The sequence below is a fragment of the Microvirga subterranea genome (genome assembly GCF_003350535.1).
GTDB lineage: Bacteria > Pseudomonadota > Alphaproteobacteria > Rhizobiales > Beijerinckiaceae > Microvirga > Microvirga subterranea.
Genome location: NZ_QQBB01000003.1, coordinates 1 through 226,168, shown reverse-complemented (window position 1 = coordinate 226,168; position 226,168 = coordinate 1). Strand labels below are relative to the sequence as shown.

Here is a 226,168-nt window from a genome sequence, read left to right as displayed (position 1 = left end):
ACGGCTGCGGTGCAGGCCGCACTGCGTGGGGAGCCTGGTTCTGCCGCGCAGGCATGGCGCGACCTCAACGGCCTGCGCACGTTCTTTTCCGGCAATGCCTGCAATGCGCTCTTCGATCTGCCGTGGACCCCGATCTTCGTCCTTGCAATGATCCTGGTCCATCCGCTGCTCGGAATCCTCGGGCTCGTGGCCTCGCTGATGCTGTTCGGGCTGGCGCTGCTCAACGAAGCCGTGACGCGCAAGTCCGTCGCGCGGGCAAGCACCGCGTGGTCGAACAGCCAGCACCGGTTCGAGGCTCTGCTGCGAAACGTCGAAGCGATCAGCGCGATGGGAATGCTGCCCGGTGTCGCACGCATCCTGCATGACGAGCAGTCCGAGGCGAAGCAGGCTCAGATGTCGGCAGGTATCCGGGCGGCTTCGATTCAGTCGTTCGCCCGCTTCCTGCGGCTTCTGACACAGGTCACCGTCATGGCTTTCGCAGCCTGGCTCGTGATCCGCCACGACATCAGTCCGGCGGCGATCTTCGCCAGCTCGATTCTCCTCGGTCGCTCACTGGGCCCGGTGGAAGGCGCAATCGGAACCTGGAAGGCGGTGACCACGGTGCGCCTCGGCTACGCGCGTCTCCAGAGGCTGATGACCGCTGCGCCGCCGAATGGGCCCGGCATGTGGCTCCCGCGACCGAAGGGGGAGCTTAGCCTCGAGCAGGTCTATTATACGCCACCTGGCGCGGACAGCTCGGCTCTGAGGCGCGTGACCCTCGACCTCAAGTCCGGAGAGGTGCTCGGCGTGGTCGGTCCCTCCGGCGCGGGCAAGTCGACCCTGGGGCGCCTGATCGCAGGCATCATCACGCCGTCGTCCGGCCATGTGCGTCTCGACGGCGCCGACATGTCGGTCTGGATGGGGGCCGGCGGGCACGGGCATTTCGGCTACCTGCCGCAGGATGTCGAACTGTTCGGCGGCTCCGTGCGGGACAACATCGCCCGCCTGCAGGATTCCCCCTCCGAGGATGTGATCGCGGCCGCGACCCTGGTCGGTCTGCATGAGACGATCATGCGGTTGCCGCAGGGATACGACACGGATATCGGAGAGGGCGGATCGCGCCTCTCGGGCGGTCAGCGCCAGCGGCTCGGTCTCGCACGGGCCTTCTTCGGCGACCCGCGCCTCGTGGTGCTCGACGAACCCAATGCGAGCCTGGACCAAGACGGGGAGGATGCGCTGCGTCAGGCCATTCTCGAGATGCGGGATCGTGGCGCCACGGTGGTCGTCATCGCCCAGCGACTGGGCATCATCAGCATCTCCGACAAGGTCCTGATCCTCGAAAACGGAGCGATCAACGCCTTCGGGTCGCGCCGCGACATCGCCGAGCGGATCAGGAGCGGGCGCACGGCCATCAAGTTGAAAGGGCCGCAGGTGATCGACGGCCGCAAGCGGCCGGTTCAGGACACGAAGCCGGATCCTTCGCTGGCCGAAAGGACGAGCGGCCAGATGCTTTCCGATGAAACAAAGAGGGCGGCATCATGAAGAAGACGAACTCCGTTCTCGACCTAGCAGCCGTCCTGCCGCCGCCTCCTGCATCGCCGTTCCATCGCATGCGGGTTCTGGCCTTGGGTGCCGTCACGCTGATCGGAACCTTCGTGGTCGGCTTCGGCGTGTGGGCGACACAGGCGCCTTTGGAGAGCGCCGCCATCGCGGGTGGCGCCATCGAGGCGGAGTCGAGCCGGAAGACCATCCAGCATCTGGAAGGTGGGATCGTCGGGCGCATCCTGGTGAAGGATGGTGATCTCGTGGAAGCGGGCCAGCCGCTCGTTCGCCTGGATGACACGAGGCCGCGGGCGGCGTTGCAGGTACTTCAGGGTCAGCTCTGGGATGCTCAAGCCCGCGAGGCAAGGCTTCTGGCCGAGCGGGACGGGCAGGCCTCAATTCATTATCCGCAGGCTTTGATCGATGCTGCCAGTACCAGTCCGGCCGTCGCCGAAGTGCTGGGCGGCCAGACCAAGATCTTCGACACGCGACGGCGGCTCCAGGAATCCCGTATCGACGTCATCCGCCAGCGCAAAGCCCAGTCCGAACGGGAGATCGAGGGATTGCGGTTCCAGGTGGACGCCGCAGAAAAGCGCGCCGCGATCATCAAGGAGGAACTTTCGTCGATCCAGCCCCTCGTGGCGAAGGGCCTGCAGACCAAACCGAGACTGCTTCAGCTCGAACGCGAGCAGGCGGAAATCGATGGACGGCGCGGCGATACCCTCGCGCAGATCGCCCGGGCGGAGCAGGCTGTTGGCGAGGCGGAGGCTCAGATCCTCAAGCTCGAAAGCGACCTTCATTCCGAGGTTGCGCAATCGCTGCGGGATACGCAGAGCCAGATTTTTCAGCTCCTCGAGCGGATTCAGGCGGCCACGGACGTTCTCGCACGCACGGAGATCCGTGCGCCGGAGGCCGGGACGGTCACGGAGCTGCGCATCCACACGCCCGGCGGCGTCGTGGCCGCAGGCGAGCCGCTCATGGATCTCGTGCCCCGACAGGACCAGCTCATCGTTCGGGCGCAGGTCAAGCCCGACGACATCGATCTCGTCAGGCCAGGCCTTTCGGCTTTGGTCCGTCTTTTGCCCTACAAGCAGAGGCGGGTCCCGCCAGTGGAGGGTGTCCTGACCTACGTGTCCGCGGACCGGCAGGTCGACAAGCAGACGGAGCAGGTCTACTACGTCGCCCGCATCCGGCTCGACGAAGCGGCCCTGCGCCAGCTGCCGGAGGTCGAGATCATGCCGGGCATGCCTGTCGAGATTCTCATCAAGACCGGGAAGTTCACCGTGGCGCATTATGTGATGCGGCCCGTCCTCGACAGCTTCAACCGGGCGTTCCGCGAGAACTAGCCGACCACCGGCCGCAGCCATGCCGGCGGCTATCGCTCCTGCGGCTCCGACAGCCATTGCTGCGAGAGAACGACCGCCTCCGTCCGGTTGGTGGCCCTGAGCTTTCGCATGATGTGCCGGATGTGAACCTTCACGGTGTTTTCCGACAGATTGAGATGATGCGCGATCCACTTGTTGGATCGTCCCCGCTGCAGGGCCGCCAGAACGTCGGCCTCCCGAGCCGTGAAGGCCACCATCATGTGGTCGGACGCGCCTTGACCATTGGTCGTCCGGAACGAGGCGATCGCATTCGGCAGATCGGCGGGCCTGCGCTCCAATGGTGGCGGGAAGGGAGTGGGCTCCGTGTCGCGAATGGAGGCGTTGAGCTTTCCATTGTCGAGGACGGGCTGAGGATAATAGGTACCGCCCGCCAGCACGAGCTGCAGGGCCGCCACCGCGATCTTGAGGGACGCCGTCAGGGGGATCACGCCCTGCGCACCGGCCGAGGCGGCCATTCCGACGCTGACGGCATCGTCCCAGCCGGTGATGGCCACCACCGGCACTTTGGGGAAGTGCCGCGCAACTGTCCTGATGTCGGCGACGAGCGTTTCGCGCTCGGAGCGATGCGTCCTCGCCTTCAGCACGATCAGGGCGACGCCGGAACCGTTGGTGCGCGGGAGTTTGTCGATGGTCGGCATGCCGACCACGAGCGCATGGGGAAAGGCCCCACGCAGCGCTTCGGCCATGCAATCCTGAATCAGGGTCTCGTCATCGATCAGGATGATGACGTCTTTTCCGAACTCGTCGTGAGGATGGTCGGCCGTCGGATTTGACATTGGCATGGCATTTCTCTGCCTTGCTCGATTGAGATGCCCCCAAGGAGCCCTCTCTCACGGGTTAGCGGACCATACGGCGGCAACGACCCTCAAGCGGTATGTCTCTCGAAAGAGGGCCCCATTGGCGTGACTACAAACCTAGGGGACGGATATGACACCACACTTGGGATGATTCGGATATTACCCTTTTGCAGTAATTTTCATAAAGCATTAAGCCTTTATTGAGGCCTCTAAGTAAATTATTTTCCTATTCAGGACGAAGAATGACTTAGGCTGGCTGGTTCTTAAGAAAATTATCATCTCTAAATTTGCTTTTTGACGAAATATTACTTCCTTTCGGTTCGTCTGGGCGTCGCTTCAGCCTTTCGACGCCAGGATTATCTACTCTCGACCCGAGTGGGTGATACGGCCCCCAGAAGTGATATCTGGCGCGGGAATGGCCCTCCGTCATCATGGAGCGAGTGTGCAGGGTGCGCGCTGTTTCCGGGAGGCCTCATGATTCCCTACGACAGGGGTATCCGCAATCTGGTCCCGCTCCTACTGGAAGATCCGGACGAGCTCGAACTCGGTTTGGAGGACGACGCGGGACGCCCGGCACTGACCTCCGAAATCCCTCAAAGCGATCACCCAACCGCGCGGGTCGCGGACGAGCCTATGCGGATTCCCGCTCCGCCGGAGCACGAAGCGACGGCCCCACCGATCGAGACACCCCACCCGCTCTCGTCGGGTTCCTGGACCAACCAGATCCATTCCGAGGCGTCGGGGCCCGACATTCAGGCGCCGTCCTCCGCCGTGGAGCCGGGTCTCTTTGACCAGACCTTCATGAAGGCTGGGGCGGCCGCGACGGCGCATGGTGGCGATCATAGCCAACCTGCACAGGATGCTCCCTCTGCATCGGTATCGGTCTCCGAGGTCGATCGACCGGCCCAGACCGGCATGGATCCTCCCACGACGGGTTCCGGGGATGGGGAAGGAGGCGCACAGCCGATCCCGGCCGATGGGCTCTCCGATCCCGGCGACAAGGGCGACGGGGAGCACGATATCGACGTGACCCAGACGGCCGATGTGGATCAGGACGCGACCATCGTCGTCCAGGGATATATGGGCTCAGTCGTGTCTCGGTTTCACATCGACCAGAAGATCCTGATGGATCAGGATGCGGACATCGACGTCAACATCGATGGGAACGGGCATTTCGCCATCACCATCGACCAAAAGATGTATATCAGCCAACAGACCGACCTCGACCTGAAGATCTTCGACGACGACGGCGTTCTGTACGTGGACCTATATCTCCGCGACGTGATCGAGGTGGACCAGGACACCAGCGTCCTGTTCAATATGTATGATGGGTTCGGGGACAACGATCTCGTCATTATCCAGGACCTGGAGATGGACCAGGACGTGGACGTCGATGTGGACGTCGAGGATGAGCTTGAGGAGCGATACGACGTGAAGGTCGATGTCTCCGTCCTCCAGGACGCGGATGCGGACGAGGAGGCCAACCTCCAGATCACGAACCATGCCGGCGAGCTCGAGGTCGATCTCGAAGCCAACCAGGTCGCTCATGTCGACCAGGAGACCTTCGTTAAGATCGACTTCGCGTTGGTTTGATCTCACCTTCTGATGGGCCGGGGTCGGAGACATGCCGCGGTACCATCTTCATTTCTGCCATCAGGGTCATGTGATCTGGGACCACGCCGGCTTCGAGCTGCCGGGTCTGGGGGAGCCCGTCCGGGCGGAAGTCGTCCCGGTCGAGGAGTCCTGGGGCGATGTGCTGCTCACGGTACAGGAGCATCGGCAGGCGGCCGCCATTATCACTGACGAGACCGGGCGCATTCTGCTGGTCATGAACGCCTGAAGGCCCGAGCCTCCTTCGGATTCCGCAACTCCCCGAGGACGTCGGAGCCCTCCCGAGCCTTCGGCGCTACCTTCCGTCCATTTGACTTCGGGGTGGGTTTGGAGGACATGAGCGCCCTTCAGGGCGATTTCACCCGCTGGAAACTCTTTTGATATAAGAGCATTTCCAGCCTCCGGAGCTTTTGATGGACGGTTTCGTTCCCCAGCAGAGGTTGTCGCTGCGTCATTTCTCTGCGGCGCAGCTGACGAATATCGTCGAGCGGAGCCATTTCCGCCTCTGCCTCGTGCTGGTCCTGCTCTCGCTGGCATGCTTCCTGCCTGGCTTCACGTCGCTCCAGCCCATGGACCGGGACGAGCCGCGCTATGCCCAAGCCTCGAAGCAGATGCTGGAGACGGGCGATCTGGTCGATATCCGCTTCCAAGACGAGGCCCGGCACAAGAAGCCCGTCGGCATCTATTGGATGCAGAGCACGGCAGTCGCCATCGGCCAAGCCCTCGGGGTCCCGGAGGCGCGGACGACGATCGCCCTTTACCGGATTCCGTCCCTCCTGGGAGCCTTGGCGACCGTCCTGCTGACCTACTGGGCGTCCCTGGCGTTTCTCGGGCGAAGAGGCGCTTTCCTGGCGGCCGCCTTCATGGCGACCTCGGTCATTCTCATGGTCGAGGCGAGGCTCGCCAAGACCGACGCGGCGCTCACCGCCTGCGCGGTCGCGGTCATGGGCGGGCTGGCGCGGGCCTATCTCAGCCGTGGGGCAGGGGTACTGCCGCGGCGCACCCTCGGAATCTTCTGGCTCGGATTCGCGGCAGGGATCCTGATCAAGGGGCCCCTGGTCCTGATGTTCGCGGGCCTGACCGCCGCCGTTCTGTCGTATCGGGAGCGCTCGGCCCGGTGGCTCCTCACCCTCAAGCCGAAGATCGGGCTCGTCGCGACCCTGATCATCGTGCTGCCCTGGTTCGTCGCCATCGCCATCAAGAGCGGCGGCGCCTTCTATTCGGCCTCGGTCGGGCACGACATGCTCGGCAAGGTGGGCACGGCGCAGACCTACCACTGGGCCCCGCCCGGCTTCTATCTGCTCTCGTTCTTCGCCACCTTCTGGCCCGGGGCGATCTTCGCCGCCATCGCGGTGCCGTTCGCCTGGATCCATCGCCGGGAGGAGCCGATCGCCTTCGCTCTCGCCTGGATCGTGCCGTCCTGGGTCGTGTTCGAACTCGTGCCGACCAAGCTGCCGCACTATACGATGCCCCTGCTGCCAGCTGTCGCGATCATCACGGTCATCGCGATCTTCCGGCATTTCGTCGGGCCGCACCGGCCGGCCGCGAAACTCGCCACGATCCTGATCCCGTTCATCCCCATCGGGTTGACGGTCGGCCTCTCGGCCGTGGCCTGGACGTTCGATGGAGCGCTCCCCTACCGCGGCCTTCCGTTCATGATCGCCTCGTCCCTGGTGGCGCTGTACGGCTGGCGTCTCTTCGCGACCGGCAAGGTTGTGCCGAGCCTCTGGGCAGGCTTCGCTGCGGCGATCTTTCTCTCCATCGGGGTGTTCGGCTTCACCCAGCTCGATCTCCGCTCGCTGAAGCTGTCCCCGCGCCTGGCCGAGGTCGCCCGCAACCTGTCCTGCGCGAATCCCAAGGTCGCCACCCTGGGTTATCGCGAGCCGAGCCTGGTGTTCCTGACCGGAACAGGCCTTGAAATGCTCGAGACAGGCGAGGAGGCCTCCGCCTTCCTCAAGGGGGGCGGCTGCCGTCTCGTCTTCGTCGAGAAGCGCTTCGAGGAAGCCTTTCGGACCGAGAACCAGCGTCTCGGGCAGCAACCGACCCTCTCGACCCGGGTCACCGGTTTCAATATCAACAGCGGGCGTCGGCTCGACATCGGAGCCTATGCGTCCGGCTCCTGAGGCCGGCCTTTCCCGAAGAGGTGGCTCTGAGGCCATGAAGTGATGACCGACACGTCCCCGACGCCGCGCATCAGCGTGGTCGTTCCCGTCAAAAACGAGCATATGAACGTGCTGCCGCTGATCGAGGAGATCGAGCGGGCTTGTGAGCCCCTCGCTCCCTTCGAGGTGATCTATGTGGACGACGGCTCGACCGATGCGACCGCCGAGGAGGTCCTGCGGGCCCGGGCGACACGGCCCTGGCTCCGGCTGGTCCGGCATGAGGCAAGCTGCGGCCAGAGCGCGGCGGTCCGTACCGGGGTTCAGGCCGCTGAGGCGCCCATCGTCGTGACGCTCGATGGCGACGGGCAGAACGATCCTGCCTTCATCCCGCAGCTCGTGGCCGCGCTCGACGATCCGGCAACCGCCCTGGCGGCAGGGCAGCGCGTCGGCCGCAAGGACGGCACTTACAAGAAGTGGCAGTCCCGGATCGCCAATGGAGTCCGGGGGAACATCCTGAAGGACGGGACACGGGACACCGGCTGCGGCCTCAAGGCTTTCCGGCGCGACATCTATCTCCGCCTGCCGTATTTCGATGCCCTCCACCGTTTCATGCCGGCCCTGATCAAACGAGAGGGCTACGCCATCGCCCATGTGGACGTGGTCGACCGCCCCCGGCATGCGGGGCAGTCGAACTACGGCCTGTTCGACCGACTCTGGGTCGGGATCCTTGACCTTGCAGGCGTCTGGTGGCTGATCCGCCGCCGGCGCCGTGTGCCGGTCGCCCAGGAAATCAAGTAATCCAGGAGACCGCCCGATGCTGATGCGGCTGTCGCATGACCTCGGCCTCTATTTCTATGACATCGTCGTGGCCCGCTTCGATCTCTGGGCGGCCTTCGGGGTCGTTGCCCAGCTCGTCTTTGGGGCTCGCTTCCTGGTGCAGTGGATCGCGAGCGAGAAGGCCGAACGAAGCGTGGTGCCGGTGGGGTTCTGGTTTCTGTCGATCGCCGGCGGGCTGATGACCCTGGTCTACGGCTTCGCCCGGCGGGACATCGTGATCATCCTGGGCCAGGTTCTGTCCATCTTCATCTATGTGCGCAACCTGATGCTGATCGCGAAGGAGGCCAAGTCCAGGAGGGCCCAGGCGGCGATCGAGGGCATGGAGGGGTAGAGACGCACCACCCCTCCACGGTTCGGGTCCGGCCTAGGCCGCCTTTGCGTCGGTCTCGCGCAACCGCGCGAAGCCGGCATCGAGGTCCCGCTTGAGATCGTCGAGATCCTCCAGGCCGATGTGGAAGCGCAGCGCATGCCCGCCCGGGCTCCACTTCGTCGCCGTGCGGTAGGTGGCGCAGTCGAACGGGATGACGAGGCTTTCGAAACCACCCCAGGAATAGCCCATGCCGAACAGGCCCAGACCGTCGAGCATGGCGGCGAGCGCACGATCGGAGCAGGGCTTCAGGATGATGGAGAAGAGACCCGAGGAGCCCTTGAAGTCGCGCTTCCAGATCTCGTGGCCGGGAAATGTCTCGAGAGCCGGGTGCAGAACCTGCGCGACCTCCGGCCGGTCGGCAAGCCACCGGGCCATATCGAGCGCCTGCTTCTCGTGCTCGCGCAGCCGCAGGGCCATGGTGCGCAGGCCGCGCAGACCGAGGAACACGTCCTCCGGACCCGGGCACATGGCGAAGGCGTCATAAGTGTCGCGAAGGGCCTTGTAGCAACGCTCGTTGGCCGAAACGAGACCGAGCAGCAGATCGGAGCCGCCGCTCAGATACTTGGTGCCCGCCTCGATGGCGATGTCCACGCCGCGCTCGTGCGGCGGGAAGAGCAGGGGTGTCGCCCAGGTGTTGTCCATGACCACCACCGCCCCATGGCGATGCGCCACCTCGGCGATCGCCGGGATGTCCTGCATCTCGAACGATTGGGAGCCCGGCGCTTCCGTAAAGACAACGGTCGTGTTGGGACGGATCAACGCCTCGATCCCGGCCCCCACCTCCGGGTCGTAATAGGTGGTTTCCACACCAAATTTTCTCAGCATTCCGTCGCAGAAGATCCGGGTCGGACGATAGACCGAGTCCGTCATCAGCAGATGGTCGCCAGCCTTGAGGCAGGACATCAGCGCGACGGTGACGGCGGCCAGGCCCGAGGGGGCCAGAACTGTCCCAGCGGCACCCGTGAGTTCGGTCCATGCGTTCTCGAGGGATTCCGTGGTCGGAGTTCCTTTCGTTCCATAGGAATAACGGCCACGGCGGTGAAGAAGATCGTCGGTCGTGGGGTAGAGAACAGTGGAGCCGCGATAGATCGGCGTATTCACGAAGCCGTGCTGCTCGGATGGGTCGCGGCCGGCATGGACAAGGCGGGTACGGTCGCCCAGATGATCGGGCTTGGAGGCAAATTTGGACATTGGATCAGTGGTCTCGTGACGGGGGCTTGATGTGAGGCCCGGCCGGTCCCGGCGTCAACCCCGTGCGCGTAGGGCATCCATCAACACTTGACCAGTGATCAATCATAGAATGTGATAGTTGCGAGAACGTTTCGCACATCCTCGCTCGGAACGGTCTGAAAAGGGAACTCGGCTCGGCCGCTCAGGCAGCCATGCCAAGTGGATATAATGGGAGAATACACAAACATGAAAAAGGCTCTCGTATCGATTGCCTTCGGCCTGACGGCCAGCCTGCTCGCGACGGGCGCCTCGGCGCAAGCGACGCTCAACAGCGTCAAGCAGAAGGGCTTCCTGACCTGCGGCTCGAACACCGGCCTCGCCGGCTTCGGCGTTCCGGACGCCCAGGGCAACTGGACCGGCCTCGACGTCGAGTTCTGCCGCGCCATGGCGGCTGCGATCTTCGATGACCCGACGAAGGTCCGCTTCATTCCGCTCGCCGCCAAGGACCGCTTCACGGCCCTGCAGTCGGGCGAGGTCGACGTCCTGGCCCGTAACTCGACGGCGACAATGTCCCGCGAGACCCAGCTCGGCCTCGACTTCCCGGCCATCAACTACTACGACGGCCAGGGCTTCATGGTCCGCAAGAAGCTCGGTGTGTCCTCGGCCAAGGAGCTGAACGGCGCCTCGATCTGCACGCAGCAGGGCACCACGACGGAGCTGAACCTCGCCGACTACTTCCGTGCCAACAACATGAAGTACGAGGTGGTGGCCTTCGCGACCTCCGACGAGACGTTCAAGGCCTACGATTCCGGCCGCTGCGACGCCTTCACCACGGACGCCTCCGGCCTCTATGCGGAGCGTCTGCGCGCCTCGGCTCCGGATGATCATATCGTCCTGCCCGAGATCATCTCGAAGGAGCCGCTTGGCCCGGCCGTCCGTCACGGCGACAACCAGTGGGGCGACATCGTCAAGTTCACCCACATGGCCATGCTGAACGCCGAAGAGCTCGGCGTCACCAAGGCCAATGTCGAGCAGATGAAGACCTCCGACAACCCGGAGATCAAGCGCCTCCTCGGCACCGAGGGCAAGTTCGGCGAGGCCGTCGGCCTGACCAACGACTGGGCCGTTCGCATCATCAAGCATATCGGCAACTACGGCGAGAGCTTCGAGCGCAACGTCGGCGAGGGCTCGCGCCTGAAGATCAAGCGCGGTCAGAACGCCCTGTGGACCAAGGGCGGCCTGCAGTACGGCATCCCGATCCGCTAAGCGGAAAGGGGCGGGGCGTCCGGATCCGTTCGGGCGCCCTTTTATCTTCAAGACATTGCCGCCGGCTCATGGCAGCGAATGAGTATCATTTGAAGTCGACGGCTCTTTTCGGCCGTCAGGGGATGAGTTGAGTGCAGACACCATCTGTCAGCCAAGCATCGCCGCCGAAGAGGTCGTTCCTCTACGACCCCAATGTCCGCGGCATTTTTTATCAGACTCTTCTCGTCGTCGTCGTCATCTACCTGTTCTACATGGCGGCCACGAACGCCATCGAGAACCTGCGGCGCGCGAAGATTGCCTCCGGTTTCGGGTTCCTCGAGAACACGGCCGGCTTCGACATCAGCCAGACGCTGATCACCTACAGCGCGGCGGGTTCGACCTACGGCGAGGCCTTCGTCGTCGGCCTCCTCAACACCCTGGTGGTCTCGGCGATCGGCATCGTGTTCGCCACGATCCTGGGCTTCCTCATCGGCATTGCCAGGCTGTCGAGCAACTGGATGGTCCGCAAGGTCTCGATGGTTTATGTCGAGCTCCTGCGCAACATCCCGCTGCTCCTGCAACTTCTGTTCTGGTACATCGCGGTGCTCGGCCCGCTGCCGCAGCCCCGCAACTCCGTGGAAATGGGGGCCGGCTTCTTTCTGAATTCCCGCGGCCTCTTCATGCCGCGTCCGATCTACGCGTCGGACATCTGGGTGCTGCTGACCGCGATCGCCGTCGGCGTCGTCGGCTCCCTCGCGTTCCGCACCTGGGCCCGCAGGCAGCAGGCCCAAACCGGGCGTCAGTACCCGGTCGGCCTCGTGACGCTCGGACTGGTTCTCGGGCTTCCCGTCGCCGTCTGGCTCGTTCTGGCCGTCGCGGGCGCGAACCCGATCAGCTTCGACATGCCGAGGAAGGGGACCTTCAACCTCCAGGGCGGCATGCAGATCCTTCCCGAGTTCGTGGCGCTCCTGATCGGCCTTGTGACCTATACGGCCGCCTTCATCGCCGAGGTGGTCCGCGCCGGCATCCTGGCCGTGTCCAAGGGCCAGAGCGAAGCGGCGGGCTCCCTCGGCCTGCGGCCGGGACAGACCCTGCGGCTCGTGGTGATCCCGCAGGCCATGCGGGTGATCGTCCCGCCCCTGACGAGCCAGTATCTCAACCTGACGAAGAACTCCTCGCTCGCCGTGGCGATTGGTTATCCCGACCTCGTGCAGGTCTTCATGGGAACGGTGCTGAACCAGACCGGCCAGGCAATCGAAGTGGTCGTGATCACCATGGGAGTCTATCTGACCATCAGCCTCCTGACCTCCTTCGTCATGAACATCTACAACCGCCGCGTGGCGATCGTCGAACGGTAGGATCCGTCATGAGCACTGTCGTCGACACCTTCCGCTTCGTCCGCAACCAGCAGGTCGAGGCGCTGCCGCCGCCGAACCTGGCGCGCGGTCCCATCGCCTGGATCCGGGAGAACCTGTTCTCGGGCCCGTTCAACACGATCCTGACGCTCGTCGTCCTCTACCTGCTCTACGTTATCATTCCGCCCATCGTCGACTTCGTGTTCGTGAACGCCGTATGGACCGGCACCGACCGCGATGCCTGCCGGGCGGAGACGGCCGGACATCCGGTCGGAGCGTGCTGGGCCTTCGTGATCGATAAGATCAACTACTTCGTCTACGGCTCCTATCCGGTGACGGAGCGGTGGCGCGTGAACATCTTCTTCGCGCTCCTGGCGCTGGGAGTCGTCTGGCTCCTATGGCTGCGGGCGCCGCGGCGCGACCTGGGCGCGATCTATTTCTTCTGGCTGTTCCCGATCCTGTCCTACATCCTGCTGACCGGCGGCGATGCCGACTTCAGCAACGGATTCTGGCTCGGTTTCATCGTTCTAAGCGCCCTCATCGTGGCAGGGTTCGGCGCTGCCGCCCGGTTTCTCAATGCGCCGGTGAAGCCTGCCGTTCTGATCGGAGCCGGTATCGTCGCGGTGATCGGCATCACCCTCGCGCTGCTGGAGGCCGACTGGGGATTGCAGCCGGTGCCGACCGCTCTCTGGGGCGGCATCCTCGTGACCCTGCTGGTTGCGACGGTGGGCATCGTCTTTTCGCTGCCCTTCGGCATCCTCCTGGCCTTGGGACGCCGGTCAAAGCTCCCCATCGTCCGGATGGCGTCGGTGATCTTCATCGAGTTCGTGCGCGGCGTGCCGCTCATCACGGTGCTGATCATGGCGAACACGATGCTCCCGCTCTTCCTGCCAGGCGACATGACCGTGGACCGCCTCGCGCGGCCGCTCATCGGCGTCGCCTTCTTCGCCTCCGCCTACATGGCCGAGGTGGTGCGCGGCGGCCTCCAGGCCATGCCGAAGGGGCAGTACGAGGGCGCGATGTCCCTGGGCCTCAACTATCCGCAGATGATGATCCTCATCATCCTGCCGCAGGCGCTGCGGATCGTGATCCCGGGCATCGTCAACACCTTCATCGGACTGTTCAAGGATACGTCGCTGGTGGCGATCGTGGGCATCTTCGATCTGATCAAGACGATCGAGGCCTCCCGCATCGACCCGAATTGGGCAGCCCCGACCATCAGCTACACGGGCTATGCGTTCGCGGCCCTGTTCTACTTCGTCTTCTGCTGGGGCATGTCGCGCTACTCCCTCGGGGTCGAGCGGCGTCTCGCGACCGGTCACAAACACTAACAGGCATGGCAACCACAATGACAGCTCAACACCTTCCGACTGCCGCCGTCGATCCCCGGGCAGAGGCCGCCGTCCAGATGATCGGCGTGCACAAGTGGTACGGCGAGTTCCACGTGCTCCGGGACATCAACCTGAACGTCCGCCGCGGCGAGCGCATCGTGATCTGCGGACCGTCCGGCTCGGGCAAGTCCACCATGATCCGCTGCATCAACCGGCTGGAGGAGCACCAGAAGGGCCGCATCATCGTCGATGGAACGGAGCTGACCAACGACCTGAAGCGCATCGACGAGGTGCGCCGCGACGTCGGCATGGTGTTCCAGCACTTCAACCTCTTCCCGCACCTCACGATCCTGGAGAACTGCACGCTTGCGCCGATCTGGGTGAAGAAGATGCCCAAGAAGGATGCGGAAGAGGTCGCCATGAAGTACCTCACCCGTGTCAAGATTCCGGAACAGGCGAACAAGTATCCGGGCCAGCTCTCGGGCGGCCAGCAGCAGCGCGTGGCGATCGCCCGCTCCCTGTGCATGAACCCCAAGATCATGCTCTTCGACGAGCCGACCTCGGCTCTCGATCCGGAAATGGTGAAGGAGGTGCTCGACACCATGGTCGGCCTCGCCGAAGAGGGCATGACCATGCTGTGCGTGACCCACGAAATGGGCTTCGCCCGCCAGGTCGCCGACCGGGTGATCTTCATGGATTACGGACAGATCGTCGAGATGAACACGCCGGACGAGTTCTTCAAGAACCCGCAGCACGAGCGCACCAGGCTCTTCCTGTCACAGATCCTCCACTGACCGCCGTCAGGGTGACGAAACAAAAGGGCCCGGGAATTCCCGGGCCTTTTTCTTTGATGGCTGACGGTGCCACCAGCGACACGGTGCAGTGCGCTAGATCTTCACCGAAGGTCCCGTCTCCACGGGCAGGTCGTCCCTTCCGCCCCATTCGGCCCAAGACCCGTCATAGATAGCGGCGGCCGGGTGACCGGCCGTTTCCAAGGCGAGGGACAGGATGGCCGCCGAGACGCCCGAGCCGCAGCTCGTGATAACGGGGCGACCCGGGTCAACGCCGGCTTCCTCGAGAGCCCGGTCGATGGTGGCCTTGTCCTTCAGGCGGCCGTCCTCGATGAGCTGCGCGAAGGGGAGATTGTGGCTCTTCGGCATGTGTCCTGCCCTCAATCCTGGGCGTGGCTCCGGCGCCTCGCCCCTGAAGCGGTCGGCAGGCCTCGCATCCAACACCTGAACTGTATCCGACCGGAGCGCTTCCTGTACATCGGAGACGTCTGCGACGGCCCGGCGGTTGAAGGAAGCGTGGAACACCCGCGGCTCCCGGGCAGGGGCCGAGCCGGTTTCGACGGGGCGCCCCTCGGCCTTCCAGGCCGGAAAGCCGCCCTCCAGGACGGAGACGTTGCGGGCGCCGAAAACCTGGAATGTCCAGCGCACCCGCGGCGCAGCGAACAGGCCGAGCCCGTCATAGACCACGATGGTCATGTCCTCGGAAATTCCCATAGCCCCGACGGCTTGGGCGAACTCCTCGGGCGTGGGCAGCATGTGGGGCAGGGGCGATGAGCGGTCTTTGACCGTATCGAGATCGAAGCGCACGGCGCCCGGGATATGGCCCTCGAGATACTCTGCCTCGGGATTCCGATTTTGGGCCGGGAGGTACCAGGAGCCGTCGATCACGACGAGGTTGGGATCGCCCAGGTGGTCCTGGAGCCAGGCGGTGGAGACGAAGGGCTGCGGCATTGGGAGATTCCTCGGGGTTACGGCTCAATCGACCAGGGACATGCGCACGCGGCGGTTCTGCTTTCCCTTCTTCTCGATGTCGGTGACGAGGACGGTTCCGATCTCGGCCGTGCGTCGGACATGGGTTCCACCGCAGGGCTGAAGGTCGATGCCCTCGATCTCGACGAGGCGCACGCGGCCGGAGCCGCGCGGCGGCTTGACCGACATCGTCTTCACCAACCCGGGATTGGCGTCGAGCTCCTCGTCGGTGATCCAGCGCTCCGTGACGGGTGCGTCGCGGGCGATCAGGGCGTTGAGTTTCTCCGTGATCTCGGCCTTGTCGAGCCCGGCATCCGGGATGTCAAAGTCGAGGCGCCCGTCGCCCTCGCCGATGGCGCCGCCTGTGACCGGAAAGGGCAGGACTACGCTGAGCAGGTGCAGGGCCGTATGGACCCGCATGCGCCGGAAGCGGCGCGCCCAGTCGAGCTGAAGGTCGACCGTCTCGCCCTCGGCAAGGCCGGATGCGGCCTCGGGTCCGACGAGGTGCACCACCTGAGACTTGTCGGCTCCGTAGACGGTATCGGTCACCGGGATCCGGTCGCCGTTCTGACGGAGCATCGCGCCGACATCGCCGGGCTGGCCTCCGCCGCGGGCATAGAACACGGTCCGATCGAGGATGACGCCGCCTTCCGGTGTGATGCCGACCACCGTTGCCGGGGAAGAGGTGAGGTAGGCATCGTCGCGAAACAGGAGCGTGGTGGCTGTCATCGTCGTGTCCATGAAGAATGAGCGTGAAGCGGACCTTGGGTCCTCGGGGATTCGACCGCGATGCTGAAGGCAAGGTGGCGGACGGGTCAAGTTCCGTTCGGCCGGCCCGTCATTCGTCGCGCAGGCTGCGGAACGCCGCGAGCGCCCGTTCACGCGCCGGTCCATGCGGAACGACCGGGGCCGGATAGGTTTCACCGAGCGTGATTCCGGCGGCGCGCAACTCCCGCGGCGTAGCCTCCCAGGGCTTGTGGAGCAGCGAAGTCGGAAGCCCCACGAGCTCCGGCACGTAGGTCCGCACGTAATCGCCGTCGGGATCGAACTTCTCGCCCTGAGTGACGGGATTGAAGATGCGGTGGAACGGGGCCGAGTCGGGACCGGAGCCTGCCGTCCACTGCCAGCTGAAGGCATTGTTGGCGGGGTCGGCATCCACCAACGTGTCCCAGAACCACGCCTCGCCCTCGCGCCAATCCGTGAGGAGGTGCTTGATGAGAAAGGAGGCGGCGATCATCCTCACCCGGTTGTGCATCCAGCCCGTCTGCCAGAGTTGCCGCATGCCGGCGTCCACGATGGGATAGCCGGTCAGCCCCTTTTGCCAGGCTCGCAGGTTCGAGGGAGCCTGCTCCCAGGGGAAACGGTCGAAGCGCTGGTTATGGTTGGCGCAAGGGAGGGCAGGATGGTCGTGCAGAAGCTGGTAGCAGAAGTCCCGCCAGACGAGTTCGGTCAGGAATTTCTCTGAATCGCGTGCCAGTCCCGGCTCTCGGGCGGCCTCGGCCTTGACCGCGTGCCAGACTTGGCGCGGGCTGATCTCGCCGAAACGGAGATGCGGCGACAGACGGGAGGTCCCCTCCATTCCGGGCCGATCGCGGTTCTCGGCGTATTCGGGCAGTGCCGTGTCGATGAAGATTCCAAGCTTTTTCCGAGCAGCGGCTTCGCCGGGACCCCAAGCCCGCCGGATCCCGCCCGCCCAATCCGGTCTCGTGGGTTCGAGTCCGAGATCGGCCAGGCTCACCTGTATGCGCTTGATCGATTCCGGCCAAACGCCTGCGGAAATCCGTTGAGGGGTGGGCAGGGGCGCCTGGATCACCCGGCTCATGGCCATCCGCGCGTAGGGGGTGAAGACCTGGAAGGGCCTTCCGGACTGATTCTTGATCTCCCACGGCTCGTGGATGAGCCGCCCATTGAAGCTCCGGGCGGTTACGCCCTGCGTCGCGAGATGGGTCTTAAGGGCGGAATCGACTGCAATCTCGGCCGCGGAATACCGACGGTTCCAGTAGATGGCGGTGGCGCCGGTTTCCCGCACGGTTCGGTCCACGAGGTCGAAAGCTGCTCCCCGGAGAATAATCAACTCGCTCCCCAGCGCCTGCAGGGCGGCCCTCAAACCTGCGAGAGAGCCATGAAGCCACCATCGCGCAGCCCCGCCCAAGGGACGTAAGCCCTCGGAGGCTTCGTCCAGGATCGCGAAGCACAGAACCGAGGCCCCGCTCTCGGCCGCGGCCGCTAGAGCAGGGTTGTCGGAGAGCCGGAAATCATCGCGGAACCAGACGAGGACTGGAGAAGCCAAGCTTTTCTCCGTCAGTGGCAGGCAAGTCGCCGCACGGGACAGCGCGCGGAAAGTCGCCGCGTAGCGCGCCGAGCGGTCCAGAACCTGGGGAATGATGCCGTCATGGGAAGGATGGCTCCGGCGGTAGGATTCGAACCTACGACCAACGGATTAACAGTCCGCTGCGCTACCGCTGCGCCACGCCGGAATATAGCCACACCTTAAGGGGAAGCGCGGTTTGCCTCCCTTCGGCCGGGGCGATCTGGCGAACCAGATGCCGCAGCGGCCTGCGGTGGGGAGGCATATAACGGGGGGCTCGGATGGTTGCAAGCCCCTTCATCGTGACTCATGACGTAAAAAGGGGCGTTGCTCTTTGGGTGCACGCTCTGCTATGGAGCACCCGTCGCGTTCGCGGCACGCCCCGGATGGCCTCGTGGCGGAGTGGTTACGCAGAGGACTGCAAATCCTTGCACCCCGGTTCGATTCCGGGCGAGGCCTCCAACTTTTTCATCTGAGGCAATCCATGGTCGATTTCACGCAGGCGCGTCGTATGATGGTTGATAGCCAGCTGCGAACGTTCGATGTGAACGACATCCCGCTGCTGGACGCCATGGATTCGGTTCCGCGCGAGCGCTTCGTGCTCCCGGGCCGCGAAGAGCTGGCCTATATCGACCAGGATATCCCGGTCAGCCTCGGTATCGAGCGCCGCTACATGCTCTCTCCCATGATCATGGCGCGCATGATCCAGTCCCTCGGGATTGAGGTCGGCGAGCGCGTGCTCGATGTGGCGTGCGGGCGTGGCTATTCCTCCGCTGTCATGGCCGAGCTCGGTGCGCAGGTTACGGCTCTCGAATCCGAGGAGCCTCTCGCGCAGACGGCCACGGAGTGCCTCGCGGCAGCCGGCGTGAACAATATTACGGTCAATCACGGCCCGCTGGATCAGGGCGTTGCCGGCAATGCTCCCTATGACGCCATTCTCGTGAACGGCGCCGTCGAGACCCGCCCTGACGGGCTGCTCGCGCAGCTCGCCGAAGGCGGGCGTCTCATCTGCGTGAAGGGCCGTGGCCGCGCCGCACGCGCCACCCTCTACGTCCGCTCCGGCGATACGTTCGGCGAGCGCAGCCTGTTCGATGCGGCTGCCCCCCTGCTCGCCGCCTTCCAAACCAAGCCCGGCTTCACCTTCTGAGGCGCTGCCGGTGGTGTCGCTTTTTTGCGCCACCCACCGATAATCGCTACGAAGCGCCGCAGAGGTGGATTGCCGACTCGTACCCCATGGGTATTGTTTCGCTTTGAGTCGGGATCGATTAGAAAATTTACAGGTCGGACTGCGGGCAACCCGCGTGAGCCGACGGGCAGGTGGGCGTGAACGATAGTCAGTTCCTTAAAAAGTACCGCACACTTTTCGGCGTCATGGCGTCCGCGTTCGTGCTCGCGGGCGCATCCGGCGTCTCCGCCGAAACTCTTGAAAGCGCCCTGGCCCGCGCCTACGGCAACAACCCGACCTTGAATGCCCAGCGCGCCAGCGTCCGCGCCACGGACGAGAACGTCGCCCGCGCCAAATCCGGCTACCGGCCGACCGTCAATGCCTCCGCCGACGTGGGGCGCACCTTCACGGACGTAACCCGTCCGGGCGGGCAGGGCGGCATCAACCGCCTCACCCCGCGCGGCGTCGGCGTGGAGGTCGAGCAGAGCATCTTCAACGGGTTTCGTACCGAGAATTCGGTGCGTCAGGCCGAGTCGTCGGTCTTCGGCGCCCGCGAAAACCTCAGCAACAACGAGCAGAACATCCTGTCGGACGCTGCAACCGCCTATATGGACGTGCTGCGCGACACCGCGATCCTCGACCTGCGGCGCAACAACGTCGAGGTCATCGACGAGCAGCTGCGCCAGACTCGCGACCGCTTCAACGTCGGTGAGGTGACCCGCACCGACGTCGCCCAGGCCGAGTCCCGCCTCGCCCTCGCCCGTTCGCAGGCGAGCGCTGCGGAATCGCAGCTGCGCGCCAGCATCGCGACTTATCGTCAGGTGATCGGCGTCGAACCCCGCCAGCTGGCGCCCGGTCGCCCCCTCGACAAGCTGCTGCCCCGCAATGTGGACGCTGCCCTCCGGGTTGCGCTGAACGAGCACCCGGCCATCAAGGCGGCCCAGCACGGCGTCGACGTGGCCGAGCTGCAGGTCCGGATCGAGCAGGGCGCTCTCGCGCCGCAGGTCGGCGTGCGGGGCGCGGTCGCGCAGCGCTACGACAACCAGACTGAAGGCGACCGGGCTCTTTCGGCCTCCGTCGTCGCTCAGCTGACCGTTCCGATCTACGACGGCGGGCAGGCCTATGCCAGTACCCGCCAAGCCAAGGAAACGGCCGGTCAGCGTCGCCTGGAGGCCGATTCCATCCGTGACCAGGTCCGGGCCTTCGTGATCACCTCCTGGGGCCAGCTCGAAGCCGCCCGCGCCCAGATCATCGCCTCGCAGGCGCAGGTGGATGCCGCCGAAACCGCCCTGAACGGCGTCCGCGAAGAGGCACGCGTCGGTCAGCGGACCACCCTGGACGTCCTGAACGCCCAGCAAGAGCTCCTGGAAGCCCGCGTGAACCTCATCACGGCTCAGCGTGACCGGGTGGTGGCGTCCTATCTGGTCGCCCAGTCGATGGGCCGCCTGAACTCTCGCGCTCTCGGCCTCTCGGTCAACCACTACAGCCCGAAGATCCACTTCGATCAGGTCAAGGATCTCTGGGGCGGTCTGACCACCCCCGACGGCCGCTGAAAATTGCCGGGCGCAACGTGGTTGTCGCGCCCGGTTTCCCTTGCGTCTCCGCCCCCGCGTGAAATACTTAAGACATTCGAAAGAATGTGATTCTTAAACTCAATAATGAGTGCGGCGGGGCAGGCTATGGCATCAGTAAGCGCGAAGTTAAACGAACCATCGATGGAAGAAATACTGGCTTCCATCCGGCGTATCATTGCAGATGACCAGGAGACCCTGCAGATCGTGCAGAGCCAGGCTCCGACGAGCGAGATGTCCCCGCTTCGGAACGTTCTGGACCTGACGGAGCAGCATGTCGCGGCCGAGGTGATGGCGGCGCTGCCTGAGCACGAGCCGGTCGATTTCACCTCTTATCCGGATGAGGACGATTACGTGGAGGAAAGCCCCGTGATCGATTTTCCGGCGCCGATCAGGGCCGAGCAGCCCGCTCAGCCGTCACCGGTCCCGTCCGTTGCAACGCAACCCAAAGCCGCACGGATGGCTCAGGTCGAGGAGACGCTCCTGTCCGGTGCGGCTGAGGCCTCCGTCGGCAATGCGTTCACGAGGCTCGATTCGACCCTTGCGCAGAGCAGCCCGAAGACACTCGAGGATCTCGCCAAGGAGATGCTGCGTCCGATGCTGAAGACGTGGCTCGACGACAATCTCCCGCCCTTGGTCGAACGCCTCGTTCAGGCCGAAATCGAGCGTGTTGCCCGCTTGCGGCGCTGAGTTTCTTTTCCTTCGGTTGACTTCCCCGCATCGGTCCGGTTTGTAGCCGTCTTGCTTGCGCGTTTGCGCGCCAACTTGCCGGACCTGACCCATGATGGACAAGACGTTCGATCCCGCCGCCGTCGAGGCGCGCATCTCCACCCGTTGGGAGGAAGCCGAGGCCTTCAAAGCCGGGCGGCAGGACCGGAAGGACGCAGACCCCTATACGATCGTCATCCCGCCACCGAACGTGACGGGCTCGCTCCACATGGGGCACGCACTCAACAATACGATCCAGGACATTCTCTGCCGCTTCGAGCGCATGCGCGGTCGCGACGTGCTCTGGCAGCCCGGCATGGACCATGCCGGCATCGCGACCCAGATGGTGGTCGAGCGCCAGCTCATGGAGCAGCAGATCCATCGGCGCCAGCTCGGCCGCGAGGAATTCGTCAAGCGGGTCTGGGCCTGGAAAGAGGAGTCGGGCGGCAGGATCAAGTCCCAGCTCCAGCGGCTCGGGGCGTCCTGCGACTGGTCGCGCGAACGCTTCACCATGGACGAGGGCCTGTCCCGGGCCGTGCTGAAGGTCTTCGTGGACCTCTACAAGCAGGGCCTGATGTACAAGGACAAGCGCCTTGTGAACTGGGATCCGAAGTTCCAGACCGCGATCTCGGACCTCGAGGTGCAGCAGGTCGAGGTCAAGGGTAACCTCTGGCACACCCGCTATCCCATCGAGGGCGAGACCGACCGCTTCATCACGGTCGCCACCACACGTCCCGAGACGATGCTCGGCGACGTGGCCGTCGCCGTCCATCCCGAGGACGAGCGCTACCGCGACCTGATCGGCCGGTTCGCCGTCCTGCCGCTCGTCGGCCGCCGCATTCCGATCGTCGCCGACGAGTATTCGGATCCCGAGAAGGGCACCGGTGCGGTCAAGATCACCCCGGCGCACGACTTCAACGACTTCGACGTCGGCAAGCGTCACAAGCTGTCGCTCATCAACATTCTCGGCCCCGAGGCAGAGATGCAGCTGGCCGGCAACGAGGCTTTCCTTGCCGGGCTGCCCTCCACGGGCGAGCTCGAGGCCGTGCTGGCGCTCCATGGAGCCGACCGGGCCGAGGCGCGCAAGCGCATCGTCGCGCTGCTGGAGGAGAAGGGCTTCCTCGTTCAGATCGAGCCTCACACCCACATGGTGCCGCACGGCGACCGCTCCGGCGTCGTCATCGAGCCTTACCTGACGGATCAGTGGTACGTGAACGTGAAGCCGCTCGCCGAGCGGGCACTCGCGGCCGTGCGCAACGGGCAGACCAAGTTCGTGCCGGAGAACTGGGAGAAGACCTACTTCCAGTGGCTGGAGAACATCGAGCCCTGGTGCGTGTCGCGTCAGCTCTGGTGGGGCCATCAGATCCCGGCCTGGTACGATGACCAAGGAAACGTCTACGTCGCGTTGAGCGAGGACGAGGCGAAGGCCGAGGCACGCGCCAGGCACGGCCGGGATGTCGAACTCGCCCGCGACGAGGACGTGCTCGACACCTGGTTCTCGTCCGCCCTGTGGCCGTTCTCGACCCTCGGCTGGCCGGACGATACGCCGGAGCTGAAGCGCTATTACCCGACCAACACCCTGGTGACGGGGTTCGACATCATCTTCTTCTGGGTCGCCCGCATGATGATGATGGGCCTGCACTTCATGGAGGAGGTCCCGTTCGACACGGTCTACATCCACGCCCTCGTCCGTGACGAGAAGGGCGCGAAGATGTCGAAGTCGAAGGGGAACGTGATCGACCCGCTCGAGCTGATCGACCAATACGGCGCCGATGCGCTGCGCATGACGCTTTCGGCCATGGCGGCGCAGGGGCGCGACATCAAGCTCAGCGTCCAGCGCGTCGAAGGCTATCGCAACTTCGCGACCAAGATCTGGAATGCGGCGCGCTTTGCAGAGATGAACGGCTGCAAACGCGTCGAGGGCTTCGACCCGAAGGCCGTGAAGGAGACGCTCAACAAATGGGCGCTCAGCGAGTGCGCCAAGGCCGTGGACGAAGTGGCAGCCGGCATTCAGGCCTACAAGTTCAACGAGGCGGCGCTCGCAGCCTACCGCTTCGTCTGGAACGTGTTCTGCGACTGGACCCTGGAGCTCGCCAAGCCCGTACTGCAGGGCGAGGATTCGCCCGCAAAGGACGAGACCCGCGCCACGATTGCGTTCGTGCTCGACGAGATCTGCAAGCTGCTCCACCCCTTCATGCCGTTCCTCACGGAGGAGCTTTGGGCCATCAAGGGAGAGGAAGGGCCGAAGCGCCAGACCATCCTCGCGCTCACCCCGTGGCCGGACCTCAAGCACCTCGTCGACCAGGCCGCCGAAGCCGAGATCGGTTGGGTGGTGGATCTGGTCACCGAGGTGCGCTCGGCCCGGTCCGAGACGAACGTCCCGGCCGGTGCGCAGATCCCGCTGGTCCTCGTCAATCCGTCTGCGGACGTTCAGGCGCGCGCCGCGCGCTGGGGTGACATCGTCAGGCGCCTCGCGCGCCTGTCGGAGATCACCACGGCCGAGGCCGCACCGAAGAGCTCGATCCAGCTCCTGATCCGTGGCGAGGTGGCGGCCCTTCCGCTGGAAGGCGTCATCGATCTGGCGGCGGAGCGTGCACGCCTAGGGAAGGAAATCCAGAAGCTCGATGCGGAGGTGTCGAAGATCGACGCGAAGCTCGGGAATGCCGACTTCCTTAAGCGGGCGCCGGAAGAGGTGGTCGAGGAGCAGCGCGAGCGCCGCGACGAGGCCCTATCCCGCAAGGCCAAGATGGAAGAGGCACTCGGACGCCTCAAGGATGCGTGAGATGTGATGAGGGCCGCTTCGCAGCGGCCCTTTCCATGTGATCAGCTCGCGCCGGGCCCCGAGCGGCTGCGGACGAGATGCAGGATCGGAAACGGCTTCCCGGAGGGATCGAGTTCCGAACGCCCGATCTGACGGAACCCGAGCTTTCGGTAGAATGCACAGGCGCCTTCATTCTGCTCGTTCACGTCGACCATCAGTTCGTCGGCGCGCGACGCCGCATGGGTCACGAGGGCGGTCCCGATACCCCTCCCATGCTGTGCCGGATGCACGAAGAGCGAATCTATCGTTGCGTCCGTCATTCCCATGAAGCCCAGCGGCTCGTCGCTGTTGCCGACGGCCACCCAAAATGGCTGGGACGGAAGGTAGAGGTCGCGGACCTGCGTCGCGAAGAATTCGATATCGGCATCCGTGAGGAACGTGTGCGTGGCGCGCACGGCCTCATGCCAGATGGTGAACATCGTCGGCAGGTCGGCGGATCGGGATTTTCGAACGGAAATCATGGGTGCAGCGGTTCAGGAACAGGGCAGAGCGATCTGCCACAAAGCCCTCCCGAGCGAAAGCCCTATCGAAACGATGTTCCATCGTGATCCCAAGCCGTATGGCTAGCCCAGTACGAAGTCCGCGACCAGCTTTACGTTCAGCACCACGATGACGGCCGCGATGAGCGCTGCGACGGCGGTGAGCCAGCGCGGCGCCACGAGCGCGCCCATCTTCGCCTTCGAGGCCGTCATGGTGACGAGCGGAATGACTGCAAATGGGAGTTGGAGGCTGAGCACCACCTGGCTGAGAATCAGCAGGCGCGCGGTGCCGCTCTCGCCATAGGCGACGGTCACGACCGCCGCCGGGACGATCGCGAGGCCGCGGGTGATCAGGCGCCGCGCCCAGGGCGGCATGCGGAAGTTGATGAAGCCCTCCATAACGATCTGGCCGGCCATGGTGGCCGTGACCGTCGAGTTGAGGCCGCAGCAGAGCAGGGCGATGCCGAAGAGGGTCGGCGCGATGGCAGCGCCGAGCAGAGGCTCCAGCAGGGTATGCGCCTCCCCGATCTCCGCGATGTCCGTCCGTCCCGTATGATGGAAGGCGGCCGCCGCCAGGATGAGCAGCGAGGCATTGATGGTGAGCGCGAACATCAGCGCGACGGTCGAGTCGATCGTGGCGTAGCGCAGCGCCTCGCGCCGCTCCGGCAGCGTCTCCCCATAGGCGCGGGTCTGCACGATGCCGGAATGGAGATAGAGATTGTGCGGCATGACCGTGGCGCCGAGAATGCCCAGGGCCAGGTAGAGCATGTCGGGGTTGCTGACGATCTCCGTCGTCGGCGCGAACCCGCGGATGACCCCGGCCCAGTCGGGGTCGGCCAGGGCGATCTGGATTCCGAAGCACACGGCGATCACGCCGAGCAGGGTGATAACGAAGGCCTCGATCCAGCGGAAGCCCAGGTTCTGAAGGTAGAGAATCAGGAATACGTCGAGCGCCGTGATGATCACACCGATCTCGAGCGGAATGCCGAACAGCAGGTTGAGGCCGATGGCGGTGCCGATCACCTCGGCGAGGTCGGTCGCGCAGATGGCAAGCTCAGCCAGCGCCCAGAGGACCCAGGAGACCGGGCGCGGATAAGCGTCGCTACAGGCCTGCGCAAGGTCTCGTCCCGTAGCGATCGCAAGGCGGGCGCAGAGGGCCTGGAGGATGATCGCCATGATGTTGGAGATCAGGGCTACGGACAGGAGGGCGTAACCGTATTTCGAGCCGCCCGCGAGCGAGGTCGCCCAGTTGCCCGGGTCCATGTAGCCGACCGCCACCAGATAGCCCGGCCCGAGGAAGGCGGCCATGCGGCGCCATTTCGACCCCGGCCTGACGCTGATGGAGCGGCTCACCTCCGGCAGGGACAGGGTCGTCCGGGCGTTGCGCCATCCGGCGTCTGGAGCGGGGGGAGGTGGGGTCAGGGCGTCCATGGCACTTCTGCAGTTGCAATCCATTTGCAAGTAGAAGCTAGCGCGCTCCTGCACGGTTCGCAAGGGGTGATGTGAATACTCTCTCGTACACCCGTCCGGTCATCCCAAAGAGGAGAACAGAACGCCTTCGGTGGGTTCGAAGGTTCTGGGAACGATCGCAGGTGACAAGACGCGCTGGTTTTGCTCTAGCTGATCGGCAAATGGGCCGAACGGCTCCGGACGAGGGAATGGAACGTGCTTGAGTCTGTCCTGATCGCCAACCGCGGCGAGATCGCCTGCCGCATCATTCGCACCGCGAAACGGCTCGGAATGCGCACGATCGCGGTCTATTCCGAGGCGGATGCCGATGCGCTCTTCGTCCGGATGGCCGACGAGGCCCATCTCATCGGTCCGGCGCCCGCCCGCGAGAGCTATCTGCGGATCGACAGGATCCTGGAGGTCGCGAAGGCGACTGGAGCGGCCTGCATCCATCCGGGCTACGGCTTCCTGTCCGAGCGGGCCGAGTTCGCCGAGGCCTGCGCCGAGAACGGGATCGTCTTCGTCGGCCCGCCGGCGGCCGCCATCAAGGCCATGGGCCTCAAGGACGCCGCCAAGGCGCTCGTCCAGCAGGCCGGCGTGCCGGTCGTGCCGGGCTACCACGGCTCCAAGCAGGATCCGGATTTCCTGCGCCAGAAAGCTTACGAGATCGGCTATCCGGTTCTCATCAAGGCGGTCGCCGGCGGCGGCGGCAAGGGCATGCGCCGGGTCGAGAAGGCGGCCGATTTCGACGCCGCCCTCGAGAGCGCCCAGCGCGAGGCGCAAAACGCCTTCGGCGATCCGCGCGTGCTGGTGGAGAAGTACATCCTCGCGCCGCGCCACATCGAGATCCAGGTCTTCGCCGACCAGGAAGGCAACGTGGTGCATCTCTTCGAGCGCGACTGCTCACTCCAGCGTCGCCACCAGAAGGTGATCGAGGAGGCGCCCGCGCCCGGCATGCCGCCCGAGATGCGCGAGATCATGGGCAAGGCCGCCGTCGAGGCGGCCCGCGCCGTCGGCTATGTGGGCGCAGGCACCGTCGAGTTCATCGCCGACGGGCGGGAAGGGCTGCGGCCGGACCGGTTCTACTTCATGGAGATGAACACGCGCCTTCAGGTCGAGCACCCGGTCACCGAGGCGATCACAGGTCTCGACCTCGTCGAGCTGCAATTCCGTGTCGCGTCCGGCGAGTGGCTGCCCTTCAACCAGGACGACCTGGAAATCCATGGTCACGCGGTCGAGGCGCGCCTCTATGCCGAGGACCCGGAGCGGGAGTTCCTGCCGTCGACCGGCAAGCTCTGGGCGCTCGACTTTCCGGAAGGCGAGGGGCTTCGCATCGACACCGGCGTGCAGCCGGGCGACGAGGTGACGCCCTATTACGATCCGATGATCGCCAAGGTGATCGCCCATGGCGCGACCCGCCACGAGGCGCTTGCGCATCTTGCGGAGGCGTTGGGCGACACGATCGTTGCCGGACCGAAGACGAACGTCGCATTCCTGAAGAAGCTCTGCGAGGCGGAGGAGTTCAGGACCGGGCAGTTCGACACCGGCTACATCGACAGGCATCTCGATGCACTCGGCGCGGTGCCAAAGGCGGCAGACCCGGAATCGGTTCGCCTTGGCGTTCTGAGGCTTCTGGAACAGGATTTCGACACGCGCCAGTACAAGTCGACGGTGCAGGGCGGCGTCGAATCTCCATGGGACGACCACGATGCATTCCAGTTGGCCGGGCAGCGGCGCCAGGGCTTTCCCGTCATGGTGGACGGCGAGCGCATCGACGTGACGGTCGAATGGCCGGACCCGCGAGCGACGCATACCGCAATGGATGTCGTCATCCATTGGGCGGATGGCACTTCGCACCTCGTCGGCGACTACATGCAGCGCGACCCGCGTAATTTCGTCGTGACGGACGACGGCGTCATCGTGCTCAACGCCGGCCGGCAGACACGCGTGGCGCTGCATGATCCCTTCGACGTCGATCTCGAACACATGGATGGCGGCGACTCCATCAAGGCGCCCATGCACGGCAAGCTCATCGCGCTCTTCGTCAAGCCGGGCGACAAGGTCGAGAAGGGGCAGCGCCTCGCCATCGTCGAAGCCATGAAGATGGAGCACGCGCTCGTCGCGCCTGCGGACGGCGAAGTGGCGGAGATCGCCGCCGAACCCGGCACGCAGGTGGCGGAAGGCGCGCGGCTGATCGTTCTGAAAACGGAGGAATGACCTGCGGCGCATCGCCCGGTTTCCGGGTCCGCCACCGCGTGGTTGAACAATCGCATGTCCCTGCATCTCATCAAGCTCTGCGTCGGCTGCGACTCGATCACCGATCTCGAGGAATGGATCGAGGAGAACCGCTCGCATTACCGCCGCCTCGGGCGGGACTACGAGCAGACCCACACGACGCGCATGGTGCCCAAGCGGGTCGACGAGCTGCTCGACGGCGGCTCCCTGTTCTGGGTGATCCGCGGACAGGTCGCGTGCCGGCAGACGCTTCTCGACGTGAGGCCGTTCACCGACGGCGAGGGCATCGGTCGCTGCCATCTCGTGCTCGAGCCGACGATCGTGCCGGTGGAGCCGCGTCCCTACAGGCCGTTTCAGGGCTGGCGCTACCTCACGGTCAAAGACGCACCGCGCGACATCGACGCGAATGCCGGAGATCTCGCCGTCATGCCGGAGGACATGCGTCGCGAGCTCGCCGAACTCGGTCTGCTTTAACATAGGTTAGTCGGAGACATTCCATGCGCTTGGTCATCGTCCCGTTCATGTTGCTTGCCGCCGCTCCGACCCTTGCGAAAGAGTGCCGCATCCCCGATGCGCCGCCCGGCGTGCGCGTTCAGTTGCCTCCCGGATGCGAGAGGGATCGAAGGGGAACGGCCGAAAGGCAGAGCGATGAGCGACTTGCCGGAGGCGAAGCCGGCTTCGTCGATCTCGGCAACGGAACGAAGGTCCGCATCGGCGGACGAGTGCGCGCGGAAGTCGGCGTGAGCCGTTAGCCTTTTTCCCTAAACCGCCCTTTGGAACCGCACAGCCGCGATTCGCATTTGCTCAGCAGTTCAGTTGAGTGGAGGTGGCGATGCTTCTAGTAGCGTCCGAAGGCCGGCACTGGCGTTATGAAGTTTGCGAGCATGCGGATGGGTACCTCGTCCAGATGCGCGATCTCGCAACGGGTGATCTCGACGAGGAGTTTTCCACCATTTTCCGTACGCTTCCCGTCGCGTTCGCCTATGCCGAGATGTCCGCCGCCTATGAGCGATTCGCCGCCTCCGAGATCGACCAGGAAGAGAATTCTCCCACTGACGAGGATGACGACCAGATCGAATTCGATGTGGAAGCAACGGAGCGTCATTTCATCGATCTGAGCGACCGGCTACATGACGTAGGGATCAACGGCGTGGCCGTCCAGGCTTGGGAGCGGGCAAGCCAGCGCAGCATCGTTCGCGTCCTGCATTGATCATAGGCGAGTTGAGCACCGGCGGTTCCGACGGCCTCACGGGATGAGGCCTCGGGGCCGCCGTTTCTTTTGGCCGTTCCTCCGAGCCACGGCTTTCGAAGGCAGCGCATTTACAAGCGCCCGCTCCCGGACCACATGTTGGGTCAGGGGATAAGTTCATGATGCTGCTTCTCGGGATCGCGCTCGCCGCCCTGCTCTGGTGGTTCGCGAAGGGATATGCCCGGTCGGACAGGGCCGCGGTCACGCGGGCGCTGAAGATCGTCGGCGGAATTCTAGCCCTCGGGGTGGCGGTCGTGCTCGGCGCCAAAGGCCGGATCGACATGGCTCTGCTCCTCGGCGGATTCGGAGCCTGGGCGCTCGGCTGGGGCGCCTTGAACCTTCCGGAGCCCTGGCGCCGAATCATTCCGGTCAGAACGCCTCCACGGTCCTCCCGCATCCGCTCCGCAATGATCGAGATGGAGATCGACCATGCCACCGGCCGGATGGAAGGCGCCGTCCTGGCCGGGACCTTGGCGGGCCGGCGCCTGTCCAGTCTCGATCATTCGGCTCTGAGGCGCCTCTACGACGAGTGCAGCGCCCTCGATTCCGAAGGGCTCGCGCTCCTAGAGGCTTATCTTGATCGCCGGTTTGCCGGATGGCGTGAAGACGCTCAAGGAGATCGCGACACGCGGACGCGGGTTCACGCGCAGGCGGGCGTAATGTCGAAGGATGAGGCCTACCAGATCCTGGGGCTTCAGCCGGGCGCGGGCCTCGACGAGATCCAGAAAGCGTATCGGACGCTGATGAAGAAACTCCATCCCGACCAAGGGGGGACGGCGTACCTGGCCGCTCGTGTAAACCAAGCCAGAGAGACTCTGCTGAGCCGACATCGCTGATACTCCACGCGCGATCCGGTTACTGGGAAGAGGCGACGGCGCAGGAACGCGCGCCGTCGCCGTGAGGCGATCAGCCCCGGGAAGCGAAGCAGGCGAAGCCGCTCTTCTTGAGGGTCTTGCAGGCGCGCTCCGCCGCACCCGACTCGTCGAAGCCGGAGAAACGGGCGCGGTAGAGGGTGCTGCCGTCCTTCGTCACCTTCTCGGTGAAGGGCGACGCCTTGGCGAGAACCTTGCCGGACTTGGACTTGGCAGCATCGAGCATGGCCTTGGCCTTCTCCTCGTCGTCGGTGGCGCCGAGCTGGATCACCCAACCGGTGACGGTCGGACGCTCGACCTTCTTCGGCTCTTCAGCCTTCGCAGGCTCCACCTTGGCGGACGCCGTCTTCACAGGGGCCGGCGCGGAGGCGGGAACGCGCTCCTCGATCTTGGCCTGCAGAGCGGGGCGCTGAACCGGGGCGGGGGCAGCCTCGGCCGGGAGGGCCGCATAGGCTTGGGTGTTCTGCGGGACCGCATCGGGGCCCTTCTGCCAGCGAATGGTCGGGCCCGAGGAGGGCGTCGTGGTGCCGCTGGCGCCGGCCGCGGAGGCGACCACCGGACGAAGGGCGTTCAGGTCGAGCGGCTTGCGCTCCGGGATCGGCTGGGGCGCCGGCGCCGAAGGGGTCACCGTGGCCTGAGGGGTGGCGGAAGCCACCTTGACGGGTGCCTGGGCCGGAGCAGGCGCCGGTTCCGGCGTGAGATCAACCGGACGCTTGGCCGGGGCTTCCGCCACCATGGCTGGGGCGCTGCCTTCCAACACCGGCGGGACAGTCCGGTTGCCGGCGTAGGCGCGGGGCAGGTGATCCTCGATCAGCGACGCCATTCTCTGGTCGCGGGAGGCGCCCGAGCGGCCGCCGAGCACCACGGCCACGACGCTGCGGGTGTCCGTATTCACGGAGGTCAGGAGGTTGAAGCCGGATAGACGCGTGTAGCCGGTTTTGATCCCGTCGACACCTTCGACCTTGCCGAGGAGCCGGTTATGCCCGCGGATCGTGCGCTGGCCGTACTGGAACGAGCTGGTCGAGAAATACGCGAAGTATTTCGGGAAGCGGTCCTGGACGGCCCGGCCGAGGATCGACAGATCCCGCGCCGTAGTGATGTTCGGCGGGTCGTGGGGAAGGCCGTGAGGATTGTAGAAGGCGGTCGAGGTCATCCCGAGCTCGCGGGCCTTGCGGGTCATCATCTGCGCGAAGGCGTCCTCGGAGCCGGCGACGTTCTCAGCCACCACCACGGAGACGTCGTTGGCCGAAAGGGTCACCATGGCCTTGATGGCGTCCTCGACCTCGATCGTCGAGCCCGGGCGAAGGCCAAGCTTCGTCGGCGGCTGGCTCGCCGCATAGGCGGAGACCGTCAGGGGGGTGTCCAAGCGCATCCGGCCGCGCTCGAGCTGCTCGAAGAGCAGGTAGAGGGACATGACCTTCGTGATGGAGGCCGGGATGCGCGGAGCATCGATGTTCTCGCCCTGGAGAATCTTGCCGGTCTTCGAATCGACCACGATCGACGCATAGGGGGGACTGTAGCCTCCGCCCGAGGGCTTCGCCTTGCGACGCGCCGCTTCGGCGGGGGAGGCGAACGCAATAGCGATCGAGGTGGCAATGCCGACGAAAGCCAAGGTCCTGCGACGTCCGACCCAAACTAAATTCATCTTGCAAGATTCCCTGTTTCGTTTGGTCTTCGACCCCAGCGCCGGCCGCTCCTTTGTGGAGATCGTTGCCGGCGCGACACAGTCCTTGACCGTAATCGGATGCGGTTACGGGGCGGTTAACGGTGGGGCCCTTGTGCGGCATTTTTTGTGCACTGCACAAATTTATTGACATCTATTGTGCGGTGCACATATTATTGATTATCGTTCAGTCGGCAGCACTCTGCCAGTGAAACTCGAGAAAGCCGAGGTCCATGATGATTAACTCGTTCGAACAGTTCCAGAAGTTCGGTCAGAGCAACCTGGATGCCACCATGAAGGCATTCGGTGCCTTCTCGAACAATGCACAGGCAATTGCTGCCGAGTCGGCTGAGTTCGCGCGCAAGTCCTTCGAGCACAACACCTCCACGATCGAAAAGCTTTTCGGCGTCCGCACGCTCGACAAGGCGGTCGAGATTCAGACCGACTACGTCAAGGGTGCTTACGACAGCCTCGTCAGCCAGTCCACCAAGCTGGGCGCTCTCTACTCGGCCCTCGCGACCGAGACGTTCAAGCCCTTCGAAGGCGCGCTGACGAAGAAGACCGCCTAAACGGCCGGGATCATCAATTTTCGTGCGAGACGCCCGGCCGATGTGCCGGGCGTTTTGCGTTGGGGACGGGTCCATGAGACGACCATGCGCATACACCACCCCGAGGCCCATGCGACCTGTTCAAGATGTCGCTCTTCAAGTCCGGCCTGCGACGTCCCATCTGGTTGATCTAGCGAACCGGGGAGAGCGACTATACATTTGGAAGTGGTTCGCGGTCGGCATGGTTGAGCAGGCTGCGGCCCGCATACGAACAATGAGGGTCGGTCGAAACATCATGCGGCGGTTAGCTCAGGGCGGATTGGCCCGATCGGAGCAGGTTTTCATGGCCGGAGCCGGGTCCCAGCCTCCTGGCGGGGGGGACGACGGCGGCCGGTCGAACACGGCCATCATCACAAAAGCCAAGCCGCGGACGAAACGGCCGAACCTGTACCGCGTTCTCCTCTTGAACGACGACTACACCCCCATGGAGTTCGTGGTGCATGTGCTGGAGCGCTTCTTCAACAAGAACCGCGAGGACGCGACCCGGATCATGCTGCATGTGCACCAGAATGGCGTCGGAGAGTGTGGAGTTTTTACCTACGAAGTTGCGGAGACGAAGGTGACCCAGGTGATGGATTTCGCCCGGAAGCACCAGCATCCCCTGCAGTGCGTTATGGAAAAGAATTAGCCGAGACACCGTCTCACAAAGGATAAGCCGTTGCCGAGCTTTTCTCGCAGTCTTGAACAAGCCCTCCATCGAGCCCTCGCTCTCGCAGGCGAGCGCCGTCATGAATATGCGACCCTGGAGCACCTGCTCCTGGCCCTCATCGATGACCAGGACGCGGCAGCGGTCATGCGGGCATGCAACGTCGACCTCGACGTACTCCGCCGAAATCTCGTCGAATACGTCGATACCGAACTGGCGAACCTCGTGGCCGACGGGCGGCAGGACTCCAAGCCGACTGCCGGGTTCCAGCGGGTGATCCAGCGGGCGGTCATTCACGTGCAGTCCTCGGGCCGCGACGAGGTGACGGGCGCCAACGTGCTCGTGGCCATCTTTGCCGAGCGCGAGAGCCACGCCGCCTATTTCCTGCAGGAGCAGGATATGACCCGTTACGACGCGGTCAACTACATCAGCCACGGCATCGCCAAGCGCCCCGGCCTTTCGGAGGGCCGGACTCCGCGCGGCGCCGAGGAGGAGTCCAACGAGCGCCCGACTCAGGAGGAATCCGACAGCCGCCCGAAGAAAAAGGGCGACGCGCTCGATGCTTACTGCGTCAACCTCAACAAGAAGGCGAAGGAAGGCAGGATCGACCCGCTCATCGGCCGCGAGTCCGAGGTGCAGCGCACGATCCAGGTCCTCTGCCGCCGGCAGAAGAACAACCCGCTCCTCGTCGGCGATCCCGGCGTCGGCAAGACAGCCATCGCGGAGGGCCTCGCCCGCAAGATCGTGCGCGGCGAGGTGCCGGAGGTCCTCAAGGACGCCACCGTCTTCGCCCTCGACATGGGCACGCTGCTCGCCGGCACCCGCTACCGCGGCGACTTCGAGGAGCGCCTGAAGCAGGTGATGAAGGAGATCGAGGCGCATCCGAACGCCATCATGTTCATCGACGAGATCCACACGGTGATCGGCGCCGGCGCCACGTCCGGCGGCGCGATGGACGCATCGAACCTCCTGAAGCCCGCGCTCGCCCAGGGCACCCTGCGCTGCATCGGCTCCACGACCTACAAGGAGTACCGCCAGTACTTCGAGAAGGACCGTGCCCTCGTGCGCCGCTTCCAGAAGATTGACGTGAACGAGCCGTCGGTGCCGGATGCGATCGAGATCGTGAAGGGCCTCAAGCCCTATTTCGAGGAGTTCCACAAGCTCCGCTACACCAACGAGGCCGTGAAGGCCGCGGTGGAGCTCTCGGCGCGCTACATCAACGACCGCAAGCTGCCGGACAAGGCGATCGACGTGATCGACGAGACCGGCGCGTCGCAGATGCTGCTGCCGGAGAACCGCCGCAAGAAGACGATCGGCCTGAAGGAGATCGAGGCGACCATCGCCACAATGGCTCGGATCCCGCCCAAGACCGTCTCGAAGGACGACGCCGAGGTGCTCGCCCATCTCGACGAAACCCTCAAGCGGGTGGTCTACGGCCAGGACAAGGCCATCGAGGCGCTCACCTCGGCGATCAAGCTCGCCCGGGCCGGCCTGCGCGATCCGGAGAAGCCGATCGGCTCCTACCTGTTCGCGGGACCGACCGGCGTCGGCAAGACCGAGGTCGCCCGCCAGCTCGCCACCTCGCTCGGCGTCGAGCTCCTGCGCTTCGACATGTCCGAGTACATGGAGCGCCACACGGTCAGCCGCCTGATCGGCGCGCCTCCCGGCTATGTGGGCTTCGACCAGGGCGGTCTCCTGACCGACGGGATCGACCAGCATCCGCACTGCGTGCTGCTTCTCGACGAGATCGAGAAGGCGCATCCGGATCTGTTCAACATCCTGCTTCAGGTCATGGACCACGGGAAGCTGACGGACCACAACGGCAAGCAGGTCGATTTCCGGAACGTGATCATCATCATGACCACGAATGCCGGCGCCGCCGACATGGCTCGCCCGGCCTACGGCTTCACCCGCACCAAGCGCGAGGGTGACGATACGGAAGCGGTGAACCGGCTGTTCACGCCGGAATTCCGCAACCGCCTCGACGCCATCATCTCCTTCGGCCATCTGCCGAAGGAAGTGGTCCAGAAGGTCGTCGACAAGTTCGTGCTCCAGCTGGAGGCCCAGCTGGCGGACCGGAACGTCACGATCGAGCTCACGGACGAGGCCCGCGACTGGCTGGTCGAGCATGGTTATGACGAGGCCATGGGCGCCCGTCCGATGGGACGCCTGATCCAGATGACGATCAAGACGCCCCTGGCCGACGACATTCTGTTCGGTCGCCTGAAGGACGGCGGCGCGGTCCGCGTCATCGTCAAGAGCGATGAGATCGGCCTCCAGACCCTCGGGTTCGAATATCCCGAGGGGCCCGTGAAGCCGAAGCCCGAGACGGATGTCGTCAAGGCCAAGAAAAAGCCCCGTGCCAAGTCGAGCGGGACCTCGAAGGCAAAAAAGTCGGTGAAACCGAAGGGACCCGGTGGTAATGGGGGCGGAGGTGTCCGCACCGTTCCGAAGGTTCCGTTGGTGAGAGCATGACCACTGAGCTACACGAAGGCCCGCTTGAGACCGCTCCGGCCGTCGCGTCCACGTCCAAGCTGACCTGGCGCCAGCAGCGCGCCGTCCGCCGCCGTCGCCGCGTCTGGTTCGAAGAGGTTCTCGGCTGGATTCTCGTGCCGCTCATCCTGTTCGGGTGCTACTGGTTCGTCGAGCTGGTGCTCAGCGGGATGGGCACCTCGATCGGAGCGATCATCGACGGGCTCAGTAACCTGAGATCCAACCTCTGACGCTCCGGCGTTTCGACGATTAATGATTGCCCTGCCTCGAACCCGAGGCAGGGCGTTCTTTTTGCTCAAACGCTAAACTAAATGGTTGAATGATTTTTAGTCTCGTGTATCTTCAACCACATGGTTGAACAATATGCCCATTTGGATGCCGTGTTCCACGCCCTGGCCGACCCGACGAGGCGAGCCATGCTCCGCCGCTTAGCCACGGGCGAGCAGAGCATCGGTGAGCTGGCGGCTCCCTTTCAGATGTCCTTCGCAGGCGCGTCGAAGCATGTCCGCGCGCTCGAGCACGCTGGCCTGATCCGGCGAGAGGTGAGGGGGCGGACCCATGTCTGCCGGCTCGACCCGGCGCCGCTTGCGGCCGCTGACGAATGGCTGCGCTTCTACGAACGCTTCTGGGCCGAGCGGCTCGACGCTCTCGAGCGTGTTCTCAAGCAGCAGGACGAGGAGCCGAAATGACTGGAGCGACACCCATTCCCGTACGGATCACGCGGCGCTTTGCGGCGGGTCCCGAGCGGGTCTTCGACGCCTTTCTCGATCCGCATCTTGCCGGACAATTCATGTTCGCAACGCCGGGCGGGGAGATGACGAAGGTCGAGATCGACCCTTGTGTGGGCGGCGCCTTCATATTCGTGGACCGGCGGAACGGACGCGAAATCGGGCACCGTGGAACCTATCTCGAGATCGACCGGCCCCGCCGCTTGGTCTTTTCCTTCACGGTCGAAGGCGTCGAAGCCGAGCCGGATCGCGTCACGATCGACATCGCGGCCGTCGCTACAGGATGCGAACTCACCCTGACCCACGAGATGAAGCCCGAATGGGCCGAATACATCGACCGGACCGAGGCCGGCTGGAGCATGATTCTCCAAGGCCTCGAAACGGCGATCAGCCGGATCGGCCATCCCGCCGGCCTGTCGTTCCCCGAAAACCGAAATGTGTGAGCAGGAGAGGTCCATGGACCAATACGGTATCCTTGCAGCGGCCGATACGGTCCGCTTCGAACGTCTGCTGCCCGGCCCGATCGATCGGGTCTGGGCCTTCCTGACCGAGTCCGACAAAAGGGCAAGCTGGCTTGCCTCCGGTCCGATGGACCTTCACGCCGGGGGGCGTGTGGAACTGCTTTTCCGCAACTCCGACCTTTCGCCGACGCAGGAGGCTGTCCCTGACAAGTACCGGCAATATGATGACGGCAACGGTGCCAAGCTGGTCGCAAGAGTGACGCGATGCGAGCCGCCCCGTCTCCTCAGCCACACCTGGAGCGGGGAGCCGGGCCTGGAGTCCGAGGTCACCTACGAGTTGACGGCGAAGGGCGACAAGGTGCTTCTCGTCCTGACCCACCGCCGCCTCGGCAGTCGCACCGAGATGTTGAGCGTGTCGGGCGGCTGGCATACCCATCTCGACATTCTGGCCGCCCGCCTGAGCGACGACGTGCCGGCACCGTTCTGGTCGACCTACGGGCGGCTGGAGGCGGAGTACGACAGGCGCCTTCCGGCCTCCTGATCACTCTTCGTCCTGATGGCGGAAGGGAGTCGCGGAGGCTAGTTCCTCTGCGGCTTCCGAAACATAGCGCCGCTCCTGCTCGAGATAGGACGCAACGGCCCGCCGCAGGGACGGATCGGCGAGATCGTGTGCGGACGTGGTGATGACCGGCCGGTAGCCCCGCGCCAGCTTGTGCTCGCCCTGCGCGCCGGCTTCGACCCGGTCGAGGCCCCGGGCGATCGCGAACTCGATGGCCTGATAGTAGCAGACCTCGAAGTGCAGGAAGGGATGATCCTCGATGCAGCCCCAGTTGCGGCCATAGAGCCGTCGGTCGCCGATGAAGTTGATCGCGCCGGCGATATAGCGTCCGTTGCGCTTGGCCATCACCAGCAGAATGCGTTCCGCCATCCGCTCGCCGACCAGCGAAAAGAACCGGCGGTTGAGATAGGGGCGGCCCCATTTGCGCGAGCCCGTATCCATGTAAAAGGCGAAGAACGCATCCCAATGGGCTTCCGTGATGTCGCGGCCTGTCACCCATTCGACCGTGATTCCGTTCTGGAGCGCGTCCCGCCGCTCGCGGCGGATGGCCTTGCGCTTGCGTGAGGCGAGTGCCGCGAGAAAGTTGTCGAAACTCCCATAATCCTCGTTGAACCAGTGGAACTGCTGGTCGTCGCGCCGCAGGAAACCCTTGGCCGTGAAGGCCTTTATGTCGGCTTCCTGAAGGAATGTGGCGTGGATCGAGGAGGCCTTGGTCTGGTCGCGAACGGCCCGGAGGCCTGCAATCAGATGGTCGCGGACCTCGTCCGCCCTTGGGCTCTCCGGCACCAGGAGGCGCGGTCCGGTCGCGGGCGTGAAGGGCACCGAGACCTGAAGCTTGGGATAGTAGTGTCCGCCTGCGCGCGTGTAGGCATCCGCCCAGGAATGGTCGAAGACGTATTCGCCCATGGAATGGGACTTCAGGTAGCACGGAACCGCCCCGAGAAGCGTCTCGGCTTCGTCCTCCACCACGAGATGGAGAGGAGCCCAGCCCGTGCGGCCTCCGACGCAGCCGGAATCCTCGAGGACCGACAGGAACGCATGGGACACGAACGGGTTGTGCGGATCCTCATCGCCGGCGGTCGCCGCGCGGAGCGCGCAGGCATCCCAGGCGGCGGCGGGCACCGCCTTGAGGCTCTGGGCAATTTTGACCTGGAATGACACTGATTGATAAGGATCTCGCCGTTACCCAAGAGCTAGGGCTTCGGCGGGATCCTTGCAAGCTTGGGCTATAAAGCATCGGACCCAAAAGCGGATTTGCACTTTTGCGTCCGATGCTTTCTTTTAGGATGGGGAGCATCGTCCAAGCGGAAAACCGGATCTACTTTTCCGCACGATGCTCTAAGGCAAAAAGCCTTCGAAGACCATCTGGTCGGCGAACTTCTCGGCACGGGCCCGCTGTTCGGGATTGCGCACGGTCCAAGTCATGACCGGCAGGTTGCCGAGCACCTTGCACAGGTAAGGGCCGGCGCAGGGGAGGTCGTCCACCTTCCAGGAGACGAACTGCGGCTGAGACTCCTCGATATGCAACAGGTTCGCGAGGCGGTGCTTGAGTTCCGCGCTCATGAAGCTGTCGTTCTTCGAGGCATAGTGGAGTTCGCCGATGATCCCGCGCGTGATCGACGGCGCGCTCGTGCGCAGGGTCGAGACGACGAACGGATCGAAGGACTTCACCACGAACGGACCGCTGTAATCAGCCAGGATTTCGCAGACGCGCTTGGTCAATCGCACGTCGCCGTTGAATTTGCTCTTGATCTCGATAACCAGCGGTACCCGTCCGGCGATCGTGTCGAGGAACTGCCGGAACGAGGGGATCCTGTCTCCGCCTTTCGCGCCGGTGATGGCGATCTTCGTCAGATCCGAAAGATTGCGCTCGATCACCGCTCCCTTGTCGCCGGTGAGGCGGTCGAGATCGAAGTCGTGGAAGACGATCGCCTCGTTGTCGGCGGTCAACTGAACGTCGAGCTCGATCGGGAAGCCGCGCGCGATGGCGGCTTCCGCGGCAGAGATCGTGTTCTCGATCACGCCGTTGGCTTTGTCATGGAGGCCGCGATGGGCGATGGGCTTCGCGACGAGCCAGCTTGGGGTGCTCATTTGACTTCGAACATTCCTTCGACTTCGACACAGGCGTCGAGCGGCAGCTCCGCGACGCCGACGGTGGAGCGCGCATGACGCCCGGCATCGCCGAGGACCTCGACCATCAGGTCGGACGCGCCGTTCATCACCGGCGCGAGGCCCGCGAAGGTCGGCACGGCGTTGATGAAGCCGCCGAGGCGCACGCAGCGCACGACCTTGTCCAGGTCGCCGACGGCCGCCTTCAGCTGGGCGAGAAGGTTGATCGCGCACAGCCGCGCCGCCTCCTGGCCTACCTCCGGCGTGATCTCGGCTCCAAGCTTGCCCTTGTGGCCGTCGGAAAGCTTGCCGTCGAGGCCGAGGCAGAGCTGGCCCGAGATGACGATCAGGTTGCCGGTGCGCACGAAGGGGACGTAGTTCGCCACCGGTGCGGCAGGGGTGGGGAGCGTGATGCCCAGGTCCTGGAGTTTCTTGTCGACTGCGCTCATTTGAAGCCTCGCCTTTAATCCCGAAGACTTAGTGGCCGATGAACCAATGAGACGCAAGTTCGAACATTGCCCTGTCCGCAGGACGATTCTATCTTCATCCCTGGGGGGACTGGAGGATTTATGCGTTCGTTGTTGATGGCGTCTGGCCTGTCCATTGCCTTGCTGGTGCCGGCGATGGCCGAAACGGCCAAGAATACGGTGCAACTCATCCCGCACCGGGCCGTCTACGACCTCTCGCTCTTGCGGTCGGAAGGATCGCGCGGGCTGGACAGCGCCCGCGGTCGGATCGCGATGGAGTTCGGCGGGAATGCCTGTGAGGGGTACACGCTGAATTACCGTCAGGTCACGGTGCTCGACAGCAACGAGACCGGCCCGCGCACGGTCGATACCCGGACCGCAACCTTCGAGGCCGGGGACGGGCAGTCGATGCGGTTCAAGTCCACGTCCTCCATGCAGGGCCTGACCAAGGACGGGGTCGACGGGGACGCCAAACTCGCCCCCGATGGGACTCTGGACGTCCGCTTCAAGCAGCCGAGGAACGCCACATTCGCGGCCGCCGGCCAACCGGTCTTCCCGACCGAGCACCTGAAGCGCCTGATCGAGGCGGGCCGGAAGGGGCAGACCACCGTTTCCGTGCGGGTCTACGACGGGTCGGACGACGGCAAGAAGGTTTACGACACGCTCGCCCTAGTCGGGCGCCGGATCGAGCCGGGAGCGGGAAGCGGCCTCGAGGAGACGGTCCGTCAGGACGCCATGGCCAACATGGCGCGCTGGCCGGTGACGATCAGCTACTTCACCGAAGGGGCGGGCGAGCGGACCCCGGCCTATACGATTTCCTTCGAGCTCTACGAGAACGGCGTGAGCCGGGCCCTGAAGCTCGATTACGGCGACTTCGCGCTCAAGGGCGAACTCACCAGCCTCCAGATCCAGACCGCCGCGGCACCGGCCTGTCAGCGCTGAGGCTTGCGTAGGACGATCCCCTTCTGAAGCGCCGCCGTACCGAACTTGTCGCGGATCTTGTCGATGGCAGCCTCCATGTGGGCCTGCCGGACGACGGTCTGGTCCGCCAGGTCGCCTCGATCCGCCTCCGCGGCATCACAGAGATCCGCCGCCCCGATGCCGATGAGCCGGTAGGAGGTGCCGTCGCACGCGGCTTTCAGAAGATGGCGGGCCGGCTCGAACAGGCGCGCGGCAAGCTGGGTCGGCGGCAGGCCCGACCGGGTCCGGGTAAGGAGCCGGAACTCCCGGTCCTTCAGTTTGAGCGTCACGCTCTGGCCGGCGAGGCCCGCGGTCTTCAGCCGTTTCGAGACCTTTTCCGATAGGCGCCACAGGATAGGCTCGAGATCGTCGAACGCCTGCAGATCCGTCTCGAACGTGGTCTCCGCCGAGATGCTCTTGGTCTCCCGCTCGGGCGTGACGGGTCGGCTGTCCTCGCCCCAGGCCAGCCGCGACAGGCGCTGCGAATCCCGCCCGAGAGCCTCGAACAGGACCTTCAAGGGCACATGGCGCAGATGGGAGATCAGCGTCACGCCAGCCTTCGCCAGGCGGGCCTGGGCGGAGGCGCCGATCCCGGGAATGATCGAGACCGGCTTGTCCGCCAGGAAATCGGGAGCCTCGGCCCGGCCGATGATCGAGAAGCCGCGGGGCTTTTGGAGGTCGGACGCGATCTTGGCCAGGAACTTGTTGGGCGCCAGCCCCACCGAGATGCTGATGCCGATCTCGGTTTCGACCCGGTGGGCGAAGCGGGCGAGCGTCACGGCAGGGCTGCCGTGGTGCAGGCGCTCGGTCCCCGAGAGGTCGAGAAAGGCCTCGTCGATCGAGACCGGCTCCACCAGCGGGGTCAACTCCAGCATGAGCTGTCGCACCTCGCGGCCGGCCACCCGATACTTTTCAATGTTCGGCTTGATGACGACCGCATGCGGACAGGCCTTCAGGGCCTTGAACATCGGCATGGCGGAGCGAACGCCGTAGGTCCGTGCCACATAGCAGGCCGTGGACACGACGCCGCGCTTGCCGCCGCCGATGATCACCGGCCTGTCGGCAAGGCTCGGGTCGTCCCGCTTCTCCACCGCGGCGAAGAAGGCATCGCAGTCCACGTGGGCGATGGAGAGGCTGTCCCTTTCCGGGTGCCGGAGCAGGCGAGGGGACCCGCACGCCGCACAGCGCTGCGCCAGGACGGTCCCGGCGAAGGTCAGGCAGTCACGGCAGAAGGGGGCGACACTCATAGGTGGCTAGTCGAACTCGGACGGCGAGAGGGTGAAATGAGCCTGCATCACCTCCTCCGGCTTGATCTTCTGCGTTTCCGCGAAGCCGACGAGCAGCGCCTCGTCCGAGGCGATGTAGTCAAGGATACCGGCGAAGAATCCGGCCGACTCGGCCGCGATCCGGATTGTGTCGACCCGCAGGCCGGAGACCGCCAGAAAGCGGTTCAGGCGGTCTTCATCGTTCGTGATATAGGAGAAGGCACTCAGCGCGATGCGCTCGGCCTCGTCGACGCTCATTTTCCTCAAGGGCATCTTCCTGCGATGGATTTGCAATTCATCAATAGGTTTGCTTGTAGCCTTATCATCGGACGAACAAGTGGGCCGGTGAAGTCAGTTTTTGTGCCCTGGGACAGCCGCAATGAAGAAGACCGTGCTCATCGTCGAGGATAACGAGCTCAACATGAAGCTCTTCAACGATCTCCTCGAGGCCCACGGCTATGCGACCTTGAAGACGGGCCATGGCATCGAGGCCATGGAACTCGCCCGCGCCCACAGGCCGGATTTGATCCTCATGGACATCCAGCTGCCGGAGGTCTCCGGTCTCGAGGTGACGCGCTGGCTGAAGGCCGACGACGAGCTGAAATCCATCCCCGTCATCGCCATCACGGCCTTCGCCATGAAGGGCGACGAGGAGCGCATCAGGGAAGGGGGCTGCGAGGCCTACCTGTCCAAGCCGATCTCCGTCGCCAAGTTCATCGCCACGGTCAAGACTTACCTGGAAGCGGACAGCGGCCGGCCCTGAGCCTTTCCCGTGCAGATGACGATGCGGCAGGTGGTAAATAGGGCCGGAAACGCGCGGCCGCCTGACCTTTCGCATCAGAAACCCGACTCTTGTTGTTGACAACGTTGAGGTTTCGCTATTCCTTTGGAAAACGGCTTTTTTGGACCGTCGCCATGCTTGCGCCGCGCGATGTTTCCAATATGTTCAGGTTCGAATCCTCCGCTTCTTGCGGAGACGCAATGCCTTACGGATGCTCAGGTCCGCCGCATCTCCTGGGGTTCGTAGGCTCGGCCAGCCGGGGCGGCTCGTTGCCTCCTCAACATTCCGCTTCCGGCTGGCCACCTCCCTTTCGCCCATCGGCACCCTCCGCGCCTGCCGGCTGCCGAAGCCGTTCCCGAATTCATTCATCCGCTGCCGTCAGGGCTGATCCGAAAGAGCATTATCTCTTTCGGATATGCAGTTGATCTCTTTCGAGCGAAGGGAAGAGAAGCGGTGCGCGCAAAGGTATCGGGAGCAGTTCGCCAGCTCAGTCCATCGCATTGCAGCTTGTTTGCATGCGAAATATCCAGAGTGGCGGATCAAACGGCGAAGCAAACGATCGATCCGACATAGTTGTTCCCTCAAAACAAGCCTGTTGACCGTTCTCACATCTGCGCTGAATTCCCGGTGTCGCCGTCGCGCATAGCCGAAAGTACCTCTTTGGGTCTTTTGAGTACTCCCCCGATGGGTGTTGGACCTCACGCCGCGCGACCCTTCTTATCGTGTCAGTTCTCCCGCTGAGCCACATGCATTGAGCGGGAGCGTGCAACACACGAGAGGCGCCAATGGCCACTATTGTTTTGACGGTTGCTGAGTTCCGCGCGGCTACGATCCCATTCTCGACGGCGGATGACGTCGTTCTCGCAGACACCAGTGCGAACATTGCCACCCTCACCGGAACCGAGGTCCAGCAACTCGGTGCGCTCAACGTAGACAGCATCGACGCGACAGATGACCTCGTCGTGCTGTCCATCCCGCAACTGGTTAACCTCGGGTCGGTCGCATTGACGCCCGCGGATGTGGTCGTCTTTCAGGCAACGGGCGCGGATCTGGCAACGGGTACACCTGCAGATGTTGCCGACTTGGCGGCGCGTAACGTCGATTTCATCGACGCGTCCGATGATGTGCTGACATACAACTTCGAACAGTTCAGCGCTCTCGGCACCGTCAGCTTCACGGCATCCGATACGGTCACGATCACTGCGACGGCCGCACAGGTGCAGGGTCTGACGCCAGCCGACATCGCTGCGATGTCAACCAAGAATGTGGACGTTCTCGACCCAGACGCCACCGTGACCCTCACGGTGGCACAGGCAGCAGCATTCGCCGGGAGTGGCATTTCCTTCCCGGCGGCCGACAACGTCGGCGTCGTTGATACGGGCGCCAACCTCGCCACGCTTACCGATGCACAGATCACGTCCCTCATTGCCAAGGGCGTCGACGCCTTCGATGCCAGTGATAATGCGATCAGGGTCTCGCTGGCACAGTTCAACGCCTTCGGCACTACTCTTGCCGTCGATGATGCTGTGACGCTTTCTGATGCGGGTGCAAACATCGCCGCGCTGACGCCCGATCAACTCACGGCATTAGCAGGACAGGGCGTTGTCGCCATTGATGTAACTGACAACGCTCTAGCGCTCTCGGTTGCACAGCTTAATGCTCTGGGAGTCCCTCTCTCTGCTGGTGACGCAGTGACCCTCGCGGATACAGGTCAGAATATCGGTGGCCTTTCGGAAGCTCAGATCGCAGCACTTGCCGGGCAAAGTGTCGTTGCAATCGACGCAACAGACAATGCGCTCACCTTGACCCTCGGGCAGCTCAACAGCCTTGGCGCCGTGCAGCTCACCGCGTCCGATCAAGTCTCGGCTACTGCTTCGACGGCTGATCTCCTGGGCCTGACGAGCGTTCAATTGGATACTCTGGTAGCCCAGGGCGTCGACCTTCTCGATTCCACCGATGATGTCGTCGCTCTGACAGTTGCGCAGGCCCAGCTGATCACCGGCAAGGGGCTCGGCTTCGCTGCTGGAGATGCCGTGACCCTCTCAGACAGCGGCGCTGCACTGGCTGCACTGACGCCAGCTCAGATTGCTGATTTGGCGGCCAAAGGCGTCGACGTAATTGACGCCACGGATAATGCTCTCACGCTTACTGCCGCCCAAGCAGCTTCTTTGGCTGGCAGCGGCACCTCTGCCGCATCGGGTGATACCGTGACGGTTGTCGATACGGGCGCCGCGCTCGGCGCGCTGACGCCGGCGCAACTCGCTTCATTGAACGGCAAGGGCGTCGATGCGCTCAACGCGACGGACAATGTCCTTGCTCTCTCCGTGGCTCAGCTGAAGGCTCTCGGATCGGTTGGTCTGGCTGTCGACGACGCCGTCCGTCTGACGGATGCAGGTTCGACACTGGCCAGTCTGTCGGCCGGTGAAATTTCCGGCCTCGCGGCACGAGGCGTCGACATTCTTGACGCTGCGGACAACGCGGTGACGCTGTCCCTGTCCCAGTATCAGTCTCTCGGTGCTCTTCAGATCGCGGCCGAAGACCGCGTCACGATCAATGGAACCTCGGCGTCCGAGCGCATCGATGGACGCGCCAACAACGAGTACCTCAAGGGCTTCGGCGGCAATGATCGTCTCAACGGCAATGATGGGAACGACTGGCTCAGCGGCGGAACCGGTAAGGATATCCTGACCGGCGGTCGCGGCGCCGACGTCTTCGTGTTCGACACAAGGCCGAGCAAAAAGTCGAATTTCGACACAGTGCGAGACTTCAACGTCCGCGACGACAGCGTCTATCTCGACAACGCCATCTTCAAGAAGCTCGGAAAGGGCAGCGAGGCCAATCCGGGCAAGCTGAACAAGGCGTTCTTCCAGATCGGCGAACGCGCGGATGATCGCAACGACTACCTGATCTACAACAAGAAGACCGGCATCCTCTATTACGATGCGGACGGATCGGGCAGCGCCCATCAGGTCGAGATCGCCAAGCTGTCGAAGAACCTGAAGCTGACCTACAAGGACTTCTTCATCATCTAACGAAACGGATCCCGCCTAAACTGCCCCTCCCCATCGCCTGGGGAGGGGTTTCGCACGCGGCCTTCACGAAATGAAACCTGGAAAGCCAGCGTGGAACATAGGGGTCATGACTGCGCTGGTGGTCCCAACTCGGCTCAGGGCGTTTTCCGCGCCGCCCAGACCATCCCGCGGCGCAGGATCGTGCGCATCTGCGGCACGTCGAACTCCTTCGCCACGTGTCCGAGGGAGCTGTAGAAGACGCGGCCCTCGCCGTGGCGGCGCTTCCAGACGACGGGCATCACCACGCCTTCGATCCACGGCGCGTGCTCGCCGGAAAAGGTCGTGGTCGCGAGGACCTCGTTCGAAGGGTCCACGTGCATGTAATACTGCTCGGAGTGGTAGTCGAAGTCGCCGATGCCTTTCATGATGGGATCATCGGCCCGAGTGACGTTCACCCGATAATCGATGATGTTGCCAGGATGGGCCACCCACTGGCCGCCGCACATGAACTGGTATTCCACGGCCTCTCGGAAGGCGTCCCCCATGCCTCCGTGAAAGCCGGCGAGTCCCACGCCCTCGCGCACCGCCTTCGAGAGGTTCGCGACCTCGTCCTTCTCGATTCTCGACATGGTGTAGATCGGGACGATCAGGCCCAAGTCCGCGAGACCGGGATCCGCGAAGGCGCGGGTCGATGTCTCGACGGAGACGTTGAAGCCTTCCTCCTTCAGCATGTCCGCGACGATGGCGGCACATTGCTCCGGCTCATGTCCGCTCCAGCCGCCCCATACGATCAATGCGTCGCTCATGGTCGAGCGCTTCCTTTCGTGTCCGTGTCGTTCATTGCCAGGTTGGAACGAGAGGGCCGGCTTTTGGGTGGAAGCCGGCCCGGATGCATCTTCGGCGTTCTCAAGCGGCCGTGGCTGCTTTCGGCTGCCCCTTCCAGAGCTTGGCGGCGGCGGCATCGTCCAGCACGGCCGGGCGTTCCAGCGAGGTGGTGATGGCCCGCGGCTGGCCGGTGACGGCTCCCTCGAGGATCGAGTGCATCACCTCGAGCACATGAAGGGCGAGCCGGCCCGTCGAGCGGTGAGGGGTGCCGTTGAGGACCGCACTGGCGAGGTCAGCGAGGCCAAGCGCCCGATAGTTGGCGCGCGATGGAGCATCCGGGGCCCAATTTGGCGAGCGCCAGTTGGGTGCGCCGAGCGGCATGTCGCTCGAGTCGACGGCACGCCAGTCTCCGCCGCGCTCGGTCACCTCCACATGGCCGCCGAAGAAGTTCGGGTCGGGCACGCGGAGTGACCCTTCGGTGCCGTAGAGCTCGATGGCCGGGTGGCCGTGCTTCCACACATCCCAGCTCATGCAGAACGTGACCTGAGCGCCGGAGGCGAACTCGAGCAGCGCCATGACATGGGTCGGTGTCTCCACCGGGATGCGGTGACCCTTGCGTGGGGATTCCGCCGTCACGACGCGCTCGGGGAAGCCGATGCTCGACATGGCAAAGACGCGCTTCACAGGGCCGATCAGGTTCACGAGGGCGCCGAGGTAGTAGGGCGCCATGTCGAGGATGGGTCCGCCGCCGGGCTTGAAGAAGAACTCCGGGTCGGGATGCCAGTGCTCCATGCCGTGGGACATGAGAAAGGCGGTGCCGGACAGGATGCGCCCGACAGAGCCGTCGTCGACGAGCCTGCGCGCGAGACGTCCGCCCGCACCCAGGAAGGTGTCCGGCGCGCAGCCCAGGAGCACGCCGCCTGCCTCGGCCTCGTCGACCAGGCGGCGGCCCTGCTCGAAATCGACCGCCAAGGGTTTCTCGGAGAAGACGTGCTTGCCCGCGCTCAGGGCCGCTAGGGAGACGCCGAAATGGGCGCTCGGGATCGTGAGGTTCACGACGAGGTCGATATCGTCCCGGGCGAGGAGCTCATCCACCGTCATCGCTTCGATGCCGTAGCGGCTCGCCTGGGCCTGGGCGGCCTCGGGCCGCATGTCCGCGCAGGCGCGAAGCGTCAGGCCTTCATAGGCCGGGATGTTCTGCAGGTAGATGCCCGAAATGTTGCCGCAGCCGATGATGCCGACATTCAAGGGGTTCATGATGATCAATCCTCGATCTTGCTCAGGAAGGCAAAGCTGGCGCGGGCGGTCTGCGCCGGGTCCGCCGGCTTGTCATGCTCCACCACCATCCACTTGGCGCCGGCCTGACGGCAGACGCGCCAGAGGTCGCTCCAGTCGAGCACGCCGGATCCGACATCGGTCCATCCGTCCTGGTCCTCGTTCTGTCCGGTCGGGGCGATGTCCTTCACATGGGCGGAGATGACGCGATCGCGGTAGCGGTGAATCCACTGCTCGGGATCGGCCCCGCCTCGGGCGAGCCAGGCCACGTCCACCTGCCAGGCGAGGGGAGTTCCTTCGGCTGCTTCGAAGATCAGCTCGAGCGCGGTCTTCTCGCCCTCCTTCGGCTTCAGCTCCCAGTGATGGTTATGATAGCCGAGCCGGATGCCGTCGCGCTGGAAGCGTTCCGCCAGCTCGCCGAGTTCGCGCCCGAGCGAGCGCCAGCCGTCCGCCGCCATGTCGCGTTGGTCCGGCGGCACGGCCGGCATGAAGAGATCCGTAAAGCCGAGCGTGCGGCAGGATTCCACGATCGCGTCGGGCTTCTCGCGGAGGGCCGCGAGGCTGACATGGCTCGACGAGGCGGTCAGGCCGCGGGCATCGAGCTTCGAGCGGACGCTGGCGGCATCGTCGAGATGCGAGCCCACCGTCTCCACGTGGCGGTAACCGGCGTCCGCAACCGTATCAAGAATGCGATCGAGGTTTTCCAGCGACCGCAGGGTATAGAGCTGTATCGAGAGAGTGTCCGTGACGCTCATGTCAGTCCTCATGGTTCGAAAAGGCAAGCGCGGCCGGACACGGCGAAGAGCCGGACGCGAAGAGGCGTAAAGAGGGTTCTAGATCCGGTCGCCTGTTTCCGCATCGAACAGGGACACCTGGGCGACGTCGACCCGCAGCGACAGGCGGTCGCCGGGAGCGGCCTTCGTGTTGCCGCCGGTCCGGACCTGAAGGGAGCCTTCGCGGTCGCTGCACCAGATCACCATGTCGGCGCCCATCGGCTCGACGATGTCGATGGTGAAGCCGGACCAAGTGCCGATGTCGAGGATGTCGAGATGCTCCGGGCGCACGCCGAGGATAACGTCCTGACCGGCCGTCGGGTGTCCGGTGAAGTCGTATCCGGCAAGCGGAAGACGTCGGCGCCCGGCGACGAACTCCGGCGAGCCGTCCGATTCCTCGATGCGGCCCTTGATGAAGTTCATCTGCGGCGAGCCGACGAAGCCGGCGACGAAAAGGTTGGCGGGACGGCGGTAGATCTCGCCCGGGCTGCCGATCTGCTGGACTTTCTGGTCCTTCATGACGACGATGCGGTCGGCGAGCGTCATGGCCTCGATCTGGTCGTGGGTCACGTACACCATGGTAGTCTTGCCGAGCCGCGCATGCAGGCGCTTGATCTCGACCCTGAGTTCGTTGCGCAGCTTGGCGTCGAGGTTCGAGAGCGGCTCGTCGAAGAGGAATACTGCGGCGTCGCGCACTAGCGCCCGGCCGATGGCGACGCGCTGGCGCTGGCCGCCGGAGAGCTGGTCGGGGCGACGGTCGAGGAGATGGGTGATCTGCAGCAGTTCGGCCGCCTGCTTCACGCGCTTCTCGATTTCGGGCTTTGGCGTCTTCGCCATCCTGAGGCCGAAGGACATGTTCTCCTTCACGCTCATGCGCGGATAGAGGGCGTAGGACTGGAACACCATGGCGATGCCGCGGTCCTTGGGCTCCTCCCAGGTCACGTTCCGGCCGCCGATCCAGATCTGGCCGGAAGCCACGTCGAGGAGGCCCGCGATGGCGTTGAGCAGGGTCGACTTTCCGCAGCCCGAGGGGCCGAGCAGGACGATGAACTCGCCCTCCTCGATGTCGAGGGTGAGGCCGTCGAAGACCCGGACCGCCTCGAAAGCGACCGACACATCACGAACGGAAACAGCGCTCATGCCTTATCCCTTCACAGCGCCAGCGGCGATGCCGCGGACGAACCAGCGTCCCGAAACGAAGTAAACGACGAGGGGAACGAGCGCCGCGAGCATGGTCGCCGCCATGTCCACGTTGTAGGCGCGCTCGCCTTGAGTCGAATGCACGATGTTGTTCAGCTGCACGGTCATCGGCAGGTTCTCCCGGCCCGCGAAGGTCAGACCGAAGATGAAGTCGTTCCAGATGCCGGTGGTCTGGAGGATGGTGGCGACTACCAGCATCGGGGTCGACATCGGCAGCATCACGCGGAAGAAGATCGTCCAGAACCCGCCGCCGTCGATGCGCGCCGCCTTGAAGAGCTCTATGGGAAGCCCGGCGTAGTAGTTGCGGAACAGCAGCGTCATCGTCGGCAGGCCGAAGATCACGTGCACGATGACGATGCAGGTCAGCGAGTTGTAGATCCCAGACATCGAGAAGATGCGCACCAGCGGATAAAGGAAGACCTGGTAGGGAATGAAGGCGCCGAGCAACAGCACGCCGAACATTACGTTGGCGCCCTTCACCCTCCAGAAGGAGAGGGCGTATCCGTTGATGGCTCCCGCCGCGATGGAGAGGATAACGGACGGGATCAGGATGCGTACCGAGTTCCAGAACCCGACGCTGATGCCGTTGCATTCGAGGCCGGTGCAGGCCGACGACCAGGCCTTGGTCCATGCCTCGATCGTCATCGCGGCCGGCAGGGCGAGGATGTTGCCGAGCCGGATCTCGTCCATGGGCTTGAGGGAGGTCACGACCATGATCCAGAGCGGCAGCAGGAAGAACAGGGCCGCGGTGATCAGGAAGGCATAGACCCCGACGCGCCCGATCGTGAGGTGGCGCGGACGGCGGCCCTGGGGCTCGAGCGCGCTCATGCGGGCCTCCTCTGGGCTCGGATGTAGCGGGCATAGACCCAGGGCGCGAGGACGGCGACGACCGTGATCAGCATGATCGTGGCGGCTGCGGTACCGAGCGCGATGTTGTTGCGCTCGAACAGGTGGTCCATGACGAACTTCGCCGGCACTTCGGTGGCGATGCCCGGGCCGCCCATGGTCATGGCGACGACGAGGTCGTAGAGCTTCACCACGCCGGTCGCGAGCAGCACGGTCGCAGTTACGACCATGGGGCGGAGCAGGGGCAGCACGATCGACGTGTAGACCCGCCACGTCGGCACGCCGTCGACCTTGGCGGCCTTCCACAGGTCCTCGTCGACGCCGCGAAGCCCGGCGAGCAGGATGGCCATCGTGAGGCCGGACCCGTGCCAGAGGCCCGCTATCACGATGGTGTAGATCGCCATGTCCGGATTGACGAGCCAGTCGAAGGTGAAGCTTTCGAAACCGAGATCGCGCACAACTTTCTGCAGGCCGAGCCCCGGATTCAGGAACCATTGCCACGCCACGCCCGTCACGACGAACGACATGGCGTAGGGATACAGGAACACCGTGCGGAAGATGCCTTCCGCGCGAACGTTCTGGTCGATGAAGACCGCGAGCAGGAAGCCGAGGATCAGGCATCCGGAGATGAACAGCACGCCGAAGATGACGATGTTCTCGGCCGAGGTCACGAAGCGGTCGTTCACGAACAGGCGGCTGTATTGCGCCAGTCCGACCCAGTCGAGCTTCGGCAGGAGGGTGGAACTCGTGAAGGAGAGCCGCACCGTCCAGAGCATGCAGCCGATATAGACGACCAGCACCACAAGGGCGGTCGGCAGGAGCGCAAGGGCGGCAGGCAACCTCGTTCTGACGAGGCGGCGTCCCTGGGTGCTGGCGGCCCGGACCGTGGGAACGGGAATCGTGGCGGAATCCATCGCGCAGGCCCTTTATCGAGAGAGACGGCGTCCGGCGGGTGATGGTCGTTCCCGCCGGACCGTGAGGGCTGTCAGCCAGGTCAGCCGGCGTCGCGCATCGCGGCGGTGACCTTCTCGATGAAGGTGTCGGCGGACATGTTCGGTGTATTCCAGAACTGCGTGACCGCATCCTGCATGGCGCCCGAGAAGTTCGGCGGGCTGAGCAGCTCCATGGCCTCGACCTGGTTGGCCGGGTCGCTCAAGACCGCATGGGACTTCTGCGCGCAGACGTCCATTGACGAGACATCCACGTCCATGCGGACAGGGATCGAGCCCTTCTTCTTGTTGAACTCGATCTGGCTTGTCGGATCGAGAAGCACCTCGATCAGCTTGTCCTGCGTGGCGAGCGCATTCTTGTCCTTGGTCGCGGGGAAGACGAACACGTCGCCGCCGATCACGAGCTTGCCGCCGCCCTCACCGACGAGGGTGCAGCCGTATTCCTTGCCGGCGGTCTGGCCGGCGGCGATGAACTCACCCTTGGCCCAGTCGCCGTTGAAGTGCATGGCGGCCTTGTTGGTGATCACGAGTGCGGTTGCGTCGTTCCAGTTGCGGCCCGGGCTGCCGGGATCGACGAGGGCGCGCATCTTGCCGAAGAGCTCCACGGTCTCCTTGAACTTCGGATCCTTCAGGATCTTCGGATCGCGCTTGCCGTAGACGGCCCGGAACATGTCGGCGCCGCCGTGGCCGACGAGGGCTGCGCGGAAGAGGTTGTGCTCCCAGTTAGGCTGCCCGCCGAGCGCGATGGGGATGATGCCCTTTGCCTTCAGCTTCTCGCCGGATGCGATGAGCTCCGGGAAGGTCTTCGGCGGCTCAAGCCCGGCATCGGCGAAAACCTTGGTGTTGTAGAACAGCCAGTTCTGGCCGTGGATGTTCACGGGCACCGCGTAGAACTTGCCCTCGCGGACCGTGGCATCGACGATCGGCTTCGGCATGATCTCGCGCCACTTGCCGGCCTTGGCCTGGGCTTCGACGTCGCGGACGAGATCGTTGCTGACGAGTTCGTCGAACTGCTTGCCGGTGTTGAACTGCATCATGGTCGGGGGATTGCCGCCCACCATGCGGTTGATGCCGGCCGTGCGGGCATTGGCGCCACCCGCGATGGCATTGTCGACCCAGGTGCCGCCGGCCTTGGTGAACTGGTCGGCGAAAACCTTCACGGCGGCGGACTCGCCGGCCGAGGTCCACCAGTGGAGCACCTCGGCTTTCATCTGTTGAGCGCTGGCTCCCGAAGTCCAGACGAGGGCAATAGCAAGGGTATACGCGGAAACGCGTGTCTTCAGGCGCATGGCTTCCTCCCAGAAGCGTTTTGATCGACTTGTGTAATCGATTACATCTTTTCACGTAGGTTGAAATCGGCTTCAAAATAAGTCAAGCACCAAGTTCACGCGGTTTGTTTTCCTGTAACAAGCTTGCTGGTACTGTGGACGTACCGCGGGAGTAGCACTCATGAGCCGCAAGCGATGGCGCTCAGTCAAAGAGATACGCATCGCCGACGTAGCTCGACTTGCGGGTGTATCGACCGCGACCGTGAGCCGTGTCTTGGCGAATCCGGACAAGGTGCGGACCAAAACGCACGATGTTGTGATGGAGGCGGTACGGCGGAGCGGCTACACGCCGAACAGCGTGGCCCGTAACCTGCGCACCCGGCGCACGATGACCGTGCTCGTGGTCGTGCCGAACCTCGCCAATCCGGTCTTCGCCCAGATCCTGCGCGGCATTGACGACGAGCTGACGCAGTCGGGATACGGGCTCGTCATCGGCAATCTCGACAACTGCCTCGAACGCGAGCCGCGCTATGTGGATCTCGCGCTGTCGCGGCAGGCCGATGGAATTCTCCTCATGAACGGGCGCATTCCCGGGGACGGCACGCGCCACATGGACGAGGCCGGGCTGCCGATGGTGGCCATGTGCGCGGCAATTTCCGATGAGCGCATCCCAAGTGTGGTCGTGCAGGACCGGGAGGCTTCGCGGGAGGCGGTCAGGCATCTCGTCGGTCTTGGCCATCGACGGCTCGGCTACGTCGCCGGACCGACAGGCAACGTCATCGAGGGCGAGCGTTACGCCGGCTTCCGTCAAGGCGTGGCGGAGGCAGGGCTGGGCGAGCGCGATTTCGTGCGCTGGGAGGGACGCTTCGTTTTTTCCACCGGTGTTGCGGCCGCCGAGGCCTTCCTGCGCCTGAAGGACCGCCCGACGGGCATCTTCGCAGCGAGCGACGAGAGCGCCATCGGCTTCCTGAAGACGGTGAGGGCGGCGGGCCTGCGCGTGCCGGAGGACGTCTCCATCGTCGGGTTCGACGGCATCGAATTCGCCGACTACATCGAGCCGACCCTCACCACGCTCCAGCAGCCGCTGCATGAGCTGGGCCGCATGGGAGCCAGGGTTCTCCTCAAGATGATCCGAGGGGAGATGAAGCCCGAGGACTGGAGCGTGCGGCTGCCGCTCACGCTCCTCGACCGGGACACCACCGGCCCTGCTCCGGGCAGGGCCGCCAAGCCGCTGCGGCGGCGGGCGGTCTGACGACCGCCACGCGTATGTCGACACGAAGCCTCGGGAGGGCGCTATGGAACCGGTCCGTTGGGGGATCTTAAGCACGGCGAAGATCGGCAGGACCCGGATGATTCCCGGCCTCCTGAAGAGCCCGCTCTGCAAAGTCGTCGCCATCGCCTCGCGAGACGGGGCTGCCGCGCGCGCAACCGCAGACGAGTTCGGTGTCGCGAGGGCTTATGGCTCCTACGAGGAGCTGCTCGCGGATCCTGATGTCGATGCCGTCTACAACCCGCTTCCCAACCACCTCCATGTCCCGATGACGCTTGCGGCCGCTGACGCCGGCAAGCACGTCCTGTGCGAAAAGCCCATCGCCATCACGGCCGCGGAGGCGGAGCGGCTCCGGAATGTACCGCCCCATGTGTTGATCGCGGAAGCCTTCATGGTGCGCCATCATCCGCAATGGCAGCACGTACGCGACCTTGTTCGTGCCGGTGAGATCGGCGAGCCGCGCTTCATCCAGGCGGCGTTCTCGTACTTCAATGCGGATCCCGCCAACATCCGCAACAGGCCCGACATCGGCGGTGGAGGTCTCCTCGACATCGGCTGCTACGCCGTGGTGGCAGGACGCTACTTCTTCGACGACGAGCCGCTCCGCGCGATCGCCCTCATCGACCGCGACATCGCCTTCGGGGTTGACCGGATCGCGAGCGCGATCCTCGATTTCGGCAACGGCCGGCAGCTGACCTTCACGGTCTCGACGCAGGCTGCGCCGCACCAGCGCGTTCAGGTCGTCGGCACGAAGGGGCGGATCGAGATCGCCATTCCGTTCAATGCGCCTGCGGACAAGGCGGCTCGGATCTTCGTCGACGATTGCAGCCAGCATGGGGGTGCCTCCGCCCGGCTGGTGGAAGTGCCGCCGGTCGATCAGTACCAGCTCCAAGGCGAGGCGTTCAGCCGTGCGATTCGGGGCATGGAGCCGCTCGCCTACGGGGTGGAGGACGCCATCCAGAACATGCGGATTCTCGACGCGCTGCAGCGATCGGAAGCCTCGGGGGCCTGGGAGAAGATCGGATAGCCGGATGGCAGGCCGGAAAAGCGCGACGGCAATGGTCGACGGAGATGCCGACACTAAAATGACATCACCCGCTCGCTAGAAGCGGGTCCGTGACCCTGGGAGAGCCATGATGCGCCGTTTCTGCAGACGCCCGTTCGCTGTCGCCCTGAGCACCCTCGGCCTTGTCGGCCTCATGACCGCCGTGACGGCGGCGGAGACGGATCGGGATCTCCTCGTCGAGCGGGTGATGAAGCTCTCCCGCGGCACCTCGTGGAAGCCGGTCGAGGCCGTGCCGATCAACTTCCTGACGCACCATCCCCAGGGCATGGTGAAGATCGGCGACACGCTCTTCGTGTCCTCCGTCGAAATCAAGACGCCGACCAAGCGGTTTCCGCAGCCGCAGGACGGCTACGACCGCGATACGGGCGAGGGCGTCGGGCACCTGTTCAAGATTGACATGAAGGGCAACCTCGTGGGCGAGATCACCTTGGGCGAGGGCTCGGTCTACCATCCAGGCGGCATCGATTATGACGGCCGCTACATCTGGGTGCCGGTGGCCGAGTACCGGCCCAACAGCCGATCCATCATCTACCGAGTCGATCCGGAGACCATGAAGGCGGAGGAGATGTTCCGCTTCCAGGACCACGTGGGCGGCCTCGTCCACGACACGGACGACAACTCGCTTCACGGGGTGAGCTGGGGATCCCGCCGATTCTATCGCTGGTCGCTCGACCAGAACGGCAAGCCCACGAATGCGGACGAGACGCCCGAGAAGCTGCGGCGGCTCAACACCTCGCACTACCTGGACTATCAGGACTGCAAATACGCCGGCTCCCACCGGATGCTCTGCTCTGGCGTGACGGAGATGCGGACCACTCCCGACGCTCCCCCGTTCCGACTCGGCGGCCTCGACGTGGTCAGCCTCACGGACGGGCGGCCCCTGTTCCAGACCCCGGTCCTGCTCTGGACCGCCTCGGGCTACGACATGACCCACAATCCCGTCTGGATGGAGACCAGCGAGGCGGGACTCAAGGCATACTTCATGCCCGAGGACGACAAGTCCGTGCTCTACATCTACGAGGTCGAAGGGAAGTAGCGGGCCGGGCCTTCCGGAGAGCCCCCGCACAAAAGAAAACCGCCCCGAAAACGGGGCGGTTCGTGAAGATCCATAAGTCGGCTGGAAGCCGTTACTTGATCTTCGCTTCCTTGAATTCGACGTGCTTCTTCGCGACCGGGTCGTACTTCTTGAACGACATCTTGTCGGTCATCGTACGGGAGTTCTTCTTCGTCACGTAGAAAAAGCCCGTGTCGGCGGTGGAGACGAGCTTCACTTTGATGGTTGCGGCCTTGGCCATGGTCGGACCTCTTGGTTCGGCGCTCGGCGGGGCCGAAACGCAAAGGCCGGGCGAACCCGGCCGAGAAAATCGTGGGCTTCCCATGCACCATCGGGGCGCTTTCGTCAAGGGTTCCGGCAGCACGGGGCCGCCTGGAGGAGCGGTTCGGCGGGTTTTGAGCGGGGCTTCGGCGCAAAAATGCCAAGGCCAAGCTGAATCGCTTTGGGAATCAAGGGAGTTGAGGCGTGAGAGGCCACTCTCACGGAGCCCAGGCAATGGCCGCCCCGACCCACGACCATCAGACGCCCGGCTGGAAGGACATCCAGTCGATGCTGACCCCGATCGGAATCGGGGCCGCCATCGCAATCCTTCTCCTGCTGATCTACAGCTTCGTCCGCTTTGCGTGAGCAGGAGAAGCCGAGCGTTGAGAATTCTGCTGGGAATTCGCCAGACCTGCCTGATCTTGGCCTTCTGACTGCCCTGGACGAAGGCACATGCATTTCTTTAGTAAATAATGAATTGTTAAGTCTTGATCCGGGAGTTGGGGAAGGCGTTGAACTCGTTTCGGTGGGATCTAAATAATCCATTAATTTGCGTGAGATCCAATCTCATCTTCTAGTGCGATGACGCACATCAACTGTCTTTCCTCCCTGTTTAGGGAGTATACGTCGTCGACAAGACGCTAGATATCATCCTGAATATTTGACGGATCCCGATTCCACCGGCCTCCGAGCCGAGAATCTTTCAGGAGTGACACGATGGCAAACGAGAACGTAACCATCCAGCAAGCCCTCAACCACGGTGCATATAGCCCCGGCTCCGTCATCACGGTGATCGACACGGTCACCAATTTCAGGAATCTCACGGTCGGCCAGATCGCGTCGCTGGACCAGTACAAGATCGACGTCTTCAGCGTGCAGAACGATACAACGAGCGGGAGCATCCTCAGGTGGAACGTGGAGCAGGCCCGCGCGCTTCTGGCGACGGGGATGTCGTTCAATCTCGGCTCGGTCGTGGTCATTGCCGATACGGCCGCAAATATCGCCAGCCTGACATCGGAGCAGATTGACGCCTTGGGCCGGGCCGGAAAGCAGGTCCGGGCCTTCGACGTTAGCGACAACCAGATTTCCCTCTCCGTCGGTCAGTTGCTCGCCGCATCGAACATGAATGCTGTCGGCAACGGATTCTGGTCCGATGACAAGGTGACCCTTGTGGACACGGCCGACAACATCAAGGCTCTCACGAGCGCCCAATGCAGCGCTCTCGCCAGCCAGGGCGTTGTCGCCATCGACGTGACCGGAGGGGCGCTCACGCTCACCCTCGACCAGCTCAACAGCATCGATGCCGCAGTGAAGTTCGTGGCAAGCGACGAGATTACCGTGACGGGGAGCTCGAACGACTTCGCGGTGCTCTCGTCCACGATGATGGACAATTATGCCGCCCGCGGCGTGGACTATCTGCACGCCATCGATGCAGTCAACCTCACCCTGACGCAGGCCGTAACCTTGGCCGAGTCTGCTATCGGCTACTCTGCCGGCAGCAACGTCATAGTGACGGGCCCGATCAACGAGCTAAGCCCTGCCCAGATCGCGGCGCTCGGCGCCAAGGGCGTCGACATGTTCGATGCCGTCGATCCCGTCGTGTTGAATGCCGCTCAGGCTGCCGCTCTGGCCGGAAACGGTGTCACTTTCGCCGCGGGGGACAATGTCACCGTGCGCGATGCAGGCGCCAACATCGCCGCGTTGAGCGCAACGCAGATTTCTGCTTTGATCGCTCAGGGCGTCGATCTCATTGATGCCAGCGGCAACGCCGTGATCCTATCGATCGCACAGGCCAGCGCTCTCGGGCAGGCTCCGACGCAAAGCGGGGACGCGATTGCCATCTCGGACAACGGTTCGACCATCGCGGCTCTGTCGGCACCTCAAATCCAGGCACTGGCGGCGCAAGGGGTGACTGCGCTCGACGCAAGCAACGACGTTCTGGCGCTTTCCATGGCGCAGATCCAGGCTCTCGGAGGCATCGGCTTGAATTCCGGCGACGCGATCGCCGTTGCAGATGCCGGCGCGGCCCTGAGCAGCCTCACGGCCAGCGATGTTGCGGCCCTCGTGGCTAAGGGCGTGGATTCTCTCGATGCCCGAGACAACGCGGTTACGCTGTCGCTCGATCAATTCGTTGCGTTGGGTGCTCTTGCATTCGCGTCAGATGATCTCGTTCGGATCAACGGTACGGGCAAGGGCGACACGATCACCGGCCGTGCCTCAAACGAAATCATCATGGGGCTCTCCGGCAATGACCGCCTTAGCGGCGGCGGCGGTAATGACGTGCTCTGGAGTGGCCTCGGCAAGGATGTTCTGGCCGGTGGTGACGGTCGGGACACGTTCGTGTTCAGCACCAAGCTCGACAAGAGGTCCGTCGACAAGGTCACCGACTTCGATGCGGCCAACGACACGATCTGGCTCGAGAACAAGATCTTCAAGAAGCTTGGCTCCAAGGGGAGCGAGGGTGGCCCGGCTGCGCTGAACAAGAATTTCTTCACGGTCGGCAGCCACGCCAAGGACAAGAACGACTACGTGTTCTACGATCCGAGAAAGGCCAAGCTTTATTACGACGAGGATGGCTCCGGCGCGAAGGCTGCCGTCGAGATCGCAAGCCTGTCGAAAAACCTGAAGCTGACAGCGGACGACTTCCGCGTCATCTGACGGCCTGACATGAAGGATCGGCGGCCTCTTTCAGGGCGAAGTCCGGTAATGGGGACGCTGATCGTTCATGCCGCGTCGAGGCTCAGAGCAGCTCCCGAACGAAGCGGCCGCGCTTCTGGTGGAAGAACGGGACCGGCAGTTCGGGAAAGAAGCCGGCGTCGATCCGGGCGCGCAGCTCCCCCAGGAGCACTGCGGTGATCGGGGGCAGGTCGAGGGCCAGGGCCTTGTCGATGGTGACCCAGGTCAGTTCCACCAGTTCGGACTGGGGACCGACCACGCCCTCCACCTCGTCCGCGATGGCAGTCCGGTCGACGGCGAAGAAGCGGGTGTCGAAGCGCTTGACCCGCCCGGGCGGCGTGATGGCGCGGCCGACCACCTGAAGGGCTTCGAGGTCCGGGAACACTCCGCGCTCCTGGAACGACGCCCAGGCTCCCGCAGGAGCCTTCTCGGGGGCACCGTAATCCTTCGTGCCGAGAAGGAGTCCGGTCTCCTCGAAGGTCTCGCGAATGGCCGCGAGGGCCAGGGCGCGGCTGCGCTGGGGCGAGGGGCGCGTGACCCGGGCCATGAGGGTCTGCTCGGCACGGGGGTGGAGAGTGCCGACGACCGACATGGATCGGTCGGGAGCCTCGATGCGCCCACCCGGAAACACGAACTTGCCCGGCATGAACTTGTGGCCCTCATGGCGTTTGCCCATGAGCACCTTGGGGTGGCGGCCCTTGCGGTCGATGACGATGAGTGTGGCGGCATCGGCCGGGCGGAGAGTCGGAGCGTTAGGATCGCGCGCTATGGATGCGTGCCGGTCCAGCCTTTCCATCAGCGCCTGCATCTCCGTCACGCCCGGTCTCCCTGTCTCGTCCTTCCGCATGGGCGCGCGCCGCGCCGAAGCCGTGCATGCCTAGCGCGTATTGCAGCCCGACGACAGCGCCTTTTACCGGCTGGAGGAGGGCGAGGCACAGGACGAGCGTCAGGGCGGGCCAGAGCGCCAGGTGAAACCACATGGGCACATCCATCTTCGTCTCGGTCATGAGGATGCCGTAGCCGACCAGATGGCCGACGATGAACATGACGATGTAGGGCGGAAAGTCGTCCGCCCGGTGATGGTGGAGCTCCATCCCGCAGGAATCGCAGTGGTCCGCCACCTTCAGGAAGCGGCCGAACAGGCGGCCCTTGCCGCAGTTCGGGCAGCGGCCGATGAAGCCGCGGGCCATGGCCGTGACGGCCGAAAGGCGAGGGGCCGTGTCAGGTGCTAGGCGCTCTGCGGGTTCTGCTGAATAAGGCATCGTCGGTTCCTATCGCGCAGGGCTCTTGCGCTTGACCCTCACCTTCGGCGACGGGCGGCGGCTGTCACGGCCGGCTTTGGGACCACCGCGAGCCTTCTTCCCGCCCTTCTTGCCTCCTGCACCCCTGCCGCTGTAGCGGCCCTTAGTGAGAAGCTCGAAGCGCAGCGCTCCGGCTACGGGAGCCGCTTCTACCAGCTTCACCTCCACCTTGTCGCCGAGGCGATAGGTCTCGCCGGTGCGCTCGCCGCGCATGGAATGGGTGCGCTCGTCGAAGGCGTAGTAATCGGACCCGATGGTGGCGGCGGGCACGAAGCCGTCGGCGCCCGTCTCCTCGAGCTTGATGAACAGCCCGGCCTTCGTGACGCCCGAGATCTGGCCGTTGAAGCTCGCGCCGATCCGGTCCGCGAGGAAATGCGCGATGAGCCGATCGATGGTCTCGCGCTCCGCCGCCATGGCGCGCCGCTCCGCGGCCGAGATGCGGGCGCTGATCTCGATGAGCTCCGCGCGCGTCGTATCCGGGGGCAGCCCGTCCTTCCCGAGCTTCAGGGCCGTGATGAGCGCCCGGTGGACGATGAGATCCGCGTACCGGCGGATCGGCGAAGTGAAATGGGCGTAGCGCCTCAGGTTGAGGCCGAAATGGCCGTAATTCTCTGCCGAGTATTCCGCCTGCGACTGCGAGCGCAGCACGACCTCGTTGATGAAGAGCTGGTGCTCGGAGCCCTCGACGCTGCGCAGGATTCGGTTGAACAGCTCCGGTTTCAGGGCGCCCTGTGTCGGCAGTTTCAGGCCGATCGAGGCGAGCACCTCGCTCAGGGAGCGCATCTTCTCGAGAGATGGCTCGTCGTGGACGCGGTAGATGAGGTCGCTCTCCGCTTTCTCCAAGGTCTCTGCCGCCGCCACGTTGGCGAGGATCATGAACTCCTCGATGAGCCGGTGCGCTTCGAGCCGCTCGGGCACGAAGACTCGGTCGACGGTGCCGTCAGGCTTGAGCACGATCTTGCGCTCCGGCAGGTCGAGGTCCAGCGGTTCGCGCACGTTGCGGGCCTTCTTCACGGTCTCGTAGGCAGCCCAGAGGGGCTTCAGGATCGAATCGAGGATCGGCCGCGTGATCTCGTCGGGCCGGCCGTCGATGGCGGCCTGCGCCTGCTGGTACGAGAGCTTCGCGTCCGAGCGCATCATCACCCGGTGGAACGCGTGGCTCTTCTTGCGCCCATCCGGGCCGATCACCATCCGGACCGCGAGGGCCGGGCGGGGCTGATGGGGACGCAGGGAGCAGAGGTCGTTCGAGATCCGCTCCGGCAGCATCGGCACGACCCGATCCGGGAAATAGACCGAATTGCCCCGCTCCTGCGCCTCGCGGTCGAGAGCGGAGCCGGGGCGCACGTAAGCGGCCACGTCGGCGATCGCCACCGTGACGATGAAGCCCCCCTGGTTGTTCGGATCCTCGTCCCGCACCGCATGGACGGCGTCATCGTGGTCCTTGGCGTCGGGCGGATCGATGGTGACGAGGGGGACGTCGCGCCAGTCCTCGCGGCCCGCCAGAGTGGCGGGCTGCGCCTTCTCGGCGTCGGCCAGGACGTCGGGCGGGAAGGCGTTCGGAATGTTATGGGCGTAGATCGCGATCAGGCTGATGGCCTTCTCGGACTTGACCGAGCCGAGCCGCTCCTGGACCTTGGCGTGGGGCAACCCGAACCGGCCGTGCTTGACCACGGAGGTAGCGACGAGGTCGCCGTCCTGCGCACCGTTCTCGTCGCCGGGCCTGATCTCGAGCTCCTGCTCGCGCGCCTTTTTCTCCACGGGCACGAGCCGTCCGCCGCCTTCGGGCAGGGCCCGGAAGATGCCGAGGACCTGAGCCTGCTTCTTGGCGATGATCTTGGTGACCCGGCCGGCATAGCGGTGGACGTCGGTGTCCTTCAGCGGATCGACCCGCAGCAGGGCCCGGTCGCCGACGCCCGCCACGGGCATGCCCGGCCGCGGCTTGCGGTGGGGCATGATGATGATCGTCGGGATCGGGCCGTGCTCCTCGACGTCCCACTCGGTCGGCACGGCGATCAACTCGCCGTCCCGGTCCCGCTTGGTGATGTCGGCCAGGACCACGGGCGGAAGCTGTCCGGCCTTGTGGACGACCTTGCGGCGCCGGTCCACGACGCCCTCGATCTCCAGGTCCTTCAGCATCTGCTTGAGCCAGATCCGGTCGCCGCCCTTGATATTGAACGCCTTGGCGATGTCGCGCTTGGCGACCTTGCCGGAGGCGTTGCTGATGAAGGCGACGATATCCTCCCGGGAGGGAAGGGCGGAGACGGAGGCTTTCGTACGTTTCGCCAAGGGCCTAACTCGTTGAAGGGTCGTGATGACTTGTCGCATGCAAGCGGGGCCGTGGCCAGTGCCTGCCCATGCTGCCGAGACGACGCGCGAAGCTCAGGTCTGGATCCATCTTCGAGCGGACGGCCACCACAAGACAAAAAAAAGGCCCCGCTGACGGAGCCTTTCAAGGGACCGGCCCGTGGGGGCAGAATGAGCCGGTGATGCCTGTTAACGGGGAGCCAGGATGAAGGTTCCGGCGGTTTTGAAAAATTTTTCAAAAAATTTCGAGGGCTCGCCTGCTCGTCATTCCGGGGTTCTGAAGAAGGGCCCGGAATGACGGAGTGCTGGGCCTGACCCGGTCAAATATCCAGATCCGCCTCGTCCGCGAAGGCGGCGCGTTCCTGGATGAAGGTGAAGCGGGCCTCGGGCTTGTTGCCCATGAGCCGCTCGACCGCATCGCCGGTCTCGGGCCGGTCGTCGGCCTCGACCACCACCTTCAGGAGCAGGCGCTTCCTCGGGTCCATGGTGGTCTCCTTCAGCTGTGCCGGCAGCATCTCGCCGAGGCCTTTGAAGCGGCCGATCTCGACCTTGCCACTGCCCTTGAACACCGTTTTCAGGAGGCGCTCCCGGTCCGCGTCGTCGCGGGCGTAAGCCGACTTCGACCCCTGCGTCAGCCGGTAGAGAGGCGGGACTGCGAGGTAGAGGTGCCCTGCATCGATCAGGCGGGGCATCTGCCGGTAGAAGAAGGTGATGAGCAGGGAGGCGATGTGGGCCCCGTCCACGTCCGCGTCGGTCATGATGATGACCTTGTCGTAGCGGAGATCCGCGTCCCTGTACTGGGAGCCCATGCCGCAGCCGAGCGCCTGGACGAGGTCCGAGAGCTGCTGGTTCTGGTGCAGCTTGTCCCGCCCGGCCGAGGCCACGTTGAGAATCTTGCCGCGCAGGGGCAGCACCGCCTGGGTGGCGCGGTCGCGGGCCTGCTTGGCGGAGCCGCCGGCCGAGTCGCCCTCGACGATGAAGAGCTCGGAACCGGCCATTCCCGCATTGGAGCAGTCCGCCAGCTTGCCCGGGAGGCGCAGCTTGCGGGTCGCGGTCTTGCGGGCGACCTCCTTCTCCTGGCGCCGGCGCAGGCGCTCCTCGGCCCGGTCGATCACCCAGTCGAGCAGCTTGTTGGCCTGCTGCGGCGAGGCGGCGAGCCAGTGGTCGAAGCTGTCGCGGATGGCGGCCTCGACGATGCGGCCGGCCTCCAGGGTCGCGAGCTTGTCCTTGGTCTGGCCCTGGAATTCCGGCTCGCGGATGAAGACCGACAGCATGGACGCGCAGGTCGCCATAACGTCGTCGGTGGTCACCGCCGCCATGCGCTTCTGCTGGTTCACGCGCTCTGCATGGTCGCGCAGGCCGCGCAGCAGGGCGATGCGCAGGCCGTTCTCGTGCGTTCCGCCCTCGGGGGTCGGAATCGTGTTGCAGTACGAGGAGGAGAACCCGTCCTCGTTTGCCATCCAGGCGACCGCCCATTCGAGCGAGCCGTGCCCGCCGGGCTTGGTGATCTTGCCTGAGAAGACCTGGTCGGCGACGAGCTCCTTGCCCTCGATGTCGCGGGCCAAGTAGTCCTTCAGGCCGTTCGGGAACTTGAAGGTCGCCTCGGCCGGGACGTTCTCGACGCCCTCCAGCAGGGAGGGGGCGCATTTCCAGCGGATCTCGACGCCGCCGAACAGGTAGGCCTTCGAGCGAGCCATCTTGAACAGGCGGCGGGGCTGGAAATGGGCGTCCTTGCCGAAGATCTGGTGATCGGGCTTGAAGCGCACCTTGGTGCCACGCCGGTTGAGGACGCGACCGACCGTCTCCAGCTTGTTCTGCGGGACGCCGCGAGAGAAGATCTGGCGGTAGAGCGTCTGGCCGCGGGCCACCTCGACCTCGAGGGTCTCGGACAGCGCGTTCACCACCGAGACGCCGACGCCGTGCAGGCCGCCCGAGGTTTCGTAGACCTTCGAGTCGAACTTACCGCCCGCATGCAGCGTGGTCATGATGACCTCGAGCGCGGACTTCTTGGGAAATTTCGGGTGCGGATCGACCGGGATGCCGCGGCCGTTGTCCATGACCGACAGCCAGCCGCCTTCCTCCAGCTCCACCTCGATGAAGGTCGCATGGCCTGCGACCGCCTCATCCATAGAGTTGTCGATCACCTCGGCGAAGAGGTGGTGCAGGGCCTTCTCGTCGGTGCCGCCGATATACATGCCCGGACGGCGCCGGACGGGCTCCAGCCCCTCCAGCACCTCGATCGCGGACGCGTCATAGCCGCTCTCGCCGGGCGTGCCCTGCGGCGGTGCGGATCGGGACACTTTCACGGCGGCCGCCCTGGCCGAAGCCGGAACTGCGCGTTTCGCGGACGCAGCGCCGCTGCCCCCAAAGAGATCGTCGTTGTCGGTCATTGGGACCTTGGTTCGTCGTGATTCGGTTTTCTTTACACCATATCTCATTCACAAATTCATACGTGAACAAAACGGAAACATAAAGCGTGTTCTGGAGTCACATGGGATAAAAGATGGGGATCGAAAGGGTAGGTCCAACAGCTCAGCTTCCCCCTAAAGAATGTCTTACGTCTGTCATGAGGAACTGTTTAGCTAGTGTTCACGTTGGGTGGTTAGGCTAACCCAAGCTTAACGGAGAGCGATCGTGACGACGCGGACGACCCTGGGAACGGCGCAGCAGCTTCACCTGAACCGCGCGGCACGCACGGCCGGCGAGGCCTTCGCCTTCGAGGAGCCGGACACCGCCCCCGTCGCCCCCGCAAGCCGATCCTACGGAACGAACTTCCTGTGGGTCGTGATGGCGGTGATCGCCGTCCTGGCGCTCTGGCTCAGCTTCTAGTCCTCGGCATTTTCGTGCCGGCCGCCCAACAGGTGGTTCAGCTGGCGTTCGACGGGCTTCCCAAACACGAGCAGGCTCAGCGCCAGTCCGTTCCCGGCGATGGTGATGAACCAGGCGCCGACGCCGGCCGTCACGCCGAGCGCGGCCGCCATCCATACCGTTGAGGCGGTGGTCAGGCCCTGGATTTCCGAACTGTCCTGCCGGCGAATGATCACACCGGCTCCCAGAAAGCCGATTCCCGTCAGAATGCCCTGGATGACGCGGCTGACCGCGTCCTCCTCGAAATGGGCGTGCCCGTAGGCGGAGCCGGACATGACCGCCAGGGCGGAGCTGAGCGACACAAGGCCCAGGGTCCTCATGCCGATCGGCTTGCCGTGGAGATCGCGGTTCAAGCCGATCGCCATGCCCGAGAGCATCGCCACGATGAGCCTCGCCAGCATCTCGATCTCTTCGCGATGCTCGGCATGGAAGGCGGGCCACCAGTCCGACATCGGGATCAGCCTGACTGCGCCGCCTTTGAGGCCGTCTTCTTGGCTGCGGCCTTCTTGGCCGGTGCCTTCTTGGCGGCGGTCCTCTTCGCTGGGGTCTTCGTCGCACCCTTCTCCGGCGCCTTCTTGGCCGCGGCCTTCTTGGCGGGTGCCTTGCGGCCCCGGGCCGGCTTCTTCGATCCGCCGGCTGCCCGGCGAGCGATGAGCAGTCCGATCGCCTCGTCGAGCGTGACGGCCTCGGCCGAGGTCGCCTTCGGCAGGGTCGCGTTGGTCTCGCCGTCCGTGACGTAGGGGCCGAAGCGGCCGGCCTTCACGACGATGGGCTTGCCTGATTCGGGATCGTCACCGAGCGGACGTCCAGGATCGGCTGCGCCGCGGCGGAAGCCGCCGGCGCCGCTCTCCTTTGCGACGATCAGGTCGATGGCGCGGTTCCCGCCGATCTCCAGGACGTCGTCGTCCTTGCCGAGGTTGGCGTAGGTCTTGCCATGCTGCACGTAGGGCCCGTAGCGGCCGATATTCGCCAAAATCGGCTCACCGGTCTCCGGATGGGTCGCGACCTGCCGGGGCAGGGCGAGCAGCTTCAGGGCCTTCTCCAAGTCCACTTGGGCGGGAGACAATCCCTTGGGCAGGGACGAGCGCTTCGGCTTCTCGCCCTCGCCGAGCTGGACAAAGGGGCCGAAGCGGCCGTCGCGGAGCGTGACCTGCTGGCCGGTGTCGGGATCGTCGCCGAGGACGCGCACGCCCGGCGTGCCTCCGTTCTCGCTCGAACCCTCGCCGTCGCCTTCGGCGCCCGAGGCGGCGAGCTGGCGCGTGTACTTGCACTCGGGATAGTTCGAGCAGCCGATGAAGGCGCCGAACTTGCCGAGCTTGAGCGAGAGCTGGCCCGTGCCGCAGGTCGGGCAGGTGCGCGGGTTGGAGCCATCGCCCTTGTCTGGGAAGATGTGCGGCCCGAGAAGCTCGTTGAGAGCGTCGAGAACCTCAGTGGTGCGCAGCTCCTTGGTCCCGCCGATGGCGGCCGAGAAGTCGCGCCAGAAGTCGCGCAGCACCTGCTTCCAATCGATCTCGGAGTTCGAGATCCGGTCGAGCTGCTCCTCCAGATCCGCCGTGAAGTCGTATTCCACGTAGCGGCGGAAGAAGCTCTCCAGGAAGGCTGTGACGATCCGGCCCTTGTCCTCGGGCACGAGGCGCTTCTTCTCGATGCGGACGTATTCGCGGTCGCGCAGGGTCTGGAGCACGGCAGCATAAGTGGAGGGACGGCCGATGCCGAGCTCCTCCATGCGCTTCACGAGGCTGGCCTCCGAGTAGCGCGGCGGCGGCTCGGTGAAATGCTGGCTCGCGGTGATGCGGCGCCGCTCCAGGGGATCGCCCGCCTTCATGGGCGGCAGGCGGCCTTCGTCCTCGTCCGGATCGTCGTCGCGGCTCTCGTTGTAGAGGGTCAGGAAGCCGTCGAACTTCACCACCTGGCCGGTGGCGCGAAGGTCGAGCTTGCGCGGGCCGACCATGGCGGTGATGTCGGCGGTGGTGCGCTCGAGCTGGGCCGATTCCATCTGGCTCGCCACGGTGCGGATCCAGATCAGCTCGTAGAGCCGGGCCTGTTCGGGTTCCAGGTACTTGGCCACGTGCTTCGGCAGGCGGCCCATGTCCGTCGGGCGGATGGCCTCGTGGGCCTCCTGGGCGTTCTTGGCCTTGGTGGTGTACTTGCGCGGCACGTCCGGCAGGTAGCGGTCACCGTACTCCTTGGCGATCACGCTGCGGGCCGACCGCACCGCCTCCGGCGCCATGTCGACGCCGTCGGTCCGCATATAGGTGATGAGGCCCACCGTTTCGCCGCCGATATCGACGCCCTCGTAGAGGCGCTGCGCGATTCGCATGGTCTGCGCCGGCGCGAGCCCGAGCTTGCGGGAGGCCTCCTGTTGCAGAGTCGAGGTGGTGAAGGGCGGGTAGGGGTGACGCTTGGCGGGCTTGGCCTCGACATTGGCGACCGTGAAGGTCGCGAGCTCCAGGTCCTTCTTGAAGGCCTCAGCCTCCGCGCCCTTGCCGATGTCGAGCCGGGTGATCTTCTTGCCGTCGGCGCCGACGAGGCGCGCGTCGAACACGCCCCCTTCCTGGGTCGCGAGGGTCGCGATCAGGGACCAGTATTCCTGGCTTTTGAAGGTCTCGATCTCGAGCTCGCGGTCGCAGACGAGGCGGAGCGCCACCGACTGCACGCGGCCGGCCGACCGGGCTCCGGGCAGCTTGCGCCACAGAACCGGTGAGAGGTTGAAGCCGACGAGGTAGTCCAGAGCCCGGCGGGCCATGTAGGCGTCGACAAGGGCCTGGTCGATCTGGCGCGGCTGGCGCAGGGCGGACTGCACCGCATCCTTCGTGATGGCGTTGAAGGTCACGCGCTCGACCGGCAGATCCTTGAGGGCGCGCTTTTCGCGCAGAGCCTCGACCACGTGCCACGAGATGGCCTCGCCCTCGCGGTCCGGGTCGGTGGCGAGAATGAGCTTCTCGGCCCCTTTGAGGGCCCTGGCAATTTCCGAGACGCGTTTCGAGCCCCGGTCCTCCAGGGTCCAGATCATGCGGAAGTCCGCCTCCGGGTCGACCGAGCCGTCCTTGGCGGGCAGATCGCGGATGTGCCCGAAGGAGGCCAGGACCTCGTAGTCCTTGCCCAGGTACTTGTTGATCGTCTTGGCCTTGGCAGGCGACTCGACGACGAGGACTTTCATGAACGGCTTCCTACGGCGACTGGAGGGCGGATGCCCGACGTCATGACGGGAGAGCGGCCATCAGGTCATGACGGCCGCGGGGCGGGATAAGTGGTCAATGATTGCGGACAAGTCAAATCGGACCCTACCGCAATTCTGTTATATGGAGACGAAAACCCTATCCAGCAAGGGTTTTGCGGCAGAACCGAGATCGTTGGCGCCGATCATCCGAACGGGGGACGCCAGCCGGGTGAGCGCATAGGCCCGGGTGATTTCCTCCGGCGCGGAGCTGGCGAGGGCGGCTGTGGCCGCAAGCGTGAACAGGCGGTCCGCCACGAAGCGCGCCCTCGACTCCGCCTCCGGCGACTGCAGCGCCAACATGACGTCTCGCGCGGCTTCCGAGGCGCCCGGAAGATTCGCCACGTCGGCCATGAGGCGCTCCAGGACGCCGGCCGCCGCGGCCGGCTCCCGGCTCTCGGCCCGCAGGAGATCCAGGGCGATCACGTTGCCGGACCCCTCCCAGATCGCGTTGACGGGAGCCTCGCGGTAGAGCCGGGGCAGGGGGCCCTCCTCGACGTAGCCGTTGCCGCCCAGCGCCTCCATGGCCTCGTAGAGGAGATTTGGCGCAGCCTTGCAGATGCCGAACTTCGCCGCCGGCGTGACGATGCGGGCGAAGGCCGCCTCCTGCTCGTTCCCGGCCGCGTGGTCGAAGCTCGCGGCGAGCCGCAGGGCGAGGGCCGTCATGGCCTCGCTCTCGAGCGCGAGGTCCGCCAGCACCGCCCGCATCGCCGGCTGGTCGATGAGCTTCTTCTGGAAGACGGTCCGGTGCCGGGCGTGGTGGTGGGCGAGGACGAGGCCCATCCGGACGAGGCCCGCCGAGGCGACTGCGCAGTCGAGGCGGGTGAGCTGGACCATGTTGATGATGGTCCGCACGCCGCGTCCTTCTTCCCCGATCCGCCAGGCGAAGGCCTCGTCGAACTCGACCTCCGACGAGGCATTGGACCTGTTTCCCAACTTGTCCTTGAGGCGCTGGAGGCGCAGGGCGTTGAGGGAACCGTCGGGCCGGAACCGCGGGACGAGGAAGCAGGTGAGCCCGCCCGGCGCCTGGGCCAGCACCAGGAAGGCATCGCACATGGGGGCCGACATGAACCATTTGTGGCCGGTCAGCGCGTACTCGTCCCCGGCCGCAGGCTTCGCCCGGGTGGTGTTCGCCCGGACGTCCGTTCCGCCCTGCTTCTCCGTCATGCCCATGCCGAGGGTGACGGAATGCTTCTCCCAGAAGGGGATGAAACGCGGATCGTAGCCCCGCGATCGGATCTTCGGCAGCCATTCCTTGAGCCGGCTCGGCGCGGCGGCGAGGGCCGCCACCGAGGCATGGGTCATGGTCATCGGGCAGACATGGCCGCTCTCGACGCCGGCAACCGTGTAAAGCCGCGCCGCCCGCTCCACATGCCCCCGGCCGACCGGATGGGCAGGATCGGCCTTATCCCAGGTGGAGGCATGGAGGCCGTCGGCCATGCTGGCGCGCATCAGCGCGTGATAGGCCGGATGAAACTCGACCGCATCGATCCGGATCCCCCGCGGGTCGTGGGTGCGCAGCTTCGGCGGATTCTCGTTTGCGAGGCGCCCGAGGTCGAGCCGCTCGGCGCTGCCCCAGGCGGCTCCGAAATCCCGCAGGCGGTCCTGCGGGTCCTCCACGCCGTTGGCGCGCAGCGCGTCGAGCAGGGGCTGATCGGACGTGACGAGGTTCACGTCCCCGAAGGACGGCGTCTGGTTGAGGACTTCGTGCGTGATCATGGGCAGGAGCCGCCTCGCGTCGGGCTGCGTTCCTTGCCTCGGCCGGACTCGGACGCTGGCCCGCAACCGAGGATACGCCCGGTCGAAGCCTATCTCAAAGCGTCGGCGGACCGGACACCCACGATCTCCGGGGTCGCGGCCTGTGCCGGACCCGGCGCCACCTGGGCTTCACGACGAAGAAGAGCCGCTACGTGGCCGTGGGAAAGGTTGAGCGCGTAGGCGGCCCAGAACATGATTCCCGTCAGCTTCACGACGTCCTCGATCAGCGATGCTCCCGGGAAATACAGCAATTCGGCATCGATGGACTGGTCGATGACCAGGGAGCCTCCCAGACCGGCAACGGCCAGGATCAGCAGGAGGGAATTGCTTCCGAATCGGGAGGGGCTGAGGAGGGCGGTCGCCACCCATGCCATCGCCATGACCGCGTCGACGCTCACGAAAGCCAGCTGCGAGATCCCGAGATGGTCTGCCAGCCCGTCGTGGAACATCAGGAGATCGTCCAGGCCCAGCCATGCGGTCAGCAGTCCGAACAGGAGCAGGGACCACGAGTCCCGGTCGTCGGCTGCGAAGGATCGCCTGAGCCACCAGGAGAACAGCGAGATGCTGGCAGCGGAAATCCATGCGATCGCGCCAGTGTTCGATAGAAATCCCATGGCGAAGGACTGTCGCGCGACAGCATTCGGATCACCATAGAAGGAGGACGGATCGATCCCTGTCCGGCTCGACAAGAAGAGGGCCAAAGCAAGGAGCGCGGCGTTAATCGCCGCAACGCAGCAGATGACGAATGTGGACTTGTTCATTGAGCAAAAACCTGCTCCGAGCTGAGACACAAGGCGAGTTTACGAGGCTAGTGCCTGATGAGCCGGCAACATGAATGAAATTATGGTCTACCCTCTGGGCCAAAGGAGCAGGGCCGGCCGGCACTACGGCAAGCCGGCAAGGAGGGCAGGCATAGGCAAGATTGGCCCACTAGCCTCGATGCGAGGCGCAGCGAATGCGCCGGACGAGGTTTGGGGCAGTTCCATGAGCAGGTTACTTTTCGCCGCGATCGCGGCCGCGGCCATGATGGCGGCCAATTCTCCGCTGCGGGCCGAGGCCGGAGAGTCCGCTCCCCCGGACCAGATCGATTACGCCATGTTCCCGATGGCCGACGTGCGGGACTCGCCGGAATGCCGCGTCGCATGGGCGGAAGGGCGGGTCACCTTCGGAGAGGGGATCACCAATCCCTCTATGTCCTGTCCCGACGCCTTCGCCTGGTCGCTGTTCGTCCGGGCGGTCGGCCAGAAATTCTGGGAGGACTGGTCCACGGACCGCCAGGTTTGGCCGAGCGATCCCTGGCCGCGCTGCCGTCCGGGCCTCCCGGCGGATCGCTGCTGCCCGGCCGTGGAGGTCTCCAACCAGGCCTCGCCCGAGCACTGCCCGGTCTATCCGGGGCCGACCGCCGGCGTTCCGGCCCATCAGGTCCGCACGCCCGTCACGGCTCACAGGATGAGCCTCGATCAGGCGGCGGACGTGCTTCAGAAGAGCAAGGCCGGCTGGGCCGACGTGCCGGCGGTGCTGAAGGCGCCGGTGATCGGCGCGCTGCAGGAGGAACTGGTCTACCGCAACGAGCCGATGGTGGATTACGTCTACGACAATGAGCTCTATCACACGGAGGGCCTGATCCGGGTCTTCGACAGCTACGTCGCGATGCTCGGCACCTACGCTCCCCGTCACGCGGCGGCGCCGGATCCGGCCGCCTCCCATCCCGCTCCGCCTCCGCTGGCGCGCATCGACTTTCCCGTCGCGTCCGTCATGGTCAAGGCGAACTGGCTTGCGGTCGATAAGGCCGCCCAGGTCGGCATCGATCCCAATGACGCGCGGGCCCCGTACATCATGATGGACCTTGTGTCGCGCCCGCAGCCCGGCGACGCGGCAGCCCCAACGGCCAAGCCCTACATCCTCCTGTCCATGCATGTCTCCAGCAAGGACGTGCCGAACTGGACATGGTCGACCTTCGAGCACGTCAACAACCAGGGACGCTGCGACTTCACGGGCTGCAACGACAGCTTCGGCTACCTGACGACGGAGAGCGAGGCTCCCGCAGGCGGTCTCGGGCCCTCGGCGAGCAATTTCATCGGCCCGAACAAGAAGCTGAACGTGGACGATGCGGAGGTGGACGCCTTCGATCTGGCGAAGCCTTATCCGGATTCCACCCGGATCAGCCCGGCGCTGGCGTCACTGTTCTCCGAGGCTTCGATCGGAACCGGGCAGGGGATCAACCGCACGGGGCGGCCCGACCTGTCGGATGCGGCATGGCGGTCCTACCGGCTGAAGGGCACGCAGACCGACTTCGTGACCTCCACCGGCGTGCCGACCCGGCTCGGCAACTCGGTCACCGAAGCCGGCTTCGTCAACACCGCGTCCTGCATGACCTGCCATTCCCGGGCCACCGTGAACCGCCAGGGCGTACCCGCCTTCGCAATCTTCACCGATCAGATGAGCGATGCCGGCCTGGGGCAGAGCGTGAACGGAGCCCCGAACCCGGCCTGGTTCTCGGTCAATGCGTTCTTCGGCCGGAACGGTCAGCGGGAATCGCCGCACGTGCTCGCGGTGCAGACCGACTTCGTCTGGGGCTTCCGCTTCGCCTGCCCGATGGAGCCGCGGCCCCTCGGCCCCGCCTGGTGCAAGAACCTGACCACGAAGGGCTATTCCTCGCCGGTTCCCACGAGGCCAATGCCTTAAGGTCACCCGACCCGAAGGCGAGTGGCTGTCAATCGCGCGATGGCGTGGGTGTACCCCACGCCAGACGATGCTTGCCGCTCCGATCCGGAGCGCCTATAGCCATCGCTTTAAGATGAACACGCCCCGATCCGTTTTCCCCCACCGCCACCTGCTCGGAATCGAGGGGTTGTCCCCGCTGGATATCCAGGCGCTCCTCGACTTGGCCGATGCGCAGGTCGAGGTGAGCCGGCAGGTCGAGAAGAAGAAGTCGACCTTACGGGGCCGCACTCAGATCAACCTCTTCTTCGAGCCCTCCACCCGGACCCAGTCCTCCTTCGAGATCGCCGGCAAGCGCCTGGGTGCCGACGTGATGAACATGTCGGTCGCCTCCTCTTCGGTGAAGAAGGGCGAGACCCTGATCGACACGGCCGCTACGCTGAACGCCATGCGGCCGGACCTGATCATCGTGCGCCATCACGCGGCCGGCGCCGTCCACCTGCTCGCCCAGAAGGTCGATTGCTCGGTGGTCAACGCGGGCGACGGCGCGCATGAGCACCCCACCCAGGCATTGCTCGACGCCCTCACGATCCGCCGCAACAAGGGCCGGATCGAGGGTCTGACGGTGGCGATCTGCGGCGACATCCTGCATTCGCGGGTGGCGCGCTCCAACATGATCCTCCTCGCCGCCATGGGCGCGAGGGTGCGCCTCGTGGCCCCCTCGACCCTGATGCCGCCGGGGATCGAGCGGCTGGGCTTCGAGACCTTCACCAGCATGCGCGAGGGCCTCAAGGACGCGGACATCGTCATGATGCTGCGCCTCCAGCGCGAGCGGATGAACGGCTCCTTCGTCCCGTCCGTGAAGGAGTATTTCCGCTTCTACGGCTTGGATCAGGAGAAGCTCTCCTACGCCAAGCCGGATGCCCTCGTGATGCATCCGGGGCCTATGAACCGCGGCGTCGAGATCTCGTCCGACGTGGCCGACGGGGCGCAGTCCCTCATCCGCGAGCAGGTCGAGATGGGCGTCGCCGTCCGCATGGCGGTGCTCGAGGCGCTCGCGAGCCATCTGCCGAACCGATAGGAGCCGGCATGAAACCCCTCATGATCCTCGTGGCCGGCCCCTATCGTTCGGGCACGGGTGACGATCCGGTGAAGATCCAGGCCAATGTGGATGCCATGATGGACATGGCGCTGCGTCTCTTCCGGGCCGGGCACCTGCCGGTGCTGGGCGAATGGTATGCCCTGCCGCTGATCGAGTTCGCCGGCTCAAAGACCATCGGAGACGAAGTCTTCGACGAGATCTTCCACCCCATCGCGCGGCGGCTCGTGGCCAAGTGCGACGCCTGCCTGCGGATCGGCGGGCCGTCCACGGGCGCCGACGAGATGGTCGCCCTCGCCAAGGAGAACGGCAAGCTCGTTTTCCATCGTTTCGAAGACATTCCCGGTTGCGCCCGATGACCTCCGATCGCCCCCTTTTGTTGAACAACGCCCGCCTCGTCGATCCCGCCAGTGGCCGAGAGGAGCGGGGCGGCGTCCTGGTCCAGGACGGTGTCATCAAGGACGTGGGCTCGCACGTGGCCGTGGCCGCCGATGCCGAGGTCGTCGATTGCAGTGGTCAGGTCCTGGCTCCGGGCCTCATCGACATGCGCGCCTTCATCGGCGAGCCGGGCGCGGCCCATCGCGAGACCCTGAAGAGCGCAGGCGAGGCGGCCGCCGCCGGTGGCGTCACCACCATCGTGTCGATGCCGGACACCAACCCGGTCCTCGACGATCCCGCAATCATCGACTTCGTCCTGCGCCGGGCGCGGGACAACTGCATCGTGAACATCCGCCCCGCGGCCGCCCTGACGAAGGGCCTCAAGGGCGAGGAGATGGCCGAGATCGGCCTGCTGCGCGAGGCCGGCGCCGTGGCCTTCACGGACGGGGCCCGCTCCGTCACCAACGCCCAGGTGATGCGTCGCGCCCTGACCTATGCACGGGACTTCGACGCCCTGATCCTGCACCATGTGGAGGATCCGGACCTCGTCGCTCAGGGGGTGATGAACGAGGGCGAGTTCGCGGCGCGCCTCGGTCTGCCGGGCATTCCCCGCGAGGCCGAGACGGTGATGCTGGAGCGCGACATGCGCCTCGTGCGCCTCACCGGCGGGCGCTACCACGCCGCCATGATCTCCTGCGGCGATTCCGCCGAGATCGTCAGTGCCGCGAAGGCGAGGGGGCTTCCGGTCACCTGCGGAGTCTCGATCAACAACCTGGCGCTCAACGAGAACGATATCGGCGACTACCGGACCTTCCTGAAGCTCTCGCCGCCCCTGCGGCACGAGGACGACCGGCAGGCGATGATCGAGGCCCTCAACGACGGCACCCTCGACGTCATCGTCTCCGACCACAATCCACAGGATGTGGAGACCAAGCGTCTGCCCTTCGCGGAGGCCGAGAACGGGGCCGTCGGGCTGGAAACGCTGTTGTCGGCCGCCCTGCGGCTCGTCCATTCGGGCCAGGTCTCCCTGCCCAGGCTGCTGCGGGCGCTGTCCACGAGACCGGCCGAAATCCTTGGATTCCCGGGCGGACGGCTCCAGCGCGGCGCGCCGGCGGACCTCATCGTGTTCGACCCGGACGCGCCTTACGTCCTCGACAAGCGGCAGCTCAAGTCCCTGTCCAAGAACACGCCTTTCGACGAAGCCCGTCTGGAAGGACAGGTGACGATTACGATGGTGGCTGGCAGGATCGTGTTCGACCGACGCAACGGTTCAAGGGATTCGAATGTCTGACGACGCCAACATGCTGGCCCTGCTGGGCGCCTTGCTGCTCGGCTATCTGCTGGGCTCGATCCCGTTCGGCGTGATCTTCACCCGCATGGCCGGTCTCGGCGACATCCGCAAGGTCGGCTCCGGCAATATCGGCGCCACCAACGTCCTCCGCACCGGCCGCAAGGGGCTCGCCGCCGCAACCCTCGTGGGCGACGCCCTCAAGGGCACGGCGGCGGTGCTGTTGGCCTATGCCTGGCGGCCGGAACTGGCCGCCATCGCGGGCCTCGGGGCCTTCCTGGGACATCTTTTCCCGGTCTGGCTGCGGTTCAAGGGTGGAAAGGGCGTGGCGACCTTCATCGGCATCCTGATTGGCCTGAAGCCGCTCGCGGCGCTCATCTTCGCGGCCATCTGGCTCGGGGTCGCCTTCACGACGCGCTATTCCTCACTCTCGGCGCTTATCGCCAGCGCGGCCTCGCCCCTCGTGCTCTGGTTCCTCGGCGAGCCCAAGATGGCCGGCGTCGCAGGCGTCCTGGCGGTGCTGCTGTGGTGGAAGCACAGCGAGAACATCCAGCGCCTCCTCGCCGGAACCGAGGGGCGGATCGGACAGAAGGGATGACCGGCGTGCGCCTGACCGACGAGCAGCGCCTGGATTGGCTCCGGCTGATCCGGTCGGAGAACGTCGGCCCGCGCACCTTCCGCACCCTGGTGAACCGGTTCGGCGGCGCCTCCGCGGCGCTCGATGCCCTTCCGGATCTCGCGCGCAAGGGCGGCCGCCTCCTGCTGAAGGTCACTAGCCGCGCCGAGGCCGAAAAGGAAATGGCTGCAGCCGCCCGGCTCTGCGTGCGTTTCGTCGCCATGGGCGAGCCGGATTATCCCAAGACTCTTCAGGCCATCGACACCGCACCGCCCCTGATCGCCGTCCGCGGTTCGACGGAGGTTCTGGCGAAGCCGTGCGTCGCCGTCGTCGGTTCCCGGAACGCCTCCGCCGCCGGCCTCACATTTGCCGAGCGCCTGTCGCGGCAGCTGGGCGAGGCCGGTTACGTGGTCGTGTCGGGCTTGGCGCGAGGCATCGACACCCGGGCCCACAGGGCGACCCTCGACACCGGCACGGTCGCGGTTCTGGCCGGCGGCCATGACCGGGTCTATCCGGCCGAGAACGAGGCGCTGCTTCACTCCATCCTGGAAAATGGCGGGGCCGTCCTGTCGGAGATGCCGATGGGGTGGGAGCCCCGCGGAAGGGACTTTCCGCGCCGGAACCGGATCGTGTCCGGCCTATCCTACGGCGTGGTGGTGGTGGAGGCGGCGCGCCGCTCCGGCTCCCTCATCACGGCCCGCTTCGCCCTGGAGCAGGGGCGCGAGGTCTTCGCCGTCCCGGGCTCTCCGCTCGATCCCCGGGCCGAAGGCACCAACGACCTGATCCGTGATGGCGCCAATCTCTGCGCGTCCATCGAGCACGTGACGAGCGTGCTCGAGCCTCTGGTTGCGGCCGGCCCCCAAACGAATGACGGCGTCGAAGAGGGGCGGCCCCCGGACGAGACCGAGGAGCTGTGGGACGAGCTCGACCTGCCGGAGATCGCCCGCGCGCCCGTCGGCCCCGTCAGGCTCGAGGGCGGGTTCTTCGAGGAGGAGAGCGGCCCGGAAGCGCCGGTGTCGGGAACGGATCTGATCGCGCTGCTCGGACCCTCTCCGATCGCCATCGACGATCTCGCGAGGCAGTCGGGCCTGCCCATTCGGGTCGTTCAGACGACCCTGCTCGAACTGGAGCTGGCGGGCCGCCTCGAACGCCATGGCGGCAACGCCGTCTCGCTTCTGTCAGGGCCCTGACGCCCTATCCCGCGCCGGATTGCGTGCTCCGCGTCGCCTCGAGGCGCGCCATGTCCAGCAGATAGGCCAGAAGATCGAGCTCGGCCTGTTGCGCCAGGAACGCCAGCTCCGCCGTGAACTCCGCGATGTACCGCGCCGTTTCGTCCGCCGACGCCCTGTCCCTGGGACGGAGCGACGAAGCGCGGGCGGGTTCCTGGAGGTCTTTCGCTTTGCTGGGATTCTTCTCGACCTTGGACATGCGGAATGGCTGACCGATCTCGACTGTGGGTTTGGATATCAGTTCAACCATAAATAAATCGGAATCGCAAATTTGACTTTCAGTTGCAGAACAATGTGGCGCAGCTACCGAGCGTCGAGATCAGGAAGGGCATTGACGCAAGGGCAATAAGAGTCTGCAGCGTCAGGATTTCCGCCATGAGCCCGGCATTGCCGCCCATCTGGCGGGCCAGCACGTAGGCGGCGCTGGCGGAGGGTACCGACGCCGCGATGACCGTCACGACGAGGTCGTTGCCTTCCACGCCGATCGCCCGGGCGAGGGTCACGGCCACGACCGGCATCAGGAAGAGCTTCAGGGCGGTCGCGACGAAATGGGGAAGGCCGGGCCTGGTCAGCCGCCGGATGTCGAGGCCCGCTCCGACGATCAGGAGGCCCGCCGCGAGCGCCGCGCGGCCCATGATGTCCACATAGGCGACGACCGGCTTCGGCAGAGGCGGCAGGAGGAGGTTGAGGGTCAGGCCGACCGCGCACGACCAGATGAAGGGATTGGTCACGAAGGAGTGCAGGATCTTCCACGGGCTCTGCCGCGGCTGCCCCGCATAGCGGATGAACACGTAGAAGGCGAGCAGATTGAGCAGCGGCACCATGGCGGCGATGGCGACCGCGATGAGCGCGATGCCGCGCTGCCCGAAGAGGCTGCCGGCGACCGAGAGGCCCACGAACGTGTTCCAGCGGGTCGCGCCCTGGAAGATCGATGTGAAGCTGGGGCCGTCGATGCCGAAGCGGCGCTCGAGGACAGGCCGCAACGCGAGCACGATCAGCGCCATGGTCAGGATGGCGCCGATCAGGGCTCCGCCCACGCCGACCACCGGCACGGAGGAGAGATCGGCTCGCGACAGGGTGTCGATGATGAGGGCCGGGAAGAAGATCACGTAGGTGGCGCGCTCGATGCCCGGCCAGTGCCTGTCGTCGATGAAGCCGGTGGCCCGGCAGAGCCAGCCGGTGGCGATGATCAGGAAGGTGGGGATGAGGCTCGCGATGACTGCGGACATGGGAACGACGGGGCCGGAAGGGGAGGTGGAAGAGGCGCCGGCCTGTTCCGAGGGTCGAGAGGCGCTTAGACCCTATCGACAGGCTCGACAAGCGCTGCCCAAGCTTCCATTGGACATCGGGACGGCCGTGCTCCAGTTTTCCCCGCCCGCTTTTTGCCCCGAGGCCCCATGATCCAGGTGACCAACAGCATCGCCATCGACGAGGACGAGCTTCAGGAGAGCTTCATCCGCGCCTCGGGACCCGGCGGCCAGAACGTGCACAAGGTCTCGTCCGCCGTGCAGCTTCGGTTCGACGTGCGCCGCTCCCCGTCGCTGCCGGAGGACGTGAAAGCGCGCCTGGAGCGGATCGCCGGCAAGCGCCTGACGGGCGATGGCGTGCTGGTCATCACGGCCCAGCGCTTCCGCACGCAGGAGCGCAACCGGGAGGATGCCGTCGCCCGTCTCGTCGAGTTGGTCCGGCAGGCGACGGAGAGGCCGAAGCCCCGTCGCCCGACGCGTCCGACGCTCGCGTCGAAACAGCGGCGCCTGGAGGCCAAGGGCCGGCGGGCCGACATCAAGAAGGGCCGCAGCGGCAAGCCGGGCTTCGACTGAGGTTCCGCTCGGCCTCGACCGACAGGAGCTTTCACTCGGGAACGCCGGCCTTCCTGAGACCATCCACGAACACCTCGCAATGAGCGAACCGGCCGAGGTTTCGGCGCAGCACGCTCAGGCGGATCGGCGGCGCGACCCGGTTGCGCAGCGCGATGAATTCCTGCGCCTCGTCCATGAGGCCCAGATGGCCGCAGCAGCTGATGAGGGTGTTGTAGTGGCCCGCATAGCCCACGAAGGCGGCGACGGACGAGCGCAGGAAGGGCAGGGCCTCCTCGAACCGCCTCGCGGCGAGGAGCGCCAGCCCGTGAATCGTCGTGTAGATGCCCGCGAAGCTGTCGATGGGGCTCATGCGCAGCGCCTTCCCGGTCTCGTCGATCGCCTCGTCGAACCGCCCCGAGCGCAGGAGCGCCCAGCCGAGTGCCGTGTGGCCGAGGGCGAAGCTGGGATTGAGCTTCAGGGCGGTCTGCAGCTCACCCAGGGCGCGGTCGTGATGTCCGCCCTGGCTCAGGCACAGCCCGAACGTCATCCGGGCCCAGGGCTCGTTGGGATCGAACCTGAGCGCATCCGTGGCGTGGAGGGCGGCCTGGGCGTATCCGGCCTCGGTGTCCGGCCACCAGTAGCAGAGCGCCGCCCACCACACGGCCCAGGAGAGCAGGGCGTGCGCCCGCGAATAGCTCGGCTCGAGGCGGATCGCCTCGCGCAGGAGCGCCTGTGCCTCCTCGTTCTGCGTGCGCCCGACCCGGTTGATGAGCGACATCGCGCGGACCACCAGCCCCCAGGCGTCGAGGCTGCCCGGCGCCTTGGTTTCGGCCCGGAAGCCCTCGGCGGCGTAGAGATGCGGCTCGATCGCGGCGATGACATGCTCGGTGATCTCGTCCTGAACGGCGAAGATGTCCTGCAGGTCGCGGTCGTACTTCTCGGCCCAGATCTGCGTGCCCGTCTCGGCATCGCTGAGCTGGCCGGCGATGCGGATGCGCCCTGCCGCCGTGCGCACGCTTCCTTCCAGCACGTAGCGTATACCAAGGTCGCGCGACACCTGGCGCACGTCCACCGCCTTGCCCTTGTAGGCGAAGGTGGAGTTGCGGGCGATGACGAAGAGCCAGCGCAGCCGCGACAGCGCCCCGATGATGTCCCCCGTGACGCCGTCCGCGAAATATTCCTGGTCCTGGTCCCGGCTCAGATTGGCGAAGGGAAGAACCGCGATGGACGGCCGGTCCGGGAGAGGAAGGGGCTTCTCCGCACCCGACCGCGACGCCGAAACCGCCCAGGCATGGACAGGCTCGTCGATGTTCTTGACCTGCCGTGGCCCGAGATCCGTGAAGGTGAGCGGCAGCACCTTGCGCACGTAGTCGTGCGCGAGCCCTGAGAGGCAGATGCCGCCGGGTTCGGCGATGCCCTGCAGGCGGGCGGCCAGGTTGACCCCGTCGCCAAGCAGGTCGTCCCCGCGCAGCACCGCGTCGCCCACATGAATGCCGATCCGGAACTGGAGGCGCCGCTCCTCAGGCATGAGTCGGTTGGCCTCGCGAAGCCGCTCCTGGATCGCGACCGCGCATTGGACCGCATCGACGGCGCTGCCGAACTCGGCCAGCACGCTGTCCCCCGCCGTGTTGGCGATCCGCCCGCAATATTCGCCGATCAGCGCGTCCATGATCGCCCGGTGGGCCGCGAGCGTGCGCAGGGTCGCGGCCTCGTCCTCGTGGGTCAGCCGCGAGTACCCGGCCACGTCCGCCGCGAAGATGGCGGCGAGCCTGCGCTCTGCCCGTTCGGGATCCATGACCATGTCGAAACCGATCCTCGTTCCGACAGGTGAACAGGTTGAGGGGCGCCGCGCAACCCTTTACGCCGCAAGGGGCGATTGCATCTCGCCGTAGCCCGAAAGGAGAGGGCTTCAGGCGTCGGGCGGGTAACGGTGCTCCTCGCCCCGGAAGTCGGAGACGGCATAGCAGCCGTCCGCCGTCTCGCGGAGCGTGTTCGCGCCGATTGCGGCCTTGCCGTATCCGCCGGGGATATCGAGGATGTAGGTGGGCTGGCAGAGGCCCGAGATCCTGCCGCGAAGGCCGGCCACGAGCCTCTGGCCTTCCTCGATCGAGAGCCGGAAATGGCTCGTGCCGGGCGCGAGGTCGGGGTGGTGGAGGTAATAGGGCTTCACCCGCGTCTCGACGAAGGCGCGCATGAGGGCTGTCAGCGTATCCGGATCGTCGTTCACGCCCTTCAGCAGGACCGACTGGCTGATCATGACGACGCCCGCATCGACGAGCCGTGCGCAGGCCGCCCGGGCGGCTTCCGTCAGTTCGCGCGGGTGGTTGGCGTGGAGCGCCACATAGGTCGTCTTGCCGCTCGCCTTCAGGGCGCCGATGAGCGCCTCGTCGATCCGGTCCGGCTCGACCACCGGCACGCGGGTGTGGAAGCGGACGATCTTGACATGGTCGATGGCCGCAAGGCGCTCCATGAGCTCGGACAGGCGGCGAGGGGACAGCACCAGCGGATCGCCGCCGGTGAGGATCACCTCCCAGACCTCGGGGTGGGCGGCGATATAGGCGACGGCTCTGTCCATCGCGTCGGACGCGAGGGTGCCGAGACCCTGCGGGCCGACCATCTCGCGGCGGAAGCAGAACCGGCAATAGACCGGGCACACATGAACCGCCTTGAGCAGCACCCGGTCGGGATAGCGGTGGACGATGCCCTCGACCGGGCTGTGGGCGAGGTCGCCGATAGGATCGTCCCGTTCCTCGGGCAGCGTGGTCAGCTCGGCCGGGTCGGGCACGAACTGGCGACCGATGGGGTCGGAGGGATCGCTCCGGTCGATCAGGGCCGCCATGGCGGGCGTCACGGCGACCGCATAGCGTTCCGCCACGCGCTCGATGTCGCCGACGCGCTCAGATGGCACCAGGCCGGCCTCGACCAACTCGGCGGCGCTGCGGATGGGGCGGCTCGCGTTCAAGGTTGCGTCTCCGGCACCGGAGCCCAGATGACCTGCTCGATCCTGGCTGCACCGGTCGCGAGCATGACGAGCCGGTCGAAGCCGAGCGCAATGCCGCTGGCCTCGGGCATCAGGGCCAGCGCCGACAGGAAATCCTCGTCGAGAGGGTAGCTTTCCCCGTAGACCCGCATTTTCTCCGCCATCTCGGCCTGAAACCGCCGCCGCTGCTCGGCTGCGTCCGTCAACTCGCCGAAGGCATTGGCGAGTTCCACGCCGCAGGCATAGAGCTCGAACCGCTCCGCCACCCGCGGGTCGCGGGCCGTCGGACGGGCGAGGGCCGCCTCGACGACCGGGTACTCATCCAGGATCGTGGCGCGGCCCTGGCCGAGGTTCGGCTCGACCCGCTCGACGATGACGCGGCTGAAGAGGTCCGACCAGGTGTCGTCGCCGGCGGTTCTCAGGCCTGCCTGCCGGAGATCGGCGGCCAGCCGGTCCCGGTCCGTGGCGCCGCTCGCGTCGATGGACGCCAGCAGGTCGATGCCGGCGAAGCGCTCGAACGCCTCCGCGACGCTCAGGCGCTCGGGCTCCCGGAACGGATCGACGTCCCGCCCGCGGAAGCTAAGCGTTCGCGTCCCGGCGGTTTCCGCCGCCAGCGCCAGGATCTCGGCGCAGTCGCGCATCAGGGTCTCGTAGCTCGCGCCGGCCCGGTACCATTCGAGCATCGTGAACTCGGGATGGTGCAGGGGGCCGCGTTCGCGGTTGCGGTAGACGTGGGCGAAGCAGGCGATCCGGCTCTCGCCGGCCGCCAGCAGCTTCTTGCAGGCGAATTCCGGCGAGGTGTGGAGGTAGAGCGGGGTCGCGGCGCCGCCATGGCCGATGGCCTGCGTTTCGAAGGCGTGAAGATGGGCCTCGTTCCCGGGCGAGACCTGGAGCGTGGCGGTATCGACCTCGACGAAATCGCGGGCGGCGAAGAAGCCCCGGAGCGCTGCCTGGATCCGGTTGCGGCCGAGGAGGAAGGGGCGCCGGTCCGCATGGACATGCGGCGTCCACCAGGGGGAGGGGGCGGGCATGGCGGCGTCTCGTTCCAAGGCTTCTTTTCAGGCTTTCATGAGGTCGGACTGGCGATTTTCGCCAGGATGGGGTAGTTGCGCACCGAAAACGCTTTCTCGCGTCGCCGGGGCAGGGCTGGCCCGACCCTTACGACGTGTCCACCTCTGTCACAAGGAAGACTTCTCGTGAAGGTCATCGCCTCTACGCTCCGCAAGGGCAATGTCGTCGACATCGACGGCAGGCTCTATGTCGTTCTGACCGCCCAGAACATCCACCCCGGCAAGGGCACTCCGGTGACCCAGCTCGACATGCGCCGCATCTCCGACGGCGTGAAGGTGTCCGAGCGCTACCGCACCACCGAGCAGGTCGAGCGCGCCTTCGTGGAGGACCGCGAGCACACCTTCCTGTACGAGGACGGCGAGGGCTTCCACTTCATGAACCCGGAGACCTACGACCAGGTCGTGGTGCCGGAGGACATCATCGGCGACCAGAAGCCTTTCCTCCAGGAAAGCATGGCCGTGATGCTCTCGACCCATAACGGCGTGCCGATCGCCATCGAACTGCCGGCCCGCGTGACCCTCGAGATCACCGAGACCGAGCCGGTCGTGAAGGGCCAGACGGCTTCGTCCTCCTACAAGCCCGCCACGCTGTCCAACGGCGTACGCACCATGGTGCCGCCGCACATCCAGGCCGGTACCCGCGTCGTGATCATGACGGAAGACGGCTCCTACGTTGAGCGCGCCAAGGACTAAGCCGCGCTGCGGCCGGGATCGCGGCGGGAGAGCCCGCCGCCGATTGGATCTTGAAGGGCAGGCGGTTTCGGAGGACATCTCTGGAATCCCTGTCCTTCTTCATTTTCGGAGATGAAGTACCCCCATGGCGAGCGGCCCCCTCAACCCCATCAATCCCCTGGTCGCCGACGTGGGCTCGCCCCCGATCCCCGAGGCCCAGTCCTGGACGAAGCGCTATGACGGCGCCTACGGGCCGCTCATCAACCTGTCCCAGGCGGTGCCCGGAAATCCCCCTCACCCGGGAATGCTGGAGCGGCTGGCCGCCACGGCGGGCTCGGCGGCCGGAGCGCAGTACGGGCCGATCAACGGCGATGCGGCCCTGCGGCAGGCCTATGCGGCGGAGCTGTCGCGCATCTACGAGGGACGGATCGCCCCTGAGGACACGGCGGTGACCGCCGGGTGTAACCTCGCCTTCTTCGCCACGATGATGATGCTGGCCCGGCACGGCGACGCCGTGCTGCTGCCGACGCCTTGGTACTTCAATCACCAGATGAGCCTCGACATGCTCGGCATCGAGCCGCGGCCGCTGCCCTGCCGCCCCGAAGCCGGCTTCGTGCCGCGGGTCGAGGACGCCGAGGCCCTCATCGATGCCAAGGTGAAGGCAATCGTGCTCGTCACGCCGAACAACCCGACCGGCGCGGTCTACCCGGCACATGTGATCGAAGCCTTCGCGGAGCTTTGCCGCCGGCACGGGATTTATCTCGTGATCGACGAGACTTACCGCGATTTCCTGCCATCAGGCGTGAACAGGGCGCACGGGCTCTTCACGAGCGAGGAATGGCGCGACACCGTCATCCAGCTCTATTCCTTCTCGAAATCCTATGCGATCCCCGGCCACCGCATGGGCGCCATCACGGCCGATGCGGGGCTCGTCGAGCAGGTGGCGAAGGTGCTCGACTGCATCCAGATCTGCGCGCCGCGCACCGCCCAGGCGGCGCTTCCCTGGGCGATCGACGGCCTGCGCGACTGGCGCGAGGAGAACCGCACAGAGATCAACCGGCGCGCTCAGGTCTTCCGCGAGGCGCTGGCGCCGCTGCCGGAATGGCGCATCGAGTCGGTCGGGGCCTATTTCGCCTATCTCAGCCATCCCTTCCCGGAGAAGACCGCGCAGGCGGTGGCCGAGAAGCTCGCGACCGAGCGCGGCGTGCTCGGGCTTCCCGGCAGCTATTTCGGCCCGGGCCAGGAAAGGCACCTGCGCATCGCCTTCGCCAACGTGACCGCCGAGGTCCTCGCCGGCCTCACGGACCGGCTGCGCGGCTTCCAAAGCTGAGACGTCATCCCCACCTATCCGGATAAACCGCCTCTGCGCCCTTGGCAGGAGCACGGACCGATTGTTACTCTCGATTCCGAGTTGGCATCCAGCTCGGATGCCGAAGGATTTGTGTTTTGACCGTGAAGTACGACGCGACTGCCGAGTCGGGGGAGCGACGGGCGGATCCTCTTTCCGGGTCCAGCGCCGGTGCGTCCCTGCTCGTGGATCGCGCGAAATCCGCGGTCAACAAACACCATCGCCACCGCTCCTCGCGTCATTACGCTGCGCTCGACCTCGGGACGAACAACTGCCGCCTTCTCATTGCCGAACCTGCCCATTTCGGCTTTCGCGTCGTGGATGCGTTCTCGCGCATCGTGCGCCTCGGCGAGGGGCTCGGCCTCGGCAATCTTCTCAGCGAGGATGCCATCGAGCGCACCATCGACGCCCTGCGCGTCTGTCGCGACAAGATGGCCGCCAAGGACGTGGCGCGGGCCCGCCTCGTGGCGACGGAGGCCTGTCGCCTCGCCGAGAACGGCCGGGCCTTCATCGAGCGCGTCCGGCACGATCTCGACATGGATCTCGAGGTGGTCGACCGCCGCACGGAGGCTTTCCTGGCCGTGACGGGCTGCGCGGCGCTCGCGGACCCGAAGGCGGAGTCGGTCATCATCTTCGACATCGGCGGCGGCTCGACGGAGATCGCCTGGCTCGACGGCGCCGCGCCCCATGCCTTCGCGGACCCTTGCAAGCGCATCCGCGCCTGGGACTCGCTCCCCGTGGGCGTCGTGACCCTGGCCGAGCGTCATGGCGGGATCGAGGTCACGCGGGAAAAGTTCGAGAACATGGTCGAGGAGGTGACGGAGCTCCTGCTCGACTTCGCCCTCATCGCCGCCAAGGCCGGCATGGCGACCAACTTCCATCTTCTCGGCACGTCCGGCACCGTCACCACGGTCGGCGGCATCCATCTCGGCCTTGCCCGCTACGACCGGCGGCGTGTCGACGGGATGTGGATGCGCAGCGGCGACATCTCGACGGTCATCGACCGGCTGCTGTACTCCGATTTCGAGCAGCGCGCCGCCAATCCGTGCATCGGCCGCGACAGGGCCGACCTGGTGCTGGCGGGCTGCGCCATTCTCGAGGCGATCCGCCGGGCCTTCCCGTCGGACCGCCTGCGCATCGCGGATCGCGGCCTTCGCGAAGGAATTCTGATGAACATGATGAGAGAGGACAGCGTGTGGCGGCAGGGAGGTGCCCGTTGAGCACCAAGTCAGGCTCCGGCACGCGCAACCTCAAGCAGCGCGTGAAGACGGCGAACAAGCGGTCCCTCTCGTCACAGAAATGGCTCGAGCGCCAGCTCAACGATCCTTATGTCGCCCGCGCGAAGCGGGAGGGCTATCGGTCGCGCGCGGCCTTCAAGCTGCTCGAGATCGACGAGAAGTATCACATCCTCAGGCCCGGCCAGCGGGTCGTCGACCTCGGCGCCGCGCCGGGCGGCTGGTCCCAGATCGCCGCCAGGAAGGTGGGCCCGAAGGGCAGGGTGGTCGGCATCGACCTGCTCCCGATCGACCCGATGCCGGGGGTGGAGTTCATCGAGCTCGACTTTCTTGACGAGAGCGCCCCGGGCAAGCTGGTCGAGATGCTCGGCGGGCCGGCGGACATCGTGATGTCCGACATGGCCGCCAACACCACCGGCCACAAGAAGACCGATCACCTGCGCATCATGGGGCTGGCCGAGGCGGCGATCTACTTCGCCCGCGAGATCCTGGCGCCCGGCGGCGTCTTCATCGCCAAGGTGTTCCAGGGCGGCACGGAGGGCCAGCTTCTGGCCGACCTCAAGCGCGACTTCGCCGTGGTGCGCCACGTGAAGCCGGCCGCGAGCCGGTCGGACTCGGCGGAACTCTACGTGATGGCGACCGGTTTCCGGGGGGCGGCGGACCCGTCGCCTTCGGCCTGAGGCGCGCTATCTCCCTCAGGCGGCAACGACATGGGGGAGGAGTGCATGGCCCACAAGATCGGAATCATCGGCTTCGGCAAGATCGCCCAGGACCAGCATCTCCCGAGCATCCGCAAGAACCCCGATTTCGAGCTGATCGCGGTGGCGAGCCAGCGTGGACTCAAGCCCGACGAGGCGAAGCACGCGTTTCAGGACTACCGCGAGATGCTCAAAGCGGTGCCGGACCTCGAGGCGGTCGCCATCTGCACGCCGCCGCAGGTGCGCCACCAGATTGCCCGCGATGCGCTGCTGGCGGGCAAGAGCGTCCTGCTGGAAAAACCGCCTGCCGCGACCCTGAGCGAGCTTCAGGACATGAAGCTGATGGCCCAGAAGGCCGGCAAAACCCTCTTCACCACCTGGCACGCGCAGTACAACAAGGCCGTCCATGAGGCCAAGAAGGCGCTCGCCGGCTGGGAGATCAAGCGGCTCCAGGTGACCTGGAAGGAGGATGTGCGGCACTGGCATCCCGGCCAGCAATGGATCTGGGAGGCCGGCGGCTTCGGCGTCTTCGACCCGGGCATCAATGCCCTGTCCATCGTCAGTTTCATCATGCCGGAGCCGGTCTTCATCAAGAAGGCCGATCTCCAGTTTCCAGCCAATCGGGATGCCCCCATCGCGGCCGACATCCAGTTCTCGTGCGCGCACGGCCAGGGTGACCTCAACGCCGCCTTCGACTGGCGTCAGACCGGTCCTCAGACCTGGGACATCGAGGTCGAGACGGCGAACGGCCTGCAGCTGAAGCTGCGGGAGGGCGGCACCAAGCTCGAGATCGGCGGCAAGCTGATGGTCGACGAGCCGTCGGAGGAATACGAGGGCATCTACGCCTGCTTTGACACCCTGCTCAACGAGCGGACCTCCCTCGTGGACGAAGCGCCGTTCCGCCTCGTGGCGGACGCCTTCATGATCGGCCGTCGGGTGCAGGTGGAGGCATTCGAGGATTAGCGGAACCCGCGCCACCTCATCGTGTTCCCCTGGTCGACAGGGAGTTCGGGATGTCCGTCAGGCTTCAGATCGCCAGCCTCGTTTTCCTGATGGTTCAATCCGTCCTGTTCGGGGCCGGAGCGATCCTGGTTCTCGCCACGCCGCTGGCCGAGCTGGCGCGGAGCCTGATGCCGCTGGTCGTCGTGGTCAGCCTCGGACTCTCGGTCCCGCTGTCCTGGCACATTGCTCCGCGGCTTCAGGTCCGCCAGCGCGCCCGGCCACAACTCCGGCTGGTGTGGTCGAGCGGCGCCTGAACTTCGAGGCTTATGCGAGGTTCTTTTTCAGGAACATGACCGTGCGTTTCCAGGCGAGGTCCGCGGCCTCCTTGTCGTAACGGGCTGCGTTGGTGTCGTTGTTGAAAGCGTGGTTCGCGCCTTCGTACAGGTACATCTCGTAGGTCTTTCCCGCCTGCTTCAGCGCCGCCTCGTAGGCCGGGATGCCTGCGTTGATGCGCTCGTCGAGCCCCGCATAGTGCAGCATGAGGGCGGCCTGGATCTTCGGCACGTCCTCCGCCTTGGGCTGGCCGCCGTAATAGGCGACGCCGGCCGAAAGGTTCGGCTCGTTCACCGCGAGGTTGTTCACCGCGCCGCCGCCCCAGCAGAAGCCGATCGCGCCGACCTTGCCGTTGCCGTCAGGGCGGGATTTCAGGTACGCGACCGCGGCCTTCCCGTAGGCGATCACGTCAGGTGCTTTAAGCTGACCGATCATCTCGCGGCCCTTGTCCTCGTCGGCGGGGGTGCCGCCCATGGGCGAGAGGTAGTCGAGGCCGAGCGCGACGAAGCCTTCCGTCGCCATGCGGCGGGTCACGTCCTTGATGTGCGGGTTGAGGCCGCGGTTCTCGTGGATGACGATGACGGTCGGAAGCTTGCCGGAGGCGTTAGCCGGCTTGACGAGGTATCCCTTCAAGCCCTGCGCGCCCGGAATCTCGACCGTTTCCGCCGTGATGCGCTGGTCGTTCTCCGGCACGGTCTGGGCATGGGCGTAGTTGTTCTGGAGGATCGGCAGAAGGGCGGTCGCCCCGGCGGCGCTGCCCACGAGGGCGGCCAGCCGGTCGAGGAAGGAGCGGCGGTTCATGCCGCCGTGGGTATAGGTGTCGTAGAGGTCGATGATGCGCTGGTCCATAGGAGACTCCGCCTGTGACGCGGGAGACATTAGCGCAGCCTCGCCCTGCGATCATCGGCCGATCACGCGCTCGTGTTGAGCCGCCTCCGGCTGGATGGGTCGCCGGTTTCTAGCGGCCGCCGTTGTTCATGCCGTCGCCCATCCCGGAGGAGGGCATCTTCCGTTCAAGCGCCTTGTGGCCGGACATCTCTGCGCCGGCATTCGGGTGCAGGCGGAAGAACATCACGGCCGAGAGGCCCGAGATCACCGCCACGGTCCAGAAGGCGGGCCCGAAATCCCTCGCCGTGATGGTCGCGGAGCCGTGGAGGGCGGAGGTGGTCTCCAGCGCGAAGGCGCCAAGCGCCACGCCCATGCTGAGCGCGAGCTGCTGCGCCACGCTCGACAGGCTGGTGGCATAGCTCATGTCCCGCTTGGACACGTCCGCATAGCCGATCGCGTTGAGGCTCGTGAACTGGAGCGAGCGGAAGCAGCCGCCCACGAACAGGACCAGCATGAGGAGCCAGGCGGGTGTCGAGGGCGTGAACAGGCCGTTCGCCGCGATGAAGCTCGCGCCGATGAGGGCATTGATGGTCAGGAGCATGCGGAAGCCCGTCCGTTCCAGGATCCGCTTGGCCAGCGTCTTCATGAACAGCGCCCCGACCGCCGCGATGAAGGTGAGCGACCCGGAGGCGAGGGGGCTCAGGCCGAACCCGATCTGGAGCATGAGCGGCAGGAGAAAGGGGATCGAGCCGACGCCGACCCGGAACAGCCCGCCGCCGAGAACGCTGATCCGGAAGGTCTGGATCTTCAGGAGGTCGAGCTTCAGGACCGGATGCGGCGTCCGCCGCGCATGCATCAGGTAGAGGACCAGGCTGATCGCGCCGACGATCACACAGCCGACCGAGACCTGAAGCGGGATCATGTGCCGCCCGCCGGAGGCAAAGCCCAGCATCACCAGAGCGAGGCCGATGCCAAGGAGCAGAAACCCCACGAGATCAAGCGGGGGTGTATCGTCCTCCTTGAGGTTCGGTACGAAGATGGTGGCGAGCACGATCCCGAGGATGCCGATCGGGATGTTGATGAAGAAGATCCAGCGCCAGTCGAAATAGGTGGTGATGAAGCCGCCCAGCGGCGGTCCCACCACCGGGCCGACGAGGGCAGGGATCGTCAGGGTCGCCAGCGCCTGGACGAGTTCGTTGCGCGGAACGCTCCGGAGGAGCACGAGGCGGCCGACCGGCACCATCATGGCCCCGCCCATGCCCTGCAGGAAGCGGGCGAACACGAAGCCTTCGAGGGAATTCGCCCCCGCGCAGGCGAGCGACCCGACCATGAACACCCCGATGGCCGTCCGGAAGACCGTCTTCGCCCCGTATTTGTCCGCCATCCAGCCCGAGATCGGGATGAAGATCGCGAGGCTCACCAGATAGGACGTGATCGCGAGCTTGAGGGCGATGGGGTCCTCCCCCAGATCCTGGGCGATCATCGGCAACGAGGTGGAGATCACGGTGGAATCCGTGTTCTCCATGAACAGGGCCGTCGCAATGATGAGCGGGAGGAGGCGTGACTGACGCATGACTCGTGGGACTTAGCGCTCAAGCACCGAAACACAAAGACCTTTCGCGACAGGGCAGGTCTTCTGGGAATGCGGTATTGAAGCCCTTTGCGAAAGCGCGGTGCCCGTGCTACGGACCCTCGCCAACTCTCATTCGCTGAAAAGCCCGTCCGATCACAATTTTAAAGGAGTTGGCCATGGCCTCCATTTTCGCCGATCGTCTCATCGAAGGCCTGACTTTCGATGACGTCCTGCTTCGGCCCGGCCGCTCCGAGGTGCTGCCGGGCGACGTGGACATCGCGACCCGCATCACCCGCTCGATCACCCTCAACCTGCCGATCATCGCCTCCGCCATGGATACGGTGACCGAGGCCCGCATGGCCATCGCCATGGCCCAGAACGGCGGCTTGGGCGTGATCCACCGCAACCTGGAGCCGGAGCAGCAGGCCGAGCAGGTGCGCCTCGTGAAGCGCTACGAATCCGGCATGGTGATGAACCCGATCACCATCCACCCGGACGAGACCCTCGCCGACGCGCTCGCCATGATGAAGCACAACGGCATTTCCGGCATCCCGGTGGTCGAGCGCGGCCCCGGCGGCTCCAAGGGCAAGCTGGTCGGCATCCTGACGAACCGGGACGTGCGCTTCGCCAACAACCCGAGCCAGCCCGTCTCCGAACTGATGACCAAGGACCGGCTCATCACGGTCCGCGAGGGCGTGAGCCAGGACGAGGCGCGCCGGCTCCTGCACCAGTTCCGCATCGAGAAGCTTCTCGTCGTCGACGACCATTTCCGCTGCATCGGCCTCGTGACCGTGAAGGACATCGAGAAGCAGGTCGCCTATCCGAACGCCGCCAAGGACGAGCAGGGCCGCCTGCGGGTCGCCGCCGCGACCACGACAGGAGAGCAGGGCTTCGAGCGCTCCGAGCGCCTGATCGACGCGGGCTGCGACGTGGTCGTGGTCGACACCGCCCACGGCCACTCGGTCAAGGTGCTGGAGAGCGTCACCAGGGTGAAGAAGCTCTCCAACGCCGTCCAGGTGATCGCCGGCAACGTGGCGACCCGCGAGGGCGCCAAGGCGCTGATCGACGCGGGCGCGGACGCGGTCAAGGTCGGCATCGGTCCGGGCTCGATCTGCACCACCCGCATCGTGGCGGGCGTGGGCGTGCCCCAGCTCACCGCCATCATGGAGGCGGTCGAGGCGGCCGCCGAAGCCGACGTGCCGGTCATCGCCGACGGCGGCATCAAGGTCTCGGGCGACCTCGCCAAGGCGCTCGCAGCCGGCGCCTCCTGCGCCATGGTGGGCTCGCTGCTCGCCGGCACAGACGAGACCCCGGGCGAGGTGTTCCTCTACCAGGGCCGCTCCTACAAGGCCTATCGCGGCATGGGGTCGGTCGGCGCCATGGCCCGCGGCTCCGCGGATCGCTACTTCCAGGCCGAGGTGCGCGACACTCTCAAGCTGGTGCCGGAAGGCATCGAGGGGCAGGTGGCCTACAAGGGGCCGGTCTCAGGGGTCCTGCACCAGCTCGCCGGCGGCCTGCGCGCCTCCATGGGCTATGTGGGCGCGCCCAATCTTCAGGAATTCCGCGAGAAGGCTCAGTTCATCCGCATCACCAATGCGGGCCTGCGCGAGAGCCACGTCCACGACGTGACGATCACGCGGGAAAGCCCGAACTACCCGACCCGCAGCTGAACCCGAGCCCGTCCATGAGCATCTCCGCCGTCCTCCTGCCCGTCTTCGTTCAGGTCGCCCTGACCTTCCTGCTGCTCATGTGGATGGGACGGTCACGGATCGGCTCGATCCGGGCGGGGGACGTGAAGGTCCGGGACATCGCGCTGGGCGAGCGGAACTGGCCGCCCCGGATCCAGCAGATCGCGAACAGCTACCACAGCCAATTCGAGCTGCCGGTTCTGTTCTATGCGATCGTGGCGCTGGCGCTCATCACCCGCAAGGCGGACCTGGTCTTCGTGGTCCTGTCCTGGGTCTTCGTCGTGTCGCGGCTGGTGCACGCGGCCATCCACACGACCTCGAACCGGGTGCAGCAGCGCTTCACGGCCTTCCTGGTCGGGGTGATCGTCCTGATGGCCATGTGGATCGTCTTCGCCCTGCGGATCCTATCCGCCGAGGCGGGAATCTAAAAACGGCGGGGAGGGGCGGGTGAATGGCCCGCCCCTCGCCCGTCATCACATGCGGCGGCCGCTTTCGAGCTGCGTCTTGGCGTCGTAAGGCTTGCGCGGCGGCGGGGTGAGATCGGCGGGCGGCGGCGGGTTGGTGGCGCAGGCCGCGATGGCGAGGGTCAGACCGACGGCGAGAATGCGAGTGAGACGGTTCAACATTGTGGGAGAACTCCAGTGTCGTGGCGCGCTGGGTGCGCGCCTCATCTGGATAGCTTCCGGATCATGATCGAAGATAGGAAATAATGTGACATTTCCACGGCCAAGCTCGGGTGTGACCTTCCCATGACACCTGCCGCCCGCATCTCCGCCGCCATCGAGGTCCTCGCCGACATCGAGACCCGCCGCCGCCCGGCGACCGACGCCCTCAAGGATTGGGGCCTGTCGCACCGCTTCGCCGGCTCCAAGGACCGGGCCGCGATCGCGAGCCTCGTGTACGACGCCCTGCGCCGGAAGTCCTCCGCCGCCTGGATCATGGGCGAGGGCACGCCCCGCGCTACCGTGCTCGGCATGCTCCGCCTGCAGCGCGGCCTCTCGGTCGAGGCGATCGCGGCGCTCTGCTCCGGCGAGCGCTTCGCGCCGGAGCCCCTGACCCCGGCAGAGCGGGACCGGCTCGAAACGGCGAGCCTCGGCGAGGCGCCGGCCCCTGTGGCCGGCGACTTCCCGGAATGGATCGAGCCGTCGCTCCGGCGGCTGTTCGGCGACGATCTCGTGCCGGAAATGCAGGCGCTCACCGCCCGCGCTCCGCTGGATCTCCGAGTCAACGCCCTCAAGGTATCCTCCCGCGAGGAGGCGCACGATGCTTTGCCTCACCTCGGGGCCGTCGAGACGCCGCTTTCGCCCTTGGGCCTGCGGATCACGCCGGGCGAGGACGGGCGCGGACCGGCTGTGCAGTCGGAGCCGGAATTCCTCAAGGGGTGGATCGAGATTCAGGACGAGGGATCGCAGCTCGCGGCGCTCCTGTCGGCCGTGACGCCGGGCGAGCAGGTGGTCGACCTCTGCGCCGGCGGCGGCGGCAAGACCCTCGCGCTCGCGGCCATGATGAAGAACCACGGCCAGATCTACGCCACCGACAACGATGCCCGCCGCCTCGCGCCGATCCACGACCGGCTGACCCGCGCGGGCGTCCGCAACGTCCAGGTGCGCACGCCGCGCGGCAAGGCCGACGCGGTCACCGATCTCGACGGCCGCATCGACTGCGTCCTAGTGGACGCGCCCTGCACGGGCGTGGGCACCTGGCGCCGCAACCCGGACGCCAAGTGGCGCCTGCGCCCCGGCAGCCTGGAGACCCGCCGGAAGGAGCAGGCGGCGGTGCTCGACCGCGCCGCCGCCCTGGTGAAGCCGGGCGGGCGCATCGTCTACATCACCTGCTCGGTCCTGCCGGAGGAGAACGACGACGCGCTGTCGGACTTCCTCGGGCGGCAGGAGGGCTTTTCTCCCGTTCCGGTCCCGAAGGTCCTCCAAGGGGCTGGCCTCGGCCGCCTCGACGGCGCCGTGCGCCCCACGGTCCTCGGCCTGCAGCTCTCCCCGCTCAAGACCGGCACGGACGGCTTTTACGTTGCCGTCCTGCGGAGAAGTCCGTAAGCGAACCCCATATGAGTTTCCACCCGTCCCGCAGCCGTTAAGCACCGCGCCATGACCCAGACCCACCACGACAAGATTCTCATCATCGACTTCGGAAGCCAGGTGACGCAGCTCATCGCCCGGCGCGTCCGCGAGGACGGCGTCTATTCCGAGGTCGTGCCGTTCCAGAAGGCGGCGGAGGCCATCCGCGAGATGAAGCCGAAGGGCGTCATCCTGTCCGGCGGGCCGGAATCGGTCACAACGGACACCTCGCCCCGTGCACCCAAGGAGTTGTTCGACACGGGCCTGCCGGTCTTCGGCATCTGCTACGGGCAGCAGACCATGGCGGCGCAGCTCGGCGGCGAAGTCGAGGGCGGGCATCACTCTGAGTTCGGCCGGGCGGAGGTCGAGGTGCTGACCGAGAGCCCGCTCTTCCAGGGCGTCTGGCAAGTCGGCAAGAAATATCCGGTCTGGATGAGCCACGGCGACCGGGTCACCAAGCTGCCCGAGGGCTTCGAGGTGCTGGCGGCGTCCGAGAACGCGCCCTTCGCGGTGGTGGCCGACGAGGCGCACAAGTTCTACGGCGTGCAGTTCCACCCGGAGGTGGTGCATACGCCGGAAGGCGCGCAGCTGATCCGCAACTTCGTCCGCGACATTGCCGGCTGCAAGGGCGACTGGACCATGAAGGCCTTCCGCGAGGAGGCCATCGAGCGCATCCGCGCCCAGGTCGGCACCGGCCGGGTGATCTGCGGCCTGTCGGGCGGCGTCGATTCCGCCGTGGCGGCGGTGCTCATCCACGAGGCCATCGGCGACCAGCTCACCTGCGTGTTCGTGGATCACGGCCTGCTGCGCTCCGCGGAAGCCGAGCAGGTGGTGACCCTGTTCCGCGACCACTACAACATCCCGCTCGTGCACGTTCAGGCCCAGGACCTGTTCATCGGCGCGCTCGAAGGCGTCTCCGACCCGGAGGTGAAGCGCAAGACCATCGGCCGGCTCTTCATCGACGTGTTCGACGAGGAGGCCAAGAAGATCGGCGGCGCCGATTTTCTGGCGCAGGGAACGCTCTATCCGGATGTGATCGAGAGCGTGTCCTTCACGGGCGGCCCTTCGGTCACCATCAAGAGCCACCACAACGTGGGCGGGTTGCCTGAGCGCATGAAGATGAAGCTCGTGGAGCCCTTGCGCGAGCTGTTCAAGGACGAGGTGAGGGTGCTCGGCCGCGAGCTCGGCCTGCCCGAGGCCTTCGTGGGCCGCCACCCCTTCCCGGGCCCGGGCCTCGCCATCCGCGTGCCGGGCGAGATCACCCGCGAGAAGCTCGACATCCTGCGCAAGGCCGACGCGATCTATCTCGAGGAGATTCGCAATGCGGGCCTCTACGACGTGATCTGGCAGGCCTTCGCGGTGCTGCTGCCGGTCAAGACCGTCGGCGTCATGGGCGACGGGCGCACCTACGACCATGTCTGTGCGCTCCGCGCCGTGACCTCCGTCGACGGCATGACGGCCGATTTCTACCCCTTCGACATGGGCTTCCTCGGCCGGGTCGCGACCCGGATCATTAATGAAGTGAAGGGCATCAACCGGGTGACCTACGACATCACGTCGAAGCCGCCCGGCACGATCGAGTGGGAGTGAGGCATGTCCTCGAAGCCGTCCGTGACGATCTACGGCATCAAGAACTGCGACACGATGAAGAAGGCGCGCGCCTGGCTCGACGCCAGGGGCGTTCCTTACGCCTTCCACGACTACAAGGCCGAAGGGATCGACCGCCCGCGGCTCGAAGCCTGGGCGCAGGATGTCGGCTGGGAGACGCTGCTCAACCGTGCGGGCACAACCTTCCGCAAGCTGCCGGACGACCAGAAGACCGGCCTCGACGAGCGCAAGGCCCTTGCGCTCATGCTCGACCAGCCCTCTATGATCAAGCGCCCCGTCCTCGACCTCGGCGGCCGCCTCGTCGTGGGATTCAAGCCGGAGCAATACGAAGAGGCGGTCCGGTAGGGTCCGAAAGGCGGCAACCTTCTTCCTTGCCATCCCCGGCACGACGCAGGCGCGGGAAGAGGATTCAGCCACAGGCGCAGCGCTATGGATTCACTTCCCCTGCGGCTGCTATCGCCGCCTCCGGCCGGGAATGACAAGAGGGCAATTGCTCCGTCCCGGAACGACAAAGGGCAGGTTCGTGAGAACCTGCCCTTTCTGTTTGGTCTCGAGACCGCCGTTACTGGATCTTCGGCGGCTCGTCGAAGTTGAGGCCGGGGAGGCCGCCGGGTTCGCCGGGGGCGCCGAGGCCGGGCACCAGCAGCTCGTCGAGCTTCTTCTGGACCGCGGCCGGATCGACGGTCGGGCCGGCGGACTTGTAGTGCATGACGATGTTCGGGAAGAGCACGACGATCGCCACCATGATGAGCTGGATGATCACGAAAGGCACCGAGCCCCAGTAGATCTGGCCCGTGGTGACCGGCTCCATCTTCTTGCCCGTCACGCGGTCGATATACGGCACTTTCGGCGCCACCGAGCGCAGGAAGAACAGGGCAAAGCCGAAGGGCGGGTGCATGAACGAGGTCTGCATGTTCACGCCCAGGATCACGCCGAACCAGATCAGGTCGATCCCGAGCTTCTCCGCCGCAGGGCCGAGGAGCGGCACCACGATGAAGGCGAGCTCGAAGAAGTCGAGGAAGAACGCCAGGAAGAACACCAGGACGTTCACCACGATCAGGAAGCCGACCTGTCCGCCGGGAAGCGAGGTGAGGAGGTGCTCCACCCACACGTGGCCGTTCACGCCGTAGAAGGTGAGTGAGAACACGCGGGCGCCGATGAGGATGAAGAGCACGAAGGCCGAGAGCTTCGCGGTCGCCTCGGTCGCCTGGCGCACGATGGTGAAGTTGAACCGGTTCGGATTGTTGTCGAGCTTGCGCTTGATGGCGGCCAGGATCACCGAGCCCAATGCGCCCATCGCGCCGCCTTCCGTCGGGGTGGCGAGGCCGATGAAGATCGTGCCGAGCACCAGGAAGATCAGCAGGAGCGGGGGCACCATGACGAAGGTGACCTGCTCGGCCATGCGGGACATGAGGCGGAAGCCCGTGAAGCGCTCGATCACACCGACGATGAGCGAATAGATCGCGCCGGCCGCGACCATCTCCATGGTCAGGGCATAGTTCTCGTGGTTGTTCTGGTTCAGATAGGCATACAGCCCCAGGAAGACCGCCGTGACCACGGCGGAGGCGACGATGTGCCGGGCGCCGAGCAGCTTGTTCATCAGGGCGCAGATCAGCGCGACGACGGTGGCGACGCAGATCGTCAGGATCACGAAATCCGCGCCGGCCTTCGTGCCGGTCTGGGACATCACGTAATAGCCCACGAGGCCGGAGAAGACGACCAGGATGCCGAGCTGCCACACGCCGCGAGAGCCGTTCGGCTCGCGATAGCCGATCGCCTCCGGCGGCAGGCCCGGGGCCGATTTCGGGAAGAAGACCGCCATCAGCAGGACGAAGCCGGCGTAAAGGCCCGACAGGATGAGGCCGGGCAGGAAGGCGCCCTCGTACATGTCGCCGACCGAGCGGCCGAGCTGGTCGGCCATGACGATGAGAACGAGGGAGGGCGGGATGATCTGGGCGAGCGTGCCCGAGGCCGCGATCACGCCCGAGGCGAGGCGGCGATCATAGCCGTAGCGCAGCATGATCGGCAGCGAGATCAGGCCCATGGAGATGACCGACGCCGCCACGACGCCGGTGGTCGCTGCGAGAAGCGCGCCCACGAAGATCACCGCGAAGGCCAAGCCGCCGCGTACGGGGCCGAAAAGCTGGCCGATCGTGTCGAGCAGGTCTTCCGCCATGCCCGAGCGTTCGAGGATCAGGCCCATGAAGGTGAAGAACGGGATCGCCAGCAGCACCTCGTTCGACATGGTGCCGTAGATGCGGTCCGGCAGCGCCTGGAGCAGGGGCCAGGACAGGTTGATGGTCTCGGGCGCGTAGGGAGCGAGCTCGACGGCGACGAAGAAGAACAGGAGGCCGTTCGCCGCCAGGGAGAAGGCGACCGGGTAGCCGAGGAGAAGGAAGACGACGAGCGCCGCGAACATGATCGGCGCGAGGTTCTGGGCAATCAGCACAGCCATGGACGAAACTCCGAAAAACTTTGGTCAGGGCGCGCGACGCGTCAGCGGACGCCGTCGCCCGGAGGTTCGCCACCCGTCGTGGCGTTGGGATTGCCCAGCTCGGCGATCAACCTCTCGGCCTCTGCCTCCGGGCTGTGGTGGCTGGCGGCGGCATGCTCGTCGACGAGGTCGCCCTTCATGATCGCGATGCGCTTGATCAGCTCGCTCAACCACTGGAACGCGAGGGAGATGAATCCGAGGAGGATGAGGCCCTTGGCGGGCCAGATCAGCAGGCCGCCGGCGTTCGACGAGACCTCGCCCGACTCGTAGGAGCGGATGAAGTACGGGAACGAGAGGTAGAGCATCAGGGCCACGAAGGGGAACAGGAAGAGCAGGTGCCCCATCAGGTCGATCCGGTCCCGGCCGCGCTTCGACAGCCTGTTCGAGATGATGTCGATCCGGATGTGCTCGTTGACCCTCAGGGTCCAGGCGGCGCAGAGCATGAAGGTCGCGCCGAACAGGTACCATTGCAGCTCGAGCCAGGCGTTCGACGACACGCCGAAGATGCGCCGGATGATGGCGTTGATGGCCGAGACCAGGATCGCGATCACGATGGCCCAGGCCGCGGTCTTGCCGACCCGCTCGTTGATGGAGTCGATGATGCGGGATAGCTGAAGGAGCGCTGCCACCTGTCTTCCCCCTGAAAAAATTGTTGTTAGAAGTTAGAGCCTGCCTAGCGGACCCGGGGCCGCCTCGCCAGTGCCGCATTAGTCTAATCTACGGCATCGGGTCAGTAGCGAGGAAATTTTCGTGCCGCAAGATACCGCTGCGGTAAAAGTTTAGGCAGCCTAAGGCCTTCCGCAGGTCACAAACTTGCTATCGCTGGGACAGGCCGACATCTGTTCTCCATCTAGGGCGGATGGTGAGCGCCGAATGGTGCCGAAGACCGGGTAAGGCTATAGTTTCCTAGGAACCGGAGAATCTGAGGAGCCACCGTGACGCTGCTTGTACTGGGCCTGATCGTCTTTCTCGGCACGCATTCCTTCAGCATGGCGCGCCAGCCGCGGGCCACGGTCATCATGAAGCTGGGGGAGGGCGGCTATAAAGGGCTTTATTCGCTCCTGTCGCTGGCCGGAATCGTCATGATCTCCATCGGCTACGGCCATTACCGGCAGGCGGGCTACATCCCGGTCTGGGACCCGCCCGTCTGGACGCGCCACTTGGCGCTCCTTCTCGTCTGGTTCGCCTTCGTTTTCTTCGTGGCCGCCTACTTGCCCGGCCGCATCAAGCGGACCCTCAAGCACCCGATGCTCGCGGGCGTGAAGGTCTGGGCCCTGGCGCATCTTCTCGCCAACGGGGACCTCGGCTCCATCCTGCTCTTCGGCTCGATCCTGGCCTGGGCGGTCGTGGCCCGCATCAGCGTCAAGCGCCGCGACGAGGCCAAGCCGCACGGGGCGCCCCTGGAGCCGCCGGCGGGGCTTCGCAACGATGCCCTGGCCGTGGTGATCGGAACGGTCGTCTACGTGGCCTTCGTGGTGTGGCTCCACCCGCTCCTGATCGGCGTTCCGGTCGTGCCCGGCCGGGCCTGATTGGTGGTTCTGGCGGCACCCGGGCCTTTTCCAGGGCCCGGGCGATCCCACTTTTCATGAATCTGCGACGGGATCAGCCTCTCGCCTTCCTGAGGGCTGTATGCTAGGCGACCCACTTCGATGCAGGAGAGGCGGCCGCACGGCCGGAGAATTGAGTAATGGCTCCGAACGACGAGTTCATCCGCGAGGTCGACGAGGAATATCGCCGCGACCAGCTGACCCAGATCTGGAACCGCTACAACGGCGTCATCATCGGCATCGCCATCCTCATCGTGGCCGCGGTCGGCGGCTGGCGCTACTGGGAGCACTATCAGCAGACCCAGTCCCAGGCCGCGGCAGCCCAGTACGAGGACGCCCTGAAGCTCTCCCGCGAGGAGAAGAGCAAGGAGGCGGAAACCGCCCTCGAGACTCTCGCCAAGGACGGCAGCACGGGGTACGGCCTGCTGGCCCGCTTCCGCCTCGCAGCCGAGTTGGGCCGCCAGAATGCCGAGAACGGCGCCTCGGCCTACGACGCGCTCGCCAATGACGCGAACGTGAACCCGCTCTGGCAGGACCTGGCCCGCCTTCGCGCCGCCTGGCTGCGCATCGATAGCGCGGATCCGGCGACGCTGCGTCCGGCCCTCGAGCGGCTCGCCGTTCCGGCCAACGCTTGGCGCCACTCGGCCCGCGAGCTGCTCGGGCTGTCCGGCCTGAAGGCCGGCGACATGGATTATGCCGGCCGCTGGTTCGACCAGATCGCCGCCGATCGCGAGACGCCGCAGAGCCTCCGCCAGCGGCTTTCCATCTACACCGCGCTCGTCGCCGGCGGCGCCGTTCAGGTCACGCAGTAAGGAAGGGACAGGAGACATGACGCCTACCGTCACCATTGTCGGGCGGCCGAATGTCGGCAAGTCGACCCTGTTCAACCGCCTCGTCGGCAAGAAGCTCGCGCTCGTCGACGACCGGCCGGGCGTGACCCGCGACCGCCGCGAGGGCAACGCGAGGCTCGGCGACCTCGAATTCCGCATCGTCGACACGGCCGGCCTTGAGGAGGCGACCGAGGAGTCGCTCCTCGGCCGCATGCGCGCCCAGACCGAGGCCGCCATCGAGGACGCGGACGTCATCCTCTTCGTCATCGACGCCCGCGTCGGCATCCTTCCCGCGGACCGTCCCTTCGCCGAGATGGTGCGCCGCTCCGGCAAGCCCGTCATCCTCATCGCAAACAAGGCGGAGGGCGGCGCCGGGCTGTCGGGCGCCTACGAGGCGTTCTCGCTAGGGCTGGGCGATCCGATTCCGTTCTCGGCCGAGCACGGCGAGGGGCTTGCCGACCTGTTCGAAGCGCTGATGCCCTTCTTCCCCGAACCGGACGAGGAAAACGAGGAGGACGAGGACGACCCGAGCAAGCCGCTCCAGGTGGCCATCGTCGGGCGCCCGAACGCGGGCAAGTCGACCCTCATCAACCGCATGGTGGGCGAAGAGCGTCTGCTGACCGGTCCCGAGGCCGGCATCACCCGCGATTCCATCTCCCTCGACTGGTCCTGGCGCGGCCGGCCCGTGAAGCTCTTCGACACGGCGGGCCTGCGCAAGCGCGCCCGGGTCGAGGACAAGCTCGAGAAGCTGTCCGTCGCGGACGCCCTGCGCGCCGTGCAGTTCGCCGAGGTCGTGATCGTGCTCCTCGACGCCACGATTCCGTTCGAGAAGCAGGACCTCTCCATCGTTGATCTCGTCGAGCAGGAGGGCCGCGCCCTCGTGATCGGCCTCAACAAGTGGGACCTCGTCGCCGACCAGCAGGGCCTGCTCAAGGACCTGAAGGAGAAGGCCACCCGCCTCCTGCCGCAGGTGCGGGGCGCCCCGGTGGTGCCTGTCTCCGGGCTCGCCGGCAACGGCATCGATCCCCTCATGAAGGCCGTGTTCGAGGTCTACAAGACCTGGAACACGCGCATCTCCACCGCAAGGCTGAACCAGTGGCTCGGCGAGGCGATAGAGGCCAACCCGCCCCCGGCGGTTTCCGGCCGTCGCATCAAGATTCGCTATATGACCCAGGTGAAGGCGCGTCCGCCGCATTTCGCGATCTTCGGCAACCAGCTCGACGCCCTGCCGAAGAGCTACACGCGCTATCTGGTGAACGGCCTGCGCGAGGCCTTCAGCCTCCCGGGCACGCCGATCCGCGTGTCGCTGCGCACGGGCCAGAACCCGTTCGACAAGGGACGGAAATAGTCGCGGCTCAGCGGCTTGCGGTCGTCAGGGCCGCGCCGATGCCCACGAAGGTCACGCCTGCCGCCCGGTTGAACCATCGGCCGTGGCGGGAGAGCCAGGGCGCGATGCGCTGGGCCATGACCGCGAGCAGCAGCTCGTAGACGATCTCCACCACCACGAAGGTGCCGCCGAAGATGGCGAGCTGGACCGGGAAGGAGACGCCCGGCGCCATGAACTGCGGCAGGAAGGCCGCGAAGAAGATCAGCGCCTTCGGGTTCGAGACCGCCACCAGAAAACCCTGGTTGAACATCCGCAGCCGCTGCGCCTCCCGGGGTGCAGCCTCCGCCGTCGCGACCGAAATGGCCGGGGCCGGCGAGCGCCAGACGCGAATGCCGAGATAGACGAGGTAGGCGGCGCCGATCCATTTCGCGATCGTGAAGGCCTTCTCGGAGGCGGCCAGCAGCGTGCCCATCCCGGCGAGGGACGCCGCGATCAGGATGAAGAAGCCGAGCGCCCCGCCGAGCACCGTGTAGATCGTCGGCCGGAAGCCGAAACATGCGCCGTGGGTGAGGGACAAAAGCCCGTTCGGCCCCGGCGTCAGGGACAGGCCGATGGCGGCGACGCAGTAGACCAGCCAGAGTTCGAGGCTCATGGGATCACCAGGGACGTGCGACGGTGCACGGCCGGACGGTAGCGCCGGGCGGGAAGGCAGGCAAGCCGGTCCGGAAACGAACATGGCCGGCGCGAGGCCGGCCATGTCGGAAGAGGTAGCGGTGCCGGACGCTCAGGCCGGCATCTGCGGCGTGAGGAGCTTTCCGCCCTGGGGGAAGTCGTAGATCTTTCCCGTCTCGCGCCAGCTCGGAAGGGCGAGCTTCACGAGGTGCGGGGCAAGCTCCTCCGGGGTCTTCAGGGTGAGCGGGTCCTCGCCCGGCATGGCGGCGCGGCGCATCGAGGTGCGCAGGGGGCCGGGGCTCACGAGCATCGCCTTGACGGGCGTCGTGACCGTCTCGGCCGCGTAGGTGCGCACCATGGCTTCGAGAGCAGCCTTCGAGATCGAGTAGACGCCCCAATAGGCCGTGCATTTGTGGGCGGCGCCCGAGGTCAGGAAGATGGCGCGGCCCGCGTCGGAGGCGCGCAGCAGCGGGTCGAGGGAGCGCAGCAGCCGGTAATTGGCCGTCACGTTGATGGCCATCACTTCGTCCCAGACCGGCTGGTCGATATGGGTGATCGGCGCCAGCTCCCCGAGGATGCCCGCATTGCCGAGCAGGATGTCGAGCTTGCCCCAGCGCTCGTAGATGGCGGCACCGAGCCGGTCGATGGCCTCAAGGTCCTTGAGGTTCACCGGCACGAGGGTCGCCGAGCCGCCGATGGCGCGGATCTCGTCGTCGAGGGATTCGAGCGCGCCCTGCGTGCGGGCGAGGGCGACGATGTGCGCACCCGCTTCGGCGAGGGCGAGGGCGGCGGCGCGGCCGATGCCGCGCGAGGCGCCGGTGACCACCGCGACGCGGTTCGAGAGAGGCTTCTGCATGATCGATCAGTCGGCTTCGGCAAGGAGGGAGAGGCGGCGCGGCGTCGCGACGGTCAGGTCCGTCAGCGGCGTCGGGTAGTCGCCCGTGAAGCAATGGTCGGTGAACTGCGGCTGCGCGGCGTTGCGGCCCTTCTCGCCCATGGCACGGTAGATGCCCTCGATGGACAGAAAGGCGAGCGAATCCGCCCCGATGTACTTGCGCATCTGCTCGAGGTCGTGTGTGGCGGCGAGGAGCTTCTCCTTCTCGGGCGTGTCGATGCCGTAGAAGTCCGGATGCGTGATCGGCGGGCTCGCGATGCGGAAGTGAACCTCCTTCGCGCCGGCCTCGCGCATCATGCGCACGATCTTCACCGATGTGGTGCCGCGCACGAGGCTGTCGTCCACCAGGACGATGCGCTTGCCCTCGATGGCAGCGCGGTTGGCCGAGTGCTTCATACGCACGCCGAGCTCCCGCACGGACTGGGTCGGCTGGATGAAGGTGCGGCCCACATAATGGTTGCGGATGATGCCGAGCTCATAGGGCAGGCCGCAGGACTGGGCGAAGCCCAGCGCGGCCGGGACGCCGGAATCCGGCACCGGGATGACCACGTCGGCGTCAGCGGGCGCCTCCATGGCGAGCTCGTGGCCCATGCCCTTGCGCACCGCATAGACGCTGCGGCCGTTCACGATGGAATCAGGCCGGGCGAAGTAGATGTACTCGAAGATGCAGGGGCGGGCCGGCTGCTTCGGGGCGAAGCGGAACGACTCGATGCCCTCGTCCGAGATCACGACGCATTCGCCGTTCTCGATGTCGCGGATGAAGCGCGCGCCGATGATGTCGAGGGCGCAGGTCTCCGAGGTCAGGATGTAGCGGCCGTCGAGCTCGCCCAGCACCAGCGGGCGGATGCCGAAGGGGTCGCGGGCGCCGATCAGCTTCTTGTTGGTGAGCGCCACGAGCGCATAGGCGCCTTCGATCTTCTGGATCGCCTCGACGAAGCGGTCCACGACCCGGTCCTGGCGGCTGCGGGCCACCAGATGGACGATCACCTCCGTGTCCGTGGTGGACTGGCAGATGGCACCGTCGCGGATGAGATTGCGGCGCAGGGTCAGGCCGTTCGTCAGGTTGCCGTTATGGGCCACCGCGAGGCCGCCGCCGTCGAGTTCGGCGAAGAGCGGCTGCACGTTGCGCAGGACCGTCTCGCCGGTGGTCGAGTAGCGCACGTGGCCGATGGCCGAGAAGCCTTCGAGACGCTCGATCGTCGCGCGGTCCGAGAAGCTGTCGCCCACGAGGCCGAGGCGGCGCTCCAGGTGGAAGACGTGGCCGTCGAAGGAGACGATGCCCGCCGCCTCCTGGCCGCGGTGCTGGAGGGCGTGGAGCCCGAGCGCCGTGATCGCCGCCGAATCCGGGTGGCCGTAGATGCCGAAGACGCCGCATTCTTCGCGCAGGGTATCGCCGTCGAGGTCGAGGTTCACCTGCTTCGGGAGAACCTGCCACGTCTCAGACTGAGCAGCCATCGTCATGTCCTTGGATGCACGCCAAAACCAAAGGCGTGAGAGCGCTATGTATTCACTCCCACGCCGATCGCCAATGTCTCTTCATGCCGCCCCCGCTTGCGCGGGCCGAATGGATCAGCCGCGCCGCTGCGGAGGCTGGGCCGGTGCGGGCGCCGCCGGTGCGGTGCCGCGCTGCGGATCGGGCTCCGCCGGCTCGGCCGGCTCGTTCTCGGGAGCTCCCTTGTCCCGCAGGCGCTGGATCAGGGCCTCGGCATTCTCCGGCAGCATCGCGATGATGCTGTCGCGGGTGTTCTCCATGGCTGGCCGCGTCTTGGAAGTCGCCGCCCAGTCAGGGTTCTTGCCCTGGAGCAGCCAGCCCATGAAGGCCCAGCCGATCACGCAGATCAGGAAGCCGCGGGCGGCGCCGAAGAACAGGCCGAGGGTGCGGTCGAGCGCCCCGATGCGGGAATCGAGGATCAGATCGGAGATCTGCACCGTGATGATTGACACGATGATCAGGGTCACCACGAAGATGCCGCCGATGGCCGCGACCAGGGACACCGTGTTGCTGCTGATATATTGCTGCGCGAGGGGCAGTGCCATCGGGTGCAGGTACCAGGCAGCGGCGGCCGCCACGGCCCAGGCGACGATCGCCAGCACTTCACGCGTGAAGCCGCGCACGGCAGCCAGGAGGGCCGAGATCAGAACGACGCCGAGGACGACCAGGTCCAAAACAGAAAAGGGCATGAGCCAAGCCTAACGCACAAAACAGGGTGGGAGCCGCCTTCGCGGGTTCAAGGCCTGGGCTGTATACCCTCAAGAATTCCATTCGTCACCCTTGGAGTCGTACAGGCGCTGGTGGCCGGAAACGGCCTGGATTTCGCAACGACATCTGTGGCCGGAGGATGGCGCAGTCCCGCACCACAAACGAGAAAGGCCCCGGAGAGCCGTCTCCGGGGCCTTTCCTGACATTGCTGCGGAGTTCCCGCTCAGATGAACAGGAAGTCGTCGAAGAGGACGGTGGTGCCGGGCTTCACCTTGAGGATCTCGATCGGCTTGGCGCTGCCGGAGCCGTCGACATCGAGGTAAACGGTGCCGTTCTTCTTGTTGTAGACGACGAAGTCGTTCCCATCCTTGGACGTGGTGCCGATGGTGAAGAACTTCTTCTCCAGCTTGCCTTCCTTGAAGACCTTGTCGAGCCCGACCGAGGACTTCTTCTCCGGCTTGCCGCCCTTGTCGGGCTTTCCACCCTTGTCGTCCGGCTTGCCGCCCTTCTTTCCGAAAGCGAGGAGATCGCTCTTTCCGGCCTTGACCTTGAACGACTTCAGGGCGTTTAGGTCGAACTGGATCTTGTCCTCGCCGGACTTGAAGTCGCGGATCTGGTCGAAATGGCCCTTCTTGAAGGGCGTGTCGAACACGAAGGTGTCCGCGCCGGCTCCGCCGTAGAGGATGTCCTTGCCGGCGCCGCCGTTGATGACATCGTCACCGCCCAGTCCCCAGATCCAGTCGTTGCCTGCGCCGCCGTTGATGACGTCCGCGCTCTCTGTGCCCTTGAGCTTTTCGTTGCGCGAGGAGCCGCCGATCTCGCTGACGTCGGTGACGTTGATCGTCAGCGTCTTCTCGAAGTTCAGGCTGCCTGCATCCGTGACCTTGACCTTGATCTGGAGCGAGGGTGCCGTTTCGAAGTCGAAGGTGGCGCCTTCGGCTACGACCAGCTTGCCGTCGACGATCTGGAAGCGACCGCCGGCGTTGTCCAGCAGAGTGAACGTCGGCATCACCGCTGCAGAGACTTCCGGACGATCCGGATCGACAGCGGTCAGAAGCCCGATCTCGGTCCCGGCCTTGGCGGTCTCCGATACGATCGCCTTCGACAGCAGGATGTCGGTCGGCGCTTCGTTGACGTCCGTGACACTGAGCCGGAAGGACTTGTCCGCGACGTCCGTTCCACCAGTGGTGTTGCTCTCCGCAGAGATCGTGATGTCGAGGCTGCTCATGGCCTCGAAGTCGAACGGGTAGCCGGCCTTCGCGAAAAGCTGATTGCCCACGATCTCGAAACGATCGCTCAGGCTGCCAGTGAGGCTATATGTGAACGTCTCTCCATTTGCCCCGTTTGCGACGGAGAGCACTCCGATGAGAGTGCGGTCCTGGAGGTTTTCGGCAATAGAGCTTGCAGAGAGAGTGATCGTCGGATCAGCCATGCTGGGTCCCCTGGAATAGGTTCGAAAATCCCGGGTTTCCCCAGGAACTAACCACTAGGAAGTAATCATAGCGGGTAGTTTAGGCTTATTCCAACAAACCCGAATGTAACTATATGTCAACTAGGCCGAATGGCTGATCCTGTTGCCGAAGAATCACATTGCGCCGACGTTAGGACGCCTTCCGACGGCGTGCGGCGATCCCCGCCACGAGGTCCGTGATGTGGCCGATCGACGAAGCCGGCAGGGGCAGGCGCTCCTTGCCGTTCTTCTCCACTCTCGGGGCGGGCGAGACCGCATTGGAGAAGCCGAGCTTGGCCGCCTCCTTCAGGCGGGCCTGCTCCTGGGCGACCGGCCGAATGGCTCCCGAGAGGCCCATTTCGCCGAAATAGACCGTGTCGGGCGGCAGGGGCGAGCCCGAGAGGGACGAAATCAGCGCCGCGGCGGCGGCGAGATCCGCGGCGGGCTCGCTGATCCGCAGGCCGCCTGCGACGTTCAGATACACGTCGTGCATGCCGAGCTTCAGGCCGCCATGGGCTTCCAGCACGGCCAGCACCATCGAAAGGCGGTTCTGGTCCCAGCCAACGACCGCGCGGCGGGGCGTGCCGAGGGAGGAGGGCGCCACGAGAGCCTGGATTTCCACGAGGAGCGGGCGGGTTCCCTCCATGCCGGCGAAGACGGCGGTCCCCGGCGTCGCGAGGTCGCGGCCCGCCAGGAACAGCTCGGACGGGTTGGGGACCTCGCGCAGGCCCCGGTCTGACATCTCGAAGACGCCGATCTCGTCGGTCGGGCCGAAGCGGTTCTTCACGGCCCGGAGGATCCGGAAATGGTGCCCGGTATCGCCCTCGAAGGAGACCACCGCGTCGACCATGTGCTCGACGACGCGCGGTCCGGCGATCTGGCCGTCCTTGGTCACGTGGCCGACCAGGATCACGGCCGTGCCCGTGGTCTTGGCGAAGCGGATCAGGGCCTGGGCGCTGCCGCGCACCTGGGTCACCGTGCCGGGAGCGGATTCCACCGTCTCGGTCCACATGGTCTGGATCGAGTCGATGATGGCGAGCGCGGGACGGGGCCCCTGCGAGAGGGTCGCGACGATGTCCTCCACGTTGGTCTCGGAGGCGAGCTCCACCGGCGCCTGGCCGAGGCCGAGCCGTTCGGCCCGCAGGCGCACCTGCGCCACCGCCTCCTCGCCCGAGATGTAGGCGACGCGGTGCCCGCGGTTGGCGAGTGCCGCCGAGGCCTGCATCAGCAGGGTCGACTTGCCGATGCCGGGGTCGCCGCCGAGGAGGATGATCGAGCCGTTCACGAAGCCGCCGCCCGTGACCCGGTCGAGCTCTGCGATTCCGGACGGGGTGCGGGGCGCCTCCTTTGTGTCGCCCGACAGGCCCTCGAGCGGGAAGACCCGCCCCTTGGCGCGGGAGGGGCGCGTCGCGGCCGGCCCGACCATGGGATTGGCCGAGCCCGTTTCCTCGGCGATGGTGTTCCACCCGCCGCAGGCCTCGCACTTGCCTTTCCAACGGTTGTAGACGGCGCCGCAGCTCTGGCAGGCGAAGGAGGGCTGACGCTTCGCCATCAGCCTTCGCCCCCGCGATAGGTGCGGGCGTAGCGGGCGCGCAGGTTGGTCAGGATCTCGTAGCCGATCGTGCCGGCCCGGCGGCCGACCTCGTCCACCGTCAGGTCGCCGCCGATCAGCGTGACCGAGTCGCCGCGCTTCACCTGGTCGGCCGCTTCGGTCACGTCGATCGTGATCAGGTCCATGGAGACGGTGCCCGCAAAGGGGCAGGGGCGGCCGGCGACCAGCGCCATGCCGGCGAGGAGCGTCTCCCCGCTGTGGCCGCGGGCGCTCGCCGAGCGCGGATAACCGTCCGCATAGCCGACCGAGATGGTGGCGATGCGGCGGCGGCTCGTGGCGGTCCAGCGGCCGTTGTAGCCGACGGTCTCGTCCGCCTCGACCCAGCGCAGCTGGACGATGCGGCCCTCCAGCCCGACGACTGGGCGCATCGGATTGGCTTGATCGGGCGTCGGGTTGCCGCCGTAGAGGGCGTAGCCCGGTCGCACGAGATCGAAATGCGGCTTCTGAGCCAGATAGATGCCGGAGGAATTGGCCAGCGACGCGGGAATGCCCGGCAGCGCTTGACGGACCGCCCGGAAGGCATCGATCTGACGGGTGTTGAGGGGATTCTCGCTCTCCTCCGCGCCGACGAAATGGCTCATGAGCAGGGCGGGCTCGAAATCCCGCAGCACGTCCCGGCCGCCGAGCTCCAGGCTCTCCGAAACCGTGAGGCCGAGCCGGTTCATGCCGGTGTCGACGTGGATCGCGGCCCTCAGGCGGGAGCCCTGGGCGCGGGAGAAGGCGGCCCATTCCTCGATCTCATCCCGGGAGCCGAGGACCGGTCGCAGGTCGTGCTCAGCGTAGGTCGGGCCGGTGCCGGTCAGAAGCCCGTTCAGCACGTAGATCGTGGCGTCCGGCGCCACAGCGCGGGCGCGGATCGCCTCGCTCAGGTGAGCCACGAAGAAGGTGCGGCAGCCCGCCCGGAGAAGGGCCGGGACGGCCTGCTCGATGCCGGTGCCGTAGGCGTTCGCCTTGACGACCGCGGCCGTTTCCGCGCCGCCCGCGCTGTCGCGCAGGGCGCGCCAGTTCGCCGCCAGCGCGTCGAGGTCGATGTGAAGGAGACCGCCGGCCGCCTCGTCTGGGATGCGGCCGGTCGTTTCGATTCGGGAGTTCAGCTTGGTCAATCGCCCATCCGTTCGGGAAGTTTGTCTTCGTCCGCCAGGTCGGTGAAGCGGGTGATATCGGCCTGGAAGGCGAGCTGCACGGTGCCCGTGGGACCGTGACGCTGCTTGCCGATGATGACCTCCGCCTTGCCGTGGACCTGGTCCATTTCAGCCTGCCACTTGAAGTACTCTTCGGTGCCGGGTTTCGGCTCCTTGTTCTTCAGATAGTACTCCTCGCGGTAAACGAACATGACCACGTCGGCGTCCTGCTCGATCGAGCCCGATTCGCGCAGGTCCGCGAGCTGCGGCCGCTTGTCGTCGCGGGCCTCCACCTGACGGGAGAGCTGGGACAGGGCGATCAGCGGGACCTCGAGCTCCTTGGCGAGAGCCTTGAGGCCGGTGGTGATCTCGGTCAGCTCCTGCACGCGGTTCTCGCCCTTCTTGGCCGAGGCGGAGAGAAGCTGGAGATAGTCGACGATCAGCACGTCGAGACCGCGCTGGCGCTTGAGGCGGCGGGCGCGGGCGGCGAGCTGGGCGATGGAGATGCCGCCGGTCTGGTCGATGTAGAACGGGATCGACTGCATTTCGCGGGCGGCTTCGGTGATCTTGTAGAAGTCGTCCTCGCGCATGTCGCCGCGGCGGATCTTGTAGGAGGCGACGCCCGACTGCTCGGCGATGATACGGGTCGCAAGCTGCTCGGCCGACATTTCGAGCGAGAAGAAGCCGACGATGCCGCCGTTGACGGTCTTCAGATTGCCGTCCTGCTGCTTCTCGGCCTGATAGGCCTTGGCGATGTTGAAGGCGATGTTGGTGACGAGCGAGGTCTTGCCCATGGCGGGACGGCCCGCGAGGATCACCAGGTCGGAGCGCTGCAGGCCGCCGAGGGTCCGGTCGAGGTCGATGAGTCCGGTCGAGATGCCGGAGAGCTTGCCCTCGCGCTTGTATGCCGCGGCCGCCATGTCGATGGCCTGGGTGAGCGCGTCGGAGAAGCGCTGGAAGCCGCCGTCGTAGCGGCCCGTCTCGGCCAGCTCGTAGAGGCGGCGTTCCGCCTCCTCGATCTGGTCGCGCGGCGCGCTGTCTACCGGCGAATCGTAAGCCGCATTGACCAGGTCCTCGCCGAGGCTGATGAGCTTGCGGCGGACGGCGAGGTCATAGACGGTGCGGCCGTAATGCTCGGCGTTGATGACGGTCGTCGCCTCGCCCGCGAGTCGGACGAGGTACTGGTAGGGCGTCACGCCGCCGAGATCCTGGTCGCCCAGGAAGGTCTTCATGGTGATGGGCGTGGCGACCTTGCCGGCCTTGATGAGGTCGGTCGCGACCTCGTAGATCCGCCGGTGAAGATCCTCGATGAAATGCTCGGGCAGAAGGAAGTCGGAGACGCGGTAATAGGCGTCGTTGTTGACCAGGATCGCGCCCAGGAGGGCCTGCTCGGCATCGATGTTGCTCGGCGGCGAGCGGAATTGCGGCTCGGCGGCCTCAATGCGGGCGATCAGGGCGTTGGCGGTGGCCATCTGGCGCTCCGAAAACGAGGGAAGGGGTAAAAGACCTCTTTAGCCGGATTTGGTTGCCCGAAGGTGACCGGTCAGACACAGATGAAGACTTGCCTCCCATCCAGTCCGATTGTCCTCACTGTCCTCGATACTCACATCTCCTGCCTTGGCGTCAGGTGAGGCCGCTTGACTCGAGAACGGGCGGCTCCGCCAACGAAAAGGCGCTCCCCGTCGAATCGACGGAGAGCGCCAGTTTAGAACAAAACGTGAACTCTAACAACCGTGGCCGATTAGAGCTCGACGTCGCCGGCCTCCGCCAGCGCGGCGCCGACCTCGAGGCCGAGATCGTCGAGGTTGGTCTCCTCGCGGGTGGTGACCTGCTCGCCGCGAGCCTGACGCTCAGCCTCTTCCGGGCTGCGGGCGACGTTGATCGTCACCTTCACCTCGACCTCCGGGTGCAGCGACACCGGAACGGTGTGCAGGCCCAGGGTCTTGATCGGCAGGTTGAGGACGATCTGGTTGCGGTCGACCGTGAAGCCGCCGGCGGTCATGATCTCGGCGAGGTCGCGGGTCGAGACCGATCCGTAGAGGACGCCCGTCTCGCCGGCCTGGCGGATGATCGTGAAGCTCTGGCCGTCCAGCTTCTCGCCGACGGCTTCGGCTTCCTTGCGGCGCTCGAGGTTGCGGGCCTCGAGCTGGGCGCGCTGAGCCTCGAAGTGCTCCTTGTTGCCCTTGGTGGCGCGCAGCGCCTTGCCGCGGGCCAGGAGGTAGTTGCGGGCGTAGCCGGGACGGACCTTCACGGTCTCGCCCATCTGTCCGAGCTTTGCGACGCGCTCGAGAAGGATCACTTCCATCGGTTTTCTCCTTTGACGTTCGTGATCAGGGGGAAAGGGTGGGTGGTTGCTTCGGACCCGCCTTGCCGGATCCGAACCGGTAGCGGAGGCCGAATAGGGTGTCGGCGAGGCCGAGCAGGGCCGCGGCGACGAGGAGCGTGCCCTGGGTCATGAAGATCAGGACGTAGAGCCCGGCGAGCAGGAAGCCGCGGCCCGACTTGCCGCGGGTGCGGTCGTGGACGGCCGCCAGCCCCTGGAGGGCAAAGGCCATGAACATGGCGCCCGCCAGGGCGAAGCCGAACACGCCGATGAAGCCGCCGATGCTGGCGAGCACGACGGCGACGGCGAGGGCGATGACGACGGTGCGCGGCATCATCAGCTCGCAGACCGCCGGCCAGGGACGCGGCAGGCGCTTCGAGATCGACACGATCTTGCCGGCGGTCCAGAGGTAGAGGGCGAGCGCCGCCGTGAACCCCTGGGCCGACAGGAAGGGTGTCGCCCGGGCGAAGAGGTCGATGACCGCCTCGCGGTCCTCGGCGTCGAAGCCGCTCTCGGAGGGCGGGAACTGCAGGTTCACGAAGGCCTGGGAAATCTCGCGGGCGTTCTCGTGGAAAGCGTCGAAGTCGCCTCCTGTCGAGATGATCGCGGTGGCGAAGATGGTCAGCGCCGCGGTTCCGGCGACCCAGGCCAGCAGGCGCCCGAGCGGATACCATTCCATCGTCCCGTCCGGGTTGGGACGTCCCAGCAGGGAGAGGTAGGCGAGCCACCAGGCGGGCAGGGCGGTGACCAGCGCGAATCCGAGGCCGCTCAGGGGCGACAGGAAGACGGCGATCGCCAGGCCGCCCACGACGGCCGCGACCAGGCCGGACCGGTGGTTCCAGCCGAGGGAGACGATCAGGACCGGGATGGGGGCGAGCAGGTACAGGACGGCCGCAAGCGGAGTCGCCTTGAGGACCACTGCCGTCAGAAGGGCCGAAACGAGGCCCGCGCCTATGCCTGTAACAACAAAATTCATGGTCTCGCTGTCCCGCTGCTCTTCGCAGGGTTAGGGGCCTCCGGCCCCAACTGACCCGGCGGGTTCACACCGACGGGCGACTTCAAAGGGGATTGACGGGCCGCACACCGTGCGCGGCCCGTCGAGGTCTTTAGCGGATCACGTAGGGCAGCAGGCCCAGGAAGCGGGCGCGCTTGATCGCCTGGGCGAGCTCACGCTGCTTCTTGGCCGACACGGCCGTGATGCGCGAAGGAACGATCTTGCCGCGCTCCGAGATGTAGCGGGACAGGAGCTTCGTGTCCTTGTAGTCGATCTTCGGCGCGTTCGGGCCCGAGAACGGGCAGGTCTTGCGACGGCGGAAGAACGGACGACGGCCACCGCCGGCGCCACCAGCACCAAATGCCATGATTAAGCCTCCTCGCCTTCGCTGCCGCCGAACGCGGGAGCATCACCGTCGCGCTCGCGGCGCTCGCGGTCCTTGCGCTCGTCGCGGTCGCGCTTCTGCATCATCACGGACGGCTCGGTCTCGAGCTCGTCGACGCGGATGGTCATGAAACGAAGGATGTCTTCGTTGATGCGCATCTGACGCTCCATCTCGGCCACCGCCTGAGCGGGGGCGTTGACGTTGAACATCGTGAAATGCGCCTTGCGGTTCTTCTTGATGCGGTAGGCGAGGGACTTCACGCCCCACATCTCGGTCTTCTCGACGGTGCCGCCATTCTGCTGAATGACGTCCTTGTACGTGTCGACCATCGTTTCGACCTGCTGGGACGTCACGTCCTGGCGAGCCAGAAAGATATGCTCGTAGAGAGGCATAGTGGGCCTTTCTCAGGTTTGGGTTCAGGCCCGGGAATCGTTTTCGGATGCCGTGGGCCGGTTTCGCGCGTCCGATCGGCGCCAAGCCCTTCGAGCCTGCAAGGCCCGAGCGGTTGTCGAAGGCGGAGACACGGGACGACGGGTCTGCGAAGACCCTGTACGGCAAAGCCGCACCGTCCGTTCAGCCCCCGGCCGGAGCGAACGCGAAGCGGGGGCTATAGTCGATCTGCTCAAGGAAAGCAAGAATCGGGCTGCGGCGCCCGTGCGTCAGATAAGGACGATCGCCGCGAGAGGTGAAACGACTGCCAAAACCAGCGCAAATGGCAACCATTTCTCCCTATAGACCAGCACCCCGGCGGGTACGGTGAAAATGAAGAAAGCAAGCGTCGCGATGAAGGCGAACCCGAAAGCCAGCCCTTCGCCCATGGCATCGGACGAAATCATGATCGCGCTCAGGATGAGCCAAAGCCACAGCAAGGTTCCGATGGCAACGAATGCCGCAGCCAGAGCACGTAGCATGGTTCGAGCCATGGAAGTCCCTCTCAGATCGACCGCATGCGATATAAAGTAACATTTCTGGATCCGAAAGCTTGGAATTTCAACCGGATATCTGTGCGATCAAAGCGAGGGAAGGCTGGCCAGAGCGGCGCTTTAAGCTAAAACAACCCTATGAAAGCTCCTCCTCTCCGCCTCGGCGTCAACATCGATCACGTCGCCACCGTCCGGAACGCCCGCGGCGGCTACCATCCCGACCCGATCCGGGCGGCCCATATGGCCGTGCTGGCCGGGGCGGACGGCATCACGGCCCATCTGCGCGAGGACCGGCGCCACATCCGCGACCTGGACATGGAGCGGCTCAAGCGCCAGCTCTTCGTGCCGTTGAATTTCGAAATGGCGGCCACGTCAGAGATGATCGGGCTCGCGACCGCGATCCATCCCCATGCGGCCTGCCTCGTGCCCGAGAAGCGCGAGGAGCGCACGACGGAGGGAGGGCTCGACATCATCGGCCAGCACGCCCACCTGCGCCCGGCCATCCGGGAGCTGAAGGAGGCAGGCATCCGGGTCTCCCTGTTCGTGGAGCCCGAAATCGAGGTGATGGATGCGGCCTGCGAGCTCGGGGCGCCGGTCGTCGAGCTGCATACCGGAACCTATTGCGACGCCGAGGACGACGCGGAGCGCCTGCACGAGCTCGAGCGCCTCCGCCGGGCCGCCGAGCACGGGGCGAAGATCGGGCTCGAGATCCATGCGGGGCACGGCCTGACCTACGACACGGTGCGCCCGGTCGCGGCGATTCCGCAGATCGTCGAACTCAATATCGGTCACTTCCTCGTGGGCGAGGCCATTTTCCTCGGGCTGGATGAGGCTGTTCGCTGCATGCGGGTCGCAATGGACGAGGGACGATCCCAGATATCGTGAGAACACACTCTGTCATCCCCGGCGAGCCGAAGGCGAGGGAAGGGGATCCACTCTCCGGGGTGGAGCCAATGGATTCCCTTCTCCTCCGCTGCGCTCCGGCCGGGAATGACATGGAAATCATCTCCACCAAGGATCCCACATGATTCTCGGCATCGGGTCGGACCTGTGCGACATCCGTCGCATCGAGCGCTCCCTGGAGCGCTTCGGGGATAGGTTCACCCACCGCATCTTCACCGAGGGCGAGCGGGCGCGCAGCGACCGGCGCGCCGCCCGTGCGCCCTCCTATGCCCGCCGCTTCGCCGCCAAGGAGGCCTGCGCCAAGGCCCTGGGGACGGGCTTGAGCCACGGGGTGTTCTGGCGCGACATGGAGGTGGTCAACCTCAGGACCGGCCAGCCCACCATGAAGCTGAGCGGCGGCGCCCTGGAGCGCCTGCGGGCCCTGACGCCACCCGGCCACGAGGCGGTGCTCCATGTGTCCCTCACGGACGATCCGCCGCTGGCCCAGGCCTTCGTCATCATCGAGGCCCGCCCCATAAAGTAGCGGCGCCTGCGTTGCGGCAGGCTTCGGCTTGGGATAGACCGCCGCGGAGACTTGGGACGGCCTCAGGCCACCAGATTCCTCAAGCATGGATCGATTTACGTGAGCGACAACGCCAAGAAGTACGCGGGCGACAGCGTCAAGAAGGACGAGAGCGGCCTCTGGGAGACCATCAAGGTCATCATCCAGGCCCTGCTGATCGCCGTCGTGGTCCGCACCTTGCTGTTCCAGCCCTTCAACATCCCCTCGGGCTCCCTGATCCCGACCTTGCTGATCGGCGACTACCTGTTCGTCTCGAAGTATTCCTACGGGTACTCGAAGCACTCGATTCCCTTCAGCCCGCCGCTCTTCTCCGGCCGCATCTTCGGGTCCATGCCCAAGCGCGGCGACATCGTCGTGTTCAAGCTGCCGAAGGACAACTCGACGGACTACATCAAGCGCGTGGTCGGCCTCCCCGGCGACAAGATCCAGGTGATCGGCGGCGTCCTGCACATCAACGGCAAGCCGATCCAGCGCGAGCGGGTCGAGGACTACCAGACCACCGACCTCTACGGCCGCACGATCTCGGTCCCCCGCTATAAGGAGACCTTCCCCGAGGGCACGACCCACTACGTGATCGAGCGCGACGGCGATCGGGGCTATTGGGACAACACCAACGTCTACACGGTCCAGCCCGGCCACTACTTCATGATGGGCGACAACCGGGACAACTCGACCGATTCCCGCGACGAGGCCAATGTGGGCCAGGTCCCGGCCGAGAACCTCGTCGGTCGGGCCGAGATCATCTTCTTCTCGATCGACGAGAACGCGTCCCTGTGGCGTCCCTGGGAATGGCCGGGCTATATTCGCTGGAACCGCATGTTCGAGCGGATCAGGTAGACCGTGGCCCGACGCAGACCCAATACCGACGAACTCCTGAAGAGACTCGACTACCGCTTCGAGCGCAAGGAGCTTCTCCAGGAGGCGCTGACCCATGTCAGCGCTCCCAATGCCGGCGGTCAGAGCTATCAGCGGCTTGAATTCCTCGGCGACCGGGTTCTCGGACTCGCGATTGCCGAGATGCTCTATCAGGCCTTCCCGAGAGCGCCCGAGGGCGAGCTTTCCCGCCGCCTTGCGGAACTCGTTCGCCGGGAAAGCTGCGCGGAGATCGCCGAGGCCTGGGACGTCGGTCCCCATGTGAGGCTCGGGGCCGGCGAAGCCCTGTCGGGGGAGCGCAAGAACCAGACCATCCTGGCGGACGTCGCGGAGGCGATCATCGGAGCCGTGTTCCTCGACGGAGGCTGGGAGCCCGCCCGGGCGCTGGTCGAGCGCTCGTTCAAGGATCTCCTCCATGCCCCGCGGCGCCCCCTGCGCGACCCCAAGAGCGCCCTCCAGGAATGGGCGCAGGGGCAGGGGCTTCCGGCCCCGACCTACACGGTGGTCGAGCAGACGGGCCCCGACCATGCCCCCAAGTTCCGGATCATGGTGAAGGTGAAGGGCAAGGAGGGCGCCTTCGGGATGGGCGCCTCGAAACGGGTCGCGGAACAGGCGGCGGCGAGAAGTCTTCTCCTGCAGGAGAGGGTGTGGACGGAGGAAGAACATGGCGTCGCCTGAAGAGACCAACACCAAGGCCGGATTCGTCGCCCTGATCGGCGCCCCCAACGCGGGTAAGTCCACCCTCCTCAATTCGCTGGTCGGCTCGAAGGTGTCGATCGTATCGCGCAAGGTCCAGACCACCCGGGCGCTGGTGCGCGGCATCGCCATCGAGGGCAATGCCCAGATCGTGTTCGTCGACACGCCGGGCATCTTCAAGCCGAAGCGCCGCCTCGACCGGGCCATGGTCACCTCCGCCTGGGGCGGGGCCGCCGATGCCGACGTGATCGCGCTCCTGCTCGATGTCCGCAAGGGCATCGACGAGGAGGCCGAGGCCATCCTCGAAAAGCTGCCGGAGCTGAAGCGGCCGAAGATCCTAATCCTGAACAAGATCGACCTGATCGAGCGCTCGAAGCTGCTGGAGATGGCGGCCAAGCTCAACGAGAAGGTGCCGTTCGCCCATACCTTCATGATTTCCGCCCTGAAGGGCGACGGTCTCGACGCGCTCAAGCGCCAGCTGGCCGAGATGATGCCGGAGGGGCCCTGGCTCTATCCCGAGGACCAGATCTCGGATGCGCCCCTGCGCATGCTGGCGGCCGAGATCACCCGCGAGAAGATCTACGAGCGCCTGCACGAGGAACTGCCCTATCAGTCCACCGTCGAAACCGACCAGTGGCAGCAGCGCCCCGATGGTTCGGTCAGGATCGAACAGACGGTGTTCGTGGAGCGGGACAGCCAGCGCAAGATCGTGCTCGGCAAAGGCGGCCAGACCATCAAGGCGATCGGGCAGGCGGCCCGCAAGGAAATCGCCGAGATTGCCGAGGCCCCGGTTCACCTCTTCCTCTTCGTGAAGGTGCGGGAGAACTGGAGCGACGATCCGGAGCGCTACCGCGAGATGGGGCTGGACTTTCCCCGCGGTTGAGCTGCCAAGCTCAAAAACTACATCAAAAGTCAACTTTTGTGCACCGCGAGAGAGGCTAAGCCGGAACCCTTGGGCGTCACGGTATTTTAGCCTTTTGACTAAGTGCGGCATCCCGGCGCGCCCCGTGAGCCGCGCTGTCGATCCCGACGACGTCGTGCGGGGGGATGGACATGCCCGATCCCTACGAGCAGAAATCCCAAAGGCGCCTTGCAGCCATCATGGCTGCCGACGTGGCGGGGTACTCGGGGCTGATGTCCGTAGACGAGGAGGGAACCCTCCTGCGCCTGAGGCGGCTGAGGCGCGAGGTCGTCGCCCCGACGATCCAAGCCCATGGCGGCCGCCTGGTGAAGACCACCGGCGACGGCTTCCTGATCGAGTTCTCAAGTCCTGTCGAGGCAGTCCGGTGCGCTGTGGAGATGCAGGACGCTCTCGCGGCGATCGCGGCCGAGGATCCCGCCAGCACGCTCCAACTCCGCATCGGCCTCAATCTCTGCGACATCATCATCGACGAGGACGGGGACATCTACGGCGATGGGGTCAACGTGGCGTCGCGCCTCGAGCAGATGGCGACGCCCGGCGGGATCTGCCTCTCCGTCAAAGTCTACGATGAGGTGAAGGACAGGGTCGCGTTCGAGTTTCACGACATGGGGGAGCAGCAGGTCAGGAACATCGCCCGGCCGATCAGAGTCTACTGCCTCAAGAGGCCTCGCGAGGCGGGGGGCGAGGTGCCGCCGCAGCAGGCACTCGCCCTGCCGGATAGGCCTTCCATTGCGGTCCTGCCCTTCAACAACATGAGCGGCGGGCCCGAGCAGGAGCATTTCGCCGACGGCATCGTCGAAGACATCACCGCCGCCCTGTCGCGGGTCCGTTCGTTCTTCGTCATCGCCCGCAACTCGGCCTTCGCCTATAAGGGGCGTTCGGTGAATCTCCGCCAGATCAGCCGCGAGCTCGGCGTGCGCTACGTGCTGGAGGGAAGCGTGCGACGGTCGGGCAACCGCGTCCGCATCTCGGCGCAGCTCATCGACGCGACGACGGGCGCTCATCTCTGGGCCGACCATTACGACGGGGTGGTCGAAGACCTGTTCGATTTCCAGGACCAGATCACCGCGAGCGTGGTCGGGGCGATCCAGCCCTCGATCCGGGCAGCCGAGATCGAGCGTGCCAAGCGCAAGCGCCCGGAGAACCTCGATGCCTACGATCTCGTGATGCGGGCTCTCCCCCAGATCTGGTCCCTGGACCGGGAGAGCAACAGGGAGGCTTCCGCGTTGCTCGAAGAGGCCCTGCGCCTCGATCCGAACTACCCGCTGGCCCGGTCCCTGGCTGCCTGGTGCCACGGGCAGAGGGCCGTCTACAACTGGACCGACGATCCGAAAAGGGAGCGGCAGGAGGCCCTGCGGCAGGCTCAGGCCGCCGCGACCCTGGCCTCCGACGATCCCTTCAGCCTGAGCGTCTTGGGAGCCGCCCTCACGATCACCCGCGAATACGGCCGGGCCGGTGCGGTTCTCGAACGCGCCCTGGCGCTCGACCCAAATTCGGCCTGGGCCTGGAACAGGAGCGGATGGCTGCACAACTACCAGGATGATCCCGAGACCGCGATCAAGCATTTCGAGCGGTCGCTGCGGCTGAGCCCGTTCGATCCGATGGCGTTCAACTGCGACATGGGGATCGGCTCCGCGCACTTCATCGCGCGGCGTTACGAGGAATCCATCAAATGGCAGGAGAAGGCGCTCCTGTCCCACCCGAGCGCGGCCTGGATCCACCGCAACCTTGCCCCGGCCTACGCGCTGGCGGGCCATCCCGGGAAGGCCACCGAGAGCGTGCGGGAGCTCCTCAGGGATTATCCGGGCCTTCGGATCTCCGACGTCACAAGGGCGCTCGTCTTCAGCAAGGAAGTCCTCGATCGGGTCGCCGAGGGGCTGCGCCTGGCGGGATTGCCCGAATAAGGCACAAATTAAAGGCCCGGCGGGTGGGGATCCGCCGGGCCTGGATGTGCGTTCTCGCCAACGCTTACTGCTGGGTGTTCTGGCCCTGCAGGAGCGGCGTGATCCGGCGGATCGTCACCCGGCGGTTCTCCCGCTCCGGCCCCTGAGTGTTCACCTTCAGGTACTGCTCGCCGTACCCTTGGGTCGTGAGGTTCTCGGCCGGAATGCGGAAGCGCTCCGTGAGGATCGTCGCGACCGTCTCCGCACGACGGTCGGAGAGCGTCAGGTTGTCCTCGTCCGCGCCGACCGCGTCCGTGTGCCCTTCGATCAGGAACACCTCGTTCGGGTTGTTCTGGAGCGCCCTCTGGATCGCCTGCGCGATGCCGGTCATGGCGCCGATCTGCTCTTCAGGGAGGATCCACGAGCCGAACTCGAAGTTCACCGTGTCCAGATCGACCCGCCGCATGCGCTCGCGCAGCGGTTCGCTCCGGCGGACTTCGTCGAGGGTGTAGGCCCGCTCGATCCGTTCCACCGGCGGGGCGGTGAAGGCCTCGACCAGATCGGCCTGAGACGCACGCTCCACCTCGACGATGTATTCCTCGCGCGGAATGCTGACCCGCGGGGGCGGGAGCCGGATCACGTCCTCGCGGACATAGCCGTAGCCCGGTCGCGCCCCGCCTTGGCGCAGGTCGCCGCGGCGGTTCTCGATCAGCACGACCTCCCGTCCGGCCGGCTCGCGCCGGATACGGCGGATGAGGTTTCCGTCCTCGTCGCGGACCGTCAGGATCTCGGATCCGTCGGGCCGCCGGACGATGGTGACCTCTTCGTCGGCGCCGCGGCGCTCCACGCGAACGTCCGCGTCGCGGTAGGTGCGGCGGAACCGTTCCGTCTCGTCATGGCGGATGATGACCTGATCGCCCTCGCGGATGATGGTCCGGTTGCCGGGCTCCTCGATGATCACCCGGCGGCCGCCTTCCTCGGTCCGTTCGCGGCGCTGGTTGCGCAGATCCTCGATCCGGACGCCAGACTGGGCGTCGAAGGGCTGGCGCATGCCGCCCTGGAAGGCGCCCGGCGCAGGCTGGCCGGGAACCGGGGGAGCGGCCTGGGCCGGACCCTGCGGCCTGGGAGCCGGAGCGGGCTGGCCGGGGACAGGCTGCTGGGCGGCGGCCGGAGGCTGGGGAGCCGGGGCAGCCGGAGGTGCGGCCGTGGGAGCCGGAGGCGTCGGGGCCGGAGCACCAGGTGCCGGCTGGGGTGCCGGTGCAGGCCGGGCGGCCGCCGGCGGAGTGCCGGGAGCCGGAGGAGCTTCGGGCCGCTGACCGCGCTGACGCCCGCCGGGCGTTTCCTCGCCCGGACGCGGAGCGCCGGGTGCGGCGCGCTGGGGAGCCGCGCCGGCAGGCGGCGTGGCGGGCTCGGCCGCCGGAGCGGGCGGCGTCGGACGGGGCTGAGCGCCGGGAGCCGGTGGCGGGGCGGCTCGCGGAGAGGGCGCGGGTTCTGCAGCCGACGGGCGCCGCTGTTCGGCCGGTCGCTCCTGGGCGGCAGGCGGCTGGGCTGCAGCTGGCGGTTGAGCGGCAGCCGGGGGCTGGGTGCGGCCCGGAGCCTCTGCTGGCGGCTGGGGGCGCGACGCAGGTGGCTGGTTCGGGCGCGGCGGCTGGGCCGGGGTCGCGCCGGACGGCGGAGCAGGGCGCTCGGCCGGAGGTCCCGGCTCGCGGCGCTGGCGCGGCGCTTCGGGGGCCTCGCCGGGGGCTGCGCGGGGAGCGCGCGGGGCTTCCTCGGAATCACCGGGGCCGGCGCCGCGACGCGGGCCACGTCCCTCCGGAGCCTGCGGTCCGCCGGGCTCCTGGACGCCCGGCCGCGGGCCGCGCTCGGGCCGCTCCTGACGCTCGCCGCGACCGGGCGCGGCGCCGCCTTCGCCGTCCGGGCGCTGGCCACGTTGGCGGCCGCGGGGCGGCTGCTCTTCAGGATTGTCGGGGGAAGCCTGGGCGACGACGAGAGGCTCGAACGCCGTCACCGGCGGTTTGGCCATGCCCGGGGACGCAAGCAGCATCAACGGAATGGCGGCGCTTGAAAGAAGCAGATTGGTCACTTTCATGGTCTCGACTCGTACCCTGGCCAACATGAACATCGACAATACGAAGCTGGACGATTGGTTCCTTCGCGATGCGGCGAGGGGGTGCGGGAACGCGGGCCTAAATCGTGCCGATGACGTTGAAAAACATAGAAAAATAACGTTTGGATGCTTACATCAGACATCCTGAGTTCCATTTTGTCGCGAGCATCCGAAATCCATGCAATGGACCGATGAGGGCATCGTTGTCGGCGTCCGGAAACACGGCGAATCAAGCGTCATCCTCGAGCTGATGACGCGCGATCACGGCCGCCACCTCGGTCTGGTCCATGGCGGGCGCTCGAAGACCCTCCAGCCGGTCCTCCAGCCGGGCAACACGGTCCAGGCCACGTGGCGGGCCCGGCTCGACGAGCACCTGGGCACGTTCCAGCTCGAGGCCCTGCAGCTCAGGGCGGCGCATCTCATCGGCTCGTCGATGGCCCTCTACGGTCTCGCGACCCTGGCGCACCTGCTGCGCTATCTGCCGGAGCGAGACCCGCACCCGGCCCTCTACGAGACCCTGTCCGTCCTCGCGGACCATCTCGACGACCCGGACCTCGCGCCGGCGCTCTTCGTCCGGTTCGAGCTCGCCATCCTGGCGGAGTTTGGCTTCGGCCTCGACCTGTCCTCCTGCGCCGCAACGGGCAGCCGAGACGACCTTATCTACGTCTCGCCGAAGAGCGGGCGGGCCGTGAGCGCCGCCGCGGGCGAGCCCTACAAGGACCGGCTGCTGAAGCTGCCGGGGTTCCTGATCGGACAGATGCGCACCAACCGCCCACGTGACGAGGACATCCGGGACGGATTTGCGCTGACCGACTTCTTCCTGCATCAGAACGTCTTCGAGCCGCGGGGCCAGGCGGCTCCGGCGGAGCGGGCGCGTTTCGTCGCACTGGCGACAGCTGGGGATGAATAGCGTTTGTTTCTGTTATGTTCTCATTTCTGATGATAAGAACTGATTCGATTCTAGGGTTTTGAAGTCATGGGTAAGCCGGTCAATCCGCCGCCGAGCGGCGACATCGAGACGATCAATCTCAAGGACGCGCTGGAAGAGCGCTACCTTGCCTATGCGCTCTCGACCATCATGCACCGGGCGCTGCCGGACGCCCGCGACGGGCTGAAGCCCGTCCATCGCCGCATCCTTCACGCCATGCGCCTGCTTCGCCTCGACCCACGCTCGGCGCCGAAGAAGTGCGCCCGCGTGGTCGGCGACGTGATGGGTCAGTACCACCCGCACGGCGACCAATCGATCTACGATGCCCTCGTGCGCATGGCGCAGGACTTCGCGCAGCGTTATCCGCTGGTGGACGGGCAGGGCAATTTCGGCAACATCGACGGCGATAGCGCCGCCGCCATGCGCTACACCGAGGCACGCCTGACCGAGGTCGCCCGACTGCTGCTCGACGGCATCGACGAAGATTCGGTCGATTTCCGCGAGACCTACGACCAGACCAACGAGGAGCCGGTGGTGCTGCCGGCGGCGTTCCCGAACCTGCTGGCCAACGGCTCGCAGGGCATCGCGGTCGGCATGGCGACGTCGATTCCGTCCCACAACGTGGCGGAGCTCTGCGACGCGGCGCTCTACCTCATCGGCCACCCCAAGGCGACCTCCGACCAGCTCCTCAGCTTCGTTCCGGGTCCGGACCTGCCGACCGGCGGCATCATCGTCGACACGCCGGCTTCGATCGCCGAGACCTACCGCACCGGCCGCGGCTCCTTCCGCGTGCGCGCGCGCTGGCACAAGGAGGAGATCAAGCGCGGCGTCTGGAACATCGTCGTCACCGAGATCCCCTACGGCGTACCGAAGTCGCGCCTGATCGAGAAGATCGCGGAGCTGCTTCAGGAGAAGAAGCTGCCGCTGCTCGCCGACGTGCGCGATGAATCGGCGGAGGACATCCGCGTCGTGCTGGAGCCCCGCACCAAGTCGGTCGATCCGATCATCCTGATGGAATCCCTCTTCAAGCTCACCGAGCTGGAGAGCCGCGTTCCAATGAACGTGAACGTGCTCGCCGGCGGTAAGGTGCCGAAGGTGCTGGGCCTCGCCGAATGCCTGCGCGAATGGCTCGACCATCGCCGCGAGGTGCTCATCCGCCGTTCGAGCTTCCGGCTGGCCGCCATCGACAAGCGGTTGGAGATCTTAGGCGGCCTCCTGATCGTCTATCTCGACCTCGACCGTGTGATCAAAATCATCCGCGAGGAGGACGAGCCGCGCCAGGAGCTCATGCGCGTCTTCAAGCTCACCGACATCCAGGCGAACGCCATCCTCGACACGCGCCTGCGCAGCCTGCGCAAGCTCGAGGAGATGGAGCTCAAGCGGGAGCAGAAGAACCTGCAGGACGAGAAGGCCTCCATCGAGAGCCTGCTCGGCTCCGAAAAGGCGCAGTGGAAGGCCGTCACCACGGAGATCCGCGAGGTCCGCAAGACCTTCGGGCCGGAGACGACGCTCGGCAAGCGCCGCACCACCTTCGCCGAGGCGCCGGACACCTCCGACATCGATTTCGCGGAAGCCATGGTCGAGCGCGAGCCGATCACCGTGATCGTGTCCGAGAAGGGCTGGATCCGCGCCATGAAGGGCCATCAGGCCGATCTCTCGGCCGTGCAGTTCAAGGGCGACGACCAGCTCAAGACGGCGTTCTTCGCGGAGACGACCTCGAAGATCGTCGTGGTGGCGACGAACGGGCGCTTCTTCACGCTCGAAGCCTCGAAGCTCCCCGGCGGTCGCGGTTTCGGCGATCCGATCCGCCTGATGGTGGACCTGGAGGAGGGCGCTGACTTCATCTCCGCCTTCCCGTACCGGGCGGGCGCCAAGCTCCTCGTGGTCGGCTCGGACGGGCGCGGCTTCGTGGTGCCGACCGACGACATCGTGGCCAACACCCGCAAGGGCAAGCAGATCCTCAACCTCGACGCGCCCGCGAAGGCGGTCGTCTGCACCGAGGCGGAGGGCGACCACGTCGCGATCATCGGCGAGAACCGCAAGCTCCTGATCTTCCCGATCAAGCAGGTGCCGGAGATGACCCGCGGCAAGGGCGTGCGCCTCCAGCGCTACAAGGACGGCGGCGTCTCCGACGCCAAGGTCTTCAAGCTGAAGGAGGGCCTGACCTGGAAGGACACCTCCGGCCGGACCTGGACGGTCGCCAAGGAGGATCTCCGCGACTGGCTGGGCGACCGCACCGAAGCCGGCCGCCTGCCGCCGAAGGGCTTCCCGAAGTCCAACAAGTTCGGCCAATAGCAGCGGCCACGAATTCGGCCCGACAATGAATGCGCGATCGGCCGGTCTCCCTCGCGAGGGGGACCGGTCTTCTTTTGGGTCGTGTCGAGGAAGGCCTATGACCCGCCGGGCGGGGCGAAGAAGCAGATGATCGTCTTGGCGGACGTCTCGCACAGATGAAAGCGCCGGTCCGGCGAGAGTTTGGCGATGCCGCGCGCGATGATGCGGCCGTCCCACAGCTTCCACCCCTCCGGGGACTCGGTGACGGTTTCGCCGCTCTCCTCCCGCAGGGGATGGCAGTCCTTGTCGCTGCAGCAGGAAATCGGGTACCAGTCGTGAGCGATCGCGGTAGACGAACCCAGGGCCACCAATGTGGTCGCGAGCAACCATCGGAACGAGCGAGCCATGGCGATCTCCGTTCGGGGTAGATCATCAACGCCGAGACTTGGCCAATGTTCGGCCTTCCCGCCATCAACGCCCATGAATGGGAAGCAATCATGGCATCGGCCCGAGTTCTCCCTGGAGAGGCTAGCCTGACGCCCTCGTCCCGATCTGCGCTAGAGTAGGCCTCTTCCCTTCAGGAACGTCTCGCGGAGGAAAGCCGATGACGACGCCCGACCCCAAGCCCCTCTGGACCGCCGACGAAATCGCCGCGGCTCCGGAGGTGAATGTCAGGCACCCCTGGAACGAAAACTCGGACGTCCATATCAGGCCGCTTTCGGCCGGCGCCGGCCTCTCGCGGGTGGTGCTGTCGCTGGCGCGCGTGCCGCCGGGCAAGGAGAGCTTCGTCTACCACTCGCACGAGCGCGACGAGGAGTTCCTGTTCATCCTATCCGGCCGAGGGCGCGCGGAGATCGGGGACGAGACCTTCGAGGTCGGGCCCGGCGACTTCATGGGCTTCACGGCACCGGGCGTCGCCCATCACCTGACCAATCCCTACCAGGAGGATCTGGTCTATCTCATGGGCGGCGAGCGATCGGGGTTCGACATCGGCCACTTCCCCAAGCTCGGACGTCGCATCATCTACGCCAAGACCGGCATCCGAGCCGTCGACGAGGACAGCCTCCGGCCCATGGCCCTGGAGGACTTCATCGTAAAATCATAAAGGCCTAGTCGACCCGCACCCAGCCGGGCGCCTCCAGGCGCTCCTGCGGCGTGAAGCGGGCCTTGTAGCCCATCTTCTTCGAGCCCTCGACCCAGTAGCCGAGATAGAGATAGGGCAGGCCCATGGCCTTTGCGCGCCGAATGTGCTCAAGGATCATGAAGGTGCCGAGGCTGCGGTCCTGCTGATCCGGGTCGTAGAACGAGTAGACCATCGACAGGCCGTCGCTCATCTCGTCCGTGAGGCACACCGCGACGAGGTCACCTGCGCCCCTGCCGGTGATGCCGCTGTCGATCCCGCGACGGCGGTACTCGATCACACGGGTGTCCACATGGCTGTCCTCGATCATCATCGAGTAGTCGAGGACCGTCATGTCGGCCATGCCGCCATCGGTATGGCGGGCATCGAGGTAGCGGCGGAAGAGGGAGTACTGCTCCGAGGTCGGACGGTTCGGCATGGCGTTGCCGATCAGGTCCGCGTTCGCCTTCAGCACCCGGCGCATGTTGCCGGAGGGCTCGAACTCGTCGACCAGCACCCGGACCGACACGCAGGCGCGGCAGGCGTCGCAGGCGGGCCGGTACGCGATGGTCTGGGAGCGCCGGAAGCCGCCCTGGGTCAGGATCTCGTTGAGCTCCTTCCCGCGCCTTCCGACGATGTGGGTGAAGACCTTCCGCTCCTCCCGATTGGGCAGATAGGGACAGGCGGAAGGGGAGGTCAGGTAGAACTGCGGTGCGTCGCGCGGCTGGCTCGTCAAGCTGGATCGCCTTGTGGAGGAACCTTGGGCACAGACTCAATGCCCAAGGATAACATTGGTGCCGCTTGCGTCCAGGAAAAGAGGCGCGGTGCCGCATAATCCTTACGCGCGGATCACCATCATGTTGGTCAGCAGGTCGCGCACGAAGCGGCGGTCGTCGCGGAAGAACCCGATCAGGACGTCGCAGGCCCAGAGCAGGAACGTGGAGACCGCCACGTAGAAGAGCAGCGCATGGACGCCCGCGGCGAGCATCCCGACCGGCCTGCCGCTCGGATCGACCACCCGCAGGCCCATCATGCGCATGCCCACCGTCGCCTGGCTGGAGCCCCCGATGGTGACCGCGTTGTAGAGCACAAAGGTAAAGGCGGTCAGGGGCAGGACTACGAACAGCCCCCAGCCGAGCCCGAGGGTGAGCAGGCCGAAGATGAAGATCGCGATGCAGATCAGCACGATCCAGACCGCGACCACGCACAGGTCGATCAGATAGGCCCAGAACCGCCGGCTGATCACGCCTTCGGTCAGCCGGGCATCCACGTGGTAGGGCTGGTAGGACATCGGCGGCAGGGACGAGCGGTTCACCATGGCAGGCTCCTCAATTGGCGGCTTCGGACAGGCGGCGCGAATCGATGCGCTGCGGTGCGAGGCCATCTGCCGCCAGGGCTTCAAACACCACCAATGTATGCATTCTGTCGCGGGTTTCGATGGTGATGTCGATCGAAACTCCCTTGGCCGGCACGTCGAGGAAGAGGCGGCTGTGCGAGACCTCCAGGATGTTGGCCCCGAGGCTGCCGAGCCGGCTCGCGACGCGCCCCAGGAATCCCGGCCGGTCGTCGGAGGTGATCCGGAACGAGGCGATCCGGTCGTCCCGTTCCAGCTCTCGCACCATTACGGAAGCCAGGATGCGGGCGTCGATGTTGCCTCCGCAAAGGACGAGGCCGACCCGCTTGCCCTTGAAGCGCTCCGGCTCCGCCAGCATCGCCGCGAGGCCCGCGGCCCCGGCGCCCTCGGCCATGGTCCGCTGCAGGGTCGCGTAGGCGTTCACGGCTCGCTCGATCAGCGGCTCGTCGACCAGGACGATGTCCGGCACCAGGTCGCGCACGATCGGCAGCGGCAACTTGCCCACGGTCTTCACCGCGATGCCTTCGGCGAGGGTCGCTCCGCCGATGGGGCGGTCCTCGTGATGGATCGCGTTGTGGAAGGACGGGTAGAGGGCGGCCTCGACGCCGACGATCTCGATCGACGGCTTGAGCGCCTTGGCCGCGATGGTGATGCCCGAGATCAGCCCGCCGCCGCCGATCGGCACGATGATCTGGTCGAGATCCGGCGCGTCCTCCAGCATCTCGATCCCGATGGTGCCCTGGCCGGCCATCACGTTCGGGTCGTCGTAGGGATGGACGAACACGAGACCTTCCTCGGCAGCGATCTGCCGAGCCTTGTCGGCGGACTCGTAGAGCGTCTCGCCGTGGAGGATAACCCTCGCGCCGTAGGCGCGGGTGTTCTCGGCCTTCACCAGAGGCGCGCTCTCCGGCATCACGATGGTGGCCGGGATCCCGAGGCGCCGGGCGTGATAGGCGACGGCCTGGGCATGGTTGCCGGCCGACATGGCGATCACGCCGCGCTTGCGCTCCTCGGCCGTGAGGCTCTCGAGCTTGTTGACCGCGCCGCGCTCCTTGAACGAGCCGGTCGGCTGCATGTTCTCGTGCTTGACGCAGACCGTCGCGCCGGTGAGCTGCGACAGGCGAGGGGCGGGCACGAGGGGCGTCCTGAGGACCTGGCCCTGGATGGTCGCCGCCGCGCGTTTGACGTCGTCGATGGTGATGGCGTACTCGGCCATGCTGCCTCCGCTGGATTTTCGCCCTTAGACGGGTCGTGGTGTTGGATCCTGCGTGCCGAGCAATCCGCCCGGACGGAAGATCAGGAAGACGATCAGGGCGGCATAGAGAGCCATGTCCCGCCCTTCGATCGGTAAGTATGCCGACCAGAGGGTTTCGAACAATCCCACGGCGAACCCGCCGAGCAGCGCGCCGGGGATCGAGCCGATCCCCCCGATGATGGCGGCTATGAGGGCCTTCAGCCCGTATTGGAAGCCGCCCGCGAAGCCGAGACCCCCATACTGCGCCACGATCAGCAGCCCTGCCAGAGCCGCCATGGCGCCCGCGAGCGCCAGGGTCTGGATCAGAAGCCGCGGCCCGTCGACCCCGAACAGGGCAGCGGCGCGGGCATCGTCCGCATAGGCGCGCCAAGCGCGGCCGAATCCTGTGGATTTCATCAGCCACAGGAGCCCTAACGCTACGACAAGCCCGATTCCGGTGGTCGTCGGCGTGATGGGCGTCAGGCTGACGAGGAAATCGCCCGACCGGGCCAGCGGCCACGGCTCCGACCAGATCGGCGGCAGCCACACGGTCACCGGGCTCTGGACCAGACGCAGGTATTCCATCAGGAACAGCGACAGCCCGACGGTCGCGATCAGGCTCGGCTGGTTGCTCGGGATGCGCCCGATGGTGAAATAGCCCCCCACCGCGCTGTGGAAGGCGCCCGCGAAGAGGGCGGCGGCAAGGCCGGCCGAGAGGCCGACGAGGGGCGAGCTGATCCCGGACGCCAGCACGATGGAGGCGCCCGCGATGGTCCCTGCCGATCCGACGGCTGCCAGCTCGCCGAACGCCAGGTTGATGCGTCCGCTCAGGCCGAAGACGAGCGCATAGGCGACGGCCAGGAGGGCATAGATGGCCGTGCGCGGCAGGCTGACCAGGAGCTGCTGGAGCGAATAGGCCGCACCGGCAGGAATCTCCGCGACGGCGGCATCGAGCCGGCTTCCGGGATCGCCGGCCACGCCTTCCGGCGAGTCGATGTAGTAGTGCTTGAGGAAGTACAGGCTCGCACCGGAGATCGGGCCCCGCTCGGTGCCGATCGCAGTGAGCTCCGCCTTGTTCGGCGACAGGCCCTCTGCGGCGAACTGACAGAAAACCATCCGCTCCTGAACCGGTCTGCCGGGGTTCTCCGCCGTGTAGTCGATGACGATTGTGCGGGCCGAGGGGCCGGGCCGGACACGCTGGACTGCGATTCTCGCGCCCGGGTTCAGGGCCGGAATCGCGACCCGGCAGACCCTGGCCTGCTCTGCATCGACCATGAAGCTGCAGCCCGCCAGCAGGCACAGCGCGATGAATCCGGCTGCGATCCGCCAGAACCGGGGGAGGCCGAGGCGGATCATGCAGGGCCGGGGGTCAGGCTTGGGCCTTCAGCTTTTCGGCCACGCGCGGGGCGAAATAGGTGAGGATGCCGTCGGCTCCCGCACGCTTGAAGGCCAGGAGGCTTTCCATCATGGCCCGCTCACCGTCGATCCAGCCGTTGCCGGCGGCGGCCTGGATCATCGCGTATTCGCCGGAGACCTGATAGGCGAAGGTCGGCACCGCGAAGGTGTCCTTCACCCGGTGCACGATGTCGAGATAGGGCAGGCCGGGCTTGACCATGATCATGTCCGCGCCCTCCTCGAGGTCGAGGGCGACCTCGCGTAGTGCCTCGTCCGTGTTGGCCGGGTCCATCTGGTAGGTGCGCTTGTCGCCCACCAGAGTGGCGCTAGTGCCGATGGCGTCGCGGAACGGCCCGTAGAAGGCCGAGGCGTACTTGGCCGCATAGGCCATGATTTGCACGTCCTGGAAGCCGGCCTCGTCGAGGGCGCTGCGGATCGCGCCGACCCGTCCGTCCATCATGTCCGAGGGGGCGATCACGTCGGCGCCGGCCTCGGCCTGGATCACGGCCTGCCGTGCAAGAACCGCCACGGTCTCGTCGTTGAGGATCCGGTCGCCCTCCATGATCCCGTCATGGCCGTGGCTGGTATAGGGGTCGAGCGCCACGTCGGTGATGATGCCGACCTCGGGCACGGCCTTCTTCATCTCGCGCACGGCGCGGCACACGAGGTTGCGGGCGTTCATGGCCTCGGTTCCGGTCGGATCGCGCAAGGAAGGGTCCGTATAGGGAAAGAGCGCGATGGCCGGGATGCGCAGGGCGGCGGCCCGCTCGGCCTCCCGGACGATCTCGGGGATCGTCAGGCGCTCGACGCCCGGCATGGACGAGACGGCCTCACGGCCCGACGCGCCCTCGATCACGAAGAGGGGCCAGATCAGGTCGTCGGCGGTGAGCACGTTCTCGCGCACGAGCCGCCGCGACCACTCCGCCTTCCGGTTGCGTCGCGGCCGGTGGGACAGGCCCAGGGTCGTCGGGGCGGCATCCTGGGAGGCGGGGCGGGGAAACGGCGACAGCTTCGACATGAATCCTGATCCAGAGCCGGCCCGAACACGCCGGCGGATGCCGAAACGGTTAGCACATTTAAATTGCTCTAAGGAAGCGCGCGACGCCGCGTCCAAGGCTGCCATGCCCTGAGCGGATGGCTCCAGGGCATGGCCGGGGATGCCGAGGGTCAGACGACGAAGAAGTCGGCTGCGGTGAGCTTGAGGTTCTTGGCGAGCTTGGCTATCTCCACCGCCTTGCCGGCACCCGAGCCGTCGGCGTCGTAATACAGGATGCCCTTCTTCTTGTCGTAGACGAGGTAGTCGTCCTTGTCCTTGGCCTTGTCGGCCACCTTGAAGAACTTCTTGTTCAGCTTGGCAGGACTTGCTTCCGAGCCCTTGCCGAGCTTCTTGAAGTACTTGTTGTCGAGCCCGATCGTGTCGTCGGCCGGCGAGAAATCGGTGATGGTGTCCAGGTTCGTCTTCTTGTTCGGCTTGGTGTCGAAGACGAAGATGTCCCGCCCCGTGCTTCCCGTGAGCACGTCCTTGCCAAGCTTGCCGTAGATCCTGTCGTCTCCTGCGGTGCCGCTGATCGTCTCCCCAGCAGCCGTGCCCATGAACACATCCACGGCATCGGTGACCGTGACGGTGACGTTCTGGATGAAGGTGTCGCCACCGGCATCGGTGACCTTGATCCGCATCGTATGAGCGGCTGCGGCCTCGTAGTCGAGGGAGGCGCCGGCTTTCAGCTTCATCGTGCCGCCGACGATCTCAAAGAGAGGATGGGCGATGCTGGCGCCCTGATTGTCGACGATCGCGTAGGTGAAGGTGTCGTTCGGGTCGGGATCTGTTGCCGTCAGCGCGCCTGCGATCGTGCCCCCTGCCGCATCCTCCCGGATGGTGCCGGTCAGGGTGATAGCAGTCGGAGGTTCGTTGAGCCTGAAGTGCTGGAAGAAAACGCCGCCGGTCCCAGTGGTATCGTCGTAGGGATCCACATTGCCCGGCTGGGTACCATGGCCCTCCCAACCGACGATCCAACTGCCGTCCGCAAGAACCTTGATCTGTGCGGTATTTTGTACACTCGCCGATGTTGTTGCGACGCGTGTTTCGGGCCCGACCCGGTTCCAGTCGGCATCGAAGACCTGCTGGAAGACATCTACTTCGTCGCTCGGCTGCCTTTGCGGCGCTCCATAGTTGGTCCAGACCGCCACGATATGGCCGGTCGGTAGAAATTCAAGATCCAAACTCCAGCTCTCTCCAACAGTGGTGGTGTTGATGCGGGTTTCGCTGCCGACCTTGTTCCCGGCTGCGTCGAAGCGCTGGAAGAAGAACCCGCGGTCGGCATCCTCCTGCCCCGGCTGTGTTCCCGTTCCCGTCCAAACCAACATGAACCCACCCCCGGGAAGATCGTAGATGTCGGTTCTTGCCTGCGTGCCTGTTGTCGAGGTGGTCGCCAGCGCCTTCGTGCCTGCCGCACTGCCATCGGCGTTGAAGACCTGGTAATAGAGATCTCTTTCAGTGAAAGTCCCCTCGTGCCAGAAGGTCATCCACTTGCCGCCGGTCAGCGCATGGGGGCGGGCAGAAGGCAAGAAGGCGATGCCGGCGTCCGGCGTCAGCTCTGTTGGCCCGCCTTGCTTGGAGCCGTCGGCGTCGAAGGCCTGCTGCCAAGCTTCGTACGTGCTTCCCGCGTAGGTGTAATAGGTCACCACCCAACCTCCGTCTGCGAGGTTGGTGAAAGATGAGTACTCGGTTGAACTTGCTGCCGGCGCGTTGATCAGGGTCTCCGAGCCCAGGCGGTTCCAATTCGCGTCAAAGCGCTGGAGATACAGACCGTTATCGTCTTCCTGCCCGGGCTGTGTTCCATTTCCTTTCCAGACGACGCCGAAGGTGCCTCCGGGTAGATCGAGTACCACTAGTCGCTCCTGAGCCCCTTCCGTCGATGTATTGATCCGGCCTTCCGTGCCGATCTTGGCTCCAGCTGCATCAAAGCGCTGGTAGAAAATATCGGTGTTGGCTTCTTGTCCTGGCTGGGTGCTGGGGCCGTACCACATCGCCACGAAGCCGCCATCAGCCAGCTTCTGGGTTGTGGCCCCATAAACTTGGTTGACCGGATTGTTGACCAGGGTCTCTCCTCCGACGCGGCCATTCTCATCGAAAATCTGCATGAGCAGTCCAGGGACAGCTGAGTTCGAGGGCTGCTGTCCATACCAGAGATGGGCCCATTTGCCGCCGGGAAGCGCAATGGTCGAAGCGATGTTCTGTGATCCTGCGACCGTAGTGTTGATTCGCACTTCACCGCCGATGCGGTTCATGTTGGCGTCAAAGAGTTGCTGAAAGATGCCTTGGTCGTCCTGCTGGCCGGGCAGGGTTCCATTGCCCCTCCAAGTAGCGAGGATGCGCCCATCCGTCAGCTGGGTGTACTCTGAGACGTACTGGCTCCCCTCGACCGAGGTGTTGATGCGTGTTTCGGTGCCGATGCGGCGGACGCTGTAGGCCATAGGGGATTCTCCTATCGATAAGCCGCCTCACGGGACAGGCCTTCATGAAATGAAACGAAATAACAGTGTCATCCTGCCGTGTCGAGTGAGGCTTTACGGCATGGACAGCCCTCATTGACCGCCGCACCCCCGCCCGCTTATCCCTCATGCGAACCAAGGAGCCCGCGATGGACGAAAGCCGCGAAGCGATCTGCGAGCGTCAGGGGGAAGCGGGGGTGATCACCCTCAACCGGCCGAAGGCGCTCAATGCGCTGACCCTGACCATGGTGCGGGAGATGCGCCGGGCGCTGGAGGCCTGGGCGGCGGACCCGGCGATAACGCGGGTCGTCGTCGAGGGCGCCGGCGAGAAGGCGTTCTGCGCCGGCGGCGACATCCGCCAGCTCACCGAGATGGGGCAGGCGGGGCGGATCGAGGAGGCGCTGGCCTTCTGGCGCGAGGAGTACCAGCTCAACGCCTTCATCAAGCATTTCCCGAAGCCGTATGTCTCCCTGATCGACGGGATTGTCATGGGCGGCGGCGTCGGCGTCTCGCTTCACGGCTCCCACCGGGTCGCGGGGGAGCGCTATCTCTTCGCCATGCCGGAGGTCGGCATCGGGTTCTTCCCCGACGTCGGTGCCACCTATGCGCTGCCGCGCCTGCCGGGGCAGAGCGGCATGTATCTCGCCCTCACCGGCGAGCGGGTGAAGCGGGCCGACGCCACGATGCTGGGCCTCGCCACCCATGCGGTCGACAGCCGGGACCTTCCGGCCCTTCGCGCGGCGCTGATCGCCGGCGAGCCCGTCGAGCAGGCCCTGGCGAAAGCCTCGGCCGATCCAGGTGCCGCACCCTTCGCGGCCAACATGGATGTCGTCGATTCCTGCTTCTCTGCCGACAGCGTGGAGGCGATCCTCGCGCATCTCGACCAGGCGGCGGCCGAAGGCTCGGAGTTCGCGGCTAGGACCGTCGCCGGCGTGCGAACGAAGTCGCCAACCAGCCTATGCCTCGCGTTCGAGCAGGTCCGCCGCGGCGCGGCGCTCGATTTCGACGAAGCGATGAAGACCGAGTTCCGGATCGTGTCGCGGATCTTCGAAGGGCACGATTTCTTCGAGGGGGTGAGGGCGGTCATCGTCGACAAGGACGGACAGCCGAACTGGCGCCCGGCTTCCCTCCGTGAGGTCGACCCGGCGGTCATCGACCGGTACTTCTCCCACCTCGGGACCCACGAGCTGGAGATCGCCTGATGCTGAGGATTTCCGGCCAGAAGCCGACCGACTTCACCCGCGAGACCATTTCCGATCGCATCGAGGAGCGTCCGGCTGCGCCCAGCACCATGCGGTGGGCCTTCGCCCTGACATGGTTCATGCGCATCCTCGCGATCCTCTGGATCATGAAGGGGCTGAGCGCCTGGGCGGTCATCCTGGGCATCTGGACGCCCGCCGGCCAGTTCGAGATCCGGTCTACCGGCTATCAGGCCACGATCATCTACTTCGCGCTGATCGATCTCATCGCGGCCGTCGGATTGTGGATGGCGAGCACCTGGGGCGGCATCATGTGGCTGCTTGCGATCATGAGCCACCTCATCCTCGCGGCCTTCTTCCCCGGGATCGTTCCGACGAGCGGGGCGACCATGGCGGCCTTCGTGGCGCTGATCCTGACCTATCTCGTCCTGTCTTGGTTCGCCGCTCATCAGAGGCAGTAGGTAAGGAGCGCGGCGGAAAAGCGGGTCCCCCCTCCCTGTTCCGGGAGGCGACGTAAGGGCATTTGCAAAGTAATTCGGAAGAACAGGCCGGCGGCGGTTCGCATGCCGGCGAGATCACCGAAGGTTCATGCCAATGCCCCGTCTTCCGCTCGCTTCAGGTTTGATGGCCGCCTCGCTCTTGATGGCGGGGCCGGCTCTCGCCCAGTCGTTTCCCCTCGGCTCGTTCATCGACGCGATCGGACGGGCGCAGGGCGCCGGCCAAGGTCCTGAGGCCGCGCCTCCTGTCGAACCGTCGCGGGGCAGGGCGGCTCCTGCGGGGCGGAACTCGGGTGCCCGGACGAAGCCCGTCCGGCGCCCGTCCTACGAGGCGCCCGCCGATTCGGGGCGCACGCCCGAGGGTTATCTGCTCGGAAACGGCTGAGGCGACATCCGGGCATTTTGTGGATGTGGCCCTCGTGACACAGTGTTCCGTTCACGATCGCGAGATCTTGGCCTGAGATCCTGTGGGAAAGTAGTCTGCCATAAAATGGCCGCGTTGTTCCCGGTTTTGAATACCCTTCATTAATCGTCTCTCGGCATTTTCGAGCCGAGATCGGTCAGGAGAGACGGATGTACTTCCGTTCTCGCCTACTGGAAACACGAACCGAGAGCTTGCACTTCGATGGTGTCACGCCGTTCCCTCCTCACAGGATCGCTTGCCCTTGTCTTCACGCCGGCAGCGGCGCTGGCGCAGCAATTCGCGGCGAACCAGGCCGAGTGGTCGCAGAATTACGAGGCCGTATCCCGGAGCCGTGTCCAGCGGACCTCCACCCCGATGCTGTCGCCCGATGCGCTGGCCGCCACCGAGCAGGTGATCGAGCAATACCGCAACATCGCCGCCCGCGGCGGATGGCAGCCCGTCCGCGGCGTCGACGGCATGCGCGTCGGCTCCAAGAGCCCGGCCGTCGTCGCCCTGCGGCAGCGCCTGATCGTCACCGGCGACCTCGACCCGAATGCGGGCGAGTCGCCGATCTATGATTCATACGTCGAGGCCGCGGTCCGCCGATTCCAGGCGCGGCACGGCATCAGCTCCACGGGCACCATGAACGCCGCCACCGTCGCGGCCATGAACGTGCCGGTCGAGACCCGCATCCGCCAGCTCGAGATCAACGTGGTGCGCCTGCGTTCGCTCTCGGGCAACCTCGGCAACCGCTACGTGGTCGCCAACATTCCAGCCGCCCTGGTCGAGACGGTCGAGGGCGGGGTCGTCCACACCCGCCACGCCGCCGGCGTCGGCAAGATCGACCGCCAGTCTCCGCTGCTGAACTCGAAGGTGGTCGAGATCAACTTCAACCCGTTCTGGACGGCTCCCGCCTCGGTGGTGAAGAAAGACCTCATCCCGAAGATGCAGAAGGAGCCGAACTACCTCACCGAGAACAAGATCCGCATCTTCAATGCGGCCGGCCAGGAGGTTCCCTCCAGCCAGATCAACTGGTTCTCGGACGAGGCGACCCGCTACCGTTTCCGTCAGGATCCGGGCGGCGACCTGAACTCCATGGGCTTTGTGCGCATCAACATCCCGAACCAGCACGGCGTGTACATGCACGACACGCCCTCCAAGGGCATATTCGGCGACGATTTCCGCTTCGTCTCCTCGGGCTGCATCCGCGTGCAGAACGTGCGCGACTACATCGAGTGGCTCCTGAAGGACACGCCCGGCTGGAGCCGCGAGCAGATCGACGCGACGTTCAAGTCCGGCGAGCGCATCGACGCCCGCCTCGCCCAGCCGGTTCCGATCCACTGGGTTTACGTAACGGCCTGGGCGACCCCGGACGGGCTCGTGCAGTTCCGCGACGACATCTACAACAAGGACGGCCTCGGCAATGCCATCCCGGTGGCGAGCCGCACGCCGACGGAGCCTGACGCGGAGATGTTCCTCCAGAACTGATCCCTGCCGCAGGACAGGAATCCCCGCAGCCCGCCCGCAAGGCGGGCTGTTGCTTTTCCGGTGCAGGGCCAACATGTCATCCTGCGGGTTGGCGTGCCTTGTCGGCGCATGATAAAGGCCACGGAACAGTCCAGATCGAGCAGCTGCCTTCGACCGGGTTACAGGGCCCGGAACGGCCGGATCGGCGGCTCGCAAGAGGTGAGGGTTATCCATGAGCGCGAGTGAAGCGGCACGCAGCCACCTGTCCAACAGCTTTTTCTCGGCGAGCCTCGCCGACAGCGATCCGGAAATCGCCCGCGCCATCGAGCTCGAGCTCGGCCGCCAGCGCGACGAGATCGAGCTGATCGCCTCGGAGAACATCGTGTCCCGCGCCGTGCTCGAGGCGCAGGGCTCGGTCATGACCAACAAGTACGCGGAAGGCTATCCGGGCCGCCGCTACTACGGCGGCTGCCAGTTCGTCGACATCGCCGAGGAGCTGGCGATCGACCGGGCCAAGCGCCTGTTCGACTGCAAGTTCGCCAACGTGCAGCCCAATTCCGGCTCCCAGGCCAACCAGGCCGTGTTCATGGCCCTGATGAAGCCCGGCGACACCTTCATGGGCCTCGATCTCGCCTGCGGCGGCCATCTGACCCACGGCTCCCCCGTGAACATGTCGGGCAAGTGGTTCAACGTGGTGAGCTACAAGGTGCGCGAGAGCGACCAGATCATCGACATGGACGAGGTCGCGGAGCTGGCGCGCACCCACAAGCCCAAGGTGATCGTGGCCGGCGGCTCCGCCTATTCCCGCTTCTGGGATTTCGCCCGCTTCCGCGAGATCGCGGACGAGGTCGGCGCCTTCTTCATGGTCGACATCGCCCATTTCGCCGGCTTGGTGGCCGGCGGCGCGCATCCGTCCCCGTTCCCGCACGCCCATGTGGTCACCACGACCACCCACAAGACCCTGCGCGGCCCCCGCGGCGGCATGATCCTCACCAACGAGGAGGACCTCGCCAAGAAGATCAACTCGGCGATCTTCCCCGGCCTCCAGGGCGGCCCGCTCATGCACGTCATCGCCGCCAAGGCCGTCGCCTTCGGCGAGGCCCTGCGTCCCGAGTTCAAGCTCTACGCCCGCTCGGTCGTCGAGAACGCCAAGGTCCTGGCCGACACCATGCTGTCGAACGGCTATGCCATCGTGGCCGGCGGCACGGACAACCACCTGATGCTGGTCGACCTGCGTCCGAAGAAGCTGACCGGCAAGGCCGCCGAGGCGGCCCTCGGCCGCGCCCATATCACCTGCAACAAGAACGGCGTGCCCTTCGATCCCGAGAAGCCGATGGTGACCTCGGGCATCCGCCTCGGCACCCCGGCCGCGACCTCCCGCGGCTTCGGCGTCGCCGAGTTCAAGAAGGTCGGCGAACTGATCGTCGAGGCTCTCGACGGCCTCGCCAAGCACGGCGACGAGGGCAACGCCGCGGTCGAAGCCTCGGTGCAGCAGCGGGTGCACGAGCTGACCCGGCGCTTCCCGATCTACGCATAAGGGTCCGAACGCCTCATGCGCTGCCCCTATTGCGGGAGCCTGGACACCCAGGTGAAGGATTCCCGCCCCACGGACGACTCCTCGGCCATACGCCGTCGCCGCATCTGCCCGGATTGCGGCGGCCGGTTCACGACCTTCGAGCGGGTGCAGCTGCGCGAGCTGTTCGTGGTGAAGCGGTCGGGGCGGCGCGTGCCTTTCGACCGGGACAAGCTCGAACGCTCCGTCGAGGTCGCTTTGCGCAAGCGGCCCGTCGACCCCGAGCGCGTCGAGCGCATGCTCAACGGGATCGTGCGCCAGCTCGAGAGCATGGGCGATGCGGAAGTGCCGAGCGAGACGGTCGGCGAGCTGGTCATGGAGGGCCTGAAGGGCCTCGACGACGTCGCCTATGTGCGCTTCGCCTCCGTGTACAAGAACTTCCGTGAAGCCAAGGACTTCGGGGCGATCCTTGACAAGTTGGCCGAGGAGGAGACGGACGAGGGCGGCACGCCCGCAGCCGGTCGGGCCGAGAGCCGGTCCGAGTGATGGCGCCCGCTGCCGGTTCCGAACGCTCGCCGGAACAGATCCTCCGCGACGAGCGCCTCATGCGTCTGGCGATCGCGCTCGGCGAGCGCAATCTCGGCCTCACCTGGCCAAACCCGTCCGTCGGGTCTGTCGTCGTCGACGAGAGCGGCGAGCATCCAGTCATCCTGGCGCAGGGCGTCACCCAGCCGGGCGGGCGCCCCCATGCCGAACGAATGGCCCTCGCGGCCGCCGGCGAGCGCGCCCGCGGCGCGACCCTCTACGTCTCTCTCGAACCCTGCTCCCACCATGGCAAGACGCCACCCTGCGCCGATGCGGTCGTGGAAGCGGGCATCCGCCGCGTCGTTTCCGGGATCGAGGATCCGGACGCCCGGGTCACGGGTCAGGGGCACGAAAGGCTGGGCGCCGCCGGGATCGAGGTGGTCGCCGGCTGCCTGGCGGGCGCCGCCTATCGGGCCCACCGCGGCCACATCACCCGGGTCACGCAAGGTCGGCCTGCCGTGACGGTGAAGCTCGCCCGCACGACCGAAGGCTTCGCCGGATCGCGCAACGGGCCGCGCCTCATGATCACCGGCGAGATCGCCAATGGGCGGGTGCACCTGATGCGCGCCCATGCGGACGCCATCATGGTGGGCGTCGGAACCGTGCTGGCGGACGACCCGCTCCTGAACGTACGCCTGCCGGGGCTGGAGGCGCGCTCGCCGATCCGGATCGTCGTGGACAGCCACCTGCGGACGCCGCCCGGCTCTCGGGTCATCGGCACGGCCGGACAGGTCCCGACCTGGATCGTGGCCGCCACGGCTGCGCCGGTGGAGGCGGAACAGGAGCTGGTGGCCCGCGGCGCCGAGGTCCTGCGTGTCCCGGGCGACGCGCAGGGGCATGTTGCTCTCGACGAGATGCTCCGGCTTCTCGGCGCCCGAGGGCTGACGCGGGTCTTCTGCGAAGGAGGACTGGCGCTTGCGGACGCCCTCGCGGGCGCCGACCTCATCGACGAACTGGTCCTGATCACCGGCCGCTCCGCCCGGGGACGGGGCGATGTGCCGGCCCTGGGGCTCGCCCTGCAGGACCGGATGGACGAGCTGCGCCTCACGGGCGACGAGCAGGTCGGGCCCGACCTCTTCATGTTTTGGGAGAAAGCTTAGATGTTCACGGGTATCGTCACGGATGTCGGGCGCGTCAGCGCCGTCTCGGACGGGGAGAACCTCCGGCGCATCCGCATCGAATCCACCTACGATCCCGCGACGATCGCCCTCGGGGCCTCCATCGCCTGCGGCGGGCCTTGCCTGACGGTCGTGGCGGTGGAGCCGCGGGGCAACGGCTGCTGGTTCGAGGTCGATGCCGCATCCGAAACCCTGGAGCGCACGAACGTCCGGGACTGGCAGGTCGGAACGCGGATCAATCTCGAACGGTCCCTCAAGATCGGCGACGAGCTCGGCGGCCATATCGTCACGGGGCATGTGGACGGGATCGCCACCATCGTGGCGCGCGAGGCCATCACGGCGGGCGACGATCCGTGGGGACCGACCGCCCGCTTCATCATCCGGGCGCCCTCCACGTTGTCTCCCTTCATCGCCGAGAAGGGCTCCGTCTGCCTCGACGGAACCTCCCTGACGGTCAATTCGGTCAACGACGACATTTTCTCGGTCCTGATCATCCCGCACACCCTCGCGGTGACGACCTGGGGCGAGCGGCAGGTCGGCGACAGCCTCAATCTCGAGGTCGATCTCATGGCCCGCTACGCCGCGCGGCTTGCGGATGCGCGCCGGGCGGAGTAGGGGGACGCACCAAGTTTTCCATGTTCAGAGCGTAAAGCCCTTGTCGTGAAGCGGTGCGGAGCACCGCCTCGGCGATCGGGGCGCTTCCACGGCATCCCGACCCACCTCGGAAGCGGCATCGAGCCGGTCTCCCAGGCTGAGGAGGGTCGCCATCTCATTGTCGAAACGGTTCCCATGGTCTCGCATTCCGCCAAGTCCCCGAATTCCCGTCCCCCCGTACCCGGGGCCCGCATCCTGGTCGTCGAGGCCCGGTTCTACGACGACATCGCCGATGAGCTGCTGCGCGGCGCCCGCGGCGTCGTCGAGGCCGCACGGGCGACCATGGACGTGCTGACAGTCGACGGGGCGCTCGAAATTCCCGCGACCATCGCAATCGCCCTCGATGCCGCCGAGAAGGCCGGCAGGCCCTACGATGCGGTCGTGGCGCTGGGCTGCGTCATCCGCGGCGAGACGGGTCATTACGACATCGTGGCGGGCGAAAGCTCCCGGGCGCTCATGGATCTTTCGGTCGCACGCCGCATTCCGCTGGCCAACGGCATCCTGACCGTCGAGAATGACGAGCAGGCCTGGACCCGTGCGCGGGTCAATGAATTGAATAAGGGCGGGGGAGCGGTGGAAGCGGCGCTCGCCGTTCTGCGCATCAAACGCAACGTCGAGGAGGCCTGATCATGGCGAAGCCTGCGGAGCGCTCCGCTGCCCGTCTCGCGGCCGTTCAGGCCCTCTATCAGATGGATCTGTCCGGCAAGGGCGTGATCGACGCGCTTGCGGAGTTCGAGGCCTTCTGGATCGGCCGCGAGGTCGAGGGCATCGAGTTCCAGCCCTCCGACAACGCGTTCTTCCGCGACATCCTCTCGGGCGTGGTCAAGAATCAGCGCGAGATAGACGTGAAGATCGACAAGGCGCTCGCGGCCGGCTGGCCGCTGGCCCGGGTCGAGGCGGTGCTGAGAGCGATCCTGCGCGCCGGCTGCTACGAGCTGATGTACCGCAAGGACGTGCCCGTGCGCGTCGTCATCACCGAGTACGTGGACGTGACCCACGGCTTCTACCACGAGGACGAGCCGGGCCTCGTGAACGCCGTCCTCGATGCCCTGGCCCGCGAGGTCCGGGCCGGGGAGCTCGAACGCAAGACGGCGGGCGGACCGGGGAAGCGCTGATCACGCCCCCTGCCGGGGTGACAAGCCGCCTCGACTCGGACAGCTTGAAACCATGTCGACACAACGCCCCGGCGAGGACAGCCTCATCGCCCGCTTCTTCGCGCCGCTCGCGGCCGAGGGCGGGCTCGGCCTGAAGGACGATGCGGCCTGCCTGTCGCCGACCCCGGGGCATGATCTCGTCCTCACCACGGACGCGCTGGTCGAGACCGTGCATTTCCTGCCCGGCGACCCGGCCGGGACGATCGCCCGCAAGGCCCTGGGTGTGAACGTGTCGGACCTGGCCGCCAAGGGGGCCGATCCCAAGGGGTTCCTCCTCAGCCTCGCGCTTCCCGAGGACTGGACGGTGGGCTGGCTCGAAGCCTTCGCGACCGGGCTCGGCGAGGCAGCCCGGGACTTCTCCTGTCCGCTTCTCGGCGGCGACACCGTGAAGGCGAGGGGGGCGCTGACCCTCTCGGTCACCGCCATCGGGGAGGTGCCGGCCGGCCGGATGGTGCGCCGCACGACGGCCCGACCCGGCGACCTGATCTGCGTCACGGGAACGATCGGCGACGCCGCCCTCGGGCTCCGGCTCCGGTCCTCGCCGTTCTGGGCGACAGCCCTGTCGCCTGCGGAGCGGGATTTTCTCGCAGACCGGTATCTCAATCCGCGCCCTCGGCATCGGCTCGCTCACGCTATCAGGGACAATGCCCACGCGGCCATGGACGTATCGGACGGGCTCGCTGGCGACCTCGCCAAGATGCTGCGGGTGAGCGGCGTGTCCGGGATCGTCGAGACCGGTGACGTGCCCCTGTCCGGCGCCGCCCGCAAGGCCGTCGATGCCGATCCCGACCTGCTCGACCGCGTCATGACGGGTGGGGATGACTACGAAATTCTCTGCACCGTGCCCGAGAGGAATCTCGACAGGCTCCGAAAAGAGGCCGATACGGTTGGCATCGGCCTGTCGGTGATCGGCCGCGTCGTCCCCGGCTCCGATCCGCCGGTCTTCCGCACCGGCGGTATCGAAAGACGTTACGATGTCGGCTCCTTCTCGCACTTCTAGCGGCATGTCCCGGGCGCTTGGCGGCGATGCCCTCGCCAAACGGAATGCGCTCGTCCTCGCCTTGGCCCAGGCACTGGGAGGAGCAAGTCCGGCCATCGTGGTGTCCCTGGGCGGGCTCGTGGGACAGACCCTGGCCGACAAGGAGCTTGCGACCCTTCCGGTGAGCCTCATCAATCTCGGGCTGGCCTCGGGCACGATTCCCGCCGCCATGCTGATGCGGCGGCTGGGTCGGCGGAGCGCCTATATCCTCGCGGGCCTGATCGGCGTGATCGCCGGCAGCCTCGCGGCGGCCGGGATCGGGGCCGCGAGCTTTCCGCTGTTCTGCCTCGGCACCTTCGTGGCCGGCTTCTGGGGTTCCTACACCCAGAGCTACCGCTTCGCCGCGACCGACACGGCGTCGGAATCCTTCAGGCCGAAGGCCATCTCCTGGGTGATGGTCGGTGGGCTGGCGGCCGGGATCATCGGTCCGCAGACCGTCATCTGGACCCGCGACCTGATCGGCTCCGCGCCCTTCGCGGGAGCCTTCCTGGGGCAGGCCGTTCTGGCCCTGCTCACGATCGTGGTCGTCTCCTTTCTGCGGGCCGCGCCCGTTACCACGGTGTCCAAGACAGGCGGACGGCCCCTAAGCGAGATCACGGCGCAGCCCCGTTTCATCGTGGCGGTCGTGGCCGGTCTCGTGTCCTACGGCCTCATGAGCTTCATCATGACCGCCGCGCCGCTCGCCATGATCGGCTGCGGCCACTCGATCGGCGAGGCGGCTCTGGGCATCCAATGGCACATCCTCGGCATGTTCGGCCCGAGCTTCTTCACCGGAAGCCTGATCGCCCGCTTCGGGAAGGTGCAGGTGACGGCGGCTGGACTGCTGCTGATTGCCGTTGCGGCCGTCATCGGCCTTTCGGGCATCACGGTCGCCCATTTCTGGGCCACGCTGATTCTCTTAGGCATCGGCTGGAACTTCGGATTCATCGGCGCGACGACCCTGGTCACCGAGTGCTACAGGCCCGAGGAGCGCACGAAAGTGCAGGCGGCGAATGATTTTCTCGTCTTCGGTTCGGTCGCCGTCGCATCCTTCTCTTCCGGCAAATTGCTCAATGCGGGAGGCTGGGACAACGTGAATTGGCTTGTTTTCCCGCCCGTTCTCATCGCTTTGGCCCTTTTGGCGTGGCAAAAGCGGGCCAAGGCGCCGGTTCCCGCCTGAAGTGTTCCCTGTGAGTCATGCTGAAGTCGCGTTGCAGGCTGCATAGAATTTTGGCAGCGTTTGCAGACTTCGCTGGGGGTAGGGGCCGGTCAAGGTCAAAAAACAGGCCTTGATGAGTGGCGTTCTGCTTTCCCATAACAAGGATGGCACAATGGCACTTACCCTCATTATCTTGGGCGGCCTTCTATCGATCCTGTATGGCTTCTGGGCCATCAGCGACGTGATGAAGCGCGACGCAGGTTCGCAGCGCATGCAAGAGATTGCGGGCGCGATCGCGGAGGGCGCAAAGGCCTACCTCCGGCGGCAATACACCACCATCGCGATCGTCGGCGTGGTGCTGTTCGCCATCATCGCCTACCTCCTCGGCATCCGCGTCGCGATCGGCTTCGCGATCGGCGCGATCCTGTCGGGCGCGGCCGGCTTCATCGGCATGAACGTGTCGGTCAGGGCCAACGTCAGGACCGCACAGGCGGCGACCCAGTCGCTTGGGGGCGGCCTCGACGTGGCGTTCAAGTCCGGTGCGGTGACGGGCATGCTCGTCGCGGGCCTCGCGCTTCTCGGCGTCGCGCTCTACTTCGGCTATCTGACCCGGATCGAGGGCCTGAGCCCCGGCGACCGCGTGGTCATCGACAGCCTCGTGGCCCTCGGCTTCGGCGCCTCGCTCATCTCCATCTTCGCCCGTCTCGGCGGCGGCATCTTCACCAAGGGCGCCGACGTGGGAGGCGACCTCGTGGGCAAGGTCGAGGCCGGCATTCCGGAAGACGATCCGCGCAACCCGGCGACTATCGCCGACAACGTGGGCGACAATGTCGGCGACTGCGCCGGCATGGCGGCCGACCTGTTCGAGACCTACGCGGTGACCATCGTGGCCACCATGGTGCTGGCGGCGATCTTCTTCGCCGGGCAGCCGGTGCTCGAGAACATGCTGCTCTATCCTCTCGGCATCGGCGCGGCCTGCATCGTCACCTCGATCATCGGCACCTTCTTCGTGAAGCTCGGTCAGAACGAGTCCATCATGGGCGCTCTCTACAAGGGCCTGATCGCGACCGGCATTCTCTCGGCGGCCGCCATCGCGGCGGTGACGCACTTCACCATCGGCTTCGGGCCGATCGCCGGCGCGGACTTCACCGGGCAGGCCCTGTTCTGGTGCGCCATCGCGGGCCTTGCGGTGACCGCTCTCATCGTGGTCATCACCGAGTTCTACACCGGCGTCGGCTTCCGTCCGGTGAAGTCCATCGCCCAGGCATCGGTGACCGGACACGGCACCAACGTGATCCAGGGCCTCGCGGTGTCCCTCGAGTCCACGGCTCTTCCGGCCATCGTGATCATCGCGGGCATCATTGTGTCGTTCAAGCTCGCGGGCCTGTTCGGCATCGCGATCGCCGTGACGGCGATGCTGGCCCTCGCCGGCATGATCGTGGCCCTCGACGCGTTCGGCCCCGTCACCGACAACGCGGGCGGCATCGCCGAGATGGCGGGCCTGCCGAAGGAGGTCCGCAAGTCCACGGACGCCCTCGACGCGGTCGGCAACACCACCAAGGCCGTCACCAAGGGCTATGCGATCGGTTCGGCCGGCCTCGGCGCCCTCGTGCTCTTCGCGGCCTACACATCCGACCTCAACTACTTCACGAAGAATGCGGCGCAGTACCCGTACTTCCAGGGCGTGACGCCGGACTTCTCGCTGGCCAACCCCTACGTGGTCGTCGGTCTGCTCTTCGGCGGCCTGATCCCGTTCCTGTTCGGCGGCATCGCCATGACGGCGGTGGGACGAGCGGCGGGCGCAGTCGTCGTGGAGGTGCGTCGCCAGTTCAAGGAGAAGCCGGGCATCATGGCCGGCACCGATCGTCCCGATTACGGACGCGCGGTCGACATGCTGACGCGTGCGGCCATCAAGGAGATGATCGTGCCGTCGCTCCTGCCGGTGCTGGCGCCGATCGTCACCTACTTCGTGGTCTACTGGATCGCTGGCAAGTCCCAGGCCTTCTCGGCGGTGGGCGCGATGCTGCTCGGCGTGATCGTCACCGGCCTTTTCGTCGCCATCTCGATGACCTCGGGCGGCGGCGCGTGGGACAACGCCAAGAAGTCCTTCGAGGACGGCTTCACCGACTCCTCGGGCACGACCCATCACAAGGGCTCGGAAGCCCATAAGGCCTCCGTGACGGGCGATACCGTCGGCGACCCCTACAAGGACACGGCAGGCCCTGCCGTGAACCCGGCGATCAAGATCACGAACATCATCGCCCTGCTGCTGCTCGCAATCCTTGCCCACTCGTAAGAGCGAAGAGCAGATTGCCCAGACCCGAGACCCGCGGCGCAAGCCGCGGGTTTTTCTTTGCCGGCAGATCGCAGGTCGGGGGAGGCGGCGGTGGCGTCCGGTGCACATGAGCAAAGCGTCGGACCCAAAAGCGGGTTTGCAGTTTGGGACCGCTTCCGGTACTTTCCCTTTGGGTCAGAGCATCGTTCGTGCGGAAACCGGATCCACTTTTCTCGAGCGTGGCCCTGCGGGTCGCTGGCGCTGCCCTTCGGCTCCGCACGATGCTCTAGGATCGCTGTGCCTGCCAGAGCCGGACCCGGTCATGGCTCGGCAGGACCACACGTAAACCAAGCTTAATTGTGAGATGCCTCTGTATAGTATACTATACTTCACGTGGGCGAGCTGCTTGAGTTTGGGTTCCGTGCGGCCTTGATTAGAACCGGTGCGACACTGACGATGGATCTCTGGAGCATCCTGCTGAAGCATGGCCTCGGTGTCCGGACCCTAGATTACGGAATGGTCGGACGCTGGAGCTGCTGGCCCCGCTACCCGCCTGAACGGCGCCTCTAGTGAACCCGCGCTGTGAAACGAAAATGGCCGGGCAGGAGCCCGGCCATGGTTCGATCTTTGGAAAACCGTGGCGGTTAGACGCCGAACGGATTGAAGTTGTTCGTGCCGCGCAGGATCTGACCGAGGAAGCTGGTCTCCTGGCCTCCGGACGGAGTGGTGCGGCTGATGAAGTCGAAGACCTTGCCGTCCTGGATGCCGTAGAGCGCCACGCGCTCGACGCGCAGGCCGTTGTCGAAATAGACAGCGGTCACCCTCTGGTCGACGACCTGCTCGGGCAGGAACTGGAACGTGCGGCGCGAGGTCTGGCTGATGTAGTACCAGGTCTTGTTGCCGACCGTGGAGACCGTCGAGGGCGTTCCGAGCGTCGTGAGGACCTGCTCGCCGCTCATGCCCTTGCGGACCTGCGACAGGGTCTGCTCGTCGCCCACATAGCCGCGGCGGAACTCCTCGCCGCCCATGCAGCCTGCAAGGGAAGTGGCGATGACGGCGGCCGTAGCGAAGCGCACCAGGACGGTTTGATATCGACGCATCATATGGTTCTTCCAGGTATGCGGCGCTGACAAGCTTGCGCCCGAGGATGCGGATGGCGTAACCCGGTGCTGTGAATTTGACAAGGCAGGAAGGCCTAGCACGTTGATTTTCGGTCTCTTCCGCAAGGATCCCCGGCGCACTCGGATTGCGCTTCTCTACAAGCGGATTGCCACCGCGTCCCGGGAACCCGGGCTTTTCGCGCGCCTGCAGATCCCCGACACCCTTGAGGGACGGTTCGAATCCCTGTCCCTTCATATGGTGCTGATGCTGCGCGCCCTCCGCACGATGCCGGCTCCGGCCGACGAGGTGGCCAAGGATCTGACGGACGCGTTCTTCCGGGACATGGACGCTTCCCTTAGGGAAATGGGCGTCGGCGATACCGTCGTGCCGAAGCGCATGAAGAAGATCGCGTCGTCGTTCTATGGCCGCGCCCATGCCTATGACGGCCCGCTCGACGGGGCGGATGAGGCAGCCCTGGCGGCGGCGCTCGGGCGCAATGTCTATGAGAGCGAGGCACCGGCGGTCCCGTTGGCGCGTTATGCCCTCGCGGCGGATTACGGCCTGAAGCAGGCGGACCTCGATGCGGTCCTCGACGCGGGCCCCGTTTTTCCGAGGCCGGAGGCCTTTGCAGAGGAGGGAAGCCGATGACCCCTGACACCGTGGGCCCCCTGTCGCGGCCCGTCGACGTGATGAACCTGCCGCCCCAGGGCACGGAGATTCATGTCGAGGCGACGGCGGAGGAATGCGATGCCCTGTCGAAGGATTTCGGGCTGCCCGGGATCCGCTCGCTGTCGGGCGACTTCAAGCTGAAGAGCTCCGTCAAGGGCGTGCACGTGACCGGCACCGTGAAGGCCGACGTGACCCAGATCTGCGTCGTGACGCTCGATCCCTTCGATTCGGTCATCGAGGAGGACGTCGAGGTCGATTTCGCGGAGCCCTCGGGCATGCCGCCGGAGCCGCCGACCGAGATGCACGAATACGAGCCGCCGGACGAGATCATCAACGGACAGATCGACCTCGGGTCCCTGACGGCCGAGTTCCTGGCCCTCGGCCTCGATCCCTATCCTCGCAAGCCCGGAGTGGATTTCAGCTATCGGGATCCCAACGACGCCGACGAGCACCCCTTCGCGGCCTTAAGCAAGCTGAAGGGCAAGGAGTAGCGGCACGACTGGAAAAGTGCCGTTGCACCAACCATCTGACAGAAATCCGCGGCGTTTCCGGCGTCGCGGAAGGCCCGTGGCCCAGGCCCCGGACCGCCGCGAGAATTCGGTTGCGATACCACCGCAACCCGCTATTTTCCGCCCCCTGTCGAACGACTTGCTGAAAGAAACTGCGTCTCATGCCAAAGCCGGTGCGTATTTCGCTTGATGCGATGGGCGGGGATCACGGCCCCTCGGTCGTCATCCCGGGCGCGGCATTGGCACTCGAGCGTCACCCCGACATCCAGTTCCTGATGTTCGGCAACGAGGAGATCGTTGCTCCCCTCCTGAACGCCCATCCGAGGCTCAAGGAGGTCACCGAGATCCGGCACACGGACATTGCGATCTCCATGGACGAGAAGCCCAGCCAGGCCATCCGCATGGGCCGCGGCAAGTCGTCCATGTGGCGGGCCGTCCAGGCCGTGAGGGACAAGGAGGCCGATGCGGCCGTCTCGGCGGGCAACACCGGCGCTCTCATGGCCACCGCGAAGATCTGCCTCAAGACCATGGCGCATATCGAGCGCCCCGCGATTGCGGCCATGTGGCCGACCATGAGGGGCGAGAGCATCGTGCTCGACGTGGGCGCCACGATCGGCGCCGATGCGGGGCATCTGGTCGACATGGCGATCATGGGCGCCGCCATGGCCAGGATCGTCTTCGACCTGGAGCGGCCTTCCGTTGGCCTTCTCAATGTCGGCACCGAGGAGATCAAGGGCCTTGAGACGGTCAAGGAAGCGGCCCGCATCCTGCGGGAAGCCAACCTGCCGAACCTCGATTATCGCGGATTCGTCGAGGGGGACGACATCGGCAAGGGCACCGTCGACGTGGTCGTCACCGAGGGCTTCACCGGCAACATCGCCCTCAAGACCGCCGAAGGCACGGCCAAGCAGATCGGCGAGTACCTGCGCTCCGCCATGAGCCGCACCCTGATGGCGAAGATCGGCTACCTCTTCGCGAAACAGGCCTTTAACGCTCTTAAGGACAAGATGGACCCGCGCAAGGTCAACGGCGGGGTCTTCCTGGGCCTCGAGGGAGTCGTGGTGAAAAGTCATGGCGGCACCGACAATCTCGGCTTCGCCAGCGCCATCGATGTCGCCTACGACATGGCGCATTTCGAATTGATGAAGACGATCCGGACCATGCTGGAGCATGATCCGGTCGGTCAACCGGCCTGAGAAGGGCAACAGCTTGAAACGCACCCGTTCCATCGTCCGCGGCGTCGGCTCCTATCTGCCGAGACGCGTCGTCTCGAACCGCGATCTGGAGAAGTTCGTGGAAACCTCGCACGAATGGATCGTGCAGCGCACGGGGATCGAGACCCGCCACATCGCAGCCGACGACGAGACCACCTCGGTGCTCGGCATCAAGGCCGCAGAAGCCGCCCTTGCCAATGCGGGGATGACGCCTGCCGACATCGACCTGATCGTCTGCGCGACCTCCACGCCGGATTACACGTTCCCGTCGACCGCCACCATGATCCAGGCCGGTCTCGGCATGCATCACGGCGCCGCCTTCGACCTGCAGGCGGTGTGCACAGGTTTCGTCTATGCGGTAGCGACCGCCGACAAGTTCCTGGCGTCGGGCTCGCACAAACGCGCGCTCGTGATCGGTGCGGAGACCTTCTCGCGCATCCTCGACTGGGAGGACCGCACCACCTGCGTGCTGTTCGGCGACGGCGCCGGAGCGATCATTCTCGAAGCGCAGGAAGGCGAGGGCACCTCCGCCGACCGGGGCGTGCTCACCTCGCATCTGCGCTCGGACGGGCGCTATCGCGAGAAGCTCTATGTCGACGGCGGCCCAGGCTCGACCAAGACCACCGGCGTTCTGAAGATGGAGGGCAAGGAAGTCTTCCGCTTCGCCGTCGGTTCCGTGACGGATGTCGTCCGAGACGCGTTCGACGCGACCGGCACGACGGCGGAAGACCTTGCTTGGTTCGTGCCGCACCAAGCCAACAAGCGCATCATCACCGCGAGCGCCGACAAGCTGGGGATCGCACCCGAGAAGGTGGTGATCACCGTCGACCGGCATGGCAACACGTCGGCGGCGTCGATTCCCCTCGCGCTCGATGCGGCCTGCAAGGACGGACGGATCAAGCAGGGCGATCTCGTGATGATCGAGGCGATCGGCGGCGGCTTCACCTGGGGCAGCGCTCTGATCCGATGGTAGACGTTCCTGCTTCGATTGCGGGGTATGGTTTATCGTCTCCTGAACGGTTGACCGTGGGATGCCATCTGCATAGCGTCGTCGCTACGGTTAACGGAAAAGATCGAATTCAGGCGCTGGGGAGCGTTCATGGCGGGCAAGACAGTCACACGAGCGGATTTGAGCGAGGCCGTTTACCAGAAGGTCGGCCTGTCGCGGACCGAATCGGCCGAGCTGGTCGAACGGGTTCTGGCGGAAATTTGCGATTGTCTGGCGGCCGGCGAGACCGTGAAGCTCTCCTCCTTCGGCTCCTTCATCGTCAGGAGCAAGGGAGAGCGCGTGGGCCGTAACCCGAAGACCGGCGTCGAGGTGCCGATCGATCCCCGCCGGGTCATGGTCTTCAAGCCGTCGAACGTCCTCAAGGCTCGCATCAACGGCGAAGAAGCCGAGAGCGAAGACTGAGCCCAGCGAGGGCGAGCGGCGCCATGGACAAAAGCCCCAGTGCGTTCCGCACCATCAGCGAGGTGGCCGAGGATCTCGACGTTCCGCAGCACGTGCTGCGCTTCTGGGAGACCCGCTTCAACCATATCCGCCCCCTCAAGCGCGGCGGCGGGCGCCGGTACTACCGGCCGGACGACATCGACCTCCTGAAGGGGATCCGGCATCTTCTCTACGGCGAGGGCTACACGATCCGCGGCGTCCAGCGCATCCTGAAGAGCGAGGGCGTTCGTTTCGTGCAGGCCATCGGCCGCGGCGAGCAGAGCGTGTCGGCGCCCCAACATGGCGAGCCTGTGCCGGAAACCGAGGCCGACGACGTCCCAGAGGAGGGTGGTGAAGCCCCTCCTGTGCCCGCATCGATGCGAGTCCCCGCTGCGGCCGGCGTCCTCACCCCGGCAATCCGGCAGAATCTCGAAGCTGCGCTGCGCGAGCTGCTCGAATGCGACCGCGTGCTCACCACCCTGCGGGCCCCGGCGGAAACCCCCATGGGCGAATAGATCCGCACTTTCTCGCATCGAGAGATTGCTTCCGGCGCCGCATCGGCTTATATGGCGCCTCAACCGGGGCGCAGCGTCACCCTGGCCGATACCCTGGTCTGGAGATCAGCGGTCGAAGGCCTCGAAAATGGGTGCGCTGACGTTCAGAATCGCCTAGAGCGGAGAAGTGACGGGCAGTAGCGCAGCCCGGTTAGCGCACTAGTCTGGGGGACTAGGGGTCGTGGGTTCAAATCCCGCCTGCCCGACCAACGTCAAAGAGATCTGACATCTCGTCAGTATCACCGCTCTAAGAACGGCCGGGTCAGCTTCAGCGACCCGGCCGTTTTCGTTCTTGCCGCACAGTCCGCTTGCGCTGCGGGAGCGAGCTTTGCCGGACATCAGCAATCCGCGCCGTTTCGGAGACATGCGTCAAATCGGCTGATCGCGTCGTGCCAGGCGTCGACCGAGGTCGAGCGTTTGTCGGGACCGGCCATGCGCAGCGTCGCGTAGGCATCGCGGACGACGCTGGCGCGCAGGCGTACGGGCCCGAGATTGCTTCCGCCTCCATCGTACTGGCCGACCATCTCTCGCGGCAGGTGAGCGATTTCCAGGTAGCAGGTCTCGTGGAACAGGCAGACCGCGTTCCCGGTTTCGGGGATCCCGAGGCCGTCCTCCACCCGTTGGAAGACGTCGTAGTTTCCGTCCCCGGTCGTGGTCAGGAGGAAGAAGCCGCTGAAGCCGTGCTCCAGCGCCTCGACGACGACCGGGCGGCCATTCTCCTGGGCGTAGCTGCTCGCCCAGGGGGTGAAGAATGCCAGAGCCAGGCAGCCAGCCAACGCTCCGGCCAGGATATGCTTCATCGATTCAGATCTCCTCCGGGCACACGGTGCGACTTATGGCTGGGGCTGGCCCGGCAGCCCCTGGTTACCGCCGTCGAGGAGGACATATTCTCCTCGCAGGATCTGGAGATTTGCCATCTCGTCTGAAAGGCAATGCCTGGCATGCAGGATCGGACAACCCGCGCATTGATGGTCGTGATCGCGGTCCTTCTCGCGATCCTCGTCGCCCAACCCTACCTGAACACCTATCTTCTTGCTGCACGGCAGCCACGCCCGCCCGCGCCGCGCGGCGATCTTGCCGATTTCGAACGGACGACCATCCGGATTTTCGAGTCTGCCGCACCGTCCGTGGTCCAGGTCGTGGCCTTGTCGCGAGAAGCGCAGTTCCAGCAAGGGACCGGGGCAACGTCCTCCGGAACCGGGTTCATCTGGGACCCGGCCGGGCACGTGGTCACCAACGACCATGTGGTCGGCGAGGGGAGCACCTTCGCGGTGCGCCTCTCGAACGGAGACGTCGTGTCGGCGGACGTGGTGGGGCAAGCTCCCAACTACGACCTTGCCGTTCTGCGCCTCAACCGCCGCGGCAGTTTTCCTCCGCCCGTCGCGGTCGGGACGTCCGCGAATCTCAAGGTCGGCCAGGCGGCCTTCGCGATCGGCAATCCCTTCGGCCTCGACCAGTCGCTTACGACGGGCATCATCAGCGCCCTCAAGCGCCGCCTGCCGACGAGCGGCGGGCGTGAGATCGCAGACGTGATCCAGACCGACGCCGCCATCAATCCCGGCAACTCGGGAGGTCCGCTCCTCGACTCCGCCGGACGGCTCATCGGCGTCAACACCGCTATCTTCTCGCCCTCGGGAACGAATGCAGGGATCGGCTTCGCGATCCCGGTCGATGTCGTGAACCGGGTTGTGCCGGAATTGATCCGGAACGGTCGGGTGCCGACCCCTGGTATCGGGATCCTCGCCGCTGACGAGAGCGTCACGGCTCAACTCGGGGTGAACGGTGTGATCGTCGCGGGTGTGGCGCCGGGCTCGCCGGCCGACAGGGCGGGCCTGCGCGGGATCGGTCCCGCAGGCCGGATCGGGGACGTTGTCACGGGCGTGAACGACGCTCCCGTGCGCAGACTGGCCGACCTCACGGATCAGCTCGAGCAGGCCGGCGTCGGAGGGACGGTAACGTTGACGATCCTGCGCGACGGGCGCTCCCAGACGGTCGACGTTTCGGTGGTCGATGTCGGGGCAGGGGCGTCCGGACGGCGTCGGCCGTGAGTGGAACCCTCCCGACGCTTAGCTTTGCTTCTCGGGCGAGCCTTCGGGCAGCGCCAGATGGGCACTCAGAAGCTTCACGATCCGGGCGACGTCCTTGCGCGGGATTGCGAAGCCGACCGGACCATAGGCCGGGTGGTCGAAGGCCAGGAGGGAGCCGTCGATCTGGGCGACCTGGACATACCAGTTCGGATCCATGACGGTCCGGATGCTCTTGCCTTCGAGGGTGCCGGTCGGAAGGCCTTCGACCATGCGGGCGCGGGTCTCCCCCAGCAAGGCGATCAGGCTGGTGAGCTGGTCGAGGGAAAGCTCCAGGGGCAGGCCATCACCGCCGACGGGACCGACCGACAGGGTGACGGACTGACGATCCTCCGCGATGCGTATTCCGATCCGCGCCTCGGCCATGATGCTCGCCCTCTCGGCTCTCGTCCGTCGGTGCTGCGGACGACGTCACCTACCGCAAGGTAATATAGGGCGTCCGGCGCCGTGAGAGGATTGGGCGCCCCGGCCAAGGGATCACATTGCGTTCAATCGACCCTTGGCCGGGGCGTGGGCCGTGAAGGAGGACCGCCACAGCCCCTTCATCCTACGCGGACCATGGGGCAGAACAACGCAACATACAGTCTGGTCTGCCGCTCTGGGCGGCAACGATTGCGCAAATTGCCGGCGTCTGGCGAACGGTTCGGCAGGGCCTCCGAACACTGGCAAAGGGTCGTCGGAATGCCTATATGAGGGGTGTCGGGTTTTGCCCGGCTATGATCGTAGAGGCCTAGTGGCATAGGCGTTCAGGACGCGGGTTCAATTCCCGCCGCCTCCACCACGAGCCGATCGGGCGCACTTTGCTGGGTCGGCTTCTGGAGGGGGCGACTTGGGTTCGACTGGGCGCAGTAAGGACTGGGCTGCGATTAGGCTGAGCTACGGCCTTGATAGTGCACATTCACAAATGCCAACGACAACGTTGACATGGGTGCGGTTCGCCTCGCGGCGTAACCATCCGGGGCTCGGGAAAGCCTAGCAACAGAAACGGCACCCTCGCGGTGCCGTTCCCATTTTCAGGCTTCGGCAGAAACGAAAAACCGCCGCGTTTCCGCGACGGCTCTTCCGCTTGCACAGGCTATGCCGCTGGTCCTGCCCGTTACGGGTAGGTGCAGACGTAACGCATGCCGTTGTTGGCGAGGAACGTGCCGGTCGCCGGATCGTAGGAGCGGTACTTCCGTGCGCAGTAGGCGGCCACGGACGGGCTCACGGTGCCGGGAGGCGGAGGAGCGGCCGGCTGGGCCTGCGCCTGGTTGGCGATGGCGCCTGCGATCAGTGCGCCGGCCGCCAGGCCCGCGACGCCTGCGGCGACGGCCCCTCCATTGTCATAGCGGCGATAATAATAGGGGCGCGGATAATAGTAGCCGCGACGGTAGTAGTATTGCGTGTAGCCTTCGTTGGGATAGACTGCCTGCAGGTCGGGGAGGGGAAGACCCTCGAGAGGGGCTGCGACGGCAGGCACCGCCGAGGCCAGGGTGGCCGCGCCGACCAGGACGGCAACGAACTTGCGCATGAAGAACTCCTTCGGAACGGCCGGGAGACCCGGCCGGGAATGCCGCGCGCAATATAACGGCTGAGCTTTGTATTGCAAAGCTATTCCGTAGCGGAGCCGATCATGAGCGCAGCGGTCGACAATAGAAGGTCCGAAGTGTTCTCGGTGTCTGAAGAGCAATGTGGAAATTCACCGAGCCCTCGGGCGCGAGGCGCATCCCATCCAGTATTCCCGCCGCCGATAACAGTATTGTGAGGTAGCTGTATTGCACGCCGCGCCTTGGCCTCGGTTGCAGGAGCAGGCGGTCCGTCGAAAGTCTCGGTCGGATCGGTGCCGTCGAAGCGGGATCGGCTCTTTCGCTCCGGGAGAGCCGCGGTGGATTCGCTCCGGTTCCCCGATCTTGGAATCTCGCTTTTGCTTGTGCCAACTTTACGAAATACCCCTTAGTTTGCACGGAAAGGACCTTCAAAGTCCCAAATCGTTTTGTTATAAACTCTCCGAAAGTGGGGGCCCATGCGTTACCTGAGGCTGACTATCGCCATCGCCGCTCTCCTCGGATGGGGAGTGGTCGGCCATGCGTCCGAGCGGCTTCCGGAGCCGACCGGACCCGTGCTGCTGACCGTCACCGGCGCGATCGAGCAGACCAACGCTCCCGGCGAAGCCAGGTTCGACAAGGCAATGCTGGACGACCTCGGCTCCGCCTCGATCGAGACGCATACAGTCCTCAGCGAGGACATGCAGCGCTATGAAGGAGTGCCGCTCGAAGCCGTGCTCCGGAGGGTCAGCGCCAAGGGCAAGGTCATGCGTGCCGCGGCCGCCAACGCTTACGAGGTCGATATCCCCTTCGACGACCTTCAATATGAGCCGCTCATCGCCATGCAGGCGAACGGCCGGCCGTTGACGCTGAGGGATAAGGGGCCGCTCTGGGTCGTCTATCCGCGCGACGCCCATAAGGTCCTGCAGGACCAGCGGTACGATTCCCGCTGGATCTGGCAGCTGATCCGACTGCACGTTGAATAAAATGAAGCTCAACCTGCAAAGCTACAGGACGTCCCTCGTCACGCTGGTGGCGATCGCCGGGCTCGTGGCTTGCCTCGTCTTCACCGTCGCCCGCCTTCTCAATGTGGAGAGTGACCTTCGCAGCGAGGATACGCATACGAACCTCTGGCAGATCACCCAGACCCAGTTCGAGGCAGCTCTCTTCGCCGAAAGCCTGACCAGAAAAATGGCGGGCGAGCCGGCCGCGGATCCCCAATCGGAGCCCGGGTTCAGGCTGGCCATTCTCATGAGCCGCATGACCGTCCTCCTGGAGGGGCCCCAGGCCCAGATCATCCACCGGGTCGGAATGCTCAGCGCGCTCAAGCAGTCCTATCTTGAGCTCTCGCTCGCGGAGCCCATCGTCGCAAACGGCCTCGACGCTCAGGGAGCCTCGAACCTAAGGGGGCAGGCCGCCGAACTCGCCCTGGAACTGCGCCAGGCCGCCAACAAGGTCATGCTCCTCAACCGCGAGCAGGGGGCCATGACGCGCAACATGTATCTGCGCGTCGTCTTCGAGAGTCTCGCCTTCATCATCGGCATCGTGATCAGTGCGTCCTTCCTTCTGTTGCGCCTGTTCAAGGGCATGCAGGAGGCCAACGAGACGCGGCGCCTCCTGCGCCAGGAGCAGGAACTCTCCGATCTCGTCATCAACAACATCAGCAACCAGGGCATCGTCATCTTCGACGAGCGCCTGAACTGCCTGCTCTGGAACCCCGGGATGGAGGCGCTGCTCGGGCTCAAGCCCGACGACACGGTCGGGCAGAACCTTCCGCATCTCGATCCGCTCTTCGGCAAGGCGGAGACGGTCCAGTCGCTCAATCAGGCAATCCAGGGCGAGAGCACCGTCTATGAAGACGACACGCCGCTCCCGACCGGGCATGAGCGGTGCCTCGAAATCAATTGCTTTCCGCTCAACATGGCCGAGCGCAAGCTCGGCATCGCGTTCATCCGCGACGTCACGGAGCAGTGGCTCGCCCGCAAGCAGGCGGAACGCCAGAACTTCGACCTCGAGATCAAGGTCCTGCAACGCACCGCCGCCCTGCGTCAGGCCGAGCGCCGCCTGATCGCCGCCATCGAGACCGCTCCCGACGGGTTCGCAGCCTTCGAGGCGACGGGCAAGCTCCTCTTCGCCAATGAGCAGATCTGGGCCGCCGACCCCATCGCGCTCTGGTGCAAGGACGAGATGACTCTGCCGGTCTTCCTGCGGTGCTTCGCCATGTGCGAAGGAGCCGACCCGCGGCTTCTCCAGGGCGACACGGAGTTCGACCGGATCGAGCTCGATCTCCTGATGCGCAAGGGCGTATGGGTGCACCTTTCGGTCACGCGAGCCGATGGCGGGACCATCTTCGTCCGCCTGACGGATATTACCCATTACAAGCAGGCGGCGCAGGCGCTGCAATCCGCGCTCGACCGCGAGCGGGAGACGACCAACGCCTATCGCAGCTTCGTCTCGATGGTGTCCCACCAGTTCCGCACGCCCCTCGCGATCCTGGATTCGAGCGCTCAGAGAATCCTCCGGCGCGGACAGAACATCACTCAGGACGAACTCGTCACGCGCGTCCAGCGCATCCGCAACGCGACGGGCCGCCTCACGCGCCTCGTCGAGAGCGTCCTCAACGCCGCGAGGCTGGATGCCGGCCGCATCGAGCTCAATCCCGCCTCCTGCAACCTCGTCGACCTGGTTGCCGAAATCTGCGAGCGGCAGCGCGAGGTGAGCACCCATGCGGACATCCGCTTCGTCGCGCCGGAGACGCCCGTCCAGGTCTATTGCGACAGCATGCTCATCGAGCAGGTCGTCATGAACCTTCTCTCGAATGCGGTGAAGTATTCGGGCGATACGCCTGTGGCCGAGGTCAAGATCTGGACCGACGGAGCCCGCGCCTATTGCTCGGTGAGGGATTGGGGCATCGGCATTCCTGCGGACGAGATCGAAAAGATCTTCGATCGCTTCTATCGGGCCCGGACCGCAACCGGAATCGCCGGCACCGGGATCGGCCTGAACTTCGCGCAGAAGATCATGCATCTGCATGGCGGCGAGATTCAGGTCGAGAGCTACGAGGCCGCCGGGTCTCTCTTTACCTTCGACTTGCCCGTTTCGCCGGCCGATGAGGCGCAAGAGGCAGCATGAGTGGCTTGAAACAGATGAACGCGCAGAAAACGATCTTGTGCATCGAGGACGAGGACGATCTCCGGACGGACCTCGCCGAGGAACTGGCGGCTGCCGACTACCGCGTGCTGCAGGCCGCCAACGGAAGCGAGGCTCTCACCGTGCTGGAGCACAACCGGCCCGACCTGGTGCTGTGCGACATCACCATGCCGGGTCTGGGCGGCTACGACGTGCTCCGGGCGATGCGGGAGCAGGGTGAACTCGCGGACGTGCCGTTCATCTTCCTCACGGCGCTCGCCGACCGCAACGACGTGCTCGTCGGCAAGCAGGCGGGCGCCGACGACTACCTGGTGAAGCCGATCGACTACGAGATCCTGCTCGCCACCATTGCGGCCCGCCTCAACCAGGTGGAGCGCGTGAAGTCCGGCGCCGTCCAGCGCGCCGAGGAGGCCTGGCAGGAGATCCTGAAGTCCTCCCGCGGGCGGACCGTGGAGGCCCTCTACAAGGCGACCTTCGCCTTCGACCGCTTCCTCGTCGGCGTCGTGATCGTGGACGAAAATGGCGGCGTGAAGCTCATGAACAAGGAGGCCGAACGCATTCTCGCGGAGGATGACGGCCTCGGGATTTCCGAAGGCGTGATCAGAGGCGCCGTGCCGAAGCAGAACACGAAGCTCTACGATGGGATCCGCAAGGCCTTTCTGCGGGAGTTCGACGACGAGATCGTCTCCTTCCAGCGGCTGTCCGGTGGACGGCCCTACCTAGTACTCATTCCGGGACAGCGCTTCTCCCCAGAGGAGAAGCCCGACGCGATCGTACTTCTGGTGATCGATACGGAGCAGCGCACCAAGGTTTCCGGCGATACGCTTGTCCGGCTCTACAATCTGACCCCATCGGAAACGCGCGTTGCCCTGATGCTGATCGACGGCAAGCGTCTCGACCAGATCGCCGAGGAACTCGACGTGGCGCAGACCACGGTGGTGTTCCACCTCAAAAATCTCTTCCGCAAGACCGACACCAACCGACAGGCCGATCTCATCCGGGTCCTGCTGTCCGTGCCGCTGCGAACGGCCGTGGATTAAGCTCAATTGGGCAGGGAAGGGCTTTCCGAAATGGTAACCATGTTCGGTGTTCGACGGCGCCGGGCGAGCTTTGCCATATTTCGTTCAGCTTCCAGAGAGGTTTCGCCGGCTATACCGATTCCCGAACCGGAGGCGTTCCGCGCCTTCACGAGGAATCGAAGGTGACGATCATGCAGATCTTCCGTCTTGCGTCTGGTACGGCTGCCGCCCTGGCGCTTGTGACCTCCCTGGCCGCGGTCGAGCCGGCCGCAGCCCGCGATCGCCTATCCCCCGGAGCGGCTGCCGCGATCGGCGTGCTCGGAGGTCTCGCCGTCGGCGGCGCCATCGCGGCGTCCCAGAGCCCGGCCTATGCCGCGCCTGCGCCTGTCTACGTCGCTCCGCCCCCGTCGCCCCCGCCGGTCTACGTCGAGAGCGAGCCGGTCTATTATGCCCCTCCGCCTCGCCCGGTCTATGTCGAGCGCTGCTACACGGAGCGCTACAGCGAGTGGGTTCCGGGCTGGGGCTGGGAGCAGCGCCGCCGCCGGATCTGCCGCTAAGAATTCCAGGAAGGCCCGCCCCCAGCGGGCCTTTTTCACAGGCCGGATGAGGCTCCGTTGCCATGCAACTCGGGTTCCGGTCCCGCGTTGAGCAGGGGACGGCGTCTGCACGAGGCCAGCCATGAACAAGAATGCTCAGACCGAGACGGACACGACCAACGTCAATCCGGGCGACCAGGGCGAGCCCGGAACGCCCGGCGTGGGCGAGAACATCTGTCCGGAATGCAAGGGGAAGGGCCGCATCGGCCTGACGTCTTGCCCGACCTGCGGCGGCACCGGCGTCGTTCTCGAGGGCATCGGCGGCGCCTGACGACGTCCACCGCCTAACCGTTCCGATTTGCGAGCGACGTCCGACGCTTCAGCGGCGAGGCCGCATGGCGGCAGGGCTCAGGCCTTGTCGGGCTTGTTCATCCAGCGGATGAGCGGCAGCATCGGGACGACCCAGATCAGGCCCAGCACGATATAGACGATCGTCTGCACGGCGGTGGACGCATCGCGGATACGCCCCTCGGCCACCGCCATGGCGAACAGCGCGTAGAAGCCGATGAAGACCAGCATCACCACGGTCCCGACCAGCTTGCGTGTGCCCATTCCCATCGTCTGAAAACCTCTCGTCGGTCCCGTGAAGCACGGGTGCGTCACCGGCATTGATTGCTTCCGGCAGAAGCAATCTCTATGTGACAGGCACGATCCTGGCTTCAAGCCTTAAATTGACGGCGAGTGTGAGCATGGCTGTCGCAGCCTCCACGGAGAGCATGCCTCTGGCGCGCCTCCCCCAGACCAATTCCCTGTCGGCCGTTCGGACGTGGATCTACATCCTCGCGGCCCTCGTCATCGCCATGGTGGCGGTCGGAGGAGCGACCCGCCTCACCGGATCCGGCCTCTCCATCACCGAATGGAAGCCGGTCACCGGGGCCATTCCGCCCCTGACGGAGCAGGCCTGGACGGCCGAGTTCGAGAAGTATCAGCAGATTCCCCAGTACGAGCTGATGAACAAGGGCATGACCCTGTCCGAGTTCAAGTTCATCTATGCGTGGGAATGGGGACACCGGCAGCTGGGCCGCCTGATCGGGCTCGTGTTCTTTATTCCGCTGGCCTGGTTCTGGGCCCGGGGCGCCATCAGGGGGCGCCTCGCGCTCACGCTCCTGGGCATCGGCGCTCTCGGCGGTCTCCAGGGCGCGGTCGGCTGGATCATGGTGGCATCTGGCCTGGAGCCGGGCATGACGGCGGTGGCGCCGATCAAGCTCGCCCTGCACCTGACAATCGCCAGCCTCATCCTCGCCTGCCTTGTCTGGGTGGCTGCCGGCCTGAACCCACGACCCGATCCCATCCGCAAGGTCCATGTTGGAGCGGGGCCGGCCGTGCTCGTCGGCCTGGTGATGCTGCAGATCGTGCTCGGCGGCCTCGTGGCGGGCTCGAAAGCGGGCTTTACCTACAACACTTGGCCGCTCATGGACGGCGCCGTCGTGCCGCCGGCCTCGGCGCTGTTCGCCGTCAGCCCCTGGATCGAGAACTTCGTCGACAACGTGGTTCTGGTTCAGTTCAACCACCGCTTGGTGGCTTATGGAATCGTCGCCATCGCGGTCTGGCACGCCTGGACGGCGCGACGGGAATCTGCCGGGTCGCGCTACGCCGGTCGGGCGACGGCCCTCGCAGGCCTCACCCTGGCCCAGATGGTGCTCGGCATCGTCACGCTGCTCCTGGTCGTGCCGCTCTGGGCCGGCCTGGCGCATCAGGTCTTCGCCATGGTCGTCCTCGCCATGGCGGTGGTTCACGCACGAGTCAGCCGGCCTTAGCCCCAAAGCAAAAGGCGGCCCAAAGGGCCGCCTTCGCTGAAGGATCTTTTCGCTTAGCGAACGATCTGCACGATGCGACGGGTGCCCGGCTCGACCAGGACCGGCGTCTCGTTGACGACCGTATAGCGGTAGTTCTTCACGCCGTACTCAGCCGGGACCTCGTAGTACTCGACGCCCGAGGACGGTAGGACGGCACCGACGCGCACCTCTTCCTGATAGCGATAGGACGGCACGTTCTGCTGAACCACGTACTGGCGGAAGCGGGGCTGCTGCTCGCTGGCGAGGCCGCCGACGATCGCGCCGGTCACGCCGCCGACTGCAGCGCCGATCGGGCCGCCGACGATGGCACCGGCGGCAGCGCCGGTGGCACCACCGGCAGCAGCGCCGCCAGCGGACGACTGAGCGAAAGCGCCGGCGGGCGCGAGAACCGCAAGCACGGCACCGGCGAGAAGAATCTTCTTGGACATGTGAGCCACTCCTTGACGTTAAGGTCGGGGACTAAACGGCGAAGCATAAGAGTGGTTCCCAAGGGCAAGATCGGTGTTCGGAAAATACTTATCAAATGAACGAATGATGAACGGCTGCCTATGTCCGAGGTATTCGGGCTCAACACCGCTCCATAGACAGTCGAGGCTCTTTCGACCCGGCATCGGGTTCAATAATTGGGGCGTTCACGTCAGTAGAACCGTCGAGATCACCAATTCTGCGAAGGACTAATCGGCCGATTCCGAATCAGTTCTCAGTCGCGCGGCCTGGCACGAAAGCGGCGTTCTCCTCTCCTAGGCGTGCCCGTTCGACCGTTTTGCAGGGCCGTACGGCCTATGAGAACATCCACATTGCTTCTGTGCCCGTCCTTGAAACCTTCCGGAAGGCTCCGACTTTCTTCCCATCGGCGCTGCGGTCGGATATGCACAGACGGATGTCAAGACGAATTAGCAACTCGCACATTGTTCTGTTAAACAGGAACAGTGTTAGGGTGGCATTCGGTGGGTTGCGCCCAGCTGTAGGAACCAAACTATTGGGAGTCAGGCATGAACGTGCTGGTCTTTGCTTCGCGAAAAGGTGGCTCGGGTAAGAGCACGCTTGCTGCTCAACTGGCGACCTACATCGCCGGACCTACGCGTCGCACTCTTCTGGTCGATGCGGATCCGCAGGGCTCCCTGTCCCTGTGGCATGGGCTCCGCAACCAGGAAGAGCTGACCCTGAAGCGGGGGGTCCGCAACCTTGCCGAGACCCTGAAGGAAGCCAAGCGCGACGGCTATGAGTGGGCCCTGGTCGACACGCCGCCGCTCAAGTCGCCGATCGTCGCCGAGGCGATCAAGCATGCGACGCTCGTGATCATCCCGACCCGTCCGAGCCTGTTCGACATCGCGGCGCTCCAGGACACGGTTCATATCGCCCGCGAGCTGCGCAAGCCCTATGCCGCCGTCATCAACGCCGCTCCGCCGAAGCGCGGTGAGGCCGAGGCTCCGGTGGTTGCCGATGCCCGCGGTGCGCTGAACGCCCTGAAGGTCCCGGTCTGGTCTGGCCAGATCACCCATCGCGGCGAGCTGTCCCTGTCGCTCTCGACGGGCGAGGGCGCCAACGAATACGAGCCCGGCTCCCAGGGCGCCGAGGAGATCGGCCGCCTCTGGACGGCGCTCGACCGCAGCCTCAGCGCCATTCACAACGCCTACAAAAAGGCCCGCTCCTCGGCTGCCGCCTGAGGAACGGGCCCTGGTGCCCTTTCGATGAGGGACGCGGCGTCTTATGCCGCGTCCAGAGCCTGATTGAGGTCGTCGATCAGGTCTTCCTTGTCCTCGATGCCGATGGACAGGCGCACCACCTCCGGACCCGCGCCGGCTTGGGTTTTCTGCTCGTCCGTGAGCTGGCGATGGGTCGTCGAGGCCGGGTGAATGACGAGCGACCGGGTGTCGCCGATATTGGCCAGGTGCGAGAACAGCTTCAGATTCGAGACCAGCTTCACGCCCGCCTCGTATCCCCCCTTCAGGCCGAAGGTGAAGACCGCGCCCGCGCCCTTGGGGCAGTACTGCTTCGCGAGGTTGTGGTAGCGGTCCGTGCGCAAACCCGGATAGCTCACCCAGGACACCTTGCTGTGATTGGCCAGATGCTCGGCTAAGGCGAGGGCGTTGTCCGAATGGCGCTGCATGCGCAGGGGCAGGGTCTCGATGCCGGTCAGGATCATGAAGGCGTTGAACGGCGACAGGGCCGGTCCGAGGTCGCGCAGGCCGAGCACGCGGCACGCGATGGCGAAGCCGAAATTGCCGAAGGTCTCGCCCAGCACCATCCCGCCGTATTCGGGCCGCGGCTTCGACAGCATTGGATAACGGTCGTCGCCGGCGAAATTGAACGAGCCGCCGTCCACGATCAGGCCGCCGATGGAGTTGCCGTGCCCGCCCAGGAACTTGGTGGCCGAATGCACAATGATGTCGGCGCCGTGCTCGAAGGGGCGGATCAGGTAGGGTGTCGCCATCGTGTTGTCGACGATGAACGGGATTCGATGCTTCTTGGCGATGGCCGCAATCGCCTGGAGGTCGACGATGACACCGCCCGGATTGGCGATGGATTCCACGAAGATCGCCTTAGTCTTGGGCGTGATGGCCGCCTCGAAGCTCGAAGGATCGTCGGAATCGGCCCAGACCACGTTCCACCCGAAATTCTTGTAGGCGTGGTTGAACTGGTTGATCGAGCCGCCGTAGAGCTTGCGCGCCGCGACGAACTCGTCGCCGGGCTGGAGCAGGGTGTGGAACACCAGGAACTGCGCCGCGTGGCCCGAGGCGACGGCGAGGGCTGCCGTTCCGCCTTCGAGGGCGGCGACGCGCTCTTCCAGCACCGCGCAGGTCGGGTTTCCGATGCGGGAATAGATGTTGCCGAAGGCCTGGAGGCCGAAGAGGGAAGCGGCGTGGTCCACGTCGTCGAAGACGAACGACGTAGTCTGGTAGATCGGCGTCGCGCGGGCGCCCGTGGCCGCATCCGGTGCGGCACCTGCGTGAACGGCAAGCGTGTTGAACCCGGGCAGGCGGTCAGTCATCACAGGCACCTTTCTGGCGTGTTATAAAGATCTCGTTCTATTTAAAGAACGGATCGTTCGCCCGTCAAGGAGCCTTATTTCGGGCGGTTCAGGCTCAGCTTCTGAAAGCCCTTTCCGGCAAGCACGGGCTTCTTCGCGCTCAGCATCCGTGAGTTCACGCCCTGCCAGGAGATCTCGCCCGAGAGCCGGCCGAATTCGATCTTGGGACAGCGGTCCATCACGACCTGGAGCCCCTTGGCCTCCGCCTTCTCGGCCGCCGCGTCGTTGCGGACGGAAAGCTGCATCCAGATCACCTTGGGCAGGGGATCGAGAGCGAGTGCTTCGTCGGTGATCGGCCCGGCGGCCTCGGAATTGCGGAAGATCTCGACCATGTCGACCGGATGGGGAATGTCCGAGAGCCTGCCGTAGACCTTTTTGCCGAGGAGTTCTCCGCCGGCGAGACCCGGATTGATCGGGATCACGTCGTAGCCGCGGTCGAGCAGATACTTCATGACGATCCAGCTCGGACGCGCCTGGTTCTGCGAGGCCCCGACGAGCGCGATGGTCTTCACGCTCTGCAGGATGCCGCGGATGTAATCGTTCGGATAATTGTCGTGGTTCATGAGCGAAACGTATGGGATAGGGCAGGGCAGTTCAATGAGCATCGACCGAGAATGACCACTCATCATCCGATCATGACCAGGCACGAGGTGTCGGAATTCCTCGACCGGGAATTCCCGCAGCTCCATTTCGGCGGCCGCACCTATCACGTCGATGCCGTCGGTCCGATGACGGCATGGGTGAGGATGGACTACCACGAGCGGCACCTGCGCCCCGGAGGCACCCTGTCGGGTCCGTCCATGATGGCGCTGGCCGATCTCGGGCTCTATGCGGTGATCCTGGCCCATATCGGCCCGGTTGGACTGGCCGTGACGACCAACCTGAACTTCAACTTCATGCGCAAGCCGGGGCAGCGGCCCTTGATAGCCGAATGCCGCCTCCTGAAGCTCGGCAAGCGCCTCGCGGTCGGCGAGGCGTCAATCTGTTCCGAAGGCAGCGACGATCTCGTCTGTCACGCGACCGGGACCTACTCGATCCCCGATCGGGGATAGAGGGGGCGCCCGCCATGCCGGCCTAGGAAGCTGCCCGAGCCTGCTCCTCCGCCGCCAGCGCGTCGTCGATTTCACGGGCCCGAATAGCCGCCGGACGGTTGCTGATCCGGCTCCAGTAGGATTCGAAGGCGGGCCGCTTTTCCAGGCTGCCGAACATCATGCCCCAGCCGATATGGGAGCCGACATAAACGTCGGCGGCGGTGAACCGGTCGCCGGCGATGTACTCGGATTGGGAGACCGCATGCTCCATCGTGTTCACCGCGTCCTCGACGGAGCCGTAGCCCATCATCCGCTTACGCTCGGCCGGGATCTCGAAACCGAGGGACCTGTTGGTCAACGCGGCCTCGAGCGGGCCGGCGGAGAAGAACATCCAGCGGTAATAGGGGCCTCTGCGGGGATCGCGCGGGGGCGGCGCAAGGCCTGCGTCGGGGAACGCATCCGCCAGATAGGCACAAATCGCCGCTCCCTCGGTTACCACCGTGTCGCCATGGACGATGGCTGGGACCTTCCCCATCGGGTTGATCGCGAGGTAGGCGGGATCCTTCATGGAGGTGCCGTAGCCCAGCACCTCCGTCCTGTAGGGCTGGCCGAGTTCCTCGAGCATCCAGCGGACGACTCGTCCCCGCGACATCGGATGGGTGTAAAAGACGATCTGGCCGACCATGAGGGCGATTCCTTTCCTCGTTTGCCGCCACGATAAGCCTGGCCGTACCGGGCTTCAACGGGTGCGGAACCGGCGTGTGGTATTATTTTACCGCATTTGCGGTATTTAGATACCGCAGCCGTTAAACTCCTTGCAGAATAAGGATTTTTGCTGCTCTTTGGCTTCCAAATCGCTGTTGACTTGCGGTGCCTTTCACACTATTCAGCCGTCACTCGCCGCCGCATCTCGCGGCGGTTTGTCGTTTTCAGAACCAGAGCCTGATGGCTCCAACGGGAAACAGCGCGATGAAGACTACTACTTCGCTGAAGCCCGCCGAGGTCGAGAAGAAGTGGGTTGTGATCGATGCGAAGGGCCTCGTCGTGGGCCGTCTCGCTTCGGTCGTGGCTATGCGCCTGCGCGGCAAGCATAAGCCGAACTACACGCCCCACGTCGATTGCGGCGACAACGTCATCGTCATCAACGCCGATCAGGTGGTGTTCACCGGCCGCAAGCGCGAGCAGAAGGTGTACTATCACCACACCGGCTATCCGGGTGGCATCAAGGAGCGCACCGCGCGTTTCATCCTCGAGGGTCGTTTCCCCGAGCGCGTGGTCGAGAAGGCTGTGGAGCGCATGCTTCCCCGCGGCCCGCTCTTCCGTCAGATCATGGGTAACCTGCGCGTCTACGGCGGCGCTGAGCATCCGCATACCGCTCAGCAGCCCGAAGTTCTCGACGTCGCTGCCCTCAACAGCAAGAACGTGAGAGTCTAATCATGGCGACCCTCCAGTCTCTCGCCGATCTGGGCCAGAACGCCCAGCCTGTCGCTCCGGAAGCTCCGAAGCACGTCCAGAAGCTCGACTCCCAGGGCCGCGCCTATGCCACCGGCAAGCGCAAGGACGCGGTCGCCCGCGTCTGGATCAAGCCCGGCTCGGGCAAGATCGTGATCAACGACCGCCCGGTCGAGGTCTACTTCGCCCGTCCGGTGCTGCGCATGATCCTGTCGCAGCCGCTGCAGATCGCCAACCGTGACGGCCAGTACGACATCGTCGTCAACGTCAACGGCGGCGGCCTCTCCGGTCAGGCCGGCGCGGTCCGCCACGGCCTCGCCAAGGCGCTGACCCACTATGAGCCGGAGCTCCGCAGCCCGCTCAAGAAGGAAGGCTTCCTGACCCGCGACGCCCGCGTCGTCGAGCGCAAGAAGTACGGCAAGAAAAAAGCTCGCCGCAGCTTCCAGTTCTCGAAGCGCTAAGCGCTCCGGATTTACTCTTCGGAAAGGGCGGCTCAGGCCACCCTTTCTTTTTGCGCCCTCAGCTCCGGGCGGCTCAGGCCTTTTCCTGGCCTCATAAGGCCACGCTTCCTTGACAGGAAGCCTGCCGCGCATCATAGATCGAGCCATGTTGACCCTCGCCGCCATGATCCGACGCCGCACGATCACCGCTCCGGCGCGATCGCGATGAGGGCTGTCTGAAGTCCAGACCACTTCCGCGAGCCGCGCCCCTAGCGCGGCTTTTTTGTTGCTCCAGAACCCTTTGGCCCCAAGTGCCATTGTGCCTTATATCAGCGACCTGACAGACGGATCGGATCGGCTATGACGACCATGACCAAGAACGCGGCGGACCTCGGGCAGACGACCCGGACGGTCTTCATCGACGGCGAGGCGGGGACGACCGGGCTCGGCATCCGCGAGCGCCTCCTGCACGTTCCGGGCATCTCGATCAGGAGCATCGCGCCCGAGCTGCGCAAGGATCCGGCCGCCAAGCGGGACATCCTGGCCGAGGTGGACCTGGTGGTGCTCTGCCTTCACGACGATGCCGCCCGTGAGACCGTGGGGCTGGTGGACGCCATGGGCGGGAAGGGGCCGCGCGTGCTCGACGCCAGCACGGCCCACCGGGTCAGCCCGGGCTGGGTCTATGGCTTTGCCGAACTGGAGCCGAAGCAGCGGGCGGCCATTTCGAACGCCGACCGGGTCGCCAACCCTGGCTGCTATCCGACCGGCGCCATCGCGCTGGTCCGTCCTCTGATCGATGCCGGTCTCGTCCCGGCGGACTTCCCGATCAGCGTGAATGCCGTCAGCGGCTACAGCGGCGGCGGCCGCTCGATGATCGAGTCCTATGAGGCCGGGACCGCTCCCGCCTTCGAGCTCTACGGCCTCGGTTTCGAGCACAAGCACGTGCCGGAGCTCCAGAAGTACACGGGCCTCACCCGGCGGCCGATCTTCATTCCGTCCGTCGGGAATTTCCGCCAGGGCATGTTGGTCAGCGTGCCGCTGCACCTCGATCTTCTGCCCGGCAGGCCGAGCGCCGGCGATCTCGAGGCTGCTCTCGTGAAGCACTACGGCGAGGGCGGTCTCGTCAGCGTCGTCCCGACCGCGCAGGACAAGAAGGTCGAGCGTCTGGAGCCGGAAGCGCTCAACGACACCGACCGGATGGAGCTGCGCGTGTTCCGGCATGACAGCTACCGCCACGCGGTCCTGGTGGCGCGCCTCGACAATCTCGGAAAGGGAGCCTCAGGGGCGGCCGTGCAGAACATCCAGCTCATGCTCGGACTGATCTGACGCGCTCCGAAATGTGGGCCGATGAGCACGAACGTGACCGTACGGCCCTCATTCTGCCATCCTGCCCGCTATAACTTCGCCGTATGCGATACGACATGCGAGCCGACAGAACCGGCTGGACCGTCTACGACGTAGGCACGGGCCGCCCCGTCATCCTCGATGACCTCGTCCTGACGGGGATCAGCTTCGAGGATGCCGATTCGCTCGTGAACCTGCTCAACACGATGGACCGGCAGGGCCTTCGCTGAGAGCATCAGGACCCGCAGGCGCTTCTCAGACCACCGTTTCGAGGCGGCTGAAGCGCACGGCCATGATGTCGTGGCTGGCGGCACGGCCGCTCTCGTCCTTGTCGAACACGCAGAGCCACTGCATTTCCTCCGGACCGATCGGCATCACGAGACGACCTCCGGGCCTGAGCTGATCGAGCAGTGCCGGAGGCGCCTCCTCGGCCGCCGAACTCACCACGATCTTGTCGAAGGGGGCATGCTCGCTCCAGCCGCGCGACCCGTCGCCGACCCGGATCGTCACGTTGGTGTAGTCGAGGCTGCGGAGAAGCTCCTCCGCATGGCTCGCGAATTCCTCGACGACCTCCATGCTCCAGACATGCCCGGCAAGTCTCGCGAGAAGGGCTGTCTGGTACCCCAGTCCCGTCCCCACTTCGAGAACGCTCTCGTGCGGCTGCGGCGAGAGGAGATCGGTCATGAGCGCCACGATGAAGGGCTGTGAGATCGTCTTGTCGAAGCCGATCGGCAGGGGCATGTCCTGATAGGCGAAGGGCGCCAGCTGCGTCGGAACGAAGAGATGCCGGGGGACCTGCCGCATCGCTTCCAGCACGCGCTCGTCCAGGACGGCCCTGCCGATCTCGTCGCCGGCCAAGTCGGCGTGGATCGCCACGACCTCGACCATGTGCCGGCGCAGTATAGCCAAGTGGCTGTCGTTCATCGGCTTCATGAGGGCAGGCCTTTCCCTGTTCAGCCTCGGCCGGGCGGAAGATCCCGCGCCCAGGATCCTCCTATAACGCGATCGGGAGCGATCCGGATTGCACTATGTCAAATCGCGGCCTGGTCGATGCGCAGATGGCCTAAACGAAAGGGCGGACCAATCCGGTCCGCCCTCGATAGACTCAACGGGAGGGAAGGTCAGCGCTTCGCGCGGCTGGTGTCTGGAGGCGTCTCCTCGAAGGCGACCACCTGCTGGCGCTGCTCGCCCAGCCCCTCGATGCCGAGGGTCATGATGTCCCCCGCCTTCAGGTACCGCTGCGGCTTCATTCCCATGCCGACGCCCGGAGGCGTTCCGGTCGTGATGACATCGCCCGGCTCCAGGATCATGAAGTGCGACACGTAGGAGACGATCTGCGCCACGTTGAAGATCATGGTTTTGGTGGAGCCCGTCTGCATCCGCTCGCCATTGACGTCGAGCCACATGGACAGGTTCTGCGGGTCCGGGATCTCGTCCTTGGTCACGAGCCAGGGGCCAAGTGGGCCGAAGGTCGGGCAACCCTTGCCCTTGGTCCAGGTGCCGCCACGCTCGAGCTGGTATTCGCGCTCGGAAACGTCGTTGCAGACGCAGTAGCCGGCGACGAAATCCAGCGCCTCGTTGGCGCCCACATAGGACGCGCGCTCGCCGATGACGATCGCGAGCTCGACCTCCCAGTCGGCTTTCTGCGAGCCGCGGGGAATGATCACGTTGTCGTTCGGTCCGACGATGCAGGACGGCGCCTTGTTGAAGACGATCGGCTCCGCCGGGATTGGAGCGCCGGTCTCGGCGGCATGGTCCGCATAGTTCAACCCGATGGCGATGAAGTTCCGCACGTTGCCGACGCAGGGGCCGAGCCGCTGGCCGGCAGGAACGGCCGGCAGGGTGCAGGGATCAGCCTGCCTCAGGCGGGCGAGGTGCTCCGACGTCAGTGTCTGCCCCGTGATATCGGGGACAAGGCTCGACGCGTCCCGAATTTGTCCATTCGCATCGACCAGACCGGGCTTCTCCCGCCCAGCATCTCCAAATCGCACCAGCTTCATCAAGCGCTCCTGTCGTAACGGCTGTGATCTTATGAGCCAGATCAGGGCGCGGGGGCAATGCGGAACTGGGCGCGAACATGTTGCGGTTTTGCCACGAGGGCAGACAAACATACAACCGGCAGTCCACCAGCCCTTCCTGGGGCTGGTATTCCGGTGCTTCGAAATACATTGGTTTACATATGAACAATAGAGATTGTTCTATGAAATCTCACAGGAGACGTTAAGTAAACGAGCCCGTATATTTAGTTAATTCTGTTCCATATTCGAAGTTGAGTGAACGTGTTGCCGCGTCATTAAGTGATTGCGGCAGAATTAAAGCATTGGCAGAGTGGAAACCAACGCGGGGATTCTCCGCGATCAAATCAAGATAGTCCTTCAAGGGCAGGAAGCTTCCATGAGCCGTTTCAATCGTACTTTGACCCTGGCTGCCGTTTCCCTCGCCGCGCTCGTCAGCGCCCAGGGTGGCGCCCATGCCGGTGCCTTCGCGCTGCGCGAGCAGAGCGCGAGCGGGCAGGGCCTCTCCTTCGCGGGCGTCGCGGCCGGATCGGGCGACCTGTCCTCGATGTTCTGGAACCCGGCGACGATCACCATGCAGCCGGGCTGGCAGAGCGAGTGGCACGGCTCCCTCATCATTCCGCGGACGGATGTCACCCCGGTCTACACGCTGCCGGCCGGCCTGACCGCGCTGGGCGCATCGGGCGACATCGGCCAGGACGCTTTCCTGCCCGCCAGCTATACCAGCTACCAGATCAACGACCGGCTCTGGGTCGGCCTCTACACGGGCGCGCCCTTCGGCCTCGTGACGAAGCCGAACCCGTTCTGGTCCGGGCAGCTCTATGCGCGCACCACGTCGGTGTTCTCGTTCGAGGCCGAGCCGACCATCGGCTACAAGGTCAACGACTGGCTCTCGATCGGTGCCGGCATCCGCGGCCAGTACTTCAAGGTCCGCTACTTCTCGGCGGTCGGCCCCACGGCGACGAACCCGAACCCGTTCGTTCCGAGCGCCGGCCTCGAGGGTGACAGCTTCGGCATCGGGTACAGCGTCGGTGCGACCCTGACCCCGTTCGCCGGCACCTCGATCGGCATCGGCTTCCGCTCCGGCGTCGAGCACGAGCTCGACGGCAACTTCCAGTACTTCGGCGTGCCGATCAAGGCCAAGCTGATGCTGCCGGAATCGGTCTCCGTCGGCGTGAGCCAGAAGATCACCGACGCCTTCACCCTGCACGCGACGGCGGAGTGGACGAACTGGAGCCGTCTCGGCTTCCCGCGGGTCCGGAACGAGCTCACCGGAGGGCTTCTGGCGCAGGCGCCCTACCTGCCGCTCGACTATGACGACGGCTGGTTCCTCTCGGTCGGCGGCGAGTATATGATCAATCCGGCTTGGACGGTCCGCGCCGGCCTCGGCTACGAAATCTCGCCGATCGACCTCGAGAACCGCAACCCGCGCCTGCCCGACTCCGATCGTCTGTGGGTTTCGCTCGGCGCGACCTATAACTGGAGCGACAAGCTCGCCTTCGATCTCGGCTACACCCACATCTTCCCCGTGGGCAATACGGACATCAACATCGCTCCCGGCAACCCGACCTTCGCCACGCGCGGCGTCGTGTTCGCCGCCAATGTGGACTCCGACGTCGACATCATCTCCGCCTCGATCAAGTATCGTTGGGACAATCCCGTGCAGGCCATCCCGGCCCCGATCGTCCGCAAGTACTGAGATCCAGGCGATCGCGAACAGAGAAAAGGCCGGCTCAGAGCCGGCCTTTTTCATTGGCGGTGCCGCCCTTCCGATCGGTCAGGACTTCGCCCGGACGTAGGTGCCCGGTGCGTCGCAAAGCGCCTTGAGCTTGCCTCGGCCCGGCTCCCGTGCCGCGACCATGCGCGGCGCCTGCTTCTTGATCCACTCGAACCAGTAGGGCCACCAGGTGCCCGTGGTTTCCGAGGCGTTCTTCACCCAATCCTCGAAATCCCCTTCGACCTTTCCCCCAGTCCAGTACTGGTACTTGGGCTTGCCGACAGGGTTGACCACCCCTGCGATGTGCCCGGATCCCGCAAGCACGAAATCCACAGGGCCGCCGAAGGACTTCGACCCCAGGAAGACCGAGCGGGCCGGGGCGATGTGGTCTTCCTTCGTGGCGAGGTTGAAGATCGGAGCCTTCACCTTCTTCAGGTCGAGCTTGACGCCGCCGACTTCCATCTCGCCCTTCGCGAGCCGGTTCTCGAGGTAGCAGTTGCGCAGGTAGAAGGCATGGTTCGCCGCCGGCATGCGGGTGGAATCGGAGTTCCAGTAGAGCAGGTCGAACGGATAGGGCGCCTGACCCTTCATGTAGACGTTCACGACATAGGGCCAGATGAGATCGTTCGGCCGCAGCATGTTGAACGCGTTGGCCATCTTCGAGCCTTCGAGATAGCCGCGGGTCTTCATGTCGCTCTCGATCGAGCGGATCTGCCCTTCGTCGGCGAAGACCTTGAGGTCGCCCGCATGCGTGAAGTCCACCTGGGCGGTGAAGAAGGTGGCGCTATCGATCCGCTTGTCCTTGATTGCCGCCATGTAGGCGAGGGTCACGGCCAGGAGGGTCCCGCCGACGCAGTAGCCGATCGCCGTGACCTTCTTCTCCCCGATCGCCTCCTCGATCGCGTCGAGCGCTGCGAAGATGCCCTCGCGCATGTAATGCTCGAAGCTCTTCTCCGCGTGGTCCTCGGCCGGGTTGACCCAGGAGATGCAGAAGACCGTCAGGCCCTGCGACACGGCCCACCGGATGAAGCTTTTCTCCGGATTGAGATCGAGGATGTAGAACTTGTTGATCCAGGGCGGAACGATCAGGAGAGGGCGCTTCAGGACCTTCTCGGTCGTCGGGGCATACTGGATCAGCTCGATAAGGTCGTTCCGGAAGATGACCTTCCCGGGCGTGTTGGCGATGTTGACGCCGATCTCGAACCCAGTCGGGTCGGACTGGCGGATCTTGAGCTCTCCGGAGCCGGCCTCGATGTCCTCCGCCAGCATCGACATTCCGCGCACGAGATTCGCGCCGTTCTGCTTCAGGGTTTCCCGCAGCAGCTCCGGGTTCGTCAGCAGGAAGTTCGAGGGCGAGAGGGCGCTCGAAATCTGCCTGAGATAGAAGTGAGCCTTGTGCCGGGTGCGGTCGTCCACCCCCTCGGCCTCGTCCACCATGTCCTCGGCCCAGCGCGACGTGATGAGATAGGCCTGCTTCAAGAAGTCGAAGAGCGGATTGTTCGACCATTCCGGGTCGCGAAAGCGACTGTCCTTGGGCTCCGGCTCCGCGACCGGTTCCGTCTCCTCGCCTTGGGCGCGCTTGAGCGTGGCGGTCCAGAGGTCGAGAAACTGCGTGCCGAGGCGGGTCTGGGCCTCGAAAGCTCTCTGCGGGTCGGTCATCCAGGCCTCGGCTACGGGCCCGAGAGCCTTCACGGCCTCCTCCGCGTCGCTTGCAAGGCCCGGCTTGGCCTTCCCGTTCTCCAGCGGTTTGAGGTAGGCGGCCGTCGCCTTTCCGGCTCCCTCGATGAACAGGGCGATGTTGCGGGACAGCTCCTCGAAATCAGGAGCTGCGGTCTGGGCCTTTGCATCATCGAGCATTTTGCTCATAAGGCGTTCTCCCGACGTCTCGCTGCCATTGCTCATGAGCCGCATTTCCGACATTTTAGCGTTCGAAGCATCGGATAAGCCAGAGCTATGTCACCTGTGTTGAAGTTGAAAATGCGTTTTACGACTAAAGCTTTACCCGTCAGTCGCGTCGCCGCGGCCGGTCTCACGGTGCTTCTTGTTGCCAACGCGGCAGGCTGTGCCGAGGGTTCCAATCCAACCCGCGATCTGTTCGCGGCCGTCGGCGCGGGTCCAAAGGTGGCGCAAACGCCGGATTTCGTCGCAAGCTCAAGGCCAGAGAAGCTTGACTTCCTGCCGGTGGGAACGTCCGAGCCTGGTCGGTCGACGCCAGCGCGCACCGCCGACGAGGTCAAGGCGGCGGAAGCTGAGCTCGACGCCCTGCGGGCCCAGAACGAGGCTGCCGGCAAGGCGGCCGCTCAGCTCGGAGGGACCCCGGCGCCGCAGCCGGTTCCCCTTCCGAAGACCCGATAGGCCCGAAGCCTCGGGCAGATATTGAAAGACCTTTCGAGGACCAGACCCATGCCGGATTTTTACCGCATCAAGCGCCTTCCCCCTTACGTCTTCGAGCAGGTCAACCGCATCAAGGCTGCCGCCCGCGCTGGCGGAGCCGACATCATCGATCTCGGCATGGGCAATCCGGATCTCCAGGCGCCCCAGCACGTGATCGACAAGCTGGTCGAGACGGTCGGGAAGCCCCGGACCGACCGCTATTCCGCCTCGAAAGGCATCGGCGGCCTTCGCCGGGCCCAGGCCGGCTACTATGAGCGCCGGTTCGGCGTGAAGCTCAATCCCGACACCCAGGTGGTCGCCACCCTCGGCTCGAAGGAAGGCTTCGCCAACATGGCCCAGGCCATCACGGAGCCCGGCGACGTGATTCTGGTGCCGAACCCCAGCTACCCGATCCACGCCTTCGGCTTTCTCATGGCCGGCGGCGTGATCCGCTCGGTCCCGGCAGAGCCCACGCCCGACTTCTTCCCGGCAGCCGAGCGGGCTGTCGCCCATTCGATCCCGAAGCCCGTGGCGCTGGTGGTCTGCTATCCGTCGAACCCGACCGCCTATGTCGCGTCCCTCGATTTCTATCGCGATCTCGTGGCGTTCGCGAAGAAGCACGACCTGATCCTGCTGTCGGACCTTGCCTATTCGGAAGTCTATTTCGACGAGTCGAATCCGCCGCCGTCGATCCTGCAGGTACCCGGCGCCATCGATGTGGCGGTCGAGTTCACCTCGATGTCCAAGACCTTCTCCATGGCCGGATGGCGCATTGGCTTCGCGGTCGGGAACGAGCGCCTGCTGGCGGCGCTCGCCCGCGTGAAATCCTATCTCGATTACGGCGCCTTCACGCCCGTCCAGGTGGCCGCGACGGCAGCCCTCAACGGGCCGGACGACTGCATTCGTGAGATGCGGGCGATCTACAAGCGCCGGCGCGACGTTCTCGTCGAGTCGTTCGGAAAGGCGGGATGGACCGTTCCGGCCCCGACGGCCTCCATGTTCGCTTGGGTGCAGATTCCCGAAAAATTCCGCTCCATGGGCAGCCTGGAATTTTCAAAGCTCCTCGTCGAGAAGGCCGACGTGGCTGTGGCGCCCGGCATCGGCTTCGGGGAGCACGGCGACAACTATGTCCGCATCGCCCTCGTGGAGAACGAGCAGCGGATCCGTCAGGCCGCGCGCAACATCCGTCGCTTCTTCGATTCGTCCGACCAGACCCTGCACAATGTCGTCCCGATGGCCCGTGCCCGCTGAGGGCAAGGATCGCGAATGCCTGCGATGCATGGACATGGAACCGTGGCAGTCGTAAAGAGCGACCCGGGTTTCAATGGGAGCTGTTGTTCGTGATACGTCCTTTTCGGGTGGGCATAGCAGGCCTCGGCACGGTTGGCGCTTCGGTCATCCAGATTCTCGACCGTCAGAACCGGACAGTCGCGCAGAGGGGCGGGCGGCCCGTTCAGGTGGTCGGCGTCTCGGCGCGGGACCGCGCCAAGGATCGCGGTTTCGACCTGTCCCGCTTCACCTGGTTCGACGATCCGCTGGCTCTCGCACGCTCCGAAGAGGTCGATTGCGTCGTGGAACTCATCGGCGGAGCGGACGGGACGGCCCATGAGGTCGTCCGGACCGCCCTGTCCCTCGGGAAGCACGTGGTCACGGCCAACAAGGCGCTGCTCGCGAAGCACGGCTCGGCATTGGCATCGCTGGCCGAGGAAAAGGGTGTTTCCCTGGCCTTCGAGGCCTCCGTCGCCGGCGGCATCCCCGTCATCAAGACCCTGCGCGAGGCACTGCCCGGCAACCGGGTGTCCCGCCTTTATGGAATCCTCAACGGCACCTGCAACTACATCCTGTCCCGCATGGAGCTGGAAGGCCTGACCTTCGCGGAGTGCCTCAAGGACGCGCAGCGTCTCGGTTATGCCGAGGCCGACCCGACCTTCGACGTCGAGGGCTTCGACACCGCCCACAAGCTCGCGATTCTGACGAGCCTCGCCTTCGGCTCGAAGATCGACGCCGAGGCGATCTACGTGGAGGGCATTTCATCGATCGCGCCGCTCGATCTCGCCATGGCGCACGAACTCGGGTTCCGGATCAAGCTGCTGGGCGTGGCGGAGCGCACCGAGACCGGCATCGAGCAGCGCGTGCACCCGACAATGGTGCCCAAGACCTCGTCGATCGCCCAGGTCATGGGCGTGACGAATGCCGTTACCATCGACGCGGACGCCGTCAAGGAACTGACCTTGATCGGGCCAGGCGCCGGCGGCGACGCCACGGCTTCCGCAGTCGTGGCCGATATCGCCGATGTGGCGGGCGGCAAGGCCGGCACCACGTTCGGCCGGCCGGTCGCGGACCTGGAGGCGGCGCCGCGAGCTCCCATGCAGCGGCATGAGGGGGGCTATTACATCCGCCTCACGGTCCATGACCGGCCCGGCGTTGCCGCAGGCGTCGCCACCCGCATGGCCGAGGCGGATATTTCCCTGGAGAGCATCCTCCAAAAGCGGTCCGAGATGGCCGCCACGAAGGATCCCCATGGGCGGTCGGGTGCGCCCGTTCCCCTCGTGCTCATTACCTATGCGGCGACCGAAGCCTCCATCCGGTCGGCACTCGACAAGATATCGAGGGATGGTCTTATCGCCGAACCGCCCCAAGTCATTCGTATCGAACGCGAATAAACCTCTTTCTTGAGCTTGAACGCTCACAGACGCCGTCAAAAGGGAGACCCCCCGTCCATGTCGCAAGGCATTACCGTCCAACCGGGCCAGATCATCGAGCGAATCCTGACCCTGGAACTCGTCCGCGTCACCGAGCGCGCGGCGGTCGCTTCCGCTCGTCTGCGTGGGCGCGGCAACGAGAAGGCCGCCGACCAGGCCGCCGTGGACGCCATGCGCCGCGAGCTCAACAAGCTCCCCATCGACGGCACCGTCGTGATCGGAGAGGGCGAGCGCGACGAGGCGCCGATGCTCTTCATCGGCGAGAAGGTCGGCAACAAGCAGGGCCCGAAGGTCGACATCGCGGTCGATCCGCTGGAGGGCACCACCCTCTGCGCCAAGGACATGCCCGGCTCGATCGCCGTCATGGCCATGGCCGAGGCCGGCACCCTGCTCGCCGCGCCGGACGTCTACATGCACAAGATCGCCGTCGGCCCGGGCTATCCGACCGGTGTCGTCGACCTCGATGCCTCGCCGGAAGAGAACATCCACAACCTCGCGAAGGCGAAGGGCGTGAAGCCCAATGAGCTCACCGCTCTCGTGCTCGACCGGCCGCGCCATGCGGACCTGATCGCCGCCATCCGCAAGACGGGCGCCGGTATCCGCCTGATCTCGGACGGCGACGTGGCGGGCGTGATCTTCACGACCAAGCCGGAAGAGACCGGCATCGACATCTATCTCGGCATCGGCGCCGCTCCCGAAGGCGTGCTCGCGGCCGGCGCACTGCGCTGCATCGGCGGCCAGATGCAGGGCCGCCTGATCCTCGACACGGAGGAGAAGCGGTCCCGCGCCCTGCAGATGGGCGTGACCGACCCGAACCGGAAGTACGACATGACCGATCTTGCCCGCGGCGACGTGATCGTTGCGGCGACCGGCGTCACCGACGGTGCGCTCATCAAGGGCGTCAACTTCGGCAAGGACGTGATCACCACGGAGACCGTGGTTTATCGCTCCGCCACCGGCACGGTGCGCCGGATCTACGGCGAGCACCGCGAGATCTCGAAGTTCCACCTGGATTGATCGACGACGAGCTCCCCTCGGTGAGGGGAGCTCTTTTCCACAGTGCAGCAAAGGCCGTGGAAACGGCCGAACGTCACGAACATGGGGCAGGGACATGACGACGAAAGACGGTATCGAGATCCGTCCCTACACATCAGACGATCGCGCCGCCTGGGATCCGCTCTGGCAGGGCTACCTGACCTTCTACAAAGCCTCCCTGGCTCCCGAGGTGACCGAGACCACCTGGCGGCGACTGCTTGATCCCGCCGAGCCCATGCACGGCCTCGTGGCGGTTCTCGACGGGGAGGTCGTAGGGATCGTGCACTTCCTCTATCACCGCTCGACCTGGACCACCGGCGACTACTGCTACCTCCAGGACCTCTTCACCTCGGAAAAGGCCCGCAACCGTGGCGTCGGCCGCGCCCTGATCGAAGCCGTCTACGAGAGGGCTCAGGCCCAGGGTGCAAGCCGCGTCTACTGGCTGACCCACGAGACGAACACCTCGGCCCAGGTGCTTTACGAGAAGGTGGCGGCGCGGAGCGGCTTCATTCAATACCGCAAGGTGTTTTGACCACATTTCGGGTTACTCTCCGCCGGTGACCGAATCAGCTCCTCTTCATCTCCCCCGACCGTTCCTCGGAGTGACTAGTTCCGCCCTGGGCCGCACCTGGGTCGAGCGGTGCAGCACTGCCCAGGGCACCGTCGCGCTCGCGATCGCGCAGATGCACGGCCTTTCGGATGTTCTGGCCCGGGTCCTCGCGGGGCGCGGCGTCGGGCTTCACGAGACGGAAGGGTTTCTCAATCCGCGCCTGCGGGACCTAATGCCCGACCCCGCTGTTCTGACCGACATGGAACCGGCCGCGTCCCGTCTGGCGGATGCGGTGATCCGGCGGGAGAAGGTCGCGATCTTCGGCGACTACGACGTCGACGGAGCGTGCAGCGCCGCACTGCTTGCGGAATACCTACGGTCCTGCGGCGTCTCCTACGCCATCCATATTCCGGACCGGATCACCGAGGGCTACGGGCCCAATGTCGATGCCATCCGAGCTCTGAGGGAGCAGGGGGCTGACGTTCTCGTCACGGTCGATTGCGGCACCGCCAGCATCGTACCGTTGGCCGAGGCCAAGCGCATCGGCCTCGATTCCGTCGTTCTGGACCATCACCAGGCGCCGACGGAGCTCCCGGAGGCCCTCGCCATCGTCAACCCGAACCGGCAGGACGACCTGTCGGGCCTGGGCCATCTCTGCGCCGCCGGGGTGGTCTTCCTGTTCCTCGTGGCGCTCAACCGCGCGCTGCGCAAGCGCGGCTTCTTCAACGGCGGATCCGAGCCAGATCTCATGGGAAGCCTCGATCTGGTGGCCCTTGCGACCGTCGCCGACGTGGTGCCGCTGATCGGCCTGAACCGCGCCTTCGTCAGGCAGGGGCTGGCCGTCATGCGCAGCCGCCGCCGGGTTGGGCTTGCCGCTCTTCTCGATGCCGCCGGCCTCGCGGGCGCGCCGGAATGCTGGCATCTCGGCTACCTCGTGGGCCCGCGCATCAACGCGGGCGGCCGCATCGGCGATGCGGCGCTCGGCTCCAGGTTGCTCCTGACGGAGGATTCCCTCCAGGCCGGGCAGCTGGCCGCCGAACTCGACCGCCTGAACCGGGAAAGGCAGGCGATCGAAGTCATGGCCGTCGCCGATGCCGAGGCGCAGGCCTTCATGGCCATGGAGACCCAGCCGGACCTGCCGGTGGTGGTCACGGCCTCGGGCGACTGGCATCCGGGCGTCGTCGGCCTGATCGCCGCGCGCACGAAGGAGCGCTTCCGTCGTCCCGCATTCGCGTTCACCCTCAACTCGGACGGTACGGCGACCGGATCGGGCCGTTCGGTTCCCGGGGTCGATCTCGGAGCCGTGGTGAGGGCCGCCGTCGACGTGGGCCTCGCCATCAAGGGCGGCGGCCACACGATGGCGGCGGGGGTCACGATCCAGGCGGCCGATCTCGAACGGTTCCGCGCCTATGTCGGGGAAAGGCTCGCGGACCCGGTCAGCGTGGCTCAGCTCAACGACCATTTCGCGATCGACGCCACGCTGATGGCGGGCGGAGCGCAGCCCGGCGTCGTCGCGGCCCTCGAGCGGGCAGGCCCCTTCGGGGCCGGTCATCCGGAGCCGGTTTTCGTGTTCCCGCAGCACCGGCTCGTCGAAGCCCGGGAGGTCGGAAGCGGTGGGCATGTACGGGTCAAGCTGAGGGGAGGCGATGGCTCGATCATCGGCGGAATCGCCTTCCGGGCGGCGGGTCAGCCGCTCGGCATGGCCCTGTCCAATGGGATCGGAAACAGCCTTCATGTGGCAGGCACCTTGTCGGTCGATCGATGGGGCGGCGCAGAGAAGGTGGAGGTCCGGATCATGGATGTGGCAAAGCCGGAATAAGTGCTCCTTTAGCGCTTGCCGTGCGGGAAGAACCCATCTATATGTCCGCCCACTTCGGCGGCACTGCCCCGATTAAGCGGCCTTCGTCTATCGGTTAGGACACCAGCCTTTCACGCTGGGAAGAGGGGTTCGATTCCCCTAGGCCGCGCCACATGGAACATCCCCTCAAAATCGTAATATCGAATCGTTTGGGCCGGAACTAATCTGCCCCTGTTCCATTCGAGGGGAGATCGAAAACCCCTCATTTACGACGCTGGACTCCCATGCCGCGCTTCTTCTTCAACATCCGTGACGGCTACGACCTCGACGAAGACGAGGAAGGCATCGAACTTCCCGATATCGAGGCGGCCCGCGCCGAGGCTCTCGCGACCGTCGAGGAGCTGCGCGACCAACTCGCGGATGCCGGCAATATCGAGCTCGAGATCACAGACGAGACGGGCCGACGGCTGCTCACCGTCCCGTTCTTCCGCGGCCGCGGCGGCCGGCGTTAAGGGATCTCAGAGCGGGGCTTCCTGCTCGAAGGCCCAGAAGGCTTCGTGCCTGAGCGCGGTCGGCTCGTTCAGGTACCGTGCGGAATGGTGGAATACGTTCAGGTCGCGGACCCTTGCCTTGCGCGCGAGCAGGCCCGCCTGGAACGCCGTCAGATGCCGTGAATCTGCCGCCAGCTGATGATCCCGCTCGAGGAAGACTGCCTCGATGAAAAGCTGGTCCGCGTCTCTTGCCAGAAAGAGGATCTTGTCCCGATTCTCCTCGCTGAATGCCGTATCCGTGACATAGGCGATCGATTGACCGGGGCCGACGAAGAACAGCTTTTCCGGCACGTCCCGGAGCGAGATCTGCCCGATCCCGGGGATGTCCAGGTCCGCATCCCCGGTCCCGGCGCGGATGAGGCTCTTCGCCCGGTTGAGCCATGGCCCTTTCGGGAACCCGAGGCGTTCCAGGACCCCGCGCCGGACGTTGACCCGTTGAGTCTCGCGAAGGGCGAAGGCCAGCGATGGAATCCCATGGTCGAGACTGACCGCTTCGATGTGAAAGTCGTCCTCCGACAGCACCACATGCTGCGGCAAGTCGGAGATCTCCGCATCCTGGCGCATGAAGACCTGGCGCGCCGGGAAGACCGCCTTGCGGGCAATCCGATCCTCCCAGAACTCGCCGACATGGATCTGGAAGTCGACCGAGGTCTCGTCGATGAGGTTCCAGGTGAAGCCCTGAAGCCGGTGGTCGACCCGGTCGATGAAGCCGGGCGGGCCCAGCAGGTGCAGCGGGCCGGGACGGTGAAGGCACACGCGCAGCAACTGGTCGAACCCGGCGAAATGGTCCACATGCGTATGGGACACGAAGGCATGGCTGACCCGCATCAGCTCCCGCGAGGAGAGGGGGGCCAGATCGCCCAGGTCGAACAGGATCGCCCGTCGTCCGAAACGAAAGTCCAGGTATAGCCCCGGATCGTCGAACGGGCCGTTCACCAGCCGCGGCTGCACCAACCAGCTCATCAGGCCCGGAGGGTCTGCCAGGCGGACGCGAATTCCCGTGCGTTGTAGCCGATGTCCTCGACCGACATGGAGGGCGTGAACAGGGCGGACCCCAATCCGAAACCGTTGGCTCCGGCCTCGACATAGGGCCTCATCGTGTCCGGCTTGATGCCGCCGACGGGCAGGACGATGACGTCCTTCGGCAGGACCGCCCGCCAGGCCTTCACGACCGCCGGAGGAATGGCCTCCGCCGGGAAGATCTTGATGGCGTCGGCCCCAGCCTTGAGGGCGGCGAAGGCCTCTGTCGGCGTCGCCACCCCCGGCGTGCAGACGAGCCGCAAATCCTTAGCGCGCCGGATCACGTCCGTGTCGGCGTGAGGCATGACGATCAGACGCCCGCCGGCATCGAGCACGCCGTTCACGAGCTCCGGCTCCAGGACCGTGCCTGCGCCGACGAGCACATCCTTCGGCATGGTCTTCGCCAGGGTCTCGATGCTGCGGAACGGATCGGGCGAGTTCAGCGGCACCTCGATCACGCGAAAGCCGGCCTCCACGAGCACGTGGCCCGTCGCCTCGGCATTCTCCGGCTTCAGTCCCCTCAGAATGGCGATCAGAGGAAGCTCCGTCAGAAAGTCCCGCAGCACCAGCAAGGCTCGTCCTCCCGTTCGGATCACGGACGCAACGCCCGGATCACAGTACCCTCAACTCGCCCGAACCGGATTTGGTTTGCCCGGGTGCGAGCGATTGTCGGCGCCCCGAGCCGGCGGTCAAGCCACCATGGAATTGCCACGGTGCCTGATGGTACGATAGAGACCCCAAGCTTTGCGCTCGTTCCAGGGCGCGCGGCATGTGCCAGTCGATTGAGAGGAATCATGAAGCTGCCGGTGAAGCCGCTTAGCCGCGAAGCCAGGAACCGGCTCGACAGGATCGACCTCTCGATTCTCGAGGCGCTTCGCCGGAACGGCCGGATCACCTACCAGGCGCTATCCGAGCGCGTGGGGCTTTCCGCCCGGCCCTGCCTGGAGCGAGTCAAGCGCCTTGAGCAAAATGGCGTCATCCGGGGCTTTACGGTTCTGGTCGAGCCGTCCGCATTGGGACACGACATCATCGCGCTGGCCAGCATCAGCATGCGGGACCCTTCGGGCGCCGCCCGGCAGAGGCTGGAACGCGCCTTGAGCGCCCACCCGGCAGTCATCGAGCTTCAGGTGGTGAATGGCGAATACGACTACATCGCCCGGATCGTGGCGCCGACGCTCGCAGCGTACGAGGCTCTCACCGACGCCTTCCTGGCCGACCCTGCCTTCGGGATCGGGCGCATCCATACGACCTTCGTGCTGAAGACCCTCAAGAGCTTCGAGGGCTACCCGGCCTCCGACAGCCGAGATCGTGTCTGACTCCAGGCCTCACGACAGAATTGGCTGCGGCACATGAGGATTTCGGCCTCATCGGGAGCGAGGCGCTCATAACCTTGTCCATGGAGGACGCCGTGGAAGGACGGGAATTGATGGCTCAGAACCTGAAGACGAAGACGGATCGGCTAACCCGTCCGGAGCGCCTGGAGGCCTTTCAGCCTCTTTCCGGCATGGTCGTGCCGCGGTTTGCCGGCATCTCCACATTCATGAGGCTGCCGTACCTCGCGCCGACCGAAGCGCCGGGTCGGATCGACATCGCCCTTCTCGGGATTCCGTTCGACGGTGCGACCACCAATCGGCCCGGCACGCGCCTCGGTCCGAGGCAGGTGCGGGAGGCGTCGTCCCTGATGCGCTTCGTGAATTATGGCACCCTGGTCGCACCCTACGATCTCTGCGCTTGCGCGGACATCGGCGATGTCCCGGTCAACCCGATCGACGTGCAGGACACCCTCCGACGGATCGAGGCGGAGGTGTCCTATCTCCACCAGGGCGGAGTCGTGCCCCTGTCGATCGGCGGCGACCACATCGTCTCCTATCCGATCCTGCGAGCGCTCGGCTCGAACCAGCCCCTCGGGCTAATCCATGTCGACGCCCACAGCGATACCGGCGACACGTTCTTCGGCGGCCAGAAGCTGACCCATGGAACGCCCTTCCGCCGCGCCATCGAGGATGGCGTCCTCGATCCCGGGCGCATGGTGCAGATCGGCATCCGCGGCACGATGTACTCCGCCGATGAACGCCAGTGGGCCCTGGATCAGGGCATCCGCATCATCGACATGGAAGAGGTGGTGGAGAAGGGAGTTCCCTACGCCATCGCCGAGGCGCGCCGGGTCGTCGGCATGGCGCCGACCTATTTCACCTTCGACATCGACTCGATCGATCCTGCCTTCGCCCCCGGCACGGGGACGCCGGAGATCGGCGGGTTCACGAGCCGGGAGGCGCTCCAGCTCGTGCGCGGCTTCCGCCACCTGAACCTCGTCGGCGCCGACATGGTCGAGGTCTCGCCACCCCTCGATCAGTCCGGCGGCACCGCACTGGTCGGCGCCTCGATCGCCTTCGAACTTCTCTGCCTTCTGGCCGAGTCCCGTTTCGAGCGGGGCGAGGGCCGTTCGAACGCGGCCGGCGCTTAAGGGGCCCTGCGCAGGCATTGCTGCGCGGTCCGCGAGATCCGCGTCTGGTCCTCGGCAGTGACCGTGCCGTCGAGGATCTTTCGCCAGACGTCGCTCTGGCGCAGGTTCTCGGCGATGCATGTGCAGGTCGAGCGGCACAGACCGGGCTGGCCGTTCTGCTCGACGCAGTTCGCCTCGCATTCCGCAATGAACGGGCGCGCTTCCGCGGCAGGATTGGGACCGACGATCTGCAGGACGCCGTAGAGCACAGCGAGCAGGACGATCTGGTGGGTGAGATAGATCGGCAGGCTCTTGCGACCGGCCCAGACGAGGCCTTTCGAGAGCCAATTGGTCGCCCGCCAACGCGCGAGGACCATCGTCTCCCTAAGGCGGAGAAGCCATTTCCCGACCGCGACTCCGCTGAGGACAAAGCCGAACCAGGGAAAGATCGGCACGTAGTCGTTCGTGACCGGGTCGGTCGATCCGAGGCCGAGCCAGTCGAGCCAGGGCTGATCGAGCGCCGGGCTGGTGAAAACCCAAGGCATTACGAAGCACGCGACTGCGACCGCGAGGGTCAGCGCCGGATGAAGCCTGAGGAAGGGCAGGGCGATGATGCTGGAGACCGCGATGCAGTGAAGGATGCCGAAGAAGATATAGCTCTCCGGGAAAGCGAAGAACGTCACCAGGGTCACGGCCAGGGCCGCTCCCCCCACCTTCGCAAGCCGCCGAAGGAACGGAGCCTTCCGGAAACCCTGTGCATGGGCGAGGGCAAGCCCGACACCCGCCAGAAGCAGGAAGGAGCCCGCGATGCCGCGTGCGAACCAGCGCCACGCCGGCACCTGGAGGATGTTCGTCGCGATCAGCTTGAGGAAGCTCAGGTCCCAGCTGAAGTGGTAGACCACCATGGCGCAGATCGCCAGGCCGCGGGCGACGTCGATGGCGTCCCAACGCTGGGACGCGGCGGCCTTGCTTTGGATGCTGTGAACGGTCACGTCGCTTTCGCCCTGTCGATTCTGTGCCAGCGGGGAGGGGTGTCACGCCTCGGCGGGCGTTCCTATATCAGCTTCATGACCGATCGCCTCTCCGCGTCAATCACCGCCCTCCAGGAAATGGTCGGCGAATCGGACGTTGTCGTCGGATTCACCGGCGCCGGGATCTCGACGGAGAGCGGCGTGCCCGACTTCCGATCCCCGAATAGCCCCTGGATGCGGCACAAGCCGATCGACTTCGAGGTCTTCCTGCGCAGCGAAGAGGCTCGCCGGGAGGCATGGCGGCGGAAGTTCGCCATGGACGATCTCTATCGCGGGGTCCGCCCGAACCCTGGGCATCTCGGGCTTGCGGCTCTCGTCGCCTCGGGCCGCATGCCCGCCGTGATCACCCAGAACATCGACGGCCTTCATCAGGCGTCCGGCCTCTCGGACGATCAGGTGATCGAGCTTCACGGCAACGGCACCTATGCGAAATGCCTGACGTGCCAGCGTCCGTACGATCTCGGATGGATCCGCAGTCGCTTCGAGGCCAGCGGAGACCCGCCCACCTGCCAGGCCTGCGGGGGCATCCTCAAGTCGGCGACCATCTCGTTCGGCCAGGCCATGCCGGAAACGGCGATGCGCCGGGCGCGTCGGCTGGCGCTGGGCTGCGACCTCTTCCTGGTCGCAGGCTCCTCCCTGATGGTGTATCCCGCGGCGGCCTTCCCCGAGCTTGCGAAGGAGAACGGCGCCAGGCTCGTGATCATCAGTCGGGAGCCAACGCCCCTCGACGGAATAGCCGATCTCGTGATCCATGAAGAAATAGGATCCGTGCTTTCCGTCTTTGTTTAGGAATTAGAAGCTCTTACCGAATGCAAGAAAATTCATCATCGGCATGTGAGCGTTTCTGACTTCCCCTGACTCAGGACGATGTTATCCTCTCGTTAAGAATCTGGTTTGTGATTCGAGTCTGGGTTTTTTCATGACTAGCGATTACGGCTCCAACTCATTCAGCCTCCATGGGGAGCAGTCCTCCTTTGATGCCGGTCGGCGAGAGGAGGCGCGTCCTGTTTCCGAGGAGGGTGCGCTCGAACTCATTCAGGTCAGCGGACATATCAAGTGGTTCGACGTGGCCAAGGGGTTCGGCTTCATCGTGCCGGACAACGGTCTGCCGGACGTGCTCCTCCATGTGACCTGCCTGCGCCGGGACGGATACCAGGCTGCGAATGAGGGCGCACGCATCGTGGTGGAGGCTGTCCAGCGGCCGCGGGGCCTCCAGGCTTTCCGCATTCTTTCGCTGGACGAATCGACCGCCCTGCACCCGTCGGAGCTCCCGCTTCCCAGGACCCATGTCCAGGTGGTGCCGACCAGCGGCCTCGAGCCTGCGGTGGTGAAGTGGTTCAACCGCCTGCGGGGATTCGGCTTCCTGACCCAGGGTGAAGGAAAACCGGACATCTTCGTCCATATGGAGACCTTGCGGCGCTACGGCATTGCCGAGCTCAAGCCGGGCGAGCAGGTCTATGTGCGCTTCGGCGACGGCTCCAAGGGCCTGATGGCGGCCGAAGTCCGTCTTGCCGACATGTCCCTGCCGCACTCCCATTGATGAGCTTGCCCGTGTTGCGTCCCCTGCGGGCCCTTGCCCTCGCTGTCGGCCTGTGCGCCGCCTTCATCGGCGCCGCCTATGCTCAGGCCCTGGAATCCCTGGCTATCGTCTCCCCGAGCGGCCAACGGCAAAGCTTCCAGGTGGAGGTGGCGCGGAACGAGGCCGACCGGGCGCAGGGCCTGATGTTCCGCCGTACGATGCCGGCTGACAGGGGCATGCTGTTCGATTTCGGCCGGGTCGAGCCGGTCGCCATGTGGATGCAGAACACCTATCTGCCCCTGGACATGCTGTTCATCCGGCCGGACGGGACCATCGCCCGGATTGCCGCCAATACGGAACCTTTGTCGACCCGCACCATTCCCTCTGGCGAACCGGTCTTGGCCGTTCTGGAGTTGAATGCCGGAACTGCTGCCCGCCTTGGAATCAAGGCGGGGGACCGGATTGAGCACCCCTTGTTCAAGAGGTAGCCTTCTGGAGCTTGCTGAAGTGGGGGTCCCGTGATAGCCAACAGCCCTGGTGACGAAGGCGGGGTGTAGCGCAGTCTGGTAGCGCATCTGCTTTGGGAGCAGAGGGTCGCGGGTTCAAATCCTGCCGCCCCGACCATCCTCACCGGCCGAACGTTCGAGAGAGTTCCTGAACCCGATGTCCGCACGGATTTATAAGCCCGCCAAGTCCGCAACGCAGTCCGGTCTCGCCCGTACGAAGCAGTGGCTGCTGGTCTTCGACCAAGACAAGCCGCGAGAGATTGAGCCCCTTATGGGATGGACGAGCTCGGGCGACACCCGTCAGCAGCTACGGCTCTGGTTCGACACCAAGGAAGAGGCCATCGCCTACGCTCAGCGAGAGGGCATCGCCTACCGGGTCGAGGAGCCGCACGACGTCAAGCGCCGCCTCATGGCCTATTCGGACAATTTCAAGTTCAACCGCGTCGACCGCTGGACGCACTGACGTCCAGCCGCCTCGCGCGCGGCCCCGTAGCTCAGCTGGATAGAGCAACTGCCTTCTAAGCAGTAGGTCGCAGGTTCGAGCCCTGCCGGGGTCGCCAATAAAATCAATGAGTTATATAGCTTTGGCGGCCTTGCGTCGCATTTGCCGTCCTTGCCGGGCAACATCCAGGGTAACGAGCTACGGGCGCTAAATAGCGTCTCTGGTGCCGGCAGTTAGTCCTGATCGCATACGGTTTGAATAAGATCCAACCGAATCAGCCAGCGCCAAATCGTAGCTAATGAGCGAGCTTAGCCGTTGGCAGTTGCGTGGAAGTCGCCATTGCTCTAGGCAGCATCTGCTTCCGCGACGGGTGATTAGCTCAGTTGGTAGAGCAGCTGACTCTTAATCAGCGGGTCGTAGGTTCGAGCCCTACATCACCCACCAATGTTTCCAAGAACTTAGATAGGATATTGGCGTTACGGAGCCGAACAGGTCGGTGCTAGGTAACGTTTAAGGTAACATTCGTCGGCGTTATCGCCTGTTAGTGCCGCCCCTTTTCGAGTGCCACTTTTGCAGAGCGAGTGCGCCTGGGCGGAAACGGGACTCGAGCCCTGCTAGCTGATGATGGACTCCGATCGGCTGACTGAGGTCGCCGGCACGGTGGGTTGTGTGAGGAGGCATGCCACGACGGATGTAATCTGGCCCGGCCTGTCCCTGTGCTTGCCTGACGATGCGGGCGCCCGACTGGTACCCATTCAGCCAAGGCCCGTAGTGTGCAAGGAAGAGGTGCGAAGGCATCCTGTCCGTTCGCCCTGGAGCCTGAGCTTTTTTCCATTTGAACATTGCCTCGAGCCGACAAAGTGGCCGCGGATCTGAATGAATGCGAATAGCTGTTATTGGCAGGGGCAGACTTTACCCGGATTTCTGCTTTGGCGGCATGAGCCGACATTCATTCGGTCCGTCCAACGTTACATTTTGACCCGTTTCAGACCTTCCCGATCTTGCGAGCAAGACACTCTCCCAACGCCATACGGCTCAGCATATCAATGAGATTTCCTTGAAGCAGCTCGGCATCCTCCGGATCACAAGGCGGCAAGTAGGGTTCTCTCCTGACGCTTCAGGGTCTAGCCCTGGCAGTTCCAGGGTTTTTCCTGAGTGGTTCCAGCGGCCAGAAGGTCTATCCTGTCTGAGGGCCTGGACTCACCGGACCGGCAGCCGTCCGGGCACGGTAGGCCGTCATTCTGGAGGCACCGCGATGCGCCATTCCCTTGGACTCATCACATTCAGTGTGTGGATCGCCACAGCTCCAGCTCTGGCGCAGGACAGCAGTGGACCTTTTACGCCCTCAGGAGAGATTCAGATCCCGTCCGGCGCAGCGATCGAATGCTCGACAGCAGTACGGTGCCGCCACCGGGTAAGGAATTCTCGGCCAATGATGCGATTGCCGACCAGCAACTGGAACAACGGGACAAGCAGATCGATCGTGAGGTCATGAAGGGCATCTGCACGGACTGCTGATCACGGCCGCGTAGATCGTGACGGAGCTGGGGTCATGCGATGGCTGAACCGCCTCCTACAACGCCTCATCATCCTTGGGCTGGGCGTCTCCTCCGTCTGGCTGATCGTCTTCGTGGTCTTCGATACCGCGGACCAAAGGCTGCCATGGATTCTGGCGGTAGGCCTGACTTATGCAGTCGGCGCCTACGTCATTCTCCCATGGATCATCCGCATGGGCCTCAAGCTCCTCCATCGCAAACGGGTGCCCAGCTTCACGACAACAGGCGACGGACTGCCGGGGGACCCCGTCAACGTGGCGCTCGTGGGAACACTCGCACAGCTTCGCGCGGCCTTCGCAGCTCTTGGCTGGTCAGAGGCCGACCGGCTGGGCTTGGCCAGCTCTTGGGGCATGATCCGGGCTTTCGTGTTCAACTCGCCCTATCCCACGGCCCCATTCAGCACCCTCTATCTGTTCGGTCGTGGCCAGGATATCGGATTTCAAAAGGCGATCGGCGACAGCCCCCGCAAACGCCATCACATCCGGTTTTGGTCCTTGAGCATCGCGCGGGCCGAGAGCACGTGGGCAGGAGGATCGGCAAGCTTCTGGCTGAACACCGGCCGTCCACCCGATGACGAACGGGTTCTCTGGGTGGGGGCGGGCACGAGGGATACGGGTTTGTCCCTGACCCGTCTCACGTTCCAGATCACCCATGCCACGGACTCGGACACCAATGTCGAGCGCGACTTCATCATCGCTGAGCTGGAGACCATCGGGTCCGTCGCAGACGTGAAGGTGTATCAGGCCGGTCAAGGTCTCGCCACGGAGCATGTCAATCACTACACATCGGACGGACGAGTGACGTTGGCCAGCCTTGTGGTCCAGGCACATTGACCGGCCATGCGCTGCCTTCGCAGCGATAGCCCTGGGGTCTTCGCCCGGGCCCGAGCGGTACTACCGTGCAGGACGACGCGGATCACTCGGGCTAACCACTCCCGGATGCTTGCTTGGCGCGGCTCGCTTCGGGGACGGGCGGGTGATGTCCACACTGTATGACGTTGGGGCCGCATCCGGACTTCCGTCCGCCAGGGCCCGGGCCATCGTGAACCGCAGGACGACTCCAAGCGATGCCGCAAGCGGAATGGCAACGAGCAGACCGACGAATCCGAAGAGGTATCCGAAAGCGAACAGGGCAAAGATCAACCAGACCGGGTTGAGCTTGACCCGGCTCCCGATGATGCGCGGCGACAGCACGTAATCGGCAAGGATCTCCCCGATCAGGAAAGTGCCGGCCACCGCGGCAAGGGGCGTCCAGTCGGGCCAGAACTGCGCGATGGCGACGCAGGTCGCGACGACGAAGCCGACGCCGAGCCCGAGAAAGGGAACGAAGCTGATCAGGCCGGCCGTGACGCCGATCAGGATGGCATGATGGAGGCCTGTCAGCCGCAGGGCCCCGGCGTAGAACACGGCCAGGATGAGGCAGATGACGCTCTGCCCGCGCACGAAGCCGGCCACTGTCCCGTGGATCTCCTGCCCGAGGGCCCGGACGTCCTCGCGGTGCTGTGCGGGCACACAGCCGTCGATCGCCGCGCTCATCCGCTCCCAATCGATCAGCAGGTAGATGCTGACGATCGGTACCACCACGAGCAGCGACAGGAGGGAGAACACAGCTTTCCCACCCGACCATGCCGAGCGGAGAAGCTCGTCGAGCCAGGCGCTCCCCATCGCGGTCACTGCGTGAGTGGCCGATTCCTCGATCCGCAGTTCCTGACCCATGAGCGTATGCAGCCAGGGCCGGTTCGCGTCGGCCATGAGGGCTTGGACCCGCGTGACATAGCGCGGGAACTCGTCGACGAAGAACCGCAGTTCCCCGACAAGCGCCGGAAGCATCACCAGCACGAGGCCGACAAAACCGACGACCAGGAGCAGCACGAGCATCAGGGCTGCGAGCGAGCGGTTGAGCCCGATCCGCTCCAGCCTGTCGACCACCGGGGCCAGCAGGTAGGCGAGTGTTATGCCGACTGCGAACGGCAGCAGGATCTCGCGCAACAGCACCAGCATCAGCAGGGCGATAATGGCGATCGTGACCCAAAAGACGGTGGGGCGGCTAACCGTCATGGCTTCACTCCCGGGCGGAGTTGGTTGCTTACTCCGTCAGGGCGCGACTGGAAGGATGACTCTCTCGTCGCGCCTCAGGTCGACACCGATGGGGCGGTCGGTCCCGCGGCGAACCGCCCGTCGTTCCCTAGGTCCGTTCAGTAGCACGGGGGATATGGGTAATAGCCGCACTGCCCACCATATCCGAGGTACGGGTATGCCGCCGCGGCTGCTCCCAGAGCGGTCCCGGCGGCAATGCCGGCCGCCGTGGCGCCCGCCCCGTACCAGGCGCCGTGATAGATGGGGGCGTGCCAGTAATTGCCGCGCACGACATTGACATCGCCGACGCGCGCATAGCCGAAGCGGTCGCCGCCAAAGCGATCCACCCCGCCACCGAAGCGATCGAAGCCGCCGCGGAAATCGCCGCCGGCGAACCCTCCATGGAACCCGCCAAAGCCGCCGCCGAACCCGCCGAAATGATCGATGAACAGCGCCGCCGGTCCGCTCGCCCCGGACAGGCTGCCCTCCAGCACCGCAACGTCGAAGGTGAGATTGCCGCCTTCGAGCTTCGGCGATTTCAGGGTCACCACGGCATCGCTCACCTTCGAGCCATCACCGCCCAGGACGGACACGGTGGCGTTGGGCGGATCCACCGCAAAGTTATTCTTGCCTTCGTCCCATTGCATGATGAACTGCGCGGTCATCACGTGACCCGCCGCCCGCACCGGCCGGTCGGCGAACACGATCGAGTTCGGGGCTACGCCGGTCAGGGTCAGTTTGCCATTTTCCAGCTTTGCGCCAGTGGCGTTGAGGACCGCGAGCGAGGGCACCGGGCCCGTGGGCGTGACCCGGCCGATGGCCTTCCTGATCGGCACTTGCGGGTTGGCCGTCACGTCCTGGGACAGCGCGACGCCTGGTGCGAACAAGAGGCTGACGACGAGGATGAGATCAGACGCGTGATGCTTCACTGGCATGGTTCATCTCCTTGATTAGGACCTCCGTCGAACGCGAAGCCGGCCCGACCGGGCTCTTGCGGCATCCAGGCTTGAAGCAAGGACGCCATGTACGCTTGGGCACGCGATACGAACGTACTGGGCTTGGTTGACCTCTGGCGTCGCCGACGTGACCAGCCAGGACATCGCCGTCGACCACGAACAAATCTCTCGATCCGTGCAGCCATCCCTGGCACGAGGCACATCCGATAGACCTCGGGCTGTGTCGGGTGGGTCAGGCGGGGCCTGCGGCGACACCATGATGAGCATCGCCGCGCGAGCCCCTGACACCATCGCACTGGCGCCAATACACCCAGTGATCGTTGCTGTGCCGCGCGGGATCAAAGCTTCTTTTCGAAGCTCTTCCATGCCGCATCAAGTTTTTGCAGGAAAGTCTCCTGTGGCGTCTTCCTGCACTCCTCGGCGACGATCGGGACGACACTTTCAGTTCCTCTGACATCGACGATGGCGGCTTCCGGTTTTCCGGCCTTGGAATAGGCGGTCGCCCAATAGACGAGCTTCGGCCTGAATGTGTCGTCGGCGCCCATGAAGTCGGCACAGGTCCATTCCGTCAGGGGCTTCTTCGCGTCAGCGGCCTTCCCGGCGCTGCCTGCGGGCTGTTGTGCCTGCACCGCAGTCACACCGAGAATGCCGATCGTGATGAAGTTGAGGGCGAATACTGCTGCTTTCATGTCTGCGATCCTTGCGTTAGATACTCCCGTTCCTGATCACACCTGCACGCCACGAAGTGGTGATGGCCACCTTCGCACCCGGTCGTGCCATCTCCACGCTACCCGAACGATCCGGTCCTGCTTGACCAGGGAATCCATCTGCTTGACAGATCGGAGCATTGCCGCCGATCGCGCATCAATCGAGCGCCTCGACCCGGGCTGCCATGTCGGGCGTGAGGCGCATTCGGTAGGAGGCGTTGCTACACCTCAGGTTCCATACCACCTCATCCGGCTTCGAAAGCTGGGCGTCCCGTTGCGCGGTCACCGGTTCATCGCAGCGGTGACCCTGCAACCGCAGTTGCGACGCAAGGTCTTCCGGCGGAGCATCCTGTGCCCAAGTCACGCCGCCGCCGGGGGCGAGGAGTGCGACGGCGAATGCCCTGATGAGAAATCCACGCCACGCCATGAGATGACCTCATTGGTTGTCCGCGCCCGGGTTCTCATTCGAACGCGAAGATGCGTTTCCAATCGTCCTTTATGCTGATCACCGACCATCCATCCTTCTTCGCTTCGCCATAGAGCGCGGGAGTGAGGGCACCGACCCGGGTGTCCGGCAGCCCCGCAGCCGGACCGTAGGCGTACTCGCGCGTGGCGTCATCATGCAGGACCAGCATCTTGAGCCGCGCACCATCCCCCACGCGGTCCATTCCAGCATCTCGCGGTCGCCATTCGAGTTGCCGAAGGCCGCACGGGGCCGGCGGCCGATCATCAGGTGAATGCCCTCAGGCTTGCCGGCGTCGTTGTCGTTGAGCAGCAACTTCGGCTCCTTGGTCAGGAACGGCTTGCCGTCCTTGCCATAGCCGAACTTCGTTGCGCCGGCCGTGCCGACCACCTGCTCGGGCGGGATGCCGTACACCTGCTGCGAATAGATGCGCACGAAATCCTGGCCGCCGCCGGTCACGATGTAGGTCCTGTAGCCATTGTCGCGCAGGTGGCGCAGGACCTCAAGCATCGGCTGATACACCAACTCGGTGTAGGGACGCTGCCAGCGCGGATGCCGGGCCGTTTCGAGCCACTTCATGGCCTCGGCGTTGAATTCATCCACCGTCATGCCAGTCAGCGTCGCGGCGAGGATCTTCTCGAGATCCCGCATCGACAGCTTCGCCATTGCCGCCCGGTTGCCCGAGAGAACGGTCTTGAAGGGTTCGGCATTTTTGAGTTCAGGCCGCTTTGCCACCACCGTCGGAACGCGATCGAGGCAGTAGACGACCTGCGAGTACATCGGATGCTCGACCCATAGGGTTCCGTCCTGGTCAAAGGTTGCGATGCGCTCCTCCGGACGGACGTAGCTCTGGCTGGCCTGATCGGTGGTGACGCGCACGAAGTCAAGGATGGCCTGCTTCGCTGCCCCATCATTCCACGACGGCAAGGGGTCACCGGCTGCTGGTGCCTGCGCCACTGCGGGAACGGAACGGAGCAGCCCGGACATGGCAGGGAGCAGGGCCAAGGTCGAGAACAGGACGCGGCGGTTGATGTCGGAGGATGCGATCGGATCCATGGTCAATCCCTTTCAGAGGTACAGGCGACGCGGTTGAGGAGCATGACAAGGAATCCTCAATCCTCCCGAACTCAGCGTCAGAAGTCGTCGGAGCCGTCCTTGCACCTGTATCCAATGAAGCATTGTGGGTTGTTGGAGCTTGGCACCCAAGCCGGCCCGGGGAACTGATCGACCAGGCACTCCGCACCGCTCCTGACGAAGCGGGCGTAGGTCATGGGCCCGGTGTCGAGGACGACCGAACCGTCCTTCAGCACGAGTTGGCGGTTGGCCGAGCAGGACCGCTGCGACGTGGGTGGTCCGACCTGAGCCGTGGCGGCCGACGCCGTCAGGGCGAGAGCGAGGAATGCCAGCAGGCTTCTCATCACCGATCCTCCTCTAAGCTCAAAAAGGGTGACACGATCCAATGATCAGGAACCGGTCGCCGCCCTAGGGCCCCTCGTAGTAGGTCGCATCGTCCTGCAAGAGTTCGGTCTTGGGAGACAATCCAGCCTCCTTCTTCGTACTCGGCAAAACTTCGAACCAGTTGTCAAACGTGACCATGGTCGAGCCAAGCTGCGTGAGGACCTGCGGATTGCCCTCCAGTTTGGCCTTACCAGCGGCGACTTTGTCTGCCAGCTTCGCCGCTCCGATCATCACGTCCTCGAGCTCGCGGCGATCGATCGTGATCGTCAGATCGGCATCACTGGCCTGATAGCCGGCAATCGTCGTCAGTGTGGCATTGCTCATCTCGGTGACAAACCTCTCGCCGTTATCGGGCGTCGAGAGGTTGATCTTGAACTTCATGCCCTCGGCTTTGCGGCTATCCATCTGGATGGCGAGGTAATTGAGGAACTGCTCAGTGCTGGTTCCCCGCACGAAATCAGGGCTGCCCGCTTTTGCAGCCTTTACGGCAATGACGCCATCACGCAGTTCCTTGGCGCCTGCCAGGAAGCTGTTGCGCAGGCTTGGGCTCTCGAACTGATAGCCCATCTGCTCATAGGTGTCGGCGAGGAGGTCTTTTGCGTCCTGGTTGCCCGGTTCCGCGTAGACCAGTTTGTTGAGAATTTCCGTTGCGAGGCGATACTCACCCTGATTGTAAAGTTCCTGCCCCTTCGCCATCACCTTCCCGGCACCGCCCATCATTTCGATGTACAGCGGCGCGGAATCTTCCGGCGACAGCGGAACCAGTGTTGCCGGATTCAGGTCCCAGAAGCCGAGATAGCGTTGGATCACGGCACGGCTGTTATGAAGGTAGGAGCCGTGATAACCGCGGTCGTACCATAGCTCCTGCAGACTCTTGGGGGGCTCGTAGACGTTGTGGATCTGGTTGATCGTCACGCCACTGTTGGCCAAGTGCAGCACCTGATTGTTCAGGTTCGCATACATGTCTCGTTGGCCACGCATCACCTCGGTAATCCGCTCTTTTCCCCAACGCGGCCAACTGTGGGACGCGAACATCACTTCAGCCTGGCCGCCAAACTGATAGAGCGCAGCGTTGATGTATTGCGACCAGGCCAATGCATCACGGACCGGCGCTCCCCGTAGCGTTAAGATGTTGTGCAGCGTGCTGACGATGTTCTCTGCCGCCCAGAATGCCTTGAAATCCGGGAACCAGGTATTCATCTCCGCGGGCGCCTCGGTCCCCGGGGTATTCTGGAAAACCATCCGCACGCCGTCGATCGTCAACTCCTCGATCGGCTGTTCGATGCTCCTCGTCGGGGGCAGGATGCCGGCATCGCCACTCGCAACGGCCTTGCCGATCGATGCATCCACCTGACCGTAAGGGCTGGGTGGCACGAGGTCGCCATACGTATAGCTCTTGCGACGGGTCATCGCGTTGCCGGCATAGAGGTTCTCGGCGATTGCCTCGTTGAGGAACCCCTTGGGAGCGATGATTTGAACCGTTCCGGCTGCTAGTGCGGCGGCATCCACGACGCCTCGGATGCCGCCGAAATGGTCGGCATGGGAATGGGAAATGATCACTGCCACGACAGGACGCGCGCCGAGCTTTTCGTTGATGAACCTGAGGGCAGCCCGCGACGTCTCCTTGACCGTCAGCGGATCGATCACGATCCACCCGGTATTGCCCCGGATGAATGAGATGTTGGCGAGGTCGAACCCGCGCACCTGGTAGATGCCCGGCACAACCTCGAACAGGCCATACTCCATATTGAGCAGAGCCTGACGCTGCAAGGAGGGATGGATGCTGTCGTAGTCTTTCCCACCTAGGAGGAAGGCCCAGTTATCGATGTCCCAGGCGACCCCGCCCTCGTCATTCATGATCTTGCGGTAGGGGGGCGCAGCAATGAACCCACGTTTCGCTTCCTGGAAGTCCTGCGTGTCAGCAAGGGGCAAGATGCGCCGCTGCTGCTGTTGAGCCTCGACCGTGTAGCGCGAGGGCATCTTTCCCTTGGGACTGAAGTGTTGTGGCTCCTGCGCGATTGAGGAGCCTCCGAGTACTCCAGCGAGCACTGCACCAAGCACGTGAGACGAACGCCTAAATAATTCAGTCATTTTCAGCCCCCTGCCTCTCGATTGCATGTGGTCCGCACAAAGGGGTCGGAGCGCAGGTTGAATGGCCTCGGTGCAGGACAGGATTGCCGGCCATAATGATCAGGAAAGCCGATGCCTTCGTTAGCGAGGCGGCCGATGTTCGGCGTATGGTCGCCCATCATGCCACGGTTGTAGGCGCTGCTGTTCCAATAGCCGATTTCGTCGGCCATGATCACGACGATGTTGGGCTTCTGAGGCTGCGCGGCAGCCGGCGTGTTGAGCGCCTTCACGGAGGCGAACATCGCGACCAGGACGACCCAAATCTTTCCACGGGCTTTCATGTTTCCCGTCCTCGCGCCGCAAGTGTTAAGGTGTGCGAACGGATTCCCGCATGCTTGCGGCAGTTCACTCCACGCGCTTGACCGGTCGCGCTCTCGCGACCTAATGAGGGCCTGCTGGGCGTGTGGCTTGCCGGATCCCGTGTCGACGTAAAGACCCTCATTCGTTGCCGCAGGGCGAATACGGATAATAGCCGCACTGATCTGGTATGACGTACGAGTTATAGGCCGCACTTGCATTGGAGACTCTTCCTCCCGCGTACCAAGCGCCATGATAGACAGGAGCGTGCCAATAGCGGCCAAAGGCATCGATGAACAGCGCCGCGGGTCCATTCGCCCCGGCCAGATTGCCTTCCAGCACCGCGACGTCGAAGGTCAGGTTGCCGCCTTCGAGCTTGGGCGATTTCAGCGTCACGACGGCGTCGCCGACCTTCGAGCCGTCACCGCCCAGAATCGACACGGTGGCGTTGGGCGGATCCACGACGAAGTTGTTGTTGCCTTCGTCCCATTGCATGATGAACTGCTGTGTGGCCACATGACCGGCCGCCCTCACGGGACGATCGGCGAACACGATCGAATTCGGGGACACGCCGGTCAAGGTCAGCTTATTGCCTTCCAGTTTCGCGCCGGCCGCGTTGATCACGGCAAGCGACGGGACCGGTCCCGTTGGCGTGACCCGACCGATGGCTTTCGTCAGGAGCATTGGCGGCCTGGCGCCTGCGTCCTGCGCGAGCACCGCACCTCCTGTCGCGCAGAGGCCGCCAGTCATCAGGATAAGACAGGCGAATGGCTTGCTGAGCATGGTGGAAACTCCTCTTGTCTAGTCGGCTTTCCCGCACCAAACCGTCATCATTGATGCAAGTGTGCGATGACGGGGACGCCGAAACCTTACGACCCCGGCGCCTTCCGTCGGATCCGCGTGAGTGGCTCACGCGGCGTTCGGTTCTACTTCACGGTCACCCTGTAGCTGAAGACGGAGGTGCCGGGCTTCTCGTCGATGCTCTGACCTTTTGCGGTGATCGCGAAGGCATCGGGGCCGCTGTAGCCGGGAGCCGGCGTGTAGGTCCAGGTGTCCTTGTCGACCATGTTCAGGGTGCCGTGCTGCGGCCGCTGGCTGATCTCGGAACTGGTCAACGTACCCTGAGGGGTGATGTCGGACATGCAGCCCTGTCCGGCCTGGACGTCGAAAGCCCCTTCCATGTTCGCCCCCATGATGGCCCGATTGCCCGCGATGACGCACATGCTCTGGGCAAGTGCCGGGCCGGCGGACAGAAGCGCGAACGGGAGCGCGACGAGCGGCAATGACTTCTTCATGATGGTCTCCTCTCAAGAATCCTCTGCATATGATCGAGGTAAGCCCCCTGCGCGGTACCTTCTTGTTGGCTTGGACCAGCGGGCACATGGTCTGAGCGATGCCCGCTGTTCGCGTGTTCCTGGTTCGGCTCAGGTCACTGGCCCGGGACAGCCTGCGGCTTCTTGAGCTGCTCCATCACCTGCTCGAGGTTGTAGCTCGCCGGGTCCTGCATCGGCGGGAACTTCCTGTAGGTTTCGAGCTCCCTCAGCCAGAGCGCCTGGCCGATCGGCAACATGTTCCAGTCGTAGACATAGGCCGTGGCCGGTCCTGCAAGCGCGCCGGCCATGCTGAAGAGCGTCTTCGCCTGCTCGCCGATCGACGTCTCGAACGGATCGCGCTTGATGTTGACCACCTGGGTCCAGTGATACGGGACAACCCCTGTCAGGAACCCGGTCGGTGCATCGGACACCATCGCGAAGTAGATCTTCCAGTTCTTGTACCGTACCGCGGACGGGTCCTTGCCCGAGTAATAGAAGAAGGTGTCGCGCGCCGACTTGTCCGATTGGCCTTCCAGGTAGGCACGCTGGTTGACGCCATCGAGAGTCGTCCTGACGATCCCGGGATACTCGCCCCGCTCGATCCGGGCCTTCAACTCATTGCCCTTGGGGCCGCCGGCGATATCGACGAGAGTAGGCAACCAGTCGAGGGACGCGAAAATGTCGTTCTTGACCGTTCCCGGCTGGATGTGTCCCGGCCAGCGCACGACCAGCGGGGCCCGCATGCCGCCCTCCCAAGTCGACAGCTTGCCGCCCTTGAAGGGGGTGGTGCCGCCGTCAGGGAAGGTGATCGTCTCGGCGCCGTTGTCGGTGGTGAACACGACGATCGTGTTGTCGAGTTCCCCCATCTCCTCGAGCTTCTTCAAAACATAGCCGATGTTGTCGTCCATCTGCTTCATGCCGGCTTCGTTGACGCCCCAGTCCTTGCCACCAGGCTCACCCACCATTCCCATGTACTTGTCCGACAACATGGTCGTGACGTGCATGCGCGCAGGGTTGTACCAGACAAAGAACGGCTTCTTGGTCTTCTCGGGATCATTGCGGTCGAGGAAGTCGATGACCTTGGCCGAGATCTCCTCGTCCACGGTCTTCGAGCGCTCGAGCGTTAGCGGCCCCTCATCCTTGCAGGACTGGTTCGCCGCGGTGCCGTCGGTCGATCTGCACGACATCACCGGCCGCGGCGGCGTCAGGCAGGTTGTGACAGCGGGATCGACCGCCGCAGGATCCTGGGGCAGCCCGGGGATCGGCGTATTCCGGCACGGTGGCGCGACCGCCTGCTCGGTCGGCGTCCTGTTGATGTCGGGGAAGCTCACGCCCTGCATGGCGTCGAGGTGGTAGAGATAACCCCAGAATTCCTGGAACCCATGCGCGGTCGGCAGCGCGTCAGTGTGGTCGCCGAGGTGGTTCTTGCCGAATTCGCCGGTGGTGTAGCCGAGGTCGAGCAGGAACTTGGCGATGGCCGGCGTGCCAGGCCTCAGGTAAGACGGGCTGCCGGGTAGTTGTGGCGGGATCATGCCAGTCCGGAGGGGATGCATGCCGGTGAAGAAGGCGTTGCGACCTGCCGTGCAGCTCTGCTCGGCATAGTAGGTCGTGAACTTCGCACCCTCCCGGCCGATCCGGTCGATGTTGGGTGTTTCGCCCACCATCAGCCCCTGGTGGTAGATGCTTGGCTGCATCCAGCCGATGTCGTCGCCCATGATGAACAGGATGTTGGGCTTCTGCGTCGGGGCCTGCGCGACGGCCGGAGCCGCCACCGTCGCCAAGACCAGCGCTGTGGCCCCGATCAGGGCAGCTTTGGCCTGCATACGCCGGAGGCGGAATCGTCCGCCCGGCGTTTGTGAGGACGCACGATCACTGGTCATGGGATCTTCCTCTCTCTGATGATGCAGCGGAAGCCGACATGGCTCGTCGAGGTGTCGACCGGCTGCGGGTGACGCGCTGCCGGACGGTAGCGGCGGCAGTAGTTGGGCGCGCACAGGTGCGAGCCGCCCTTCAGAACTCGGCGCGGGATCCGGATCCCGGGCTCGCAGGAGGCGTAGCTCTCATCCTCACGTGCGCCGCGCGGGTTCTCCGGGATGCAGCAGGCCTTCAGTGCATCGGCCGGATGCTTCGGCGCATAGAAGTCGCTGGTCCATTCCCAGACATTGCCGATCATGTCGTAGAGGCCGTAGGCGTTAGGCGGGAAGGCGGCGACGGGAGAGGTGCGCTCGTATCCATCCTCGTGGGTGTTCCGGAACGGGAACGCGCCCTGCCAGGTGTTGGCCATGTGCCGTCCGCCAGGCGTGAATTCATCGCCCCAGGCGAACTCGGCGCCATCGAGCCCGCCGCGCGCTGCGAATTCCCATTCGGCCTCGGTCGGCAGGTCCTTGCCGGCCCAACGCGCATACGCCAGTGCGTCGGCATAGGCGACATGCACGACCGGATGATCGTCCAGTCCCTTGATCGATGAGCCCGGGCCATAGGGACGTCGCCAGTTCACCTTGGGCTTGAACGCCCACCATTGGCTGAAGTGATGGAGATCGACTGGATAGTCCGGCGGGTTGAACACAAGCGAGCCCGGGAACAGCATGTGCGGCAGGGCGGCGGGATAGTCCTTCGGGTCGGGCGCTGTCTCGGCGACCGTGACGTGCCCGGTGGCGCGGACGAAGTCGCGAAACTGACGATTGGTGACCGGCGTTCGGTCGATCCAGAACGCATCGACGGTGACGCGGTGGACCGGCGCCTCCTCGGGATAGTGACGGTCCGAGCCCATGCGGAAGGTGCCGCTGGGGATCCGAACCATGCCGCTGTCGTCCGGCAGAATGGTGGTCTTGTCCGTCCGCTCGACCAGGTCCGCATCGGTCATGGCATCGGTCCTCAGAGGGATGTACGTGGCCAGCGTGCCGTGTCGGCGGAATAGCCCGAGGGCCTTCCTGGCGGCATGCACTGGAGACGAGCCGTAGGAGCCTGCTTGACCCTGGGGGCCATCCCTTTGGCCACGGGCGTCAACTGATTGACCGAGAGGGCAACCGCAGGAACCGCTACTCTCGTCCGATATTGCGGGATTGTCGTCCTGTTCGTAGCCGTCGGTCTATTAGGGTCCACCCTGAAAGTGATGGAGGCAGACCCTGATTTGGGGCTGCCGGCACCTTCTGCCGGCACCGAGCGGCGAGGGGCAGCCTCTACGCTCTCGTGGATCCCAGTCGACTCGAGCGGTCTCAGGGTTTACCATACGGTATAGGACGAGGGGTTCCCGTCGCGAGCCTCGGTCCCGTTGCGTTGCCCCTGCGGCCGGAGACCGCCAGCATGAGCAATGGCACCGTCCCGGTGGTTGCGCAGTCCTTCGCGGGCTTGCGTCTGCGGCAGCGGATCGCTTTCACATTCATGGTCATCACCGTGGCGGCGTGCCTCGTCGCCGGGGCGCTGTTGCTCTCTCGTGCTGCGGACGAGCGTCACGCGATCGAGCATCGCGCCCAAGAGGCCGCCAAGGCGCTTTCCTTTGGCTTCGATCAGGAGGTGGCGGCGGTCAATTACCTGCTGAAGGGGCTGTCGAAGTCTCCGGTGCTGCTCTCAGGCGACATCAGGGCCTTCTACGATCAGCTCAAGACCACGCCGGTCCCGGAAGGCTCCTGGCTCGTTCTGAATGACCTCGAGCGGCAGGTCGCCAATACCCTGCGCCCGTTCGGATCGCCATTGCCGAGACATGTCGACTTCCCGAACTATCAGGAGCAGCTCGATCGGATCCGAGAGCGCAGGTGGTCCGTGTCTGGGCGGATGATGGCCCCGTTGAAGGGTAAAATTGTCGTGGCCCTCAGCCTCCGGCTCGATGATCCGGACGGCCGGATGAGCGGCCATCTGACCATCACCCTAACCGAGGCGCGCCTGGGCACGATCCTTGACGACCAGGCGCTGCCGGCTGGCTGGGTGAAGGGCCTTTACGATCGCAAGCTCCAGCCGATCGTGGCCGACAGGGATGGTCACAAAGGGTCCGACCTGCCTGTTCCCGCAGCCCTGGCCACGCGCCTCGCTGATGCGGGTCCGGCGAGCACGATCACAGGATCGGTCGAGGCCATGGACGACCGTGGAGTTCAAGTCCTCGTCACCTTCCGCCGTTCGGGGGCGACGAACTGGACGAGTGTGGTCACGGTGCCGCTGGCCGATCTCAATGCACCCATCACGGCGGCTCTGCGACGGATGGCCGGACCGGCGGCCCTTCTCCTGCTCGCCGGAGGGATTGCCGCCTGGTTCACCGCCCGCCAGATCGAGCAGCCGCTCCGGGTCCTGTCCGACGAAGTCACGGGAGCGAAGGAGCAGGTCAGCGAATTGTCCGGGCAACTGCTCGCGCTCCAGGAAGAGGAACGGCAACGCATTGCCCGCGAGTTGCACGACTCGACGGCGCAGCACCTGGTCGCCGCAAATCTCGGGCTCGCTGGCCTCGAGACGGAAGTCCGGCACAGTGCGAGCGGCCGGAAGGCCTTGGCGGAGATCGAGAACCTTCAGACCGAGGCATTGCGGGAGCTGCGCATCTTCACGTACCTGCTGCATCCGCCGAACCTCGCGAATGATGGCCTCCAGGCCACCTTGCGGGACTTCGCCGAGGGCTTTGCCGGACGGACGGGGCTCGTCGCCCGGATCCGGATCCCGGAGGAGGTCGATGACCTGCCGCCGGAACTTCAGCGGGCGATCCTGCGCGTGGTGCAGGAGGCGCTCACCAACGTGCACCGGCACGCCGGGGCCTCGCAGGTATCGGTTGATGCCAGGATCAGGTCCGGACGGCTCGTGGTCCGCATCCGCGATAACGGCCACGGCATGGCAGGCCAGAACGGGGCCGAGAGCCGCATTCGGCTTGGTGTCGGCGTGGCCGGCATGCGGGCCCGGCTGGAGCAGTTCGGCGGTGATCTACGAATCAAGACCGGCCCAGACGGCACGTCTGTGGTTGCGATCGTTCCCGTGACAGTGACGGGACGGGCGCTGACCCAGGCGGGCCGCATGCTGAGGCCTTGGAGACCGGACATGACGGAAGCCAAAGGCAAGGCCCACGGGTGAAGTTTCAGGGTCTGCCCCCGGCGGATTCAGGGTTTCGCACAGGTGAGGCCACCCGCGCCGGGATGTTATACTGCCGTGGCACTCGGGCACACCGGATCGGCCGCTCACCTGAGGCGCGGGAGGAACTCTCGCGATGACACGCATCCTGATCGCCGACGATCATGACGTCCTCCGCTCCGGCGTGCGGACCATCCTGGAGGGGCATGAGGGCTGGGAGGTGATCGGCGAGGCGCGGGATGGCAAGCAGGCCATTGATATGGCCTTGGCGCTCCGCCCCGATATCGTCATCCTCGACTACGGCCTTCCGCTGGTGAACGGGGTCGAGGCCACCCGTCAGATCCGGGCGCGCGTGCCTGGCGTCGAGGTGCTGATCTTCACCATGCACGACACCGACAGCTTGGTGCGGGACGTCCTCGAGGCCGGCGCCCGCGGGTTCCTGCTCAAATCTGACGCCAGGCAGCTCCTGGTCTCGGCGGTGGAGACGCTGGCCGCCCACAAGCCATTCTTCACCGGCAAGGTCTCTGAGACCCTGCTCGAGACCTACCTGGCGAAGGGATGCGCACACGAGTCGGTGCTGAGCTCGCGTGAGAAGGCCGTGGTGCAACTGATCGCCGAGGGCAAGACCAACAAACAGATCGCCGACATCCTCAGCATCAGCACCAAGACGGTCGAGACCCACCGCGCCCTGGCCCTGCGCAAGCTCAATCTCGACACCACTGCGGCTCTGATCCGCTACGCGATCAGGAACAAGCTGGTGGAGGGCTGATCATAACCGTCCACTTGTGCCACCTCGTGCGCCTGAAAGCCGGTTTTCCGGCGCGCTGAACAGGGCCGGCACAATCACGATCGACATCCCCGACGTCGTGCAGCATGGGTGGCTCCGCGGCACCTCATGCCTCTCGCATGGAGCGCCATCTGCGGAAAGGAGGCTTCCATGAGCAACCAGGGCATGTTCATTGCTGGGGCGCTGATGGCTCTCGCAGGACCCAATTCGGCTCACGCGCAGCCCAATCCCATTCAGGGCGCACCCAACTCGCTCTTCCCCTATGCGGCTCCGAACGAAGTTCAGATTTTCAACGGCGTGCGCTGCCGCACGGTCCTTGTCGATGGCACCTACCGGGTCCCTGTGGAGTGTGCCCGATGATCATTCCTCGAGGTCCCGACATCGGCGCGCTCGGCGTGGTGATCCATCGTCAGTGGCGACGGCTGAAATCCTGGTCGGCCGCCAATGCCGAGGTCTGAGGACGTCGGGTGGACACACCCGCAGCGTCCTCAGTGCGACATCCGGCTCCAGCAGAATGTCCGGAGCACGAGCAAACGGGCTATATGCCCGCTGCTTGGCGTCGCTTACCCCGCCAGGCCGCGCGGGGTGACGAAATCAACCGGGCCGAACGGATTGCGCGATCCAACGAAAGTTCCGTTGGTGATCGGGACCGGAAGAAGGTTCAATCCGAAACGACCCCGGTTCGGCGCGTAGTCCGGGCTCAGCAGATAGGCCCGCGTCTGCCCATAGCCGCTGTGCCGGGATCGATCGAGCCGACCGGCACGACCGGTCCCGGATCGAGGAAGCTGCGCGGTTGGACCCGCAGGGACAAGGGGCGGCCCTATCCCAAGTCTTTGCCGAGCCTGAAACGGGCGGCTCTGAGCATCAGCGTCGTGGGGAAGGTCAAGAGTGCAACGGCGGCTGTCTAAACGATGACGGATGTGTAACACAACGGCAGGCCTCCTCGACACGACCATGGTCTCGCCGACGCCCCCATTGCAGGCCCCTTCATGTCAGCGGCTGCCTTCGACTCGCACGGGTGCCAGCCGATTGCCACGCTTAAGATGGTATCTTGCTGAAGCCGTTGCGCGGCAAGACCACACGTGCTCCCGGCGGCCAGAGAGAAACCGAATAGGCCGTCAGTTGCGAAAAGGCCCCGTCCGGCTTTCACCGCACGGGGCTGAGTTGAACGGGAGGCTTTGACAAGAGATAAGGGGTGGAGCGGGAAGAGCCTCCCAACGTTGATCATGCCGGTTGCCGGACGGCCGCTTGACCGATGAAGACAAGGGCTGGACGTTCTGGGATAGTGAGGCTGCCCGGTGATGATTTCGGCCAGTTTCCCAGCGTACCAACCACGGCATTCCGGATGCCATCGGCGATCTCGGTCTGGCGGGGCTCGCCGCTGTCATCGTGCAGGGCAGCAACACTCGCGGGCAAACCGCCCGTCTTTCCTTGCCTCTGCCAATTCCTTCCTTGACCGTCAGTCGCGCCTCGGCTGCTATGAGGCGGCTGGGAGAGGCAGGGGATTGTCAATCCAAGGGGGAACGATGCGTTACCTTTCTCACTGGCTGTCGTGTGGCGTCCCGGTTTCGCTCGGCCTTCTCGCTGGCGGACCAAATCCCACGCTCGCCGCGGACCTGGGGGCCCCTCCGGCTCCCGCGATGGAAGCTCCCGTGCCGCCCTCATGGACGTTCCGCGTCGTACCCTATGGCTGGCTCCTGGCGCTGAACGGCACCCAGACCGTGCGCGGGCGCTCCGCAAAGGTGAATGCGAGTTTCGCGGATATCGTCAAGGAGAGCGATACGCTCGTGGCCCTGATGGGCGACATCGAAGCCCGCAACGGTCGGTTCGCGCTCTTGGGGAACGTGGTCTGGAGCAAGATCGGCGTCGAGCGTGGCAACGTCCGCAGTCGTTCTCTCGCACCCGGTGTGACAGGAACCCTCGCGACCTCCCTCGGCCTCGACATCGAGATGACCATCGCCGAAGTCGGCACTGCCTACGAGGTCTACCGTTCGGGTCCCGTAGCTCTGGACGTCCTCGCCGGTGCCCGCTACTGGCATCAGGAGGCTGACCTCTCCCTCGATGCTTCGGCCGGGGTCCAAGTGGGTGACCTTGAGGTGGCTGGCACCCGCGCCTTTGCCCGCTCCGGATCCGTCGACTGGCTCGATCCCGTCATTGGGGCCCGCATCCGTTACACCGTGGCGCCGGGGCATGAGCTCCTTCTGCGCGGCGACATTGGCGGGTTCGGGGTCGGGAGCGATTTCTCCTGGCAGGCCATCGGCGCCTACGGGTTCGAGTTCGGCACTTACCAGGGCGTCACCTTCTCGGGCGTGATCGGGTACCGGGCCCTTTATGTCGACTATGTTCAAGGCGAGGGCCGGCAGCGCTACGAGTTTGACATGCTCGTGCATGGGCCCGTGGTCGGCATCAGCGCCAGATTTTGAAGGTGAATATCTCGGATAGCTGCCGGTCGCGGCCCGACAGGTCCGTCGGCACATGCCTGAATCCGGGAATACGGCAAGCCTGCAATGTGTTTGGCTTGTCCCTGGACATAGTCGACATTCAGGGGCCGGTAGCCGGCTACGCCCGAGAAGGTGACGCCCTGATAGGTGCCGAACTCGAACCCGTAGGCGCCGATGCCTCCCAAGAGAAGTCGCTCCCGACCCCGAACCCGCCGATGTCACCGCGCAGCCAGAATTCGTGTCCCGGTGCCACGGTGTAGCGCAACCGTGCGCCGAGCATCGGGTCGAGCCAGTCGACGGACCCGGAGCGGGCAAAGGCCCGGGCTCCTGCGACCTCGCGGTCGGCGATCCCTATGGTCCGATCGACCTCGAACGAGAGGTCCGCCTCCTGGTACCAGTAACGGGCGCCGCCGAGGACGTCGAAGGCGAGAGCGCCGAAGCGGGCGAACTCGTATGCCGCCCCGACCTCCGCGATGGCCATTTGGATGTCCAGGCCAAGGGCCCGACCGACGGTTGTCGTGACGCCCGGCGCGGGCGTGCGCGTCCTGACGTCATTGCGTTCGAAGCCGATGCTGCTCCAGACTACGTTGCCCATCAAGGCCAATGGGCCGTTGCGAGCCTCGACATCGCCCATCAGTCCCACGAGCGTGTCGCTCTCCTCGACGATGTCCGCGAAGCTCGCATCGACCTTTACGGAGCGTCCGCGCACGGTCTGGGTCCCATTCAATGCCGTGAGCCAGCCATAGGGTGTGAAGCGGTAGCTCCAGGAGGGCAGGGACGGCAGCTCTTGCAGCCACGACCTCCTGGGCGGGGTCCCGTGCAGCGCGTCGCTTGCCTGCCGATGCCGAGGTCTCGCGACCCCGGCACCTCCTGTTGGCGCTTAGGGCTACCTCACGGTAACCCTGTAGCTGAGCACGGATGTGCCAGGCTTCTCATCGATGCTCTGCCCCTTTGCGGTGATCGCGAAGGCGTCGGGACCGCGATAACCCGCAGCAGGCTCATAGATCCAGGTGTCCTTGTCGACCATCTTTACGGTCCCGTGCTGCGGCCGCTGGCTGACCTCCGAGCTGGCGAGCGTGCCTTGCGGGCTGATGTCGGACATGCATCCCTGCCCGGCCTGGACCTCGAAGGCGGCCTCCATGTTCGCTCCCATGATGGCCCGATTGCCGGCGATGTTGCACATGCTCTGTGGAGTCTGGGCAAGGACCGGGCCGGCAGACAATAACGCCAACGGGAGCACTGCGATCGAAAACGACGTCTTCATGATGGTCTCCTCTCGATGATCCTCAACACCCGGTCGAGGTTGCCCCCTGCACACGTTGTCTTGGCGGCCTTCGAGCGGCCGGCACCAAGCCCGGGCGGACGCGGCGGTCTCGGGCAGCCGCATCGAAGCGGTGTCAGAAATCGTCCGACCCGTCCTTGCAGCGATAGCCGATGAAGCACTGCGGGTTGTTGGAGCTCGGAACCCATGCCGGCTCGGGGAACTGGCCCACAGTGCATTCGGCACCGCTCCTGACGAATCGGGCGTAGGTGGAAGGCCCGGTGTCGAGGACGACCGCACCATCCTTCAGCACGAGCTGGCGGTTGGCCCCGCAGGTCCGCTGCGACGTCGGCGGTCCAACCTGGGCCACGGCGGCCGACACCGTTAACGCGAGCGCAGACAATGTGAGCAGATATCTCATCGATTCCTCCTCTGGCTTTGAACGACAGGCGTCGTCGCGTGGCTATGCCCGGTCACTGACCTTCCTGACCGGCGGGATCGTCCAGGTGCCGTCGATGATCGAGGGGTTGCTCTCGTTCGGCCAGTACATCCGCAGCATCAGGATGAACTTGCCGGCCGGGGCGGGCAGCCAGTTCGACTCCTTCTCGGCTCCGGGTGAGTCCTTCTGGATGTAGAGGTCGACCGAGCCGTCCGGATTGGCCTTCAAGTCCTGGCGGGCGCTGATCGAGTAGCGGTTGATCGGGTTGGGCACGAAGAAGTAGCTGCCGTCGTACATCGTCAGCGACCAGAAGCCCTCCACCGGCGGCAGCTGCCCCTTGGCGAAGCGCATGACGTACCTGTTGGCCCCGTCATAGGTCCGGCCGTCGCCGTCCTTCTGGGAGGTCGGATAGACGGCGTCCTGAGGCCGGTTGGCCCCGAGGCCGATCGCCGTGACGAGGGCCCGCATCAGGTAGTCGGTGCCGTAGATGCCGGTCTTCGTGGTAAAGCCCCAGCCGTCGATGTCATGCACGTCCTTGTTGATCTTGAACTGGATCATGATCCGGTCGTTGGCGATCTCCGGGATGCGCCTGGCGAAGTCGGCCCGCAGCTTGCTGGCATCGAAGTCCTGGCCGGGCACGAGGCCGATCCTGGCAAACTTCGCCAGCGCGGGAGCATCCGCCGCCGACGGCGGATTGGACTTCATCAGCTCCCCCAGCAGGGTGAAGTACGCCACCGCGTCAATGCGGTTCACCTGATCGCGAACGGCGGTCTTCATGTCGATCGAGGGTTCGACCTTGCCGGCAGGCGGCGTATACGGCTTGCCGTAAGCGCTGAGCGGCACCAGCTTGACCTGGTCCTGAAGCGCATGCACCTCGGCGTAATCCTCCGGCGTGCCGGTGCAGTAGATGCGGCCGAGCAGCCAGACGATGTTGGTGGGCGACTTGTACTCCTTGACGCCCGCCGGCAGCGTACCGCTCCAGCCGGGTCCGGTGATGGCATAGGTCTGGGCGCCGGTGCCGGTGGTGCGCTTGCCGGGAACCTGGAACACGGTCGTCCAGCCGTCCAGCATCGGCATGAGGAAGTAGCGATCCTTCATGTCCGGCAGGCTCAGCACCCAGGGCTCCTTGCCAACGTCGAAGAACGCGGTCGTGTAGAGCGTGTCGGCGTTGGGGGCGGTCACGTCACGGAAGGTAGCATCTGGGTAGTGCCGCAGCTTGATGACTTGGCCCATCGGTGCCCGGGTGCCCTCGGGGGCGGCCACGTTGGTGATGACCCGGCGCGTCATCTCCATGGTGACCAGCGGATAGCCGTAGATGTAGGCGTCGGTTGCCAGCCAGAAGTCCTCCAGACCTTCATCGAGGCCCAGCAGCTCGCCCAGATGGGCCTCGCTGACGGTGCTCATCGTCGTTCCGGCGAGCAGGCTCAAGGCACCGATGGCCGCCTGACGGCGGGTCAGCTTCATCGTCATGACAAATCTCCGTTGCGTTCGGATCCCAAGGACTGTGAGGCACTCGGTTGACCCGTGGTGGTGGACATTCCTGACCTGCGGGTCCTCGCCCGATGGTGCCCTGCGCGGTGTCCATCCGGCCGCCATATGCAGAAGCTAGCAACGGCGGAGCGTTCGCGCCTGTAGCATCGTGTAGTTTACGTGGTGGTGGCGCCCGTCAGTGCGGGGATGCCGATGCCTCGAGGGCCGTTTCCGCGGCCGTCCGGGCCGGCACCGGGAAGCCGGCTTTGCGAGCACCTTCGGCATAATGGGCTGCGTCCTCCGGCCGGTAGTTCCGCTTGGCCATCTCGTCGTCCCAGTGCTCGAAAATCGTTGGGCGCATGCGCAGGAACTGGTCACGCGCCTCGGCGGCTTCGGATGCCTTGCCGAGCTGGGCGTAGATGACGGCCGCGACGAAGTGGTAGAGCGGGAACTTCTCCAGCGCCGCCTGCCGGATCAGGGTCTCGGCGCGGGCGTAGTCGTGCTGCATGTAGGCATAGACCGCCAGAACCCCGCTGTAGTAGCCGGAATGGCCCGGGTTGCGTGCAAGCGCCTGCTCGATCAACTCGGAGCCGCGCTGCCAGGCGCCCGCCTGGCTGAGACAGGTCCCGAACGCGCCGAGTAGCTCGGTGTCGTTCGGGTTCAGCTCCACTGCCCGCTCGCCCACCTCCAACGCCTCCGTTGGCTTCTGGTCGAAGAACAGCGCCATCATCAGGGCCTGGAGCGCCCGCACGTTCTCCGGATCGAGGCGGATCGCGCGGCGGGCGGCGTCGAGCGAGCGCTGGATCGGGGTGCTGGACCCCGCCCTCGGATTGAACCCGAACCGGTCCTCGTCGAGATAGAGCACCGACAGCATCGCCCACGCGGTCGCATAATCCGGATGGAGCGCCACGGCCCGCTCCAGGCAGGCACGGTTTGCGGCATGGTTCTCCTCCGACAGCGCGGCCCGGTAATCGTAGAACCGCAGCGTGCACGCATAGGCCTCTAGGTCATCTGGCGGGCGGGAGCCGGTCCGGGTCCCGTCGGCCCGCTGGATGATGCCGTAGGGCTGCGCCACCGCGGTCACCACCTTGCGTGCGACGTCGTCCTGGATCGTGAAGAGGTCCCGGACCTGCAAGTCCTCGTCATTGGTCTGCGACCACAGCACGACACCGGTCTGTGCATCGAGGAGCCGACCCGTGATGCGCAGGCGCTGCGCCGCGGCCCGGACGCTGCCCTCGAGCATGTAGCGGACGCCGAGGTCACGACGAATGCGGGCGGCATCCGCCCCAGGCGGGATGCTGCGCGACGTCTCCCGCCCGAGGACGGAGATCTCCTTGAACCGCGCGAACTGGCTGAGGACCTCCTCGGTCACGCCGTCCGCATAAATTTTCGCCGATGGCTCTCCCAGGGCCTCGAACGGCATAACGACGAGGGTCGGCCCGCCGGGAGGAAAAGCGGCCGCTGCCTGGGGCGTGCGGGACGCGCCGTCACGCCACGGTCCCCACAGGAGCATCCCACCAAGGAGGGCAAGGAAGGCGATTGCTACGGGAACCGCGACGAGCCAGGGCGTCCGGCGCCGTAGCGGCGGATCGATCGGAGGCCCGGGCGACACGGCGGCAGGGGCAGCCGGGACAGGATGGGCTTCCTCGACCGGCGGCACACGCCAGGCGAAGTGCGGGACATAGCCCCCCTTGGGGATGGTGATGACCACCGGGTCCAGTGTGCCGCCCGAGAGATAGTAGCGCTCCAGTGCCCGGCGCAGCCGTCCGGCCTCAATGCGCACGACCGGGTCTCCCTGGGCATCGAAGTCTGCGTTGCGCTCGAACACCTCAGTGCCGATGGCATAGGCCTTGATGCGCTCGGCGCGCCCGGCGAGCGTCTCCTCGACGACATAGCGCAGGAACCGGCGGGCCCGGGCAGACGCGTCGAGATCGGGGCTGGCGAGGAGGATCTCGAGCTGGGCGCGCACGTCCTCCGCCGCGGGCGGCGACTGCGCCTGCGGCGAGGCACCGACAGTGCCGTCGCCTCCACCGAGCATGGATCGGTCCATTGTCCGCGGGCGTACGAGACGCCTCTTTCCGTAACCTACAGTAACATACTCCCCGCGCGTGCGGTACGGGGCGATGCTGGCAACCGTGGGGCGGCGCACCCGCACCGCCCGAGCCGGCAACGGGATTACGCCATGCATCACGCTGTCCAGGCCGCAATCGCCCGCTTCCCGGACCGAGGGCATGCCATCGAGGCATTATCCCGCATGGATGACAGCTTCATGTCCCTCTGCGAGGACTTCGCCGAGGCGCAGGCGGCCCTGGTACATTGGGAGCGCTCGGGATCTCCGGTGCGGACGGCACGCTGCGCCGAGTACCGCGAGCTGGTTCGGGATCTCGCGGCAGAGATCGAGGTCGAGCTGGAACGCAACAAGGACAACCTGAGACGAGATCGCCCGGCTTGAACCGACGCGGGGCTCACACTGCCGTGAGGATGGGTCGCAGATCCAGCCTGGAGCCGAGGGGGTGAGAGGTCTCGCCTTGGGTTTATGCGGCGGGCAGGTGAAACTGCCCGGCGAGCGATGGCACACCTTCCGGAGGGCCGAGGTGCGCCTGACCGGATCGGAGGAGATGCTGGAAACGGAGGTTCCCCCGGCAACGACGCTCCGAACTGGCGGTGTGGTCAGCATCATGTGTTGCAGGGGCGTGTCTATCCGCTCAAGTGGCACTTACCCCGGAGGAAGCAGGGAGGTCTTGAGGCTATTTGCCTGATGAGCCTGGGGAAGGCCTCCTCCTGGCACATCTCTGAAGTACGTCGAGTGTCCGCTTATGCGGGAAGCACCAGACATTCCGCAAGGCTTGCAAACTTCACTGCGTGACCCTTCGCAGACGTTGGAGGGCAACTACGGCTGTCCCCTCGCATCGTAGCGGATCCCATCGATCAACAAGGACACCATTCGTCGGGACGCCTCCGTAATTCCACCTTTGCCATCTGGCGAGCAGAGGTGCGCGACAGCCATCAGGAGATCTGGAGCTTCGACGTCCGATCTCACGACGCCTGCCGTTGCTGCCGCCTGGAGGAGGCGCGACGCGGCTGGTGCCAAATGCTCCATCAGGTAAGCCGGCAGAGGGTCGTAAGCCGGATCACCCGAATGCAGGGCCGCGGATAGGCCCCGCTTGGCCGCAACGAATTCGATGAAGCGATCCAACCAGCGCTCCAGCGCCTCGCCAGGCTCATACTGCTCGGCCATGATTGAGGCTGCCGCAGCGCAGGCGTCCACTTCCTTGCGGAACACGGCGACGATCAGGTCGGACCGTTGCGGAAAGTGTCGGTAAAGCGTGCCCACTCCGACTTCGGCCTTCTCGGCGATCTCCCGGATGGGCGCATCGACACCAGAAGTCGCGAACACCTCCATGGCGGCATCGAGCAGCGCATGCATATTCCGCCGCGCATCGGCACGTGGCTGCCTCTTGGCCTTCGTCCCAGACAAGTCTTCGATACCTCTTGATAAACGGAATGACGTTCCGTATTTAAGCGGAATGCCGTTCCATTTAACATCAAGGAACGGCCTTGACCAGCGCGGAAAGGACAATGTCATGCAACACCGTTCCCTCGGACGAACTGGCATCAAGGTGAGCACCTACTGCTTGGGCGCCATGATGTTCGGCAAGATGGGCAACCCCGACCATGATGAATCCATCCGCATCATCCATCGGGCTTTGGATGCCGGGATCAACTTCATCGACACTGCGGACCGTTACAGCGCAGGTGAGTCCGAGGAGATCGTCGGCAAGGCTCTGAAGAGACGTCGCGACAGCGTGGTGCTGGCCACAAAGTTCCATGGTTCCATGAGCGACGATCCCAACATGCAAGGGAACTCGCGACGGTGGATCACCCGCGCGGTCGAGGATTCGCTGCGACGGCTCGGCACGGATTACATTGATCTGTACCAGGTGCATCGTCCCTCTCCGGACACCGATATCGAAGAGACTCTTTCCGCGCTGACGGACCTGGTGCGGGCCGGCAAGGTTCGCGCAATCGGCTCATCGACCTTTCCGGTATCCGAAATCGTCGAGGCCCAATGGGTGGCGGAGCGCCGCGGGCTTGCTCGTTTCCGCACCGAACAGCCGCCTTACTCCATCCTGGATCGCGGCATCGAGCGCGACATGCTGCCGACCTGCCAGAGATACGGCATGGGCGTGATGGTCTGGAGCCCATTGTCCAAGGGCATGCTCACGGGCAAATACCGCAAAGGCCAGCCGCTGCCCGACTCGCCGCGTGCCAAGTACTTCACGAAGCAGTTCTCCGACGAGCGCAGCCTCGAGGCCGTAGAGCAACTGATCCTGCTGGCGCAGGATGCCGCCCTGCCGCTCACGCATCTGGCTCTGGCCTTCGTCACGGCTCATCCAGGTGTGACGTCGGCGATCCTTGGACCGCGAACGATGCAGCACCTTGATGATCTCTTAGCCGGTGCTGAGGTGCGGCTCAGCGAGGACGTGTTGGACCGGATCGACGGGATTGTTCCGCCCGGGGTCGACGTGGGTCTCAACGAGGCCAACTACATGCCGCCAGCCCTGGTCAGGCCCGAGCTTCGGCGCCGCCCCGCAGGTGAACGGTCAGCGGCTTGACAGCGGAGGTGCAGGACCGGGCGTCTGCGGCGTCCGGTCCTAGCACATTTGCGAAATGGTCAAAATGTCGGTGACGGAGGGGTAAACAGACATTCCCGGGGCGTCAGCAATTGCCTCGGATGCCCCATTTCGGACCTTCGCTTGCAGCGGCACGAGGCGACGGCAGCGCGGCAAGGAGTAGCCTTCTCCTCCGGCCACGGCTCGGTGCATGATCATTGAGTAAAAAATCGAGTTTGCCACATGAAAAACGACCGGCTGAGGCAGCCGGTCGCTCAACCGTCACAGACTTAGACCCCTTCACATCCCAATCGCTTCAAGGCTTCGTCGACCCAAGGCTTCGAAACGTTGCCTTCCTGAGTCGCCGCCATGATCTTCGCCTCGGCCGCCTGCTTCGCCTTGGCGTCGGCGTAGATCGTCGCGGTGTCGCCGAAGGGAACGCAGAGCAGGCCATCGTCGTCGCCGAGAATCAGGTCGCCAGGTTCGACGACCATTCCGTCGACGGCGATCGGAACGTTGATCTCGCCCGGACCATCCTTGTAGGGGCCACGATGCGTCACGCCCGCGGCAAAAACGGGAAACTGGTGAGAGCGGATGTAACCGTAGTCGCGCACCGCGCCGTTGATTACAATTCCCGCGAGCCCGATCTTCTCGGCGTGGGCGAGCATGAGTTCGCCGATGATGGCATTGGTCAGATCGCCTCCGGCGTCCACGAAGATGACGTCGCCGGGCTCAGCAATCTGGAGTGCCTTGTGGACCATGAGGTTATCGCCCGGGCGGGTTTTCACGGTCAGCGCGGGACCCGCGAGAACACCACCTGCATGGAGCGGTCGCAGACGTGAGCCGGCAGCCGTCATACGCGACATCACATCGCTCACGTTGGCGACGGGCAATTCGCGAAACTGCTGTACAACCTCCACATCGACTTTGCGCTGGCGAGGCAGAACTCTGAATCCGATAGTCACTTTTGGTGGTCCCTTTTCACGATGTTGAATGCTCATGGATACGGCGCGGAATTCGGGGATCGAACCGCGTCACTTCGGCATGGCTAATGCGCAGCGGATGCTGCGGTCTGGAAAGTCGGGTTCGCGACGCTCCTGAGATCGGGGCCGTTGCCATGGAGGACGCTGATGACGTGGCGTGCGGCCGTCTCGGCCATGGCCCGCATTGCGCCTTTTGCCGCTCCGCCCGTGTGCGGGGTCACGATGATGTTCGGCAGCGACCAAAGCGGGCTGTCCTTTGGCGGAGGCTCTTCGGCGAAGCTGTCGAGGCCGGCTCCCGCGATGGTCCCGTCACGCAGGGCCTCAACAAGCGCCAACTCGTCGATAATGCCGCCGCGCGCCGTGTTTACGACGAAGGATGTCGGCTTCATGCGCCTGAGGCGTTCCGCATTGATGAGGTGACGTGTTTCCTTTGTCAGGGGACAATGGAGGCTGACAATGTCCGATGTTGCAAGAAGCGTATCGAAGTTGGTTTCACGAGTGACCTCGCGCGGCAGTTCGGTCGTGTATGGGTCGAAGACCGTGACGGACATTCCGAGCCCTCGTGCGAGCATCGCGACCTCCTGCCCGATGGCACCGAAGCCCACCAGTCCCAGTTTTGCCCCGGCAAGATCCCGTCCGACGTAGCTCGCCTTGGGCCATTCGCCGCCTTTGACTGCGCGATCCAGCGGGACGATGTCTTTCATCAAGGCGATAATCAGAGCTATCGTATGCTCCGCCACCGATCGCGCGTTGGCGCCGAGCGCTCGAAGAACCGGTATGCCGCATCGTGCGGCGGCATCGAGGTCGATGTTGTCGACGCCGGTGCCATGCTTGGCGATGACCTTGAGACGTGGTGAGGCCGCAATGACGGTCTCGTTCACTTGGCCCTGCCGGACAATCAGCCCTTCGATCTGAAGATCGGCCGCGAGCTTCGCAATATCGTCCGACGAAGCATAGGGGGGGCAGTAGTAAGTCTGAAGGCCGTGCGCTTCGAGGGCAGCGACAGCTTCCCCCGCAAGAGCGGAACCCGTGACAAGCACAGCCCGCTCCTGGGCTGATTGTGCCGCCTTCTTCGGCGCAGCTTCACCAGGCTGATTTCCCAGCACATTCTTCTCCCATTTCGTGACCTGTCCCCCGGTTGACCCGCGACACAGCCTCTAGGCCCGCAAAAACTTGATGAACAAACAAGCGTCGCATCGAGACAGTTTCTTGCGCGGCGACAAGCTTTGACAGAAGCATATTTCTGCGCTATTTCATAGTGAGAAATGGCGTTACGCAGAGTGAAACGCTTATGGCAAGAGAAGCTTTGGACATCGAGGCGCGAGAGGAAGGCGGGGTCATCGCTGTCGAGCGTGCCTTGTCGGTGCTCGATGCATTTACGGCCGACGACCGCTCGTTGAGTCTGGCGGAGCTGGCGCGGCGTGTTGGCCTCTCGAAGCCGACTGTTCTCCGCTTTACGAAGTCACTCGCTCGGGCCGGCTACCTCGTCCGCAACGATGATGCGAGCTGGCGCTTGGGACCGAAGCTTGCCCGGTTGGGAACGCTCTATCAGGCGGGCTTCCGAATCGAAGATTACGTTCAGCCGGCACTCCGCCGCTTGGCTCAAGAGACAGGTGAGAGCGCAGCGTTCTACGTTCGCGAAGGCGACATGCGCCTCTGCCTGTTTCGGGTGGATTCACCGCAATCCATTGGCCATCATGCCCGGACCGGCGATCTGCTTCCGCTCGACCGCGGTGCGCCGGGACGCGTGCTCCTCGCCTTCGGCGGCGAACCGGGCGAGCTCTATGATCGGATCCGGCGCGACTTCTATTACGCAACATGCGGTGAGCGCGATCCGCAGGTCGGCAGCGTCGCCTATCCGGTGTTCAGGATCGGTCAACAGCTCGCCGGCGTTCTCGCCGTGACCGGCCCGAAGAGCCGCTTCGACGATGAGGCGATTGCCCGCCATCTCGAGCCGTTGAGATCCATTGCCAGCGAACTGACACGACAACTCGGCGGGAAGACCGAGGAGCAGAATTCGAACCTCGGGCTACGCGCATCCGCTCAAATCTGAGGCGAATAAACCCGATCACCGTGATCATATAAGGAGAGGAAACTGTGTTTAAGGTTCTTAAAACGCTTTGTATCGGCGCGCTCACGGTAAGCGCCGCGGCGACAGCCGCTCACGCCGAGTGGCCGAAAGATCGTCCCATCGAGATCGTCGTTGCGTTCGCGCCAGGCGGAAGCACCGACGTCATGGCTCGTGCGATGCAGCCTTTCCTGGAGAAAGAGCTCGGCGCGAAGACCGTGATCGTCAACAAGCCCGGCGCTTCGGGCGAGATCGCTTATACCTATCTCTCCCAGGCCAAGCCGGACGGGTACACTTTCTCGTTCATCAACACGCCCGGCTATCTGTCCATGCAGGTGCAGCGCAAGCTGCGTTACGACCCGAAGAGCATCCAGGCCGTGGCCCGTATCGTCGACGATCCGACTGCTTACGTCGTGAAGGCCGACTCCCCGATCAAATCGCTCAAGGATCTCATCGCCCAGGCCAAGGCGAAACCGGGGTCTGTGTCGGTTGGCACCTCCGGCGTCGGCACCGATGACCATCTTGCGATGATCCTTCTGGAGCAAGCAGCCGGTGTGACGCTGACCCACGTCCCGTTTCCCGGCGCCGGTGAAACCCGAACAGCCCTTCTCGGCGGACACATCACGACGGGTGGCCTGAACGTCAGCGAATTCGCAGGTGGCGATCTGAGCACCATTCGCCCGTTGGTTACGTTCGGCGACAAGCGCTCTCCTGAAGCGCCAGATGTCCCGACGGCTAAGGAGGAGGGCTTCGAGGTATTCATGAGTTCAGAACGTGGTCTGGCTGCACGCCGGGACATTCCGGCCGATATCCGCGCCAAGTTCTCGGAAGCCGTGAAGAGGGTCGTCGAGAGTCCCGAGTTCAAGGAAGAGGCTAAGAAGCTCGCTCTTCCGCTCGCCTATCTGTCGGGCGAGGAATGGGAGCAGCAGATGCCGAAGCGCCTGCAATCGTTCCAGGACATCTGGAACAAGACACCCTGGGTGCAATAATGGCCAACCGCTCGGAACTCGGGCGGAAAGGTAACAAACCTGATCTTCTTGCTGGGTTGATTTTCATCGTCATCGGAGCGCTCGGCCTTTGGGCCGGGCGTGACCTGAGGATGGGCAATGCCGCCATGATGGGTCCGGGTTACCTTCCGCTGATCGTCTCGGCGCTGATCCTGCTGATCGGCCTCGGGGTAACCATCATGGGCCTCATGAGTTCGAGCGAACCAATCGGGGTCATTCGTCTGCGTCCGCTCCTGATCATTCTCCTCGCGGTCGCCGGCTTCGCCTATGCAGCGGGATCCTTGGGGTTCATCATTGCGGCCGCATGGCTCATTGGCATCGGCAGCCTAGCCGATCCTGAGACCCGGCTCCGCGAGATCGCCGCCTCCATCGTGGTGCTGACGATTTTCGGCATCCTCGTTTTCATCGTTGGACTGGGCGTCCAGATGCCGTTGGGGCCATTCTGATGGAATTCTTTGATTCACTCATTCTCGGGTTCAGCACGGCTGTTACCCCGACCAATCTCCTATTTTGTCTTATTGGCGCTCTGCTGGGTACGCTGATCGGCGTGCTTCCAGGGATTGGTCCGACCGCAACGCTGGCGATCCTCCTGCCGATCACGTTCTTCCTGCCGCCGTTGGCGGCGCTGATCATGCTCGCGGGTATCTTCTACGGCGCACAGTACGGTGGGTCGACGACTGCCATCCTGGTGAATCTGCCAGGTGAGGCGTCCTCGGTAGTCACGGCGATTGATGGCTACCAGATGGCGAAGCAAGGCCGGGCGGGAGCGGCACTCGCCATCGCGGCCTTGGGATCGTTCTTCGCCGGCACGGTATCGACCATCGGGCTAGCGGTTGCGGGACCAACGCTGGCAGGCTTTGCGCTCTCGTTCGGCCCGGCGGAGTACTTCTCGCTGACGATCTTCGGATTGCTGTGCGCGACGATCCTGGCCAGCGGGTCCGTGATCAAGGCCATTGGCATGATCGGCATCGGGCTTCTTCTCGGCTGGGTTGGCACCGACGTGAACAGCGGGTCCGAGCGCCTTACCTTCGGGGCAGTGGAACTCTTTGACGGCATCGAGTTCGTCGTCATCGCCGTCGGCCTCTTCGGCATTGCCGAAATCATCGTCAATCTCGAAACCCCGGAATCCCGGGGGTTGATCGCAACCAAAATCACGAGCCTCTGGCCGACACGCGACGACTTCCGGAAGGCATGGCCGGCGGTTCTTCGTGGAACAGGCCTCGGGACGTTTCTCGGCATCCTTCCCGGCGGTGGCGCAACGCTCAGCGCGTTCAGTGCCTACACTCTGGAAAAGAAGGTTTCGCGCAACCCGAAAGAGTTCGGCAGGGGTGCCATCCAGGGTGTGGCAGGTCCCGAGGCGGCCAACAACGCCGGAGCCCAGTCGTCGTTCATTCCCTTGCTGACGCTCGGGATTCCCTCGAATGCCGTGATGGCCATGCTGCTGGGCGCCATGACGATCCATGGCATTACGCCGGGTCCCTCCGTCATGCACAACCAGCCGGATCTGTTCTGGGGACTCATCGCCAGCATGTGGATCGGAAACCTGATGCTGCTGGTCATCAATCTGCCGTTGATCGGCCTGTGGGTTAAGCTCCTGACAGTGCCGTACCGTCTCCTCTACCCGGCGATCCTCGTGTTCTGCTGCGTTGGCGTCTACAGCGTCAGCAACCGCGCCTTCGACGTCGCCCTGGCGGTTGGCTTCGGCTTCCTCGGTTATCTGTTCCGGAAGGCGAAGTGCGAGCCCGGGCCGCTGCTGCTCGGCTTCGTTCTCGGCCCCTTGCTGGAGACGAATCTGCGACGGGCCATGCTGATCTCGCAGGGAAGCCCGAGCGTCTTCATCGAGAGGCCCATCAGCCTTGCGCTTCTGATCGCCTCCGCGGCCCTGTTCGTCCTGCTGCTGGTGCCGGCGATCCGCAAGACCCGTGAGGAAGCCTTCGTGGAGGAGGAGGCCTAAGACACTCAGGCGAGGAATGGCTTGTTGGGATCTGGTCCCGACAAGGCCATCCGCGGTTCGCGGCCTCGTCGGGCTCCTTTCGGACCCTGGACCATGGATTGATGGTCCTATTCTGCTGCTTGAGGAGCGACGGTCGGTCGCCGGTGCATCGTGCCGTTCCTCATTCATCGGTAATTTGAGAGAAGACATTCATGGGAGCATTTGACACGCCCGGCGGTTTGAAGCGTTCCGCGACGGACCTGGAGGGGACACCTGTTCAGGGCAGCGCGCGAACGCCCCCTCCCGCTCTCCCTCGACGCCTTCGCCGGATCCTGTCACTCGACGATTTCGAGAACGAGGCGCGCCGCCATCTGCCGCGCCCGATTTTCGGGTACGTATCGGGGGCTGCCGAGACCAACGCCTCCCTTCGTGACAACCGGTCAGCCTTCAGGGAGCTCGGCTTCCTCCCGAGGGTGCTCGTCGACGTCTCCAAGCGAACGCAGAAGGTCGAACTGTTTGGCCGCGCCTATGCGGCTCCCTTTGGGATCGCCCCGATGGGGATCAGTGCTTTGTCCGCCTATCGTGGCGATCTCGTCCTGGCGCAGGCAGCCGGGCGGGCGAACATCCCGATGGTGATGAGCGGGTCGTCCCTTATCCGTCTCGAGGACGTCGTTAAGGCGAATCCTGAGGCTTGGTTCCAGGCCTATCTGCCGGGTGAACCGGATCGGATCCTCGGATTGCTGGAGCGGGTGGAGCGAGCGGGCTTCGGGACCCTCGTGCTGACCGTGGACACGGCTGTTCTGGCCAATCGCGAGAACAATGTTCGAGCTGGTTTCTCCACTCCTCTTCGGCCCAGTCTGCGTCTGGCCTGGGACGGCATGATACGTCCGAACTGGACGTTGAACACGTTTCTTCGGACGTTATTGAAGCACGGGATGCCTCACTTTGAGAATTCCTACGCGACACGTGGTGCGCCGATCCTGGCCAGGAGCGTGATGCGGGACTTCGGGGCCAAGGATCACCTGAACTGGCGTCATCTAGAGCTGATCCGGGAGCGGTGGAAGGGGTGCCTCGTCATCAAGGGCATCATGTCCAAAGAGGATGCATGCACCGCCCGGGACAGTGGTGTCGATGGCATCATCGTTTCGAACCATGGGGGGCGGCAACTCGATGGTACGGTCTCGCCGCTCCGTGCCCTGCCGATGATTGTGGATGCCGTGGGCGCAACAATTCCTGTCATGATGGACGGCGGTGTCCGGCGGGGTTCGGACGTGCTGAAGGCGATCGCTCTTGGTGCGGCATTCGTCTTCGTCGGCCGCCCGTTCGTTTACGCGGCCGCAATCGGGGGCGAAGCCGGCGTCAGTCACGCCATCAACATCCTTGCGTCCGAGATCAGCCGAAACATGGGTCTGCTCGGGATCAACTCTCTCGACGAGATGCACCCGGATCGACTGCTCAGGCTCAGCGGCGTGGCTGGGACCCGTCCTTGAGAGTTCTGCCAGGAGTGGCGGCGAGGTGGGAAGGTCGGGTGTTGGCACATCTGAGACGTTGGGCTAACGGCAGCTAACCCAGCTAGAGGAGACGTTCGCGTAGGGCAGGGGAATGTCATGGGTTGGCTCACAGGCGACTGGCGTGTGCCAAATTGGCTCGATCCAGATCTCTTGACAGAGGGCAAGAACCGGAAAGGAACTTCTGGCTGAGGCAACCGCCTGTTAGAGCATCCAGGGTCTAAACCCTTCGTGTGGGTCCTTATCACCCCCAGCGGAGCACGACCGGGTCGAGGCGGCGGGCGATCTCCAGGAGGCCCTTGCGGGTCTCCGGATGCAGGGGCTGCAGGGGATGGCGCACCCT

The 226,168-nt window shown here is 65.2% G+C and carries 221 protein-coding genes, 7 tRNA genes, 1 other RNA gene and 1 pseudogene (1 of these 230 cut by a window edge); 133 read left to right on the top strand and 97 right to left on the bottom strand.

The window, feature by feature from the left end; genetic code table 11:
- Positions 1-1,521: the 3' portion of a type I secretion system permease/ATPase gene (locus DES45_RS09170; protein ID WP_114769688.1), read on the top strand. 309 nt of this gene lie to the left of the window's left edge; only the last 1,521 of its 1,830 coding nucleotides appear in the window; the start codon falls outside the window, past its left edge; the stop codon is at positions 1,519-1,521.
- On the top strand, positions 1,518-2,867 hold the full coding sequence (locus tag DES45_RS09165) for an HlyD family type I secretion periplasmic adaptor subunit (RefSeq protein WP_114769687.1): 1,350 nt from the start codon (positions 1,518-1,520) through the stop codon (positions 2,865-2,867). The genes DES45_RS09170 and DES45_RS09165 overlap by 4 nt, the downstream gene beginning before the upstream one ends.
- A gap of 29 nt (positions 2,868-2,896) precedes the next feature.
- On the opposite strand, the gene DES45_RS09160 is transcribed toward DES45_RS09165, so the two are convergent.
- Complete coding sequence (locus DES45_RS09160) at positions 2,897-3,688, bottom strand: response regulator transcription factor (RefSeq protein ID WP_114769686.1); 792 nt, start codon at positions 3,686-3,688, stop codon at positions 2,897-2,899.
- A 489-nt stretch (positions 3,689-4,177) separates the two neighbouring features.
- Between DES45_RS09160 and DES45_RS09155 the strand changes: the two genes are divergently transcribed.
- The 5 genes from DES45_RS09155 (at position 4,178) to DES45_RS09135 (ending at position 8,584) form a co-directional block, all read left to right on the top strand.
- Positions 4,178-5,296, top strand: a complete 1,119-nt coding sequence (locus tag DES45_RS09155; RefSeq protein WP_114769685.1) for a hypothetical protein — start codon at positions 4,178-4,180, stop codon at positions 5,294-5,296.
- A gap of 31 nt (positions 5,297-5,327) precedes the next feature.
- Positions 5,328-5,543: a DUF6894 family protein gene (locus DES45_RS09150; protein WP_114769684.1), complete on the top strand. Its 216-nt coding sequence runs from the start codon at positions 5,328-5,330 to the stop codon at positions 5,541-5,543.
- A 184-nt stretch (positions 5,544-5,727) separates the two neighbouring features.
- Positions 5,728-7,437, top strand: a complete 1,710-nt coding sequence (locus DES45_RS09145; protein ID WP_114769683.1) for an ArnT family glycosyltransferase — start codon at positions 5,728-5,730, stop codon at positions 7,435-7,437.
- Positions 7,438-7,479: 42 nt separating this feature from the next.
- Positions 7,480-8,214 (top strand): glycosyltransferase family 2 protein, encoded by a 735-nt coding sequence (locus DES45_RS09140; protein WP_114769682.1) that lies wholly within the window; start codon positions 7,480-7,482, stop codon positions 8,212-8,214.
- A gap of 16 nt (positions 8,215-8,230) precedes the next feature.
- Complete coding sequence (locus tag DES45_RS09135) at positions 8,231-8,584, top strand: lipid-A-disaccharide synthase N-terminal domain-containing protein (RefSeq protein WP_114769681.1); 354 nt, start codon at positions 8,231-8,233, stop codon at positions 8,582-8,584.
- 33 nt (positions 8,585-8,617) lie between these two features.
- Here DES45_RS09135 and metC read toward each other — a convergent pair whose 3' ends face one another.
- The gene (gene metC / locus DES45_RS09130; RefSeq protein WP_114769680.1) at positions 8,618-9,814 is read right to left on the bottom strand and encodes a cystathionine beta-lyase; all 1,197 of its coding nucleotides are present in this window, start codon (positions 9,812-9,814) and stop codon (positions 8,618-8,620) included.
- A gap of 225 nt (positions 9,815-10,039) precedes the next feature.
- Between metC and DES45_RS09125 the strand changes: the two genes are divergently transcribed.
- The 4 genes from DES45_RS09125 to DES45_RS09110 all read left to right on the top strand — a co-directional run bounded on the left by DES45_RS09125 (position 10,040) and on the right by DES45_RS09110 (position 14,518).
- Positions 10,040-11,059: an amino acid ABC transporter substrate-binding protein gene (locus DES45_RS09125; RefSeq protein WP_114769679.1), complete on the top strand. Its 1,020-nt coding sequence runs from the start codon at positions 10,040-10,042 to the stop codon at positions 11,057-11,059.
- Positions 11,060-11,190: 131 nt separating this feature from the next.
- Positions 11,191-12,396, top strand: a complete 1,206-nt coding sequence (locus DES45_RS09120; protein WP_114769678.1) for an amino acid ABC transporter permease — start codon at positions 11,191-11,193, stop codon at positions 12,394-12,396.
- Positions 12,397-12,404: 8 nt separating this feature from the next.
- A complete protein-coding gene (locus DES45_RS09115; RefSeq protein WP_114769677.1) occupies positions 12,405-13,724 on the top strand; it encodes an amino acid ABC transporter permease in 1,320 nt (439 codons plus the stop codon).
- Between the two features lie 77 nt (positions 13,725-13,801).
- The gene (locus tag DES45_RS09110; protein WP_173949625.1) at positions 13,802-14,518 is read left to right on the top strand and encodes an amino acid ABC transporter ATP-binding protein; all 717 of its coding nucleotides are present in this window, start codon (positions 13,802-13,804) and stop codon (positions 14,516-14,518) included.
- 93 nt (positions 14,519-14,611) lie between these two features.
- Here DES45_RS09110 and sseA read toward each other — a convergent pair whose 3' ends face one another.
- The 4 genes from sseA to DES45_RS09090 form a co-directional block, all read right to left on the bottom strand.
- Positions 14,612-15,466, bottom strand: coding sequence for a 3-mercaptopyruvate sulfurtransferase (gene sseA / locus DES45_RS09105; protein ID WP_114769675.1), 855 nt, complete (start codon positions 15,464-15,466; stop codon positions 14,612-14,614).
- A gap of 24 nt (positions 15,467-15,490) precedes the next feature.
- A complete protein-coding gene (locus DES45_RS09100; RefSeq protein ID WP_114769973.1) occupies positions 15,491-16,213 on the bottom strand; it encodes an alanyl-tRNA editing protein in 723 nt (240 codons plus the stop codon).
- A gap of 109 nt (positions 16,214-16,322) precedes the next feature.
- On the bottom strand, positions 16,323-17,774 hold the full coding sequence (locus DES45_RS09095; RefSeq protein ID WP_245571639.1) for a cryptochrome/photolyase family protein: 1,452 nt from the start codon (positions 17,772-17,774) through the stop codon (positions 16,323-16,325).
- Between the two features lie 112 nt (positions 17,775-17,886).
- Positions 17,887-17,961 (bottom strand) — tRNA-Asn (locus DES45_RS09090).
- 219 nt (positions 17,962-18,180) lie between these two features.
- Here DES45_RS09090 and DES45_RS09085 point away from each other — a divergent pair.
- From DES45_RS09085 to DES45_RS09065, 5 genes are all read left to right on the top strand, one after another.
- Positions 18,181-18,254, top strand: a tRNA-Cys gene (locus tag DES45_RS09085).
- Positions 18,255-18,276: 22 nt separating this feature from the next.
- Positions 18,277-18,939, top strand: coding sequence for a protein-L-isoaspartate O-methyltransferase family protein (locus DES45_RS09080; RefSeq protein WP_114769673.1), 663 nt, complete (start codon positions 18,277-18,279; stop codon positions 18,937-18,939).
- Between the two features lie 224 nt (positions 18,940-19,163).
- A complete protein-coding gene (locus DES45_RS09075; RefSeq protein ID WP_114769672.1) occupies positions 19,164-20,510 on the top strand; it encodes a TolC family outer membrane protein in 1,347 nt (448 codons plus the stop codon).
- A 162-nt stretch (positions 20,511-20,672) separates the two neighbouring features.
- Complete coding sequence (locus DES45_RS09070) at positions 20,673-21,218, top strand: PopZ family protein (protein ID WP_114769671.1); 546 nt, start codon at positions 20,673-20,675, stop codon at positions 21,216-21,218.
- A gap of 91 nt (positions 21,219-21,309) precedes the next feature.
- Positions 21,310-24,018, top strand: coding sequence for a valine--tRNA ligase (locus DES45_RS09065; protein WP_114769670.1), 2,709 nt, complete (start codon positions 21,310-21,312; stop codon positions 24,016-24,018).
- A 41-nt stretch (positions 24,019-24,059) separates the two neighbouring features.
- Here the strand turns inward: DES45_RS09065 and DES45_RS09060 are convergent, their stop codons facing one another.
- Positions 24,060-24,518: an acetyltransferase gene (locus DES45_RS09060; protein WP_114769669.1), complete on the bottom strand. Its 459-nt coding sequence runs from the start codon at positions 24,516-24,518 to the stop codon at positions 24,060-24,062.
- Between the two features lie 102 nt (positions 24,519-24,620).
- Positions 24,621-25,967, bottom strand: coding sequence for an Nramp family divalent metal transporter (locus DES45_RS09055; RefSeq protein WP_114769668.1), 1,347 nt, complete (start codon positions 25,965-25,967; stop codon positions 24,621-24,623).
- Between the two features lie 234 nt (positions 25,968-26,201).
- Here DES45_RS09055 and DES45_RS09050 point away from each other — a divergent pair, with 234 nt between their 5' ends.
- The 5 genes from DES45_RS09050 (at position 26,202) to DES45_RS25620 (ending at position 30,305) form a co-directional block, all read left to right on the top strand.
- Positions 26,202-28,202 (top strand): acetyl/propionyl/methylcrotonyl-CoA carboxylase subunit alpha, encoded by a 2,001-nt coding sequence (locus DES45_RS09050; protein WP_114769667.1) that lies wholly within the window; start codon positions 26,202-26,204, stop codon positions 28,200-28,202.
- Positions 28,203-28,256: 54 nt separating this feature from the next.
- Complete coding sequence (locus DES45_RS09045) at positions 28,257-28,694, top strand: DUF1489 family protein (RefSeq protein ID WP_114769666.1); 438 nt, start codon at positions 28,257-28,259, stop codon at positions 28,692-28,694.
- Positions 28,695-28,717: 23 nt separating this feature from the next.
- Positions 28,718-28,972, top strand: coding sequence for a hypothetical protein (locus DES45_RS09040; RefSeq protein WP_114769665.1), 255 nt, complete (start codon positions 28,718-28,720; stop codon positions 28,970-28,972).
- A 155-nt stretch (positions 28,973-29,127) separates the two neighbouring features.
- The gene (locus tag DES45_RS09035; protein WP_245571635.1) at positions 29,128-29,430 is read left to right on the top strand and encodes a hypothetical protein; all 303 of its coding nucleotides are present in this window, start codon (positions 29,128-29,130) and stop codon (positions 29,428-29,430) included.
- 158 nt (positions 29,431-29,588) lie between these two features.
- Positions 29,589-30,305: a DnaJ domain-containing protein gene (locus DES45_RS25620; protein ID WP_114769663.1), complete on the top strand. Its 717-nt coding sequence runs from the start codon at positions 29,589-29,591 to the stop codon at positions 30,303-30,305.
- 70 nt (positions 30,306-30,375) lie between these two features.
- Here DES45_RS25620 and DES45_RS09025 read toward each other — a convergent pair whose 3' ends face one another.
- Positions 30,376-31,986, bottom strand: a complete 1,611-nt coding sequence (locus DES45_RS09025) for a D-alanyl-D-alanine carboxypeptidase (protein ID WP_114769662.1) — start codon at positions 31,984-31,986, stop codon at positions 30,376-30,378.
- A gap of 251 nt (positions 31,987-32,237) precedes the next feature.
- Here DES45_RS09025 and DES45_RS09020 point away from each other — a divergent pair, with 251 nt between their 5' ends.
- The 7 genes from DES45_RS09020 to DES45_RS08990 all read left to right on the top strand — a co-directional run bounded on the left by DES45_RS09020 (position 32,238) and on the right by DES45_RS08990 (position 37,481).
- Complete coding sequence (locus tag DES45_RS09020) at positions 32,238-32,573, top strand: phasin family protein (RefSeq protein ID WP_245571633.1); 336 nt, start codon at positions 32,238-32,240, stop codon at positions 32,571-32,573.
- A 322-nt stretch (positions 32,574-32,895) separates the two neighbouring features.
- A complete protein-coding gene (clpS, locus tag DES45_RS09015; RefSeq protein WP_114769971.1) occupies positions 32,896-33,240 on the top strand; it encodes an ATP-dependent Clp protease adapter ClpS in 345 nt (114 codons plus the stop codon).
- A gap of 30 nt (positions 33,241-33,270) precedes the next feature.
- A complete protein-coding gene (gene clpA / locus DES45_RS09010) occupies positions 33,271-35,733 on the top strand; it encodes an ATP-dependent Clp protease ATP-binding subunit ClpA (protein ID WP_114769661.1) in 2,463 nt (820 codons plus the stop codon).
- Positions 35,730-35,981, top strand: a complete 252-nt coding sequence (locus DES45_RS09005; protein WP_114769660.1) for a hypothetical protein — start codon at positions 35,730-35,732, stop codon at positions 35,979-35,981. The genes clpA and DES45_RS09005 overlap by 4 nt, the downstream gene beginning before the upstream one ends.
- 120 nt (positions 35,982-36,101) lie before the next feature.
- Complete coding sequence (locus tag DES45_RS09000; RefSeq protein WP_114769659.1) at positions 36,102-36,440, top strand: ArsR/SmtB family transcription factor; 339 nt, start codon at positions 36,102-36,104, stop codon at positions 36,438-36,440.
- Positions 36,437-36,922 (top strand): SRPBCC family protein, encoded by a 486-nt coding sequence (locus DES45_RS08995; protein ID WP_114769658.1) that lies wholly within the window; start codon positions 36,437-36,439, stop codon positions 36,920-36,922. Before DES45_RS09000 ends, DES45_RS08995 begins: the two co-directional genes overlap by 4 nt.
- 13 nt (positions 36,923-36,935) lie before the next feature.
- On the top strand, positions 36,936-37,481 hold the full coding sequence (locus tag DES45_RS08990) for an SRPBCC family protein (RefSeq protein WP_114769657.1): 546 nt from the start codon (positions 36,936-36,938) through the stop codon (positions 37,479-37,481).
- Here the strand turns inward: DES45_RS08990 and DES45_RS08985 are convergent, their stop codons facing one another.
- The 3 genes from DES45_RS08985 to DES45_RS08975 all read right to left on the bottom strand — a co-directional run bounded on the left by DES45_RS08985 (position 37,482) and on the right by DES45_RS08975 (position 40,057).
- Positions 37,482-38,660, bottom strand: coding sequence for a GNAT family N-acetyltransferase (locus DES45_RS08985; protein WP_114769656.1), 1,179 nt, complete (start codon positions 38,658-38,660; stop codon positions 37,482-37,484).
- Between the two features lie 177 nt (positions 38,661-38,837).
- Positions 38,838-39,590, bottom strand: a complete 753-nt coding sequence (locus tag DES45_RS08980; protein ID WP_114769655.1) for a glycerophosphodiester phosphodiesterase family protein — start codon at positions 39,588-39,590, stop codon at positions 38,838-38,840.
- A complete protein-coding gene (locus DES45_RS08975) occupies positions 39,587-40,057 on the bottom strand; it encodes a RidA family protein (protein ID WP_114769654.1) in 471 nt (156 codons plus the stop codon). Before DES45_RS08975 ends, DES45_RS08980 begins: the two co-directional genes overlap by 4 nt.
- A 120-nt stretch (positions 40,058-40,177) precedes the next feature.
- On the opposite strand from DES45_RS08975, the gene DES45_RS08970 reads away from it, so the two are divergent.
- Positions 40,178-41,017, top strand: coding sequence for a cell envelope integrity EipB family protein (locus DES45_RS08970; RefSeq protein ID WP_114769653.1), 840 nt, complete (start codon positions 40,178-40,180; stop codon positions 41,015-41,017).
- Here the strand turns inward: DES45_RS08970 and DES45_RS08965 are convergent.
- Positions 41,008-42,282 carry a DNA polymerase IV gene (locus DES45_RS08965; RefSeq protein ID WP_114769652.1) on the bottom strand — a complete coding sequence of 425 codons (1,275 nt, stop codon included), beginning with the start codon at positions 42,280-42,282 and terminating at the stop codon, positions 41,008-41,010. The two genes, DES45_RS08970 and DES45_RS08965, sit on opposite strands and share 10 nt — an antisense overlap.
- A 6-nt stretch (positions 42,283-42,288) precedes the next feature.
- A complete protein-coding gene (locus DES45_RS08960; RefSeq protein ID WP_245571673.1) occupies positions 42,289-42,558 on the bottom strand; it encodes a DUF3572 domain-containing protein in 270 nt (89 codons plus the stop codon).
- Between the two features lie 121 nt (positions 42,559-42,679).
- Here DES45_RS08960 and DES45_RS08955 point away from each other — a divergent pair, with 121 nt between their 5' ends.
- Together DES45_RS08955 and DES45_RS24745 are read left to right on the top strand one after the other, a co-directional pair.
- Entirely contained in the window at positions 42,680-43,063 is a 384-nt protein-coding gene (locus DES45_RS08955) for a response regulator (protein ID WP_114769650.1), read from the top strand.
- A gap of 803 nt (positions 43,064-43,866) precedes the next feature.
- Positions 43,867-46,113 carry a calcium-binding protein gene (locus DES45_RS24745; RefSeq protein WP_147282371.1) on the top strand — a complete coding sequence of 749 codons (2,247 nt, stop codon included), beginning with the start codon at positions 43,867-43,869 and terminating at the stop codon, positions 46,111-46,113.
- A 134-nt stretch (positions 46,114-46,247) separates the two neighbouring features.
- On the opposite strand, the gene DES45_RS08935 is transcribed toward DES45_RS24745, so the two are convergent.
- From DES45_RS08935 to DES45_RS08905, 7 genes are all read right to left on the bottom strand, one after another.
- Positions 46,248-46,898, bottom strand: coding sequence for a ThuA domain-containing protein (locus DES45_RS08935; protein WP_114769646.1), 651 nt, complete (start codon positions 46,896-46,898; stop codon positions 46,248-46,250).
- Positions 46,899-46,998: 100 nt separating this feature from the next.
- Positions 46,999-48,174 carry a Gfo/Idh/MocA family protein gene (locus tag DES45_RS08930; protein WP_114769970.1) on the bottom strand — a complete coding sequence of 392 codons (1,176 nt, stop codon included), beginning with the start codon at positions 48,172-48,174 and terminating at the stop codon, positions 46,999-47,001.
- Positions 48,175-48,179: 5 nt separating this feature from the next.
- Positions 48,180-48,947: a sugar phosphate isomerase/epimerase family protein gene (locus tag DES45_RS08925; RefSeq protein ID WP_114769645.1), complete on the bottom strand. Its 768-nt coding sequence runs from the start codon at positions 48,945-48,947 to the stop codon at positions 48,180-48,182.
- A gap of 78 nt (positions 48,948-49,025) precedes the next feature.
- The gene (locus tag DES45_RS08920) at positions 49,026-50,105 is read right to left on the bottom strand and encodes an ABC transporter ATP-binding protein (RefSeq protein WP_114769644.1); all 1,080 of its coding nucleotides are present in this window, start codon (positions 50,103-50,105) and stop codon (positions 49,026-49,028) included.
- A gap of 3 nt (positions 50,106-50,108) precedes the next feature.
- A complete protein-coding gene (locus tag DES45_RS08915; protein ID WP_114769643.1) occupies positions 50,109-50,993 on the bottom strand; it encodes a carbohydrate ABC transporter permease in 885 nt (294 codons plus the stop codon).
- Positions 50,990-51,925 (bottom strand): carbohydrate ABC transporter permease, encoded by a 936-nt coding sequence (locus DES45_RS08910; RefSeq protein WP_114769642.1) that lies wholly within the window; start codon positions 51,923-51,925, stop codon positions 50,990-50,992. Before DES45_RS08910 ends, DES45_RS08915 begins: the two co-directional genes overlap by 4 nt.
- Positions 51,926-52,005: 80 nt before the next feature.
- A complete protein-coding gene (locus DES45_RS08905) occupies positions 52,006-53,250 on the bottom strand; it encodes an ABC transporter substrate-binding protein (RefSeq protein WP_114769641.1) in 1,245 nt (414 codons plus the stop codon).
- A gap of 160 nt (positions 53,251-53,410) precedes the next feature.
- On the opposite strand from DES45_RS08905, the gene DES45_RS08900 reads away from it, so the two are divergent.
- From DES45_RS08900 to DES45_RS08890, 3 genes are all read left to right on the top strand, one after another.
- Entirely contained in the window at positions 53,411-54,481 is a 1,071-nt protein-coding gene (locus DES45_RS08900) for a LacI family DNA-binding transcriptional regulator (protein ID WP_114769640.1), read from the top strand.
- A 43-nt stretch (positions 54,482-54,524) separates the two neighbouring features.
- Complete coding sequence (locus tag DES45_RS08895; protein WP_114769639.1) at positions 54,525-55,526, top strand: Gfo/Idh/MocA family protein; 1,002 nt, start codon at positions 54,525-54,527, stop codon at positions 55,524-55,526.
- A 106-nt stretch (positions 55,527-55,632) separates the two neighbouring features.
- On the top strand, positions 55,633-56,601 hold the full coding sequence (locus DES45_RS08890) for a DUF6454 family protein (RefSeq protein WP_210210201.1): 969 nt from the start codon (positions 55,633-55,635) through the stop codon (positions 56,599-56,601).
- A gap of 91 nt (positions 56,602-56,692) precedes the next feature.
- On the opposite strand, the gene rpmG is transcribed toward DES45_RS08890, so the two are convergent.
- On the bottom strand, positions 56,693-56,860 hold the full coding sequence (gene rpmG, locus DES45_RS08885; protein ID WP_114769638.1) for a 50S ribosomal protein L33: 168 nt from the start codon (positions 56,858-56,860) through the stop codon (positions 56,693-56,695).
- Between the two features lie 254 nt (positions 56,861-57,114).
- Between rpmG and DES45_RS26020 the strand changes: the two genes are divergently transcribed.
- Positions 57,115-57,246, top strand: a complete 132-nt coding sequence (locus tag DES45_RS26020) for a hypothetical protein (RefSeq protein WP_281024073.1) — start codon at positions 57,115-57,117, stop codon at positions 57,244-57,246.
- Positions 57,247-57,597: 351 nt separating this feature from the next.
- A complete protein-coding gene (locus tag DES45_RS26015) occupies positions 57,598-59,538 on the top strand; it encodes a calcium-binding protein (protein WP_170151435.1) in 1,941 nt (646 codons plus the stop codon).
- Between the two features lie 82 nt (positions 59,539-59,620).
- On the opposite strand, the gene DES45_RS08875 is transcribed toward DES45_RS26015, so the two are convergent.
- The 4 genes from DES45_RS08875 to parE all read right to left on the bottom strand — a co-directional run bounded on the left by DES45_RS08875 (position 59,621) and on the right by parE (position 65,551).
- The gene (locus DES45_RS08875; protein WP_114769637.1) at positions 59,621-60,364 is read right to left on the bottom strand and encodes an NUDIX hydrolase; all 744 of its coding nucleotides are present in this window, start codon (positions 60,362-60,364) and stop codon (positions 59,621-59,623) included.
- Entirely contained in the window at positions 60,309-60,818 is a 510-nt protein-coding gene (locus DES45_RS08870; protein WP_425374275.1) for a DUF983 domain-containing protein, read from the bottom strand. Before DES45_RS08870 ends, DES45_RS08875 begins: the two co-directional genes overlap by 56 nt.
- Positions 60,819-60,827: 9 nt before the next feature.
- Positions 60,828-63,143, bottom strand: a complete 2,316-nt coding sequence (gene rnr, locus DES45_RS08865; RefSeq protein ID WP_245571632.1) for a ribonuclease R — start codon at positions 63,141-63,143, stop codon at positions 60,828-60,830.
- A 338-nt stretch (positions 63,144-63,481) separates the two neighbouring features.
- Entirely contained in the window at positions 63,482-65,551 is a 2,070-nt protein-coding gene (gene parE, locus DES45_RS08860) for a DNA topoisomerase IV subunit B (protein WP_114769634.1), read from the bottom strand.
- Positions 65,552-65,795: 244 nt separating this feature from the next.
- Here parE and DES45_RS08855 point away from each other — a divergent pair, with 244 nt between their 5' ends.
- The gene (locus DES45_RS08855) at positions 65,796-65,990 is read left to right on the top strand and encodes a hypothetical protein (protein ID WP_114769633.1); all 195 of its coding nucleotides are present in this window, start codon (positions 65,796-65,798) and stop codon (positions 65,988-65,990) included.
- Here the strand turns inward: DES45_RS08855 and DES45_RS08850 are convergent.
- The 4 genes from DES45_RS08850 to DES45_RS08835 all read right to left on the bottom strand — a co-directional run bounded on the left by DES45_RS08850 (position 65,987) and on the right by DES45_RS08835 (position 71,765).
- A complete protein-coding gene (locus DES45_RS08850; protein WP_114769632.1) occupies positions 65,987-66,481 on the bottom strand; it encodes an MgtC/SapB family protein in 495 nt (164 codons plus the stop codon). The two genes, DES45_RS08855 and DES45_RS08850, sit on opposite strands and share 4 nt — an antisense overlap.
- A 5-nt stretch (positions 66,482-66,486) precedes the next feature.
- Positions 66,487-69,189: a type I DNA topoisomerase gene (gene topA / locus DES45_RS08845; RefSeq protein WP_114769631.1), complete on the bottom strand. Its 2,703-nt coding sequence runs from the start codon at positions 69,187-69,189 to the stop codon at positions 66,487-66,489.
- 138 nt (positions 69,190-69,327) lie between these two features.
- A complete protein-coding gene (locus tag DES45_RS08840; protein ID WP_114769630.1) occupies positions 69,328-70,965 on the bottom strand; it encodes an acyl-CoA dehydrogenase family protein in 1,638 nt (545 codons plus the stop codon).
- Positions 70,966-71,054: 89 nt separating this feature from the next.
- Entirely contained in the window at positions 71,055-71,765 is a 711-nt protein-coding gene (locus DES45_RS08835; protein WP_114769629.1) for a hypothetical protein, read from the bottom strand.
- 223 nt (positions 71,766-71,988) lie between these two features.
- On the opposite strand from DES45_RS08835, the gene DES45_RS08830 reads away from it, so the two are divergent.
- From DES45_RS08830 to dprA, 6 genes are all read left to right on the top strand, one after another.
- A complete protein-coding gene (locus DES45_RS08830; RefSeq protein WP_147282370.1) occupies positions 71,989-73,689 on the top strand; it encodes a hypothetical protein in 1,701 nt (566 codons plus the stop codon).
- A 112-nt stretch (positions 73,690-73,801) separates the two neighbouring features.
- Complete coding sequence (locus DES45_RS08825) at positions 73,802-74,746, top strand: aspartate carbamoyltransferase catalytic subunit (RefSeq protein ID WP_114769627.1); 945 nt, start codon at positions 73,802-73,804, stop codon at positions 74,744-74,746.
- Positions 74,747-74,754: 8 nt separating this feature from the next.
- The gene (locus tag DES45_RS08820; RefSeq protein WP_114769626.1) at positions 74,755-75,123 is read left to right on the top strand and encodes a DUF4406 domain-containing protein; all 369 of its coding nucleotides are present in this window, start codon (positions 74,755-74,757) and stop codon (positions 75,121-75,123) included.
- Positions 75,120-76,433, top strand: coding sequence for a dihydroorotase (locus DES45_RS08815; protein ID WP_114769625.1), 1,314 nt, complete (start codon positions 75,120-75,122; stop codon positions 76,431-76,433). The genes DES45_RS08820 and DES45_RS08815 overlap by 4 nt, the downstream gene beginning before the upstream one ends.
- Positions 76,426-77,028: a glycerol-3-phosphate 1-O-acyltransferase PlsY gene (gene plsY / locus DES45_RS08810; RefSeq protein ID WP_114769624.1), complete on the top strand. Its 603-nt coding sequence runs from the start codon at positions 76,426-76,428 to the stop codon at positions 77,026-77,028. Before DES45_RS08815 ends, plsY begins: the two co-directional genes overlap by 8 nt.
- A 5-nt stretch (positions 77,029-77,033) precedes the next feature.
- A complete protein-coding gene (gene dprA, locus DES45_RS08805; protein WP_114769967.1) occupies positions 77,034-78,236 on the top strand; it encodes a DNA-processing protein DprA in 1,203 nt (400 codons plus the stop codon).
- A gap of 4 nt (positions 78,237-78,240) precedes the next feature.
- Here dprA and DES45_RS08800 read toward each other — a convergent pair whose 3' ends face one another.
- A complete protein-coding gene (locus DES45_RS08800; RefSeq protein WP_114769623.1) occupies positions 78,241-78,525 on the bottom strand; it encodes a hypothetical protein in 285 nt (94 codons plus the stop codon).
- A gap of 28 nt (positions 78,526-78,553) precedes the next feature.
- Entirely contained in the window at positions 78,554-79,504 is a 951-nt protein-coding gene (locus DES45_RS08795) for an AEC family transporter (RefSeq protein WP_114769622.1), read from the bottom strand.
- 168 nt (positions 79,505-79,672) lie between these two features.
- On the opposite strand from DES45_RS08795, the gene arfB reads away from it, so the two are divergent.
- Entirely contained in the window at positions 79,673-80,095 is a 423-nt protein-coding gene (arfB, locus tag DES45_RS08790; RefSeq protein WP_114769621.1) for an alternative ribosome rescue aminoacyl-tRNA hydrolase ArfB, read from the top strand.
- Positions 80,096-80,126: 31 nt separating this feature from the next.
- On the opposite strand, the gene DES45_RS08785 is transcribed toward arfB, so the two are convergent.
- From DES45_RS08785 to epmA, 3 genes are all read right to left on the bottom strand, one after another.
- A complete protein-coding gene (locus tag DES45_RS08785; RefSeq protein ID WP_114769620.1) occupies positions 80,127-81,875 on the bottom strand; it encodes an adenylate/guanylate cyclase domain-containing protein in 1,749 nt (582 codons plus the stop codon).
- Between the two features lie 108 nt (positions 81,876-81,983).
- Positions 81,984-83,036, bottom strand: a complete 1,053-nt coding sequence (locus DES45_RS08780; RefSeq protein ID WP_114769619.1) for a lysine-2,3-aminomutase-like protein — start codon at positions 83,034-83,036, stop codon at positions 81,984-81,986.
- Positions 83,033-84,085 carry an EF-P lysine aminoacylase EpmA gene (gene epmA, locus DES45_RS08775; protein ID WP_114769618.1) on the bottom strand — a complete coding sequence of 351 codons (1,053 nt, stop codon included), beginning with the start codon at positions 84,083-84,085 and terminating at the stop codon, positions 83,033-83,035. The genes DES45_RS08780 and epmA overlap by 4 nt, the downstream gene beginning before the upstream one ends.
- A 165-nt stretch (positions 84,086-84,250) precedes the next feature.
- On the opposite strand from epmA, the gene efp reads away from it, so the two are divergent.
- The 6 genes from efp (at position 84,251) to DES45_RS08745 (ending at position 89,333) form a co-directional block, all read left to right on the top strand.
- Complete coding sequence (gene efp, locus DES45_RS08770; protein ID WP_114769617.1) at positions 84,251-84,817, top strand: elongation factor P; 567 nt, start codon at positions 84,251-84,253, stop codon at positions 84,815-84,817.
- Positions 84,818-84,941: 124 nt separating this feature from the next.
- On the top strand, positions 84,942-86,126 hold the full coding sequence (locus DES45_RS08765) for an aminotransferase (protein WP_114769616.1): 1,185 nt from the start codon (positions 84,942-84,944) through the stop codon (positions 86,124-86,126).
- A 116-nt stretch (positions 86,127-86,242) separates the two neighbouring features.
- A complete protein-coding gene (locus tag DES45_RS08760) occupies positions 86,243-87,364 on the top strand; it encodes a Ppx/GppA phosphatase family protein (RefSeq protein WP_173949624.1) in 1,122 nt (373 codons plus the stop codon).
- Positions 87,361-88,059, top strand: a complete 699-nt coding sequence (locus tag DES45_RS08755; RefSeq protein ID WP_114769615.1) for an RlmE family RNA methyltransferase — start codon at positions 87,361-87,363, stop codon at positions 88,057-88,059. Before DES45_RS08760 ends, DES45_RS08755 begins: the two co-directional genes overlap by 4 nt.
- Before the next feature lie 45 nt (positions 88,060-88,104).
- Entirely contained in the window at positions 88,105-89,040 is a 936-nt protein-coding gene (locus DES45_RS08750) for a Gfo/Idh/MocA family protein (RefSeq protein WP_114769614.1), read from the top strand.
- A gap of 50 nt (positions 89,041-89,090) precedes the next feature.
- Positions 89,091-89,333, top strand: a complete 243-nt coding sequence (locus DES45_RS08745) for a hypothetical protein (protein WP_114769613.1) — start codon at positions 89,091-89,093, stop codon at positions 89,331-89,333.
- A 10-nt stretch (positions 89,334-89,343) separates the two neighbouring features.
- On the opposite strand, the gene DES45_RS08740 is transcribed toward DES45_RS08745, so the two are convergent.
- Positions 89,344-90,201, bottom strand: a complete 858-nt coding sequence (locus DES45_RS08740) for a dienelactone hydrolase family protein (protein WP_114769612.1) — start codon at positions 90,199-90,201, stop codon at positions 89,344-89,346.
- Between the two features lie 109 nt (positions 90,202-90,310).
- The gene (locus tag DES45_RS08735; RefSeq protein ID WP_114769611.1) at positions 90,311-91,753 is read right to left on the bottom strand and encodes a DHA2 family efflux MFS transporter permease subunit; all 1,443 of its coding nucleotides are present in this window, start codon (positions 91,751-91,753) and stop codon (positions 90,311-90,313) included.
- Positions 91,754-91,929: 176 nt separating this feature from the next.
- Between DES45_RS08735 and guaB the strand changes: the two genes are divergently transcribed.
- A complete protein-coding gene (guaB, locus tag DES45_RS08730; RefSeq protein ID WP_114769610.1) occupies positions 91,930-93,423 on the top strand; it encodes an IMP dehydrogenase in 1,494 nt (497 codons plus the stop codon).
- Between the two features lie 14 nt (positions 93,424-93,437).
- Positions 93,438-93,869, top strand: coding sequence for an MAPEG family protein (locus tag DES45_RS08725; protein ID WP_114769609.1), 432 nt, complete (start codon positions 93,438-93,440; stop codon positions 93,867-93,869).
- A gap of 45 nt (positions 93,870-93,914) precedes the next feature.
- Here DES45_RS08725 and DES45_RS25085 read toward each other — a convergent pair whose 3' ends face one another.
- On the bottom strand, positions 93,915-94,067 hold the full coding sequence (locus DES45_RS25085; RefSeq protein ID WP_170151431.1) for a hypothetical protein: 153 nt from the start codon (positions 94,065-94,067) through the stop codon (positions 93,915-93,917).
- A gap of 123 nt (positions 94,068-94,190) precedes the next feature.
- Here DES45_RS25085 and DES45_RS08720 point away from each other — a divergent pair, with 123 nt between their 5' ends.
- Genes DES45_RS08720 through DES45_RS08710 form a run of 3 tightly spaced genes read left to right on the top strand, consistent with a single transcriptional unit; the run spans position 94,191 to position 97,463 of the window.
- Complete coding sequence (locus DES45_RS08720; protein WP_114769608.1) at positions 94,191-95,489, top strand: RsmB/NOP family class I SAM-dependent RNA methyltransferase; 1,299 nt, start codon at positions 94,191-94,193, stop codon at positions 95,487-95,489.
- 51 nt (positions 95,490-95,540) lie between these two features.
- A complete protein-coding gene (guaA, locus tag DES45_RS08715) occupies positions 95,541-97,100 on the top strand; it encodes a glutamine-hydrolyzing GMP synthase (protein WP_114769607.1) in 1,560 nt (519 codons plus the stop codon).
- 3 nt (positions 97,101-97,103) lie between these two features.
- A complete protein-coding gene (locus DES45_RS08710; protein WP_114769606.1) occupies positions 97,104-97,463 on the top strand; it encodes an ArsC family reductase in 360 nt (119 codons plus the stop codon).
- Between the two features lie 217 nt (positions 97,464-97,680).
- Here the strand turns inward: DES45_RS08710 and DES45_RS08705 are convergent, their stop codons facing one another.
- Both DES45_RS08705 and DES45_RS08700 read right to left on the bottom strand, forming a co-directional pair.
- Positions 97,681-99,573, bottom strand: a complete 1,893-nt coding sequence (locus tag DES45_RS08705; protein ID WP_114769605.1) for a TRAP transporter large permease — start codon at positions 99,571-99,573, stop codon at positions 97,681-97,683.
- 41 nt (positions 99,574-99,614) lie between these two features.
- Positions 99,615-100,241, bottom strand: coding sequence for a TRAP transporter small permease subunit (locus DES45_RS08700; RefSeq protein WP_114769604.1), 627 nt, complete (start codon positions 100,239-100,241; stop codon positions 99,615-99,617).
- A 306-nt stretch (positions 100,242-100,547) separates the two neighbouring features.
- On the opposite strand from DES45_RS08700, the gene DES45_RS08695 reads away from it, so the two are divergent.
- The 3 genes from DES45_RS08695 to der all read left to right on the top strand — a co-directional run bounded on the left by DES45_RS08695 (position 100,548) and on the right by der (position 103,337).
- Entirely contained in the window at positions 100,548-101,141 is a 594-nt protein-coding gene (locus tag DES45_RS08695) for an NnrU family protein (protein WP_114769603.1), read from the top strand.
- A 158-nt stretch (positions 101,142-101,299) separates the two neighbouring features.
- Entirely contained in the window at positions 101,300-101,971 is a 672-nt protein-coding gene (locus DES45_RS08690; protein ID WP_114769602.1) for a tetratricopeptide repeat protein, read from the top strand.
- A gap of 16 nt (positions 101,972-101,987) precedes the next feature.
- Entirely contained in the window at positions 101,988-103,337 is a 1,350-nt protein-coding gene (der, locus tag DES45_RS08685) for a ribosome biogenesis GTPase Der (protein ID WP_114769601.1), read from the top strand.
- 7 nt (positions 103,338-103,344) lie between these two features.
- On the opposite strand, the gene DES45_RS08680 is transcribed toward der, so the two are convergent.
- The 13 genes from DES45_RS08680 to DES45_RS08620 all read right to left on the bottom strand — a co-directional run bounded on the left by DES45_RS08680 (position 103,345) and on the right by DES45_RS08620 (position 115,891).
- On the bottom strand, positions 103,345-103,968 hold the full coding sequence (locus DES45_RS08680) for a LysE family translocator (protein WP_114769600.1): 624 nt from the start codon (positions 103,966-103,968) through the stop codon (positions 103,345-103,347).
- A 132-nt stretch (positions 103,969-104,100) separates the two neighbouring features.
- Entirely contained in the window at positions 104,101-104,844 is a 744-nt protein-coding gene (locus tag DES45_RS08675) for an SDR family NAD(P)-dependent oxidoreductase (RefSeq protein ID WP_114769599.1), read from the bottom strand.
- A gap of 6 nt (positions 104,845-104,850) precedes the next feature.
- Positions 104,851-106,338 carry an amidophosphoribosyltransferase gene (gene purF / locus DES45_RS08670; RefSeq protein ID WP_114769965.1) on the bottom strand — a complete coding sequence of 496 codons (1,488 nt, stop codon included), beginning with the start codon at positions 106,336-106,338 and terminating at the stop codon, positions 104,851-104,853.
- 114 nt (positions 106,339-106,452) lie between these two features.
- Positions 106,453-107,064, bottom strand: a complete 612-nt coding sequence (locus tag DES45_RS08665; protein ID WP_114769598.1) for a CvpA family protein — start codon at positions 107,062-107,064, stop codon at positions 106,453-106,455.
- A 242-nt stretch (positions 107,065-107,306) separates the two neighbouring features.
- Entirely contained in the window at positions 107,307-108,515 is a 1,209-nt protein-coding gene (locus DES45_RS08660; protein ID WP_114769597.1) for a M10 family metallopeptidase C-terminal domain-containing protein, read from the bottom strand.
- A 169-nt stretch (positions 108,516-108,684) separates the two neighbouring features.
- Complete coding sequence (radA, locus tag DES45_RS08655; RefSeq protein WP_114769596.1) at positions 108,685-110,085, bottom strand: DNA repair protein RadA; 1,401 nt, start codon at positions 110,083-110,085, stop codon at positions 108,685-108,687.
- Positions 110,085-111,248 carry an alanine racemase gene (alr, locus tag DES45_RS08650; protein WP_114769595.1) on the bottom strand — a complete coding sequence of 388 codons (1,164 nt, stop codon included), beginning with the start codon at positions 111,246-111,248 and terminating at the stop codon, positions 110,085-110,087. The genes radA and alr overlap by 1 nt, the downstream gene beginning before the upstream one ends.
- Positions 111,245-112,738, bottom strand: coding sequence for a replicative DNA helicase (locus DES45_RS08645; protein ID WP_114769594.1), 1,494 nt, complete (start codon positions 112,736-112,738; stop codon positions 111,245-111,247). The genes alr and DES45_RS08645 overlap by 4 nt, the downstream gene beginning before the upstream one ends.
- Positions 112,739-113,007: 269 nt before the next feature.
- On the bottom strand, positions 113,008-113,571 hold the full coding sequence (gene rplI, locus DES45_RS08640) for a 50S ribosomal protein L9 (RefSeq protein WP_114769593.1): 564 nt from the start codon (positions 113,569-113,571) through the stop codon (positions 113,008-113,010).
- 25 nt (positions 113,572-113,596) lie between these two features.
- Positions 113,597-114,565, bottom strand: a complete 969-nt coding sequence (locus DES45_RS08635) for a DUF2232 domain-containing protein (protein ID WP_114769592.1) — start codon at positions 114,563-114,565, stop codon at positions 113,597-113,599.
- A gap of 130 nt (positions 114,566-114,695) precedes the next feature.
- On the bottom strand, positions 114,696-114,950 hold the full coding sequence (gene rpsR / locus DES45_RS08630) for a 30S ribosomal protein S18 (protein WP_114769591.1): 255 nt from the start codon (positions 114,948-114,950) through the stop codon (positions 114,696-114,698).
- A 2-nt stretch (positions 114,951-114,952) separates the two neighbouring features.
- Complete coding sequence (gene rpsF, locus DES45_RS08625; protein ID WP_114769590.1) at positions 114,953-115,360, bottom strand: 30S ribosomal protein S6; 408 nt, start codon at positions 115,358-115,360, stop codon at positions 114,953-114,955.
- Positions 115,361-115,627: 267 nt separating this feature from the next.
- The gene (locus DES45_RS08620; protein ID WP_114769589.1) at positions 115,628-115,891 is read right to left on the bottom strand and encodes a hypothetical protein; all 264 of its coding nucleotides are present in this window, start codon (positions 115,889-115,891) and stop codon (positions 115,628-115,630) included.
- 138 nt (positions 115,892-116,029) lie between these two features.
- Between DES45_RS08620 and DES45_RS08615 the strand changes: the two genes are divergently transcribed.
- From DES45_RS08615 to DES45_RS08590, 6 genes are all read left to right on the top strand, one after another.
- Complete coding sequence (locus tag DES45_RS08615) at positions 116,030-116,776, top strand: pyridoxine 5'-phosphate synthase (protein WP_114769588.1); 747 nt, start codon at positions 116,030-116,032, stop codon at positions 116,774-116,776.
- A gap of 139 nt (positions 116,777-116,915) precedes the next feature.
- Complete coding sequence (gene acpS, locus DES45_RS08610; RefSeq protein WP_114769587.1) at positions 116,916-117,317, top strand: holo-ACP synthase; 402 nt, start codon at positions 116,916-116,918, stop codon at positions 117,315-117,317.
- 99 nt (positions 117,318-117,416) lie between these two features.
- On the top strand, positions 117,417-118,193 hold the full coding sequence (lepB, locus tag DES45_RS08605; RefSeq protein ID WP_425374274.1) for a signal peptidase I: 777 nt from the start codon (positions 117,417-117,419) through the stop codon (positions 118,191-118,193).
- A gap of 3 nt (positions 118,194-118,196) precedes the next feature.
- Positions 118,197-118,907 carry a ribonuclease III gene (gene rnc, locus DES45_RS08600; protein WP_114769586.1) on the top strand — a complete coding sequence of 237 codons (711 nt, stop codon included), beginning with the start codon at positions 118,197-118,199 and terminating at the stop codon, positions 118,905-118,907.
- Positions 118,894-119,808, top strand: a complete 915-nt coding sequence (gene era, locus DES45_RS08595; protein ID WP_114769585.1) for a GTPase Era — start codon at positions 118,894-118,896, stop codon at positions 119,806-119,808. Before rnc ends, era begins: the two co-directional genes overlap by 14 nt.
- 170 nt (positions 119,809-119,978) lie before the next feature.
- On the top strand, positions 119,979-121,751 hold the full coding sequence (locus tag DES45_RS08590; RefSeq protein ID WP_114769963.1) for an adenylate/guanylate cyclase domain-containing protein: 1,773 nt from the start codon (positions 119,979-119,981) through the stop codon (positions 121,749-121,751).
- 64 nt (positions 121,752-121,815) lie between these two features.
- Here DES45_RS08590 and DES45_RS25610 read toward each other — a convergent pair whose 3' ends face one another.
- Positions 121,816-123,819, bottom strand: a complete 2,004-nt coding sequence (locus DES45_RS25610; protein ID WP_245571623.1) for an OmpA family protein — start codon at positions 123,817-123,819, stop codon at positions 121,816-121,818.
- A gap of 196 nt (positions 123,820-124,015) precedes the next feature.
- Here DES45_RS25610 and recO point away from each other — a divergent pair, with 196 nt between their 5' ends.
- Positions 124,016-124,747, top strand: a complete 732-nt coding sequence (gene recO, locus DES45_RS08575) for a DNA repair protein RecO (protein WP_114769582.1) — start codon at positions 124,016-124,018, stop codon at positions 124,745-124,747.
- Between the two features lie 66 nt (positions 124,748-124,813).
- Positions 124,814-127,060, top strand: coding sequence for a DNA topoisomerase IV subunit A (gene parC, locus DES45_RS08570; RefSeq protein ID WP_114769581.1), 2,247 nt, complete (start codon positions 124,814-124,816; stop codon positions 127,058-127,060).
- 95 nt (positions 127,061-127,155) lie between these two features.
- On the opposite strand, the gene DES45_RS08565 is transcribed toward parC, so the two are convergent.
- Complete coding sequence (locus DES45_RS08565; protein WP_147282369.1) at positions 127,156-127,446, bottom strand: hypothetical protein; 291 nt, start codon at positions 127,444-127,446, stop codon at positions 127,156-127,158.
- 197 nt (positions 127,447-127,643) lie between these two features.
- Between DES45_RS08565 and DES45_RS08560 the strand changes: the two genes are divergently transcribed.
- Entirely contained in the window at positions 127,644-128,144 is a 501-nt protein-coding gene (locus tag DES45_RS08560) for a cupin domain-containing protein (RefSeq protein ID WP_114769579.1), read from the top strand.
- Positions 128,145-128,148: 4 nt separating this feature from the next.
- On the opposite strand, the gene DES45_RS08555 is transcribed toward DES45_RS08560, so the two are convergent.
- The 6 genes from DES45_RS08555 to DES45_RS08530 all read right to left on the bottom strand — a co-directional run bounded on the left by DES45_RS08555 (position 128,149) and on the right by DES45_RS08530 (position 135,616).
- Positions 128,149-128,895: an arginyltransferase gene (locus DES45_RS08555; RefSeq protein WP_114769578.1), complete on the bottom strand. Its 747-nt coding sequence runs from the start codon at positions 128,893-128,895 to the stop codon at positions 128,149-128,151.
- A 102-nt stretch (positions 128,896-128,997) separates the two neighbouring features.
- The gene (locus tag DES45_RS08550; protein ID WP_170151434.1) at positions 128,998-129,477 is read right to left on the bottom strand and encodes an RDD family protein; all 480 of its coding nucleotides are present in this window, start codon (positions 129,475-129,477) and stop codon (positions 128,998-129,000) included.
- 10 nt (positions 129,478-129,487) lie between these two features.
- Positions 129,488-130,729, bottom strand: coding sequence for a threonine ammonia-lyase (locus DES45_RS08545; protein WP_114769576.1), 1,242 nt, complete (start codon positions 130,727-130,729; stop codon positions 129,488-129,490).
- A 24-nt stretch (positions 130,730-130,753) separates the two neighbouring features.
- Positions 130,754-132,103, bottom strand: coding sequence for an ABC transporter permease subunit (locus tag DES45_RS08540; protein WP_114769575.1), 1,350 nt, complete (start codon positions 132,101-132,103; stop codon positions 130,754-130,756).
- 13 nt (positions 132,104-132,116) lie between these two features.
- A complete protein-coding gene (gene hemB / locus DES45_RS08535) occupies positions 132,117-133,160 on the bottom strand; it encodes a porphobilinogen synthase (protein ID WP_114769574.1) in 1,044 nt (347 codons plus the stop codon).
- Positions 133,161-133,309: 149 nt separating this feature from the next.
- The gene (locus tag DES45_RS08530; RefSeq protein WP_114769573.1) at positions 133,310-135,616 is read right to left on the bottom strand and encodes a cadherin domain-containing protein; all 2,307 of its coding nucleotides are present in this window, start codon (positions 135,614-135,616) and stop codon (positions 133,310-133,312) included.
- Positions 135,617-135,783: 167 nt separating this feature from the next.
- Here DES45_RS08530 and DES45_RS08525 point away from each other — a divergent pair, with 167 nt between their 5' ends.
- The 14 genes from DES45_RS08525 (at position 135,784) to DES45_RS26330 (ending at position 149,246) form a co-directional block, all read left to right on the top strand.
- The gene (locus tag DES45_RS08525) at positions 135,784-136,836 is read left to right on the top strand and encodes an enoyl-CoA hydratase/isomerase family protein (protein ID WP_114769572.1); all 1,053 of its coding nucleotides are present in this window, start codon (positions 135,784-135,786) and stop codon (positions 136,834-136,836) included.
- A complete protein-coding gene (locus DES45_RS08520) occupies positions 136,836-137,294 on the top strand; it encodes a DUF6163 family protein (RefSeq protein WP_114769571.1) in 459 nt (152 codons plus the stop codon). The genes DES45_RS08525 and DES45_RS08520 overlap by 1 nt, the downstream gene beginning before the upstream one ends.
- Positions 137,295-137,427: 133 nt before the next feature.
- Positions 137,428-137,715 carry a hypothetical protein gene (locus tag DES45_RS08515; protein ID WP_147282368.1) on the top strand — a complete coding sequence of 96 codons (288 nt, stop codon included), beginning with the start codon at positions 137,428-137,430 and terminating at the stop codon, positions 137,713-137,715.
- Between the two features lie 240 nt (positions 137,716-137,955).
- Positions 137,956-139,221 carry a L,D-transpeptidase family protein gene (locus DES45_RS08510; RefSeq protein WP_114769569.1) on the top strand — a complete coding sequence of 422 codons (1,266 nt, stop codon included), beginning with the start codon at positions 137,956-137,958 and terminating at the stop codon, positions 139,219-139,221.
- 211 nt (positions 139,222-139,432) lie between these two features.
- Entirely contained in the window at positions 139,433-140,737 is a 1,305-nt protein-coding gene (glyA, locus tag DES45_RS08505) for a serine hydroxymethyltransferase (RefSeq protein ID WP_114769568.1), read from the top strand.
- A 15-nt stretch (positions 140,738-140,752) separates the two neighbouring features.
- A complete protein-coding gene (gene nrdR, locus DES45_RS08500) occupies positions 140,753-141,259 on the top strand; it encodes a transcriptional regulator NrdR (RefSeq protein WP_114769567.1) in 507 nt (168 codons plus the stop codon).
- A complete protein-coding gene (ribD, locus tag DES45_RS08495) occupies positions 141,259-142,398 on the top strand; it encodes a bifunctional diaminohydroxyphosphoribosylaminopyrimidine deaminase/5-amino-6-(5-phosphoribosylamino)uracil reductase RibD (protein WP_245571622.1) in 1,140 nt (379 codons plus the stop codon). The genes nrdR and ribD overlap by 1 nt, the downstream gene beginning before the upstream one ends.
- Entirely contained in the window at positions 142,399-143,031 is a 633-nt protein-coding gene (locus DES45_RS08490; protein ID WP_114769566.1) for a riboflavin synthase, read from the top strand.
- Positions 143,032-143,205: 174 nt separating this feature from the next.
- Positions 143,206-143,697 carry a 6,7-dimethyl-8-ribityllumazine synthase gene (ribH, locus tag DES45_RS08485; RefSeq protein ID WP_114769565.1) on the top strand — a complete coding sequence of 164 codons (492 nt, stop codon included), beginning with the start codon at positions 143,206-143,208 and terminating at the stop codon, positions 143,695-143,697.
- Between the two features lie 2 nt (positions 143,698-143,699).
- Positions 143,700-144,185 (top strand): transcription antitermination factor NusB, encoded by a 486-nt coding sequence (gene nusB, locus DES45_RS08480; RefSeq protein WP_114769564.1) that lies wholly within the window; start codon positions 143,700-143,702, stop codon positions 144,183-144,185.
- A gap of 52 nt (positions 144,186-144,237) precedes the next feature.
- A complete protein-coding gene (gene thiL, locus DES45_RS08475; protein WP_114769563.1) occupies positions 144,238-145,224 on the top strand; it encodes a thiamine-phosphate kinase in 987 nt (328 codons plus the stop codon).
- Positions 145,199-146,422 carry an MFS transporter gene (locus DES45_RS08470; protein ID WP_245571619.1) on the top strand — a complete coding sequence of 408 codons (1,224 nt, stop codon included), beginning with the start codon at positions 145,199-145,201 and terminating at the stop codon, positions 146,420-146,422. Before thiL ends, DES45_RS08470 begins: the two co-directional genes overlap by 26 nt.
- A 151-nt stretch (positions 146,423-146,573) precedes the next feature.
- Positions 146,574-148,697 carry a sodium-translocating pyrophosphatase gene (locus DES45_RS08465; protein WP_114769561.1) on the top strand — a complete coding sequence of 708 codons (2,124 nt, stop codon included), beginning with the start codon at positions 146,574-146,576 and terminating at the stop codon, positions 148,695-148,697.
- A 372-nt stretch (positions 148,698-149,069) separates the two neighbouring features.
- Positions 149,070-149,246 carry a DUF2938 family protein gene (locus DES45_RS26330; protein ID WP_114769560.1) on the top strand — a complete coding sequence of 59 codons (177 nt, stop codon included), beginning with the start codon at positions 149,070-149,072 and terminating at the stop codon, positions 149,244-149,246.
- 74 nt (positions 149,247-149,320) lie between these two features.
- Here the strand turns inward: DES45_RS26330 and DES45_RS08455 are convergent, their stop codons facing one another.
- Positions 149,321-149,779 (bottom strand): outer membrane protein assembly factor BamE, encoded by a 459-nt coding sequence (locus tag DES45_RS08455; RefSeq protein WP_114769559.1) that lies wholly within the window; start codon positions 149,777-149,779, stop codon positions 149,321-149,323.
- 100 nt (positions 149,780-149,879) lie between these two features.
- Between DES45_RS08455 and DES45_RS08450 the strand changes: the two genes are divergently transcribed.
- The 7 genes from DES45_RS08450 (at position 149,880) to DES45_RS08420 (ending at position 154,361) form a co-directional block, all read left to right on the top strand.
- The gene (locus DES45_RS08450; protein WP_114769558.1) at positions 149,880-150,425 is read left to right on the top strand and encodes a ubiquinol-cytochrome C chaperone family protein; all 546 of its coding nucleotides are present in this window, start codon (positions 149,880-149,882) and stop codon (positions 150,423-150,425) included.
- A complete protein-coding gene (locus DES45_RS08445) occupies positions 150,422-150,937 on the top strand; it encodes a YceD family protein (protein ID WP_114769557.1) in 516 nt (171 codons plus the stop codon). Before DES45_RS08450 ends, DES45_RS08445 begins: the two co-directional genes overlap by 4 nt.
- 179 nt (positions 150,938-151,116) lie before the next feature.
- On the top strand, positions 151,117-152,151 hold the full coding sequence (gene plsX, locus DES45_RS08440; protein ID WP_114769556.1) for a phosphate acyltransferase PlsX: 1,035 nt from the start codon (positions 151,117-151,119) through the stop codon (positions 152,149-152,151).
- 13 nt (positions 152,152-152,164) lie between these two features.
- Positions 152,165-153,142, top strand: a complete 978-nt coding sequence (locus DES45_RS08435) for a beta-ketoacyl-ACP synthase III (protein WP_114769961.1) — start codon at positions 152,165-152,167, stop codon at positions 153,140-153,142.
- Positions 153,143-153,268: 126 nt separating this feature from the next.
- A complete protein-coding gene (locus DES45_RS08430; RefSeq protein WP_114769555.1) occupies positions 153,269-153,580 on the top strand; it encodes an integration host factor subunit alpha in 312 nt (103 codons plus the stop codon).
- Between the two features lie 23 nt (positions 153,581-153,603).
- Positions 153,604-154,113 (top strand): MerR family transcriptional regulator, encoded by a 510-nt coding sequence (locus DES45_RS08425; protein WP_114769554.1) that lies wholly within the window; start codon positions 153,604-153,606, stop codon positions 154,111-154,113.
- Positions 154,114-154,283: 170 nt separating this feature from the next.
- Positions 154,284-154,361, top strand: a tRNA-Pro gene (locus tag DES45_RS08420).
- A 129-nt stretch (positions 154,362-154,490) separates the two neighbouring features.
- On the opposite strand, the gene DES45_RS08415 is transcribed toward DES45_RS08420, so the two are convergent.
- Complete coding sequence (locus tag DES45_RS08415; protein WP_114769553.1) at positions 154,491-154,952, bottom strand: hypothetical protein; 462 nt, start codon at positions 154,950-154,952, stop codon at positions 154,491-154,493.
- Between the two features lie 141 nt (positions 154,953-155,093).
- On the opposite strand from DES45_RS08415, the gene DES45_RS08410 reads away from it, so the two are divergent.
- The gene (locus tag DES45_RS08410) at positions 155,094-156,200 is read left to right on the top strand and encodes a S1C family serine protease (protein ID WP_114769552.1); all 1,107 of its coding nucleotides are present in this window, start codon (positions 155,094-155,096) and stop codon (positions 156,198-156,200) included.
- Between the two features lie 18 nt (positions 156,201-156,218).
- On the opposite strand, the gene DES45_RS08405 is transcribed toward DES45_RS08410, so the two are convergent.
- Positions 156,219-156,602, bottom strand: a complete 384-nt coding sequence (locus DES45_RS08405) for a hypothetical protein (RefSeq protein ID WP_114769551.1) — start codon at positions 156,600-156,602, stop codon at positions 156,219-156,221.
- A 293-nt stretch (positions 156,603-156,895) separates the two neighbouring features.
- On the opposite strand from DES45_RS08405, the gene ssrA reads away from it, so the two are divergent.
- Positions 156,896-157,230: a transfer-messenger RNA gene (ssrA, locus tag DES45_RS08400) on the top strand.
- A 102-nt stretch (positions 157,231-157,332) separates the two neighbouring features.
- Here the strand turns inward: ssrA and DES45_RS08395 are convergent.
- The gene (locus DES45_RS08395; RefSeq protein ID WP_114769550.1) at positions 157,333-157,746 is read right to left on the bottom strand and encodes a BA14K family protein; all 414 of its coding nucleotides are present in this window, start codon (positions 157,744-157,746) and stop codon (positions 157,333-157,335) included.
- Positions 157,747-158,238: 492 nt separating this feature from the next.
- Here DES45_RS08395 and DES45_RS08390 point away from each other — a divergent pair, with 492 nt between their 5' ends.
- From DES45_RS08390 to DES45_RS08370, 5 genes are all read left to right on the top strand, one after another.
- Positions 158,239-158,745 carry a putative pterin-binding protein gene (locus DES45_RS08390; protein WP_114769549.1) on the top strand — a complete coding sequence of 169 codons (507 nt, stop codon included), beginning with the start codon at positions 158,239-158,241 and terminating at the stop codon, positions 158,743-158,745.
- A gap of 1 nt (position 158,746) precedes the next feature.
- Positions 158,747-160,891: a sensor histidine kinase gene (locus DES45_RS08385; protein ID WP_114769548.1), complete on the top strand. Its 2,145-nt coding sequence runs from the start codon at positions 158,747-158,749 to the stop codon at positions 160,889-160,891.
- Positions 160,888-161,949 (top strand): helix-turn-helix transcriptional regulator, encoded by a 1,062-nt coding sequence (locus DES45_RS08380; RefSeq protein ID WP_114769547.1) that lies wholly within the window; start codon positions 160,888-160,890, stop codon positions 161,947-161,949. The genes DES45_RS08385 and DES45_RS08380 overlap by 4 nt, the downstream gene beginning before the upstream one ends.
- A 170-nt stretch (positions 161,950-162,119) precedes the next feature.
- The gene (locus DES45_RS08375) at positions 162,120-162,485 is read left to right on the top strand and encodes a hypothetical protein (RefSeq protein WP_147282367.1); all 366 of its coding nucleotides are present in this window, start codon (positions 162,120-162,122) and stop codon (positions 162,483-162,485) included.
- A 121-nt stretch (positions 162,486-162,606) separates the two neighbouring features.
- Positions 162,607-162,795 carry a hypothetical protein gene (locus tag DES45_RS08370; RefSeq protein WP_114769545.1) on the top strand — a complete coding sequence of 63 codons (189 nt, stop codon included), beginning with the start codon at positions 162,607-162,609 and terminating at the stop codon, positions 162,793-162,795.
- Positions 162,796-162,872: 77 nt separating this feature from the next.
- On the opposite strand, the gene DES45_RS08365 is transcribed toward DES45_RS08370, so the two are convergent.
- Entirely contained in the window at positions 162,873-163,076 is a 204-nt protein-coding gene (locus DES45_RS08365) for a DUF2842 domain-containing protein (RefSeq protein WP_245571617.1), read from the bottom strand.
- 164 nt (positions 163,077-163,240) lie between these two features.
- Between DES45_RS08365 and DES45_RS08360 the strand changes: the two genes are divergently transcribed.
- Positions 163,241-164,281, top strand: a complete 1,041-nt coding sequence (locus DES45_RS08360; protein WP_245571669.1) for a COX15/CtaA family protein — start codon at positions 163,241-163,243, stop codon at positions 164,279-164,281.
- 53 nt (positions 164,282-164,334) lie between these two features.
- On the opposite strand, the gene DES45_RS08355 is transcribed toward DES45_RS08360, so the two are convergent.
- On the bottom strand, positions 164,335-164,748 hold the full coding sequence (locus tag DES45_RS08355) for a DUF1236 domain-containing protein (protein WP_114769542.1): 414 nt from the start codon (positions 164,746-164,748) through the stop codon (positions 164,335-164,337).
- A gap of 564 nt (positions 164,749-165,312) precedes the next feature.
- Between DES45_RS08355 and DES45_RS08350 the strand changes: the two genes are divergently transcribed.
- On the top strand, positions 165,313-165,987 hold the full coding sequence (locus DES45_RS08350) for a ParA family protein (RefSeq protein WP_114769541.1): 675 nt from the start codon (positions 165,313-165,315) through the stop codon (positions 165,985-165,987).
- A 41-nt stretch (positions 165,988-166,028) separates the two neighbouring features.
- Here the strand turns inward: DES45_RS08350 and DES45_RS08345 are convergent, their stop codons facing one another.
- Both DES45_RS08345 and DES45_RS08340 read right to left on the bottom strand, forming a co-directional pair.
- Entirely contained in the window at positions 166,029-167,312 is a 1,284-nt protein-coding gene (locus DES45_RS08345; RefSeq protein WP_114769540.1) for an O-acetylhomoserine aminocarboxypropyltransferase, read from the bottom strand.
- Between the two features lie 74 nt (positions 167,313-167,386).
- Positions 167,387-167,914 carry a CoA-binding protein gene (locus DES45_RS08340; protein ID WP_245571615.1) on the bottom strand — a complete coding sequence of 176 codons (528 nt, stop codon included), beginning with the start codon at positions 167,912-167,914 and terminating at the stop codon, positions 167,387-167,389.
- A 51-nt stretch (positions 167,915-167,965) separates the two neighbouring features.
- On the opposite strand from DES45_RS08340, the gene DES45_RS08335 reads away from it, so the two are divergent.
- The gene (locus DES45_RS08335; RefSeq protein WP_114769538.1) at positions 167,966-168,403 is read left to right on the top strand and encodes a PaaI family thioesterase; all 438 of its coding nucleotides are present in this window, start codon (positions 167,966-167,968) and stop codon (positions 168,401-168,403) included.
- 22 nt (positions 168,404-168,425) lie between these two features.
- Here DES45_RS08335 and DES45_RS08330 read toward each other — a convergent pair whose 3' ends face one another.
- Entirely contained in the window at positions 168,426-169,067 is a 642-nt protein-coding gene (locus DES45_RS08330; RefSeq protein WP_114769537.1) for a glutathione S-transferase family protein, read from the bottom strand.
- A gap of 284 nt (positions 169,068-169,351) precedes the next feature.
- Between DES45_RS08330 and rplM the strand changes: the two genes are divergently transcribed.
- The 4 genes from rplM (at position 169,352) to DES45_RS25080 (ending at position 171,848) form a co-directional block, all read left to right on the top strand.
- Positions 169,352-169,816 (top strand): 50S ribosomal protein L13, encoded by a 465-nt coding sequence (rplM, locus tag DES45_RS08325; RefSeq protein ID WP_114769536.1) that lies wholly within the window; start codon positions 169,352-169,354, stop codon positions 169,814-169,816.
- 2 nt (positions 169,817-169,818) lie between these two features.
- Positions 169,819-170,295, top strand: a complete 477-nt coding sequence (gene rpsI / locus DES45_RS08320; RefSeq protein ID WP_114769535.1) for a 30S ribosomal protein S9 — start codon at positions 169,819-169,821, stop codon at positions 170,293-170,295.
- A gap of 348 nt (positions 170,296-170,643) precedes the next feature.
- Positions 170,644-171,600: an N-acetyl-gamma-glutamyl-phosphate reductase gene (argC, locus tag DES45_RS08315; protein WP_114769960.1), complete on the top strand. Its 957-nt coding sequence runs from the start codon at positions 170,644-170,646 to the stop codon at positions 171,598-171,600.
- 95 nt (positions 171,601-171,695) lie between these two features.
- On the top strand, positions 171,696-171,848 hold the full coding sequence (locus DES45_RS25080) for a hypothetical protein (RefSeq protein ID WP_170151430.1): 153 nt from the start codon (positions 171,696-171,698) through the stop codon (positions 171,846-171,848).
- A 25-nt stretch (positions 171,849-171,873) separates the two neighbouring features.
- On the opposite strand, the gene DES45_RS08310 is transcribed toward DES45_RS25080, so the two are convergent.
- Both DES45_RS08310 and DES45_RS08305 read right to left on the bottom strand, forming a co-directional pair.
- Positions 171,874-172,551, bottom strand: a complete 678-nt coding sequence (locus DES45_RS08310; protein ID WP_114769534.1) for a protein-L-isoaspartate(D-aspartate) O-methyltransferase — start codon at positions 172,549-172,551, stop codon at positions 171,874-171,876.
- A gap of 188 nt (positions 172,552-172,739) precedes the next feature.
- Complete coding sequence (locus tag DES45_RS08305; RefSeq protein ID WP_114769533.1) at positions 172,740-173,618, bottom strand: fumarylacetoacetate hydrolase family protein; 879 nt, start codon at positions 173,616-173,618, stop codon at positions 172,740-172,742.
- A gap of 394 nt (positions 173,619-174,012) precedes the next feature.
- Here DES45_RS08305 and DES45_RS08300 point away from each other — a divergent pair, with 394 nt between their 5' ends.
- Positions 174,013-175,332 (top strand): OmpP1/FadL family transporter, encoded by a 1,320-nt coding sequence (locus DES45_RS08300; protein ID WP_114769532.1) that lies wholly within the window; start codon positions 174,013-174,015, stop codon positions 175,330-175,332.
- Between the two features lie 78 nt (positions 175,333-175,410).
- Here DES45_RS08300 and DES45_RS08295 read toward each other — a convergent pair whose 3' ends face one another.
- On the bottom strand, positions 175,411-177,207 hold the full coding sequence (locus tag DES45_RS08295; protein WP_114769959.1) for a PHA/PHB synthase family protein: 1,797 nt from the start codon (positions 177,205-177,207) through the stop codon (positions 175,411-175,413).
- Positions 177,208-177,303: 96 nt separating this feature from the next.
- Here DES45_RS08295 and DES45_RS08290 point away from each other — a divergent pair, with 96 nt between their 5' ends.
- From DES45_RS08290 to DES45_RS08255, 8 genes are all read left to right on the top strand, one after another.
- Positions 177,304-177,705, top strand: a complete 402-nt coding sequence (locus tag DES45_RS08290) for a hypothetical protein (RefSeq protein WP_114769531.1) — start codon at positions 177,304-177,306, stop codon at positions 177,703-177,705.
- Between the two features lie 48 nt (positions 177,706-177,753).
- Positions 177,754-178,974 carry an LL-diaminopimelate aminotransferase gene (locus DES45_RS08285; protein WP_114769530.1) on the top strand — a complete coding sequence of 407 codons (1,221 nt, stop codon included), beginning with the start codon at positions 177,754-177,756 and terminating at the stop codon, positions 178,972-178,974.
- Between the two features lie 89 nt (positions 178,975-179,063).
- On the top strand, positions 179,064-180,386 hold the full coding sequence (locus DES45_RS08280) for a homoserine dehydrogenase (RefSeq protein ID WP_114769958.1): 1,323 nt from the start codon (positions 179,064-179,066) through the stop codon (positions 180,384-180,386).
- A 57-nt stretch (positions 180,387-180,443) separates the two neighbouring features.
- Positions 180,444-181,442 (top strand): class II fructose-bisphosphatase, encoded by a 999-nt coding sequence (glpX, locus tag DES45_RS08275; RefSeq protein ID WP_114769529.1) that lies wholly within the window; start codon positions 180,444-180,446, stop codon positions 181,440-181,442.
- 94 nt (positions 181,443-181,536) lie between these two features.
- Complete coding sequence (locus DES45_RS08270; RefSeq protein WP_114769528.1) at positions 181,537-181,992, top strand: GNAT family N-acetyltransferase; 456 nt, start codon at positions 181,537-181,539, stop codon at positions 181,990-181,992.
- A 151-nt stretch (positions 181,993-182,143) separates the two neighbouring features.
- The gene (gene recJ, locus DES45_RS08265) at positions 182,144-183,829 is read left to right on the top strand and encodes a single-stranded-DNA-specific exonuclease RecJ (RefSeq protein ID WP_245571668.1); all 1,686 of its coding nucleotides are present in this window, start codon (positions 182,144-182,146) and stop codon (positions 183,827-183,829) included.
- Positions 183,830-183,905: 76 nt separating this feature from the next.
- Positions 183,906-183,980: transfer RNA gene (locus tag DES45_RS08260), tRNA-Glu, on the top strand.
- Positions 183,981-184,092: 112 nt separating this feature from the next.
- Positions 184,093-184,320 carry a DUF6894 family protein gene (locus tag DES45_RS08255; protein WP_114769526.1) on the top strand — a complete coding sequence of 76 codons (228 nt, stop codon included), beginning with the start codon at positions 184,093-184,095 and terminating at the stop codon, positions 184,318-184,320.
- 6 nt (positions 184,321-184,326) lie between these two features.
- Here the strand turns inward: DES45_RS08255 and DES45_RS08250 are convergent, their stop codons facing one another.
- Both DES45_RS08250 and DES45_RS08245 read right to left on the bottom strand, forming a co-directional pair.
- A complete protein-coding gene (locus DES45_RS08250; RefSeq protein ID WP_114769525.1) occupies positions 184,327-185,322 on the bottom strand; it encodes a ribonuclease Z in 996 nt (331 codons plus the stop codon).
- Positions 185,322-185,945, bottom strand: coding sequence for a 2-dehydro-3-deoxy-6-phosphogalactonate aldolase (locus DES45_RS08245; RefSeq protein ID WP_114769957.1), 624 nt, complete (start codon positions 185,943-185,945; stop codon positions 185,322-185,324). The genes DES45_RS08250 and DES45_RS08245 overlap by 1 nt, the downstream gene beginning before the upstream one ends.
- 228 nt (positions 185,946-186,173) lie before the next feature.
- Between DES45_RS08245 and DES45_RS08240 the strand changes: the two genes are divergently transcribed.
- Positions 186,174-186,695 (top strand): Lrp/AsnC family transcriptional regulator, encoded by a 522-nt coding sequence (locus DES45_RS08240; protein WP_114769524.1) that lies wholly within the window; start codon positions 186,174-186,176, stop codon positions 186,693-186,695.
- A 110-nt stretch (positions 186,696-186,805) separates the two neighbouring features.
- Positions 186,806-187,843 (top strand): agmatinase, encoded by a 1,038-nt coding sequence (gene speB, locus DES45_RS08235; protein ID WP_114769956.1) that lies wholly within the window; start codon positions 186,806-186,808, stop codon positions 187,841-187,843.
- On the opposite strand, the gene DES45_RS08230 is transcribed toward speB, so the two are convergent.
- Positions 187,840-188,814 (bottom strand): acetyltransferase domain-containing protein, encoded by a 975-nt coding sequence (locus DES45_RS08230; protein WP_114769523.1) that lies wholly within the window; start codon positions 188,812-188,814, stop codon positions 187,840-187,842. The genes speB and DES45_RS08230 overlap by 4 nt on opposite strands.
- A gap of 75 nt (positions 188,815-188,889) precedes the next feature.
- On the opposite strand from DES45_RS08230, the gene DES45_RS08225 reads away from it, so the two are divergent.
- The 9 genes from DES45_RS08225 (at position 188,890) to DES45_RS08190 (ending at position 193,709) form a co-directional block, all read left to right on the top strand.
- Complete coding sequence (locus DES45_RS08225; protein ID WP_425374277.1) at positions 188,890-189,642, top strand: SIR2 family NAD-dependent protein deacylase; 753 nt, start codon at positions 188,890-188,892, stop codon at positions 189,640-189,642.
- A gap of 130 nt (positions 189,643-189,772) precedes the next feature.
- The gene (locus DES45_RS08220) at positions 189,773-190,393 is read left to right on the top strand and encodes a cold-shock protein (protein ID WP_210272086.1); all 621 of its coding nucleotides are present in this window, start codon (positions 189,773-189,775) and stop codon (positions 190,391-190,393) included.
- Positions 190,393-190,860, top strand: coding sequence for a DUF192 domain-containing protein (locus DES45_RS08215; protein ID WP_114769522.1), 468 nt, complete (start codon positions 190,393-190,395; stop codon positions 190,858-190,860). The genes DES45_RS08220 and DES45_RS08215 overlap by 1 nt, the downstream gene beginning before the upstream one ends.
- A 59-nt stretch (positions 190,861-190,919) precedes the next feature.
- Positions 190,920-190,996: transfer RNA gene (locus DES45_RS08210), tRNA-Pro, on the top strand.
- Between the two features lie 39 nt (positions 190,997-191,035).
- A complete protein-coding gene (locus tag DES45_RS08205) occupies positions 191,036-191,341 on the top strand; it encodes an ETC complex I subunit (RefSeq protein ID WP_114769521.1) in 306 nt (101 codons plus the stop codon).
- Positions 191,342-191,361: 20 nt separating this feature from the next.
- Positions 191,362-191,438: transfer RNA gene (locus tag DES45_RS08200), tRNA-Arg, on the top strand.
- A gap of 250 nt (positions 191,439-191,688) precedes the next feature.
- Positions 191,689-191,764 (top strand) — tRNA-Lys (locus DES45_RS08195).
- A gap of 939 nt (positions 191,765-192,703) precedes the next feature.
- Entirely contained in the window at positions 192,704-192,838 is a 135-nt protein-coding gene (locus tag DES45_RS26010; protein ID WP_281024072.1) for a hypothetical protein, read from the top strand.
- 34 nt (positions 192,839-192,872) lie between these two features.
- Positions 192,873-193,709 (top strand): LssY C-terminal domain-containing protein, encoded by an 837-nt coding sequence (locus DES45_RS08190; RefSeq protein WP_114769520.1) that lies wholly within the window; start codon positions 192,873-192,875, stop codon positions 193,707-193,709.
- A gap of 60 nt (positions 193,710-193,769) precedes the next feature.
- On the opposite strand, the gene DES45_RS08185 is transcribed toward DES45_RS08190, so the two are convergent.
- The 12 genes from DES45_RS08185 to DES45_RS08130 form a co-directional block, all read right to left on the bottom strand.
- Positions 193,770-194,933 (bottom strand): AI-2E family transporter, encoded by a 1,164-nt coding sequence (locus DES45_RS08185; protein WP_114769519.1) that lies wholly within the window; start codon positions 194,931-194,933, stop codon positions 193,770-193,772.
- Between the two features lie 137 nt (positions 194,934-195,070).
- Entirely contained in the window at positions 195,071-195,886 is an 816-nt protein-coding gene (locus DES45_RS08180) for a hypothetical protein (protein WP_114769518.1), read from the bottom strand.
- Between the two features lie 359 nt (positions 195,887-196,245).
- Positions 196,246-196,596 (bottom strand): acid-activated periplasmic chaperone HdeA, encoded by a 351-nt coding sequence (hdeA, locus tag DES45_RS08175; RefSeq protein ID WP_114769517.1) that lies wholly within the window; start codon positions 196,594-196,596, stop codon positions 196,246-196,248.
- Between the two features lie 175 nt (positions 196,597-196,771).
- On the bottom strand, positions 196,772-197,041 hold the full coding sequence (locus DES45_RS08170) for a hypothetical protein (protein WP_210272092.1): 270 nt from the start codon (positions 197,039-197,041) through the stop codon (positions 196,772-196,774).
- Between the two features lie 78 nt (positions 197,042-197,119).
- The gene (locus tag DES45_RS08165) at positions 197,120-198,064 is read right to left on the bottom strand and encodes an HAD family hydrolase (RefSeq protein WP_342633513.1); all 945 of its coding nucleotides are present in this window, start codon (positions 198,062-198,064) and stop codon (positions 197,120-197,122) included.
- A 146-nt stretch (positions 198,065-198,210) separates the two neighbouring features.
- On the bottom strand, positions 198,211-198,495 hold the full coding sequence (locus DES45_RS08160; protein ID WP_210272087.1) for a hypothetical protein: 285 nt from the start codon (positions 198,493-198,495) through the stop codon (positions 198,211-198,213).
- Between the two features lie 64 nt (positions 198,496-198,559).
- Positions 198,560-200,515 carry an alkyl/aryl-sulfatase gene (locus DES45_RS08155; RefSeq protein ID WP_245571614.1) on the bottom strand — a complete coding sequence of 652 codons (1,956 nt, stop codon included), beginning with the start codon at positions 200,513-200,515 and terminating at the stop codon, positions 198,560-198,562.
- 113 nt (positions 200,516-200,628) lie between these two features.
- Entirely contained in the window at positions 200,629-200,946 is a 318-nt protein-coding gene (locus tag DES45_RS08150) for a sulfatase-like hydrolase/transferase (RefSeq protein WP_170151432.1), read from the bottom strand.
- Between the two features lie 157 nt (positions 200,947-201,103).
- Positions 201,104-201,745, bottom strand: a complete 642-nt coding sequence (locus DES45_RS08145) for a hypothetical protein (protein ID WP_425374273.1) — start codon at positions 201,743-201,745, stop codon at positions 201,104-201,106.
- A 143-nt stretch (positions 201,746-201,888) separates the two neighbouring features.
- Positions 201,889-202,257, bottom strand: a complete 369-nt coding sequence (locus DES45_RS08140; RefSeq protein ID WP_114769514.1) for an Ig-like domain-containing protein — start codon at positions 202,255-202,257, stop codon at positions 201,889-201,891.
- 134 nt (positions 202,258-202,391) lie between these two features.
- On the bottom strand, positions 202,392-204,098 hold the full coding sequence (locus DES45_RS08135) for an arylsulfatase (protein WP_114769513.1): 1,707 nt from the start codon (positions 204,096-204,098) through the stop codon (positions 202,392-202,394).
- A 53-nt stretch (positions 204,099-204,151) separates the two neighbouring features.
- The gene (locus DES45_RS08130; RefSeq protein ID WP_114769512.1) at positions 204,152-205,138 is read right to left on the bottom strand and encodes a formylglycine-generating enzyme family protein; all 987 of its coding nucleotides are present in this window, start codon (positions 205,136-205,138) and stop codon (positions 204,152-204,154) included.
- A 440-nt stretch (positions 205,139-205,578) separates the two neighbouring features.
- On the opposite strand from DES45_RS08130, the gene DES45_RS08125 reads away from it, so the two are divergent.
- The 4 genes from DES45_RS08125 (at position 205,579) to DES45_RS08110 (ending at position 210,525) form a co-directional block, all read left to right on the top strand.
- Positions 205,579-207,318, top strand: a complete 1,740-nt coding sequence (locus tag DES45_RS08125; protein WP_114769511.1) for a sensor histidine kinase — start codon at positions 205,579-205,581, stop codon at positions 207,316-207,318.
- A gap of 133 nt (positions 207,319-207,451) precedes the next feature.
- Complete coding sequence (locus tag DES45_RS08120) at positions 207,452-208,084, top strand: response regulator (RefSeq protein ID WP_114769510.1); 633 nt, start codon at positions 207,452-207,454, stop codon at positions 208,082-208,084.
- A gap of 168 nt (positions 208,085-208,252) precedes the next feature.
- Positions 208,253-208,462, top strand: a complete 210-nt coding sequence (locus DES45_RS08115) for a hypothetical protein (RefSeq protein WP_147282366.1) — start codon at positions 208,253-208,255, stop codon at positions 208,460-208,462.
- Between the two features lie 1,292 nt (positions 208,463-209,754).
- Positions 209,755-210,525, top strand: coding sequence for a hypothetical protein (locus tag DES45_RS08110; RefSeq protein ID WP_245571612.1), 771 nt, complete (start codon positions 209,755-209,757; stop codon positions 210,523-210,525).
- Between the two features lie 136 nt (positions 210,526-210,661).
- Here DES45_RS08110 and DES45_RS08105 read toward each other — a convergent pair whose 3' ends face one another.
- From DES45_RS08105 to DES45_RS08085, 5 genes are all read right to left on the bottom strand, one after another.
- On the bottom strand, positions 210,662-211,252 hold the full coding sequence (locus tag DES45_RS08105; RefSeq protein ID WP_173947356.1) for a hypothetical protein: 591 nt from the start codon (positions 211,250-211,252) through the stop codon (positions 210,662-210,664).
- Between the two features lie 177 nt (positions 211,253-211,429).
- On the bottom strand, positions 211,430-211,807 hold the full coding sequence (locus tag DES45_RS08100) for an Ig-like domain-containing protein (RefSeq protein ID WP_114769507.1): 378 nt from the start codon (positions 211,805-211,807) through the stop codon (positions 211,430-211,432).
- A gap of 133 nt (positions 211,808-211,940) precedes the next feature.
- Positions 211,941-212,225: a hypothetical protein gene (locus DES45_RS08095; protein WP_114769506.1), complete on the bottom strand. Its 285-nt coding sequence runs from the start codon at positions 212,223-212,225 to the stop codon at positions 211,941-211,943.
- A gap of 42 nt (positions 212,226-212,267) precedes the next feature.
- Positions 212,268-213,707 (bottom strand): DUF1254 domain-containing protein, encoded by a 1,440-nt coding sequence (locus DES45_RS08090; protein WP_114769950.1) that lies wholly within the window; start codon positions 213,705-213,707, stop codon positions 212,268-212,270.
- Between the two features lie 202 nt (positions 213,708-213,909).
- A complete protein-coding gene (locus tag DES45_RS08085; protein ID WP_114769949.1) occupies positions 213,910-215,751 on the bottom strand; it encodes a tetratricopeptide repeat protein in 1,842 nt (613 codons plus the stop codon).
- 144 nt (positions 215,752-215,895) lie between these two features.
- Between DES45_RS08085 and DES45_RS08080 the strand changes: the two genes are divergently transcribed.
- The gene (locus DES45_RS08080) at positions 215,896-216,165 is read left to right on the top strand and encodes a hypothetical protein (RefSeq protein ID WP_114769505.1); all 270 of its coding nucleotides are present in this window, start codon (positions 215,896-215,898) and stop codon (positions 216,163-216,165) included.
- 438 nt (positions 216,166-216,603) lie between these two features.
- On the opposite strand, the gene DES45_RS08075 is transcribed toward DES45_RS08080, so the two are convergent.
- Positions 216,604-217,140, bottom strand: a complete 537-nt coding sequence (locus DES45_RS08075; protein ID WP_245571666.1) for a TetR/AcrR family transcriptional regulator — start codon at positions 217,138-217,140, stop codon at positions 216,604-216,606.
- A gap of 157 nt (positions 217,141-217,297) precedes the next feature.
- Here DES45_RS08075 and DES45_RS08070 point away from each other — a divergent pair, with 157 nt between their 5' ends.
- Positions 217,298-218,329, top strand: a complete 1,032-nt coding sequence (locus DES45_RS08070; RefSeq protein ID WP_114769503.1) for an aldo/keto reductase — start codon at positions 217,298-217,300, stop codon at positions 218,327-218,329.
- 287 nt (positions 218,330-218,616) lie between these two features.
- Here the strand turns inward: DES45_RS08070 and DES45_RS08065 are convergent, their stop codons facing one another.
- Both DES45_RS08065 and DES45_RS08060 read right to left on the bottom strand, forming a co-directional pair.
- Positions 218,617-219,291, bottom strand: coding sequence for an RraA family protein (locus DES45_RS08065; protein WP_114769502.1), 675 nt, complete (start codon positions 219,289-219,291; stop codon positions 218,617-218,619).
- Between the two features lie 83 nt (positions 219,292-219,374).
- Complete coding sequence (locus DES45_RS08060) at positions 219,375-220,349, bottom strand: hydroxyacid dehydrogenase (RefSeq protein ID WP_114769501.1); 975 nt, start codon at positions 220,347-220,349, stop codon at positions 219,375-219,377.
- Positions 220,350-220,600: 251 nt separating this feature from the next.
- Between DES45_RS08060 and DES45_RS08055 the strand changes: the two genes are divergently transcribed.
- The 5 genes from DES45_RS08055 (at position 220,601) to DES45_RS08035 (ending at position 225,807) form a co-directional block, all read left to right on the top strand.
- Positions 220,601-221,362 carry an IclR family transcriptional regulator gene (locus DES45_RS08055; RefSeq protein ID WP_114769500.1) on the top strand — a complete coding sequence of 254 codons (762 nt, stop codon included), beginning with the start codon at positions 220,601-220,603 and terminating at the stop codon, positions 221,360-221,362.
- 44 nt (positions 221,363-221,406) lie between these two features.
- Positions 221,407-222,366 carry a tripartite tricarboxylate transporter substrate binding protein gene (locus DES45_RS08050; RefSeq protein WP_114769499.1) on the top strand — a complete coding sequence of 320 codons (960 nt, stop codon included), beginning with the start codon at positions 221,407-221,409 and terminating at the stop codon, positions 222,364-222,366.
- A complete protein-coding gene (locus DES45_RS08045) occupies positions 222,294-222,830 on the top strand; it encodes a tripartite tricarboxylate transporter TctB family protein (RefSeq protein WP_245571606.1) in 537 nt (178 codons plus the stop codon). Before DES45_RS08050 ends, DES45_RS08045 begins: the two co-directional genes overlap by 73 nt.
- A complete protein-coding gene (locus tag DES45_RS08040) occupies positions 222,830-224,338 on the top strand; it encodes a tripartite tricarboxylate transporter permease (protein ID WP_114769497.1) in 1,509 nt (502 codons plus the stop codon). The genes DES45_RS08045 and DES45_RS08040 overlap by 1 nt, the downstream gene beginning before the upstream one ends.
- A gap of 191 nt (positions 224,339-224,529) precedes the next feature.
- The gene (locus DES45_RS08035) at positions 224,530-225,807 is read left to right on the top strand and encodes an alpha-hydroxy acid oxidase (protein ID WP_114769496.1); all 1,278 of its coding nucleotides are present in this window, start codon (positions 224,530-224,532) and stop codon (positions 225,805-225,807) included.
- Between the two features lie 262 nt (positions 225,808-226,069).
- Here the strand turns inward: DES45_RS08035 and DES45_RS25605 are convergent.
- A pseudogene (locus DES45_RS25605) lies at positions 226,070-226,168 on the bottom strand (dihydrodipicolinate synthase family protein); the annotation flags it as partial.

Coding starts and splice junctions, on each gene's coding strand:
- nusB (WP_114769564.1), top strand. CDS start 143,700: ATGGCGAAGCCTGCGGAGCGCTCCGCTGCCCGTCTCGCGGCCGTTCAG.
- DES45_RS08905 (WP_114769641.1), bottom strand. CDS start 53,250: ATGCGCCTGAAGACACGCGTTTCCGCGTATACCCTTGCTATTGCCCTC.
- DES45_RS08330 (WP_114769537.1), bottom strand. CDS start 169,067: ATGGTCGGCCAGATCGTCTTTTACACCCATCCGATGTCGCGGGGACGA.
- DES45_RS08170 (WP_210272092.1), bottom strand. CDS start 197,041: ATGGCGTGGCGTGGATTTCTCATCAGGGCATTCGCCGTCGCACTCCTC.
- DES45_RS24745 (WP_147282371.1), top strand. CDS start 43,867: ATGGCCACTATTGTTTTGACGGTTGCTGAGTTCCGCGCGGCTACGATC.
- DES45_RS08415 (WP_114769553.1), bottom strand. CDS start 154,952: ATGAAGCATATCCTGGCCGGAGCGTTGGCTGGCTGCCTGGCTCTGGCA.
- DES45_RS09140 (WP_114769682.1), top strand. CDS start 7,480: ATGACCGACACGTCCCCGACGCCGCGCATCAGCGTGGTCGTTCCCGTC.
- DES45_RS08300 (WP_114769532.1), top strand. CDS start 174,013: ATGAGCCGTTTCAATCGTACTTTGACCCTGGCTGCCGTTTCCCTCGCC.
- DES45_RS08910 (WP_114769642.1), bottom strand. CDS start 51,925: ATGGATTCCGCCACGATTCCCGTTCCCACGGTCCGGGCCGCCAGCACC.
- DES45_RS08190 (WP_114769520.1), top strand. CDS start 192,873: ATGCGATGGCTGAACCGCCTCCTACAACGCCTCATCATCCTTGGGCTG.
- DES45_RS08390 (WP_114769549.1), top strand. CDS start 158,239: ATGCGTTACCTGAGGCTGACTATCGCCATCGCCGCTCTCCTCGGATGG.
- DES45_RS08070 (WP_114769503.1), top strand. CDS start 217,298: ATGCAACACCGTTCCCTCGGACGAACTGGCATCAAGGTGAGCACCTAC.
- rpsI (WP_114769535.1), top strand. CDS start 169,819: ATGGCGACCCTCCAGTCTCTCGCCGATCTGGGCCAGAACGCCCAGCCT.
- hdeA (WP_114769517.1), bottom strand. CDS start 196,596: ATGAAAGCAGCAGTATTCGCCCTCAACTTCATCACGATCGGCATTCTC.
- DES45_RS25080 (WP_170151430.1), top strand. CDS start 171,696: ATGCGAGCCGACAGAACCGGCTGGACCGTCTACGACGTAGGCACGGGC.
- DES45_RS08515 (WP_147282368.1), top strand. CDS start 137,428: ATGCCCCGTCTTCCGCTCGCTTCAGGTTTGATGGCCGCCTCGCTCTTG.
- parC (WP_114769581.1), top strand. CDS start 124,814: ATGGGTAAGCCGGTCAATCCGCCGCCGAGCGGCGACATCGAGACGATC.
- DES45_RS09155 (WP_114769685.1), top strand. CDS start 4,178: ATGATTCCCTACGACAGGGGTATCCGCAATCTGGTCCCGCTCCTACTG.
- DES45_RS08835 (WP_114769629.1), bottom strand. CDS start 71,765: ATGAACAAGTCCACATTCGTCATCTGCTGCGTTGCGGCGATTAACGCC.
- argC (WP_114769960.1), top strand. CDS start 170,644: ATGACCAAGAACGCGGCGGACCTCGGGCAGACGACCCGGACGGTCTTC.
- DES45_RS08225 (WP_425374277.1), top strand. CDS start 188,890: ATGACCGATCGCCTCTCCGCGTCAATCACCGCCCTCCAGGAAATGGTC.
- DES45_RS08795 (WP_114769622.1), bottom strand. CDS start 79,504: ATGTCCGCAGTCATCGCGAGCCTCATCCCCACCTTCCTGATCATCGCC.
- DES45_RS08095 (WP_114769506.1), bottom strand. CDS start 212,225: ATGAGATATCTGCTCACATTGTCTGCGCTCGCGTTAACGGTGTCGGCC.
- DES45_RS08350 (WP_114769541.1), top strand. CDS start 165,313: ATGAACGTGCTGGTCTTTGCTTCGCGAAAAGGTGGCTCGGGTAAGAGC.
- DES45_RS08270 (WP_114769528.1), top strand. CDS start 181,537: ATGACGACGAAAGACGGTATCGAGATCCGTCCCTACACATCAGACGAT.
- DES45_RS25085 (WP_170151431.1), bottom strand. CDS start 94,067: ATGTTGAACCGTCTCACTCGCATTCTCGCCGTCGGTCTGACCCTCGCC.
- DES45_RS08080 (WP_114769505.1), top strand. CDS start 215,896: ATGCATCACGCTGTCCAGGCCGCAATCGCCCGCTTCCCGGACCGAGGG.
- glyA (WP_114769568.1), top strand. CDS start 139,433: ATGAGCGCGAGTGAAGCGGCACGCAGCCACCTGTCCAACAGCTTTTTC.
- DES45_RS08430 (WP_114769555.1), top strand. CDS start 153,269: ATGGCGGGCAAGACAGTCACACGAGCGGATTTGAGCGAGGCCGTTTAC.
- DES45_RS08290 (WP_114769531.1), top strand. CDS start 177,304: ATGTCACCTGTGTTGAAGTTGAAAATGCGTTTTACGACTAAAGCTTTA.
- DES45_RS08990 (WP_114769657.1), top strand. CDS start 36,936: ATGGACCAATACGGTATCCTTGCAGCGGCCGATACGGTCCGCTTCGAA.
- DES45_RS08285 (WP_114769530.1), top strand. CDS start 177,754: ATGCCGGATTTTTACCGCATCAAGCGCCTTCCCCCTTACGTCTTCGAG.
- DES45_RS08525 (WP_114769572.1), top strand. CDS start 135,784: ATGGACGAAAGCCGCGAAGCGATCTGCGAGCGTCAGGGGGAAGCGGGG.
- thiL (WP_114769563.1), top strand. CDS start 144,238: ATGTCGACACAACGCCCCGGCGAGGACAGCCTCATCGCCCGCTTCTTC.
- DES45_RS08830 (WP_147282370.1), top strand. CDS start 71,989: ATGAGCAGGTTACTTTTCGCCGCGATCGCGGCCGCGGCCATGATGGCG.
- DES45_RS08680 (WP_114769600.1), bottom strand. CDS start 103,968: ATGAGCCTCGAACTCTGGCTGGTCTACTGCGTCGCCGCCATCGGCCTG.
- DES45_RS09020 (WP_245571633.1), top strand. CDS start 32,238: ATGATGATTAACTCGTTCGAACAGTTCCAGAAGTTCGGTCAGAGCAAC.
- DES45_RS08510 (WP_114769569.1), top strand. CDS start 137,956: ATGGTGTCACGCCGTTCCCTCCTCACAGGATCGCTTGCCCTTGTCTTC.
- acpS (WP_114769587.1), top strand. CDS start 116,916: ATGATTCTCGGCATCGGGTCGGACCTGTGCGACATCCGTCGCATCGAG.
- glpX (WP_114769529.1), top strand. CDS start 180,444: ATGTCGCAAGGCATTACCGTCCAACCGGGCCAGATCATCGAGCGAATC.
- guaB (WP_114769610.1), top strand. CDS start 91,930: ATGGCCTCCATTTTCGCCGATCGTCTCATCGAAGGCCTGACTTTCGAT.
- DES45_RS08965 (WP_114769652.1), bottom strand. CDS start 42,282: ATGAGTGTCGCCCCCTTCTGCCGTGACTGCCTGACCTTCGCCGGGACC.
- rplM (WP_114769536.1), top strand. CDS start 169,352: ATGAAGACTACTACTTCGCTGAAGCCCGCCGAGGTCGAGAAGAAGTGG.
- DES45_RS08425 (WP_114769554.1), top strand. CDS start 153,604: ATGGACAAAAGCCCCAGTGCGTTCCGCACCATCAGCGAGGTGGCCGAG.
- DES45_RS08090 (WP_114769950.1), bottom strand. CDS start 213,707: ATGAAGCTGACCCGCCGTCAGGCGGCCATCGGTGCCTTGAGCCTGCTC.
- der (WP_114769601.1), top strand. CDS start 101,988: ATGACGCCTACCGTCACCATTGTCGGGCGGCCGAATGTCGGCAAGTCG.
- DES45_RS08920 (WP_114769644.1), bottom strand. CDS start 50,105: ATGAGCGCTGTTTCCGTTCGTGATGTGTCGGTCGCTTTCGAGGCGGTC.
- DES45_RS08125 (WP_114769511.1), top strand. CDS start 205,579: ATGAGCAATGGCACCGTCCCGGTGGTTGCGCAGTCCTTCGCGGGCTTG.
- DES45_RS08410 (WP_114769552.1), top strand. CDS start 155,094: ATGCAGGATCGGACAACCCGCGCATTGATGGTCGTGATCGCGGTCCTT.
- DES45_RS09160 (WP_114769686.1), bottom strand. CDS start 3,688: ATGCCAATGTCAAATCCGACGGCCGACCATCCTCACGACGAGTTCGGA.
- DES45_RS08825 (WP_114769627.1), top strand. CDS start 73,802: ATGAACACGCCCCGATCCGTTTTCCCCCACCGCCACCTGCTCGGAATC.
- epmA (WP_114769618.1), bottom strand. CDS start 84,085: ATGCCCGCCCCCTCCCCCTGGTGGACGCCGCATGTCCATGCGGACCGG.
- rpmG (WP_114769638.1), bottom strand. CDS start 56,860: ATGGCCAAGGCCGCAACCATCAAAGTGAAGCTCGTCTCCACCGCCGAC.
- DES45_RS08035 (WP_114769496.1), top strand. CDS start 224,530: ATGGGAGCATTTGACACGCCCGGCGGTTTGAAGCGTTCCGCGACGGAC.
- DES45_RS08615 (WP_114769588.1), top strand. CDS start 116,030: ATGAAAGCTCCTCCTCTCCGCCTCGGCGTCAACATCGATCACGTCGCC.
- DES45_RS08140 (WP_114769514.1), bottom strand. CDS start 202,257: ATGAAGAAGTCATTGCCGCTCGTCGCGCTCCCGTTCGCGCTTCTGTCC.
- DES45_RS25620 (WP_114769663.1), top strand. CDS start 29,589: ATGATGCTGCTTCTCGGGATCGCGCTCGCCGCCCTGCTCTGGTGGTTC.
- DES45_RS08820 (WP_114769626.1), top strand. CDS start 74,755: ATGAAACCCCTCATGATCCTCGTGGCCGGCCCCTATCGTTCGGGCACG.
- DES45_RS08165 (WP_342633513.1), bottom strand. CDS start 198,064: ATGTCCGGGCTGCTCCGTTCCGTTCCCGCAGTGGCGCAGGCACCAGCA.
- DES45_RS09145 (WP_114769683.1), top strand. CDS start 5,728: ATGGACGGTTTCGTTCCCCAGCAGAGGTTGTCGCTGCGTCATTTCTCT.
- rpsR (WP_114769591.1), bottom strand. CDS start 114,950: ATGGCATTTGGTGCTGGTGGCGCCGGCGGTGGCCGTCGTCCGTTCTTC.
- DES45_RS09125 (WP_114769679.1), top strand. CDS start 10,040: ATGAAAAAGGCTCTCGTATCGATTGCCTTCGGCCTGACGGCCAGCCTG.
- DES45_RS08040 (WP_114769497.1), top strand. CDS start 222,830: ATGGAATTCTTTGATTCACTCATTCTCGGGTTCAGCACGGCTGTTACC.
- DES45_RS08705 (WP_114769605.1), bottom strand. CDS start 99,573: ATGGCTGTGCTGATTGCCCAGAACCTCGCGCCGATCATGTTCGCGGCG.
- DES45_RS08115 (WP_147282366.1), top strand. CDS start 208,253: ATGAGCAACCAGGGCATGTTCATTGCTGGGGCGCTGATGGCTCTCGCA.
- DES45_RS09100 (WP_114769973.1), bottom strand. CDS start 16,213: ATGACAGCCACCACGCTCCTGTTTCGCGACGATGCCTACCTCACCTCT.
- DES45_RS08955 (WP_114769650.1), top strand. CDS start 42,680: ATGAAGAAGACCGTGCTCATCGTCGAGGATAACGAGCTCAACATGAAG.
- DES45_RS08550 (WP_170151434.1), bottom strand. CDS start 129,477: ATGGTGAACCGCTCGTCCCTGCCGCCGATGTCCTACCAGCCCTACCAC.
- DES45_RS08145 (WP_425374273.1), bottom strand. CDS start 201,745: ATGCTCAGCAAGCCATTCGCCTGTCTTATCCTGATGACTGGCGGCCTC.
- DES45_RS08220 (WP_210272086.1), top strand. CDS start 189,773: ATGACTAGCGATTACGGCTCCAACTCATTCAGCCTCCATGGGGAGCAG.
- DES45_RS26020 (WP_281024073.1), top strand. CDS start 57,115: ATGGCCGCCCCGACCCACGACCATCAGACGCCCGGCTGGAAGGACATC.
- sseA (WP_114769675.1), bottom strand. CDS start 15,466: ATGCCGCAGCCCTTCGTCTCCACCGCCTGGCTCCAGGACCACCTGGGC.
- DES45_RS08540 (WP_114769575.1), bottom strand. CDS start 132,103: ATGATCCGCCTCGGCCTCCCCCGGTTCTGGCGGATCGCAGCCGGATTC.
- DES45_RS26010 (WP_281024072.1), top strand. CDS start 192,704: ATGCTCGACAGCAGTACGGTGCCGCCACCGGGTAAGGAATTCTCGGCC.
- DES45_RS08720 (WP_114769608.1), top strand. CDS start 94,191: ATGACACCTGCCGCCCGCATCTCCGCCGCCATCGAGGTCCTCGCCGAC.
- DES45_RS08560 (WP_114769579.1), top strand. CDS start 127,644: ATGACGACGCCCGACCCCAAGCCCCTCTGGACCGCCGACGAAATCGCC.
- DES45_RS09065 (WP_114769670.1), top strand. CDS start 21,310: ATGATGGACAAGACGTTCGATCCCGCCGCCGTCGAGGCGCGCATCTCC.
- DES45_RS08470 (WP_245571619.1), top strand. CDS start 145,199: ATGTCGGCTCCTTCTCGCACTTCTAGCGGCATGTCCCGGGCGCTTGGC.
- DES45_RS08930 (WP_114769970.1), bottom strand. CDS start 48,174: ATGAACCCCTTGAATGTCGGCATCATCGGCTGCGGCAACATTTCGGGC.
- rplI (WP_114769593.1), bottom strand. CDS start 113,571: ATGGAAGTGATCCTTCTCGAGCGCGTCGCAAAGCTCGGACAGATGGGC.
- DES45_RS08370 (WP_114769545.1), top strand. CDS start 162,607: ATGAACAAGAATGCTCAGACCGAGACGGACACGACCAACGTCAATCCG.
- DES45_RS08590 (WP_114769963.1), top strand. CDS start 119,979: ATGCCCGATCCCTACGAGCAGAAATCCCAAAGGCGCCTTGCAGCCATC.
- DES45_RS08530 (WP_114769573.1), bottom strand. CDS start 135,616: ATGGCCTACAGCGTCCGCCGCATCGGCACCGAAACACGCATCAACACC.
- DES45_RS09035 (WP_245571635.1), top strand. CDS start 29,128: ATGCGCGATCTCGCAACGGGTGATCTCGACGAGGAGTTTTCCACCATT.
- DES45_RS08215 (WP_114769522.1), top strand. CDS start 190,393: ATGAGCTTGCCCGTGTTGCGTCCCCTGCGGGCCCTTGCCCTCGCTGTC.
- DES45_RS08310 (WP_114769534.1), bottom strand. CDS start 172,551: ATGAAGCCGATGAACGACAGCCACTTGGCTATACTGCGCCGGCACATG.
- speB (WP_114769956.1), top strand. CDS start 186,806: ATGGCTCAGAACCTGAAGACGAAGACGGATCGGCTAACCCGTCCGGAG.
- recJ (WP_245571668.1), top strand. CDS start 182,144: ATGCACGGCCTTTCGGATGTTCTGGCCCGGGTCCTCGCGGGGCGCGGC.
- DES45_RS08295 (WP_114769959.1), bottom strand. CDS start 177,207: ATGCTCGATGATGCAAAGGCCCAGACCGCAGCTCCTGATTTCGAGGAG.
- DES45_RS09165 (WP_114769687.1), top strand. CDS start 1,518: ATGAAGAAGACGAACTCCGTTCTCGACCTAGCAGCCGTCCTGCCGCCG.
- DES45_RS08155 (WP_245571614.1), bottom strand. CDS start 200,515: ATGCCCTCGCGCTACACGGTCGAGGCTCAACAGCAGCAGCGGCGCATC.
- DES45_RS08185 (WP_114769519.1), bottom strand. CDS start 194,933: ATGACGGTTAGCCGCCCCACCGTCTTTTGGGTCACGATCGCCATTATC.
- DES45_RS08490 (WP_114769566.1), top strand. CDS start 142,399: ATGTTCACGGGTATCGTCACGGATGTCGGGCGCGTCAGCGCCGTCTCG.
- DES45_RS08995 (WP_114769658.1), top strand. CDS start 36,437: ATGACTGGAGCGACACCCATTCCCGTACGGATCACGCGGCGCTTTGCG.
- DES45_RS26015 (WP_170151435.1), top strand. CDS start 57,598: ATGGCAAACGAGAACGTAACCATCCAGCAAGCCCTCAACCACGGTGCA.
- DES45_RS09055 (WP_114769668.1), bottom strand. CDS start 25,967: ATGGACGCCCTGACCCCACCTCCCCCCGCTCCAGACGCCGGATGGCGC.
- clpS (WP_114769971.1), top strand. CDS start 32,896: ATGGCCGGAGCCGGGTCCCAGCCTCCTGGCGGGGGGGACGACGGCGGC.
- DES45_RS09005 (WP_114769660.1), top strand. CDS start 35,730: ATGACCACTGAGCTACACGAAGGCCCGCTTGAGACCGCTCCGGCCGTC.
- DES45_RS09025 (WP_114769662.1), bottom strand. CDS start 31,986: ATGAATTTAGTTTGGGTCGGACGTCGCAGGACCTTGGCTTTCGTCGGC.
- DES45_RS08360 (WP_245571669.1), top strand. CDS start 163,241: ATGCCTCTGGCGCGCCTCCCCCAGACCAATTCCCTGTCGGCCGTTCGG.
- DES45_RS08750 (WP_114769614.1), top strand. CDS start 88,105: ATGGCCCACAAGATCGGAATCATCGGCTTCGGCAAGATCGCCCAGGAC.
- DES45_RS08075 (WP_245571666.1), bottom strand. CDS start 217,140: ATGCATGCGCTGCTCGATGCCGCCATGGAGGTGTTCGCGACTTCTGGT.
- DES45_RS08365 (WP_245571617.1), bottom strand. CDS start 163,076: ATGGGCACACGCAAGCTGGTCGGGACCGTGGTGATGCTGGTCTTCATC.
- DES45_RS08850 (WP_114769632.1), bottom strand. CDS start 66,481: ATGTCGGACTGGTGGCCCGCCTTCCATGCCGAGCATCGCGAAGAGATC.
- DES45_RS08160 (WP_210272087.1), bottom strand. CDS start 198,495: ATGAGAAGCCTGCTGGCATTCCTCGCTCTCGCCCTGACGGCGTCGGCC.
- ribD (WP_245571622.1), top strand. CDS start 141,259: ATGGCGCCCGCTGCCGGTTCCGAACGCTCGCCGGAACAGATCCTCCGC.
- plsX (WP_114769556.1), top strand. CDS start 151,117: ATGCCAAAGCCGGTGCGTATTTCGCTTGATGCGATGGGCGGGGATCAC.
- DES45_RS08305 (WP_114769533.1), bottom strand. CDS start 173,618: ATGAAGCTGGTGCGATTTGGAGATGCTGGGCGGGAGAAGCCCGGTCTG.
- DES45_RS08380 (WP_114769547.1), top strand. CDS start 160,888: ATGAGTGGCTTGAAACAGATGAACGCGCAGAAAACGATCTTGTGCATC.
- DES45_RS08085 (WP_114769949.1), bottom strand. CDS start 215,751: ATGCTCGGTGGAGGCGACGGCACTGTCGGTGCCTCGCCGCAGGCGCAG.
- DES45_RS08345 (WP_114769540.1), bottom strand. CDS start 167,312: ATGACTGACCGCCTGCCCGGGTTCAACACGCTTGCCGTTCACGCAGGT.
- ribH (WP_114769565.1), top strand. CDS start 143,206: ATGGTCTCGCATTCCGCCAAGTCCCCGAATTCCCGTCCCCCCGTACCC.
- DES45_RS08520 (WP_114769571.1), top strand. CDS start 136,836: ATGCTGAGGATTTCCGGCCAGAAGCCGACCGACTTCACCCGCGAGACC.
- hemB (WP_114769574.1), bottom strand. CDS start 133,160: ATGTCGAAGCTGTCGCCGTTTCCCCGCCCCGCCTCCCAGGATGCCGCC.
- purF (WP_114769965.1), bottom strand. CDS start 106,338: ATGGCTGCTCAGTCTGAGACGTGGCAGGTTCTCCCGAAGCAGGTGAAC.
- DES45_RS25610 (WP_245571623.1), bottom strand. CDS start 123,819: ATGAAAGTGACCAATCTGCTTCTTTCAAGCGCCGCCATTCCGTTGATG.
- DES45_RS08980 (WP_114769655.1), bottom strand. CDS start 39,590: ATGAGCACCCCAAGCTGGCTCGTCGCGAAGCCCATCGCCCATCGCGGC.
- DES45_RS08690 (WP_114769602.1), top strand. CDS start 101,300: ATGGCTCCGAACGACGAGTTCATCCGCGAGGTCGACGAGGAATATCGC.
- DES45_RS08675 (WP_114769599.1), bottom strand. CDS start 104,844: ATGCAGAAGCCTCTCTCGAACCGCGTCGCGGTGGTCACCGGCGCCTCG.
- metC (WP_114769680.1), bottom strand. CDS start 9,814: ATGTCCAAATTTGCCTCCAAGCCCGATCATCTGGGCGACCGTACCCGC.
- DES45_RS08785 (WP_114769620.1), bottom strand. CDS start 81,875: ATGGTCATGGATCCCGAACGGGCAGAGCGCAGGCTCGCCGCCATCTTC.
- DES45_RS08740 (WP_114769612.1), bottom strand. CDS start 90,201: ATGGACCAGCGCATCATCGACCTCTACGACACCTATACCCACGGCGGC.
- radA (WP_114769596.1), bottom strand. CDS start 110,085: ATGGCGAAGCGTCAGCCCTCCTTCGCCTGCCAGAGCTGCGGCGCCGTC.
- guaA (WP_114769607.1), top strand. CDS start 95,541: ATGACCCAGACCCACCACGACAAGATTCTCATCATCGACTTCGGAAGC.
- DES45_RS08875 (WP_114769637.1), bottom strand. CDS start 60,364: ATGCAGGCGCTGATGGAAAGGCTGGACCGGCACGCATCCATAGCGCGC.
- DES45_RS09070 (WP_114769671.1), top strand. CDS start 20,673: ATGGAAGAAATACTGGCTTCCATCCGGCGTATCATTGCAGATGACCAG.
- nrdR (WP_114769567.1), top strand. CDS start 140,753: ATGCGCTGCCCCTATTGCGGGAGCCTGGACACCCAGGTGAAGGATTCC.
- rpsF (WP_114769590.1), bottom strand. CDS start 115,360: ATGCCTCTCTACGAGCATATCTTTCTGGCTCGCCAGGACGTGACGTCC.
- DES45_RS08120 (WP_114769510.1), top strand. CDS start 207,452: ATGACACGCATCCTGATCGCCGACGATCATGACGTCCTCCGCTCCGGC.
- DES45_RS08395 (WP_114769550.1), bottom strand. CDS start 157,746: ATGCGCAAGTTCGTTGCCGTCCTGGTCGGCGCGGCCACCCTGGCCTCG.
- DES45_RS08645 (WP_114769594.1), bottom strand. CDS start 112,738: ATGGCCACCGCCAACGCCCTGATCGCCCGCATTGAGGCCGCCGAGCCG.
- DES45_RS08915 (WP_114769643.1), bottom strand. CDS start 50,993: ATGAGCGCGCTCGAGCCCCAGGGCCGCCGTCCGCGCCACCTCACGATC.
- topA (WP_114769631.1), bottom strand. CDS start 69,189: ATGAAAGTCCTCGTCGTCGAGTCGCCTGCCAAGGCCAAGACGATCAAC.
- DES45_RS08725 (WP_114769609.1), top strand. CDS start 93,438: ATGAGCATCTCCGCCGTCCTCCTGCCCGTCTTCGTTCAGGTCGCCCTG.
- plsY (WP_114769624.1), top strand. CDS start 76,426: ATGTCTGACGACGCCAACATGCTGGCCCTGCTGGGCGCCTTGCTGCTC.
- DES45_RS08925 (WP_114769645.1), bottom strand. CDS start 48,947: ATGAGCGTCACGGACACTCTCTCGATACAGCTCTATACCCTGCGGTCG.
- DES45_RS09045 (WP_114769666.1), top strand. CDS start 28,257: ATGTCCCTGCATCTCATCAAGCTCTGCGTCGGCTGCGACTCGATCACC.
- DES45_RS09115 (WP_114769677.1), top strand. CDS start 12,405: ATGAGCACTGTCGTCGACACCTTCCGCTTCGTCCGCAACCAGCAGGTC.
- DES45_RS08045 (WP_245571606.1), top strand. CDS start 222,294: ATGGGAGCAGCAGATGCCGAAGCGCCTGCAATCGTTCCAGGACATCTG.
- DES45_RS08735 (WP_114769611.1), bottom strand. CDS start 91,753: ATGCGTCAGTCACGCCTCCTCCCGCTCATCATTGCGACGGCCCTGTTC.
- DES45_RS08335 (WP_114769538.1), top strand. CDS start 167,966: ATGACCACTCATCATCCGATCATGACCAGGCACGAGGTGTCGGAATTC.
- DES45_RS09150 (WP_114769684.1), top strand. CDS start 5,328: ATGCCGCGGTACCATCTTCATTTCTGCCATCAGGGTCATGTGATCTGG.
- DES45_RS08565 (WP_147282369.1), bottom strand. CDS start 127,446: ATGGCTCGCTCGTTCCGATGGTTGCTCGCGACCACATTGGTGGCCCTG.
- DES45_RS08130 (WP_114769512.1), bottom strand. CDS start 205,138: ATGACCGATGCGGACCTGGTCGAGCGGACGGACAAGACCACCATTCTG.
- DES45_RS08960 (WP_245571673.1), bottom strand. CDS start 42,558: ATGAGCGTCGACGAGGCCGAGCGCATCGCGCTGAGTGCCTTCTCCTAT.
- DES45_RS09075 (WP_114769672.1), top strand. CDS start 19,164: ATGGCGTCCGCGTTCGTGCTCGCGGGCGCATCCGGCGTCTCCGCCGAA.
- DES45_RS08135 (WP_114769513.1), bottom strand. CDS start 204,098: ATGCAGGCCAAAGCTGCCCTGATCGGGGCCACAGCGCTGGTCTTGGCG.
- DES45_RS09110 (WP_173949625.1), top strand. CDS start 13,802: ATGATCGGCGTGCACAAGTGGTACGGCGAGTTCCACGTGCTCCGGGAC.
- DES45_RS08055 (WP_114769500.1), top strand. CDS start 220,601: ATGGCAAGAGAAGCTTTGGACATCGAGGCGCGAGAGGAAGGCGGGGTC.
- recO (WP_114769582.1), top strand. CDS start 124,016: ATGCAATGGACCGATGAGGGCATCGTTGTCGGCGTCCGGAAACACGGC.
- DES45_RS08890 (WP_210210201.1), top strand. CDS start 55,633: ATGATGCGCCGTTTCTGCAGACGCCCGTTCGCTGTCGCCCTGAGCACC.
- DES45_RS09000 (WP_114769659.1), top strand. CDS start 36,102: ATGGTTGAACAATATGCCCATTTGGATGCCGTGTTCCACGCCCTGGCC.
- DES45_RS08205 (WP_114769521.1), top strand. CDS start 191,036: ATGTCCGCACGGATTTATAAGCCCGCCAAGTCCGCAACGCAGTCCGGT.
- DES45_RS08870 (WP_425374275.1), bottom strand. CDS start 60,818: ATGCCTTATTCAGCAGAACCCGCAGAGCGCCTAGCACCTGACACGGCC.
- DES45_RS08545 (WP_114769576.1), bottom strand. CDS start 130,729: ATGGCCGAGTACGCCATCACCATCGACGACGTCAAACGCGCGGCGGCG.
- DES45_RS08375 (WP_147282367.1), top strand. CDS start 162,120: ATGCAGATCTTCCGTCTTGCGTCTGGTACGGCTGCCGCCCTGGCGCTT.
- DES45_RS08660 (WP_114769597.1), bottom strand. CDS start 108,515: ATGGCTGATCCGACGATCACTCTCTCTGCAAGCTCTATTGCCGAAAAC.
- DES45_RS08620 (WP_114769589.1), bottom strand. CDS start 115,891: ATGGCTCGAACCATGCTACGTGCTCTGGCTGCGGCATTCGTTGCCATC.
- DES45_RS08635 (WP_114769592.1), bottom strand. CDS start 114,565: ATGAATTTTGTTGTTACAGGCATAGGCGCGGGCCTCGTTTCGGCCCTT.
- DES45_RS08445 (WP_114769557.1), top strand. CDS start 150,422: ATGACCCCTGACACCGTGGGCCCCCTGTCGCGGCCCGTCGACGTGATG.
- parE (WP_114769634.1), bottom strand. CDS start 65,551: ATGACCGACAACGACGATCTCTTTGGGGGCAGCGGCGCTGCGTCCGCG.
- DES45_RS08970 (WP_114769653.1), top strand. CDS start 40,178: ATGCGTTCGTTGTTGATGGCGTCTGGCCTGTCCATTGCCTTGCTGGTG.
- DES45_RS09135 (WP_114769681.1), top strand. CDS start 8,231: ATGCTGATGCGGCTGTCGCATGACCTCGGCCTCTATTTCTATGACATC.
- DES45_RS08935 (WP_114769646.1), bottom strand. CDS start 46,898: ATGAGCGACGCATTGATCGTATGGGGCGGCTGGAGCGGACATGAGCCG.
- DES45_RS08900 (WP_114769640.1), top strand. CDS start 53,411: ATGAGCCGCAAGCGATGGCGCTCAGTCAAAGAGATACGCATCGCCGAC.
- DES45_RS08255 (WP_114769526.1), top strand. CDS start 184,093: ATGCCGCGCTTCTTCTTCAACATCCGTGACGGCTACGACCTCGACGAA.
- DES45_RS08405 (WP_114769551.1), bottom strand. CDS start 156,602: ATGGCCGAGGCGCGGATCGGAATACGCATCGCGGAGGATCGTCAGTCC.
- DES45_RS08765 (WP_114769616.1), top strand. CDS start 84,942: ATGGCGAGCGGCCCCCTCAACCCCATCAATCCCCTGGTCGCCGACGTG.
- DES45_RS08455 (WP_114769559.1), bottom strand. CDS start 149,779: ATGATGCGTCGATATCAAACCGTCCTGGTGCGCTTCGCTACGGCCGCC.
- DES45_RS08840 (WP_114769630.1), bottom strand. CDS start 70,965: ATGATCACGCACGAAGTCCTCAACCAGACGCCGTCCTTCGGGGACGTG.
- DES45_RS08815 (WP_114769625.1), top strand. CDS start 75,120: ATGACCTCCGATCGCCCCCTTTTGTTGAACAACGCCCGCCTCGTCGAT.
- DES45_RS08240 (WP_114769524.1), top strand. CDS start 186,174: ATGAAGCTGCCGGTGAAGCCGCTTAGCCGCGAAGCCAGGAACCGGCTC.
- DES45_RS08100 (WP_114769507.1), bottom strand. CDS start 211,807: ATGAAGACGTCGTTTTCGATCGCAGTGCTCCCGTTGGCGTTATTGTCT.
- DES45_RS08250 (WP_114769525.1), bottom strand. CDS start 185,322: ATGAGCTGGTTGGTGCAGCCGCGGCTGGTGAACGGCCCGTTCGACGAT.
- DES45_RS08465 (WP_114769561.1), top strand. CDS start 146,574: ATGGCACTTACCCTCATTATCTTGGGCGGCCTTCTATCGATCCTGTAT.
- DES45_RS09080 (WP_114769673.1), top strand. CDS start 18,277: ATGGTCGATTTCACGCAGGCGCGTCGTATGATGGTTGATAGCCAGCTG.
- DES45_RS08355 (WP_114769542.1), bottom strand. CDS start 164,748: ATGTCCAAGAAGATTCTTCTCGCCGGTGCCGTGCTTGCGGTTCTCGCG.
- arfB (WP_114769621.1), top strand. CDS start 79,673: ATGATCCAGGTGACCAACAGCATCGCCATCGACGAGGACGAGCTTCAG.
- DES45_RS08150 (WP_170151432.1), bottom strand. CDS start 200,946: ATGAAAGCCCGTGGAAAGATTTGGGTCGTCCTGGTCGCGATGTTCGCC.
- DES45_RS09060 (WP_114769669.1), bottom strand. CDS start 24,518: ATGATTTCCGTTCGAAAATCCCGATCCGCCGACCTGCCGACGATGTTC.
- DES45_RS08180 (WP_114769518.1), bottom strand. CDS start 195,886: ATGCCAGTGAAGCATCACGCGTCTGATCTCATCCTCGTCGTCAGCCTC.
- DES45_RS08665 (WP_114769598.1), bottom strand. CDS start 107,064: ATGCCCTTTTCTGTTTTGGACCTGGTCGTCCTCGGCGTCGTTCTGATC.
- era (WP_114769585.1), top strand. CDS start 118,894: ATGGCGTCGCCTGAAGAGACCAACACCAAGGCCGGATTCGTCGCCCTG.
- DES45_RS08710 (WP_114769606.1), top strand. CDS start 97,104: ATGTCCTCGAAGCCGTCCGTGACGATCTACGGCATCAAGAACTGCGAC.
- DES45_RS08895 (WP_114769639.1), top strand. CDS start 54,525: ATGGAACCGGTCCGTTGGGGGATCTTAAGCACGGCGAAGATCGGCAGG.
- DES45_RS08385 (WP_114769548.1), top strand. CDS start 158,747: ATGAAGCTCAACCTGCAAAGCTACAGGACGTCCCTCGTCACGCTGGTG.
- DES45_RS08800 (WP_114769623.1), bottom strand. CDS start 78,525: ATGGTTGAACTGATATCCAAACCCACAGTCGAGATCGGTCAGCCATTC.
- DES45_RS08340 (WP_245571615.1), bottom strand. CDS start 167,914: ATGAACCACGACAATTATCCGAACGATTACATCCGCGGCATCCTGCAG.
- DES45_RS08745 (WP_114769613.1), top strand. CDS start 89,091: ATGTCCGTCAGGCTTCAGATCGCCAGCCTCGTTTTCCTGATGGTTCAA.
- DES45_RS08975 (WP_114769654.1), bottom strand. CDS start 40,057: ATGAGCGCAGTCGACAAGAAACTCCAGGACCTGGGCATCACGCTCCCC.
- DES45_RS09040 (WP_114769665.1), top strand. CDS start 28,718: ATGCGCTTGGTCATCGTCCCGTTCATGTTGCTTGCCGCCGCTCCGACC.